Annotated in this window: 196 protein-coding genes, 3 pseudogenes and 3 riboswitches (1 of these 202 cut by a window edge); of the genes and pseudogenes, 138 read left to right on the forward strand and 61 right to left on the reverse strand. The window is 52.1% G+C overall.

From position 1 onward, the window contains the following. Positions 1 to 5 precede the first annotated feature (5 nt). From ACFQI7_RS19080 to ACFQI7_RS19115, 8 genes are all read left to right on the forward strand, one after another. Positions 6 to 86: an IS3 family transposase gene (locus tag ACFQI7_RS19080; protein WP_377517545.1), complete on the forward strand. Its 81-nt coding sequence runs from the start codon at positions 6 to 8 to the stop codon at positions 84 to 86. A gap of 158 nt (positions 87 to 244) precedes the next feature. After that, complete coding sequence (locus ACFQI7_RS19085; RefSeq protein WP_218101306.1) at positions 245 to 694, forward strand: DinB family protein; 450 nt, start codon at positions 245 to 247, stop codon at positions 692 to 694. Positions 695 to 902: 208 nt separating this feature from the next. Further along, a complete protein-coding gene (locus ACFQI7_RS19090) occupies positions 903 to 1,574 on the forward strand; it encodes an LbetaH domain-containing protein (RefSeq protein WP_218101307.1) in 672 nt (223 codons plus the stop codon). A gap of 161 nt (positions 1,575 to 1,735) precedes the next feature. Then, positions 1,736 to 2,443, forward strand: coding sequence for a DNA alkylation repair protein (locus ACFQI7_RS19095; protein ID WP_218101308.1), 708 nt, complete (start codon positions 1,736 to 1,738; stop codon positions 2,441 to 2,443). Between the two features lie 145 nt (positions 2,444 to 2,588). After that, entirely contained in the window at positions 2,589 to 3,140 is a 552-nt protein-coding gene (locus tag ACFQI7_RS19100) for a cyclase family protein (protein ID WP_218101309.1), read from the forward strand. A 172-nt stretch (positions 3,141 to 3,312) separates the two neighbouring features. After that, a complete protein-coding gene (locus tag ACFQI7_RS19105; protein WP_218101310.1) occupies positions 3,313 to 4,068 on the forward strand; it encodes a hypothetical protein in 756 nt (251 codons plus the stop codon). Further along, complete coding sequence (locus tag ACFQI7_RS19110) at positions 4,065 to 4,337, forward strand: hypothetical protein (protein WP_218101311.1); 273 nt, start codon at positions 4,065 to 4,067, stop codon at positions 4,335 to 4,337. Before ACFQI7_RS19105 ends, ACFQI7_RS19110 begins: the two co-directional genes overlap by 4 nt. A gap of 164 nt (positions 4,338 to 4,501) precedes the next feature. Continuing rightward, a complete protein-coding gene (locus ACFQI7_RS19115) occupies positions 4,502 to 5,398 on the forward strand; it encodes an RCC1 domain-containing protein (protein ID WP_218101427.1) in 897 nt (298 codons plus the stop codon). A 570-nt stretch (positions 5,399 to 5,968) separates the two neighbouring features. On the opposite strand, the gene ACFQI7_RS19120 is transcribed toward ACFQI7_RS19115, so the two are convergent. The 4 genes from ACFQI7_RS19120 to ACFQI7_RS19135 form a co-directional block, all read right to left on the reverse strand. Then, positions 5,969 to 7,525, reverse strand: coding sequence for an ABC-F family ATP-binding cassette domain-containing protein (locus ACFQI7_RS19120; protein ID WP_218101312.1), 1,557 nt, complete (start codon positions 7,523 to 7,525; stop codon positions 5,969 to 5,971). Positions 7,526 to 7,961: 436 nt separating this feature from the next. Next, positions 7,962 to 8,840, reverse strand: coding sequence for a haloalkane dehalogenase (locus ACFQI7_RS19125; RefSeq protein ID WP_218101313.1), 879 nt, complete (start codon positions 8,838 to 8,840; stop codon positions 7,962 to 7,964). A gap of 126 nt (positions 8,841 to 8,966) precedes the next feature. Further along, positions 8,967 to 9,554, reverse strand: a complete 588-nt coding sequence (locus tag ACFQI7_RS19130; protein ID WP_218101314.1) for a TetR/AcrR family transcriptional regulator — start codon at positions 9,552 to 9,554, stop codon at positions 8,967 to 8,969. A 787-nt stretch (positions 9,555 to 10,341) separates the two neighbouring features. Then, complete coding sequence (locus ACFQI7_RS19135) at positions 10,342 to 11,220, reverse strand: NmrA family NAD(P)-binding protein (protein ID WP_218101315.1); 879 nt, start codon at positions 11,218 to 11,220, stop codon at positions 10,342 to 10,344. 281 nt (positions 11,221 to 11,501) lie between these two features. On the opposite strand from ACFQI7_RS19135, the gene ACFQI7_RS19140 reads away from it, so the two are divergent. Next, complete coding sequence (locus tag ACFQI7_RS19140) at positions 11,502 to 12,113, forward strand: TetR/AcrR family transcriptional regulator (RefSeq protein WP_218101316.1); 612 nt, start codon at positions 11,502 to 11,504, stop codon at positions 12,111 to 12,113. A 278-nt stretch (positions 12,114 to 12,391) separates the two neighbouring features. After that, complete coding sequence (locus tag ACFQI7_RS19145; RefSeq protein WP_218101317.1) at positions 12,392 to 16,357, forward strand: OmpL47-type beta-barrel domain-containing protein; 3,966 nt, start codon at positions 12,392 to 12,394, stop codon at positions 16,355 to 16,357. 426 nt (positions 16,358 to 16,783) lie between these two features. Here ACFQI7_RS19145 and ACFQI7_RS19150 read toward each other — a convergent pair whose 3' ends face one another. Continuing rightward, positions 16,784 to 17,668 (reverse strand): AraC family transcriptional regulator, encoded by an 885-nt coding sequence (locus tag ACFQI7_RS19150; RefSeq protein ID WP_218101318.1) that lies wholly within the window; start codon positions 17,666 to 17,668, stop codon positions 16,784 to 16,786. A 122-nt stretch (positions 17,669 to 17,790) separates the two neighbouring features. On the opposite strand from ACFQI7_RS19150, the gene ACFQI7_RS19155 reads away from it, so the two are divergent. From ACFQI7_RS19155 to ACFQI7_RS19180, 6 genes are all read left to right on the forward strand, one after another. Further along, on the forward strand, positions 17,791 to 18,867 hold the full coding sequence (locus tag ACFQI7_RS19155; RefSeq protein WP_218101319.1) for a Gfo/Idh/MocA family protein: 1,077 nt from the start codon (positions 17,791 to 17,793) through the stop codon (positions 18,865 to 18,867). Between the two features lie 33 nt (positions 18,868 to 18,900). Further along, positions 18,901 to 19,737, forward strand: a complete 837-nt coding sequence (locus ACFQI7_RS19160; RefSeq protein ID WP_218101320.1) for a sugar phosphate isomerase/epimerase family protein — start codon at positions 18,901 to 18,903, stop codon at positions 19,735 to 19,737. A 257-nt stretch (positions 19,738 to 19,994) separates the two neighbouring features. Then, positions 19,995 to 20,945 carry an MTP-1 family protein gene (locus ACFQI7_RS19165; RefSeq protein ID WP_218101321.1) on the forward strand — a complete coding sequence of 317 codons (951 nt, stop codon included), beginning with the start codon at positions 19,995 to 19,997 and terminating at the stop codon, positions 20,943 to 20,945. 150 nt (positions 20,946 to 21,095) lie between these two features. Then, on the forward strand, positions 21,096 to 22,406 hold the full coding sequence (locus ACFQI7_RS19170; RefSeq protein ID WP_218101322.1) for an ABC transporter substrate-binding protein: 1,311 nt from the start codon (positions 21,096 to 21,098) through the stop codon (positions 22,404 to 22,406). A gap of 26 nt (positions 22,407 to 22,432) precedes the next feature. Beyond that, a complete protein-coding gene (locus tag ACFQI7_RS19175) occupies positions 22,433 to 22,606 on the forward strand; it encodes an SRPBCC family protein (RefSeq protein WP_218101323.1) in 174 nt (57 codons plus the stop codon). Positions 22,607 to 23,020: 414 nt separating this feature from the next. Further along, complete coding sequence (locus ACFQI7_RS19180) at positions 23,021 to 26,101, forward strand: glycoside hydrolase family protein (protein ID WP_218101324.1); 3,081 nt, start codon at positions 23,021 to 23,023, stop codon at positions 26,099 to 26,101. A 157-nt stretch (positions 26,102 to 26,258) separates the two neighbouring features. Here the strand turns inward: ACFQI7_RS19180 and ACFQI7_RS19185 are convergent, their stop codons facing one another. Beyond that, positions 26,259 to 27,143 (reverse strand): cupredoxin domain-containing protein, encoded by an 885-nt coding sequence (locus ACFQI7_RS19185; protein WP_218101325.1) that lies wholly within the window; start codon positions 27,141 to 27,143, stop codon positions 26,259 to 26,261. A 281-nt stretch (positions 27,144 to 27,424) separates the two neighbouring features. Here ACFQI7_RS19185 and ACFQI7_RS19190 point away from each other — a divergent pair, with 281 nt between their 5' ends. The 24 genes and pseudogenes from ACFQI7_RS19190 to ACFQI7_RS19305 all read left to right on the forward strand — a co-directional run bounded on the left by ACFQI7_RS19190 (position 27,425) and on the right by ACFQI7_RS19305 (position 50,762). After that, positions 27,425 to 28,870, forward strand: a complete 1,446-nt coding sequence (locus tag ACFQI7_RS19190; protein WP_218101326.1) for an MFS transporter — start codon at positions 27,425 to 27,427, stop codon at positions 28,868 to 28,870. A gap of 159 nt (positions 28,871 to 29,029) precedes the next feature. Beyond that, positions 29,030 to 29,362 (forward strand): metal-sensitive transcriptional regulator, encoded by a 333-nt coding sequence (locus ACFQI7_RS19195; protein WP_230415369.1) that lies wholly within the window; start codon positions 29,030 to 29,032, stop codon positions 29,360 to 29,362. 171 nt (positions 29,363 to 29,533) lie between these two features. Continuing rightward, positions 29,534 to 29,866, forward strand: coding sequence for a metal-sensitive transcriptional regulator (locus ACFQI7_RS19200; protein WP_230415354.1), 333 nt, complete (start codon positions 29,534 to 29,536; stop codon positions 29,864 to 29,866). After that, entirely contained in the window at positions 29,863 to 30,063 is a 201-nt protein-coding gene (copZ, locus tag ACFQI7_RS19205; RefSeq protein ID WP_218101329.1) for a copper chaperone CopZ, read from the forward strand. The genes ACFQI7_RS19200 and copZ overlap by 4 nt, the downstream gene beginning before the upstream one ends. A gap of 28 nt (positions 30,064 to 30,091) precedes the next feature. Then, a pseudogene (locus ACFQI7_RS19210) lies at positions 30,092 to 32,322 on the forward strand (heavy metal translocating P-type ATPase). A 37-nt stretch (positions 32,323 to 32,359) separates the two neighbouring features. Continuing rightward, positions 32,360 to 33,217, forward strand: coding sequence for a hypothetical protein (locus tag ACFQI7_RS19215; RefSeq protein ID WP_218101330.1), 858 nt, complete (start codon positions 32,360 to 32,362; stop codon positions 33,215 to 33,217). Between the two features lie 30 nt (positions 33,218 to 33,247). Beyond that, entirely contained in the window at positions 33,248 to 33,868 is a 621-nt protein-coding gene (locus ACFQI7_RS19220) for an NAD(P)/FAD-dependent oxidoreductase (RefSeq protein ID WP_218101331.1), read from the forward strand. A 28-nt stretch (positions 33,869 to 33,896) separates the two neighbouring features. Further along, positions 33,897 to 34,100 carry a heavy-metal-associated domain-containing protein gene (locus tag ACFQI7_RS19225; protein ID WP_218101332.1) on the forward strand — a complete coding sequence of 68 codons (204 nt, stop codon included), beginning with the start codon at positions 33,897 to 33,899 and terminating at the stop codon, positions 34,098 to 34,100. 34 nt (positions 34,101 to 34,134) lie between these two features. Then, a complete protein-coding gene (locus ACFQI7_RS19230; RefSeq protein ID WP_218101333.1) occupies positions 34,135 to 34,374 on the forward strand; it encodes a glutaredoxin family protein in 240 nt (79 codons plus the stop codon). Between the two features lie 93 nt (positions 34,375 to 34,467). Then, positions 34,468 to 35,328, forward strand: coding sequence for a class I SAM-dependent methyltransferase (locus ACFQI7_RS19235; protein WP_218101334.1), 861 nt, complete (start codon positions 34,468 to 34,470; stop codon positions 35,326 to 35,328). Positions 35,329 to 35,351: 23 nt separating this feature from the next. Next, positions 35,352 to 35,480 (forward strand): annotated as a pseudogene (locus tag ACFQI7_RS19240) (cell wall-binding repeat-containing protein); the annotation flags it as partial. Positions 35,481 to 36,005: 525 nt separating this feature from the next. After that, a complete protein-coding gene (locus ACFQI7_RS19245; RefSeq protein ID WP_230415360.1) occupies positions 36,006 to 38,306 on the forward strand; it encodes a PrsW family glutamic-type intramembrane protease in 2,301 nt (766 codons plus the stop codon). A gap of 1 nt (position 38,307) precedes the next feature. Continuing rightward, complete coding sequence (locus ACFQI7_RS19250) at positions 38,308 to 38,799, forward strand: hypothetical protein (protein WP_218101335.1); 492 nt, start codon at positions 38,308 to 38,310, stop codon at positions 38,797 to 38,799. A gap of 273 nt (positions 38,800 to 39,072) precedes the next feature. Continuing rightward, positions 39,073 to 39,558 (forward strand): signal peptidase II, encoded by a 486-nt coding sequence (gene lspA / locus ACFQI7_RS19255; protein ID WP_230415362.1) that lies wholly within the window; start codon positions 39,073 to 39,075, stop codon positions 39,556 to 39,558. Between the two features lie 354 nt (positions 39,559 to 39,912). After that, entirely contained in the window at positions 39,913 to 40,617 is a 705-nt protein-coding gene (locus tag ACFQI7_RS19260; RefSeq protein ID WP_218101336.1) for a FadR/GntR family transcriptional regulator, read from the forward strand. Positions 40,618 to 40,823: 206 nt separating this feature from the next. Beyond that, the gene (locus ACFQI7_RS19265) at positions 40,824 to 42,197 is read left to right on the forward strand and encodes an acyclic terpene utilization AtuA family protein (protein ID WP_218101337.1); all 1,374 of its coding nucleotides are present in this window, start codon (positions 40,824 to 40,826) and stop codon (positions 42,195 to 42,197) included. Continuing rightward, positions 42,194 to 42,505 (forward strand): DUF4387 domain-containing protein, encoded by a 312-nt coding sequence (locus ACFQI7_RS19270; RefSeq protein WP_218101338.1) that lies wholly within the window; start codon positions 42,194 to 42,196, stop codon positions 42,503 to 42,505. The genes ACFQI7_RS19265 and ACFQI7_RS19270 overlap by 4 nt, the downstream gene beginning before the upstream one ends. A 24-nt stretch (positions 42,506 to 42,529) precedes the next feature. Next, positions 42,530 to 43,432, forward strand: a complete 903-nt coding sequence (locus ACFQI7_RS19275) for an ABC transporter permease (RefSeq protein ID WP_218101339.1) — start codon at positions 42,530 to 42,532, stop codon at positions 43,430 to 43,432. Between the two features lie 15 nt (positions 43,433 to 43,447). Then, positions 43,448 to 44,332, forward strand: a complete 885-nt coding sequence (locus ACFQI7_RS19280) for a carbohydrate ABC transporter permease (protein ID WP_218101340.1) — start codon at positions 43,448 to 43,450, stop codon at positions 44,330 to 44,332. A 34-nt stretch (positions 44,333 to 44,366) separates the two neighbouring features. Further along, positions 44,367 to 45,824, forward strand: a complete 1,458-nt coding sequence (locus tag ACFQI7_RS19285) for an extracellular solute-binding protein (RefSeq protein ID WP_218101341.1) — start codon at positions 44,367 to 44,369, stop codon at positions 45,822 to 45,824. Positions 45,825 to 45,897: 73 nt separating this feature from the next. Further along, positions 45,898 to 47,058: an ADP-ribosylglycohydrolase family protein gene (locus tag ACFQI7_RS19290; protein WP_218101342.1), complete on the forward strand. Its 1,161-nt coding sequence runs from the start codon at positions 45,898 to 45,900 to the stop codon at positions 47,056 to 47,058. Between the two features lie 16 nt (positions 47,059 to 47,074). Beyond that, the gene (locus ACFQI7_RS19295) at positions 47,075 to 49,180 is read left to right on the forward strand and encodes an ADP-ribosylglycohydrolase family protein (RefSeq protein WP_218101343.1); all 2,106 of its coding nucleotides are present in this window, start codon (positions 47,075 to 47,077) and stop codon (positions 49,178 to 49,180) included. A 58-nt stretch (positions 49,181 to 49,238) separates the two neighbouring features. Then, positions 49,239 to 50,138, forward strand: a complete 900-nt coding sequence (gene rbsK / locus ACFQI7_RS19300; RefSeq protein WP_218101344.1) for a ribokinase — start codon at positions 49,239 to 49,241, stop codon at positions 50,136 to 50,138. A 234-nt stretch (positions 50,139 to 50,372) separates the two neighbouring features. Then, positions 50,373 to 50,762 (forward strand): SRPBCC family protein, encoded by a 390-nt coding sequence (locus tag ACFQI7_RS19305; RefSeq protein ID WP_218101345.1) that lies wholly within the window; start codon positions 50,373 to 50,375, stop codon positions 50,760 to 50,762. Between the two features lie 151 nt (positions 50,763 to 50,913). Here ACFQI7_RS19305 and ACFQI7_RS19310 read toward each other — a convergent pair whose 3' ends face one another. Further along, complete coding sequence (locus tag ACFQI7_RS19310) at positions 50,914 to 52,197, reverse strand: methyl-accepting chemotaxis protein (RefSeq protein ID WP_218101346.1); 1,284 nt, start codon at positions 52,195 to 52,197, stop codon at positions 50,914 to 50,916. Positions 52,198 to 52,367: 170 nt separating this feature from the next. Between ACFQI7_RS19310 and ACFQI7_RS19315 the strand changes: the two genes are divergently transcribed. Further along, positions 52,368 to 52,805: a universal stress protein gene (locus ACFQI7_RS19315; RefSeq protein ID WP_230415372.1), complete on the forward strand. Its 438-nt coding sequence runs from the start codon at positions 52,368 to 52,370 to the stop codon at positions 52,803 to 52,805. A gap of 166 nt (positions 52,806 to 52,971) precedes the next feature. On the opposite strand, the gene ACFQI7_RS19320 is transcribed toward ACFQI7_RS19315, so the two are convergent. The 3 genes from ACFQI7_RS19320 to ACFQI7_RS19330 all read right to left on the reverse strand — a co-directional run bounded on the left by ACFQI7_RS19320 (position 52,972) and on the right by ACFQI7_RS19330 (position 53,890). Then, positions 52,972 to 53,136: a DUF1328 domain-containing protein gene (locus ACFQI7_RS19320; RefSeq protein WP_218101348.1), complete on the reverse strand. Its 165-nt coding sequence runs from the start codon at positions 53,134 to 53,136 to the stop codon at positions 52,972 to 52,974. Between the two features lie 81 nt (positions 53,137 to 53,217). Next, entirely contained in the window at positions 53,218 to 53,619 is a 402-nt protein-coding gene (locus ACFQI7_RS19325) for a general stress protein (RefSeq protein ID WP_218101349.1), read from the reverse strand. Between the two features lie 112 nt (positions 53,620 to 53,731). Then, entirely contained in the window at positions 53,732 to 53,890 is a 159-nt protein-coding gene (locus ACFQI7_RS19330; protein ID WP_218101350.1) for a hypothetical protein, read from the reverse strand. Between the two features lie 201 nt (positions 53,891 to 54,091). Between ACFQI7_RS19330 and ACFQI7_RS19335 the strand changes: the two genes are divergently transcribed. The 3 genes from ACFQI7_RS19335 (at position 54,092) to ACFQI7_RS19345 (ending at position 55,997) form a co-directional block, all read left to right on the forward strand. Next, the gene (locus tag ACFQI7_RS19335; protein WP_218101351.1) at positions 54,092 to 55,045 is read left to right on the forward strand and encodes a magnesium transporter CorA family protein; all 954 of its coding nucleotides are present in this window, start codon (positions 54,092 to 54,094) and stop codon (positions 55,043 to 55,045) included. 108 nt (positions 55,046 to 55,153) lie between these two features. Next, positions 55,154 to 55,474, forward strand: a complete 321-nt coding sequence (locus ACFQI7_RS19340; protein WP_218101352.1) for a hypothetical protein — start codon at positions 55,154 to 55,156, stop codon at positions 55,472 to 55,474. A 166-nt stretch (positions 55,475 to 55,640) separates the two neighbouring features. Continuing rightward, a complete protein-coding gene (locus tag ACFQI7_RS19345; RefSeq protein ID WP_218101353.1) occupies positions 55,641 to 55,997 on the forward strand; it encodes a LapA family protein in 357 nt (118 codons plus the stop codon). Positions 55,998 to 56,166: 169 nt separating this feature from the next. Here the strand turns inward: ACFQI7_RS19345 and ACFQI7_RS19350 are convergent, their stop codons facing one another. Beyond that, on the reverse strand, positions 56,167 to 56,802 hold the full coding sequence (locus ACFQI7_RS19350) for a hypothetical protein (protein WP_218101354.1): 636 nt from the start codon (positions 56,800 to 56,802) through the stop codon (positions 56,167 to 56,169). 189 nt (positions 56,803 to 56,991) lie between these two features. Next, on the reverse strand, positions 56,992 to 57,276 hold the full coding sequence (locus ACFQI7_RS19355) for a hypothetical protein (RefSeq protein WP_218101355.1): 285 nt from the start codon (positions 57,274 to 57,276) through the stop codon (positions 56,992 to 56,994). Positions 57,277 to 57,551: 275 nt separating this feature from the next. Here ACFQI7_RS19355 and ACFQI7_RS19360 point away from each other — a divergent pair, with 275 nt between their 5' ends. Beyond that, positions 57,552 to 57,761, forward strand: coding sequence for an aspartyl-phosphate phosphatase Spo0E family protein (locus ACFQI7_RS19360; protein ID WP_218101356.1), 210 nt, complete (start codon positions 57,552 to 57,554; stop codon positions 57,759 to 57,761). 4 nt (positions 57,762 to 57,765) lie between these two features. Here ACFQI7_RS19360 and gcvPB read toward each other — a convergent pair whose 3' ends face one another. From gcvPB to gcvT, 3 genes are read right to left on the reverse strand one after another with little or no spacing between them, the layout of a single operon-like run. Beyond that, positions 57,766 to 59,223 (reverse strand): aminomethyl-transferring glycine dehydrogenase subunit GcvPB, encoded by a 1,458-nt coding sequence (gene gcvPB, locus ACFQI7_RS19365; RefSeq protein ID WP_218101357.1) that lies wholly within the window; start codon positions 59,221 to 59,223, stop codon positions 57,766 to 57,768. Beyond that, complete coding sequence (gene gcvPA / locus ACFQI7_RS19370) at positions 59,220 to 60,572, reverse strand: aminomethyl-transferring glycine dehydrogenase subunit GcvPA (protein WP_218101429.1); 1,353 nt, start codon at positions 60,570 to 60,572, stop codon at positions 59,220 to 59,222. The genes gcvPB and gcvPA overlap by 4 nt, the downstream gene beginning before the upstream one ends. 35 nt (positions 60,573 to 60,607) lie before the next feature. After that, a complete protein-coding gene (gene gcvT, locus ACFQI7_RS19375) occupies positions 60,608 to 61,708 on the reverse strand; it encodes a glycine cleavage system aminomethyltransferase GcvT (RefSeq protein ID WP_218101358.1) in 1,101 nt (366 codons plus the stop codon). 249 nt (positions 61,709 to 61,957) lie between these two features. Continuing rightward, positions 61,958 to 62,061: riboswitch (glycine riboswitch) on the reverse strand. A gap of 148 nt (positions 62,062 to 62,209) precedes the next feature. Beyond that, positions 62,210 to 62,331: riboswitch (glycine riboswitch) on the forward strand. 238 nt (positions 62,332 to 62,569) lie between these two features. On the opposite strand from gcvT, the gene gcvH reads away from it, so the two are divergent. The 9 genes from gcvH (at position 62,570) to ACFQI7_RS19420 (ending at position 71,389) form a co-directional block, all read left to right on the forward strand. Further along, positions 62,570 to 62,968: a glycine cleavage system protein GcvH gene (gene gcvH, locus ACFQI7_RS19380; protein ID WP_218101359.1), complete on the forward strand. Its 399-nt coding sequence runs from the start codon at positions 62,570 to 62,572 to the stop codon at positions 62,966 to 62,968. A 431-nt stretch (positions 62,969 to 63,399) separates the two neighbouring features. Further along, entirely contained in the window at positions 63,400 to 64,722 is a 1,323-nt protein-coding gene (locus ACFQI7_RS19385; protein ID WP_218101360.1) for an LLM class flavin-dependent oxidoreductase, read from the forward strand. Positions 64,723 to 64,763: 41 nt separating this feature from the next. Next, entirely contained in the window at positions 64,764 to 65,276 is a 513-nt protein-coding gene (locus tag ACFQI7_RS19390) for a GNAT family N-acetyltransferase (protein ID WP_218101361.1), read from the forward strand. Positions 65,277 to 65,308: 32 nt separating this feature from the next. After that, the gene (locus tag ACFQI7_RS19395; RefSeq protein ID WP_218101362.1) at positions 65,309 to 66,148 is read left to right on the forward strand and encodes an amino acid ABC transporter substrate-binding protein; all 840 of its coding nucleotides are present in this window, start codon (positions 65,309 to 65,311) and stop codon (positions 66,146 to 66,148) included. 24 nt (positions 66,149 to 66,172) lie between these two features. Further along, complete coding sequence (locus ACFQI7_RS19400) at positions 66,173 to 66,844, forward strand: amino acid ABC transporter permease (RefSeq protein ID WP_218101363.1); 672 nt, start codon at positions 66,173 to 66,175, stop codon at positions 66,842 to 66,844. Between the two features lie 12 nt (positions 66,845 to 66,856). Further along, positions 66,857 to 67,591, forward strand: a complete 735-nt coding sequence (locus ACFQI7_RS19405) for an amino acid ABC transporter ATP-binding protein (RefSeq protein WP_218101364.1) — start codon at positions 66,857 to 66,859, stop codon at positions 67,589 to 67,591. 30 nt (positions 67,592 to 67,621) lie between these two features. Beyond that, on the forward strand, positions 67,622 to 68,779 hold the full coding sequence (locus ACFQI7_RS19410; protein WP_218101365.1) for an amidohydrolase: 1,158 nt from the start codon (positions 67,622 to 67,624) through the stop codon (positions 68,777 to 68,779). Further along, the gene (locus tag ACFQI7_RS19415) at positions 68,776 to 70,134 is read left to right on the forward strand and encodes an MmgE/PrpD family protein (RefSeq protein ID WP_218101366.1); all 1,359 of its coding nucleotides are present in this window, start codon (positions 68,776 to 68,778) and stop codon (positions 70,132 to 70,134) included. The genes ACFQI7_RS19410 and ACFQI7_RS19415 overlap by 4 nt, the downstream gene beginning before the upstream one ends. A 511-nt stretch (positions 70,135 to 70,645) precedes the next feature. Continuing rightward, a complete protein-coding gene (locus tag ACFQI7_RS19420; protein ID WP_218101367.1) occupies positions 70,646 to 71,389 on the forward strand; it encodes a copper amine oxidase N-terminal domain-containing protein in 744 nt (247 codons plus the stop codon). Between the two features lie 219 nt (positions 71,390 to 71,608). Here the strand turns inward: ACFQI7_RS19420 and ACFQI7_RS19425 are convergent, their stop codons facing one another. Further along, positions 71,609 to 71,875, reverse strand: coding sequence for a hypothetical protein (locus ACFQI7_RS19425; RefSeq protein ID WP_218101368.1), 267 nt, complete (start codon positions 71,873 to 71,875; stop codon positions 71,609 to 71,611). A 778-nt stretch (positions 71,876 to 72,653) separates the two neighbouring features. Here ACFQI7_RS19425 and ACFQI7_RS19430 point away from each other — a divergent pair. Both ACFQI7_RS19430 and ACFQI7_RS19435 read left to right on the forward strand, forming a co-directional pair. Then, on the forward strand, positions 72,654 to 73,193 hold the full coding sequence (locus tag ACFQI7_RS19430) for a PilZ domain-containing protein (protein WP_218101369.1): 540 nt from the start codon (positions 72,654 to 72,656) through the stop codon (positions 73,191 to 73,193). Between the two features lie 221 nt (positions 73,194 to 73,414). Next, positions 73,415 to 74,797, forward strand: coding sequence for a DJ-1/PfpI family protein (locus tag ACFQI7_RS19435; protein WP_218101370.1), 1,383 nt, complete (start codon positions 73,415 to 73,417; stop codon positions 74,795 to 74,797). Between the two features lie 126 nt (positions 74,798 to 74,923). Here ACFQI7_RS19435 and ACFQI7_RS19440 read toward each other — a convergent pair whose 3' ends face one another. Next, the gene (locus ACFQI7_RS19440) at positions 74,924 to 76,324 is read right to left on the reverse strand and encodes an FAD-dependent oxidoreductase (protein ID WP_218101371.1); all 1,401 of its coding nucleotides are present in this window, start codon (positions 76,322 to 76,324) and stop codon (positions 74,924 to 74,926) included. Positions 76,325 to 76,507: 183 nt separating this feature from the next. Here ACFQI7_RS19440 and ACFQI7_RS19445 point away from each other — a divergent pair, with 183 nt between their 5' ends. From ACFQI7_RS19445 to ACFQI7_RS19455, 3 genes are all read left to right on the forward strand, one after another. Further along, positions 76,508 to 77,380 (forward strand): MMPL family transporter, encoded by an 873-nt coding sequence (locus ACFQI7_RS19445; RefSeq protein ID WP_218101372.1) that lies wholly within the window; start codon positions 76,508 to 76,510, stop codon positions 77,378 to 77,380. Positions 77,381 to 77,653: 273 nt separating this feature from the next. Beyond that, the gene (locus tag ACFQI7_RS19450; protein ID WP_218101373.1) at positions 77,654 to 78,973 is read left to right on the forward strand and encodes an ABC transporter substrate-binding protein; all 1,320 of its coding nucleotides are present in this window, start codon (positions 77,654 to 77,656) and stop codon (positions 78,971 to 78,973) included. Positions 78,974 to 79,252: 279 nt separating this feature from the next. Then, positions 79,253 to 80,551, forward strand: a complete 1,299-nt coding sequence (locus ACFQI7_RS19455; protein WP_218101374.1) for a serine hydrolase — start codon at positions 79,253 to 79,255, stop codon at positions 80,549 to 80,551. Positions 80,552 to 80,668: 117 nt separating this feature from the next. On the opposite strand, the gene ACFQI7_RS19460 is transcribed toward ACFQI7_RS19455, so the two are convergent. After that, on the reverse strand, positions 80,669 to 81,670 hold the full coding sequence (locus ACFQI7_RS19460) for a DUF3231 family protein (RefSeq protein WP_218101375.1): 1,002 nt from the start codon (positions 81,668 to 81,670) through the stop codon (positions 80,669 to 80,671). A gap of 357 nt (positions 81,671 to 82,027) precedes the next feature. Here ACFQI7_RS19460 and ACFQI7_RS19465 point away from each other — a divergent pair, with 357 nt between their 5' ends. The 4 genes from ACFQI7_RS19465 (at position 82,028) to ACFQI7_RS19480 (ending at position 87,500) form a co-directional block, all read left to right on the forward strand. Then, a complete protein-coding gene (locus ACFQI7_RS19465) occupies positions 82,028 to 82,513 on the forward strand; it encodes a C40 family peptidase (protein ID WP_218101376.1) in 486 nt (161 codons plus the stop codon). 372 nt (positions 82,514 to 82,885) lie between these two features. Further along, the gene (locus ACFQI7_RS19470) at positions 82,886 to 84,181 is read left to right on the forward strand and encodes an ABC transporter substrate-binding protein (protein WP_218101377.1); all 1,296 of its coding nucleotides are present in this window, start codon (positions 82,886 to 82,888) and stop codon (positions 84,179 to 84,181) included. A gap of 224 nt (positions 84,182 to 84,405) precedes the next feature. After that, the gene (locus ACFQI7_RS19475; protein WP_218101378.1) at positions 84,406 to 86,154 is read left to right on the forward strand and encodes a glycoside hydrolase family 35 protein; all 1,749 of its coding nucleotides are present in this window, start codon (positions 84,406 to 84,408) and stop codon (positions 86,152 to 86,154) included. Positions 86,155 to 86,246: 92 nt separating this feature from the next. Further along, positions 86,247 to 87,500 carry a Gfo/Idh/MocA family protein gene (locus ACFQI7_RS19480; RefSeq protein ID WP_218101379.1) on the forward strand — a complete coding sequence of 418 codons (1,254 nt, stop codon included), beginning with the start codon at positions 86,247 to 86,249 and terminating at the stop codon, positions 87,498 to 87,500. 157 nt (positions 87,501 to 87,657) lie between these two features. Here the strand turns inward: ACFQI7_RS19480 and murA are convergent, their stop codons facing one another. Continuing rightward, entirely contained in the window at positions 87,658 to 88,956 is a 1,299-nt protein-coding gene (murA, locus tag ACFQI7_RS19485) for a UDP-N-acetylglucosamine 1-carboxyvinyltransferase (RefSeq protein WP_218101380.1), read from the reverse strand. Further along, entirely contained in the window at positions 88,943 to 89,755 is an 813-nt protein-coding gene (locus ACFQI7_RS19490; protein ID WP_218101381.1) for a DeoR/GlpR family DNA-binding transcription regulator, read from the reverse strand. The genes murA and ACFQI7_RS19490 overlap by 14 nt, the downstream gene beginning before the upstream one ends. A gap of 277 nt (positions 89,756 to 90,032) precedes the next feature. On the opposite strand from ACFQI7_RS19490, the gene ACFQI7_RS19495 reads away from it, so the two are divergent. Further along, positions 90,033 to 90,893 (forward strand): alpha/beta hydrolase, encoded by an 861-nt coding sequence (locus ACFQI7_RS19495; protein WP_218101382.1) that lies wholly within the window; start codon positions 90,033 to 90,035, stop codon positions 90,891 to 90,893. Between the two features lie 72 nt (positions 90,894 to 90,965). Here the strand turns inward: ACFQI7_RS19495 and ACFQI7_RS19500 are convergent, their stop codons facing one another. Next, positions 90,966 to 91,862, reverse strand: coding sequence for a YitT family protein (locus ACFQI7_RS19500; protein WP_218101383.1), 897 nt, complete (start codon positions 91,860 to 91,862; stop codon positions 90,966 to 90,968). A gap of 53 nt (positions 91,863 to 91,915) precedes the next feature. Further along, a complete protein-coding gene (locus ACFQI7_RS19505) occupies positions 91,916 to 92,266 on the reverse strand; it encodes a hypothetical protein (protein WP_218101384.1) in 351 nt (116 codons plus the stop codon). A 181-nt stretch (positions 92,267 to 92,447) separates the two neighbouring features. Between ACFQI7_RS19505 and ACFQI7_RS19510 the strand changes: the two genes are divergently transcribed. Together ACFQI7_RS19510 and ACFQI7_RS19515 are read left to right on the forward strand one after the other, a co-directional pair. After that, the gene (locus ACFQI7_RS19510) at positions 92,448 to 93,701 is read left to right on the forward strand and encodes an alpha-L-fucosidase (RefSeq protein ID WP_218101385.1); all 1,254 of its coding nucleotides are present in this window, start codon (positions 92,448 to 92,450) and stop codon (positions 93,699 to 93,701) included. Between the two features lie 171 nt (positions 93,702 to 93,872). Continuing rightward, positions 93,873 to 99,917 carry a golvesin C-terminal-like domain-containing protein gene (locus tag ACFQI7_RS19515; protein WP_218101386.1) on the forward strand — a complete coding sequence of 2,015 codons (6,045 nt, stop codon included), beginning with the start codon at positions 93,873 to 93,875 and terminating at the stop codon, positions 99,915 to 99,917. A 235-nt stretch (positions 99,918 to 100,152) separates the two neighbouring features. Here the strand turns inward: ACFQI7_RS19515 and ACFQI7_RS19520 are convergent, their stop codons facing one another. Beyond that, on the reverse strand, positions 100,153 to 104,136 hold the full coding sequence (locus ACFQI7_RS19520; protein ID WP_218101387.1) for a discoidin domain-containing protein: 3,984 nt from the start codon (positions 104,134 to 104,136) through the stop codon (positions 100,153 to 100,155). A 512-nt stretch (positions 104,137 to 104,648) separates the two neighbouring features. Between ACFQI7_RS19520 and ACFQI7_RS19525 the strand changes: the two genes are divergently transcribed. From ACFQI7_RS19525 to ACFQI7_RS19535, 3 genes are read left to right on the forward strand one after another with little or no spacing between them, the layout of a single operon-like run. Further along, positions 104,649 to 105,989, forward strand: coding sequence for an ABC transporter substrate-binding protein (locus tag ACFQI7_RS19525; protein ID WP_218101388.1), 1,341 nt, complete (start codon positions 104,649 to 104,651; stop codon positions 105,987 to 105,989). Positions 105,990 to 106,033: 44 nt separating this feature from the next. Further along, on the forward strand, positions 106,034 to 107,305 hold the full coding sequence (locus tag ACFQI7_RS19530) for a sialidase family protein (RefSeq protein ID WP_218101389.1): 1,272 nt from the start codon (positions 106,034 to 106,036) through the stop codon (positions 107,303 to 107,305). Positions 107,306 to 107,338: 33 nt separating this feature from the next. Continuing rightward, the gene (locus ACFQI7_RS19535) at positions 107,339 to 109,438 is read left to right on the forward strand and encodes a glycosyl hydrolase family 28-related protein (RefSeq protein ID WP_218101390.1); all 2,100 of its coding nucleotides are present in this window, start codon (positions 107,339 to 107,341) and stop codon (positions 109,436 to 109,438) included. Positions 109,439 to 109,540: 102 nt separating this feature from the next. Here ACFQI7_RS19535 and ACFQI7_RS19540 read toward each other — a convergent pair whose 3' ends face one another. Then, complete coding sequence (locus ACFQI7_RS19540) at positions 109,541 to 110,803, reverse strand: ATP-binding protein (protein ID WP_218101391.1); 1,263 nt, start codon at positions 110,801 to 110,803, stop codon at positions 109,541 to 109,543. Positions 110,804 to 111,037: 234 nt separating this feature from the next. Between ACFQI7_RS19540 and ACFQI7_RS19545 the strand changes: the two genes are divergently transcribed. From ACFQI7_RS19545 to ACFQI7_RS19585, 9 genes and pseudogenes are all read left to right on the forward strand, one after another. Next, a complete protein-coding gene (locus ACFQI7_RS19545) occupies positions 111,038 to 111,814 on the forward strand; it encodes a M55 family metallopeptidase (protein WP_218101392.1) in 777 nt (258 codons plus the stop codon). Positions 111,815 to 111,915: 101 nt separating this feature from the next. Further along, positions 111,916 to 112,095, forward strand: coding sequence for a small acid-soluble spore protein H (locus ACFQI7_RS19550; protein ID WP_218101393.1), 180 nt, complete (start codon positions 111,916 to 111,918; stop codon positions 112,093 to 112,095). 166 nt (positions 112,096 to 112,261) lie between these two features. Beyond that, complete coding sequence (gene catA / locus ACFQI7_RS19555) at positions 112,262 to 112,912, forward strand: type A chloramphenicol O-acetyltransferase (RefSeq protein ID WP_218101394.1); 651 nt, start codon at positions 112,262 to 112,264, stop codon at positions 112,910 to 112,912. A gap of 406 nt (positions 112,913 to 113,318) precedes the next feature. After that, a complete protein-coding gene (locus tag ACFQI7_RS19560) occupies positions 113,319 to 114,323 on the forward strand; it encodes a LacI family DNA-binding transcriptional regulator (RefSeq protein WP_218101395.1) in 1,005 nt (334 codons plus the stop codon). 123 nt (positions 114,324 to 114,446) lie between these two features. Beyond that, positions 114,447 to 116,240: an L-fucose isomerase gene (locus ACFQI7_RS19565; protein WP_218101396.1), complete on the forward strand. Its 1,794-nt coding sequence runs from the start codon at positions 114,447 to 114,449 to the stop codon at positions 116,238 to 116,240. 17 nt (positions 116,241 to 116,257) lie between these two features. Continuing rightward, positions 116,258 to 117,925 carry a ribulokinase gene (locus tag ACFQI7_RS19570; RefSeq protein WP_218101397.1) on the forward strand — a complete coding sequence of 556 codons (1,668 nt, stop codon included), beginning with the start codon at positions 116,258 to 116,260 and terminating at the stop codon, positions 117,923 to 117,925. A 26-nt stretch (positions 117,926 to 117,951) separates the two neighbouring features. Beyond that, positions 117,952 to 118,089: pseudogene (locus tag ACFQI7_RS19575) on the forward strand (SDR family oxidoreductase); the annotation flags it as partial. A gap of 223 nt (positions 118,090 to 118,312) precedes the next feature. After that, positions 118,313 to 119,113, forward strand: coding sequence for an EamA family transporter (locus ACFQI7_RS19580; RefSeq protein ID WP_230415365.1), 801 nt, complete (start codon positions 118,313 to 118,315; stop codon positions 119,111 to 119,113). Positions 119,114 to 119,148: 35 nt separating this feature from the next. Then, complete coding sequence (locus tag ACFQI7_RS19585; protein WP_218101398.1) at positions 119,149 to 120,036, forward strand: alkaline phosphatase family protein; 888 nt, start codon at positions 119,149 to 119,151, stop codon at positions 120,034 to 120,036. A 4-nt stretch (positions 120,037 to 120,040) separates the two neighbouring features. On the opposite strand, the gene ACFQI7_RS19590 is transcribed toward ACFQI7_RS19585, so the two are convergent. Beyond that, the gene (locus ACFQI7_RS19590; RefSeq protein WP_218101399.1) at positions 120,041 to 120,826 is read right to left on the reverse strand and encodes a DeoR/GlpR family DNA-binding transcription regulator; all 786 of its coding nucleotides are present in this window, start codon (positions 120,824 to 120,826) and stop codon (positions 120,041 to 120,043) included. A 298-nt stretch (positions 120,827 to 121,124) separates the two neighbouring features. On the opposite strand from ACFQI7_RS19590, the gene ACFQI7_RS19595 reads away from it, so the two are divergent. Then, a complete protein-coding gene (locus ACFQI7_RS19595; protein ID WP_218101400.1) occupies positions 121,125 to 122,603 on the forward strand; it encodes a sulfatase family protein in 1,479 nt (492 codons plus the stop codon). Between the two features lie 28 nt (positions 122,604 to 122,631). Here ACFQI7_RS19595 and ACFQI7_RS19600 read toward each other — a convergent pair whose 3' ends face one another. Continuing rightward, positions 122,632 to 123,540 (reverse strand): AraC family transcriptional regulator, encoded by a 909-nt coding sequence (locus ACFQI7_RS19600; RefSeq protein WP_230415374.1) that lies wholly within the window; start codon positions 123,538 to 123,540, stop codon positions 122,632 to 122,634. A gap of 254 nt (positions 123,541 to 123,794) precedes the next feature. Here ACFQI7_RS19600 and ACFQI7_RS19605 point away from each other — a divergent pair, with 254 nt between their 5' ends. From ACFQI7_RS19605 to ACFQI7_RS19620, 4 genes are all read left to right on the forward strand, one after another. Then, on the forward strand, positions 123,795 to 125,048 hold the full coding sequence (locus ACFQI7_RS19605) for an effector binding domain-containing protein (protein ID WP_218101402.1): 1,254 nt from the start codon (positions 123,795 to 123,797) through the stop codon (positions 125,046 to 125,048). 125 nt (positions 125,049 to 125,173) lie between these two features. Further along, positions 125,174 to 125,944, forward strand: coding sequence for a Cof-type HAD-IIB family hydrolase (locus ACFQI7_RS19610; protein ID WP_218101403.1), 771 nt, complete (start codon positions 125,174 to 125,176; stop codon positions 125,942 to 125,944). 143 nt (positions 125,945 to 126,087) lie between these two features. Next, complete coding sequence (locus tag ACFQI7_RS19615; protein ID WP_218101404.1) at positions 126,088 to 127,863, forward strand: ABC transporter ATP-binding protein; 1,776 nt, start codon at positions 126,088 to 126,090, stop codon at positions 127,861 to 127,863. A 145-nt stretch (positions 127,864 to 128,008) separates the two neighbouring features. After that, on the forward strand, positions 128,009 to 128,692 hold the full coding sequence (locus ACFQI7_RS19620) for a zinc dependent phospholipase C family protein (protein WP_218101405.1): 684 nt from the start codon (positions 128,009 to 128,011) through the stop codon (positions 128,690 to 128,692). 200 nt (positions 128,693 to 128,892) lie between these two features. On the opposite strand, the gene ACFQI7_RS19625 is transcribed toward ACFQI7_RS19620, so the two are convergent. Both ACFQI7_RS19625 and ACFQI7_RS19630 read right to left on the reverse strand, forming a co-directional pair. After that, positions 128,893 to 129,057 (reverse strand): DUF3973 domain-containing protein, encoded by a 165-nt coding sequence (locus tag ACFQI7_RS19625; protein WP_377517549.1) that lies wholly within the window; start codon positions 129,055 to 129,057, stop codon positions 128,893 to 128,895. Between the two features lie 264 nt (positions 129,058 to 129,321). Then, positions 129,322 to 129,618, reverse strand: coding sequence for a hypothetical protein (locus ACFQI7_RS19630; RefSeq protein ID WP_218101407.1), 297 nt, complete (start codon positions 129,616 to 129,618; stop codon positions 129,322 to 129,324). A gap of 412 nt (positions 129,619 to 130,030) precedes the next feature. Here ACFQI7_RS19630 and ACFQI7_RS19635 point away from each other — a divergent pair, with 412 nt between their 5' ends. Together ACFQI7_RS19635 and ACFQI7_RS19640 are read left to right on the forward strand one after the other, a co-directional pair. Next, positions 130,031 to 130,777 (forward strand): class I SAM-dependent methyltransferase, encoded by a 747-nt coding sequence (locus ACFQI7_RS19635; protein WP_218101408.1) that lies wholly within the window; start codon positions 130,031 to 130,033, stop codon positions 130,775 to 130,777. A gap of 187 nt (positions 130,778 to 130,964) precedes the next feature. Continuing rightward, a complete protein-coding gene (locus tag ACFQI7_RS19640; RefSeq protein ID WP_329958266.1) occupies positions 130,965 to 131,468 on the forward strand; it encodes an NUDIX hydrolase in 504 nt (167 codons plus the stop codon). A gap of 62 nt (positions 131,469 to 131,530) precedes the next feature. On the opposite strand, the gene ACFQI7_RS19645 is transcribed toward ACFQI7_RS19640, so the two are convergent. Further along, the gene (locus tag ACFQI7_RS19645; RefSeq protein ID WP_218101409.1) at positions 131,531 to 134,797 is read right to left on the reverse strand and encodes an NHL repeat-containing protein; all 3,267 of its coding nucleotides are present in this window, start codon (positions 134,795 to 134,797) and stop codon (positions 131,531 to 131,533) included. A gap of 191 nt (positions 134,798 to 134,988) precedes the next feature. Here ACFQI7_RS19645 and ACFQI7_RS19650 point away from each other — a divergent pair, with 191 nt between their 5' ends. Beyond that, positions 134,989 to 136,374 (forward strand): extracellular solute-binding protein, encoded by a 1,386-nt coding sequence (locus ACFQI7_RS19650; protein ID WP_218101410.1) that lies wholly within the window; start codon positions 134,989 to 134,991, stop codon positions 136,372 to 136,374. Between the two features lie 106 nt (positions 136,375 to 136,480). Here ACFQI7_RS19650 and ACFQI7_RS19655 read toward each other — a convergent pair whose 3' ends face one another. After that, the gene (locus ACFQI7_RS19655) at positions 136,481 to 137,668 is read right to left on the reverse strand and encodes an acyltransferase (RefSeq protein ID WP_218101411.1); all 1,188 of its coding nucleotides are present in this window, start codon (positions 137,666 to 137,668) and stop codon (positions 136,481 to 136,483) included. A gap of 236 nt (positions 137,669 to 137,904) precedes the next feature. On the opposite strand from ACFQI7_RS19655, the gene ACFQI7_RS19660 reads away from it, so the two are divergent. From ACFQI7_RS19660 to ACFQI7_RS19670, 3 genes are all read left to right on the forward strand, one after another. Then, positions 137,905 to 139,647: an ABC transporter ATP-binding protein gene (locus tag ACFQI7_RS19660; protein ID WP_218101412.1), complete on the forward strand. Its 1,743-nt coding sequence runs from the start codon at positions 137,905 to 137,907 to the stop codon at positions 139,645 to 139,647. A gap of 34 nt (positions 139,648 to 139,681) precedes the next feature. Then, entirely contained in the window at positions 139,682 to 141,517 is a 1,836-nt protein-coding gene (locus ACFQI7_RS19665) for an ABC transporter ATP-binding protein (RefSeq protein ID WP_218101432.1), read from the forward strand. A 184-nt stretch (positions 141,518 to 141,701) separates the two neighbouring features. After that, positions 141,702 to 143,960, forward strand: a complete 2,259-nt coding sequence (locus ACFQI7_RS19670) for a helix-turn-helix domain-containing protein (RefSeq protein ID WP_218101413.1) — start codon at positions 141,702 to 141,704, stop codon at positions 143,958 to 143,960. Between the two features lie 19 nt (positions 143,961 to 143,979). Here the strand turns inward: ACFQI7_RS19670 and ACFQI7_RS19675 are convergent, their stop codons facing one another. The 13 genes from ACFQI7_RS19675 to urtA all read right to left on the reverse strand — a co-directional run bounded on the left by ACFQI7_RS19675 (position 143,980) and on the right by urtA (position 160,428). After that, positions 143,980 to 145,590: an extracellular solute-binding protein gene (locus tag ACFQI7_RS19675; RefSeq protein WP_218101414.1), complete on the reverse strand. Its 1,611-nt coding sequence runs from the start codon at positions 145,588 to 145,590 to the stop codon at positions 143,980 to 143,982. Positions 145,591 to 145,697: 107 nt separating this feature from the next. Beyond that, entirely contained in the window at positions 145,698 to 147,023 is a 1,326-nt protein-coding gene (locus ACFQI7_RS19680; protein ID WP_218101415.1) for an ABC transporter substrate-binding protein, read from the reverse strand. Positions 147,024 to 147,047: 24 nt separating this feature from the next. Next, the gene (locus ACFQI7_RS19685; protein WP_218101416.1) at positions 147,048 to 148,856 is read right to left on the reverse strand and encodes a right-handed parallel beta-helix repeat-containing protein; all 1,809 of its coding nucleotides are present in this window, start codon (positions 148,854 to 148,856) and stop codon (positions 147,048 to 147,050) included. A gap of 506 nt (positions 148,857 to 149,362) precedes the next feature. Continuing rightward, positions 149,363 to 151,345, reverse strand: coding sequence for a methyl-accepting chemotaxis protein (locus ACFQI7_RS19690; protein WP_218101417.1), 1,983 nt, complete (start codon positions 151,343 to 151,345; stop codon positions 149,363 to 149,365). A gap of 179 nt (positions 151,346 to 151,524) precedes the next feature. After that, positions 151,525 to 152,865, reverse strand: a complete 1,341-nt coding sequence (locus tag ACFQI7_RS19695) for an ABC transporter substrate-binding protein (protein ID WP_218101418.1) — start codon at positions 152,863 to 152,865, stop codon at positions 151,525 to 151,527. A gap of 203 nt (positions 152,866 to 153,068) precedes the next feature. After that, positions 153,069 to 153,692 (reverse strand): DUF2238 domain-containing protein, encoded by a 624-nt coding sequence (locus ACFQI7_RS19700; protein WP_218101419.1) that lies wholly within the window; start codon positions 153,690 to 153,692, stop codon positions 153,069 to 153,071. 183 nt (positions 153,693 to 153,875) lie between these two features. Then, the gene (gene gerQ / locus ACFQI7_RS19705; protein ID WP_218101420.1) at positions 153,876 to 154,310 is read right to left on the reverse strand and encodes a spore coat protein GerQ; all 435 of its coding nucleotides are present in this window, start codon (positions 154,308 to 154,310) and stop codon (positions 153,876 to 153,878) included. Positions 154,311 to 154,477: 167 nt separating this feature from the next. Then, complete coding sequence (locus ACFQI7_RS19710; RefSeq protein WP_218101421.1) at positions 154,478 to 155,311, reverse strand: aldo/keto reductase; 834 nt, start codon at positions 155,309 to 155,311, stop codon at positions 154,478 to 154,480. A 197-nt stretch (positions 155,312 to 155,508) separates the two neighbouring features. Further along, the gene (gene urtE / locus ACFQI7_RS19715) at positions 155,509 to 156,210 is read right to left on the reverse strand and encodes an urea ABC transporter ATP-binding subunit UrtE (protein ID WP_218101433.1); all 702 of its coding nucleotides are present in this window, start codon (positions 156,208 to 156,210) and stop codon (positions 155,509 to 155,511) included. Between the two features lie 10 nt (positions 156,211 to 156,220). Next, positions 156,221 to 157,009: an urea ABC transporter ATP-binding protein UrtD gene (gene urtD / locus ACFQI7_RS19720; RefSeq protein WP_218101422.1), complete on the reverse strand. Its 789-nt coding sequence runs from the start codon at positions 157,007 to 157,009 to the stop codon at positions 156,221 to 156,223. 5 nt (positions 157,010 to 157,014) lie between these two features. Beyond that, positions 157,015 to 158,145 (reverse strand): urea ABC transporter permease subunit UrtC, encoded by a 1,131-nt coding sequence (urtC, locus tag ACFQI7_RS19725; protein ID WP_218101423.1) that lies wholly within the window; start codon positions 158,143 to 158,145, stop codon positions 157,015 to 157,017. Between the two features lie 40 nt (positions 158,146 to 158,185). Continuing rightward, complete coding sequence (gene urtB / locus ACFQI7_RS19730; protein ID WP_218101424.1) at positions 158,186 to 159,091, reverse strand: urea ABC transporter permease subunit UrtB; 906 nt, start codon at positions 159,089 to 159,091, stop codon at positions 158,186 to 158,188. An 83-nt stretch (positions 159,092 to 159,174) separates the two neighbouring features. Continuing rightward, positions 159,175 to 160,428, reverse strand: coding sequence for an urea ABC transporter substrate-binding protein (urtA, locus tag ACFQI7_RS19735; protein WP_218101425.1), 1,254 nt, complete (start codon positions 160,426 to 160,428; stop codon positions 159,175 to 159,177). 316 nt (positions 160,429 to 160,744) lie between these two features. Between urtA and ACFQI7_RS19740 the strand changes: the two genes are divergently transcribed. From ACFQI7_RS19740 to ACFQI7_RS19780, 9 genes are all read left to right on the forward strand, one after another. After that, entirely contained in the window at positions 160,745 to 161,050 is a 306-nt protein-coding gene (locus ACFQI7_RS19740; protein WP_218103473.1) for an urease subunit gamma, read from the forward strand. A gap of 74 nt (positions 161,051 to 161,124) precedes the next feature. Next, positions 161,125 to 161,490, forward strand: coding sequence for an urease subunit beta (locus tag ACFQI7_RS19745; protein WP_218103474.1), 366 nt, complete (start codon positions 161,125 to 161,127; stop codon positions 161,488 to 161,490). Further along, positions 161,491 to 163,242: an urease subunit alpha gene (gene ureC, locus ACFQI7_RS19750; protein ID WP_218103475.1), complete on the forward strand. Its 1,752-nt coding sequence runs from the start codon at positions 161,491 to 161,493 to the stop codon at positions 163,240 to 163,242. A gap of 39 nt (positions 163,243 to 163,281) precedes the next feature. After that, positions 163,282 to 163,983 carry an urease accessory protein UreF gene (locus tag ACFQI7_RS19755; RefSeq protein ID WP_218103476.1) on the forward strand — a complete coding sequence of 234 codons (702 nt, stop codon included), beginning with the start codon at positions 163,282 to 163,284 and terminating at the stop codon, positions 163,981 to 163,983. 61 nt (positions 163,984 to 164,044) lie between these two features. Then, positions 164,045 to 164,707 (forward strand): urease accessory protein UreG, encoded by a 663-nt coding sequence (gene ureG, locus ACFQI7_RS19760; protein WP_218103477.1) that lies wholly within the window; start codon positions 164,045 to 164,047, stop codon positions 164,705 to 164,707. Next, positions 164,700 to 165,545 carry an urease accessory protein UreD gene (locus tag ACFQI7_RS19765; RefSeq protein WP_218103478.1) on the forward strand — a complete coding sequence of 282 codons (846 nt, stop codon included), beginning with the start codon at positions 164,700 to 164,702 and terminating at the stop codon, positions 165,543 to 165,545. The genes ureG and ACFQI7_RS19765 overlap by 8 nt, the downstream gene beginning before the upstream one ends. A 718-nt stretch (positions 165,546 to 166,263) precedes the next feature. Further along, the gene (gene cyoE / locus ACFQI7_RS19770; protein ID WP_218103479.1) at positions 166,264 to 167,193 is read left to right on the forward strand and encodes a heme o synthase; all 930 of its coding nucleotides are present in this window, start codon (positions 166,264 to 166,266) and stop codon (positions 167,191 to 167,193) included. Between the two features lie 127 nt (positions 167,194 to 167,320). Further along, positions 167,321 to 167,926, forward strand: coding sequence for an SCO family protein (locus ACFQI7_RS19775; RefSeq protein ID WP_218103480.1), 606 nt, complete (start codon positions 167,321 to 167,323; stop codon positions 167,924 to 167,926). Between the two features lie 29 nt (positions 167,927 to 167,955). Next, positions 167,956 to 168,882, forward strand: a complete 927-nt coding sequence (locus ACFQI7_RS19780; protein ID WP_218103481.1) for an AEC family transporter — start codon at positions 167,956 to 167,958, stop codon at positions 168,880 to 168,882. Between the two features lie 9 nt (positions 168,883 to 168,891). On the opposite strand, the gene ACFQI7_RS19785 is transcribed toward ACFQI7_RS19780, so the two are convergent. The 3 genes from ACFQI7_RS19785 to ACFQI7_RS19795 form a co-directional block, all read right to left on the reverse strand. Next, positions 168,892 to 169,251 carry a toprim domain-containing protein gene (locus ACFQI7_RS19785; RefSeq protein WP_218103482.1) on the reverse strand — a complete coding sequence of 120 codons (360 nt, stop codon included), beginning with the start codon at positions 169,249 to 169,251 and terminating at the stop codon, positions 168,892 to 168,894. Positions 169,252 to 169,496: 245 nt separating this feature from the next. Continuing rightward, positions 169,497 to 171,095, reverse strand: a complete 1,599-nt coding sequence (locus ACFQI7_RS19790) for an S-layer homology domain-containing protein (RefSeq protein ID WP_377517397.1) — start codon at positions 171,093 to 171,095, stop codon at positions 169,497 to 169,499. A 416-nt stretch (positions 171,096 to 171,511) separates the two neighbouring features. Next, positions 171,512 to 173,104 carry an MFS transporter gene (locus ACFQI7_RS19795; protein ID WP_329958247.1) on the reverse strand — a complete coding sequence of 531 codons (1,593 nt, stop codon included), beginning with the start codon at positions 173,102 to 173,104 and terminating at the stop codon, positions 171,512 to 171,514. On the opposite strand from ACFQI7_RS19795, the gene ACFQI7_RS19800 reads away from it, so the two are divergent. From ACFQI7_RS19800 to rbsK (ACFQI7_RS19870), 15 genes are all read left to right on the forward strand, one after another. After that, complete coding sequence (locus tag ACFQI7_RS19800) at positions 172,995 to 173,429, forward strand: hypothetical protein (RefSeq protein ID WP_230415164.1); 435 nt, start codon at positions 172,995 to 172,997, stop codon at positions 173,427 to 173,429. The genes ACFQI7_RS19795 and ACFQI7_RS19800 overlap by 110 nt on opposite strands. 68 nt (positions 173,430 to 173,497) lie before the next feature. Next, positions 173,498 to 174,661: a transglutaminase domain-containing protein gene (locus tag ACFQI7_RS19805; RefSeq protein WP_218100197.1), complete on the forward strand. Its 1,164-nt coding sequence runs from the start codon at positions 173,498 to 173,500 to the stop codon at positions 174,659 to 174,661. A 152-nt stretch (positions 174,662 to 174,813) separates the two neighbouring features. After that, positions 174,814 to 175,527: an HAD-IA family hydrolase gene (locus tag ACFQI7_RS19810; RefSeq protein ID WP_218100198.1), complete on the forward strand. Its 714-nt coding sequence runs from the start codon at positions 174,814 to 174,816 to the stop codon at positions 175,525 to 175,527. Between the two features lie 31 nt (positions 175,528 to 175,558). Next, complete coding sequence (locus ACFQI7_RS19815) at positions 175,559 to 177,616, forward strand: peptidoglycan D,D-transpeptidase FtsI family protein (protein WP_218100199.1); 2,058 nt, start codon at positions 175,559 to 175,561, stop codon at positions 177,614 to 177,616. Between the two features lie 201 nt (positions 177,617 to 177,817). Continuing rightward, entirely contained in the window at positions 177,818 to 178,774 is a 957-nt protein-coding gene (locus ACFQI7_RS19820; protein WP_377517401.1) for a metal ABC transporter solute-binding protein, Zn/Mn family, read from the forward strand. A 24-nt stretch (positions 178,775 to 178,798) separates the two neighbouring features. Further along, the gene (locus tag ACFQI7_RS19825; protein WP_218100403.1) at positions 178,799 to 179,569 is read left to right on the forward strand and encodes a metal ABC transporter ATP-binding protein; all 771 of its coding nucleotides are present in this window, start codon (positions 178,799 to 178,801) and stop codon (positions 179,567 to 179,569) included. A 6-nt stretch (positions 179,570 to 179,575) separates the two neighbouring features. Then, positions 179,576 to 180,538, forward strand: a complete 963-nt coding sequence (locus tag ACFQI7_RS19830; RefSeq protein ID WP_230415166.1) for a metal ABC transporter permease — start codon at positions 179,576 to 179,578, stop codon at positions 180,536 to 180,538. Further along, the gene (locus ACFQI7_RS19835) at positions 180,535 to 181,407 is read left to right on the forward strand and encodes a metal ABC transporter permease (RefSeq protein WP_218100201.1); all 873 of its coding nucleotides are present in this window, start codon (positions 180,535 to 180,537) and stop codon (positions 181,405 to 181,407) included. Before ACFQI7_RS19830 ends, ACFQI7_RS19835 begins: the two co-directional genes overlap by 4 nt. A gap of 436 nt (positions 181,408 to 181,843) precedes the next feature. Next, the gene (locus tag ACFQI7_RS19840; protein WP_218100202.1) at positions 181,844 to 183,568 is read left to right on the forward strand and encodes a sensor histidine kinase; all 1,725 of its coding nucleotides are present in this window, start codon (positions 181,844 to 181,846) and stop codon (positions 183,566 to 183,568) included. Further along, positions 183,565 to 185,181 (forward strand): response regulator transcription factor, encoded by a 1,617-nt coding sequence (locus tag ACFQI7_RS19845; protein ID WP_218100203.1) that lies wholly within the window; start codon positions 183,565 to 183,567, stop codon positions 185,179 to 185,181. The genes ACFQI7_RS19840 and ACFQI7_RS19845 overlap by 4 nt, the downstream gene beginning before the upstream one ends. A 125-nt stretch (positions 185,182 to 185,306) precedes the next feature. Beyond that, positions 185,307 to 186,203 carry a nucleoside hydrolase gene (locus tag ACFQI7_RS19850; RefSeq protein ID WP_218100204.1) on the forward strand — a complete coding sequence of 299 codons (897 nt, stop codon included), beginning with the start codon at positions 185,307 to 185,309 and terminating at the stop codon, positions 186,201 to 186,203. A 45-nt stretch (positions 186,204 to 186,248) separates the two neighbouring features. Continuing rightward, positions 186,249 to 187,577 carry an extracellular solute-binding protein gene (locus tag ACFQI7_RS19855; protein WP_218100205.1) on the forward strand — a complete coding sequence of 443 codons (1,329 nt, stop codon included), beginning with the start codon at positions 186,249 to 186,251 and terminating at the stop codon, positions 187,575 to 187,577. 83 nt (positions 187,578 to 187,660) lie between these two features. After that, positions 187,661 to 188,521, forward strand: coding sequence for a carbohydrate ABC transporter permease (locus ACFQI7_RS19860; protein WP_218100206.1), 861 nt, complete (start codon positions 187,661 to 187,663; stop codon positions 188,519 to 188,521). Between the two features lie 12 nt (positions 188,522 to 188,533). Then, positions 188,534 to 189,373, forward strand: coding sequence for a carbohydrate ABC transporter permease (locus ACFQI7_RS19865; protein ID WP_218100207.1), 840 nt, complete (start codon positions 188,534 to 188,536; stop codon positions 189,371 to 189,373). Between the two features lie 17 nt (positions 189,374 to 189,390). Then, positions 189,391 to 190,314, forward strand: coding sequence for a ribokinase (rbsK, locus tag ACFQI7_RS19870; protein ID WP_218100208.1), 924 nt, complete (start codon positions 189,391 to 189,393; stop codon positions 190,312 to 190,314). 293 nt (positions 190,315 to 190,607) lie between these two features. Here rbsK (ACFQI7_RS19870) and ACFQI7_RS19875 read toward each other — a convergent pair whose 3' ends face one another. The 5 genes from ACFQI7_RS19875 to ACFQI7_RS19895 form a co-directional block, all read right to left on the reverse strand. Continuing rightward, positions 190,608 to 191,786, reverse strand: a complete 1,179-nt coding sequence (locus ACFQI7_RS19875; protein WP_218100209.1) for a hypothetical protein — start codon at positions 191,784 to 191,786, stop codon at positions 190,608 to 190,610. Positions 191,787 to 192,075: 289 nt separating this feature from the next. After that, positions 192,076 to 192,771 carry a helix-turn-helix transcriptional regulator gene (locus tag ACFQI7_RS19880; protein ID WP_218100210.1) on the reverse strand — a complete coding sequence of 232 codons (696 nt, stop codon included), beginning with the start codon at positions 192,769 to 192,771 and terminating at the stop codon, positions 192,076 to 192,078. Between the two features lie 13 nt (positions 192,772 to 192,784). Then, complete coding sequence (locus ACFQI7_RS19885; protein WP_218100211.1) at positions 192,785 to 194,545, reverse strand: ABC transporter ATP-binding protein; 1,761 nt, start codon at positions 194,543 to 194,545, stop codon at positions 192,785 to 192,787. A gap of 114 nt (positions 194,546 to 194,659) precedes the next feature. After that, positions 194,660 to 196,402 (reverse strand): ABC transporter ATP-binding protein, encoded by a 1,743-nt coding sequence (locus ACFQI7_RS19890; RefSeq protein ID WP_230415169.1) that lies wholly within the window; start codon positions 196,400 to 196,402, stop codon positions 194,660 to 194,662. A gap of 355 nt (positions 196,403 to 196,757) precedes the next feature. Continuing rightward, on the reverse strand, positions 196,758 to 197,606 hold the full coding sequence (locus tag ACFQI7_RS19895; RefSeq protein ID WP_218100213.1) for a sugar phosphate isomerase/epimerase family protein: 849 nt from the start codon (positions 197,604 to 197,606) through the stop codon (positions 196,758 to 196,760). A gap of 370 nt (positions 197,607 to 197,976) precedes the next feature. Between ACFQI7_RS19895 and asnB the strand changes: the two genes are divergently transcribed. The 4 genes from asnB (at position 197,977) to ACFQI7_RS19915 (ending at position 203,090) form a co-directional block, all read left to right on the forward strand. Continuing rightward, on the forward strand, positions 197,977 to 199,854 hold the full coding sequence (gene asnB, locus ACFQI7_RS19900; protein WP_218100214.1) for an asparagine synthase (glutamine-hydrolyzing): 1,878 nt from the start codon (positions 197,977 to 197,979) through the stop codon (positions 199,852 to 199,854). Positions 199,855 to 200,070: 216 nt separating this feature from the next. Continuing rightward, positions 200,071 to 200,814 (forward strand): Cof-type HAD-IIB family hydrolase, encoded by a 744-nt coding sequence (locus tag ACFQI7_RS19905; RefSeq protein ID WP_218100215.1) that lies wholly within the window; start codon positions 200,071 to 200,073, stop codon positions 200,812 to 200,814. 21 nt (positions 200,815 to 200,835) lie between these two features. Continuing rightward, positions 200,836 to 201,324, forward strand: coding sequence for a DUF456 domain-containing protein (locus tag ACFQI7_RS19910; protein WP_218100216.1), 489 nt, complete (start codon positions 200,836 to 200,838; stop codon positions 201,322 to 201,324). A gap of 104 nt (positions 201,325 to 201,428) precedes the next feature. Beyond that, on the forward strand, positions 201,429 to 203,090 hold the full coding sequence (locus tag ACFQI7_RS19915; protein ID WP_218100217.1) for a putative polysaccharide biosynthesis protein: 1,662 nt from the start codon (positions 201,429 to 201,431) through the stop codon (positions 203,088 to 203,090). A 162-nt stretch (positions 203,091 to 203,252) separates the two neighbouring features. On the opposite strand, the gene ACFQI7_RS19920 is transcribed toward ACFQI7_RS19915, so the two are convergent. Continuing rightward, positions 203,253 to 204,575: a DUF2515 domain-containing protein gene (locus ACFQI7_RS19920; protein WP_230415172.1), complete on the reverse strand. Its 1,323-nt coding sequence runs from the start codon at positions 204,573 to 204,575 to the stop codon at positions 203,253 to 203,255. A gap of 150 nt (positions 204,576 to 204,725) precedes the next feature. On the opposite strand from ACFQI7_RS19920, the gene ACFQI7_RS19925 reads away from it, so the two are divergent. Then, positions 204,726 to 206,327 carry a copper amine oxidase N-terminal domain-containing protein gene (locus ACFQI7_RS19925; RefSeq protein ID WP_230415174.1) on the forward strand — a complete coding sequence of 534 codons (1,602 nt, stop codon included), beginning with the start codon at positions 204,726 to 204,728 and terminating at the stop codon, positions 206,325 to 206,327. Between the two features lie 111 nt (positions 206,328 to 206,438). On the opposite strand, the gene ACFQI7_RS19930 is transcribed toward ACFQI7_RS19925, so the two are convergent. Continuing rightward, entirely contained in the window at positions 206,439 to 206,657 is a 219-nt protein-coding gene (locus ACFQI7_RS19930; RefSeq protein WP_218100219.1) for a hypothetical protein, read from the reverse strand. Positions 206,658 to 206,665: 8 nt separating this feature from the next. Beyond that, positions 206,666 to 207,511, reverse strand: coding sequence for an SPFH domain-containing protein (locus tag ACFQI7_RS19935; RefSeq protein ID WP_218100406.1), 846 nt, complete (start codon positions 207,509 to 207,511; stop codon positions 206,666 to 206,668). 222 nt (positions 207,512 to 207,733) lie between these two features. On the opposite strand from ACFQI7_RS19935, the gene ACFQI7_RS19940 reads away from it, so the two are divergent. The 4 genes from ACFQI7_RS19940 to ACFQI7_RS19955 all read left to right on the forward strand — a co-directional run bounded on the left by ACFQI7_RS19940 (position 207,734) and on the right by ACFQI7_RS19955 (position 211,063). Further along, a complete protein-coding gene (locus tag ACFQI7_RS19940; RefSeq protein ID WP_218100220.1) occupies positions 207,734 to 208,078 on the forward strand; it encodes a thioredoxin family protein in 345 nt (114 codons plus the stop codon). Positions 208,079 to 208,302: 224 nt separating this feature from the next. Continuing rightward, positions 208,303 to 209,250, forward strand: coding sequence for a COX15/CtaA family protein (locus ACFQI7_RS19945; protein WP_218100221.1), 948 nt, complete (start codon positions 208,303 to 208,305; stop codon positions 209,248 to 209,250). A gap of 233 nt (positions 209,251 to 209,483) precedes the next feature. After that, positions 209,484 to 210,221, forward strand: coding sequence for a Cthe_2314 family HEPN domain-containing protein (locus ACFQI7_RS19950; RefSeq protein ID WP_218100222.1), 738 nt, complete (start codon positions 209,484 to 209,486; stop codon positions 210,219 to 210,221). 62 nt (positions 210,222 to 210,283) lie between these two features. Further along, a complete protein-coding gene (locus ACFQI7_RS19955; RefSeq protein WP_218100223.1) occupies positions 210,284 to 211,063 on the forward strand; it encodes an SDR family oxidoreductase in 780 nt (259 codons plus the stop codon). A gap of 103 nt (positions 211,064 to 211,166) precedes the next feature. Here ACFQI7_RS19955 and ACFQI7_RS19960 read toward each other — a convergent pair whose 3' ends face one another. Then, positions 211,167 to 211,415 (reverse strand): NifU family protein, encoded by a 249-nt coding sequence (locus tag ACFQI7_RS19960; RefSeq protein ID WP_218091713.1) that lies wholly within the window; start codon positions 211,413 to 211,415, stop codon positions 211,167 to 211,169. Between the two features lie 79 nt (positions 211,416 to 211,494). Here ACFQI7_RS19960 and ACFQI7_RS19965 point away from each other — a divergent pair, with 79 nt between their 5' ends. Beyond that, the gene (locus tag ACFQI7_RS19965; RefSeq protein WP_218100224.1) at positions 211,495 to 211,749 is read left to right on the forward strand and encodes a YuzB family protein; all 255 of its coding nucleotides are present in this window, start codon (positions 211,495 to 211,497) and stop codon (positions 211,747 to 211,749) included. 6 nt (positions 211,750 to 211,755) lie between these two features. On the opposite strand, the gene ACFQI7_RS19970 is transcribed toward ACFQI7_RS19965, so the two are convergent. Together ACFQI7_RS19970 and mqnE are read right to left on the reverse strand one after the other, a co-directional pair. Continuing rightward, entirely contained in the window at positions 211,756 to 212,820 is a 1,065-nt protein-coding gene (locus tag ACFQI7_RS19970; RefSeq protein WP_218100225.1) for an NAD(P)/FAD-dependent oxidoreductase, read from the reverse strand. 30 nt (positions 212,821 to 212,850) lie between these two features. Further along, the gene (gene mqnE / locus ACFQI7_RS19975; protein WP_218100226.1) at positions 212,851 to 213,954 is read right to left on the reverse strand and encodes an aminofutalosine synthase MqnE; all 1,104 of its coding nucleotides are present in this window, start codon (positions 213,952 to 213,954) and stop codon (positions 212,851 to 212,853) included. 413 nt (positions 213,955 to 214,367) lie between these two features. Between mqnE and ACFQI7_RS19980 the strand changes: the two genes are divergently transcribed. From ACFQI7_RS19980 to sda, 6 genes are all read left to right on the forward strand, one after another. Further along, positions 214,368 to 214,574: an aspartyl-phosphate phosphatase Spo0E family protein gene (locus tag ACFQI7_RS19980; RefSeq protein WP_218100227.1), complete on the forward strand. Its 207-nt coding sequence runs from the start codon at positions 214,368 to 214,370 to the stop codon at positions 214,572 to 214,574. Positions 214,575 to 214,655: 81 nt separating this feature from the next. Continuing rightward, positions 214,656 to 215,018, forward strand: coding sequence for a HesB/IscA family protein (locus ACFQI7_RS19985; protein WP_218100228.1), 363 nt, complete (start codon positions 214,656 to 214,658; stop codon positions 215,016 to 215,018). 153 nt (positions 215,019 to 215,171) lie between these two features. After that, positions 215,172 to 215,351: a hypothetical protein gene (locus ACFQI7_RS19990; protein ID WP_218100229.1), complete on the forward strand. Its 180-nt coding sequence runs from the start codon at positions 215,172 to 215,174 to the stop codon at positions 215,349 to 215,351. Between the two features lies 1 nt (position 215,352). Beyond that, complete coding sequence (locus tag ACFQI7_RS19995) at positions 215,353 to 215,718, forward strand: hypothetical protein (protein ID WP_218100230.1); 366 nt, start codon at positions 215,353 to 215,355, stop codon at positions 215,716 to 215,718. Positions 215,719 to 215,777: 59 nt separating this feature from the next. Beyond that, positions 215,778 to 216,095, forward strand: coding sequence for a hypothetical protein (locus ACFQI7_RS20000; protein ID WP_218100231.1), 318 nt, complete (start codon positions 215,778 to 215,780; stop codon positions 216,093 to 216,095). 250 nt (positions 216,096 to 216,345) lie between these two features. Further along, complete coding sequence (sda, locus tag ACFQI7_RS20005; protein WP_218100232.1) at positions 216,346 to 216,501, forward strand: sporulation histidine kinase inhibitor Sda; 156 nt, start codon at positions 216,346 to 216,348, stop codon at positions 216,499 to 216,501. 188 nt (positions 216,502 to 216,689) lie between these two features. On the opposite strand, the gene ACFQI7_RS20010 is transcribed toward sda, so the two are convergent. After that, on the reverse strand, positions 216,690 to 217,676 hold the full coding sequence (locus ACFQI7_RS20010; protein ID WP_218100233.1) for an NAD(P)/FAD-dependent oxidoreductase: 987 nt from the start codon (positions 217,674 to 217,676) through the stop codon (positions 216,690 to 216,692). A 419-nt stretch (positions 217,677 to 218,095) separates the two neighbouring features. On the opposite strand from ACFQI7_RS20010, the gene ACFQI7_RS20015 reads away from it, so the two are divergent. Both ACFQI7_RS20015 and ACFQI7_RS20020 read left to right on the forward strand, forming a co-directional pair. Beyond that, entirely contained in the window at positions 218,096 to 219,286 is a 1,191-nt protein-coding gene (locus ACFQI7_RS20015) for an NAD(P)/FAD-dependent oxidoreductase (RefSeq protein WP_218100234.1), read from the forward strand. Positions 219,287 to 219,288: 2 nt separating this feature from the next. Continuing rightward, a complete protein-coding gene (locus tag ACFQI7_RS20020; RefSeq protein ID WP_218100235.1) occupies positions 219,289 to 219,555 on the forward strand; it encodes a hypothetical protein in 267 nt (88 codons plus the stop codon). Between the two features lie 397 nt (positions 219,556 to 219,952). Here the strand turns inward: ACFQI7_RS20020 and hemQ are convergent, their stop codons facing one another. Further along, positions 219,953 to 220,699: a hydrogen peroxide-dependent heme synthase gene (hemQ, locus tag ACFQI7_RS20025; protein WP_218100236.1), complete on the reverse strand. Its 747-nt coding sequence runs from the start codon at positions 220,697 to 220,699 to the stop codon at positions 219,953 to 219,955. A 221-nt stretch (positions 220,700 to 220,920) separates the two neighbouring features. Between hemQ and ACFQI7_RS20030 the strand changes: the two genes are divergently transcribed. From ACFQI7_RS20030 to dnaI, 3 genes are all read left to right on the forward strand, one after another. After that, entirely contained in the window at positions 220,921 to 221,205 is a 285-nt protein-coding gene (locus ACFQI7_RS20030; protein ID WP_218100237.1) for a YuiB family protein, read from the forward strand. Positions 221,206 to 221,345: 140 nt separating this feature from the next. After that, positions 221,346 to 222,851: a replication initiation and membrane attachment family protein gene (locus tag ACFQI7_RS20035; RefSeq protein ID WP_218100238.1), complete on the forward strand. Its 1,506-nt coding sequence runs from the start codon at positions 221,346 to 221,348 to the stop codon at positions 222,849 to 222,851. 44 nt (positions 222,852 to 222,895) lie between these two features. Beyond that, the gene (gene dnaI / locus ACFQI7_RS20040; RefSeq protein WP_218100239.1) at positions 222,896 to 223,849 is read left to right on the forward strand and encodes a primosomal protein DnaI; all 954 of its coding nucleotides are present in this window, start codon (positions 222,896 to 222,898) and stop codon (positions 223,847 to 223,849) included. A 193-nt stretch (positions 223,850 to 224,042) separates the two neighbouring features. Here the strand turns inward: dnaI and ACFQI7_RS20045 are convergent, their stop codons facing one another. Further along, the gene (locus tag ACFQI7_RS20045; protein ID WP_218091730.1) at positions 224,043 to 224,189 is read right to left on the reverse strand and encodes a YqzM family protein; all 147 of its coding nucleotides are present in this window, start codon (positions 224,187 to 224,189) and stop codon (positions 224,043 to 224,045) included. A gap of 187 nt (positions 224,190 to 224,376) precedes the next feature. Here ACFQI7_RS20045 and trxA point away from each other — a divergent pair, with 187 nt between their 5' ends. Together trxA and uvrC are read left to right on the forward strand one after the other, a co-directional pair. After that, positions 224,377 to 224,694 (forward strand): thioredoxin, encoded by a 318-nt coding sequence (gene trxA / locus ACFQI7_RS20050; RefSeq protein WP_218100240.1) that lies wholly within the window; start codon positions 224,377 to 224,379, stop codon positions 224,692 to 224,694. A gap of 263 nt (positions 224,695 to 224,957) precedes the next feature. Then, a complete protein-coding gene (gene uvrC / locus ACFQI7_RS20055) occupies positions 224,958 to 227,102 on the forward strand; it encodes an excinuclease ABC subunit UvrC (RefSeq protein ID WP_218100241.1) in 2,145 nt (714 codons plus the stop codon). Positions 227,103 to 227,130: 28 nt separating this feature from the next. Here the strand turns inward: uvrC and ACFQI7_RS20060 are convergent, their stop codons facing one another. Further along, positions 227,131 to 228,753 carry a CPBP family intramembrane glutamic endopeptidase gene (locus ACFQI7_RS20060; protein WP_218100242.1) on the reverse strand — a complete coding sequence of 541 codons (1,623 nt, stop codon included), beginning with the start codon at positions 228,751 to 228,753 and terminating at the stop codon, positions 227,131 to 227,133. Between the two features lie 229 nt (positions 228,754 to 228,982). Continuing rightward, positions 228,983 to 229,126, forward strand: a riboswitch (cyclic di-AMP (ydaO/yuaA leader). Positions 229,127 to 229,232: 106 nt separating this feature from the next. Here ACFQI7_RS20060 and ACFQI7_RS20065 point away from each other — a divergent pair. Next, a complete protein-coding gene (locus ACFQI7_RS20065) occupies positions 229,233 to 230,585 on the forward strand; it encodes a TrkH family potassium uptake protein (RefSeq protein ID WP_218100243.1) in 1,353 nt (450 codons plus the stop codon). Positions 230,586 to 230,600: 15 nt separating this feature from the next. After that, on the forward strand, positions 230,601 to 230,686 hold the beginning of the coding sequence (locus ACFQI7_RS20070; RefSeq protein ID WP_218100244.1) for a potassium channel family protein. Its footprint extends 577 nt past the window's final position; only the first 86 of its 663 coding nucleotides appear in the window; the start codon lies at positions 230,601 to 230,603; the stop codon falls past the right edge of the window.

The raw sequence follows: 230,686 nt of genomic DNA on the forward strand, positions 1-230,686 counted from the left end.
CCTATATTTATTTTTACAATCATGAAAGATTACAAGCAAAATTAAACGGCCTCAGTCCGATGGAATTTCGAACCAAGGCCGCATAAGTTTTTTTATTTCTACTGTCTACTTGACGGGGTGCAGTTCATCGACCGGGCGGCCTCATTAATGTTAATGGGCAGAAGAATGGAAGAAGGGATAAAACGCTTTGTTATAGAAAAAGAACACAAGTAATTTTTTAATATTGGTAGAGTGGTGATTCGCATTGAAAACTATCCAAAAGATGTATGAGCATTTAAATTGGGCTAATCAACGTATTTTTGAAACACTGCAAAGTATTGAAGATGACAACCATGAGGTATGGCGTTTATTTTCCCATATCCTTAATGCTGAAAAAATATGGATAACTAGATTATGTGGAAGGGACAGTTCACAACTTCCCATATGGTCGGAGGCCGAGATAGAGATCTGTGCAGAACTTGTTAAACAAAATGAAGAGTGCTTCACAGCTTTTTTTACTAATTTAGCAAATACTGACCTAGATAAAATAATATCCTACACAAATAGTAAAGGAAGAGAGTTTAAGTATTCGGTATGGGATATTTTAACTCATGTAGCATTGCATGGTCAGTATCATCGAGGACAGATTAACTCACGACTTCGAGCAGTTGGTATTGAACCAGTTAATATTGACTTTATTACATTTGTGAGATAAATGTATTCGGGGTAGCCTTGTTCAACTATCGGATACGAGCGCAAAATAATACGTCATGACGAGGCTGCCGAAGGATTGATCGATCGGCGGCCTCGTCCCGGTAACGGGTATAAGTACGTAGTTATTTACACTTTTTTGTTGGTCGGTTTGCGTATTATGTAAGGAATAGCATTGAATTGTAAAAAAACGGGTGTAGAGAGTGATGTAGATGAAGAAATTACACTTTGAAAATTATTTAAATATTGAACATACACAAGCAAAGAATTTGTTTAATACTGCTTATCCCTGGGTGGTGATTCGCGATTTAAAGAACCGATTTCATGAAGTTGTACATGTCTTAGGGAGCGAATACAAAGAAATTGAAAAGGGAATATGGATCCATTTAACTGCGAAAGTCGATAAGACGGTAAATATCGTAGGACCTTGCATTGTTGGTGCAAACGCACATCTAAGACATTGTGCGTACATCAGGGAAAACGTGATTATTGGTAGTGATGTCATTGTGGGCAACTCGTCTGAATTGAAAAATGCAATTTTGTTTGATAAAGTACAAGCGCCGCACTTTAACTACGTTGGTGATTCCATCATGGGATACAAATCACATATTGGAGCAGGCTCTATACTTTCAAATATGAAGTCAAATAAAACGGAAGTGTCAATTAAATTATCCTCAGAAGAAACGATTACTACGGGGTTGAGGAAGTTCGGTGCGATTGTTGGTGATGAAGTTGAAATCGGATGCAATGCTGTGATAAACCCGGGCACTATTATAGGCAGGGGTTCGATGATATATCCTCTAAGTAACCCAAGAGGCGTTATTCCAGAAGGTGTAATTTATAAACAGGATGGTACAAAAGTGCCTATTCGTAAAGAAGATTGAACTAACGCGGAACGATAGCACAACAATAATAACGAAGAAGGAGCTTTTCAATTAATAGAAAAAATGAAACAACAGTTTGGGCAGTGGTACCCTTGAATGGAGTTAGGTATCATATGCTTAAGGAATTTCGGCAAACCTCCAAACGAAGGAAGTGTAAAACGATGAATTTAGAAATGGTTATGCAGGAACTTGAGGCTCTCGGTAAGGAACGACTCAAGAAAATGTACCTATCCAATGGCGCTCGGGAGCCGCTTTTTGGCGTGGCGACAGGGGAAATGAAGCCGATTTTCAAGAAGACCAAGCTCAATCAACCTTTGGCGGACCAGCTTTATGCCACGGGGAACTACGACGCAATGTATTTTGCCGGAATCATTGCTGAGCCGAACTCAATGACTGAGACGGATTATGACCGTTGGATGGATTCGGCATATTTTTATATGCTGTCCGATTTTGTAGTGGCGGTCACTTTGTCGGAAGCGGATATTGCGCAAGACGTTGCCGATAAGTGGATTGTAAGTGGCGAAGATTTGAGAATGTCAGCAGGCTGGAGTTGTTATTGCTGGCTGTTGGGTAGTCGTCCGGATAGCGAATTTTCGGAAAGCAAACTTACCAAGATGCTTGAACAAGTGGAAAATACGATTCACGATGCTCCCGAGCGAACGAAATATTCATTGAATAATTTCATATACACAGTGGCGACTTCCTATTTACCACTCCATGACAAGGCGATCGCAGCCGCGAAGGCAGTATGCCCGGTAGAAGTCAAAAGTGACAAGGGAAAAAGTAAGTTCCTAAACGCTGCCGATAATATTCAAAAGACTGTAGAGAGAGGGAAACTTGGCTTCAAACGCAAGCATGTAAGGTGTTGAACTTCTACTATTGTGCCTCAAGAAAACAGCCTGGACGGCTCTCTAATTACCATCGAAGAAGGGACAGCGTCAGTCACTTGATGACCACCGCTTAAATTCTTCAGCTATCATGAAAGAATGGGCTTGCAGGAAAGGAGGCGCCTGAGTGAGAGTGATCGATTTGTCTTTGCCAATTGCGGACGGCATGCCCGTTTATCCCGGCGATCCGGAGGTAAAAGTCAAGGTAGCGCACACATACGAGTGTCACACCTGGGAGCTGCGGCAGCTTTCGATGGGTAGCCATACCGGAACACACGTGGACGCGCCTTCACACATGCACCCCGGTGCCGCGACATTGGATGAGCTGCCATTGGAGCAATTTTTCGGAGCATCGCGCGTAGTACGGATCGAAGACCCGAATTGGCCGGAAGGCCGGGGTCTGTTTTTCGCCGAATCCGTCGGGCTAGAAAGCTTTGACCGACTCGCTGCGCTGCGGCCACGATTCGTCGGCGGCGAACTGTCAGAAGAACTGGAGCGGGCGTTGTTGGGTATCGGAATTGTGACGTATACGGGGCTGCAGGGTTTGGATCGTCTTCCCGGCGGAACCGACTTTATGTTTTACGGATTTCCTCTTCGCATCGTCTGTGGTGACGGGTCCCCGGTTCGGGCCGTTGCGGTGATGGAGGGTGAACCGGCCGGGCTTGGAATAAACGCATAAAATGTCCTAGCGGAGAACGATAGTGAGGAGCTGCCACAATGACAGCTCCTTCTTTAATGTTTCATTGAACGGGCAGTTATCCGCAATCAATAGAAAGGAAATAGACCAACGTTATTGAACATTATTTGAAACCAAAATTTAGATAATCTCTGAGAACCGGGGGCCGTTCAGGTTGACTAGATACTTTCTATTTCTTTTCAGTATTATTCTTCTTATAATGTCGGGCTGCAACGGCAATAGTACACCTTCCGAGCGATCCCCGACTACCAAAACAACTGCCGATTCAGAGGTACCACCTGTTATCAAAGGAGTGCCTTCATCCTCGACGCCCACCACTGCACAATCAACATCAAATGCGTCTGTTTCTTCAGCCAACCCCACCCTAACGAATCAGTCTGTTCCAAAAAAATCAGAATCCATCATTGGAGATATACTGAAAGATCAGTCGTTCCAAGTCAATTTCGAAAATTTTGGGGAGTCTGAGTTTATATCTACCGAAGAAAAAGTAAATGGTAAGAAACGGCCACATTTTTACTTTAAAAAAGGGGATTCGGTGACGGAGTTAAAGTATGAATATGAATCACCAGAGTCCTTATATTACGTCTCTGCTGTGTCGTTCTGGGATGTAAGTGGTGACGGAAAGAAGGACATTATCGTGATCGCCGACTATACAACAGGATTCGGCTATATGGGTGCAATCCCTGTTTCACAATTAATAATTTTCAAGCAGACAGAATCCGGGTTTATAGAGGATCACTCTATTGAAGACAGGGCACGATCCGGAGTTCCATACCGAATCCTTACGGTCCAAGATGTAATGATCGGCCTGAAAACTGATCTGAAGACAGCATACCTAACGCATGGCAACATTTGCATCTTGGAACTTATAAGTTGGATGGCTCTAGTGAGCTTAGCGGCTCTACGTTGACTATCAAAAAAGCTTCTGGTGATGGCCTCTTATTCAGTCTCGATGCTTTTTATGCAATGAATAAAGAAGCTTTGATGCAAGGGGGAGTCAATATCGGCACCATTGAGTCGGGAAAAGCTACTCCTTCATCTGAGGAAATGATTTTCAGGGATGGAAAGTATGAATTATCGTTCTACATGGTATCCAACACTGATCTTTATGTCCTAGACAATGGCGAGCCGTACTTCGGACATAACGTGTATGTAAATGGAACCTGCAGTCCCAAATGATTTCAACAAGTCCATACAGCCTTCGTCAAGTTACGCTAACCGGTAAATGATAGCTCAATACCTACGCCAAGTGGCCGCCGCGGACGATCGAGTGGCCTTTTCCCCGGTAACGGGCAGAATAGTGGAATATGTAATCAAAAATAGAAGGTGATAAACAAGTGAACATTGAAGGTGATGGGCTCGGACAGGCGGCGTTAAAGGTGAAACGGTGGCCTAAAGATACCATAGCGGCGGGTCGTCGTCATACCGTTGGTCTTACATCGGACGGAACGGTGACGGCTGTGGGTGATAATAAATATGGCCAATGTGATGTAAGCGGCTGGCGTGATATTGTGGCGGTTGCGGCTGGTAATGTTCATATGGCGACGAACACGGGTAATGCTCATACAATCAGTCTTACATCTGACGGAACGGTGGCGGCTGTGGGTTGGAATAAGCATGACCAATGCGATGTAAACGACTGGCGCGATATTGTAGCGGTAGCGGCGGGTTGGCGTCGTACCGTTGGGCTTAAATCGGACGGCACGGTGGTGGCTGTGGGTCGAAATAATGAAGGCCAATGCAATGTAAGCGGCTGGCGTGATATGGTGGCGGTAGCGGCGGGTGACTGGCATACCGTCGGGCTTAAATCGGACGGCACGGTGACGATTGTGGGTAATAATCGGTATGGCCAATGCAATGTAAGCGGCTGGCGCGACATAGTGGCGACAGCGGCGGGTTACCTTCATACCGTCGGCCTTAAATCGGGCGGCACGGTGGTGGCTGTGGGTCGAAATAATGAAGGCCAATGCAATGTAAGCGGCTGGCGCGGTATTGTGGCGATAGCAGCGGGTAGTAATCATACCATCGGCCTTAAATCGGACGGTACTGTGGTGGCTGCGGGTTGGAATGAGTATGGCCAATGCAATATAAGTGGCTGGCGTGATATGGTGGCGGTTGCGGCGGGTTGCGCTCATACCGTCGGTCTTAAATCGGACGGCACGGTGGTTGCTGTGGGTGATAATGAATATGGCCAATGCGATGTAAGCGGCTGGCGCGGCATCCAACTACCCGGCAATTAGTTTTCAATATTAAAAATACATATAATAATGAAAGCCATGCGCCGATGCGTCGGGGACACAGAATTAAAATGGTTATTTGAAGAATTATGATAGCATACCGTTTAAGCGACACCGTTGGGAATAGTATCATTTCGGGGACATTTGGAAAATGGAAGAGTCTTTTCCATTTCTACGACATCGATGGCAACCGTTTTAATGTGTCACATTACTAAAACAGGATAACAGGCTGCCGAAAAAAGGCAGCCTTTGTTCAACTAACGGAGAACGATAGCTCAATCATGATACGATGACGGCCGGCCTAAATGTTCGGCTGCCGCTGTTACGGGGCAGTTTAGGGCGGCGGCGCCTACTGAGCACCATTTTTCCACGCCATTTCCCGGAACGACCCGCGTCAAATCAACGATTCCAGTCTAATTCTTTATTTTCATCGAACACATACATTCTTTATTTTTCTGAACCGAAACAACCTGAGAGTCAAGGATTGAAAAATTGCAGCAAATTCTTAATGAAAAGGGAAAAAATGATTATAGTGCCGGCCATCACGCCGACACCCCACCTCGTTCCCATTTCCTAAAACACCTTCGTCGTCCACGATTCGCAATTCCACGTATCCGTCACGACGTCCCGGTAAAATTCCGGTTCGTGTGAGATCAGCAGAATGCTGCCCTTGTACGCCTTCAGCGCGCGCTTCAGCTCATCCTTCGCGTCCACGTCCAGGTGGTTCGTCGGCTCGTCGAGCACGAGCAGGTTCGTTTCGCGGTTGATCAGCTTGCACAGCCGCACCTTCGCCTTCTCGCCGCCGCTCAGCACCGCGACCTTGCTCTCAATGTGCTTCGTCGTCAGTCCGCATTTCGCGAGTGCCGCGCGCACTTCGAACTGAGTGAACGAAGGGAACTCCTCCCACACTTCCTCAATACACGTATTGTAGTTCGCTCCCTTCACTTCCTGCTCGAAATAGCCGATGTGCAAATATTCGCCGCGCTGGACCGAACCCGACAGCGCCGGGATCTCGCCGAGGATGCTGCGCAGCAGCGTCGTTTTCCCGATGCCGTTCGCGCCGACGAGCGCCAGCTTCTGCCCGCGCTCCATGCGCAGGTTGAGTGGCCGCGACAGCGGGCTGTCGTAACCGATCACGAGCTCTGAGGTTTCAAAAATCAGTTTGCCCGACGCCCGCGCTTCCTTGAAGTTGAACTGTGGCTTCGGCTTATCCTTCGCCAGCTCGATCACTTCCATCTTGTCGAGCTTCTTCTGACGCGACATCGCCATATTCCGCGTGGCCACACTCGCCTTATTGCGCGCCACGAAATCCTTCAGGTCGGCGATTTCCTGCTGCTGGCGCTTGTAGGCGGACTCCTGCTGCTGCTTTTTCATCTCATAGACCTGCTGGAAATGGTCGTAGTCGCCGACGTAGCGGGCCAGCTCCTGATTTTCCATGTGGTAGATGAGGTTGATGACGCTGTTCAGGAACGGAATATCGTGAGAGATCAGAATAAACGCATTTTCGTATTCCTGCAGGTAACGCTTCAGCCAGTCGATATGCTGCTCGTCGAGGTAGTTGGTCGGCTCGTCCAGCAGCAAAATGTCCGGCTTCTCGAGTAATAGCTTGGCCAACAGCACCTTCGTCCGCTGTCCGCCGCTCAGGTCGTTAACATCCTTATCCAGGCCTATGTCGGTCAAGCCTAAACCGCGTGCGGTTTCTTCGATTTTGGCGTCGATCATATAGAAATCCTGATTCGTCAGCGTATCCTGAATCGTGCCGACGTCCTCGAGCAGCTGCTCCAGCTCCTCAGGTGACACCTCGCCCATCTTGGCGTACATGTCGTTCATCTCCTGCTCCATATCGAACAGGTACTGAAACGCGCCCTTCAGCACGTCGCGGATCGTCATCCCCTTATTCAGCACGGCATGCTGATCAAGGTAGCCGACGCGCATCCGCTTGGACCATTCGATCTTGCCTTCATCCGGCTGCAGCTTGCCCGTAATAATATTCATGAAGGTGGACTTGCCTTCACCGTTCGCGCCGATCAGCCCGATATGCTCCCCCTTGAGCAGCCGAAAGGACACATCGTTAAAAATTGCCCGGTCCCCAAACCCGTGACTTAACCGTTCTACATTTAATATGCTCATCAATGACACCTTTTCTTCCTAGTCTATTTATCAGCTTCTATTATAAATGCGAACGGGGCCGGAACTCAATCCGCCGAAGCCTGCCAGACTTTGGATTTTTGCCGATACGTGTTATCCTTTTCATATATTCACTTATGGAAAAAGGCGACGTCAACCATGGCCAGACCAACGGTGTTTAACATTATCAGAGGGCGCGGCTTCCGCGCCCAATTTTATTTGCACATCGCGCAGGTCTGCCGGATAGTTCGAATTATAATCGAATTAGCCCCAGACCGCTCTTGTCAGATGGCAAAAACATATAGCCCATAATAAAACAGGGAGCAGACCACCGATAGCACCGTTCCCTGTTTTGATGGCAGTCAGCTAGAGCAATCGAATGTCATTAGAAGCAATCTGCCATTCCAATTTTAACCCATCCCTATAAGGTCCTTAACGACTATGTTAAATCCTTTAACCAGGCAGCAAGTGCCTTGCCAATTTCATGAGGCGAATCTTCCTGGGGATAATGAAGTCCACGTACGGTGATCTCCGTTTGTATTGGCCAGGTACGGCAGAACTCTACATGAGATGTCGGCATAGTGCCCGGATCACAGTTGATGAAGAGTTTCGGGACCGAGCTCTGTGCCAACCACTCCCCGTATGTGGTAACAATGTGCGTCACATCAGCCGGGTCTCCATCAAACGGAAGTTGTCGTGGCCAGGTTAACGTGGGACGGCGTCCTTCGCCAGGCAGCGAAAATGGCCGACGATACTCAGTTATCTCTTCCTCCGTCAACTTACGCAGAATACCGATTGGAAGGTTAGTCTCGATGAAAGAGTTGTGTTCTAACACCATTTGTTCACCTTCCTCGGATCGTAATGCCTGAAAAATTTTCCGTCCCCGTTCCGGAATCTCGCTCCAACTACGAGGTTTTATGATTCCCTCCATGTAGGTGATTCCTTTAACGGCCCCCGGATGGCGGTACGCCCAATCAAATCCAAGGGCCGACCCCCAATCGTGTACCACAAAAGTAACCCGCTTGCGAACATCAAGTTGATCCAAAAGGGCATCGAGATAGCGACGATTCTCTACAAAGGTGTAAGAGTCGGGGCCACTGTGAGGAATTTTCTCGGAATCACCCATACCTATGAGGTCAGGAGCAATGCAACGACCGAAATCTTGAGCATAAGGAAGAATTTTACGCCAGAGATAAGAGGAAGTAGGGTTGCCGTGTAGGAAGACAATCGGATCGCCACTTCCTTCGTCTACGTAGGCCATCTCTAAACCAAGCACTCGTTTGCGCTTTTTTTCGTAGGGAAAAGACGGTTTAACCATTCAGAATCTCACCTTTCATTTGATAGATTGTTATATGTAAATGCTCGCGTTAATGAAAGCAAGCACATACTTTCATTAATATTATAAGAAAAGCCCCCTTCGGAGCTGTTCTAGAAAAACCAATAACTAAGGGCTGAGTGCCTTAGTAAATATACTTACGCTTTCTTCAATAAATTCGTCCAGCGTACCTTCCGAAACCGCTTCTTTGGCATTTAATGTACTGATGAAAGCCCCGTAATTCATCCACATAAACGATAATGCTTGGATTTCAGGATTTGAGGACACCACTTTGCCTTCTGATGACATTGTAGTTAGATAATTCACGAGCAAACTTTTCAAGTGCTTCGGGTTGCGCGAAGCCTCTTGTAGAACAGAGTCAGGTAGAGTACTGCTCCCTTTAAGCGCAACTGAAATTAGTTTTCTGTTTCGGTTCATAATGTTATGATACGTTCGACTCACTGTGAGCAGATCCTCATGCAGATGTCCTTTGAGACCCTCGTTAAAAAGCCTAGTCATCTCATCGCCATAATGGAACCGGCTGAAGGCGGCCTCAAGCAGTTTTTCTTTCGTTCGAAAACGCCGAAATAAAGTGACTTCGTTCACACCGGCAGCTAACGCGATTTCTTTGGTCGTTGTGCCGTCGTATCCTTTTTCTGCCATGAGGTCGATAGTTGCAAGCAATATTTTTTCGCTAGTAGTTGGATTAGCAGTCATGAGCTTGCCCCTTAATGTAAGTACTTGCTTTCAATTTACTATAGATTACGTGTAATTAAATGTCAATACAGAGGAGTTTGACCGCTGTTGCCCAAAATTTCGGCTTGCCTCATTATCACGCTAAAGAAGTACGATAGTTCAATACCATAACGGCTGCCGCGGGGCAGCCGTCATTGCGCTATAGTGCAGATTAAAGCAAAGAGCGATCTAGTTTTCTTTTTTGTTATGCGATGTCATTCCGCAATGACCCTGTTTAATAAGTCGCGCAAATTGATTCAACATCCATTACAGAAAAAAAGGAATACGGCGGGACTTAAGATATGGTACCGCCGTCATAAGATATAGTAAACTGTTTTCTCCAAAAAATATAAAGGAGCACGATGATGATGGTCAATTGACCGGGAGAGGGAGAATATAAAAATACATAATGCTCGGATGATAGACAACCAGCAACTGAGAGACAAGGACTCTGGCGACCTTTATTAAGCAAACGGGATACGATAGTTCAACACTAATACGGCTGCCGCAGGGTAGACGTTATTTAATAAAAAAATTACACGGAATAATTATGAAAAGCAAAGGGAGAATAGTTCCATAATATATAAAGCTGGCCTCCTAGATATTTTGGGGGTCCGCTTTAATTTCTTTTATTTAACATTACAGACATCGTATAAAGAGCAGTGTTGCAAAGAAGAATGCGAGAGGTTCCAATCGGATCGTTGCATTCCCGTATCCGAAAAGCCGTTCCGCACCCATTGAGAACGAATGCCTGCTCCATCGGTGGCGCTTACGCTAGAACGGCTGGCTTGAGCACTTCTTCGCACCATTGGCGGAAGCTGGTGGGGGTGGTGGACTCGGGGGTACGCGGATCGACGTTGTAGATGCCCCGGTCGACCGCGGCCGCCATGTTGATCAGCCCCTGCGCCCATGCTTCGGTCATCCCATGCTGTATTAACGTAGCCTTGTAGACTTCGCCGGGGACCTGCTGGAAACGAATCGGCCTCTCGAGCACCTCGGACATGATCTGTGCCATGTCGTTGAAGGACAGGTCCTCGGGTCCACGTACCGGGATGCAGTCTTGTCCGCTCCAGGAGTGATTGAGCAGCAGATTGGCGGCGAGGGCGGCGATATCGTGGGTAGCACAGTGTGGAACCTTGCGATCCCCGGACATCGGATAGAAGAACATCCCCTGGCGTTTGATCGGTTCGACCTGCCAGAGCATATTCTCCATGAACCCCGGCATGCACAGCGAGCGGTAAAACACACCCGTGCTCTCGATAAGATCGTCCATGGCGAATATTGCTGAGATCTGTCCGGCGTTCTTGGCGAACCCGCGGCCCAGGCTCGAAACACCGATCACGCGCTTAACGCCCTGACTATTGATAGCTTCGCACACCGGCCGGACGAAGCCCAGAATGTGGCCCTGGATGCTCTTGGATTGGGGGTAAGGGGGGACTAGCCAAAACACGGAGTCAGCGCCTGCGAATGCCTTGGTGACGACATCGATATCGTCATGTGACCCCTTCACGACCTCAACGCGCTCGTGCACGCGAGGGGAAAGACGTGAGGGATCGCGCGCGATCACGCGGATTGCCTCTGCGCTATCAAGGACAAGGTCGAGGACCTGGCGGCCGATCTGGCCGGTGGGAGTGGTGATAACAATCATGAGAATCAATCATCCTTTCTTGTGGTTTGCCGGACTTAAATGACTGGTTCGAGAGACCGACACAGAAATAATACAGTGTTGTTTAAACATCAATTTCGTGTAAACTTATACTGTATTATGAATGATAAACAGTTTGAGCGATCCGAGCAATCAGCAGAGGGGCATGATCGTTGTATAGACAACATCAGCGCGTTTTTGTTGTCTTTGAGCCGCAAATCTCTCTTTGGTTCATGTTTGTTGCGGAATCCTGAATATTCCTAAGTTGAGGAGCGAGGTAGAGCATGCCGGTAAACCAAAACGATCCCCGTGTTAAACGCACGCGACAGTTATTGCTACAATCCTTTATGGAACTTCTCGAGCAAAAGAAAAATATTTACTCCATTTCCGTGCAAGACATTACCGATCGCGCGACGGTTAATCGAGCCACATTTTACGCACACTTCGAAGATAAATATGCTTTTCTTGAGTGTTGGATGAGGGGAAAATTCCAAAGGAAATTGGAATTGGAATTACCCAGCTCTTCAATATCGAATATGAGTAGCTTGCGAACCTTAATTCAAATCGTATTTGATTTTCTTGCCCGTACCAGACAATATATGATTCGGACTCCAGAGAACAGTCGGTATGAACCGTTGTTTGAAAGCGCAATTCATAAAGAACTTTATCAACTTTTGTTTACATGGTTGAGCGTAGAAGCGAGAACGCCTGTTTCAAAAAAAGTAGTGGAACCCACGGCCCTCGTCATAAGTTGGGGCATACTGGGGACAGCCATTCACTGGAGTCGAAACCCTCAAAATCGCTCGGCCGATGCGATGGTTCGAGAAGTGTTGGTGGTAGTGGCTGCGGGTTTGGCTCCCGTTTTGGAAGAGCCTCAGAAGGATATTCCATTGTAATGAACTTAAAGCGAAATTAATAAACCGGTTGAACTAAGGGGAGAACGATAGCTCAATCATGACATGATGGCAGCCGGCCAAATGTTCGGCTGCCGCCGTTGCGCTAACAGGAAGTTTAGTTCAACAACATCTAAAAATAAATAAAGAAATGTCCGATATCCTCACATTCACAGTACAAATGCTTATTCCTAGAGAAATCAGATGTCTCGTATAATGTAAGCGTTTCAACGATTTTCGTGCATGATTAAAATATTCTAAGTAAGGAAAGGGTGAAGGATATGCTAACTTTATCGCCGCTTCGTCGATTGGTGGCAAGCGTACTGGCCATTATTGTTATGTTTGGTGCGACTTTTCCACTTCGGATTGCGCCAGCGTTTGCGGAAGCGGCTCCACGGCTGGACAACTATTTCAAAGTCAGTTCAGGCAAGGATCAAGGCAAGAAAATGCCGCTTTACGACGCTACCATCGAGAAATACAACGGATACTACTATGTAGCCGGTACTGGGACAGCCGGGAATTTCTACAGGTCTCCGGATTTGATTCATTGGGAGGGGCCGATACGGTTTATTTCAACCGACCCGGCAACGCTTCCGCCGTACGCGCCAAACGATCCGACATTGGCGAGATATGGAGCATCGGACTTTTTCTACCACAACGGAGTCATGTTTTACGGCTTTAACAGTACGAATCTGCTGCACGGCAATCCTTCAACCATGTCCACCGCTGCGCCAATGTTTGAGCACAGCTTCTGGAATCAGCCATATGACAGCGGCATTGACCCTCAATTTTTTATTTCGGCCAATGGAGATTTGGTTTATCTTCGTAAGGTGAATCCCGACGAGAACGATCCGAATACCGGGATGCCTATGCGAGGACGCGCCGGTGCCTGGCTATGGAAAGTAAACTCTTTCTTCGATGAGCTTGGCAATCCCTCCAGGGGAAAGGCGAAGGAGATGATGTATTCACAGCCAGGTCATTGGGGCAACTTGAACCACCTTAATTTCGAAGGCCCTGAGCTTGCCTACCACAATGGGCAGTATTATATGCTTTACGCATCCAACCAAATGGATCCGAGGACAGGTCTGTACGAAACAGGCGTGGCCCAGGCTTCAACGTACGACGGCTTCGACAATAGCAAGAAATATCCGGGCAAACTGCTCGCACGCAACATTGAAAGCTTGTTGCTCAATTACAAGGTGATCCTGCCTACCTCAGAGCATGGTGCGCAGACTTACAAGTTCACGTATACGGACCCTGACCAAGGCTGGGAGAGTATAAGTTACCCGGCAACCGGATGGAACAGCGGGGATGGAGGATTTGGATGGCCTCAGTATATTGTGCCGCCTGCAAAGGTGCCAAGTATATACACGGTTTGGGGCTCGCCGACCAGTCCCGATACCTTATGGGCGCGACGTACGTTTACATTAAACGAGGTTCCCGGCAAAGCAGTGCTTCGGCATCGTCTGGAGGGATATGGCAGCATATACATTAATGGACAGGAGGTTGTCAAGCAGAATGGGGCGCAGCCAGCCTACAAAATGGTGGAGGTGCCGGCCGGATTGCTCAAGCCAGGACAAAATGTAATTGCGGCAAAAGTCAGCCATCAGGGCCCGGTTGAGCTCGACAACTACCATTTGGACTTCGGTTTATACGATACGAATGGCTTAGCCATAGAGCCCGATATTGTTGGGCCATCACAGCCTAATATTGTGAAAGGTCCCAATGGCTTCGAGACTTGGATCATGTACAAGGCTTTCTGGGACGGCGTGAATGGCCAAGGAAAAGACAGGGTTGAGTTTTGGGGAGATGAAATGGTCGTCGATGGGCCGTCTTCCGGGAAGTCGGAGGAAATGAAGTTCGATGCGTGGACACCTTCATTCCAGGACCGATTTGAAGCTTCGACGTCGAGTCTAGCGAACTATACTGTCCCTACGGAAGGTGTGAGCATGAAGGACGGCAGGCTGGCGATGGACGGGACGAACGGCCCCAAACAGCTGTTGTTAAGCGGTAAAGAGCTGGAAAACTATTTCATGGAGATCAATATTCGGTTCGATAGCGGTGAACGGGGTCAAGCCGGAGCGGTGGTATGGTACCGCGATGAGAATAACCAGGTGAAGCTGCTGATTGACCGCGAACAAAGAAAATACCGCATGGTATATAAGCTAAATGGACAAGAGTCGATTCAAGAGGCTGTATTGCCGTCTACCTTTCGGTTTCGGCATGAGGATCCCCGGGCGGCCGGATATGAGGAGCAGTATCACACCCTGATCGTGTATAAGAACGGTTCCAAGCTTTTCGCAGAGCTTGATCATTACAAGCTGAACAATGATCAGCCGGTACTTGAGCTGCCTTCAATTGCATCGCCAGGTCAGCTAGGCTATGCATGCGAAGGTGCTGCTTGCAGTATGGACAATGTTACAGTTACATCGGGATGGAACGAATACGGCACCTTATTCGAAGGCTGGTCCGATAAGTGGCAAAAAGATAAGAGAGGCCTTACCTCTCCGTCCATAGGGGAAGCAATAACGGTGAAAGGAGACCCCACCCGAGAACACGAATTTTCCGTAAACATCCATACGGGTTCGCTTCCTGACACCGGTAAAGCAGGCATTATACTTGCCTATGTCGATCCGCAAAATTATATGATGGCGTATACGAATTATGAGAACAAGCAATTCGAAATCGTTAAGGTGGAAAATGGAAAAAGGGAGTTGCTGCAGTCCGTCTCAACTTCCAGAGATACAATTTACGGTCATGTCAACCCCGAGCCTAATGGGCAGACCGAGTATATTTACCGATTGAGAGGACCTGCCGAAGTATCGCAGGCGAGGGTGCTTTGGACGTACGGCGAATTTAAGTACTTGAATAAATCATTTCTGCTGCCCAACCAGGCATCGCCAAACTTTGGCTTTGATCGATGGGACGCAGGTAAGCAGTCGTGGAACGCCATTCCCTTCCAGTACACTTTTAACGGTAGGGGCGTTTATCACGATGCAAGCTTCACGACAAGCGTAAAGACAGATCAACTCCGCATGCGGGTTCCTGCTCAGATCAATCGTCCATTTTCCTTCGCGATCCACGAGGACATTAGCTCTCAAAATTTTTACAAGACCGTTCGTAAGGATGGCCGAATCTATGTATGGATAAACCACAAACTGGTGTTCAACGTGGAGGATCCCTTCCTTCATGAAAAAGCCAAAACGGGACTTTATACCGATGGAGTCTCAGCCTCTTACAATGCTGTAACGGCCTTTGATATAAGCGACACCAGACCGCCGCATACAGAAGCTGAAGCAAACGGACAGAAAGGCGATAACGGATGGTACAACTCCGATGTCACTATAACGCTATCAAGCAGCGGGGTTGCTTCCGGGACGTCTGGCACGTACTACAGCCTGGATGGAGGAGCTTCATGGACTTTATATAGCCAGCCTATTGCTGTAACGACGGAGGGCGTAACTTCGTTTCACTACTATTCTGTCGATGAGCTCGGCAATCAAGAGCCGGTAAGGTCCATGAGCATTGCTATTGATAAAACAGCTCCAACCATTGCATCCATCCCTGATCGTCCGGCAAATAGTCGAGGGTGGTACAACGACTCCGTGACATTCCGATTCACTTGTGAAGATGCCATTTCCGGAATCGAGAAGTGTCCGGATCCTACCACGATTTCCGAAGAAGGAAACGGATTGTCCGTCACAGGGTCCGTATATGACTTAGTCGGGAATCAAGGCACAGTCGTTGTACCTTTCATCCGTATCGATAAGACTGTGCCACAAATTAACTACTCGGTTACGGGAGCCGTTTACGGCAAGTATTTAATCAACCAGCAAGTAAATGTGGTCTGTCAAGCGGTTGACAGCTTGTCCGGACTGGCGAGCTCGACTTGTCTTCCGGTTTCAGCCCCAGCCTATGAGCTTGGCTTGGGTGATCATACCTTTGCAGCGACGGCCGTTGACTTGGCGGGTAATGTCGGACAAGGACAAGTGACCATACGTATTGAGGCAGATTATGAGTCGCTGGGCGGCTTGACGGAAAAGCTGGTAACGGAGAGAGGCATCGCCAATTCTCTTCAAGTTAAGCTGAGAGCCGCACAGATGAGCCGGGAGAAAGAGAATAAACAAGCGGCAATTCATCAGCTTCAAGCTTATACCCATGGGGTTGAAGCGCAAACCGGCAAGTCGATCAGCGCTGCGGATGCCAAGCTGCTCATTGCATGCGCTAAAGAATTAATCTTGAAATAAGAGAACGCTTCTAGGTCTGATATGCTCCCCTTTAAGTAGACAGGTTCAATAATTAAACCGCTACTCGAAGGGGAGCTTTCTTTGTCTAAAAAAGTGGTAATCGCCCAAAGGCACAACATCAGCGTCAATACCTTAGTGAAATGGCGACACCGGTAAGAGGACTTATTTTTTTATGCTCCATAAAAGCACAAATATATTGTGTAACAATATATAAATACCGAGTGACCATAAGGGTTGTGAATATGTCCTAAATTTAAGAATTTTATATCATTAAACATTGTTTTTGTTGGAAGCCGGTCATTATATGACGGCATTCTCAAAATTGCATCCCAGGTCTCTCCCGCCGGACAATAGCGCGGCGCCTACCGGAAAGCCGGAATATGGGGTATATGCCTGCATGCGTGGTTCGCGAGCATACGGTATGATCTATAGCGCCGTTTCGTCCGCCTGCGTCTTCAACTTGCGGTATTCGGACGGTGATAAGCCCTTAATCCCTCGGAAAATCCGCGAGAACGTCTTATAGGATCCGTAGCCGACTTCCAGTGCGATTTCGGACACGCTCATCTCCGTCGAAACGAGCAGGCTGCACGCATGGCGGATGCGAAGATCCTGCAGGAAATGGACGTACGTTTGGCCGGTAGCTTGTTTGATCACTTCGCTGACCCGGGAGATGCTGAGCGAGAAGTGTTTGGCAATTCCGCCAAGTGTCAAGTCCTCCTGGTAGTTGCCGTTTATATAGTGGATGATCGGCCAGACGGCTCCTGCAGGCTGGCCTGACGCGGGCTCCTCGATCGGTGTTGTTTCATTCCGCCTCCGATAGCGGTCGAACCGGATGAGCAGCTCCTTCAGCTTAACCTGTAAGAAGCTGTTCCGCCACCGGTCGTTACCGGCGTATTCCTCCATCATTTCCTCCAGCAGCTTGTCCACCCGCGCTTTCTCCTCCCCTTCGAATTGAACGTAGGAAGGCAGCTGTTCGGTCCCGCTCACCATGCCGTTCATCAGCCCCTCTTGGTTCGGCTCCATGAGCAGTTCCATGCTGAACCGGCAATTGTACAGGATTAACTCCGATCCCGGATCGGTAAACAATTCATGAATTTGATACGGCAGCAAAAAAGAAAAAGTCCCCGGCTCCATCCGATGCTTTACCCCGTTGATCGTTTCCCAGCCGGTTCCGCTCTTGACATATGAAAATTCCAAGTAATCTTGCCGGTGGGAAGGGTAGCCTCTCTTCAGCCTATTGATTCCGAGCTCGAACCGGAACGGGCTGTCCATAGTAGAAAAGGTTTTCAAATATTTCGGGTATTGTGACATGATGACGGGTCCCTTCCGAAGAAATGGGATATTTATCGAAAAAAACGGAACGCTTTTTTCCTTCGTTTATTCTACCATAAATAGAGGAATAGAATGCTCATAACAGAGGAGGCCAAATGTTCATGGCAAACAATGAGAAAGTGAAAATCGGCATCATCGGCGCAGGCAATATCGGCGGCGTTCACATGAAGGAATTTTCCAAGCTGGCAGGCGATTGCGTCATCACTTCGGTTTACGACGCTTATGCACCTATGGCGGAGTCCCGCGCTAACGAGTTCGGCATCGCAACGGTGGCTAAATCCTTTGAAGAACTTATTAATAGCAAGGATGTAGATGCGGTAATTATCGGGGTGCCTAATCAATTCCATGCCCCGCTGGCTATTCAAGCGTTAAAAGCGAACAAGCATGTGCTGCTGGAGAAACCGATGGGGATCAGCGCGGATGCGGCAAGGGAAATCTATTCAGCCAGTCGAATATCCGATAAAGTGCTGATGGTGTCCCACCAAATGAGGTTTCAATCGGTAGCGCAGCAAATTAAAGATCAGGTTGTGGCCGGCGAGCTCGGACGCATCTATACGGCTAAGACCGGCTGGTTCCGCCGCAAGGGCATCCCGGGCTGGGGGACATGGTTTACGCGCATGGATCAGTCCGGCGGCGGTCCGCTTATCGATATCGGCGTTCATATGCTCGACCTTGCCTTGTATTTGATGGGCAATCCGAAGCCGGTGTCCGTCTACGGTGCCACTTACGCCGAGTTCGGCCCGCGGCGCAAAGGGATCGGCACGTGGGGAACGCCGAACTGGGATGGCATCTACGACGTAGAAGATTTGGCGACCGCGCTGATCAAGATGGAAGACGGCAGCACTTTGTCGCTCGAAGTAAGCTGGGCGGTACATATGGATACGGACAATACGCCGTTCATTCATCTGATGGGTACGGAAGGCGGCGCTGCATATAGAGGCAACAAAGGCAAGCTGCTGACCGAAAAATTTAATCGTCCAATCGAGACGGAGCTTAGCAAGCCTGAGAATGACGAAGGTGAGCGCGTACGCCTCAGCCGTCACTTCCTGCAGTGCGTCATAGAAGGCAAGCAGCCGATCAGCTCGGCGCTGACAGGTTTGACGAACAACCTCGTGCTCGATGCCATCTACGAATCTTCTAAGTCGGGCAACGAAGTCAAGTTGAACTGGAATCTGTAAATTCAAAACAATGGAAGAAAGAGGGAACGGAACATGCTGAGAGGATTAACGCGCGCCGGGATGGGCGATATCGGAAGCGATGAGCGGCTAATAGAGCTTGCCGGCAAATATGGCTTCCAGGCTGTGGATGTGGATGTCAGAGGTCTTGTCGAACGCAACTCCGTAGAGAAGGTGAAGGAGCTTCTGGAGCAGAACGGCCTCGTCATCGGCAATTTCGGCTTCGGCGTCGAGTGGAGAGCGTCGGAGGAGAGGTTCCAGGAAGGACTGAGCAAGCTGACTCAAGCCGCAGCCGCGGCTCAAGCAGTCGGTGCAAAGAACTGCTGCACCTACATTCTGCCTTCTACCGATCACAAGGCTGCACACTTCATGGCGCTCGCGACACGCCGCCTGCGTACGTGTGCGCAAATTTTGGACGCGTTCGGCCTGCGTCTCGGCCTGGAGTTCGTAGGCCCTCACCATTTGCGGACCAAATGGGCGAATCCGTTCATCTGGACGGTAGACGAGACGCTCGATTGGATCGATGCAATTGGCCAAAAGAACGTAGGGCTGCTGTACGATTCGTTCCACTGGTATACGAACGGCCTAACGGTTGCGGATATCGAGAAGCTGGATGTCAACCAGATCGTTCACGTGCATATTAACGACGCGCCGGATGTACCGGTGGAGGAAGCGCTCGATAGCGGCCGCGTCTATCCCGGCGAAGGCGTGATCGATTTGACCGGCTTCCTTCACGGTCTGCAGAACATCGGCTATAAAGGCGCCGTCTCCCAAGAAATTTTGTCGCAGAAGAAGCCGACGGACTCCCCGGAGGTTCTCGCACAGCGCTCCAAGGCTTGCTTCGACAAAGTGTTCGGCGCGGTTGGCCTGTAATCGCGGTTTGTGAGCGACTTAGAGTCGCCCGTGAGGCGAGAAGCACCGGTTTAAGCTCTACACCAAGGACGGCAAAACGGGCTTTAAGCCGATCAACGATCCTGATAACAATAACAAACCGGGATATAGGTCAGCACTGAGAAAAATGAGGAAAACCAGTCTGGATAAGATAGTTGCGGAATACCAGAAGCAATTTCAGGAATATCAGGCATCTCATAAATAAACGAGTCGAAAACAAAAGGAAGGTGTGGAGAAATTTGACCCTGCAGACGCAAAGAATTGAATTTGAAGCGACAAAAAAGATCTATGAGAGTGCGACCTTGGTGTTTCATGGCGTGGACGGTTTTGATGTCTACAATATTTCGATTCCGTTCATACGGGACGGGAAGCGCTATTTGTTCGGGCGGGTAGAACGTCGCGCGGAATGGGCCCGCTCTTGGGTCCGCCTGTTCGAGGAGACGGGACAGGATGAATGGACCGTGGTGGAAGATAGCATGATCTATACTCTGGAGGACCCTTACATCAGTGAGATCGGTGATGAGCTTGTAATGGGCGGGACTCATGTGCAATATCAGTGTGGAAGATACAGCACGTTTTTCGGCTATTTCTTCCGGGGCACCGATCTCCACAATTTGTACTACTTCACTACCGGACCTAACAAAATGAAGGATATTCGCCTTGTTCCGTTGTCGGATGGCAAGATCGGCGTATTCTCGCGTCCGCGCGGCGCAGAGACGAGAGGCAAATACGGGAGCGAATCAATGATCGGCTTCACGGTCGTTGACAGACTGGAAGAGTTGACTGCGGACGTCATCGAGAATGCACCGTACATTCACGGCATCTTCGGGGAAGGCGAATGGGGCGGCGTTAATCAGGCTTATCTGCTCGACAGCGGCAAAATCGGCATCATCGGCCACATTTGCTACCGGGATAAGGATGAGAACGGAGGGGAAGTGAAGGTGTACCTGAACATGGCCCTCGTCTTCGACCCAACCACCCGAGAGTCCTCGGACCTTCATTTGATCGGAAGTCGTCCCTGCTACCCGCCGGGACCTGCCAAGGCACCGCATTTGGTCGACTGCGTCTTTACTTCGGGCATTGTGATGCGTCCGGACGGCAAGGCCGATCTTTACAGCGGCATTGGCGATTGCCAGGCGGGACGTATTACGATCGACTATCCGTTCGAAGGACATGGGCGTATTGTCTAGAGGAGGAAGATGGGATGATTCGTTACGAATTTCCGCTGCACAACAGGCTTATCGAATGGACTGGCTTTGTTTCTAAGTGGACTGAATATTGTAACCGTTTGCAGAGGCATGGGCAACCTCGCTTCAACAATATGAATGGGGGGAAAAGACATGGGAATGAAACGAATGGCCGCACTTTCACTATTATTGTTTGCAACCGCTTGCAGTAATGATAAGGAAGGTAAAGCGGTTGGGGAGCAGCCAGCCGGTGAGAACAATGCTCCGCCGCAAGTTTCGACTGAACCCGTCACGATCAAGTTCGGCCTGAGCATGGGATGGCTCGGTCCGGGTGAGTTCCAGAAATACATTGAGGAACCCGTGAAAAAACGCTATCCCCACATCACGATTGAAGTCATTGATTTTACAAAACCAGAGAATGCATTTGATAAGCTGATCGCCGCCGGTAACGTCCCGGATCTGGTCATGACCGCTTCACCGATCATTTACCGGTTTGTGGGAACCGGAATGGAAGACAGTATCGAGCCGTTGATCAAAAAATTCAATTTCGATCTCTCCCGGTTGAACCCGATAGCTGTGGAATCGGTGAAATCATCAAGCCGGCAGGACCAGTTGATCGGCCTTCCCTGGACGATGCACTTTAGCGGTCTATATTACAACAAAGACATCTTCGATAAATTCGGCGTACCGTATCCGAAGGACGGCATGACTTGGGAGGACGCTAGAGAGCTCGCCAAAAAAGTGACGCGTAACGACGGTGGTGTGCAGTATCGAGGCCTGGAACCGGATAAATCCACTCGTGTAGCATCCGCGTTATCCTACAGCTTCGTCGATCCGGTAACGGAAAAAGCAACCGTAAACAATGATAACTGGAAAAAAATATTTGAGCTCTTGAAGAGCATCTACGATATTCCGGGAAACAACGTATACCGATTGGCCGGGGATGGCTATAACCAGTTTACCAAAGAACGGACGCTCGCCATGTTAGCCTCGGTTAATAATTTGCCGAATTTGAAGGAGGTTCCGGATCTGAATTGGGATTTGGCTCAGTACCCGTCGTTCCGTGAACGTCCTAACACGGGCATGCAGGTCGATGAGTGGATACTTCATATCACGGCGCAAAGTAAGTATAAAGATCAAGCGTTTCTAGTCATCTCCACGATTCTATCCGATGAGGTGCAAATGGAAGTAGCTCGGAATGCAAGGTTTCCAGTACTGAAGATAAATAACATCGAGCAAGAGTTCGGCAAAAATATGCCTCATTTGCAAGGTAAGCATTTAAAGCCCGCCTTTTTGAGTAATCCGGCCAAAGCGCTGCCGGTAAGTAAATATGACTCATTCGCGGAAGGTTATATGAGCGGCGCCATCGGCCCAGTGGTCAAAGGCGAGAAGGATATTAACACGGCGCTGCGTGAAGCTGAAGAACAGATTAACAAAAATATTGAAACGAACAAACAAAAATAACTCAGCAATGGTGGGGTCCGCGCGTCATGACGACGATTGTGGACAGTTTGGATGTGAGAAAGGGTGGAGTTTGGTGGTATGTCCAGCGCGATCCGGCCGGTAACGAGTATGCCCATAACGGACTTTTTCACGAAACGGCGCGCCGGAGCGGCTTGTCCATACGTACGAATTCGAAGGCGGCCCGTCTGTCGGGCTGGTAACAGTGACTTTTGAGGAACTGCCGGGAGGAAGCCAAATGCAGTTGCATAGCGATGGTCTAAAATTAACATTATTTAACCGCTCAATTCGGTCAACGTCATCTATGTGTCCTGGCCGGCACTGCACGACTTCTGGCAACTGGCCATTTGCCAGAATTTATCGATAATTATCCGCCATATCCGAATGGATCCATTGAAAAAATTCATGTGCACGCAGTATTAGACAGCATTCTGTATGCCGGCATACTTCACCGCCGAGCTTGTTCCGTTACCCGGGGCAGGCTCTTTGGCGCGAAATGTCTGTTATCCTCACATCGCAGGATCGAAACCATATGTCAGGCAATGAACTGTTTTTATTATAATACAATCGAGACATTATACGTGTATCGTTGCGTCTTTTTTTGAATGGGAGGCTATATGAAAAATAAGTACTTGATCGTACTCACCGCGGGAGCCGTACTGGCTGCAGGAGCGGTAATCGCCGGTCTGAACGGCGGCTTGCCCTGGCGAGCATCAAATCAGGAGGTGAAGGAAATCACTCCGGTAAACAATAAGGATAATGACGGGAACCTAGCGGCACAACCGGTTGATAAGAGGCTGCTCAATAATCTGTTCCGTATCTCGTCCGGGCCCGACCAAGGAAAGAAGGTTCCGCTGTACGACGGCACGATCGAAAAGTATAACGGCTATTATTATGCGGCCGGAACCGGTACCTCCGGTACGCTGTACCGGTCCAAGGATATGATTCATTGGGAAGGGCCGGTCCGGTTCATCTCGAACGACCCCGCTACGCTTCCGAAGTTTGCCGGCAAGGACGGTACCTTTACGGAGTACGGCGCATCAGACTTTTATTATCATAATGGCGTCATGTTCTATGGCTTTAACAGCAACAACCTGATTCACGGAAGACCGGACACGATGCATACGGATAAGCCTCAGTTTCAGCACAGCTTTACGGAGGAGCAGTTCGATACGGGGATCGACCTGCAGTTTATGGTCGCGCATAACGGAGACTTGCTTTATTTGCGAAAGGCAAATCCTGCAGAATCAAACCCGAATACGGGGGAGCCGTTAAGAGGGAAGGCCGGTGTCTGGCTATGGAAGGTGCAGTCCTTCTTCAATGAACGGGGGAACCCGGGTCGAAGTCTTGCGAAAGAGCTGCTTCATACACAGCCGGGACATTGGGGCAACATCAATTTCGTTAATTTCGAAGGACCGGAGATGTACTATCATAACGGTCAGTATTATTTGCTCTATGCGGCTAATCAGATGTTTCCGGAAACAGGATTATACGAAACCGGGGCCGCGCAGGCAACGAATTACGATGCTTTCACCAATGCGAGCAAATATCCGGGCAAGCTGCTCGCCCGAAATCTCGAACGGCTTCTGCTCCACTATAAAGTGCTTCTGCCGACCTCGGAGCATGGTTCGCAGACGTATACATACACCTATGATCAGCCCGCTGCCGGCTGGGAAGGTGCAGCGTTCGACGATTTCAGCTGGAAGAAAGGGGAAGGCGGCTTCGGCTGGCCGACGCATAACAGAGCCCGGATTCCAAGCATCTATAATGGCGGAGTGACGAGCGAAGCTCAAATGTGGGGAGCGCCGAAGGGACCTGCCCATATATGGACGCGCCGGACGTTCAAGGTGGACATTGTTCCGGAGAAGGCGGTCCTTCGTCACCGGCTGCAGGGTGAAGGGAAGATATATATTAACGGGAAGCTGGTAACGAGCGTGAAGGCTTCCAACCGAGCGTACCAATTCATCGAGATTCCTGCGGGACTGTTGAAGAAGGGCGATAATGTCATTGCCGCCGATGCGGTCAAGCTGGGAAGTAATCCGAATCATCTCGATTACGGAGTGTTCGATACGAACGGAATGCCGGTTGAGCCGGATATTGTCGGTCCTACCCAGCCTAATGTTATTAAGGGGCCGAACGGCTTTGAGACTTGGGCCGTTTACAAAGCGTTCTGGAACAGCGAGAACGGCCAGGGCAAGGACCGGTTGTTTTTCTGGGGAGACGAGATGGTGGCAGACGGCGTAACGTCCGGACAATCTCCGGGCATGCACTTCGATGCGTTCTTGCCGACCTTCGAGGACAGATACGACTCCACGGACAGCATGGGTCACTATGAGAATGTTCCGGAGGGCGTCTCCGTCAAGGACGGAGCTCTTCTGCTCGATGCCTCCGGACAACAGAAGCAGGTGCTGCTGAAGGGCTACACGGGTGCGAACTTCTTCTTGGAAACGAACATCCGGTTCGACGGTCAAGCCGCAGGCAAGCTTGGTCAGGCCGGCGTTACCGTATGGTATAAGGATGAAGCGAATGCCGTTCGGCTCCTTGTGGATCGCGACAAGAGGCAGCTGATTGTATCCGGTGTATTGGACGGGAAATCTGAAGTCAAGACGTTCGAGCTTCCGTACACGTTCAAGTTTCTTGAGGAGGACGTACGGGTATCGGGCTTCGGGGAGCAGTATCATACGTTGAAGGTGTATAAGAACGGCTCCCGATTGTTTGCCGAGCTTGATCACTACAAGCTCAATAACGACAGACCTGTTGTGGAGGACGAACGGCTGGCAGGTCCGGGCAAAATCGGCATGGCTGCATCCGGCTCCAAGGTCAGTATGGACAATACCGTACTTACAACCGGATGGAGCGAATACAAGTCATACGTGAACGGATGGGACGCTTCATGGTCGATAACCGGAGACGGACTAAAGTCGCCTGCTGGCGGGAAGGCGTTGACGGTCAAAGGAGACCGGGTAAGCGAGCATGAATTTTCCGTCAATGTAGACTCTGTCAAACTACCCAAGTCGGGAGAAGCGGGCATCGTCGTCGCTTATGTAGATGAGAGCAATTATGTCGTCGCATACACCGACTTTGCCGCCAAGCAGCACGTGCTGCGTCAAGTGAAGGACGGCAAAGAAACGGTGCTGGCCAAAGCGCCGACCACCCGGTATACGATCTACGGACATTCCAACTATGACGGACAGGTTCAGAAGGAGTATGTATACAATGTGCAAGGAGCCGCGCAAATTTCTCAAGCGAAGATTTTGTGGACCGCTGGAGAGTTCGACTACTTGAATACAACCTTCCAGCTGCCGGAATCTTCGTCTTCGTCCTTCGGCTTGGACAGCAGAGCGTCGGCGGAAGGGAAGTGGGAGGCTCTGCCCGTCGACTATCAAGCAAAAGGAAAAGGCGATTACAACATCGCGGATTTCAAATCGGCCGTTACTGCCGGCCAGCTGCGTCTGCGTGTACCGGCTGCGAACAACCGTCCGTTCTCCTTCGCGCTCCGCGAGGAAATTAGCTCCCAAAATTTTTACAGGACGGTTCGGCTGGACGGACGTCTTTTTGTCTGGGTCAACAATCGGCTCCTATTCAATATGGAGGACCCGTTCGCGAACAAGCCGGCTCAGGCCGGATTGTATACGAACAACTGCGAAGCGCTGTTCGATTCCATAACAGCCTTTGAGATCGGCGAGGCTGCCAAGTAACAGCGGAAGACAGCATCCGATGAAAATGGGGACGCATCTGAGACTAGTCGCTTGATGCTTTGGAAAGAACTGCATCCTTCGAAAAATTTTAACAAGCTACTAAAAACACCGACCATAGGGTCGGTGTTTTATTGCAGGCGGACATTTCGTCTCTTTACTACTTTGAGACCTGAATTGAAGCGGTCATTCCAGCGTGCTTATGCCCCGGCAATGTGCATATAACTTGGTAATAGCCAGGCTTATCAAAGCTAACAACTAGACTACTTTTTTTACCGGGTGCCGCATGAATGTGAATGTTGGTTCCGACGATTTCAAAGTCATGCTCTACTTGTCCTGCATTATCCAGAGTGATTTTAATTTTTTGATTTAGAACGATGTGTATGGAACCGGGATGAAATGAATATTCCATTGCCCGAACAAGAAGCTCTGTGTCAGCACTTAGGTTTGCCTCATTTGCGGAATTCTCATGATCATGACCCAAATGATTGTGGGATTGATCGGCTGAAAGTCGGCTGGATTCTTTAAAAGGGCCCATTTGTGTCGACCCAAGAACAAGACCAACCACTAAAAACATGGAAAGTGGCTTGGATAATAAAAATGTTCTTTGCCTTAAAAGATCCGGCTTGATTTCCGATTGCAGCATTACAAAGAGGAGAAAGATGATCCCGCTGAAGAGTACGGATACGACCTTGACCGTGACCAAAGTGTACGGAGATGGCATCATCACCGTGAGCATCGTTCCCATCATGCCGCCCATGATCCCGGATAATAATCCATCCAGTACAGCCATAAGACTGATAGGTCCCCCGATGAATGCCCCAACTACTCCACCAATCAGCATACTGATTACCGACGATTGGAAAAATTGCCCCGGGAGCCAAAGTGCAAGAATCGTTCCCATTGTTAAGCCTACAGCCATGCCCATTGTCATAGCCGCCATCATGCCAACCATACAAGTGAGTTGTTTTCGAAAGGCAAAGATAAACCCCGTAACCCAGAAAGTGAGAATGCCGAATAAACTACTTATCAGAATGGTATACATATACTATTCCCCCTAACCCTATATTTAATGGATATGGCCTGGCCAACATTTTTATGTCAGAGGGGGATAAAAAAGACCGGGAATTCTGAAAAAAATGACTAGGGATTTGTGGTTATATAAAAACAAAGTGTTGACAATAGGGTAGGGGGCTATACTATAATCAATAGCGAACTCCGGTAAATTGTGGATCCCAATAACCTCGTTTAGAGACGGCCGTCACGAACGTTATTATCGCATGATGGGGATCCATCGGAGGATTCTTATAAGCTGGAGGTTAAATCATGTCTACGCAATCACAGGCTTTATCACAAGCCGATCCAAAACGTTGGAAAGCGTTGGCGTTGCTATGCCTTGCAAATTTTATGGTGATTATGGATACCTCAATTATTGGGGTAGCATTGCCTGCCATCAAAGAAGCGCTCGGCTATACACAGGAAAGCTTGCAATGGGTATTTAACGCGTATGTCATTTTCTTTGGAGGTTTGCTGTTGCTCGGAGGCCGATTATCGGATCTCTTTGGCCAGCGTAACATCTTTATGTGGGGATTCACCATCTTGACTTTAGCTTCATTGCTTGCGGGTCTTGCTTGGAATGATGGGGCGCTTAATGTTGGCCGGGCAGTACAGGGGTTCGGTTCCGCTTTAATTGCTCCATCGGCTTTAACGATCGTCATGATGTTGTTTAGTGGTAATCCTAAGGAACTAGGCAAGGCCTTGGGTTTCTGGGGGGCTTCAGCAGCGGCTGGTGGATCTGCCGGAGTTTTTCTGGGAGGGGTCATTACCGAGTGGCTGAGCTGGAAATGGACTTTTCTAATTAATGTTCCAGTTGGTATTCTTGCTTTACTGTTAGCTCCGGTATTGTTGTCGAAAGGGATGCGCAGAAAAGGGAGCATTGACTTCGCGGGTGCCATCTTCGTAACAGCGGCTTTGGTATTGATTGTATACGGCATTGTAACTGCGGAACACAATGGATGGGGATCACCATCCACTTTATGGACGATTATTTTGGGAGCTGTTCTTTTCATTCTATTCCTCATTATTCAGGCAGTTAAAAAAGAACCGCTTGTACCGCTCCGAATATTTAGAGCACCGAACCTGGCTGCCGGAAATATCGCGCTCATTATGTTGTCCGGGGGATGGATACCGCTTTGGTATTTCCTTAATCTTTACATGCAGCAAGTCTTGAAGTTTTCCGCTTTCGCCGGCGGTGTTGCATTGCTTCCGATGACGATTCTCATAGCGATCTTCATGATGTTCATTACAGGTAAATTGATTGGAAGGTTCGGTATGAAGGCCAATTTGGTGATCGGTTTGATTGCTCTTGGGGTATCGATGCTACTATTCTCGGGAAATACGCCTGTAGACGGTACCTTTATCGCGAATGTGCTCCCGGCTTCGCTATTGGGTGCGCTAGGAATGTCACTGGCTTATATCCCGGCTACGATGGCAGCCATGTCAGGAGCTAAACCGGAAGAGGCAGGTCTGGCATCCGGGCTTGCCAATACGAGCTATCAGATCGGTTCGGCTATTAGTTTGGCTATTATGGTTGCACTCGCAGCGAGGGCGACAGCTTCCCAAACTGTGAATGATCCGTTAACAGCTCTCAATACTGGATTTCATCAAGCATTTTTCTGGTCCGGTATTGTCGCTTTTATAGGGGCGATTTTAGCGTTCTTATTTATCCGATCTCCTAGACCAGGGGATTCAAACAGTCCAACAGCTATGTAGTTTCGATAGGTCTCCGGCCAAACCACCTGCTTGGCTGGAGGCTTCTGTTATATATTAACGACCTGAATATCACACGCCAACCGAATCTCATTGTATAGGGGGTGGGAGTATAGTATAATAGCTTGTAAAGGAGGCGGCTATATGAGCTTGGAGAAAGAAATGCTGAATCAAGGTAGTGAGCATGATTCGAGTTGCTGCACGCCTGATGGTTCTGAACGCAAAAGCCATCATTCTGATAAAGTAAAAAGCAGCTTGACCAGCCGCTTGAATCGAATTGAAGGACAGATACGCGGTATTAAAGGGTTAATTGAAAAGGATACGTATTGTGATGATGTGCTGAACCAGATTGCATCGGTCCAATCCGCTTTGAATGGAGTCGGAAAACTGTTGCTGGAGCATCATCTTAAAAGTTGTGTTATCGAGCGGATCCAAGAAGGGGATACCGAGGTCTTGACGGAACTTATGACAACGATGAATAAATTGATAAAATAAGAAAAATCAGATGTTTAACGCCTCCGGCTTATAAATTCTGATTCTAAAAGATGTGGCAGCTGTGTGCTGCTTTTTCTTTATTCAAAAATATAGGGTGCAGGGGTATCGTAAAAATCGTTGACTAATTATAGGGTAGTGGGGTATACTACGAATGCAAGGAGATCGATGGAAATGAATGCTAAGGAATCGATGAAATCATTTCCTGACCATCAAGAAACACAACTTAATCCGAAAGTAAAACTCGCAATCCAGCTGAGATTAAATCGGATTGAGGGCCAGGTTCGCGGTGTACAGAGGCAAGTGGAACGAGATGAATTTTGCGATCAGATCTTAAACCAACTTGAAGCTATCCATTCCGCGCTAAATGCAGTAGGCATTTTGCTTCTGTCGAATCATTTGAAATCATACGCGACGAGATGTAGCTCAAGGAGTTATGAGTCCATTACACAGGAAATGCTAAAAACACTGAACATTTTGATTAAAAGAAGGGATGACGAAAAATGAAAAACATTACATTACAAGTTCAAGGTATGAGCTGCCAGCATTGCGTTAATTCCATTGAAGGGGCACTCAAAGAAATCAGAGCACAAGGCAAGGTCGATCTCAAGAACAATTCGGTGGATATATCGTATGACGAAAACCAAATTACAATAGAACGCATCAAAGAAACCATCGAAGAGCAAGGCTACGACGTTTTGTAATTTCATTGATAACAAGGAGTGAACGATTGTGGAAACAACCGCTACGCAGGAATCCAAGCAAACGACTTTGCAAATCACGGGTATGACTTGTGCAGCTTGCGCTAACCGTATTGAGAAGGGACTTAGCAAGATGCCCGGTGTTACAAACGCCTCTGTCAATTTTGCGATGGAAACGGCACGTGTCGAGTATTCTGCGGGTGAAGTCTCGATCGAGGATATGCAAAACAAAGTCAAGCAGCTTGGCTATAAAGCGATCACGAATCAGGAAAATGAAGACGCTGGACACCATCGCGAACATGAAGTTCGGCTTCAAAAACGGAAATTACTCATTTCGGCGATTCTTTCATTCCCACTTTTGTGGAGCATGGTAGCTCACTTTTCATTTACCTCATGGATCTACATGCCGGAAGTGCTTATGAATCCATGGTTCCAGCTTATCTTGGCCACTCCGGTACAATTTTATGTCGGAAGACAGTTTTATGTAGGTGCTTATAAGGCACTTCGCAATGGCAGTGCAAACATGGACGTTTTGGTCTCACTTGGCACCTCGGCCGCTTACTTCTACAGTTTATACCTAACGATCAATTGGGCCGTTCAGGGAGCTAGCGCCCATCATGGACCATCCTTGTACTATGAGACGAGTGCAATTCTGATCACGCTGGTCATTTTAGGAAAACTGTTTGAATCGCTCGCCAAAGGCCGCACATCGGAAGCGATCAAATCTTTGATGGGCCTGCAAGCGAAAACGGCTTTGGTTGTTCGTGACGGCCAGGAACTGACAATTCCATAGATGAAGTCATCGTAGGGGATATTGTACTGGTGCGTCCTGGAGATAAAGTGCCGGTGGATGGAGAAGTGCTCGAAGGCGTATCGTCAGTAGATGAATCGATGCTCACAGGCGAAAGTCTTCCTGTAGAGAAGAAAGCCGGCGACGCGGTCATCGGAGCCACGATCAACAAAAATGGTATGCTCCGGATAAAAGCAACGAAAGTCGGCAAGGAAACAGCACTTGCACAGATTATTAAAGTCGTGGAAGAAGCGCAGGGCTCCAAAGCACCGATTCAGCGGGTAGCTGACATCATCTCTGGCATATTTGTTCCTATTGTTGTTGGGATTGCGGTGGTAGCTTTCTTGGTATGGTACTTCTTTGTCACACCGGGTCAATTCGCCGAGGCTTTGGAAAAAGCGATTGCTATTCTCGTCATTGCTTGCCCTTGCGCACTCGGTTTGGCAACGCCGACCTCCATCATGGCAGGATCCGGACGCGCAGCAGAACTCGGTATTTTGTTCAAAGGCGGAGAGCATCTGGAGCAAACGCACAAGATTGACGCGATCATTCTGGATAAGACTGGCACCGTCACAAAGGGGAAACCGGAGCTGACAGATGTTTTAGCAGAAGAAAACGAAACGGAATTCCTTCGACTCGTCGGCGCGGCGGAGAAAAATTCGGAGCATCCGCTTGCGGAAGCGATCGTTGCGGGCATTCGGGAAAAAAATATCGAGCTGCCAGGTACGGAATCATTCGAGGCAATCCCGGGATTCGGAATCAAAGCGGTGGTGGAAGGCAAACAACTGCTTATCGGTACACGCCGACTGATGGAAAAGTACGAAATAGAAGCGAAGCATGCTTATGAATTGATGGCTCGGTTGGAAGAATCAGGAAAGACAGCTATGCTTGTTGCGATCAATAACCGATATGCCGGAATGGTCGCCGTGGCGGATACGATTAAGGAAACCTCGAAGGCTGCGGTCAGCCGGCTGAAAGAAATGGGAATTCAGGTCATTATGATTACAGGAGATAATGAACGGACAGCCAAGGCGATTGCGGCTCAAGTCGGCATCGACCATGTTCGCGCAGAAGTGCTTCCGGAAGGAAAAGCAGAAGAAGTGAAGAAGCTGCAAGCTCAAGGGAAAAAGGTGGCTATGGTTGGGGACGGTATCAATGATGCACCTGCATTGGCGACGGCAGACATTGGCATGGCTATCGGTACCGGCACAGATGTGGCCATGGAAGCAGCAGATGTAACTCTCATGCGCGGCGACCTGGCAAGCATCCCGGATGCGATTTATATGAGCCGCAAAACGATGAGCAACATCAAGCAAAACTTGTTCTGGGCTCTTGGGTATAACACCCTCGGTATACCGATTGCTGCAATTGGGTTGTTGGCACCATGGGTAGCAGGCGCGGCGATGGCATTAAGCTCTGTCTCCGTCGTTCTCAATGCACTTCGCCTGCAGCGTGTTAAAGTTCGCCACTAAAAAAACGTTAGAAATTTAGAATGGAGAGTTTACCCAAATGAACAACAAAATGATCCTGATTTCTAGTATTCTTGCCCTCAGTTTATTGTCCGCGTGCGGTAATGCAAATAAAAATGCGTCCGGCCATGAAGGCCATAATCAAGCAACTACCGGCGAGCAAGCCGGCAGTCACGGGGGTCACGCCAGTGATCAACAAATGCCCTCAGATAAGGTTAAAGCGACATTTGCCTTTGCTTCCGGAGGAGTGAAAGCAAACGAAAACAAAGAGCTGACCATACAAATTACAGATAAGGACGGTAAATCGGTTAATGACTTTCAGGTTAATCATGAAAAATTGCTGCATCTCATCGTCGTGAACCGTGATCTTTCATTCTTTAACCACATCCATCCCGACTACAAGGGAAACGGGAAGTTTACGATCAGTACTGCTTTTCCAACGGGCGGGGATTACAAATTGTTTGCGGATTTCATTCCAAAGGGCGGAACTAGCACAACGCTTAGCGAATGGGTAAAGGTGGAGGGCAAAGCCGGGGATCAAGCCGCTATTATTGCCGACTCCAAGCTTGTAAAAGATGTCGATGGCAAAGAAATTGAACTCGCTTTGAGCAGCACGAAATCATCTCAAGAAGTTACACTTACGTTTAATATTCTTGATGCGCAAACTAAGAAGGGGATTAACAACCTCGAACCGTATTTGGGAGCTGTCGGACATGTCGTGATTTTATCGGCCGATGCGGAGCAATACATTCATGTTCATCCGCTTGATGAAAAGGCCACCGGCCCGAAAGCTCAATTTGCTACCTCTTTTCCAAAGAGCGGTACTTATAAAATATGGGGGCAATTTCAACACCAAGGAAAAGTGATTACCGTGCCTTTTGTAGTCGATATTAAATGATTTGGTACATTCGAATAGGGGTGGATGGTCATGGGAGAAAAGATAAAGATCGCAATAAGCACGGCGATTCAAGCGGGGGGCAGCCTGTTCACACCGGAGCAGCTTGCAATAATCAGTAGGGTCGCAGGGGCGGATGCAAAAATTGAAATGACCACGTTCAAACAGCTCTATGTAGAAGTGCCGCTCGAACGGCGCGATACCATAAAGGAAAAACTTGAACGTTACGGCCTTGAAGTGTATCCAGCAGGGTTTGCGACCAAAAGCCTGATTGCCTGCAATTTCTGTAAAGGAGCCGAAGAGGCGGGTCTGGTAACGGCTCAAGTCCTAAATAAAGCTATAGCAGGCATTGAAACGCCCACGTCGCTTAAGATCGGCTATGCGGGTTGCGCATTAGGTACTAGCGAGCCGTTGCTTAAGGATATCGGCGTTGTGAAAATGCGTGATACATTTGACATCTACGTTGGCGGTGAACCGAAGGGTCTTAAAACTTCCTTTGCCAGACTACTCATATCGGGATTAACGGAAGACCGACTCGTTCCGGCCGTTACCGCCATTATCGATTACTATAAGGCACATGCGAAAGGCAAAGAAAAATTCAGTAAATTCGTGGATCGGGTTTCACTCGAACAGCTTCAGCACATTGCAGGTTAACAGATTTCTAATGAGAGGAGGTGAAACCATGCAAGAAGCAACCGTTAAAGTACAAGGCATGTCTTGCCGTTCTTGCGTTCGAACGATTGAAGGGGCTCTTGATTCGATCGGTGCTGAAGGCCGCGTTAACTTTGAGCAAGGCACGTTACACGTCCAGTATGACGAAGCGAAATTACAATTAGCCGACATAAAGAAAGTCATCCAAAACAAGGGATATGACGTTGTAGCATGAGAGCATTCGAAGGTGAGCAGGGAGTGACTCTGGAATGAGAGAACCCGTAAAAATTTATTCGATACCGACTTGCAGCGACTGCAATTATGCCAAACGCTACTTCAAAGAACACGAGATTCCCTATATAGATTATAACTGTGAAGAGAACGTTAAGTATGCAGAGGAAGTCTGGAACTTGACGGGAAAACAAGTTGTTCCGACGATTGTGATCGGAGAAAAGGTGTTTGTTGGTTTTGCGGAAAATCTAAATGAAATAAGTGAATTGTTAAAATAAACATAAACCCGGTCAAATGGCCGGGTTAATCTTTAATGTTTTTTGTTGGCTTTTTTGAGATGAGTGCAATTATATATTAGGGAGGATGCGTTCATGAAGTCCGATCACAAGGAAGACGCGCCAAAATCTTGGGAGACAGACGAGCAGGTATCTGCATGGAATCGTAGCAAAGCGGATAGGGATCGACTTCTAGGAACCGCAACGGACCTAATGCTGAGGAAGGCAGGGGTTCTTGAAGGTAGTCAGAGTCTGCTTCTGGATGTAGCGGCGGGAACCGGAGACCAAACATTTATGGCGGCGCGGATGATCGGTTCTGAGGGAAAGGTTGTGGCGACCGATATTTCGGGTGCGATGCTGCAAGTGCTTGCCGACATTGCTAAACAAGAAGGCTTGAGTAACATAGAGACGCATGTCATGGACGCCCAGCGTGTTGATTTGCCATCCGATACTTTTGATGCGGCGATTTCCCGCCATGGCCTGATGTTTGTTCCCGATCTTAAGCAAGCTTTAGACGGGATACGGCGCGTTCTTAAAACAGGTGGAAAGTTTGCGGCACTCGTGTGGTCGAGTCCAGAGAGGAACCCAACGTTATCTCTCCCAATCTCGATTATTGCTCGATATGCAGGCATCTCCCTTACAGAGGGTGGTAAAAACCCAGGCTTGTTCTCATTAGGTAATCCGGAAACGTTGGAACAAGCATTTATAGCGGCAGGCTTTCAAGACGTATCGGTTCAGGAAGTGCCCCACATTCATCGGTATGAATCAGTCATACAATTCATCCGGGGGGCCAGAGACGATGTATCTGCAGGGCCGCTCGGTGAAATGACTAAGAGCTTGAGTGAAGCTGATCGTAAACAGATGCACATCGATATCGTAGAGGCGCTGAGGATATTTGAAGGACCGCAAGGTTTCGAGGGGCCTTCCGAGTCACTTTTGGTTGTCGGAACAAAATAACATGCAGGCAGATGACGGAAGCGAAAATGGTTCGCATGGCCGGCAACGATCCGTATTCAAACGCGGTTGCTTTCGCGAAGTACAAAGATCCGGCAACCGATTTCGGATGGGGGATCACAACGCCGGGCCACAACTTTTCGTTCATCAATAAAAATTCTACAGCGAGATCGTATCGGCATTTGGAGGGGTTCATGGCGGTCATGGCGCCAGTTATACGAAGCCGGGAACGTCGCCAATCCGAATGAGGGAACAACCGCTGGCGGCCACACAAGTATGCCGGGTATGATGCATTGATCATGCAGCTGAGTACTATTAAGTTTTTATACACGGACCTTGCCCTTGAGACGCAGTTCTCAGGGGCTTATGTTTTAGTAGCCGTATTCTGCTGTTGAACGATCTTCCATTCGGATGTTATATCCCGGTTTTTTATCGACATAATTCATCAAGAATTGAGACCAACGCCTTTTGCCATATTTTATAAGAATTATTTATAATACTAGTATCTCGTTCATAAATAACAGGTCTGTTACATGTTTCTTATTGAGGTTTTATAAACTCCTGCTCCGATCGATCAATGACCTTGTTTTTCATGAATTCATTCATTTACTCATGGCTGGACCGTCGTCAAGGGAGACGTCCCGCTCGCACGAGGTGGGCTGTCAAAGGAGGCGACCGCAGTGATTACGATCTGGTCCATTCGAACCGGAATTCGGGATTTCATTGAGGCCATCTATCGAACTTGCCAAGCATGGATTAAGAAATATCCTTTTATTAAAACGGCGTATACGATTTTTTCCTGGTTATCGCTAACCGTGTTTGTGTTAAGCTTGTTTTTCGTTAAAGAATCGCGTACCATGGTGGTTCAATATTTATGGTCGTATTATGTGCTGCTGCAATTTTGGTTTCTGTGCCGAAGCAAAACGATGCCGTGGAAGCCGATCGTTCTGTTCGTTCTGGCAGGCGTTTTTCTTGTCGTACCGTTCACAACGCTTACGGTCAATACCCTCCATGCGCTTTTCGGCGGAAAAACTTCCGATACTTGGTCCATTGCCGTGATCACGCCGATTTTCGAAGAGCTGTGGAAACTCCTTCCGCTAGGCATATTTCTGTTGTTCTCGCGTCGAGCTTCCGCCTTGAGTTTAAGCGATTATACGCTCATCGGCGCGGCGACCGGCGTCGGTTTCCAACTGATGGAGGAGCTTTCCCGAAGGTGGCTAAGTTCCGGCATTCTTGCGACAAAGTTCGGCTACAGCTTTACGATGTTGGGCGGCGAAACGATCCATTGGGACTTTTTCTCGCTGTTTCCCGGACGGTTCGAAGAAAGTCTGTTTCCGACGCTAATGACCGTCGGTCATCCCGTACATACCGCTATGATCGCACTTGCGTGCGGAATGGCCTATCGGCTGCGGATAAGACTGACGAAATGGGTTTTTCTGTTCCCGGTAATCATCTTGCTATGGTCCATCCTGGATCACGCGGCTTATAACGGCCAACACAAGCTGCCGGGTTGGGTGTTCTGGCTACATGATCTAACCGGAAGCGGTTATAAAACTCAGCCGGTATTCTTGCTAATGCTCGCCGCATCGCTAATTGCCGATTACGCGTCGCTGAACAAAATACGAAACCGCCTTCCGTCGCTGCCGAACGAGCCGCTTCTTAATCCGTTTACCGAGCTGTGGAATATGATCCGCTCATTTTGTCTGGACCGGGAGAAATTCATGTATTGGCTCGGCTTTTACCGGGAACGCAGGGAACTCGGATTTCATTTGCTCTATGGGAACGAGGAAGCGGCCGACCGGCAGGAGCCTATCCAGGCTCGGGTAAAAGCCCTTTGCCAGACGTTGACCGGACTTGCGGTGATTCTGATTGTGGCTGGTCTGTTCGCAAGCTTCGGGGCTCATACGGGCGGAGGGTTAACGGCCTGTTACGCCTGCATGTTCGATTCGCTGCAAAATTGGTGGGATCGGCTGGAATGGTATGAACAGGGCGCGATCTTGCTCGGGGCCCTCGCCTTGTCACTGCTGTTCGTCGGATTCTGGCCGTCTTTAGGCATCGCGATGACAGGGGCGGGCATCGCCGGTGGCGGACATGAGATTGCCGGCTATATCCGCGATCCGAAGAAGCTGCTGACTCCCGAAAATATGCTTTCCGTGGCTGTAGGCATTATACTCAGCCGAATCCCATTCGGCAAAGCACTAAGCTGGGTGGGAAAGAAAGGACGCCGCTATGTGAGCAAGCTTCTGGATAAGCTCGGTTCCCGGAAGCCGGATATCGATATTCCGGATAAACCGAAACCTCCGAAGCATGACGGCAAAAGCCCGGGTGAGCATCCGGACGATCCTAAGAAGCCGGATGACGATACGCCGAAAAAGGACGATCCCAAGAAGCCGGATGACGATACGCCGAATAAGGACGATCCCCAAAGGTCGGATGACAATACGCCGAATAAGAATAATGCCGATGAGGGGGCGGGACAAGATGAGACCATTGGCAGCATGGTTAAGGATGGAAATAAAACGAAATATACCAATCCAGCTGGAAATGAACTTACATGGGTTGATCAACATCTGAAAAATATCAATAGAGATATTGACAATGCTTTAAATAGTTCGAATGTTGGTAAAGCAACCGAAGCTAAGGTTGCGGACTTTGTAAGAAAAGAAAGCGAAGTAAAAGGGTTTAGCCAAAAGGTTTTGAAGAATACCGGCGAAGCTGCCGGTGATTTAGACGTAGTTACAAAAGATGCGATTATTGAGGTCAAAGCATCAATTAAAGCGGTAAAAGAAGACCAATTTAATAAATTTACGGATCCAAATCATGATTTATTCTTTAATCCAGAGAATAAAAAGGTTATCTTGTATATTGATAAGCCTTTGAGTAATTTAAGGCCTGAACATCAAACCATGCTGGAAAACATAAAATCTAAAGGCGTAACGATCGTTAACTCGCTAGAGGATTTGAAGGGGGTTATAAAATAGGATGGGGACTTCTGCATTTATATTAATGAGCCAAATAAAATATACACCCGAACGTCTTTTAGCTGATTCTATCATTTCTGCTTTTCATGCGGATGTAATGCTGAACTTTCATAACAGTAAAAATTATGCCAGCAATGGACAATTTCTTTCTACGACGTTGAATATTAGTGATAAGAAAGTACGAGAAAATAATGAATCGTTTTTACTTTATGTAGATGGATTGGATAATCCGCATCTTGATTTTTTTTATTATCAGGACGTAGGTTTGGATCTCAATAATAAACTATATCAAGTCGGAACAATTGAAGACATTTACGGCGTTGAAGAGTTAGTATTTCGCTTTATATATCATTATCTCAAAGTTAATCCTGACGACTATTTTTGGGTTGCAGATTATGACTGGGTTTACCGTTGGGAAGACATGCAAAAATTAAAAACCCTACCTTATGACTCAGATTGGTGCTATAAAAATCCTAAATTAAGTTTTGGATAATCATTTAAGTAATTGATAAACTTTCAAAGGCTTATTCCAACTTGAAAGATGAGGAGGAGTGAGCCTTTTTCGCATGCCCGGAATCAAACGTGGAAGAAAACAAATGGTAAAGCAGGTACCGAAAGTAGAGGAAACGTTGGGCTTTGGTTGTCATTAAAAGCAGAGCGGTTGGGCCCGGAATAGGTACTGACACTGCTCGTGTGGTAAACTCAAAATAGATTCTCCAAAGCAGTATCATGCTCGTCAAAACGGCGGCGCCTTAAAAATGGATCAATGATGAAAGGTGGGGAAAATATCATTTTTTATATTACTGCCATTTTAGTTGTACTAGTTGATCAAATTTCAAAAATTTTAATCCGTATTTATGTGAACATCGATGATACCTTGTCAATATGGGGAATACAAATGACTCATATTGAAAATAGCGGAATGGCTGGGAGCTTATTTCAAGGATATGGACGACTTTTTGGAATCGTAGCCGTTTTGTTTGTGGCGGGTGTGATTTACTATCGTAAGATAGGCGCATTAAAGGGCAAAATGAACGAGATTAGCTTCGCTTTCTTAGTTGGAGGCGCTGCTGGGAATGGGATGGATCGCTTGTTGTTTGGGCAGGTTACGGATTTTTTAGTCTCGCGTTCTGGTAAAGGTGTGCTTAATATGGCGGATCATGCAATCGAGATTGGAGTTTTGCTGCTTGTAAGCAGCATTGTATTTCCGTTTTTGAAAAGCTTGATCTATAGACGGTGCTCTGTAGAATGACGAATGAATAACGCAATAAAAGCACGGCCGGCGACCGCGGTCGATCCGGCGTTGCCTCCCGTGCTCCTGATTGTCTCCGAAGGCGGACCGGCTTCCCGATCAGCGACTTCGGCGGCTGCCGACTCGGCAACTGCAGCTCAATTATGAATTTCCCCAGATTCGAACCCGTCGTTCACAATAGCATTGTTAATTGGTAAGCTCCCTCACTCCTTTCGTTGATCTCAATTCACTGTAAAACTTTAAACGGTTTCAAAATTTGCTTGACACATACACGAAATGTAATTAGTATGAAGGTGCGGGTAATTGGATCATCCAATTATGTTGCAAGTCATGATGACATGGAAGGTAATGACAATGACGATTAAGAAAATTAAATATCATCGGGTGTACGAGGATGTCATAGAGCAGATTGAGAACTTAATTCTCGAAGGCAATATGGCTCCGGGCGATGTGCTTCCTACCGAGAGGGAACTAGCCCAGGCGTTCGGGATCAGTCGCGGTACGCTGCGGGAAGCTTTCCGCATTTTGGAAAGGGAAGGTCTGATCGAAACGCGGCCCGGCGGTGGGCGTTACCTTAGCAAAAATCTTGGCAAAGCGGAAGATCAGAAGCGCATCATCGAAAATATCGAGAGGGCGACCATTATCGAGCTGTTGGAAGCCCGGGAAATTTTTGAAACCGGCATTGTGGAACTAGCCGCAACGCGGGCCACGGAGCAGGATATTGTTGAAATTGAAAACGCTCTCGAACGTTGGGGGATCATCGACAGTAACTCAGACGATCCTTCGAATCCCGACCAGGCGTTTCATCTCTCGATCGCGAAGGCTACGCATAATGTGGTGCTGGTGAATCTGATTGAACTGCATATGGATCTTTTGCAGAAAACAGCCACCAAAACCGTCGACATTCCCGGCCGGAAAGCGGAAGTATATAAAGAACACTTCCAAATCCTCCAGGCGATTAAAGAAAAGGACCCGCTGAAAGCGAAGGAAGCGCTACTGCACCATATCGGTCAAGTGAAACAAAATATTATGTTGAATAAAGTGGAATCAAACGGATGAGGCGCATCCTTTTGATCTTTTAATTGGATCATCCAATTATCCAAAATAATCCTTATCAACCGATATGATTTCCAGTTGCCGAAATTCATAAGCGAAAGCCATCTTCACGGAAATATCGGCATGCAAAGTAACGATCTGTTTGAGAACGGTTACAGCAGTAAATACATTATTTTATATGACGACGCTTGTACGGGTGGAGGGTGCATATGACAAAAGAACAATTCAAAATACTGGCCCCTTGCGGCATGCTCGGGTACGGTTTCCCCAAGGCGTCCTTCATGAATGGCATGGCCCATGAGCCGGATGCGATCGTAGTGGATGCCGGATCCACCGACGCAGGACCGCATAAATTGGGTGCAGGCACGGCGATTGTCAGCAGGCAAGCCTGCAAGAAGGATCTAGAGATCATCATCACGGAGGGGACAAAAGCGGGAATCCCGATCGTCATCGGGTCGGCCGGAGGAAGCGGCGCCGAGATTCACGTCGAATGGACCCGGTCGATCATTATGGAGATTTTGCAGGAGCATGGGATCCGCGGGATCAAGATCGCAACGATATGGGCGGATATCCCCCATGAGGTTGTGGAAGCGAAGCTGCAAGCAGGCGGGTGCGAGCCGCTGGGTCAGACGGTGGCGCCGCTGACGAAAGAACGGCTGGAAGCGACGAGCCGTATCGTCGCGCAGATGGGGCATGAGCCTATCATCGAGGCGCTTGCGGCGGATGCGGACATCATCATTTGCGGACGCGCTTACGATCCGTCGCCGTTCGCGGCGGTGGCCATGTATCACGGCTTCGATGCGGCGCTTGCGTACCATTTGGGCAAAATACTGGAATGCGCCGCATTGTCGGCGGAGCCGGGGACGACCAAAGACAGCATGCTCGGTACGCTCAAGCAAGATTCCTTTATCGTGCAGCCGCTTAGCGAGGCCCGCAAGTGCACGGCCGTATCCGTTGCCGCCCATACGTTTTACGAGAAGGATCACCCGTACATTTTGCATGGACCGGGGCTGATGCTTGATCTGGAACAGTGCGTCTTTACCGAGCTCGGAGACGGCAGCGTTGAAGTCAAAGGCAGCCGGATCGAAGAGACGCCGGTGTACAAAATTAAGCTGGAAGGCGCTATGAAGGTGGCCTACCGGACGTTCGTCGTCGCAGGCGTGCGCGACCCGCTGCTGATCGCCCGGATCGAAGAGGTGGAAGAGCTGGTGAAGCAGCAGGTAAAAGACTATTACAGCGAAATTGCACCGGAAGATTACCGCATTCATTTTATCAATTACGGATTGAACGGCGTATTAGGCGAGCTGGAGCCGCAGCGCACCGCCGGACACGAGCTCGGTATCGTATTCGAAGTCGTGGCGAAGACGCAGGAGCTGGCGAGTGCGATATGCAGCTCGGTTAGATCGACCTTCCTGCATTACGGCTATGAAGGACGCAAATCGACGGCGGGTAACCTGGCCTTCCCGTTTGCTCCGAGCGACGTGCCGTTCGGCGCCGTGTATGAATTTTCCGTCTACCATTTGATGGACGTCGCTGACGGCCTGGAGATGTTCCCTATCGAATACAGCGAGGTGCAGCCATGAAGCTATACGATGCGGCAGCCGTACTGCGAAGCAAGAACAGCGGGCCTTTTGAAATTACGGTAGACGTGCTGTTCGACGATCCGGACATTTATTACAAAGTCAAACAACGCGGTCTCATTAATAAAGAACTGGTATCCCGGCTATACAACATTGCGGAAGACCATATTACGCATATCGTATTCTTCGATCAGGCGCTCGGCTTCAAGATCACATTCTCCCGTAAAGTATCGTCCGGCACATTTCTTGATCGGGATGTTTACGGAGCCCAGCAGCATGCGCCGCTGATGGAGCTGGAATTGAACTTATGAACGAGGCATCAGGAGGTGAGCGCAATGAAAGCGAATTCGCTGATGAAGAAGGTTTGGTCCGATAAAGTTTTGTATCTCATGCTGCTGCCCTGCATCGTATATTTCGTCCTTTTCCATGTGTGGCCCATCATCGGCATGAAGCTGGCCTTTTACGACTACCGCATTCTGGGCGGCGACGAGTTCGTCGGACTCAAATATTTCAAGGAGCTTTTCAGCACTCCGGTCTTCTTCAACGTATTGCAAAACACGTTAATTATTAGCGCCATGAAAATGTTTCTTCTTTTTCCGATCCCGATTTTGTTCGCGTTGGTACTGAATGAATTCGCCAATGGGAAGTTCCGCAAAGCGGTGCAGGTCGTATCGTACTTACCGCATTTTCTGTCATGGGTCGTGATCGCGGGCATCTGGTTCGAGTTTTTGTCCCCTTCCACGGGTGCCGTTAATGAGTTCATCAAGGCGCTCGGACTGCCGGCCAAAGATTTTCTTACCGACAAAGACAGCATTCGTTGGGTGCTGCTGGCGAGCGAAGCTTGGCGCAGCATCGGCTGGGACTCGATTATTTTTCTTGCCGCGATTATGGGCGTCAGTCCCAGCCTGTATGAAGCCGCTTACGTCGACGGGGCGAGCCGGTGGCATATTGTGACCCGGATCGTTCTGCCGCATTTGTATGTGCCGATGGTGACGATCTTTATCCTGAACGTCGGCTTCATTATGAACGCCGGATTGGATCAGGTACTAAACTTTACGAACGATTCCGTCAACAGCCATATCGATATTATCGACACATACGTCTATCGGGTCGGTCTGATCAACGGGCAATATTCGTTTGCGACGGCGGCCAATTTGTTCAAAAGCTTGATCGGGGTCGTGCTTGTGCTGTCCACGCATTTTATCTCGAAGAAATTAACCTCTAAAGGGGCATGGTAAGGAGGTGGACGGTTCATGCTGGCTAGAAAGCTTACCGTTTCCAAAGCGTTCCTCGGACTGATTTTGACGGTGGTCACGCTTACGATGTTCGTCCCGATCGTCAACTTGTTCGCCAGAGCGCTGTCGCACCCGGCTAAGGTTCACTTGTTGCACGGATATGAAATTTGGCCGCGGGGATTCTCTTTCATTAATTTTCAAGTCGTCCTCAGCAATCCGATCGTTGGAAGGGCGCTGCTCAACTCTTTGTTCATCACGGTGGTCGGCACGTGCCTCAGCATCTTTTTTACAACGATCGCCGCGTATGTGCTAACGCGCAAAAATCTTACTTTCAAAACGCCGCTCATGATCTTCCTCATCATCATTATGATTTTCGAGCCGGGGATCGTACAGGAATATATGGTCATGAAAGACCTGCACTTGCTCGACAGCCTGTGGGCGATGGTGCTATATCGGATGATTAATGTGTATTACCTGATCATTATGATGCGGTTCCTGGAAGAAATTCCGGACTCCTTGATCGAGGCCGCCAAAATCGACGGGGCGGGGCACATTACCTTATTTATGCGAATCGTCATGCCGCTGGCGCGCATCCCGCTCTTAACCATCGGCATGTTCTACGCGATTGCAAAGTGGAACGAGTTTTTCAAATCGAGCATTTTCTTGTCGAGCCGTGAAAATACGGTGCTGCAGGTGCTCCTCAGACAGTTTGTCGTCGAACGGGACACGACAACCCTCGTCGGCGCAGCCGATCTGCTCAAAAACAACAACATTGCGCAGCTTGATTTCTCATCGTTGAAAGCGGCTACAATCGTCATTGCCATGGTTCCGATTCTAATGCTCTATCCGATCATCCTGAAGTATTACACCAAAGGGGTCATGGATGGCGGCGTCAAAGAATAATTTCAATTTCATTTGAAACTAGGAGGAAACAGAAATGAGAAAAATGTTTACGCTGATGGCAGCCGGCCTGATGCTGGCAACGACCGCTTGCAGCTCCGGCAATCCTAAGGCTCCGGCCGATTCGGCGCAAGGCGCGTCCGGTCAGCAGCCCGTTACGATTTCCATTGTCGACAAGGACTTGACCCCGGACGATAAATTGCTCAAAGGCATTGAAGAAGGCATGAAGGCCGAAGGCAAAAATGTGAAGCTGCAGCTCGTTCCGGTGCAGAGCGGCACCTATTCCGAGAAGCTGGGACTGCTGCTGCAAAGCGGCAACATCCCCGATCTGATCTACTTCCAGGGGGGAGATTACCAGTTCGCGGTAACGCAAAAAATTCTTGAAGATTTAACGCCGTATATCGAGAAATCGACGTATGTAAAGGCGTCCATGAACACATACAACAAAGAGAGAACGAAGAACTATCCGTATCTCGTCTGGCTGTCGCCGACCAGCAGCTCGGTGCCGGTTGTACGCCAGGACTGGCTGAACAAGACGGCTTCGGGCAAAGACTTGCTCGCAAATCCGACGATAGACAACTACTACAACTTCTTCAAGGAAGTGAAGGAGAAGAACGGCGCGAAGTTCGCATACACGACGGCCGGCACTTTGGATGAGCTCGATGCCACGTTCGGTCAAGCATTCGGATTAACGTCGACATGGATCAAAGGCGCGGACGGCAAATATGCATTCGGCAAAACAACGTCGTTCGAAAAAGAGAAATTGGAATTTTACGCAAAGCTCTATAAAGAAGGCTTGCTCGATCCGGAGTTTCTGACCAAGAAATGGGACACGAAGGAAAAAGCGTTCTACGACGGGCAAGCGGCGGTTATCGCCGGGACGCAGGGCAAAGTGATCGATATTTATAATACGAAAGCGACGTCCCAGAACGGTGCGAATGCGAAAATTACGCCGCTGCCGCCAGCCAAAGGCAAAGCGCAAGGCTATACGCCGGTCGATGTGAGCAAGGAAAGCCGCGGCTTCGCTATCGGCAAGACGTCTAAGAACAAAGATATGGCATTCGCCGTATTGGAGTTTTTGGCCAGCCCCAAAGGGCAAATGCTCGATAAGCTCGGTGTGGAAGGCGAGCAGTATCAGGTTGTGGACAACAAGATCAAATTTACGGCCAAATTCGCCGAATGGTATCCGCGCTTTGTCGAGTCGACCGTGAATTTCAAGCCTGACAAAGCGTTCGATCCGTCTACGCCTTACTTGTCCGAGCCGGCAACCAAATCGCTCGAAATGATGACATCCCTTTCCACCAAAGACAACAGCTTCATCATCCCTGCGGAGCTTGCGGCCAAGTGGGACGCCTGCAACGCGCTGTACAAAGAATTCGCCGCCAATGTCGTGACCGGCAAGAAGACGATCGCCGATTTCGATAAATTCGTGCAGGATTGGAACGCTGCCGGCGGCAAAGAAATTACGGAATACGCGAATAAAACGATCAAATAAATATACGGACATGACGGGGTGCAAGGCTGAATAACGGCTTTGCACTTCTGACTGGAAGGGAGAGAAGCATATCGTGATTTCATTTGCGGATCGGGTGAAGGGAGTCGTCTACGGTACGGCCTACGGCGATGCCATGGGGGCGGTTGTGGAGAAAATGACGCATGCCCAGATCGTGGAAAAGTATGGCCGGATCGAGACGACGCGGACGAAATGGTGGAAGGCCGATTGGCCGGAAACGACGCGGCTCGGCCGGATGAGAGGACAAGGCATCGTTACGGACGATACGCTGATGACACTCGCGCTCATGAACGTGTACTGCACCGAACGGCGGCATCTGGATGCGTACGATATGGCGAATGAATTTGTCAAAGAGATCGCGTTCCGTCCCCGGTACATTCCGGAATTCGGCAAAGAAGCGCTTATATTGGACCGGTTATTTTATCCGGAAAAACATATATTCACCCGTCACGTGCTGGCGAACTGCGAGCCGCGCGAGGGCGGCTACGGCAATATGGTCAACTGCGGAGCGGCGATGTATATCGCTCCCGTCGGCATCGTCAACGCCTGCAACCCGAAGGCCGCGTACGACGAAGCGATCTTGTTCGCATCCGGCCATCAGGTGAGCTACGGCCTGGAAGCGGCGGGCGTGCTGGCCTGCTGCGTGGCCAAAGCGTTCGAGCCGGGCGCCACCGTCCGGGATATCGTAGATACGGCTTTGCGCTACGCAAAGGATGGAACGGGACGGGCGATCGAGGACATCTGCGAGAAGGCATTGGAGCTGCGGTCCGAAAAGCAAGATCGGAGCCGGGTCGTCCAAGCTTTTCACGAAGTGATGGTCCGCTACTCGCCGATGGGCGACGATGTGAACCGCAGTATCAACAAGGTAGGCATTCCGTCGAACCATTACACGCCGAGCCGGTTGTTTTCGATCGAGGAGCTGCCGCTGGCGCTGGGCTACATCGTTCTGCACGACGGCGATATGCTAGAGGCGGTCAAAGACGGCGTCAGCTCGGGGCGCGACACGGACTCCATCGGCGTCATGATCGGCGCGATTCTGGGGGCGATGCAGGGCGTTGCCGCGATCCCGCCGGACGAAATCGCCGTCCTGGAGGAAGCGAACAAGCAGAACTTTGAAACCGAGTGCAGCCGGTTCATTGAAGCGGCCGCAGCCATTATTAAGGCGGATTTGGAATCCAATGAGCGCAGGGGGCAGCAGCTCCATTCAATACAGTAAAGGCGGTGGACCCATAGTGATCCCTTCAAATTATTTGGAAAAAGTGTACTCCGGCTATCTTGGCATGAATATCGGAATCCGGCTGGGCGCTCCGGTGGAGCCGACGATCTGGACTTACGAGCGAATCAAAAATACGTACGGCGAAATTAACGATTATGTGAAGGAATTTAAAAACTTCGCGGCTGACGACGATGCGAACGGCCCGTACTACTTCTTGCGCGCGCTGTACGACGATGCGGTCGACCGCGACATTACGCCGAACGATGTCGCCCGCGCCTGGCTGAACTATGCCCGTGAAGGCATCGGCATGTTCTGGTGGGGCGGCTATGGCGTGAGCACCGAGCATACGGCATATATTAATTTGAAGAACGGCATCCCGGCTCCGCAATCGGGTTCCATCGAACAAAACGGCCTCATTATCGCCGAGCAGATCGGCGGGCAAATTTTTATCGATACATGGGGGCTTGTGAATCCTGGCAATCCTAAGAAAGCCGCAGACTTCGGCGAAGCGGCGGCTCGAGTATCACACGACGGCGAAGGCGTGCTGGGAGCCCGATTCTTATGCGCGGCGATTGCCAAAGCGTTCGAAACCTCGAACATTCATGAAATCATTGAAGCGGGACTCGGTCAAATCCCGCAAGATTCGCTCTATGCGCAGGTAGCAAGAGCCGTTCTGGCCTTCCACACGCAGCATCCGGACGACTTCCGCGAGTGCCGCGATATGCTGGAGAGAGACTGGGGCTATGACAAATACAAAGGCGTCTGCCACATCATCCCGAATGCCGGCGTCTGCGTGCTCGCGATGATTTACGGTCAAGGCGACTTTAACCGGACCGTCGAGATCGCGACGATGTGCGGCTGGGATACGGACTGCAATGCCGGCAACGTCGGGACGGTGCTGGGCGTAGCCTGCGGCTTGGAAGGCATCGCCGGCAAGTACCGCAAGCCGATCAACGACTCTATCGTGATGTCGGGCATTTCCGGCTACCTCAATATCCTGGATATTCCTACGTATGCCAAGGAGCTCGCGATTCTGGGCTACCGTCTGGCGAAAGAGCCGTGCCCGCAGCAGCTTCTCGACAGCTTCAAGGAGGGCGAAATCTACTTCGACTTCGAGCTGCCGGGATCGACGCATAACATCCGCGTGTCCGATCCGTTCTTCTGCGAAGCCCGGCATTCCACGGAAAAAGCATCCCGGGGAACCGGCTCGCTGGAAGTCATCTTCGACCGCATGACCCGCGGAGAGAAATCCAAGGTGTTCTACAAGCCTTTCTATACGCGCGCCGACTTCAGCGACGAGCGGTATTCGCCGACGTTCGCCCCCCGTGTTTATTCCGGTCAAAAAGTATCGATGCATATATACCTCGACCAATGGGGCGGCAACGAAACGATGGGGATTGCGCCGTATGTTCGCTTGGCGAAGAGTAAAAAAGAACTCGTGCAAGGTTACGTCAAGCTAGTTGATCAGGAATGGATTCATGTCGAGTTCGACATTCCCGATTCGGAAGGCGAGCTGATCGACGAGGTCGGCATCGTGCTGGAAGCCTACTCGACCCGCAAGCCGAAGAGCCTCGGCCGCGTCTTCATCGATGAATTTCGCATTTACGGCAAATCCGCTTATTCGATCGACTTCGGCAAGCAATCGTCAGACTTCGGCTGCGTGACGCCATTCGCCCACAACCACGGTGCCTGGAGCCTGGTGGACGGGGCGATGTATCTGATGACCGCCGAGCCCAGCGAAGCGTATACGGGCAATTACTTCTCGCGGGATTATTCCGTGTCGGTGAAGATCAACCCGCAGATCGGCGATTCGCATCTGGTTGCCATTCGCGCGCAAGGAGCGATGAGAGGCTATCACGCAGGCTTGGACGGGAAGGGTCAGGTTGCGCTGTACATCAACGACTTCGGGTATAAGAAGCTCGCCGCCGCAAGCTATCCGTGGCAGTTGAATCAGGAGTACGATCTGACGTTGACCGCGCAAGGAAATTTGATTACGCTAAGCATTGACGGCCAGCAAGTACTGCAGCATTCGGACGATACATGGAGCTACGGAATGTATGGTGTAAGCACGCTTGGCGCGGCCAGAGCTTATTACAGCGATATAAGAGTAACGGAGATATAAACGGAAGAACGTTCCGCAGCACGGCGGCTCTGCAGTCTTCCGGGATCGGAGTGGACTTATGAACAAAATTATTGTGCTGGGCAGTGCCAACATGGATATGGTGATGCGGACGAGCCGCGTCCCGGAGATCGGCGAGACGATGAGGGGCGAAGGATTTTTCCTCTCGCCCGGCGGCAAAGGCGCCAACCAAGCGGTCGCTTGCGCCAAGATGGGCGCCGATACGTGGTTCATGGGCAAAGTCGGCGACGATATTTTCGGCGGGTCGCTGGCGGATGGCCTTGCGAGCTATGGCGTACGCACCGACTACATGGTGCGCGAGCCGAACGTGACGACGGGTGTCGCCGCGATCACCGTATGCAACGGAAACAACAGCATCATCCTCGATGGCGGTGCCAACAATCAGGTTACGCCGGAGTACATCCGCCGATATGAACGGGAGCTGCTTTCCGCTTCCGCCGTCATGCTGCAGTTGGAGATTCCGATGGAGACCGTATACGAGGCCGTGCGTATGCTGAAAGGCAAAGTGCCGATATTCCTGAACCCGGCTCCCGCCGTTCCGATCGATGATGAGATTTTGCGGGGAGTGGATTATTTCACGCCGAACGAAATCGAGTGCCGCATGTATACGAATATCGAGATCCGGAGCACCGAGGATGCGTTCCATGCTTTGCATATTTTACGCGGCAAAGGCATTCAATACCCGCTGATTACCCTCGGTGAGAAGGGAATCGCGTATTATAACGGGACGGAGAATGTGTATAAGGAAGCCCTCAAGGTTAAGGCTATCGATACGACCGCGGCGGGGGACACGTTCTCGGGTACGCTGGCCGCGATGATCGTCACGGGCAAAAGTATGGATGAAGCGGTGGATTTGGCGCAGCGCGCTTCCGCGATTGCCGTGACTCGCTTGGGAGCACAAGAGGCGATCCCCGGGATTGAAGAGATTGTAAAGCAGTGAGTCTAAGAGTGATCTACGTGTAATCCAATGAATAAAATACGACGATGACGCGCTTCAGGGATAAGCTCTTCCATGATAAGCGCGTTTTCTTTTTTGAGGAGTATAGGATACGGTAGACTTGAAAATTGCCATATACAAATGGGAAAATGAGTGTGGAGAATGGTATTGCTTCCACATAAAGTTAAAATGGAGTCATCATTGTTCCAACTATGGAGAACTTAAGGAGGATTGAACATGGATCATCCGCAAGTTAGTTCGATTGTAATCGATGGAAATATCGAAGCCGTGTGGGATGCGATTACGAGTGAGGACAAGCTTATTCATTGGTATGCGCCAGGGTCGCCTTGGGAAATTCCAAGTCTGGCTGCGGGGGAGAAGATGCTTTTTACTTTAATGCCCAATCAACATAACAACCTTGCAGAGAAGCTTCCAATGTTCTTGACGATCGAGAAGGTAATACCGAATCAGGAGTTCTCTTTTGTAGCGGATTCGCAACAAACCATCATAACCTTTATTTTGGAACAGGAGAGTGGAGGAACGCGAGTTGCATGCAATATGGGATTTCGTGAGTCGTTAGCGAATCTGAAGGCATTCATTGAGGGAAAAGAAATCCCTTACACCTAAGCACTCATAAGCTGCCCAACAAGAAAAAAACGATCAATGAGATTAAAAATAAAAATGGCTTGCGTCAAAAAAGGAGCGCCACTCCTGATGGGTTAATCAAGGGCCTGAACCCGATGCCATCACGAAGGGCGCTCGTATCATTTCGAAGGAATCATTTTACTTTAAAAAATTCAATTTGCTGCTTTAACTTTGCGGATTGTTCTCTCAAAAGCTCCGAAGAAGCGGCGATCTCCTCCATGACGGCCGTCTGTTCCTCGGTCGAAGCAAATACGCCTTTGGCTCCCGTATAGATTTGCGATGCGATGTCGGCCATTTTCCGAGCCTCATTCAAAGACGATTGCGCTTGTCCCGCTTGCGCCGAGACCATGGACGCGATGAGTTCGACGGTTTGGGCCACTTTGTCGGCCTCTCCAACGATCGTTTGCAGTGCCGAAGCCACGGCTTTGCCATGAGCCGATTCTTGGCGCGCGACTTCAAATTGCTCTGTAATTTGAACGACAGCGTTCCTTACTTCCGCCTGAATTTGCGCGATAAGCTGATTGATATCGTTCACCGCATGCGAGCTTTGCGCCGCGAGTTTTTTCACTTCATCGGCCACCACCGCAAAGCCCTTCCCGTGTTCGCCGGCTCGTGCCGCTTCAATGGAAGCATTCAAGGCAAGCAAATGGGTTTGATTCGATATTTCGCCGACCACGCTCGAAATCTCACCGATTTCTTTCGCATTGGTCTCCAAGCATTGAACGACGTCAATGGATTGTTGATTTAATGCCGCCAGCTTTTGCATGCCGTCGACCAAAGATTGGATGACCGTTTTGTTTTTTTCGATGGTGGTGACCATTTGCTTCGTCAAATGCCGGGCCGTATCGGATTTTTCATTAATGTCATCCGTCGCCCTAGTCATTTGCTCAACCGTAACGAACATCGCTTCCGACGACTTCGATTGTCGTTCCGCGCCGCGCGATATATCTTCGACCGTCGACGTAATCAACTCTACATGGGATGCCGCTTGCCCGATCGCCGTCCTTAGTTCATCCACATGACTGTGGGTCGTTTGATAATTGGTTGAAATGCCGTCGATCATTTCTCTTAAGTTGTCGATCATTCTTGCGAAGGAAAGACCAAGCGCCCTCAATTCATCGTCCGAACGGCTTGGAAGAAGCTGAACTTGCAAATTTCCTTCCGCAGCATGGTTCGCTGCGACGGTAAGCTGCAAAAGCGGTCGAATGAACCATCTTGCCGCAATCCATCCTAAAAATCCGGTCCAAAAAATGCCTAACAACAGGGTAATCCCTATAAAAAGCCACTCCGGGATATATTCCTTACATGCTTCCCGCAAAATGAAAATAAAAAAGGCGCTTGTCCCGTACGTTATCGTCGAAACGGCCGTGATCCCCAGTACCATTTTCTTCACAATGCTAAATTTCGCTTTTGTCATCGTTATGGACCCCATTCTTGTTCGAAACCTTTTTATACCATAAGATAACAGAGTTTAGGGGAGACGGGTGTGATTTTCGTCACAGTGGGTCGGTGCTGCCTCTATCAGACTGGTTCAATTTCATTATCTCGGGTTAATAGATTGTATTCCAGGAGAGGAAGGTGGATACGATGTTTTGCCGTAAAGTATTGTTGGCTTACGACGGAACGGATGGCGCGAATCTCGCATTGGAAAAGACGATCGAGCTTAGCAAGCTGAACGCGGAAATGCAGGTGCTCGTCCTGCATGTGAACCAGCCGGAGCCTGTAGCGGCCGGCGAAGCCTATATGATCCCTTCCGTAGATTTGCTGGCGGAGCTGGAAACGGAAGCCAAACGAACGTTGGAGCAGGCGGTGAGCCGGCTTGCCCCTTATGTGGTTTGCACGGGTGAAATCATAACGGACGGCAGTCCGGCCAGTGCGATTGTGAGCTGTGCCGAACACAATCAGTGCGATTTGATTATTATAGGCAATCGGGGATTAAGCGGCCTTCAGAAGTTTTTCCTAGGCAGCGTGAGCAAACAGGTCGTAAAAGAAGCGCCTGTCCCGGTGCTTGTCGTGAAACACTAGCCTTGCCTTGAATCCATGTCCGCGCCAGCGTTCCGGTGCGGGCATTTTGATTTTGTGACAATCTGCAAATCACGATTTGCGCTAATCCGATGTTTTTAAGCGGTCAATTCACATCAAAAGAAGCCGCGACCCAAACGGCAGGAATGGGCTGCGGCTTCTGTTACCGTTATGCTGAAGGTCTGCGACCGAGAAGCAGCGATATGACGAACAAGATCAGGAAAATGACGAACAGCACTTTAGCGATACCGGTCGCTGCTGAGGCGATCCCAAGAAATCCGAACAGTCCGGCGACGATCGCGATGATGAAAAACAAGATGGCCCAGCTTAACATACGCCTCACCTCCCAAGTGGAATATTGAGGTCATGTGTGATGCAGGAACGCGGTTTCCGTTTTCCGTACGGTGCCGGGTGATTACAACAAGCCCGATGGGTGATACGGGCGTACTCGTTCTTCGTGGTTACCCGGACTCATATGGAGGCGTCTCGCTTCATCGTACCATACCATGACGAGAATTTTGCCTTTGTCCAGCTCGCTTTCAAAGTAGTCGGCTTCGGATTCGGTCAAGCCGAGCGATTCCATTTTCGAGCGCAGCTTGTCCCCTTTGGAGCGGAAAAGATTGGCGAACGTGTTCGCGATTCCTTCCTCGTATAACCCTATCTTATTCGTATCCATTAAATCGGCCAGCCCGTCCGTCGTTTGATCATCATGGGCAAGTACATAGATTTCCTCAAGCGCAAAGCCTGCTCTCCGAAAAGCGCGAATTTCCTGAATGGCCTGTTCCTCCGTCGTTACGAGTCTCACTCTGTTGTTCACAGTAATCCCTCCTGGAATTCAGTATGACTTGCTTGGGTTGTCCAGTCGTTTGGACTGGCATGCCTTTCATTAACCGTCTGTCTCTTGGATGAAACAAGAGGTTCGCTTCGCGTCAAAATAACGGAAATACGTATCGCACGATGAAATATAGCAGTCCGAAGAAGATGATGATGTAAGCCGCGTATTTGATAAAAGTGGATGCTACAAGACCTTTGTCGTACTTTTGCTCGATGTTTTTTTGTTCGATGTCTACGCTTTTTACCGGTTTCATCGAAATCACTCCTTTATTGGAATTGTGGTCCGAGCGTGCCAAGTATTACCCGCATGAAATCCGGCTGAACCATACCGCATGATCGGATTCGGGATGTTTCGGCGCCTCCGAATAAGGGGAATCGTAATAAAAGCTAGTAAATAAACCGGTACGACGTCTTAGCAGGATCGAATAGAGCTATTAGCGGAAGGAGCATAGAGCATGACCATACGACAAACCGTAATGCCGGGAGGCTGGACTTGGCACCGATGGCATGATTTGAAGCCTATGGAGCGGGAAGAGCTGCGTATTGATCACCCTTATTTTGTCCGCAGCATGCATCAGGACCGGTTTCGGTCAGCCCAAATTCCGTGTATCCGTTCAAGGGAACGGGATGCCGGTGCGTTATACGGATCGCTGCCTTATTGCGATCTTCCGGGTGATTCGAAGGACGAGGATTCCTGGCTGTTTTTTTTCATGGATGAACGCAATTTGTTCACTTCTGACCTATGCTTTTCCCGGCTGGACGGCATAGAGGAGCATGAACTGATGAATTATTTGGAGCAATGCGACACGCCGGTGGAGGGAGGATTCGCCTTGCTTAGCAAACTGGCGCTCGTCTGCATGAACGGCTTGGACATTTTTGCCGAAAAGTTGATTCAGCTTGAGCGAAAGATGCGGGAGTCGAATAATTCGCGGCTTCTCGATACATTGATGCAGTGGCAATACGATCTGATCCATTGGCGGCGCCGGATTGTTCCTTTGGAGGAACTATTGATCGCTGCGAAGGAGGCATTTGCGCCCGAGCGGCTTGAGATTAATTCGTATTACCGCCTGACCGCGCTTCGGGTGGAGCGGCTTAAGCTCCGGCTGAAGCGATTCGATGAGGAGGTAGGGACGATGCTGGCCATGGATGAGAACATCGCCTCGTACCGCGGCAACGAAATCATGAAGACGCTGACCGTTTTTACCGTGGTGTGCACGCCCGCAACGGTGATCGCCGGCCTATGGGGCATGAATTTCGAGGCGATGCCGGGGCTCGGACGTCCTTGGGGTTATTCCGCTTTAATCTTGATCATATGCCTCCTGACGACAATTGTATATTTGTGGTTGAGGTGGAAAGGATGGACCGGCGACCTGATCCGCGGGAAGAAGAAGCGCTCGAATATCGTGTAAACGGGACAACTTTAACTTCATGGCGTACGATGTTTCACTTCCGCTTCGAGAGGGGTAATAAACATTATCAATCTACTAACTTACAAAAATAAAAAGGCGGTGTTTGCTATGACCATAGTACACAGTATACCTTGTGACGGAAGTGAGGTTTCGGTGCGCATAACACCGGACCGAACCTATCAAGTGAATATTCAAACCTTAGTGAACCCGCTCGGCACCGGCAAAGTATTGGAAACATTCTCAGAAGCGGAAGAAGCGGTGCAAGCCGCGGAGCTGTTTTGCGAGCTGCATAAGTCGGCCAAAGAGCTCGGCTATCATTTGGAGGAAGGCTTCTTCGTTAAGGCGGATCAGCCGAGCTACCATGTAGGCATGCTGCTTCGTAAAGGAACGAAGCCGGAGGAACTGGTTGTGATGATGGAAAAAGGCTAGCCGTTTCGGGTCACTCGCGAACATAGCAGGGTACCATGCGCCGCTTCGACGATGAACGCTCATACCAAATAAAAGCGGGGAATGGACCAAGGTTCATTCTCCGCTTTTGTGCTCAGCTTATGGCCCGCCTGGAATCTGCAAGGAAAAAGAGAAGGAGGGAATTTCAGTGAAAACGTTATGGTTATTTGTTTGTATGCTGCTGATCGCGATGGTCGCAGCCATGTTCGCTGCTGTAAACGTATTCCCTGTTCCGATCCACTTGGGCTTTTTCGATACGGAGATGCCGCTCATTGCGATCATACTCGGTTCTACGTTGCTCGGAGGGGTCATTGTCGGCTTGCTCGGGATTATGAAGCAGCAGAAGATGAAGAGGCAGATCAGGCAGTTGGAGAGACAACTGAACCAAATGAAAACGATGGTCGCCGAGCCGTTATGGTCCGCATCCGAAGCGGCACTGCACGAAGCCGCTGCATCCTCACAGGAAACGAAGGCGCCGGAACGTTTGGTGCACCACAAGCAGTAGACTGGGTGAGCAAAGGGGAGAGCTTCATTCGATGAAAGGGTCCGAAATGAAATATGACAAAGACTTAAGGCTCCGTCAAGCTGCGGTATCGCGGCTGATCGGAGCCTTAAGTAGCTTGTCCAGTATTCGGCCTGACTTAACGATGGTCTGAAAGTACGCTCTCTCATCGTCACTGCGTCGCGGTGTTGAAATAATGAATGGAGTTTACTTTATTGCTGCCCGCCGTCGTATAAATTTTCAGAGCTCTGGATCCATTCTTGTAAACAATCCCGTCTTCGCTTTCGAAGTAAGGCGTACCAAGCTTGGCCTGAAGCTCCGAAAGCTCGAGTGGAAGTGGCTCGCCGTCGATGTTTACCTCGTCCGAGGACTGGGGCAATTCAATATATTGAATAAAATCGCCTATGACGACGACCGTGCAATCTTTGAAGCGATACGTTTCAACAGAGGTTATCAGTTCATCTCTGGAAACCGATAACGGAGCGCCTTTCATTTCGAAAATGGTGCTGATATCGTCCGATAAGGATACGCCGTTGAGCGAGTTCAATGCAAAACGGGAAGGCGGCGAATCCGCTTTCATTTCGTCGCCGTCGGCGGTAACGGAAGTGTCGGTACCTGCGTAGGCTGCAAGCGCGGCTTGTCGGATCACATGAGCCGCTGTCGTCACCGCATCGGGCGGCAGTTCGTGCGGCGATCCGGAAGCGGTCTCCGCACTCCCGCTGCTCGCAATCGATGCATGGTACTCCATTCCGAGAACGGTCGATATAAGAAGACATCCTGTACATAACAACCATGCTGTCTTGTTCATTCGTCTCACCCCTGAACAATAAATTTTGGCTGCGTGTCTGCGAATTCTCCGGTCGATCATCCCACGAGCGTCATAGCCGTAAGCTTGAAAGCGCCACAGCTTTATTCTCTGCGGCGCCTCCCTTCTTCCTCGGTTTCTCTATGTAATCCGTTTTCTCTCCAAATCCCTTTTGGCTGGCGGCGATGCCGCTTAATTCACATAATAAGCGCCGAACGGCAAAGCGATATCTTTATTGATGACGACAAGACCTACGCCGTTAGGAATAAAGGCTACTTTCGATTCGCTAGTGACTAAATAAACGCCGGGGACGGTGACGCCGTTAATATCCGTCTGACCTACGGCGAGATTTGCCACGGGCGATGCCTCAGGAGCATCGGCTGAGCCAGTTACCGGCGCTGCGCCTACAGCGGTTGGAATCATCAAGGATAAGCCCATCAGTAGTGCAAACAATTTCGTTTTACCTGTTTTCATCATCAGACAACTCCTCCACATCGGTTTGTATGGTTTATCCGGCTTCCCAGATGGGGATATTTACCCACCCTGTTTTTGTTTGAAGCATCGCCGTAATAAAAAATATTTTGTCATGTTTCGTCGCATGTCGCTGCCGCTTGCGCTTGTTCCCGTTCATAGGCATGAAAATGGTTTCCGTTGGGGAGGCAATAAGAAAAAAAAATCGCGAGAAGTTACAATAAAGCGGTTTCGCGGATCATAATTTCGTGTAATTTTTTGTAAAAGGGAGTTGAAAAACGGTGAAGCGATCGATCGAGAGGAAATTGGAGCGTGCGCGGGAAGATTTAAACAAAATAGCCGAGGTGCGCGGAATGCAAGATCCGCTGGTGCTCCAAAAGTCGCAATCCCTGGATGAACTGGTTAACCGGTTTTTGCAGCTGCAGCATCAAAAAAACAAAAAAGCAACCCCTTCATCGTTTAGTCGGACGAAGGGATTGCCGTTTCCGTAAATCATTAATTGCAGGCGCAGTTCAGCACCGGCTTGCGGGCTGCCAGCGTTTCATCGAGACGGCGGACGACGGTATCGTACGGTGCGCCAAGCACCAGTTCCGGCGTCTCTTTCGCTTCCTGCGCAATCCGGATCATGGTGTCGATGAAAGCATCGAGCGTTTCTTTGCTTTCGGTTTCGGTCGGCTCGATCATGATGCATTCTTCCACGTTGAGCGGGAAGTAGATGGTCGGCGGATGGTAGCCGAAATCGAGCAGCCGTTTGGCGACGTCCAGCGTACGTACGCCGTATGGCTTCAAGCCGCGGCCGGACATGACGAATTCGTGCTTGCAGACGCCCGGATACGGAATTTCGAAGTGCGGCGCGAGCCGGTGCATCATGTAGTTGGCGTTGAGCACGGCGCACTCGGACACGCGGCGCAGACCTTCCGGCCCATAGGTGCGAATGTAGGCGTACGCGCGGACCAGGATGCCGAAGTTGCCGTAGTACGCTTTGACCCGGCCGATGGAATCGGCGCCCTCGGCATCGAAGAAGTACGAGCCGTCTTCGCGCCTCGCGACAACCGGTTTGGGCAGAAACGGGACGAGCCGCTGCTTCACGCCGACCGGTCCGGCCCCTGGACCGCCGCCGCCGTGCGGCGTGCTCATCGTTTTGTGCAAGTTCAAGTGCACGACGTCAAAGCCCATGTCGCCGGGACGGGTAATGCCCATGATTGCATTGGAATTGGCGCCGTCGTAGTACAGAAGTCCGCCGGCTTCATGCACGATGGCGGCGATCTCCACGATTTGTTCCTCGAACAGCCCGAGCGTACTCGGGTTGGTGAGCATCAGCGCGGCGGTATCCGGGCCGACCGCTTTGCGAAGCTGATCCAGATCGACGAGCCCCCGCTCGTTCGAAGGAATGGTGACGGTATCGAATCCGGCCGTTGTGGCGCTAGCCGGGTTGGTACCGTGCGACGAGTCCGGGACGATCACTTTCGTCCGCTGCTCTCCGCGGCTCTCATGATAAGCGCGGATCATCATCAGCCCGGTCCATTCGCCGTGCGCGCCGGCCGCCGGCTGAAGCGTCACCTGATCCATGCCGGTCAGCGCGGCCAAATCGTTCTGGAGCGTGTAGAGCAGCTCCAGCGCCCCCTGAATGCTATGCTCCGGCTGATACGGGTGAATTTTGGCGAAGCCGGCGAAACGGGCTACATCCTCATTGATTTTCGGATTGTATTTCATCGTGCAGGAACCGAGCGGATAAAAGCCGTTGTCCACGCCGAAATTGCGCCGGGACAGCTCGGTATAGTGGCGGATGACGTCCACTTCGTATACTTCGGGCAGCTCCGCAGGGTTGCTGCGCAGCATCGACGCCGGAATGTAGTCTTCCGGCGCGGCTTCAGGGACATCGCAAGCAGGCAGCGAATAAGCGACACGCCCAGGTTTGCTCATTTCAAAGATCAACGCTTTTTCCGGTTTCATACGAGTTCCCCCAATCGTTCTGCGAATGCATCGATTTCCGCTTTCGTCCGCTTTTCCGTGACGGCGACGAGCATATGTCCATGAAGCTCCGGATAAGCGGAGCCGAGGTCGTAACCGCCGATCATTCCGGCGTCCAGCAGCTTGTTGTTCAGTTCGGCGGCGGATGCGCCTTCCGGCAGCTTGAGGACGAATTCGTTGAAGAACGGCGCGCTGAACGGGAGCGCAAAGCCGGATTCGCGGGTTAGCCGCTGCGAGGCGTAATGCGCTTTTTGCAAGTTCAGATGGGCCGCTTCGCGGATGCCGGCTTTGCCCATCGTGGACAAATAGACCGACGCGCACAAGGCGAGCAGCGCTTGGTTGGAGCAAATGTTCGACGTCGCTTTCTCGCGGCGGATGTGCTGCTCCCTTGCCTGAAGCGTCAGCACGAAGCCGCGCTTACCGTCGCGGTCGACCGTTTGGCCGACGATTCGGCCCGGCATGCGCCGCATGAGCGGCTCGGCGACGGCGAAGAAGCCGCAGGTCGGTCCCCCGAGCGAAGCCGATATGCCGAGCGGCTGCGCGTCGCCGACCACGATGTCGGCACCGAGACGTCCCGGCGCTTCGAGCAGACCGAGCGAGATCGGGTTCGCGCTGACGACGAGCAGTCCTTTGCGCTCGTGGATGATCGGCTCGATCGCACCCACATCCTCGAGGCAGCCGAAAAAGTTCGGCGACTGGACGATGACGGCAGCGGTTTGGTCGCTCACGGCCGCTTTCAGCTGCTCGAGATCGGTCGTTCCGTTCGCATAGCCGATCTCCACGATTTCCACATTCAAGCCGCGCGCCGTCGTACGCAAAATTGCCCGCGCCTCGGGATGAACGGTACGGGAGACGACGATTTGCTTCCGCTTCGTCGCGCCGACCGCCAGGGCGCCCGCTTCGGCCAGTGCCGTAGCGCCGTCGTACATGCTTGCGTTGGCGACTGCCATCCCGGTCAATTCGCAAATATAGGATTGAAACTCGAATATCGCCTGCAGTTCGCCTTGGCTGATTTCCGGCTGGTACGGCGTATAAGCGGTGTAAAATTCGGAGCGGGAGACGATATGGTTAATAACGACCGGGACATGATGGTCGTAGATGCCGGCGCCGAGAAAGCTTGGATACCGTTCGCTATCGGCGTTGCGGCCCGCGAGGGATTTCATATGGTTCAGCAGCGCTAGTTCGTCCATGGCGGACGACATCGGCAGCGTGCCGCGGTAGCGGACGGATTCGGGAATGTCCCGGAACAGCTCTTCCATGGATTCGATGCCGACCGTCTTCATCATTTCGGCCTGGTCTTGCTCGGTCATCGGGATATATCGGTGCTTGATGCTCATGGCGATCACTCCTTTTTGAACTGGTGCGTTTATTTGCTGCGTTTGTAGAACGGCGCTTTGACGACTTCGGCTTTCAGCTGTTTGCCGCGGATTTCCACCCATACTTCGGTTCCCGGCTGCGCATAAGCGGCTTCGATCAAGGCCAGGCCGAGATTGCGCTTAAGCGACGGGGACTGAGTGCCCGTCGTGACTTCGCCGATCGTCCGGCCGTCCGCCAGGACGGGATAGTGGGAGCGGGGAATGCCGCGGTCGATCATTTCGATGCCGACAAGTTTGCGCGGCAAGCCTTGTTCCTGCTGCTTGAGCAATGCCTCGCGGCCGATAAACGCTTCTTTTCCCAGCTTGACGAACATGCCGAGCCCGGCTTCCAGCGGGGTAATCGAGCTCGACAACTCCTGTCCGTACAGCGGCAGCTTCGCCTCGAACCGCAGCGTATCGCGTGCGCCGAGCCCGGCCGGGATCAGTCTGAACGGCGCTCCGGCCTCCATCAGGCCGAGCCAGAGCGTTTGCGCGTCGGCTGCGGCGACGTAAAGCTCAAAGCCGTCCTCGCCGGTGTAGCCGGTTCGCGAGACGATGGCCGGCACGCCGCAGACGAGCACCTGCGGCAAGAAGTGAAACGGCGCCAAAGTATCGATGGCGGCATCCGTCGTCCGGGCGAGAATGTCGGCGGCGTTCGGACCTTGCAGCGCCAGCAGCGCCGTATCGTCGGAGACGTCCTGCAGCGTCACGCCGTCGATTCGATGCGATTGAAGCCAATCGAAATCTTTGGCAATGTTGGACGCGTTCACGACGAGCATATAGCGATCGGCGGCCAGCCGGTATACGAGCAGGTCGTCGACGACGCCCCCGTCCGGGTTGCACATGAGCGTATATTGCACCCGGCCGTCGGCGAGCCGCGAGACGTCGTTCGTCGTCATGTGCTGCAGGAACGCCTCGGCAGACGGTCCGCTTACTATAAATTCTCCCATGTGGGAGACGTCGAATAAACCGGCCTGCTTGCGGACGGCGTCATGCTCCTTTTGGATGCCGGTAAACTGCACCGGCAGCTCCCAGCCGCCGAAATCGATGCACCGGGCGCCCTCGTAACGGGAGTACAGCGGGAAAAGCGGCGTTCTTTTCAATGTGGTCATCTCATCCTCACCTCGATTATTGACATCGTTTGCGAAAACGTGAAAAAGGACAGGCAAATAAGGCCGTTCGCCAGCAGCGTCGCGCACTGCTTGCGTCTCCTTCATTTGCTCTGTCCTTTGTACCTGAGAGTTGCCTCGGCCTTGCGTCCGCTGCGCCTTCGCGAAAGCACCGAAGGCCGGACGTTAGTGAGTTTCCCCTTGGGTGACTTCCGGTATGCCGAAGCTGTCCGTCCATGCTCTCCAGAGGTGCGTCCGGTACAGGTCCTTTTGCCTGAGAGATTCACCGGTCAAGGCTTACTCCTTCGGCGTCACCGGAACGGGTACGTACCGGTAATCTCTCCCTTTACCATCATTCGCGTATTCGGTTTGATGCCTTTATTGTGCCTGAGCGGGAAAGCGGTGTCAACCAGAATTTGACCGCATCCAACTTTTATTGTTAACTATATTGACATGAAACTGGACGCTGCATTATGCTAATGGGTGAAAACGAATACAAGCGGATGAAGATGGTCGGGAGAGACTGCAGCGGAGACAGCGGCCGTGAGCAGCACCGAAGGAGCAAGTCGCAGGCCGTGCCGGCCTTTGGCGATTAATCTCTCAGGTAAACGTACCGCCGTTCGACGCAACTCTGGAGAGAGCGAACAGCCACCAAAGGGGTAACGGCAGCCGACAGGGCAGTCTGAAACTTTCAGGTACCGGGGACAGAGAATAAGGCATCGGCGCCTGTTCTCTGTCTTTTTTGAGTTTTCCTGCAGTTTCCGGCACATGATACAATTGTTGGCGGTGCGAGCGCGGCGAGCTATGACGTACGCCGAGTTACAGTGAATGAGCTACATATTTAAAGGAAAGGGTGTTTAGAGGATGAGCGAAGTCAAGACGGGTTTGAGATATACGGAGGAGCATGAATGGGCCGAGTCCGTGGGCAACAATATTGTGCGGATCGGCATTACCGATTTCGCGCAAAGCCAGCTTGGGGACATCGTTTTTGTGGAATTTCCGGAAGTCGGCGCAGCAGTGCAATCGGGACAGCCGATGGGGACGATTGAATCGGTCAAAACCGTATCCGATTTATTCAGCCCGGTGAACGGCACCGTTACGAAGGTAAACGATGCGCTGATCGATTCGCCGGAAGGGGTCAATGAGCAGCCTTACGGCGCGGGCTGGATGATCGAAGTGGAAGTCGATGGCGACGCAGCCGCCGCGCTGGAGCAGCTTTGGGACGATGAGCGGTACCGGGCCTACGTTGCCTCCAACGGTTAGAGCCGGGCTGCTAGGGCAGCGGGCTCAGCCGAAAGTCGTTGCCTGTCACCGGCGGAGAAGTAAATGTCCTCCGCCGGATGGGCGGCCCATGAGTGGTTGCGCTACCTTGGTTGAAAATGGCTATGGTACTTGGCGTTGGCCGGTGTAATGCGAATCAGCAATAACATGCGAGAACCTACCTTTTGATTAAGGGAGGTTCTTTTATTTTGATTTCTCTTTCCATATTTATCATTCCGTTCGGGCTTGAAGACGGGACGAGAGCGGGTATGCGCCCGAGGGAAATCGCCGGTCTTGACAAATGAGCGCTACCGTATATAGTATTATAGTATTAATTCATAGTATTTCTATAAGAATTATATGCTAAGATTTGGTTTAAGTTGAAAATATTGTGTTTTACATATTATTTGAAGATCTGCTAAGGGGTGTACATCATGAGCACAGAGAAAAAGCATTTGAAAATCGGCGTCTTTTTAGCGGGGACAGGTCACCACGTCGCTTCGTGGCGTCATCCGGACGCGCAGGCTGACGGAAGCATAAGTTTGGATTACTTCAAACGGCTCGCGCAAACGGCGGAGCGCGGCAAGCTGGATATGCTGTTCCTGGCCGACAGTTTATCGATCGGCCCGGACTCGCATCCGAACGTGCTAGCCCGCTTCGAACCGTTCACGCTGCTGGGCGCACTGTCGCAGGCTACGTCCAAAATCGGCCTCGCCGCGACCGCGTCCACAACGTACAGCGAGCCGTTCCATGTGGCGCGCCAGTTTGCTTCGCTTGACCATTTGAGCGGCGGACGGGCGGCTTGGAATATCGTGACGTCGTCGATCGAATCGACAGCGCTGAACTTCAGCGGCGAGCAGCACCTGGAGCACAGCCTCCGCTACCAGCGCGCCGAAGAGTTCGTCGAAATCGTGCGCGGCTTGTGGGATTCGTGGGAAGACGATGCGCTCATTCGCGATAAGGCCGCCGGCGCTTTTTTTGAGCCGGACAAGCTGCATGAGCTGAACCATAAAGGCGACTATTTCTCGGTCCGCGGGCCGCTCAACGTGCCGAGACCGCCTCAGGGCCATCCGGTGCTCATTCAAGCCGGTTCGTCCGATTCGGGGCAAAATTTGGCGGCGAGAACGGCGGACTTGATCTTTACGACGCAAAACCATTTGAAGGATGCGCAAGCGTTCTACCAAAACGTCAAGCAGAAAGCCGTTTCCTTCGGCCGCGCGCCGGGGGATGTCAGCATTATGCCGGGGATCGTGCCGTTCATCGGCGACACGGAGCAGGCGGCGCTGGCGAAGTTCAGAGAGCTGCAAGATTTGATCATTCCGTCGGTCGGGCTCAAAATATTGTCCAGCTACATGGGCGGGCTTGATTTGACGCAGTTCCCGCTGGACGGTCCTTTGCCGGATCTCGATATCGAGGTGAACGCGGTAAAAAGCCGGTTCCAGCTGATCAAAGATTTGGCCAAACGCGAAAACTTCACGATCCTCGAGCTGTCCCGGTATATTGCGGGTTCGCGGGGACATAACATTTTCGTCGGTACGGCGGAGCAACTGGCGGACCATTTCATTCGCTGGGTGGAAGAAGGCGCGTGCGACGGCTTCAACCTGATGCCGCCTTTACTGCCGGAAGGTCTCGATTTGTTCGTTGACCGGGTCGTGCCGATTTTGCAGGAGCGCGGCGTGTTCCGCAAGGAATACGAGGGGGATACGCTGAGGGATCATCTCGGACTGCAGCGTCCGGCAAGCCGCTACGCGAAATGACATTAACAACCGGGGACGACTTGGAATGGAGGCGTAGAAGCATGACTTATGACTACCGGCTGGCAACGCTGGACGATGCCGAAGCCGTACTGGATTTGTCTTTACGGGCGTACGAGCCGATTCGCAAGATGGGGATTCAATTTGCCGCGGCTACAGCGGATCTGGAGACCGTGCGCAAAAACATACACGATAACGCTTGTTACGTGATGGAACAGGACGGGCGCATGATCGCGACCGTGTCGATCCGGATGCCTTGGGGACCGCAGCCCGGCCCGCTCGGGGTCCCGCATATTTGGTGGTTCGCCGTAGATCCGACGATCGGGCAGAAAGGCATCGGTTCGGCGTTCCTCCAATGGATCGAAGACACGATCATCCGCGACACGCTCAAATCGCCGGCGGTTTCGCTCGGAACGGCCGACAAGCATCCTTGGCTGATCGGGATGTACGAGCGCAGAGGCTATGTGCGCGTAGGCGAGAAAGATTTGGGCAAAGGGCACATCACCGTATTTCTTCGCAAAACGCTGCAAAACGAATGGTATTCATCATCTAAATAAACCGACAAACACTTCATGAGGGGGCAACACCAATGAAAATTGCAAAAAAAGGGTTCCTATCGCTTACCATGACCGCCGTACTGCTTGTACTTTCCGCTTGCGGCAGCAATGCAGCCAATCCATCGAATCAAGCGAGTCCAGGCGCGGCAGCCGGTACGAAGGCTTCGGACAAAGTGCTGCGGATCGGCGCAACCGGACAAAGCTATCCTTTTGCGTATAAAGAAGCAGACAAGCTTCAAGGCTTCGACGTTGAGGTCGTCGAAACGATCGCGAGCAAGCTGGGCTACAAAGTCGAGTGGCAATTGTCCGAGTTCAGCGGCCTGATGGCACAGCTCGAAACGGGCAAGCTCGACACGGTGTCGAATCAGGTGGCGGTCACGGATGAGCGCAAGCAGAAGTTCGATTTTACGACGACGTATGCTTATGCAGGATCGCAAATCGTAGTGAAAAACGACAATAACGACATCAAATCCGTGAAAGACTTGAAAGGCAAAACGGTCGCCGGCGTACTCGGTTCGAACCATGTGAAAAACTTGGAAAAGCAAGATCCGAACAAAGAAATTAAAATCAAAACGTACGAAACGCAGGAAGGTACGTTGAACGACGTCGCGCTGGGCCGCATCGACGCTTACGTGAACAGCCGCAACGTGCTGCTGGCGCAAATCAAGCGCAACGGATTGCCGCTGAAGCTTGCGGGCGAGCCGTTCGTTTATGAGGAAGTCGGGTTCCCGTTCCAAAAGGACGAGAAGCACCAGAAGATCAAGGAAGAATTCAACAAGACGCTGGAGCAGCTTCGCCAGGACGGCACGCTGAAAAAGCTGTCCGAAAAATATTTCTCTGACGATATTACTGTGAAACTGCAAGCAAAATAACCGATTGGGCGGTGTTCGCAACCTATGAATTTCGAACTGGAAGCTATGCTGCAAACATTCCCCATTTTGATCAAATATATTCCGCTCACGCTCGGGATGGCGGTTGTCTCGATGATCATCGCGATCGTGATCGGGTTGCTCATCGCGCTGCTGACGAAAAACGAAATTCCGGTCGTGAAGCAGCTCGGACAGCTGTATTTGTCTTTTTTCCGCGGTACGCCGACGCTAGTGCAATTGTTCCTCATCTATTACGGCTTGCCGCAGCTGTTTCCGTCCTTTAGCGTGATCGATGCGATGACGGCTGCCATTATCGGATTGAGTTTGAAAAACTCTTCGTATTTGGCGGAAATATTCCGCGCCGCCCTCCATTCGGTGGACAAAGGTCAGATGGAAGGGGCGCTCTCGGTGGGAATGACGAGGGCGCAGGCGTACCTCCGCATCATCCTGCCGCAAGCGACGCGCAACGCGATTCCGGCGACGGGCAATACGTTCATCGCATTGATCAAAGAAACTTCGCTGGCGTTTACGCTGGGCGTAGCCGAATTGTTCGCACAAGGCAAAATGATCGCGGTGTCGTCGTTCCGGTTTTTCGAGACGTACCTCGCGATTGCGATTATATACTGGATGATGACACTCATTTACAGCTTGCTGCAAAGCCTGCTCGAGCGCAAATTAAGCAAGCCGTACCGCAGCTAGGAGGAGAGCCCGATGATCAAAGTAACGAATTTGCGCAAAAGGTTCAAGGACCTCGTTGTGCTGGACGGAATCGACCTGGAAGTGAACCGCGGGGAAGTCGTCGCCATCATCGGACCTTCCGGCTCCGGCAAATCGACGCTGCTGCGCTGCTTGAACTTGCTGGAACAGCCGGACGACGGCATCATTCAAATCGGCGATGCGACGCTGGATGCGAAGAAATACAGTCGCGGCGAAGTGTACAAGCTGCGAAAGCAGACGGCGATGGTGTTTCAAAACTACAATTTGTTCAAAAACAAAACGGTGCTGCAAAACATTATCGAATCGCTCATCGTTACGAAAAAGATGAAGCGTGACGAGGCGCGGAAAATCGGTCTGGCGCTGCTGGAACAGGTCGGACTGTCCGACAAGGCGGACAATTACCCGATTACGCTGTCGGGCGGTCAGCAGCAGCGCGTCGGCATTGCCCGCGCGCTTGCGGTAGACCCGCACGCGATTTTGTTCGACGAGCCGACGTCCGCGCTCGATCCCGAGCTTGTAGCCGAGGTGCTGCAGGTGATCAAGGCGATTGTTCAGCGGCAGACGACGAGTATCATCGTTACGCATGAGATGGCGTTCGCCCGTGAGGTGGCCGACAAGGTGATTTTTATGGCCGACGGAAACATCGTCGAGCAAGGCACGCCGGGGCAGTTGTTCGATCATCCGCAAAATCCGCGCACGAAAAAGTTTTTGCAGCAGGTTTCGCATTAACGGCGCAGCATAGGGAAGAGGTGAAATGTCATGACGGCAGTGAGCGAACAGGAGCGGCAGCTGTTCGACCGGATGGTTGCCATGCGCCGCGAATTGCATGAGCACCCCGAGCTGTCCATGGAGGAATACGAAACGACGGGGCGTATCCGCAAGTGGCTTGAGGAAGCGGGCGTTCCGCTCGTCGCGTTCCCGGGGCTGCAAGTCGGTGTCGTTGCCGAAATAACAGGCGGCTTGCCGGGGCCGACGATCGCGCTGCGCGCGGATATCGACGCCCTGCCGATTCAAGAGCAGACGGGCTTGCCGTTCGCTTCGAAAACGGATGGCAAAATGCACGCTTGCGGGCACGACTTTCATACCGCGTCGATGATCGGCGCAGCCATATTGTTGAATGAACGGAAGCAGGAGCTGCGCGGAACGGTACGGGTGCTGTTTCAACCTGGAGAAGAACTGGCCGTCGGGGCGCAGGCCGTAATCGAGGCCGGCGCTCTGGACGGCGTGTCGGCGATATTCGGCATGCACAACAAGCCGGATTTGCCGGTCGGCACGGTCGGCGTCCGGCCGGGCCCGCTGATGGCGAGCGTCGACAGATTCGAGATCGATGTGATCGGCGTCGGCGGACATGCCGGCGTTCCGAATAAAGCGGTCGACCCGATCGTTGCCGCCAGCCACATTGTGACCGGCCTGCAGTCGATTGTCAGCCGCAACGTAAGCTCCTTGCACAACGCGGTGATCAGCGTGTGCAGCATCCACGGCGGCAGCGCGTGGAACGTCATTCCCAACAAGGTGACGCTCGAAGGCACGGTGCGTACCTTTCAGACGGAGGCGCGCGAAGCAATTCCCAGCCTTATGAAACGCGTCGCGGAAGGAACGGCGGCGGCCTACGGCGCGGAAGTCGGGTTCCGCTGGTACCCTTATTTTCCGGCCGTCCATAACGACGACCGGTATACTGAGCTTGTCGGCACGGTCGCCAAGGAGCTCGGCTATAAGACGGTGCGGGCGGAGCAGACGCTCGGCGGCGAAGATTTTGCCGTCTACCAGATGCAAATTCCCGGATACTTCGTATGGATGGGGACGAGCGGCACGGAAGAATGGCATCATCCGGCTTTTACGCTCGATGAGCAGGCGCTGCTCGTAAGCGCCCGGTACTTTGCGCGTTTGGCGCAGGCGGCATTGGAGAGATGGACATGAGCGGATATCATCTGACGAGCGAATTGGCGCGGCTTGCGCTGTCGTCCAGGCCGGAGCTGCACGCGGAAGCCGAGCGTGCGGCCCGTTTCGGTTTGATCGATTATTTGGCTTCCGGCTTCTATGCCCGCGATGACGCCGGGGTCGCCAAACTGTGGCGCATCGTGGAGGCGGAGGGCGGCTCCGCCGATGTACCGGTGGTGGGGCAAGGCCGAAAGGCCAGCTTCCTGAAGGCGGCGCTGCTCAACGGATTTATCGGGCATGCGCTCGATTTCGACGACGTGCACTCCGACGTTCGCGGCCATCCGAGCACGGTTCTACTGCCTGCGCTGCTGTCGGCCGCGGCGTTGAACCGCCTGTCCGGGGAACGGTTTTTGGCCGCTTACGCCGTCGGTGTGGAGGTGATGGCCCGGCTTGGGCGCACGATCGGATCGGCGCATTATGAGAAAGGGTGGCACAACACGTACACCCTTGGCGTGATCGCCGCCGCCGTCGCTGTCGGATATTTGCTGGGGTTATCTCAGGAGCGGCTGGAGAAGGCAATCGGATTTGCCGCGACGCAGTCGAGCGGCATGCGCATCCAGTTCGGCACGGAAGCAAAGCCGCTCCATGCCGGACTCGCGGCGCAAGCCGCGCTGCTTTCCGTGAAGCTGGCCGAGGAAGACTTCGGCGGCACGCGGCAAGGACTGGACGGCGACATTGGTTTCTTCGGGCTGTACGGCGATTTGGCCGCTGCGGAAGAGCGGCTGCTGACCGACTGGGGCAGCGATTGGAGTATTGTACAGCCGGGGCTGTGGTTTAAAATATATCCGTTTTGTTCAGCGGCTCATCATGCGGCGGACGCGGCGCTGCGCTTGTATCAATCCGGGGCGTTCCGCACGGAAGAAGTGGACCGCGTCCACGTCATTTTCCCGCCGAAGGGCGATGCGGCACTGATCGAGAGAAATGCGGCAACGGGCGAGCAGGGCCGGTTCTCGGTGGAATACGTAGTCGCCTTGGCGTTATGCGGCTATCCACTCACGCTGGAGCATTTTACGAATCGACCGATTGAACCCGGTCTGCTGGAGTTCATGCCGAAGATCGAGCGGCGGTATGACGGTGCAATCGAACCCGCGGCGCATGCGGTGCCGAAGGGCCGGTTCACGATCGTCGAGGTCGTAACGAAGAACGGAGACACATACCGGGAGCGAATCGACTGCCCGCGGGGGGCGCCCGGCAATGCGCTTACGCTGGATGATCTCCAAGCGAAGCTTCTGGCCTCTGCCCGGAATGATCAAGCCCGGGTCGAGCGGTTGGTCGAGACGATCATGAACATGAAGACGGAAGACGACATGCAGTCGCTGTTGGCGTTGATCTAACGAAGCGAACGATGGACGTACATTTAATTCCAGGAAGACACCTTGCTTTGGCACCGACAGGTCAAAGGTAAGGTGTTTTTTTGTGCGGTTGGCGGGATCACTTTCCATGTGGTGCAACATGTTCATCCCTAAATCTAACTATTTTTAGTTCGTAGTACGAAAAATCAAATAATTTTTGCGCCTGATACTGACAAGCGTAAAGGGGGGACTCTTCAGTACAAGACTAATATTATCCTTAACCTTGCTAGCTTCACCGATCAGTTTCTGCCTTTTATTGAGTCTTGCTTCTTCTTCATCCGTTGATCCAAAACCATAGTTTTTCTTTTTCTCTTTATATTTTGCATTATTGTTGACACCTTTGATGTAGTCTAAATTAGAATTGAAACCTAAATCTTTTCTAACCTTTATTTCTTCATCATAATTGGTGTCTAGCTAATAATTTACTAAACTTGTAAAAACATGGAATTCCCCTTTTGAATGTAATATTGATGATCTGACCAGGAGGATTATAATGAAAAAAAAACTTGCTCTTAGCTTTTTATTTATGTTTTTGTTGAGTTTCTCTTTTATAATTTCGTATGCCGAAGACGGTCTTAAAGTCTCTTTATTCGATGGAGACATCTTCTTAAATGGCAACAAATTAAAATCGGATTCTGAATATAATACTTTGTTATACAATGGTCATATTTATGTTCCTCTTAGAAACTTAAGTGAGATTCTACAAGGAACTGTTTCTTATTATGAAAAAGATAATGTTGCAGATATCAATATACGTGGGGGCAAAAATAGCTATAAGTCGGAGATAAGTTCAGCTAAATCAGATGATTTCTTTAAACTTAGCATTCACTCAGAAAAAGAAGTGTATGGATACGGACAAGATATAAACATTTGGGGCATACTTGCTTATACCGGAAAGGAAGAAAAAACTATTGCTCATTCAGGTAGTGATCCTTTAATAATATATTCGCTGACTGATGAACTTGGCTACACATATGATCCGGGTAGGAATTTATCTTTGGCGAAGACTAATTATAAAGAGAATGATGTTTACTACTGCGAACTACCATGGATTAATATATTTGGATATAATTATTTCGAGCCAAATTCTAATAAAAACTCAGTATTGTCTTCGGAATCAAAAGCGCTTTTGAAGAGAGGGACGTATACCGTTACAGCTCAAATAAAGTATTCTGATCCAAAAGGTCTGAAGACAGAGTACAACTTAAAAACTAGCATAAAAATAAAAATCGAATAAAGGAGCAAAGTTTGTTATACCATCGAACATCTGTACAAAATTATTTTATTTTGTGCAGATGTATCATACATGACAAAAGCTGCCTGAAAGGCGGCCCTTGGTCAACTATTTGTATCAAATGTGGGTGTTTTGTTCAGATGTAAAGGGACCTAGATCTTTGGCGGGCACGAAAATCAAAAAGCGGCCACTTGGAAGTGACCGCTCTCTTCTTATCTCTTCTTAAACTTCAATTACCGGAGAGTTCATTCGACTGTAGAGCGTATCAATAGCGCTCTGGACGCGTTTTAAGTCGTCAGTGCCAATAGGATACGAAGGGCTGCGTCTTCCAGCGATTTCGCCGTTGTACACCATCTGAACCTTAACTACTTGGTGAGCTTTATCTCCCCAGATTTCTTCACCGATCGATACCTTGTATTCGGTGTTATCCGGATGAGGGGAACTTGCTGGTACCATAATGTAAGTTTTAGGGTAAAACGTCTTAGCCATTGAACAGACCTCCTTAATACCTTTAGTTATCTAAAGGTTCTTTTTGATACCTTTAGTTTATACTATCGTCATTCTGCCGTCAATACAAATGTTAATCTGAAAAAAGAGGCGCTCGCTTCCCCTCATATTTCCGGAAGATCGTGGACATATGTATCAAACAACTTCTTTTGTGAATATGTCTGTACCCCTTTTTTAGTGTCTTAAGTAGCTATTTCGAGAAAACCGTAGAAAAAAGAAGAATGGCTCCTTCGCAATCGATGCGAACAGAGCCCTTTTTTACTAATGTTCCGCGGAAGGAAAATCTCATCTGTCGGTAGAATTCAAGAAAATATGGGACTTGAAAAAAGTGATTACAGTGGTTTAAAGCCAATACAATTAATGTAGTTAAAGATTTGCAACCATTAAGCTATAGAAGGTCATCACATCGCAGGCGAAACGATCATCGCAGGAGCCTCACCGAGTGTTAAGACCAATTCCAAATCTAATTCGTCTTTTTCACAAAAATACCATGATCAATGATTTGTTTTGTTTCAGAAGTAACATCACTACTGTTAAAAACAGTGTCGCTTTTGCTAATCGATGGATTCCGGAATTGTGTTTTCTGTGTCCACAACATTTAACGGTCGAGCGATCTGCTGCGTTCGGCCTATTTCGTTTCGATGTGCAAGCGGCATCATAATTCCAAATGCCCATAATATATTGTAAGTAGAATGAACGAACGGTTTGGAACCGTCCTGTCCGATTGGCGTCTTTATTTTGGTAAAAGGGTGGGGGTGCGATGTTTCTGCTGGCCTTCAGTGCGCTGTTATGTTCTCTAGTCATCATCGTCATTATGCTGCTTTCCATCATCAGCTATAACAAAGAGATGAAGCTTCGAAACTCGCAAATCGAGAAGCTGGACGTGACGATCATGGATCTTAACCAGAAGCTCAAAGAAGCGAACAGCAGAAAATCATACCGCATCCCGATCCCGGTTACCGAAGGCGAATTCGAGTTTGTGGAAATAGGCAATGCGGTTCACGCGAATAAAGTAAAAAGAGCGGCCGCTAGCATTCGGGATATTAGCTTGACCGGGTTAAGGTTCAACTGTCATTACGACTTTTCAGTGCGCGAAAAAATCATCGTGAAAATGTATTTTGTGCTGCGCAACGAGCCGCTCGAACTGACCGGTAGAATCGTGCGCAAGGAAGAATATTTCGGCAAACCGTATTTGACGTATGGAATGGAGTTTTTGATCACGCGTACCTCCGAACAGGAATCGTTGTTCCGGCTGCTGCGGGATATTGAAGCGGAGCAAGCGAAGAAACTGCGAAACTAAGTTTTCGTAAATAGGCGATGAACAAAGGGCTGTCCTAAAGGCAGCCCTGTTATTTTGTCGAAAAATCTAATTTCTCGGCGCGGCTACATTTCTTGCGTGGGGAACGCATTTTTTTGCGCGATGGCATTTAATTTTTGCGGGGGTGAAAGCGGGAGTGTATTGTATGATATACATATACCGACCGGGGGTATCGTAACGATTGCGAATAAGGAGAGACAAATATGAAAAGATGGCTTTTGCGTTTTGTTGTTTATGCATGCTGTTTTGTCGTTGTGGTGGGAGGGGTCGCGGCCTATGGATTTATCGGTTCTCAGAATGCGTTCTGGAATTCGGATCGTGAGCAGGCCGTTCCTTCTCTGCAAAACGTAGGAAAACTGAATCATGATCCCGCTAAACCTACGGTTGCCGTTGTGCTAGGGAGTGAAAATACGGAAGGGCTGGATTTCACGATTCCATACCAGATGTTTTCTATGACCGGGGCTTTTAACGTATATGCCGTTGCAGCGGACAACGGGGTGAAGACGCTGACCGGCGGATTGGATGTGGTGCCGCACTATTCTTTTCAAGAGCTGGATGCATTGCTTGGTAAAAGCGCCGACATGATCGCGATTCCTTATATGACGGCGTATGATCCGAGCCGCAATGAACCCGTCCGGGAATGGATTTTGCAGCACAAGGACACGACGCTGTTAAGCATTTGCGCCGGGTCGGATATGCTCGCTTCTACCGGATTATTGAACGGGAAACTGTCGGCGACGCATTGGCAAACGATGGCGGTTCTTACGAAGAAATATCCTGAAGTGAAATGGCAAATCGACCGCCGTTATGTAACTAATGACGACAAAATCGTCTCGTCAGCCGGCATATCTTCAGGCATCGATGCCGTACTCTATGTCATTTCGCAAAAGCTTGGCGAACCGATGGCGGCCAAAGTGGCGAAAGAAATGAAGTATCCGACGTACCACTTCATGCAAAATCCGAAAGTGGAGCCGTTTTATCTCGATTATCGCTATGCAACCTATGTCCTGAACAATGCGTTTCAGTGGAACAAAACGAAGGCAGGCGTGCTGCTGTATGACGGTGTGGAGGAAATGGCGCTCGCTTCCGTATTCGATATTTATTACGATACCGGAACGACCACAGTCCAAGCGATATCGGGCTCGGATCGGCCTATTACGACGAAACACGGTCTGACCCTGCTCGCCAGACATACCTTGTCCGGTATGCCGACTGTGGATAAAATGATCGTTCCCGGCACGGAAGCGAGATCGCGGGCAGCAAGCGATATCAAAAGCTGGAACGACATGGGGAATAAGAAGGAGCTGCAATTCGTTCATGCCGACGCCCGGGATCGATTTTTGTTCGAAGTACAGCTGGAAGACTTGGCCGAGCAGGAAGATGTTTTAACGGCCAAGCATGCGCTGAAGCGACTGGAATATCGGGCCGAAGACATTCATCTTGCCGGCAAGCCGTTTCCTTTGGAAACGTACGTCAACCTGCTTCTTACCGTGATCGCATCCATGATGGCCGCATTCCTTATTGACAGACGGTTTATTAAGAGAAAGGGAAAGCATGTCAAGAACCAAGCCCCATCAGCCGCATAGAGCGATACGGTTGCTGCAAACGATACAATGTGAAATAACCCGGTTTCCGCGAGGAGCCGGGTTACTTCTATGTGTTCGCAATGTGGGAGCCGAGATGCTATTGTCTTAAATTTATAACAGGCGTCCTTATTGGGATACGACGCCGTCTTCCAACGAAAGGATAGCTCCATGTTGGCGCAGCTTTTGCCGAATCGTTTGAACGTCTACATTTTCCGGCGCAATATTTTGTTTGGCCGCTAAAGCCGCTCCGATTCCGACGCCCTCGCCAACAGCCATACAAGTCGGCATGACGCGCGAAGAACCGAATACGACAGGATCCACGCTGATGCAGCGTCCGCTCATCATAAGGCGCTTCACGTCTTTGGAAATCGTTGCTCCGTAGGTGATGCCGTAAGGACCTGCAAGCGAGCGGATAATCGTCCCGTCTCCCGAACCGCTATGAATGTCGATGATGTAAGATCCTAAAGCGATCGTGTCGTCAGGAATAATTCCGTTTACGGCAGCTTCCTCGCGAATCATTTGCTTGCCCAAAATGCGGCGCGTTTCGCGGATACCGAGGAACGGTGCGATCGAGGACAAATAAACGTTTTCAAAGCCCGGTATATATGTTTTCAGCATATTGATCAAGGGCAAAATTTGCAGGCTCGATTCGATTTCGCCGCGGCTCAGTTCTTCGATTTTGGTGCCATCGAAGTTCAGGATCCGAATGCAGTTCATTGCGATGTACCCTTCGCGAGGCAAATTGATATAAATGATCGTATCGCGCTCGATCGGGCACTTTCCTTCTTGTCTGAGCTTGGAAACGGTGTTTTTCAAGCCGACAAACACATGATTTTCGCTAGCTCGCAAAAATTCAGCCGTGTAACCGGGGCGAATTTTCATGGAAGACCCGTGCTTCAATTCTTCCGGATGTTCCTCCAGATAATCCATGAACTTCTCTACATCAAAGCCGCCGAGAGTAAACATAAGCGTAGGAGGTTGGGTTTCTCCGTTAGCGTATTGGCCTTTCTCAAATTCGGCTCCCGCCATGTATGCCACGTCGCCGTCGCCTGTCGCATCCACGAATACATCGGCAAAAATCTCGATTTCTTTTCCTTTGCCTTTCACGATAACGGATTTCAGTTCGCCGTTTTCAACCGTGGTTCCGATAATTTCGCAATGCAGCAGCGGACGAACCCCGTACTGCTTGATTTTTTCAAAGATAACGATTTTCATCAGGTTCGGGTCAATGTTTGTCGTCGAATTATGCAGCGGGCATTCTCTATGTCCGAAGGCGCCGCCCAATTCGATCAAACGATCGACGATCTCTTGAGGCAAACCTCTTGTTACCTGACGGCCTTGAGCATCCAAAAATGCGAGTAAAGGTAAACCTATCGTCATATTCCCGCCTAAAAAGCCTTGGCGATCAACTATAATTGTCTCCGCTCCTTCGCGTGCTGCAGCAATGGCTGCACCAACCCCGCCGGAACCGCCGCCGAGAACGAGAACTTGCGTTTTAATGACTTGTCTTTCTGCACGATTTTCCATACATTACCTTTTCCCTTCTGTTATCGTTGTATACGCCAAGGCAGAACTGCATATTGGACAAATAATAAGGATGTGCTCGCGAGAAGATTTTCTCAGCTCTATTTCATTTTACTAAAGGCGAGCGGAGCCTGAACATGCAGTATTATTTCATGCGGGATGTATTTTGTTTCATTTTTCGGCTGGATGGAGAGAAGGAGACGCGCTCCCGGCGGAACGGCGACCATCATCCTGCTGCTGCTGGGCTCGCCCATCGCCGGCTTGCAGTTCGGGCTTCCCGACCACCGGGTGCTGCCCGCACACGCGACGAGCCGCATGGTCGAGGATCAGAAGCTCGCCGGCTTCCCGGCCGAGGAGACCGATGCGATACAGGTCGTCGCGCCGACCGTTCAAAACCCGTCATCGGCGACGGGTGACATCACAGATTATGCGGCTAAGCTGTCGCGCATTCCGGGAATCGTGCAGGTCGATTCCTTTGCCGGCTCTTACGCCGAAGGAAGGCTCATCACGCCGCCGAACGGCACGTACGCCCGCTTCGCCGGAGCGGACGGAGGCACGTTTTTGACGGTGATTCCTTACGCCGCAAGCATCAATGCCGACGCTCCGAAACTGGTCGGTGAAGTAAGAGCAACCGATGCGCCTTTTGACGTCATGGTCGGCGGATCCCCCGCGGACTTGATCGATTTCCGCGAGGCGTTGCTTGGGAAGATTCCGGTTGATCTGGAGGAATCCGTCGCAAACGGCATCCAGAAGAGCGGCTTGCTTGTCACAACCGCTGCGGCTATTCTTGCGTTTACGTTCGCCGCCTACGCTGCGGGCGAAGTCGTCTTTCTCAAGATGCTCGGCGTCGGCATGACGCTGGCCGTACTGGTGGACGCGACCCTGATCCGCTCCGTACTTGTGCCTGCTTTGATGAAACTGGCCGGCCATGCCAATTGGTGGGCTCCGCCCGCGCTCCGCCCGCGCTCCGCCGCTTCCATGAGCGCTACGGCATTTCGGAGAGCGGACCGGCATCGCGAGCCGCCAGCCCGGACGGGGCAAGGCCGGAGGCCATCATGAATTAGGAGGGTGCGTTAGAAGAAGGGGATTATTGACCGGGCACCTTACTGTGTCGATCCGTATACTTGGCATTTAAAGGTAAAAAAGGCGTTGACGTGTGAATCATAATGTTATACAATAAAAACCAAGTAAACATATATGAATAGTCGTCCAGACCGCTGGAGACCTTTTGAACCTGTTACAGGTTTATTAGGCCTCTTTTTTTATTTCGCAAAAGAAATACGGCGAAAATGAGCATACCATTGCGCCGTCAATTAATGGGGGTTGTCCAACATGTACATGAACAAAAAAAGCTTGATCCTGTTTGCTCTTGCCAGCTTATCCTTATCCGGATGCGCGGCGGCAGGCGCGCATCTTTCCGCGTCCGAGCCGTCCGCTCGTGCCGAAACAGGCGGCGAACCGGTAACGCTTCAAGTATTTCAAGCAGGCGGAAGCATCTCCGATACGGAATTTAAGCAGTTGATCGCAGATCCCGTTCGGAAGAAGTATCCCCACATAACGCTGGAGCTGATTCGAGAGTCGGCGAACACGAAACGCGATCAATTGATTACGAGCGGATCGTTTCCGGACCTTATCTTCACTTCATCCATCTCCATGGGCGGATTTCTTGATCTGGAGCTGATGAAAGATTTGCAGGAACCCATCAAGAAATCAAACCTCGATCTGAACCGGTTCGAACCGCGGTCGATTAACGGGATCAAAGCTTACGGCAGCAGCGGACAAGTATACGCACTGCCGTTCTCGATCAATTTTGGCGCTTTATATTACAACAAGGATTTATTTGACCGCGTGGGGGAGCCTTATCCGCAGGACGGCATCACGTGGGAGGAAGCGCTCGACATCGGGAAAAAGCTCGCGGCGAAAGACAACACCATGAAAGCACTCGGCACTTCCGGAGTTACGAGAGATTATATCTCGCTGCTGCTCCCGGTTGTGGATGCGAAGACCGACAGGGCGGCCCTTGCCACGGATGACTGGAGATGGCTGCTGCAATTTCACGAGAGCTTAAGCAAAATTCCCGATAACCGTTCGGCTAAAGGCGGCCGCGACGGATTCGTCAAAGATAAAACGATGGCGATGTACACCTCCTACGGGGCGCGGATCGGAGAACTCGAAGAAATCGAGCAGAGCGGACAAGGGTTCAACTGGGATTTGACGACATTCCCCGTGCGTAAAGATGCCAGCGTGCAAGGAATGGAAACCGAGTCGCACGTCATGGCCGTCTCCGCCACAGCCAAACATCCGGACACGGCTTTCGAGGTGATCCGTTTCTTGACGACGAGCGACGAGGTGCAGATGCAGGTGGCTGGCATGGCCCGCATTTCGTCGCTGAAGGACGACAAATACAAGAAGGAATTTGGAGCGAATCTAAAGTCGCTCAACGGGAAAAACGTTCAGGCCATCTTTAAAAACAAGTACGGCACAGGGCCGCTGCCTACCAAATATGACGCAGTTGCGGAAAAAGCCGTTAGCGCGGCATCGCAAAAAGTGAATAAAGGCGAAGCGGACATCAACAGCGCCTTAAGAGCGGCGGAAGAAGCCGCCAATAAGGAAATCGACTCCTTAAAAGCCGGAGAGCAAGCACGCAAGTGAACCAACGGTAAATGAAATATCGCAAGCTGACGCCCCCTGCCTTCCCTATGAGCGGAATAGGAAAGCAGGGGTTATTGCTGTCTAGTCCGCGTCCAACATGTTCATTCGTCTTACCCGTTATCTAGCGGACAAATGCCAGGTGTTACGAATACCGATCGCTGTGGACCCGTTTGACAATGCGAATGAGCTACGATTCCAAACTTATAAATGGTAATATTGGAATTATCATGAATAAGAAAGGAGCATCCCTGTGAGTGATGCGATTTTGCCGGACGGAGGTTGTACGAGCTTCACAAAGAAAGCGATGGAAGAAGAACTCGACTCCTATATGAACGGGAAGGTTTCTTCAGCGGCGCCGTATTGGTGGCGAAGGACGGGGAGGTCGTTCTCAGCAAGGGCTACGGCATGGCGAATCTCGAGCATAGCGTGCCCAACACGCCGCACACCAAGTTCCGGTTGGCTTCCGTAACCAAACCGTTTACGGCGGCTGCTATCTTATGGCTTCAGCAGCGGCAGCGGCTCCATGTCGAGGACCTGGTAAGCAAATACGTGCCGACGCTTCCGAATGGAAACCGGATCACGGTTCACCATCTGCTGTCCCATACGTCGGGTCTCGATCATCCCCCCGGCATATCCGATACGAAGCGATGGCAAACCGAAGAACTGGTAAACGCTTTCGCGGACAAGCCAATGCTGTTTTCACCCGGCGAGCGGTTTCAATATCGGTCGTCGAACTACATCTTGCTGACCTACATTTTGGAAACGGTTGCCGGGCAAACGTACGATACGTTCCTTAAGGACAACCTATTTCGTCCGCTGGGCATGAACGATTCCGGCTTTGATGTGCAAAGCGGCATACTTCCCAACCGGGCTGCCGGATACCGGGCATTTGAGGACCGCTGGGTGAACGGAAGGCTTCAGGATATGTCGGTGCATTCGGGAGCGGCCGGACTGTATTCGACGACCGGCGATCTTTATCTTTGGGACCAGGCGCTATATTCGGATCAACTGCTCGATGCGCGCAGCCGGGAAGCGATGTTCACCGCCTATAAAGGAAACTACGGCTACGGGTGGTATATCGATGAGCTGTCGATGCGAAAGAACACCGTCCGACGCATGTATCATGGCGGACTGAATGACGGAGGCTTTTTCACACGCATAACCCGGTTTCCCGAAAGTCGCGTCTTGATCGTGCTGCTCTGCAATTTTTTGCTGTCTCCTCAAGAACGAATCAATCGCGATCTGGCTGCCGCTCTGTTCGGCGAGTCCTATGAACGGCCTGAGCCGTTTCCCCGATCGGCTGCCGCGGCATTACCCGCAACCAATCCGGAAGCATATGTCGGAACCTATGAAGCGTTCGTTCCATTCGTCATTAAGCAAGAACGTAGCCGGCTGTTTATTTCTATTTTCGGATTTAAGCTGGAACTGTTTCTTGTAACGACAACCGAGGATCGTGACGAATTCCGAAGCAAAGCGGCATATGTACGCGTCGTTTTTAAGCGCAATGCGGGAGGCAAAGTGACGGAAGCGTTGCTGAGCTGGCTTGGGGAGGAGGAGTCCGCGGCTTCTAAAAAATAATGGGCTCAAGCAGAATGAATCAGGGCGGCCGATCGTTGACGATTAGCGCAGTCGTCAAAAATGCGGCTCACCCCGTTCTCACTCGGCATCCGATTCGCCTCTCATCGGGAAGGCATCCTATACGTGCATTAATTGTCTTCTGTTCGGCGCTTGCGGCGGCTGTTCCAACCATCCGCGCTCGATCATGATGCTGACCCCGTCATCGCCGTAAGAAAGCACTTCGGTTAAATATTTTGAAAGCTGCGCGGACAAATCTCTTCTTGTAGAAACGGCGATGCTGTGCCCCAAGGTCGTAATTCCCGCGGAATACAAGGAATTGACCGTAAACATGATGAGCTTGTCGGAAAACGGGGACGTCGTGGACGTAGTGACTTCCATGGCGACCGGGACGGTGCCGAGCAATTCTTCATTTAACAGTAAGTTGTTGAACGTCTTGATTTGCTTTTCCGCCAATTGCTTGCCGTTCATAAGATGTTTTTTTATTTCTTCATCTTTCGTGACCTGAAGTAAACCTGTCAGGAGCAGTACACCGAAGTAGTTTCTTTCGATATTGAAGAAAATTTCCGTCAGCTCAATGGCGTTTAAAGGCCGCAGCTCCCCGAGCCAGCCGTTCAAGTAAGACTCCTTTTCTACGAACGTTACCGACTCCGGGTACGGGATTTTCGGAGGACGGTCATAAATGCCCTTTGACAGCATCAAGTTTACCGATTTTCGGTATAACTGTGCCGATTGATGAAGCGTTTGAGCGAAAAAGTCCATCACATCTTCACGTGCGATGTTGGAATACATGGTTCCATAGGAGATTAAGCCGATTCTGCTCATACCGTATACATAACTCAATGCATATAAGTCGGTATACAGCGGAGGCGCCGACAAATTCAAATCCTCATCCGAAAATGCTTTAGGTACAGGAAAGCTTTCTTGTTGAAACAGTTCCTTAATCGCTTTGATATGAGATTCGCCGATCGACAATGCTTCCTTCAAGATAGGCTTAATTTCAGCGTCTTGAACATGATGGGAAAAATGCTTCAAAAAACAAACAGAGGCACAATCGTTGATATAGGTTGCCCATAGAGCGGATATTTCCGTTGATGTCAAATTGATATTTTTCAATGCCATTCCTCCAAAAAATACGATTCCTTGATATGTTTTCCGAAAAAATTAGAAATATGCTGCACAAAACTTTGTATTTGCAAAAGTGATCCGCCATGAAAAACGGCTCCTTTCGAATGCGAAAGAAGCCGTTTTTTGCTGCTGCAGCCGTACTTTTGGTTATGAATGCGCTATTATACCAAACGGAAGAACAAGTTACAACAATAACTTAAACAGGAAATTCTAATCAAATTTTCATAATTCCAAAACAATGTTGAGAGGACTGGGAATACGGCCGTTTTGGTAATATAACCTATTTTTGAACGATGCTATAATGAGGACAAGCAAGGACAACAAGAATGAAACCTCAGGAGGTCCTAATTAATGTTAAAGCAAAAATTAGCGAAGCAAGCGGTCACGGTTAGTTTGAGTTTGTCTCTTCTGTTCACGGGGGTCATGGTCGTTCATCCCGGAGCAGCCGAAGCGAAAACGCAGGTGGAAAAAATTATTGATACCGGCGATGACTTTATGGGTGTTCGTTATAAGTTTGGAGCTCCGGCAGGATCGGACAAAGTATTTGATTGCTCCTCGTTTACGCAATATATTTTCAAAGAACACGGCGTTAAGCTTCCCCGCGAATCCAAAGATCAAGCCAAGAAGGGGAAACACGTTTCTCGCGGCGACCTGAAAAAAGGCGATCTCGTATTCTTCTCGACCCGCAAATCGGGTAAAGGCAAAATCGGACATGTAGGCGTTTACATTGGGAACGGCAAAATATTGCATACGTTCGGAAAACCGGGTGTAACGATTTCCAGCATTAAACACGGCTGGTGGGACGATCATTACGTTACGGCAAGACGCGTATTGTAATCCGGGCGCTAATACCAAACACCACAATTATCCATATAAGCGGTCAATTGCACTACATTTATCCATGAGAATATAGAAAAGATAGCGAAACGCGACAATGTATCGCTTGGAAACGATAGCGCTATCACTTCAGCTTTGAAGCCGGATTCGTCTATATTGATCTTATGATCGATAAGCGAATTTGGCTTTTTTCGTCTTGCCTTCCCGTTTCTTCCAATTATCTCCAAAGAACCGGCTCAACATATCGCATCTTTACATATTCTTTAATATATATACTACAATTCTCCATGTATTAATTGATTATTGCCATATATGATTAAGAGGACGAAGCATTAACCGCAAAAAAATTATAGCGAGGGGCAGAAAAGAAATATGAAAATGAACACGGGCTTGATTTCAATGGCGATCGTAGCTGTAAGCGTTTTATCAGCATGCGGCAATCAATCCGCACCCGGCGGCGCACAAGGCTTGCCAAACAGCGAAAAACCGCATGACCCAGTCGTTTTAAAGCTGTATCCGGGCCAAATGATCACGCCGGAAGATATGGCTATGATGATCAACGAGCCGCTTCAGAAGAAGTATCCTTATATTACCGTCGAAGTCATAGACCGAAGCAAAAACCCGTTGGACAATTATATTGCGATGGGCGAGCAGCTCGATTTGATCACTCAATGGAACGGCAGCTTGTCGCAAAATATGGACCTCGGTTTATTTGAAGAAATTACGCCGCTGGCGCAGAAGCAAGGCTTGGATATCGGGCGGTTTGACCCGCAAGCGATCGAGACCGTAAAAAATATTTCCAACGACGGAAAGTTGTACGGCTTGCCTTACAATGTTCAGTTCAATGCCTTGTATTACAACAAGGACATTTTCGATAAATTCGGGGTCGCGTACCCGAAAGACGGCATGACCTGGGAAGAAACGATCGAGCTGTCCAAGAAGCTGTCCCGCACCCAAGAAGGAACGGCGTTCCGCGGGCTCGATCCGGAAAACGTCGCAAGGATGAGCTTTCCGTTATCTTTGAACATCGTTGACTCTAAATCGAATAAAGCTTTGGTGAACAGCGACCCGTATAAGAAGCTGTTCGAAATGACGAACAGCGTGTACGCTGTGCCCGGAAATAAACCGGCCAAATGGAACTACAGCACTTACGATGCGTTTATGAAAGACCGGACGGTCGCCATGTTCGGCTCGGTCAATTTGTTCCCTTATCTTGCGCAGGTTCCCGATTTCACGAGCTGGGATTTGGCTCAATACCCGAGCTATAAAGAGAAGCCGAACGTTTACGGCATGTACGATCTGCATATTATGACCGTCAGCAAAACAAGCAAATATAAAGAGGAAGCGATGAAGGTGCTCGAAGTTCTGTTCTCGGACGACGTGCAAATGATCGCCACGAAAAAGACCGGACGGGTATCCGCTTTGAAAGATCCGAAGTTCCAGCAGGCTTACGGTTCGGACATGCCGCTGCTGAAAGGGAAAAACATCCAAAGCATCTTCAAGAGCAAGCCGGCGCCGGCGCCGCGTCTGTCGACCTATTACTCGAAGTCGAGCAGCATTATGACGACCAAATTCCAGGAATACGCCGATGGGAAAAAAGACGTCAATACCGCATTGAGGGAAGCTGAAGAAGAAATCAACAAGTACATTGACGGGCAAAAGAAGTAACCGGATAGCAGACGGATGTTCCGCTGCAAAACGGAAAGAGACAGGCGCATCATGCGCGAATCGTTATACGATCAACCGGATTTTCCTTAACCTAGGGAAATCCGGTTTTTTATTGCATTTGCCGCAAACGGTAGGCAGCTTGTCCATTTTGGGTATTGAGTCATTGCGGCAAATGACGCATGATGGAGATGTGGCATTCATCTCACTTCATTGGAGGTTATCGGATGAGCAGATTGGAAGTTGCGGAAGGTCAGTTTCGCATTGGCGGCAAGCCGCTCCGGTTGATGTCCGGGGCGATGCATTATTTCCGGATCGTGCCCGAGTATTGGCGCGACCGGCTGTTGAAGCTGAAAGCTTGCGGTTTTAATACGGTGGAGACATATGTCGCCTGGAATGTGCACGAGCCGGCGGAAGGACAGTTTCATTTCACAGGGATGGCCGATGTCGTCCGCTTCGTAGAAACGGCCGGCGAGCTCGGGCTGCATGTCATTGTCCGGCCAAGCCCGTATATTTGTGCGGAATGGGAATTCGGCGGACTGCCGGCGTGGCTGCTCGGCTACCCGGATATTCGGCTGCGCTGCATGGACCCGGTGTTTCTGGAGAAAGTGGACGCTTATTACGATGTGCTCATCCCGCTGCTGAAGCCGCTGCTCAGCACCAGCGGAGGCCCGATTATCGCTGTGCAGATTGAGAATGAGTACGGCAGCTATGGCAACGATCAAGCTTATCTCGACTATTTGCGCCGTGGACTGCTGGCACGCGGCGTCGATGTGCTAATGTTTACGTCGGACGGTCCGACAGATGCGATGCTGCAAGGGGGCACTTTGCCGGATGTGCTCGCAACGGTCAACTTCGGTTCCCATCCGCAGGAGGCGTTCGAGAAATTCCGCGAGTACCGCAAGACGGAACCGCTGGTGTGCATGGAGTTCTGGAACGGCTGGTTCGATCACTGGATGAAGCCGCATCACACGAGGCCCGCCGAAGAAGTGGCCGATGTGTTCGAACGTATGCTGAGCGCGGGAGCTTCCGTTAACTTCTATATGTTTCACGGCGGGACGAACTTCGGATTCTACAACGGCGCCAATTATGGAAGCGCATACGAACCGACCGTGACGAGCTACGATTACGATGCGCCGTTATCCGAATCCGGCGATGTCACGGACAAATTCGTCGCGATTCGCAAGGTGCTCCAGCAACATGGGGAAATCGGCGACGCCGTGCTGCCGGAACCGCTGCCGAAACGAAGTTACGGCACGGTTCGCCTGACGGAGCGGGCGGAGCTGTTCTCCAGCTTGGCTGAGCTGTCGTCGCCCGTCGAGCGCGTATGCCCCGAACCGATGGAAAAGCTCGGGCAAAGCTACGGCTTCATCGTATACTCGACGACGGTGTCCGGGCCGCGCCTGGGCGAATCGCTGCATTTGCAGGAAGTGCACGACCGCGCCGTTGTATTTCTTGACGGCGCTTACGCCGGAACGGTCGAGCGTTGGGATCCGAAGCCGCTGAAGCTGGATATTCCGGCGGAAGGAGTGCGGCTCGACATTGTCGTGGAAAATATGGGCCGCATTAATTACGGGCCGCGGCTCAAAGACTTTAAGGGCATTACTGAAGGCGTCCGGCTGAACAATCAGTTTTTGTTCCATTGGACGATTCACCCGCTGCCGCTGGATAAGCTGGACGGTCTAAGCTACCGCCTGTATGAGGCGGACCATGTTCCAGCGGGACCGGCTTTCTACAGAGGCTCGCTGGAAGTGGAACAACCGGCCGATACGTTCGTCCGGCTGACCGGCTGGACGAAAGGGGTCGTCTGGGTGAACGGCTTCAATCTCGGGCGGTATTGGGAGCGGGGACCGCAAAAGACACTGTACTTGCCGGCACCGCTGCTGCGCCGGGGGAGCAACGAGATCGTCGTGTTCGAGCTGCACGGCGCGGACAAGCCGGAGATTGCGCTGGAAGACCGGCCCGATCTCGGATAAATTGCAGTGGAGGACAAGGGATCATTCCGCAACCGGTTGAATATATTTTTTATGAGAACAACGCTTGAACGATGCGAAAGGAGAAATGTCCGTTGAAGCAGCTTACGGCAATTTTGATCGGGGCGGGAGCGAGAGGCAATGCGTATGCGCCCTATGCGCTTGATTATCCGCATGAATTGAACATCGTCGCCGTTGCGGAACCGAATCCGGAACGGCTCGCGAAATTCGCCGAACGGCACCATATTCCGGCGGAGCGGCAGTATACGTCATGGGAAACGCTTCTCCAAGAGCCGCAGATGGCTGACATTGCGATCGTTACTACGCAGGACCGCGTGCATTATGAGCCGACGCTTCAAGCGCTGCAGCGCAAGTACCACGTCCTGCTGGAAAAACCGATGTCCCCGGAGCCGCGGGAATGCATCGAGATGGAACGCGCCGCCAAGGAGAACGGGAGGCTGCTCACGATATGCCACGTGCTGCGGTATACGCCGTTCTGGTCCGCGATCAAGCGTTTGATCACGGAAGGGCGAATCGGGGAGATCGTCTCGATTCAGCTGAACGAAAACGTCGGCTATTGGCACATCGCGCACAGCTTCGTCCGCGGCAATTGGAACAACTCCGACACGTCGAGCCCGATGATTCTCGCCAAATCGTGCCACGATATGGACGTGTTGTCCTGGCTGATGGATCAGCCTTGCGTACGCGTCAGCTCCTTCGGTTCGCTGATGCATTTTCATTCCGGCAACGCGCCGGAAGGTTCGTCGGACCGCTGTCTGACCTGTGCGGTGGAATCATCGTGCCCGTACTCCGCGCCGCGTTTCTACCTGGGCGAAGGGAAACATTGGGCGCGGCATTTTACCGAGGAGCTCACGCGGGAAAATATCGTGAAAGGCTTGCAGGAAACGGATTACGGCCGGTGCGTCTACAAGAGCGACAACAACGTGGTCGACCATCAGGTGGTCAATATGGAATTTGCGAGCGGCGCTACGGCGATGTTCAGCATGTGCGGATTTACCCGGCATCAGGAACGGCGCATTCAAATCATGGGTACCCGGGGAGAAATTCGCGGCGAGGCAGGAGCCATAAGGCTGATGGATTTCCTGACGCATGAAAATATCGAGATCCAAATTCCCAAGCCGACTTCAGGCCATGGAGGCGGCGACAGCGGCATCGTCCGCAGCTTCCTGCGGGAAGTGCGAAACTACAACGGGGAGGAGAGTTTAACTTCCGCGAGTGCATCGGTACGCAGCCACCTGATGGCGTTTGCAGCCGAGCAATCCCGGTTGAACGAAGGCCGATCGATTGCATTGGACGACTACTACAGGAAGTTGGCTGCGGCAACCTAGGACGCTACAGATGAAGTGCGTTTGTATCAACCGAAGCACCGACCATGGGGCTTGCTCCAGAAGGGGAGTACCGATTGAGCCGGTGCCATATTTAGTGCAAGAAGCCTCCCAATCCACTTTAATCGTGGGGCGGGAGGCTTCTTTGGCAGCTTCTCATTTAATTGCTCTGCCTAAGGTCCGTATCGGAAGTTCCGAGATCATCGGAATCGTACAGGCTGACGCTCGCGCCAAGCGACCGGAACGATCCGACGACATCTTCATACCCCCGCTCAATATGCTGCACTCCGGCGATCGTCGTCGTCCCTTCCGCCCTGAGCCCGGCAAGAATCAGGCAAATGCCCGCCCTGATATCCGAGGCATGGACGAGCGCGCCGTACAGCGGGCCGCCTCCTTTGATGCTGGCAACGCCGGAGCGCACCTTGATATCCGCGCCCATCCGCATAAGCTGGTAGGCGTGATTGAATCGGGCCGGGAAAATGCGCTCGCCGATAATGCTTTTGCCTTGCGCTTGGGTCAGCAGCGCGGTTAAGGGCTGCTGCAAATCGGTGGCAAAACCCGGATACATCGCCGTTCTTACCCTTGTCGCACGCAGCAAACCGGTGGAATGCGCGGTGATGGAATGCTCGTTCGATTCCACGTGCATGCCGATCTCACGCAGCTTGGCGATACAGGAGGAGAGATGCTCGGGGATGACATCCTCGACGGTAACCGAGCCGCCGGCAACGCCCGCCGCCATCAGGAACGCGCCGGCAATCAGGCGATCCGGTATGACGGTATACGTGCAGCCGTGAAGTGCCGAGACGCCCTCGATGCGGATCGTGTCGGTGCCCGCACCGGCAATTTTTGCACCCATTTGATTTAATAGATTGGCTGTGTCCGTCACTTCGGGATCGCGCGCCGCGTTCAGCAATACCGTCGTTCCTTTCGCCCGGACCGCAGCCAGCATGACATTGATGGTCGCGCCGCTTGTGATCGTATCGAAATAGACGGTGGCGCCTTTCAACTCCGCCGCTTCCACCGTGTAATAACGATCGAAGAACGCAAACGTCGCACCCATCATCTGCAACGCTTTAATATGCTGGTCCATCGGCCGGTGGACGAAATCGTCTCCTCCCGGGTAACCGACGGATACTTTGCCGAATTTGGCCAGCAGGGAGCCGATGAAATAATAAGCGGTCCGGAACGAGGACGATTTTGCAGGCTCCAGCGCTGCGCCGTGAATCGATCTCGGATCGACATGAACCGCGCCTTCGGCATCGCGTTCGGTCTTCAGTCCGATTTCACGGCCGATCTCGTAAATGGTTCTTAAATCGGCAATATCCGGTATGCCGAGCAGCGTCACCGGCTCATCCGCCAAGCATGCCGCCGCAAGCAGCGCGAGCGAGCTGTTTTTGGAGCCCGGTATTTTCACGCTGCCGTAAAGGGGGGAGGATCGTTCCACCTTAATCGCTCTCATGGTTAGCTCCTTCGTTCGAATGTTCTTCATCCGCAAAAATCACTTTGACATTTCGGCTTTCGAATTCACGTATCGCTTTTTCCGGCGCTCCCTGATCGGTAATCATGAGCCCGATCTGGTGAAGCGGGATGGACGTCGCGAACATCTTCACGCCGATTTTCTCGTGCGGCGCAAGGCAAATGGTGCGCCGCGAAGCTTCGGCGACCGCGCGGGTAAAGGCCGCCCCTTCCGGCGTAGCCGTGCTGACGCCGCATACGGAAATCCCGCCGCCGGTAACAAAGCCGATATCGAAATTGAACCTCCCGATCATTTCAAAGGCGATCGTATCGATGAGGTTGTCGGAAGAAGGCCGGAGCTTGCCGCCGACGAGATAAGCTTCCACATGCGGCCGGTTTCGAATCGATTCGGCGATGGCGAGGGAGTTCGTAACGACCGTAAACGGGATATCGTCCGGGAGATATTTCAGCATCCCGTAATGAATTCCGGCACCGCCGATAAAGACGGTATCATTCTCTTGAATATAGGAAGCAGCCAATTTGGAAATGCCGTTTTGATGGGGAGCTCCGTTCCCGTACCTTGTCGACGGCGGCTGCGCCAGCTTGCGCACCTTGGGCAGCGGAGTCAAAGGAATCGCGCCTCCGTACGTTTTTTGCAGCAATCCCTGGTCCTCCATGATGGTCAGGTCCCGGCGAATGGAATCAATCGAAAGCTGAAACAGGGCAGCCAAATCTTTGGCGACGACCCTTCGGTCTTTGTCCAGCAGCTCCAAGATATGCTGCCGGCGTTCCTCAGCGAGCATAACAAACCTCCGCACTTGGAATAATCATCCGTAATCTGCTACTATCCTATTCCGTATTGTTCATGATTGTCAATGATTTTATTCCGATTGTTTCATGGTTTTTAATCTTTGACTCCATCAAGATCGGCAAAAGCAGATGTTTTTCGGCGCCGGAACGTTCATTCTTTGAATTGTTTTCGCCATTGTGCAGGAAAACTTCCTTCTAATAGTGAATGTATGTAATGGTTCCATATTTTGCGTGTGCGAAAAATGAAAAAAAGATCAAGGAGGATTTGCGTTGAGTACGGTACATACTGATGTCAAGTACGGAAAGCATGAACGAAACGTGCTGGACGTTTACTTGGCGGACTCCGCTTCCGGAGAAAAGACGCCGGCGGTCATATTTCTTCACGGCGGCGGCTATATGAACGGGGATAAGAGCGCTGTGCGGTCCAGAGAGCTTTTTTCGATATGTATGGAGGCGGGCATTACCGTCATCTCCGGCAATTACCGGTTCATTTCGAGCGATCCGTTCCCGGCTCCGATGCAGGACGGCACGAGAATCATTCAGTTCGTACGATACATGGCGGAAGAATGGAATATTGACCCTGATAAAATCGCGGTCTCCGGCTCTTCAGCAGGTGCGCACATCGTCTTGTGGAACGGGATGAAGGGCGATTTGTCCCATCCGGAATCCAATGATCCGATCGAACGCTGCTCTTCGGCCGTGTCCGCCATCATTACGTTCGACGGGCAAGTGACGAAGGATCAGCATTTTTATAAGGAGCATTATTTGGGGGACAAGCTGCAGCCGAACATATGCCTGTACTACGGCATCGATCACCCCGACCGGCTGGAGGATCCCGACATTCGCAAGCTGTCCTACGAAGCGTCCGCAATCAATTTTGTGACGCCGGAGGCGCCGCCGGTGTTTACTTGGTTTAACATCGACTTCGGTCCGGTGCCGATTCCGGAGGATACGCCGATCTCGCAAGTCATTCATCATCCGCTTCACGGCTACACGTTGAAAAAAGTGATGGACAGCTACGGCCGGCCGTGTTTGTTCCGCCACGCGGGAGATCCGCTCAAGGATGGCGAGCTGCTGCAGTTTTTGAACGATTCATTCCGTCAGCAGGTTGGCGAAAGCGGAGGCAAGTAACGCTCTGCACCAACAAGAAGCCCCTTTACAGCTGCTATAGCGGCTATAAAGGGGCTTGATGTATTCATACAGCTAGTGTATGTCTTTCTTCTTGAACCGTCCGCCTTTGACGTCATGGATATTGCCGATGGCCAGAAACGCTCTGGGATCCAGCTCATCCACGATCGACTTCAGCTTCGCTTCCTCCAGGCGCGTAATCACGCTGAAAATGACTTTTTTATTGTCCCCGGTAAAGGCGCCTTCCCCGTTCAAATACGTTACGCCGCGGCCTAGCCGGTACGTGATCGCATCGCCGATTTTCTCATGCTCGTCGCTAATAATCCATACCGATTTGGACTGGTCCAATCCTTCGATCGTAATATCGATCATTTTGAAAGCAATGTAGTAAGCGATCAATGAGTACATGGCATGGTCCCAGCCGAACACGAAACCGGCGCTGCTAAGAATGAAAAAGTTGAAAAACATGACGATTTCGCCGACGGAAAACGGCGTCTTCTTGCTGAATACGATAGCGACGATTTCCGTGCCGTCGAGCGAGCCGCCCGCGCGGATGACAAGACCTACGCCGATCCCGAGAATGATGCCGCCGAATACGGCCGCGAGCAGCGGATCGATCGTGAGGGGTGCCACCTTATGCATCAGCGATGTCCCGATCGACATAATGACGACGGAGAACAGCGTCGATATCGCGAACGTTTTCCCGATTTGCTTGTAGCCGATCAGCAAAAACGGCAAGTTCAGCACGATGAGAAAAACGCCGAGCGGAAGATGGAGTAGATGCGATAAAATAATGGATATCCCTGTTATTCCGCCGTCAATAATGCGGTTTGGTACAAGAAATATTTCCAGACCGATCGAAAATAGAACCGATCCGGCGAGCATGATGAATGCGCGTTGTAAAAATTTGCTCCGGGTCACCTTCTGGTGCTGAGCCAATTGTTCGTTTTGCAAAGTGGCGTTGCTATTCATGGAAGTCCCTCTTTTCCAACTCAATCTTGATTTGTGGTTTCTGGACATGCTTCCTAAGAAACCACGTAGACCGAGGTGAATTTAAGAGGAGCGAGCATTCGCCTTTTCAATATTTCGCGCGCCCTGGAATGCAAGAAAAATATAAAAACGACATATAACGAAAGATAATATTTTTTATTATCGTATTCGTGCTGCAAGAGCGAAGGCTTTTGGACGTATACCGAAACTTTGGCCGGTACGGGCTCCGCATGCATGAAAGCCGGGGTATCGGCGGCTTGACCTAGTACGCTTTCCTCGAACGGGAAATGCTGCGATATGGGGGGAGTGAGCGGGAACAGGAAGAAGATGATCGTGATCCATACGAGAACGACCCAATGACGACGATGACGTGAAGCGTTATGCAAAGAGGAACCCTCCATTCGCGTGAAACCAAATGAATGTTTGCATTGTAGCACTTCACGAATGTCCAGTCAAACCTTCTGTGGGCGATTGCCGGCAAAAAGCTTCAATTGGCAATAGAGTGATTTTATGAGAGGGAGCATGAGGGGAAATAGCGTATCATTTTAATGGAAAGAGGGGATTTGCATGGCCGCGTTTCAGACCATAAAACCGACCGCAAGGCAGCTTGCTTATCAATCGTGGGAGTTCGGACTGTTTTTGCATTTCGGGCTACGCACGTTTTATGAAGGGTACCGCGACTTCGATCCAAGGCCGATGTCGCCTGAGGCTTTCCATCCCGAGAAGCTCGACTGCGAGCAGTGGATCGGCGCGGCCAAAGCGGCGGGCATGCAGTATGCGGTGCTGACTGCAAAGCATCACGACGGGTTTTCCAACTGGCCGTCGGCTTATTCGGATTTTACCGTGGCGCAATCTCCATGGGAAGAAGGCAAAGGCGACGTTATCCGGGAATTCGTGGACGCTTGCCGGAAGTACGATGTGAAGCCTGGTCTCTACTATTCGCCGTATGACGGTTCGGCCGGCTTCTATAATCAGGATGCGCAAGCTTATGACGATTACTTCGTGAATCAAATTACAGAGCTTTTGACCGGATACGGGACCATCGACGTTCTCTGGTTCGACGGGTGCGGTTCGGAAGGCCATGAATACGATTGGAAGCGGATTATCGGCGAAATTCGCAGGCTGCAGTCCGAAATTCTCATATTCAACATGGGCGATCCGGATTTCCGCTGGGTCGGTAACGAAGACGGCATCGCGCCCGTACCTTGCTGGAACGTAACCGATGCGACCGAGATATCCATCCTGACCGACGAGCGGGAGAGGCTGGAAGGCGGGCTGTGGCTGCCGGCGGAATGCGATGTGCAGATGCGCGCTAACTGGTTTTACAGCGACAGCGACGAGCATACGGTGAAAAGCGTGGAGGAACTGATGGGCATCTACTACAGTTCGGTTGGCCGAGGAGCAAACTTGCTGCTGAATATCGGCCCGGACCGGGAAGGCGTTCTTCCGGAAAAGGATACGCAGCGGCTGCTCGAATTCGGGAATGAAATTCGCCGCCGCTTTGGCAAACCGTTTGCCGCACTCGATCCGAGCGAATCTGAAAACGGTAGGTGGACGTATACGACGGCGGAACCGCAGCTGCTGGACCATGTCGTCATTCAGGAGGATTTGACGAACGGCGAGTGCGTGCGCCGCTTCAAGCTCACCGTCATCACCGCCAAATCCCGCCGTCCGTTTACCGTTTATGAAGGTACGAACATAGGCCATAAGGCGATTGTACGTCTGCCCGCCATGAAAGTCCGCGGGGTCATGCTCGAGGTAACGGAGAGCGTCGGCGTCCCGGCGATCCGCAGTCTTTCGTTCCATTACGTTGGGCGTTAGTAATTAAAAGAGGAAAAGGAAGATATGCTTTTTCAAATTGAAGGCATGTCATCGAAAAATCGGTTCTTTTAGAATATAGCTATCCCCGGTGATAGCGCTTACTTTTGCGATTGCATCCGATGGGGAAATTTCGGATTCGTTCGAATCTACTACCGAAAGGATGTGTAACCGATGAATCGGAGCAAAAAGGCTGTTGCCGGGCTGTTAGTGTGGTGTCTGGTGCTGTATTTGCTCGCGCCGCTCGACTTTGAGCGCGCGGCGCATGCCGCAGGCGATGTGATCGTCATCGATAACGGCGACCCCGGGTATGCCGAGTTTAACGTGGCGCCTACCGGAAGCTGGGCCGTAAGCTCGCTGAACGGCGCATCGCCGAGCGGAGGGTCGCGGATTGCGACAGGGCAAGGAAACTATGCGACATGGACGCCGCAATTGACGGCGGGAAGCTACAGGGTGTTGGTGTATAAAATCGTGCGGCCCACGGCGTCGACCGGCGATCCGGCCGTGAAAATCGATGTCGTGCACAGCGGCACGACCGATACGCAAACCCATAATTACGCGCAAGGGACATCGGGCTGGATCGATTTGGGCGTATTCGCTTTTGCGGGCACGGGCGGGGAGTTTGTAAAAGCGACCCGGGTTACCGCTAACGGCAACGGCATCTACACGCATGCGGACGCCGTGAAGTTCGAGCGGATTGCCGTTAGCGCCAATGCGGATTTGGCGGAGCTGAGTCTAAATACAGGGCCGCTCACGCCTTCGTTCTCACCGACGGTGACGTCCTACACGTATACCGTATCGCAGGAGACGGCCTCGGTTCAGCTGACGGCCAGAGCGGCCGACGCCGCTGCGTCCGTGAAGGTGAACGGTACGGCGGCGGTTGGCGGGGTACCTGTAACCGTTCCCGTACAAGTCGGGCAAACGGCGATCGGCGTCACGGTGACGTCGTCGGACGGATCGGCGACGAGATCATACGCGATCAGCGTCACAAGGCCGGCTCCGGTATCCGGCAACGCGTCGCTGAGCGGGCTTGCCTTGAGCGCCGGGGAGCTGACGCCGACGTTTGCGCCGGATACGCTCGCTTACTCGGCTTCGGTGCCGCTGGAGAAAGACAGCGTGATCGTCACGCCGACCGCCGGCGATCCGGGCGCACACATTACCGTGAACGGCACGGCTGTAATGAGCGGCACCGATTCCGCGCCGTTACCGCTGCAGGTCGGCTACAATGCCGTGAACGTCAAGGTGACGGCGCAGGACGGCAGCACAAGCCGGGATTACGCCGTTACCGTTACTCGGCAAACGTACAATACGTATATCCTTGATCATGGGGACCCGGGCTATGCAGAGAGCGGCACATGGAGCTCTTCCACTACGGTCAAAGGCTACGCGAACAGCGCCAGCCGCTATACGACCGTTGTGAACTCATCGATTACATGGCGACCGAACGTAACGGCGGGCCAAGTAAAAGTTTCCTATTATAAAGTGAATTGGCCGGACAAAGCCGACCCGAGAGTAAAGGTCGACATCGTTCATAACGGAAAGACGGACACGGTGTACGTCGATTTGACTCCCGCAACCTCGGGCTGGGTCGAGCTTGGGGAGTACGACTTCGCCGGCGAAGGAAGCGAATACGTGAAGCTGACGCGCATCAGCGCAAGCGGCAGCGTGATTTATACGCGGGCGGACGCGGTCAAGTTCGAGGGGGCCGTCAGCCGCAAGCCGCAGACGGACGTTCCGCTTCGCAGCCGTACGCTTGACGGGCTCGCTTACGCGGAGAAAGCGACGCTGCAAAATGCCGACTACAAAGTCGTCTTTCACGAAGCGGCGTGGAATCAAGGCGGCACCGTCGTCCGCGACGTATACGTACGGACGGACAGCGGCTTGACGCTGCTCAACACGCCGCAGGAGCGGCTGCACGAGCAGTGGGTCGTATTGACGGGAACGGGCGGCTCCCGCAGCAATTATTACGAGACGATGACACCGGACTGGGTGACGTTTAACGAATTCTCGCAACTTGATGCGAATACCGTGCAGCTGCGGGATACGCGCAATCCGGACAAATACACGCTCAAGGTGACATGGAGCTTGGCCAAGGCAAAGCCTGAAGTGACCTACGAGTTGACGCCGGGGCGCGACGGCGATTATATCGTCGGGTACCAGTCGTTTACGTCGGAAGACGAATCGGCCGTTCAAGAGGTGCTGAGCGGCGCGCGCAACCACGCCAAAATGACCGGCAACGTCGAATCGACCGGGCTGTACGAGTTGACCTCGCCGATGGCGCTGGTGGAGAAGCCGATCGAAGGCGCTTCGTACACGTACGGCATCTATATACCGGCGGCGCAGCTTCCGCTCGAATTCGAGCCGGTCGGGGCGACGAATCAGCGGCTCGGCATGAGCCTCATCAACAACGAAGGCAAAGTACAGCCGATACTGTACGCGCCGCAGCTCGGCACCAAGTCGAAGCTGAAGGCCGGCATACCTTACTCGTTCACGCTCGGGCTGACGGCTTCCAAGACGTCGACCTATGAAGCTTACCGCACGCTGCTTCGTGACGAATACGGCTACACCGCTTACCGCCAAAACGTGCAGGGGCGATCGCTCACCGACGCGGTCTTCAACATGATCGATCTGCTCAAAATCGATCCGCCTGAAGACGACTCCGTGAGGTACGTACCGAACCTGAGCGGATGGTGGAGCCGTGCCAAAGGCTTTATCGACATCGAAAATAACAATTCGATCCGAACGACCGCCAGCTCGATTATGCTGGGCGCGTATTATTTGACGACGGACAGTGAATTGTATGACAAAAGAGCCCTGCCGATGCTGGAGCACGGCGTTTCCCGCAATGAGCGCGGATGGTCGCCTACGAAAGATCCGGTGTACGGCAACGAATCGTTATGGAAAATGAACGCGGTACCGTTCGACGTGACGACGATATCCACGTTTTACGACATGCTGCGCGGCCAAAACGGAGGGCTGTATAAGCTCGGCCAGCAAGAGTACACGTTCCGCGATCCGGATCAATATGCGCGCGGGCCGGTGATTCAGCCGCTCATGATGTACCGGATGACGGGGGAAACGCGTTATTTGGACGCGGCCAAGACGGCGGCGGACAGCTACATCGCCAAAGAGATCGATACGCCGTATTCCGGTTCCTTCAATATGAACAGCTTTTTTTACCAATACGGCAAGCTTTGGATGGAAATTTTGGAGCTGTACGAGGAAACGAAAGAACCGAAATATTTGAACGCGGCCTACAAGGAAGCGAAGCGCTATGCGACGATTTTCGTGACAAGGCCTGTTCCCGGAGGCACAGTGTCCGTACCGCAGCCGAATCCGTTCCGGTACAACCTTGCGAACAATTGGGATGCGGAGTCGAAGCTGCAGTACGAGCGGACGAAGCTGCCGGAGGAGCTGGAGGGCGGACGGACAGCGCAGAGCTGGGTCGTATCGCCGACGGGGCTGACGTTCGAAGCGGGGCAGACGTCGTCTGCGTACCGGATGAACGCCCAGGAAGCGCCTTTCCTGATGCGGCTGTCGGCTTACACCGGCGACAAGCTGCTCGGCGATATCGCCCATAACGCGGTGATCGGCCGGTTCACGAACTACCCGGGCTATTATTACCGGGGCTTCAGCACGACGATTATGGAGCCGGACTTCCCGCTGCGCGGACCGACGGAAGCGAGCTCGATTTACTATCATCACGCCCCCGGGCAGCTCGGCCAGGCGATGGACTATTTGATCACGGAGCAGATGACCCGCTCCGGCTTCAACATCGATTTTCCGTCGGTATTCGAAACGGATTTCTTGTGGTTCAAATATCACGTATACGGCAGCAAGCCGGGTACATTTTACGGAAACGACAACGTCTGGTTGTGGATGCCCAAAGGCGTCATGACGACGGACAACAGCCAGATCAACTGGGTGACCGCGGAAAGCGGCAATAAGTTTTACATCAGTCTGACGAACGAATCGCAGCAAAGCGAGAACGTGACGCTCAGCCTGAACGCCGGCCTCATCGGACTGGATCCGGCAAGGACGTATCCGGTGACGATCATCAAGGACAGCGGCCAACCGGAGACGACGACGATGACGGGAGGGCATATCGCCACGACCGTATCGGCACGCGGCATTACGGCTATTATCGTGGACGGCGTCAACATCAGTGTCCCGCTTCACCAGGTGTCCGTTCAGGAGGATACATCGGACGCCGGCTATTTCTTCGATACGTACAGTGCGGTGGGAGCCGTCAAAGGGATGCTGATCGTGAAGCCGGATCAAAGCTCGTATAACGCTTACGTGCAGGCTAGCACCATCGATCCGTCGACGCTCCACTATTCGACGGACGGCGGAGCAACGTATACGGCCGTTCCGGATGCAATCTATCCGATGGAATGGTCGATCCGCGTGCCGGATACGAGCAAGACCTTTACGTATTACGTCGAGGTTAACGGGAAGCAGACGAATAAGCGGACGCTTTACTTGCCGGGCCGGGTCGGGCAAGTGCCGCAGCAGCCTCCGGTCCAGAACGTCCCGGTCTCGATTATCATCGATAACCAGGACGCGGAAGTAACCGGCGCATGGGCGAAGAACACGACCGGTGACGATTACTACTTTGACAATTACGCCGAGGCGAAGACAGCCGGGGGAGCCGGCAACCGCATCGTGTGGAGACCTGCCGTTCCGGAGAACGGAACGTACCAAGTGTATTACAAGCTGCCGAAAGGCCAGACCTCGTGGTCTTCCGCCGCCCAATATACAGTTCATTACGCCGGCGGCGAGCAAACGTACCCGGTGGATCAACGATCGTCGGGCGGCGAGTGGACGCTGCTCGGAACGCATCCGTTCCAGGCCGGAACGGGAGGCAACGTCGAATTGACTGCGGCCGCCGCAGGCCAGCTCGTCGCCGCCGACGCGGTCATGCTGGTGAATACGAACGTCGTGCCCCAGTGGGATCACGCTCTGATCGCTTCCAACGAGCCGGTGCTGGAGCGGAATATGAGCGCGCAGCTAACGGTAACGGGCTACTATAACACAGGGGTTCGAGGGGACATAAGCGGTACGGAAATCCGTTATTACAGCAACCGTCCGGACCTCGTAGCGATTGACGGTACCGGCAAAATTACGCTTCATACGTACGAGCCGGGGACGAACGAAATCGAGGTTTGGGCCGAGGCGGTCGTGGGCGGCGTAACGTTGACCACGCCGAGGCGCACGATCGAGGTGAAGGAGTTTGTGCAGACGCTCGACTTTATGAGCCCGGGCTATAGCGAAACGGGCGTTTGGAAGCAGAGCAGTCTGTCCGGCTTTTTCAAGCACGGCTCGCGGTACAGCGAAGAACAAGGAGCGGCCGCGACCTGGACGCCGGTACTCCATCCGGGACATTATCAAGTATCCGTCTACCGCATCGTGCGGGCGAGTGGTCCCGACCCGAACGTGCAGCTGGAAATTCGCCATAACGGCGTCACGGACGTGACCTATCGGGACTGGAGCCAAGGCGTGACCGGATGGGTGCCGCTTGGCGTGTTCGAATTCAGCGGCGACGGCACCGAGTACGTACGGCTGACGCGGGTCACCGAAACGACGGACGGCGTGATCTATACCCAGGCGGATGCCGTGAGGTTCGAAGGCTATTCGCAGTCGGCTGTGAATTCGGTTACGTTAAGCGGACCGCCCGAATTGCAGGCCGGCGGCCCGGCCGAGACGGTTCGCGTCGAAGCGGCTTATACCGACGGACGTACGGCCGACATTACGGGAACGGCGACCCTCAGCAGCAGCTCGCCGGAAGTCGCATCGATTACGGCGGCGGGACACATCACGCCTCTTTCCGCCGGATCGACGATGTTGAAGGCGGCCTACGGCGGCAAGGAATCATCGTATTCCTTGTCAGTCCTTCCGGCGCCGCCAGCCGAACCTGCGCTCTTGTCGCTCGAGCTTGTGGTGCCGAAGCGGATGAATACGCGCGCCGTCACCCGCGAGGTTCTCGTCATCGCGCGTTATGCCGACGGCACCTCGGGCGGAGTGACCGCACACTCCGCGCTCGCCAGCAGCAACCCGGCCGTCGCGTCCGTATCGCCCGGCGGCGAACTGCGCGCGGAAGCTCGGGGGACGGCGCGGATCAGCGCTTCGTTCGGCGGGAAGACGGCCGAGCAAGTGCTGACCGTCGTCGGGCCTCCGGAGGAGGAGGGCGTTCCCGGCAAGGAAAAGCCGAAGCCATAGCAGGGCGGACGGAGCATAACGGTTTTCCGGCGCAAAGATCTGCATGAAAAAAAACGGAGCTTCTGCAATGCTGCAGTCGCTCCGTTTTTTTTCATTGCGCATTATACACCTGTTTGAAGTCCTTAAGACAATCTGACACGGCTCTGATGAGGTCTCATGAAGCAACGTCCCGGCCGGAAATCCGATGCGCTTCCGGCAGATGCCTGCCGCCTAGGCAGAAAAGATGCTTACGAATTTACGGCTGCCCGGAAAGCCGGTTCGCGTCCCGGAGCAGGACGTCGGCCGCCTGCTCGGCAATATGCTTCCCGCGTTGCGCCTCTACTTCGCCAGCGAAGCTGTTCCATTGGCCGTTCTCCAGCTTCTTCTGCAAGCTGACCGAAATGCCTCCGTTATCAATCCAGCCATTTGCCGTGAACCGGGCGACCAGCTCCTGCAGTGAAACGCGACTCGTTTCGACCGTAAACGGAACAGCAACGCTCCGGGTATTGCCCGCCAAATCCGCAGCCGATACGTTCAGCGTATGCGGGCCCAGCGGCAAAGTATAAAGCGGGATGAGCGCTCCCGGCTGAACGGGTTTGCCGTCCAGCGTAACGACCGTTTTACCGGCGTCCGGTCCGGATACGGTATCCTCGATAGTGAGCTGGATGGTCAAATCCTTGGAGTCGGCGTAGCTTCCGTTTTCCACGGGTTGCGCAGACCTGATGACGGGCCCGGTCGCGTCGCGCCGGATGTCGATGGTCTGTTCCTCCTCCGCGTTACCTTCCGCATCTTGAGAGTAATAATGGAAAGTGAATGACCCATCCCGGGTGATGGCGACAGGGCCGGTATACGGGATCCAGCCGCTGCCCGGATCATACGTAGACTGAGTAACGGATGGAGCCGCATAGGTCGCATCCGTAACCGTCAGCTTGTAATAGGTCGAAGCGGTTACGGTGGAATTGTCGGAAGCTTGAAGCTTCACGGTTACCGTGTCCGTATACCAGCCGTTCCGCTGCGTCCCTTCCAAGGTCGCTGTCGTTACCGGCGGCACGACATCTTTCACCTTGCTGAAATCGATCCGGAAGGTCGGCACATTTTCGAACGTCCGCTTCGGTCTAAGCAGCTCCGACGTTTTACCGTCCTTGATCGATAACGTATGATCCGACGCCATCACGATATAGGTCAGCCCTCCGCGCCGTTCCACGCGGTCGATCTGGAACATTTCACTCATCCCTTGCTGCTCTTTGATCCCGGACGGGTACGTGCCGTTGCTGTTAGGAACGACCTTGTACATGCCGAAATTCAGCGACATCCATTTTCCTTTCAATGCATCTCCTTCGGGGAGCGGCGCCGGCGTGATCAACGCGTCGACGTCTGCTCCTTCCGCTTTGCGCACGGCGCCTGTAATGGTTCCGCTGTAGGCTGGAGTCTCCATCGACAGCGTGTCGCCACCATAGCGGAAGCTGCTTCCCGCAATCAGATACGGCGTCGAAGCGCCGCCGCTTCGCTTAGATGCGATGCCGATGCGGCCATTCAGCGCGTAGCCGTCCCCAGCGGTGGCAAACGGCCGATCCGCCGCCGTGCTTCCGGTAATACCGACTGCGTTCAAATTGACGAGAACGACATCTTCCCGCCCGTCCTTAAATTTGACGGAAAGTGCCAAATGCTCCGGATTGTTCTCCTGCAGCGGAAGCTTCTCTATGCTTGCGATAGCCGATTCGTCGTTCAGCGGCTCAATGACGCTGACGAACAAGCTGTCCAGCTTGGCGGCAGGAACGTTCGGAACAGCAGAGCCGTTGTAAATTTCAAATTCAAAGATAGTCGGCGTGTTCGAGGCCTCAGCCATGAGCAATCGGACATATCTTGCCGTGAAGGTTCCATCTAACTCAACGTTCGTCACCGTATTGGTCGTCCCGGACGATTTGGTGCCGGTCTTGGCATCGTTCCACGATACTCCATCGTTGGAATACTGAATTTTATAGCCGGTGATCCTGCTTTGATACTCGCGGATCGTCACCTTGTTAAAGGCTTGAGGCTGCCCCAAATCCACCGTAAGCCATTGGTTGCCGGAGGTGCCGCTTGCGGCGCTCCAACGCGTTCCTTCGTCGCCGTCGACCGCTTTGTCCGCTGAATAACTGGCACTCCATGTACTGCTAGCCGTCACCGTCTTGCCTTGCGCAAGATTGGAGCTGCTGTTACTTTGCTCCTCTGCGCCTCTTTTGACGATTAACGAAGGGCGCCAATATTCGTAAATATTGTCGGAAGTCGCGGATGTGCGCGTGGAATAAGGACTTTTGCCAAGGTACACCTGGTTCGTGCCGTCATCGACCATCAAAATGCGCGTTCCGAGCGCGCCGCCATTCGCATCGCGGTAGGTGACGTCCCAGTTGCCCGGAGATTTGGCCGTGCTCACCTCGCGAAACATCCCGTACCAGTTGCGGTTATCCGATTCTTTGACCGGATCGGTCCACGTCACGTTATCCGGAAGAAGCGGGTAGGGCTTTTCAATTTTTTGCAGCGGAAATCCGGCTTGAGCCGTTTCATCGAACTGCGTAGAGCCGTGTAAAAAGTATTCATGCGTGCTGCCGCCCGTCACTTTGAACAAATCGATCAAGTAAGGATGTGCGGGATCGATCGTATTGAGGATGTTCATGCGCTGGTACCGGTCTACTTTTCCCGGATACGGCAACTTGCTGTATACTTCGGAGGCCTCAATGCCGTTCAACCCGGGTTCGTACAAAGAAACAATCCCTTGAGTGAATAAGTGGCCTGTGTTGCCTGCGCCTTGGTCGTTGCCGCGGAATTGATTGGCGCCGTCTACGACGACCGTGTTGTCGGCAAGCGTGCTTCTCGTAAAGTTGCGGGCCGCATTCCGCGAATAGCGGATGCCTCCCAGCAGCTCCTTCCCGAAGCCGAACAACGCGGTTGACAAGACGTTCGGATGGACGTGATTCGCTTTGTCGTTAAAATGAAGGTTGAGCTGGGTTTGCTGTTCGCCCGCGCCGTCTCCGAGCATGATGTGGCCGTAGGCCGGCAATATTTGTGAATGGGTTTCCGTTCTTTTGGAGGCTCCGCCTTTCGTCGTATCGTCGAACGGCGGCAAATCGCCGTCCGGGAACGCCATCGTTTTTTGCGCTTCCTTCGCTTTGGCAAGGAAGGCGAGGTGCGATTTGATTTTTTGTTCCAGCCCTCTAAGGAAATCGGTATCCGCTTGGTAAACTTGGAAGTAGTAGTTTACTTGAACGGCGATGCCGTAGTTCGTGTTCGCGTAGCCGCTGTGATAGGAGAACGATTCCGGAAACATGCCGTCCCGCTTGAAATTGTCGCCTACCGTAATGTCCAAGTATTGATCCAGCCACTCCATATATTCCGGTTTTTTGGTCAACACGGCCACCTTCGCGATCGCATCCACCGCGCCGGAAAGATTCGTAACCGTATGAACCTTCATGGACTGGTAGTTAATGAGCCACTCGGTAATATTCAGGAACAGGTCGTTCTGAATATGCTCCCTGACGTTATACCCCTTTTCCTGCGAGAGTTGGATGAGAGCCTGGCTGTTGTAAATCCGGTCGAAAGCATAAATTTCGCCGGAATGCATCTCATGGGCGACGCCGTTATGATCGCTTACTCGCTGAATGTCGGTGTTGTAATAGTCGGCAATGTTGTCGGCGCTAATCAAGGTTGCATTATTTTTGCCCGTCATGAAAAAATCAGGTACCGCCGTCGCCCAGGCGTCGAGAGCCATCGCCACGCGGCGCGCGTATTTTTCGTCGCCGGTCACCAAGTAAGCGGTTGCAATAACGGGGAGATTGCGCATCATGAAGTTTGTTTTTTCGTAGTCGATTCTTGTCTGCACGTACCACTGTTTCCCGCCGTATTCGATATAGGCTACATCAACGGTTTTTCCGCTCATGACCTTAATTTGCTTGTATTTGTAAGGGTATTCGTCGCTTGGCAGCACGAGCCCCTTCTGCGTCATGATGTGATCGGGGTCGGCCGGATTCCACACCCAGCTGTCGTTATCGCTGCCGTCCGGGGCGCTGAACCCATCGGTTCGCGGCGACTGCTTTGGCACAAGACCGAGCCATTGTGCTTCCGAGTAAGTTGCAAGGAGCACATCCGCCTTGGCGACGGCCGTTTGTTTCTCCGACTCGCTCGGCGGGAAATAGGGGCGTTCTATCGCGGCGGGGGAAACCGGCGGTTCCTCTCCCGCTGCCGATACGGACGACGCAGGAATCAAACCGGGTCCCCCTGCATGGAACAATAATTGTAGTAATAAAGCCGCTGCCGTCACTTGGGACCATAACTTTCGATGGTTTCGCATGGGATTGTCACTCCTTTTGAAATGGGTTATTGGAATGTTGGAGACCCTTCGCTCCCGCATTCCCGTTCCTGCCTCCAAGAATCACCCCTTTCAAGAAATTCGATGAGTCGGAAATAATTTCATGCAGAACGTATCGTACCATTGCATAACGCGGATCAACATGTTCGTGCTTAACTTTTATTAAAAGAAAATTAACTTGTTCGAAGCGAAATCGGCCATGTCTTTATAAAAAAACGTTGAAATAATGAGGAGTGGGCTTTAAAATTAAAATATACAAGAACAAAGTTCTTTATTTCAGAACATCACTTTATGAATATACAAGAACTTTGTTCTGTAATTAAGAACAAACGGAAGGGGCGATGTAACCGGGATTCGAATCATTTATGGGCAACGGCATTAACATACATACACAAGGGGAGGGTATATCCATGGTTGTTGCGTTCACGGGTTACAAGAAAGCTGCAATGCTTGCGTCTCTTACCGTTCTGATTGGCGCATCCGCAGGATGCTCCGGAGGGAGCGGGACGAATGGGCCGGCGAATCCGGGGAGCAGTGCCAAGGAGGCTGCGCCGCCGTCGAATGAACCGGTGGAAATTACGATCCGTACCGGTACGGCGGACGAAGAGTTCAACCGTACCGTCAGGGAGCCTTTAAAAAAGAAATTTCCGAACGTGACCATAACCAAAGTCGGCTATGATCAAAAACTTCAGGAATTGATCGCCGCAAATAAACTTCCGGACATGATGCAACAGGCTTATACGAACATGGACGAGATTATCGACATCGATTACGCGATGAATCTGGATGAGATGGTCAAAAAATACAATGTCGATTTGAACCGGTTCAATCCGGATATTGTGAAGGTCATTCGGTCCGCTTCCGTCGGCAAAAACGAGCTGCTGCTCTATCCGTTTCTCGTACAGCCTTTCGTACTGCACTATAATAAAGGGATTTTCGATAAATTCGGAGTGGAATATCCGAAGGCGGGCAACACGTGGGACGATTTGATCGAGCTGTCCAAAAAGCTGTCCCGATCGCAGGACGGTGTCAATTACCGCGGACTGGATGCCGGCCTCAGCGTCAACCGGATGCAACTGCAGCTTTCCCTGCCTTACGTCGACGCCAAAACAGGCAAGTCGCTCGTCGGGTCCCACCCGGGCTGGACGAGATTTTTCCAGACGTACCAGGCCGTCTACAGCGTACCGGGCAACTTCCCCGAAGGCGCAAAATACGGCGACGGCAGCAAGGCGTTTCTGGAAACGAAAAATCTGGCCATGTACCCTCACATCGTTTTCCTGATGAACGCCCCGTATGAGAAGGCGGCAAAAGAGGGACTGAGCATGGGGATTACGACTTACCCGTCCTTCAAAGATAAACCGGGGGTCGGCAGCGGACTGTTCGGGGGCGGCTGGGCGATCTCGAAGCAGACGAAGCATAAGGATTTGGCGTTCCAGATGGCGATGCACTTGGCTTCGGATGAGGTACAGACGGAGCTGGCCAAAATCGGCGTCGTCACCCCGCTGAAAAATCCGGAAGTGCAAAAGAAGCTGTACGAAGGATATGAGTTTGCCAAGGGTATGGATTTGAGCGTCATCTTCAAAACGACCGTCGCTCCGCCGTACGAAAAAACGAAGTATGACGGCAAAGCGCAGCCAATCGTAAATTCGAGCGTGCAAAACGTGTTCAAGAGCGGAGCCGATATCAATACGATCATGCGCGAGATCGATGAGAAGATCAACAAAATGGTGGAAGAAGAAAAGAAAAAATAGCTACGCAGCTCGTGCAAACAGCTGCGCACGGAGGGTTGTAAATCATGATCGATCAGCTGCAGCCGGGTGCGGTAAGGCCGCTCGCCGATGACTATGTAACGGTGTATGAGTCCCCGGATCCGGCCGGTGTGTACTGCTATTCTCCCGCGATCATCGTGCTGCCCGGAGGACGGATTGTCGCTACCATCGATTTGGGCGGCAAGGGCATCGTGAACTTGGACGGACCGAAGGGATCGAGAAACGGATACATCGTACAAGGGAAAGTATTTGTATCCGATGACGGCGGGAGCTCGTGGCGTCATACGGCGGATTTCCCATTCCTGCATGCACGGCCTTTCCTCGCAGGCGGCGCCCTGTACGTGCTGGGACACTGCGTTAACATTATGATCATGCGCTCCGACGACGGAGGAGAGACCTGGTCGGAGCCCGTATTGCTGACGGAGGAAGGCGATTGGCATCAAGCCCCCTGCAACGTGCACTATACAGAAGAAAACGTTTATTTGGTTATGGAAAATATCGTCCCCAACGATTTGGCCATTTGGCCGGTAAGCTGCATGGAACCGGTGCTGATGCGCGCACGGCTGGACGCCGATCTTATGAAAGCGGAAAGCTGGACCTACGCATCCAAACTATCCGCACGGGATGCCTTTCCTTCCGAAGCGCTCGATTATTTCGGAGTGCCGTTCTTTACGGAAACGCCTCACCATCGGGCAGGCCAAGTGAACTGCGCGCCGATCGGCTGGCTCGAGACAAATGTCGTACAGTTCACCGATCCGAATCACTATTGGCATGATCCGGAAGGGAAAACGTTCTACTTGTGGGCAAGAGCGCATACCGGGGGCACCGGTTACGCGGCGATCGCCAAAGTGGTCGAGAACCCCGACGGTACGATGACCACGATGCTGGCAACGGCGCCTTCGGGCAAAAGGGCCGTGTTCGTGCCGTGCCCCGGCGGCCAAATGAAGTTTCATATTCTCTATGATGAGCCGTCGAAGCTGTACTGGCTGCTCAGCTCCCAATCGACCGACAGCATGACGCGTAAGGAGAAACTGCCTCCCGACCGGTTCGACCTGCCGAATAATGAGCGGCACCGGCTGCAGCTTCATTATTCGCGCAATTGCATCGATTGGTGCTTTGCCGGCATCGTATCGATCGGAGCTACAGCACGTGAGTCCCGGCATTATGCGAGCATGGCCATCGATGGCGACGATCTGTACGTCCTGAGCCGTTCTGGCGATCACCGCGCGCGGGACGCGCATAACGGCAATTTGATTACGTTTCATAAAATCCGCAATTTTCGTTCTTTACTTTACTAAATGATTTGAGGGAAGCAGAAAGGGGCGGTCCGCTTGTCCGATCCGTTGAACGAACAGAAATCTCATAACGATCACGACGCACCGCGTTCCACCATCAGCAGAAGAAAACTGATCGCCTCGCTCGGAACGGCAGGGGTAGCGGCGGTTGCCGGCGCATGGCTCCATGGCAGTGCGATGTATGGTGCCGCTTCCGAGGGGCCGGCCTCCGTGACAAAAGACGTCTACGGACCGGATAAACCGAAGGTGCGCGAACTCCTTGCAGCCAATGTTGTGGTTTCGGTTACGATTACCGAGCTGAGAAGGATGGAGCAACCCGATCCCGGTACGGTCTATTATGTGACGGATGAGAGACGGGAAGGGCACTTTATTTACGACGATGCCGACACAACATCCGCCGATAACGACGGGACCATCATTGCCGCCACGTTAGGCGCACGATTCAAGCGTTTGTATGACGGAGGCTTGAACGTCAAATGGTTCGGCGCCGCCGGCAATGGTGCCGCCGACGATACGCAGCCTGTTCGGGCGGCACTCTCCGCAGCGAAAGGACGAGAGCTGTACTTCCCTGCGGGTGTTTACCATTTGACTGACACGATCACAATCCCGAGAAATACATTCGTTCGAGGAGCAGGGAGTTCCTCATGGTTTACGTTCGGCCAGCGAAGGACCGAGGTGACGGAGAGCATTCTGGACATGGAAAGCGGCACCGTGCTGAAGTTCGCCGGCAACGGATCGAGCCGCTTCTCTAGCAATCGTGCCGATTTTCAGTCGTTTACATGCGCGGTGAAGCTGGAAGCGGACGGAGACGGCATCCAACTGTCGGATTTGAAGGTGCTGTCTCACTTTCGGATTAGGGATGAAGCGGGCTGGATCACGACTCCGGAAACGGACCAGCATGCCCTGTTCGATGTGGGACTGTGGGTCGACAACGCCGATCACGTGAAGCTAAGCCGCATATCCGTCGTCGGCTATTGGCAAAAGGCCGGCCTGCTCGTCGATGCTTCCGGACGGTTATCTTCATCCTCGGAATATGGCGCGGTCGAATATATAACAATTAAGGACTGCGTCTTTCAAGGGAAAATCGGCATGGCGCTGCTCGGCGGAGACGAAGGCGCTCCGCCGGACGGCACCGGTTTCACACCGCCGACCGGCAAGGACGATCTGTCCGAAGGCCAGTTCGGCTTATCCCATGCGTTCGTGTCCGACAGCTTCCTCTCCGGAACGGATCATCATTCGAACGGCTTCGTAAACGGCTGGCAGCAGCATCTGGCGCCGGACAGCACGCCGCTTAAAATCGACGGCTTTATCGGCAGCGGCGTGCCCTACCGGATCAATCACCCGCGCTTTGTCAACTGCTCTTTCCAGACGCGGGAGAGCGCTTCGATCATGCTGGACCGGGTCGTCCGTCCGACGTTCGTCAACTGCCGGGCCGAGAGCGGTCCTGTACGGGCAACCCGGCATACGGTAATGCCCCGGCTCGTGAACTGCGAGTTTCCGTACAACCGAACGAATGCGGCGTACCAGGAAATCGAGCACTGTCCGGGAGCGGTCATTACGCCGCCCTTCCGCAGGCTCGGACAAATTCATCTGCAGGAGTACGCTTTTCAAATCGAGCTGCGCAACAACAACGGCGTGATCGAGCATCGTGTGTCCAAGGCGTTCGGTATCCAGAGCGGCGGAAGGTCGCACGATGCGGAGGCGTTGTTCCGTTTCGCCATCGAGGGCGCGGGATGGAATTACCGCAATTGGACGGCGACGCCGATGCCCGGCGGTACGGAAAGCGATAATTATGCGGCGGGCTTATTTATCGGCGACAAGTCGTCTTCGATTAAAACCAATTTGTTTCTAAGCGCAGCCGTGGACAATAGTCCGGACTATCAGGAAGCGGAGGTTGTCGTCGTGGACTTCAGGGCGTCCGATGGGCAGCTGTGGGCAAAGCCTGCCGTTTATACCGCGCAAAAGGTTCCGTATCGGTTCGACAACTACTCCACGACGCTCAAGATCGAGCTGAGAAACGGATCGGGCTTGGCAACGGGACTGGCCGACAGCTTGCCGAGCGAAAGCAACGGCGCGGCCAGCCTGATCCTCAGGGTAAAAGGAAAATTTTACGAGCAGGCGTATGGCCTGGTTTAATCGTTTGAATGCAGAAGAAGCTTGAAGGACTCGACAAGAGCCTTTCAAGCTTCTTTAATGGAACGAATCGTTAAGCTGATAAAGCGATAAAGCGGCAGTCCGTCAGGAGCCTTTTTTTCCTTCCGGAAAGCTGATTTCAAATACGGTTCCTGTTCCAACCTGACTTTTAATATCGATTTTGCCGTCCATTTTTTTAATGATATTAATTGACACCATCGTCCCAAGCCCGGTTCCTTTGTCCTTTGTCGAAAAGTAAGGGCTGCCGAGCCGGTTCAATTGTTCGGGAGTCATTCCGACCCCGTTATCGCTTATGTGCAAGACGATGGTTTGACCCCGCTTTTGCAAGTCGATCGTGAGCAGGCCGTCGCTCGACATCGCTTCAATCGCATTTTTGCCGATATTAATGAGCGCCTGGCGCAGCTTATGCTTGTCGCCGACCATGTAAAGCGCCTCTTCTGTCGTCCTTGCTTCGACCTTGACGTTATTATAGTTGGCGTATGTCAACAAAATATTGGCTAAATAGTCGACTTCCTGATTCATGTCGATCGTTTCGATTGCTTCCGCTTCCGTTTTGGCCAGCGAAAGATAGTCGGTAATAATATGCTGCGCCCGGTCCAGCTCCTCGAGGCATATTTTTTCGTAGTAGCTTTTTCGTTCTGCCGATGCGCCGCTAGTTCCGAGCAGCTGAATAAAGCCCCGGACTGTCGTCAGCGGGTTTCGGATTTCGTGTGCGACGGATGCGGCCATTTCGCTTACCAGCTTCAGCTTCTCGCTGCGAATCATCTCCTCCTGCATTCGAAAGTAGTTTTGCAAAAATTCGACCAAATAAATATACATGCCGATAATCAAGCTTTGCAGCAAATATGTACTTAGGACGACAAGCGGATTGCCGGTTAACCGTTGCGTTTCGTTCAGCAGTAATAAATAGATCGAGAAAGTGAAAAATTTAACGAGTGCACTGACGAGAATGGCGCATATGATTTTTTTCGTAAGCGACAGTCTGGCATACATGCGAAACAAAAAGACGAATAAAAGGAACGTCGGCAACATCGATATAACATGGTAGAGGCCATTCACGTTGCCCATGAGGAGACGGTATAAAATCAAGGCCAAATAGAGCACAACGGATACTTGCGGCCCTCCGTACAAGGAACCCACGGTTAGCGGGATGGCACGGAAATCGTGAGATAATCCGTTGATGGACACGGCAAATGACATCGTAACCATGATGGAAAGCGAGAACAAAACGCACAATATGACGCGATAATACTTACTGTATTGGAACCTGTATATATACGGAAACACAACTAACGGTGAAAAAATAATAAAGATGTTGAGCAAATAATCCTTAAGTATGCTAATCATGGCCTCACCTTGGTCTTATTCAATATGCAAGCATGGTTGGCAGAATCGAGTAAAAAGGCCTGTTTCACAAACGCAGGAATCTTATCAACATAATTCGACGGGATGCGCTGTTTCCCTTCCGCGAGAATGGGCTTTTTTTATTATGGCTAGAGGGGAAAAAATTCGTGATATAATCGGGTTACCATCATGAGGTTTTCCGAATGCGCCGAATTCTTTATCAAGGGGTGAGGGAAGTTGAAATTTTTCATACTAACCGATCTGGAAGGCCCGGCGGGCGTGGACCGCTTCTCCCAGACACGCACGACCAGTCTGGAAGACAAAGCGGAGGCCATGATGCAGTTGGCCAAAGAAGTGAATGCATGCATGGAAGGCATTCGCTCGGTCGATGCCGCCGCCGAAATCGTCGTCTGGGACGGTCACGGCTCGGGCGGTCTGCGCGAGGAAGACTTGCAGGCGTGTACATATCTTCCGCCAAGAACGAAGGCCGCTTTTGAACTGGAAGGCTTTGACGCCTTATTGTTCGTCGGGCAGCATGCCATGGCGGGAACGGTTTTTGCCCCGCTGTGTCATACGTATAATTCGCGAAGCGTGAATTATTACAAGCTGAACGGCTGCTTCATCGGGGAATTCGGAGCTAGAGCGCTCTCCGCCGGTTATCAGGGCGTGCCGACGATCTTTTTGTCCGGGGACGACAAGGCGGCGGCGGAAGCGAGAATGTTCGTCCCGGAGATCGAAACCGTCGCGACGAAGCTCGGGACCGGACTTGAATCGGCCGTTCACTTGGATAAAGAGGAAGCGTGCCGAAGAATTCGCGAAGGTGCGGCTGCAGCAGTGAGGCGTCGCAATGAAATTCCGCCGTTCATCGGCTTGAAACCGCCGTTCGTCTTTGAAGCCGGGTATTATAACGAGATCGATCAGAGCGCCTGGTCCGGGCGCGCCGGAGAGATCACCTTCCCGGATACCCGCACGGTCCGCATCGTGACCGATCGGCTGCAGGATTTGCCTATATAGCTCGACGGCCGATATGCCGGAAATGGTGCAAGTCCTTATGAATAAGCTTGCGAGACATCGTTCATATTAAAACCATCACTTCGAAAGTGGAGGTTATTTCCATGAACAAGCAGCGTGCAGCCGAGATCGCCGTCTCGCCGGTCATGGCGAATGTTACGTTAGACGGCATTCCGGTCTATATTCAGCATGTCGACGAAACGAGCGAGACAGCCCGCGTGTACCCTTTAGACGAGCCGCAAAACGAACAAGACGTTCCTTTGAGCAGCTTGACCGAGCATTAGAAGATGAACGAACTAGCCGGAGGATTCCTTCGGCTTTTTGTTTGATGGAAGTTGTCGATTGTGGTATCATGCTGGGGATAATGGAATGGGATGATGAGGGTATGGTTAAATCAGTGGATCAAGCCTCCTAAAGCGATACAAAGCGATCATTTTAGGAGGGTAAACAATGAAATTTCATCCGATTGACGTAAACAGCTGGGGCAGAAAGCCCTACTTCGAGCATTACTTAAACAATGTGAGATGCACTTACAGCATGACGGCAAACGTTGACATCACGCTGCTGCTGGCCGTGCTTAAGAATAAGGGCGTAAAACTGTATCCGGCCATGATCCACATGATCACAACCGTAGTGAATCGGCACCGCGAGTTTCGCACTTGTTTTAACGCTGAGGGGAGATTAGGTTATTGGGACAACATGTCCCCGTCGTTTACCATTTTCCATGACGAAAATAAAACCTTTTCGACCGTCTGGACTCCTTTCTGCGATGAATTCGATGCGTTCTACACTCGGTATATTGCGGATTTGGAGATGTACGGAAACGTCATGCAGTTTGCTGCGAAAACGAACGAACCGCCAAACAGCTTTCCGATTTCCTGTATTCCTTGGGTCAGCTTTACAGGTTTTAATCTGAACGTGTACGCCGAAGGAACGTATCTGCTGCCGATCTTTACGATAGGCAAATACGTGAAGCAGGATAATCAAATACAGCTGCCTTTATCGGTACAGCTTCACCATGCCGTGTGCGACGGTTATCATGCCGGGGTTATGTTTCAAGAGCTGCAGCAGCGCGCGGATCAGTGCGAGGAATGGCTGTAGCGCTGTAAGAAGGCTTTAGGCGCATAATCGACACAGCCGATCGTGCCAAAATATAGCTATATCAATACTAGGGGCCAGTCCATTTAGCGGGACTGGTTTTTGTTCAATTATAAGAAATTATAAATTGTCAGACCGAGGAAAGTGCTTCGGAATTTTATAACAAATCACTTGACGAAAAAGGTTACCGCTAGTCCAATTCAAAACCACGATTTTAACAGCGGTTGAATCCCATACCCATCCCTCCCACGCGCAAACGATGGAGAACTGTCTGGGCAGGAGGGCGGGGGTATCGGCAGCAAGAAGAGGCATAGCTCCGCGCCGTTCCGGTTCAAGTCTGTTGACAGACGGATTGCCTGCAATGTATGGTAGGGGATAGGAAAACGATTACATATATAGGTGGCCTTTCATGAAAGCGAATATTAAACAAGTAGCCTTCGAGGCGGGCGTTTCGACGGCCACGGTCTCGCGGGTGCTAAGCGGTACCGGCTATGTCAGCGACGAAGTCAAAGCAAAAGTGCAGGAGGCGGTAGCGAAGCTGAACTACCGGCCCAATGCGGTAGCCCGAAGCTTGAAGCAGGATAAAACGCATTCGCTCGGACTTATCGTGCCGGACATTTCCAATCCTTTCTTCATGTCCATCGCCAGGGGAATCGAGGATACGGTTCGCGAGGAAGGTTATCAGCTGCTGTTCTGCAGTTCGGATGAGCAGCCCGAGAAGGAACGCGAGCTGCTCATGCTGCTGAACGAGAAGCGGGCCGATGCCATACTGATCGCCACCTCCGGGGGCAACGAGGAGACGATTGCCCGCATTGCCGCTTCCGGCGTATCCGTTCTGCTGCTCGATCGCGAAGCCGGGGGCGGAGCGGCGGCGGACCTGGACCTGATCGCGGAAGACAATAGGCACGGTGCCTATTTGTTAACCCGCAAGCTGCTGAGCAAGGGGCATACGCGGATCGGCGTCATTAACGGCAACTTGAATGTCAGCACCGGCCGGGACAGATACGAAGGATATTTAACCGCGCTTGGCGAAGCCGGTTTTACGGCGGAACCGGCATACATGGTGAACGGTCAATTCACGCTGCAGGGCGGGGTGGAGGCGGCCGGTTATTTTCTCGGATTGACAACGCGTCCGACCGCGGTCGTTTCCTTCAACAACCAAATGACCTTCGGACTGCTGCTTGAGCTTCATCGGAGAGGACTGCGCCTGCCGTCGGACATCATGGTCGCTTCATACGGCGAGGTGGAGGCGGCGATGCTGCTGAAAGAGCCCGAGCTGCATTACATTAAGCAGATGCCTTACGAAATGGGCGTGCGTGCCGGGGAAATATTGCTTGAACGGCTGCGGCATACAGGGCAAGAGATCGGGCCGTCGCAAAAAATAATGTTCACGCCCGAGCTGAATACGATCTGACGAAGACGCTTTCGAGGCACTGGGGAAACAATGGAAAAAAGTGTTGTCAGTGGAAACGTTTTATGTTACGGTATGTGTAAACGATTACGTAAACGATTACACATGACGAGGAGACGATCCAATATGACGACGGTTCAAGGTGTTAACCGATTGCAAGGGAGCTTGCCGAAAATCGGCATTCGCCCCATTATCGACGGCCGCCGAGGCGGCATACGCGAGTCTCTGGAAGATGTTACAATGGAGATGGCCCGAGCCGTTGCAAGGCTGATCAGTGAGAAGCTGCGCCATTCGAACGGCTTGCCGGTCGAGTGCGTGATCGCCGATACTTGTATCGGCGGCGCAGCCGAGGCCGCGCAAACCGCGGAGAAATTCGCAAGAAGCGGCGTAGGCGTCAGCCTCTCGGTCACGCCGTCGTGGTGTTACCCGACGGAAACGATCGATACCGATCCTCATATGCCTAAGGCGATCTGGGGCTTTAACGGCACGGAACGTCCCGGTGCCGTCTACCTTGCCGCCGCGCTGTCGGCCCATAACCAGAAAGGATTGCCGGCCTTCAGCATCTACGGCCGGGACGTGCAGGATATGGGGGATACGACGATTCCCGAGGACGTGCAGGCGAAGCTGCTGCAATTCGTCAAAGCCGGCCTTGCCGTAGCGACGATGCGCGGTAAGTCGTACTTATCGATGGGCAACGTATCGATGGGGATTGCCGGCTGCATTGCCGACGAATCGTTCTTCCAGCGGTATCTCGGCATGCGCAACGAGTACGTCGATATGTCGGAATTCGTCCGCCGCATGGAGCTGGGCATTTACGATAAGGAAGAGTACGAGCGCGCGCTTGCTTGGGCGAAGGAGCATTGCAAGGAAGGCGCCGACGTCAACCCGCCTCATCTGCAAAGAACGCGGGAGCAGAAGGACGGCGATTGGGAAACGGTTGTCAAAATGGCGCTGATCGCGCGCGACCTCATGATCGGCAATCCGAAGCTGAACGATATCGGATATGGGGAAGAAGCGCTCGGTCACAATGCGATTGCCGCGGGCTTCCAAGGCCAGCGGGCGTGGACGGATTTTTTCCCGAACGGCGACTTCATGGAAGCGATCCTTACAAGCTCCTACGACTGGAACGGCATTCGCGAGCCTTTCGTGCTCTCTACGGAAAACGACACGTTGAACGCCGTGACGATGCTGATGGGCCATCTGCTGACCGATGCGGCGCAAATTTTTGCCGATGTGCGCACGTTCTGGAGCCCGGATGCGGTCAAGCGGGTGACCGGCTACACGCTGGAAGGACGCGCGGCGCAAGGCGTTATCCACCTGATCAACTCCGGGCCGGCCGCCCTCGACGGGACGGGGCGGCAGACGGTGGACGGCGAACCTGCCATGAAGCCGTTCTGGGACATTACCGGGGAGGAAGTAAAGAAAAGCCTGGAAGCCACGCAGTGGTGCCCGGCGGTCGACTTTTTCCGGGGCGGGGGCTTTTCCACCGACTTTACGACGCGCGGCGGCATGCCGGTTACAATGGCCCGCATCAATGTGATCCAAGGGCTCGGGCCGGTGCTGCAGCTGGCGGAAGGGTACACCGTCGAGCTGCCCGATGACGTGCACGACAAGCTGGACCAGCGCAGCAATCCGACCTGGCCGACGACCTGGTTCGTCCCGAACCTTACGGGAACCGGGGCATTCAAGGATGTATATTCGGTGATGAATAACTGGGGATCGAACCATAGCGCCGTCAGCTACGGGCATATCGGGGCGGACCTGATCACCTTGGCGTCCATGCTGCGCATACCGGTATGCATGCATAACGTCACCGAGGACCGGCTGTTCCGACCGAGCGCCTGGGCGGCTTTCGGAGTATCGGACCCGACCGGGGCGGACTTCAGAGCTTGCGCGAATTTTGGACCTTTGTATAAATAGAAAGGATGTATTTCAGTATGGGTTCTACGAAGTATGCGATCGGCATCGATTACGGAACGGAGTCCGGAAGGGCGCTGCTCGCCGATATATCGACCGGGGAAGAAATTGCGGTTCATGTGACGCCTTATGCGCATGGGGTCATGACCGAAAAGCTGCCTTTATCGGAAAAGCGGCTGGAGCATGAATGGGCGCTGCAGCATCCGCAGGATTATCTGGACGTGCTGTACCGCTCCGTTCCCGAAGTAATCCGCCAATCGGGCGTAAATCCGGACGATGTGGTCGGCATCGGCGTCGATTTCACATCCTGCACGATCCTGCCGGTCGATGCGCAAGGTACGCCGCTGTGCTTTGATCCGGCGTTGGCGGGCGACCCGCACAGCTGGGTGAAGTTGTGGAAGCATCATGCCGCCCAGGAAGAGGCGGATGCAATCAATGAACACGCGTCACGTTCCGATCAGCGGTTTCTCGCCCGCTATGGCGGCAAAATCTCCTCCGAATGGATGCTGCCGAAGCTGTGGCAGGTGCTGCGCGAAGCGCCGGACATCTATGCACGGGCGGACCGCTTCATGGAAGCAGCCGATTGGGTGCCGTTCACGATGACCGGCGAATTCGTGCGCAGCAGCTGTGCGGCAGGGTACAAAGCGTTGTGGCACAAAGAGGACGGCTATCCGGCCGGTTCGTTCTTCGCTGAGCTGGACCCGGCTCTGGGCGATGTGTTCGAGACGAAGCTTCGCGGATCGATCGTACCGCTCGGCACGAAAGTAGGCAGGCTCACAGCGGAAATGGCAGAACGCATGGGACTTCGGCCGGGCATCGCGGTGGCGGTCGGCATCGTGGATGCCCATGCGGGCGTGCCGGGGTGCGGCGTCGTAACCCCGGGCAGGTTAGTCATGGCGATGGGCACGTCCACCTGCCATCTGCTGCTCAGCGACGAAGAGCTGCACGTCGAAGGCATTAGCGGCGTCGTGGCGGACGGCATCGTCCCGGGTTTCTTCGGCTATGAAGCGGGCCAGCCCGCCGTCGGCGATATTTTCGCCTGGTACGTGGACAAAGCGGTCCCGGCCTATGTGCGGGAGGAAGCGTCGGCGGAAGGCATCAGCGTGCACGAGTGGCTGGAACGCCGCGCAGCGGCTTATAAGCCGGGCGAGAACGGGCTGCTTGCGCTCGACTGGTGGAACGGCAACCGTTCCGTTCTCGACGATTCCGACTTGAGCGGACTCATCGTAGGGCTTACGCTGCAGACGAAGCCGGAGGAGATATACCGCGCCTTGATCGAAGCGACCGCCTTCGGCACGCGCCGCATTATCGACGCCTTTCAGGACGGTGGAATTCAAGTCGCAGAGCTCGTTGCCTGCGGCGGGCTTCCTCAGCGCAACCGGATGCTGATGCAGATCTACGCGGACGTCACGGGCCGCGAAATTCACATTGCCGCTTCGTCGCAAACGCCGGCGCTGGGCTCCGCGATCTACGGCGCGGTGGCGGCCGGATCGGCCGAAGGCGGATACGATTCCGTTCCCGAGGCGGCCTCGCATATGGCGCGGCTCAAGGAAGAAACGTATAAGCCGATTCCGGCCCATGCGGCGGTGTACGACCGGTTGTATGCAGAGTATCGCAAGCTTCACGATTATTTCGGCCGGGGCGGCAATGATGTGATGCGAGCATTGCGCGAATTGAAACACAAATAATCGGCGTGCCGGAAAGCGGGAACAGATGGATGCAGCTTACGCCGATGGGCCGTCCGGGGGTTCCGGAAGAACGGGGCGGGATTGCCGTTTACTTGGCTTCCGAAGCTTCATCGTACGTAACAGGCAGTGTGTTCACCGTCGATGGCGGGTACACGATTTGGTAGTTGTACCGGAACGTAAATGTTAATAAAGAAGTGCAGATTCCCGGTTCGGTAGCGAGCCGGGAATTATTTATTTGTTCGTGTAGTTTTTGGTTGTTTTTCATTGACTTTATTTGTCTTTGGCGAGTATGATGAAGGGGAATAAGGAACCGGCTGGAGGGATGCTGTCATTGCAATTGCATTGATTCTTGTTTTATGTTCAGGGTTGGCGCATGCGATCTGGAATTTGTTCACCAAAACAAGTAAAAACAAAATCGTATTTCTGTGGTCGATTCATATTGCGTCATTCGTGCTGCTGCTTCCGTATTTCGTTATCGAGGTCGCTCGAGCTTCCATTCCGCTTCAGGGGTACTTGTTCATCCTGCTGTCGATGGCGTTTCAAATGGGGTATTTTTTGCTGCTCCCTTATGTTTACAGCCATGGCGAGATGTCGCAAGTATACCCGATTATGCGCGGCACCGGCGCATTGCTCGTCCCGCTCTTCAGCGTATGGGTGTACGACGAATCGATGTCCGCGGCCGGTTGGGTCGGCGTATGCTGCATTGTAGCCGGCATGTTCGCCCTTGGCGGGTTTATCAAGAAGGATCGCTGGACGGCTGCGGCTTGGCGGGCAATCACGCCCGCGCTGCTCGTCGGACTGTGCATTACCGGATATGTCATGACCGATAAAATGGTGCTGCACTATATGTCGCCCTTATCTTTAATCGAGGTCAGCAACATCGCCTATGCGATTGTGCTTACGCCGGCGGTCCTCCGTTCGGGCAACCAGCTTAAAGAAGAATGGCAGGCGAACGCCCGCACCATCATGCTCGGCACGATATTCTCGCCGGGCTCGTATTTGCTGTTCCTGTTCGCCGTCAAGTTAGCGCCGTTGTCGCATTTAGCTCCGATTCGCGAAATCGGCACCGTGTTCGGCGCGATGCTCGGCGTGTTGTTGCTGAAGGAAGCGGGCGGAGTGAGGCGGATCCTGTTGTCTGCGGTCATTACAATGGGCGTGATCATGATCGGTTTTTGGGGCAATCCGTAACATAACGATGAAGAAGCAAAGAGGAGAATGCTGGAATGGAAAAGAGTCGCATTGCACGCGTCATCATCTTCGGCTGGGACGGGGCGGGAAATTTCGTAACGGCCGCCGAAACGCCTCATTTGGACAACTTGATTCGGCAGGGGACGTTTGCCTTTGACGCCCTGACCGTGTCGCCGACAATCAGCGCCCAGTGCTGGGGTGCACTCATGCACGGAGTAACGCCGGATAAACATGGCCTAACGAATGAAATCGTCGGCAGACAGACGTATCCCGACGACTCGCCGTATCCTTCGATCTTCCGGGCGGCCAGAGAGGCCGATCCCGATGCGAAGCTGGCCTCGTTCTGCTCGTGGAACCCGATTAATCACGGGATCATCGAATCGTCGATCGGCGTACATAAAGCGACGGTGGAGTTGGCTGACGAAGATGCAAGCCTACCGAACGCCCCCGAGCATAAAGTTCAAAGGGCATCGGCGATCGATCGCCGGCTTGCTATGGACGCCGCTTCGTACATCCGTGCCAATTCCGACGTGAAGCTGCTGTACATCGATTTCGATTTGCCGGATGCGGCCGGGCATCAGTTCGGGTACAATACGCCAGAACAGCTCCAGGCGATCGGGGAGACGGATGGGCATACGGGGATCGTGCTGCGTGCTATAGAGGAAGCCGGCATTCTCGAAGACAGCCTGATCATTGTCGTATCCGATCATGGCGGAGGCGGGGAGCGCTCCCATCAACACGGCAGCGATCATCCGCTGGACAAAACGATTTTCTGGGGATGCGTCGGTCCGGGAATCGCACCGGGCGCTGCGCTGGAACAAAGCATGACGATAACGGATACGGCCGCCGTCGTCGCTCACGCGCTCGGTTTTGCCGCACCCGCTTCATGGGAAGCGAAGCTTCCGCAGCGTTTGTTCACTTGATCATTTATTTCCCGGCGATATGCCAACGAACATGATGGCGCTTCAAGGCGGATCCCCACTCCGCCGGAGGCGCCTGGTTGCTTACGATATGCGCAATGTTGCTCAAGTCGCTAATTTTGTACGGATAACGGAGATCCAGCTTCGAAGCGTCGGCAACAACGACGGTGGTGTCCGCATGCGCCATCGCCTTGCGGGAGATGGACGCCTTGCCGCCATCCAGGGACGTGATTCCGGATTCCGCCTGAAGGCCGTCAACGGAGATGATCGCTTTATCGACATAATATCGCCCGAGCCACTCTTCCGTCATCGAACCGGTGCTGCGGGCGTGTCTTGCTTCCAACTCGCCTCCAAGGAAGATGACGCGTCCCTCGAACCGGCCCTGATTGATTCTCTCCATCAGCAGAGAAGCGGCGGGAAACGAGTGGGTCAGTATCGTCAGGTCACGCTGCTGCAAATAAGGGATCATGCAAAGCGGCGTCGTTCCCTCATCTAGAAACAACAGCTCGCCGTCTTGAACTAACCCGGCCGCATACCGGCCGATGCTGTCCTTCTCGTCGCGATGCAGCGCCATCCGTTCCAGATGAGGCGGTTCATCGCGGTTTTCTTGGGGCTTCACGGCACCGCCGTATACTTTTCTAAGCTGTCCTTCGCTTTCCAGCTCGTCCAAATATCTTCGCACCGATTCTTTGGATACGTCTAACCGTGCCACCAAATCGGATGTCGTCACTTTTCCTTCCAATTCCAGAAGCTCGAGAATGATACGTTTGCGGTCTTCGCTGGCGAGAGACATGCCGAAGGCTTCCTCCTTCTCATTTACGCTTGTATTAAGAACTTTAACGTAAATGCCGCCGCATCTCAAGCAGGAGCGGAAAAGGTACCCTATTGCCTAACAACAAGCCCGAATTCGTGCACGCTGCGTGCAGCCGAGGGCTTTTTTCGCTGCGGCAAGAATGCTTCTATATCCGTCTGCGATGAATCGTAAGATATGTCAAAAACTTCGAAACGAAGGCCATAGGATGCGGCGCATTCTCATGATAAGATGCAGTTAACAGGAAGAAGATCATCGAAGGGAAGGGTGATAACGGGCAATGAACCAAACGAAGGCGGACCTGAAATCTCGTCCCAATATTATTTATATTTTGGCGGATGACATGGGGTACGGCGACGTATCGTGTTTCAACGCGCAGTCCCGGATCCGTACGCCTCACCTGGACAAGATGGCGGAAAGGGGCATGATGTGTACGGATGCTCATTCCAGCTCCGCCGTATGCACGCCGTCCCGTTACAGCATACTTACCGGGCGTTACAATTGGCGCTCTTCGCTCAAAAAAGGCGTATTCAACGGGTATTCCCGGCCTCTGATCGAGCAAGGGAGAATGACGGTCGCCTCGCTGCTGAAAGATGCCGGCTACCGTACGGCTTGTATCGGCAAGTGGCATCTCGGCCTAGATTGGCATTCAAACGAAGGGGCAGCGGGCGATGTGGACTATACGCAGCCGATCAAGAACGGCCCGACGGCTACCGGTTTCGACTATTTCTACGGCATCAGCGCTTCGCTGGATATGCCGCCTTATGTCTATATCGAAAATGAACGCGTTACCGCGCCGCCGGACCGGATCACACGGGGCGACGACGAGATGGCATGGTGGCGCGAAGGTCCGACGGGAGCGGATTTCCGCCATGAGGAAGTGCTCCCCCGCTGTACGAGGAAGGTGCTGGAGACGATCGAAGCAGCCGGCGATTCGCCGTTTTTTATTTATTATCCGCTGCCGGCGCCGCATACCCCGATCTTGCCGAGCGCCGAATTTGAAGGCAAATCCGGAACGAACCGTTATGGTGATTTTGTATTGATGTGCGACGATGTGGTGGGACAAATTATCGGCAAATTGGAGCAATGCGGTCGCAGCGATCAGACGATCGTCATATTTACAAGCGACAACGGCTGTTCTCCGAAAGCGAATTTTCCGGAATTGGCCGAGATCGGACATCATCCGAGCTATCATTTCCGCGGGCACAAAGCGGATATTTACGAAGGCGGGCATCGCGTGCCGCTGCTCATTCAATGGCCGGAACGGATCAAGGCCGGCTCGGTATCGCACGAGGCGGTATGCTTGTCCGATTTGATGGCGACGGTGGCCGAGCTTCTCGGGCGGCGTTTGCCGGAGGACGCGGGGGAGGACAGCGTCAGCAGCTTGCCGGTTTGGCTGGGACATCCATTATCCGGCCCGCTAAGGGAAGCTGTCGTGCATCATTCCATTAACGGGTCGTTCTCGATACGGAAAGGGAGATGGAAGCTGGAGCTGTGTCCCGGTTCGGGAGGCTGGAGCGATCCGAGGCCGGGGCAGGAGCCGGAAGGTGCACCGCCGATTCAGCTCTACGATCTGGAAAGCGACATCGGAGAAAGAAGCAATATGCAGGAAAGCTGCCCTGAAGTGGTGGAGGAGCTGCTTGCGCTGCTGATCGCCTATGTCCGTAACGGACGCAGTACGCCGGGAGAAAGACAAACCAACGCGGGCGGTACCGAATGGGAGCAGGGGCTGGAATGGATGCGGCATATCAACGGGTAAAGGAACGGTATGAAGTTAAGCATTGCTTTTACTTCGGAATCGAACGGGAAGCGTGGCGGTAGCGAAACGGACTGATGCCTTCCGCTTTACGAAACGCCCGGCTTAGCTGGCTTTGTTCCGAATATCCGGTCTTTTCCGCGATCTCTTTAATCGTATAAGAAGAATTCATCAGCAGTTCTTTGGCGCGCTGAATTCGCGATTTTTGAACGTATTCGATGGGAGAGAGGCCAAGCGATTTATAGAACAAATGGCTGAAATGACTTTGGCTTACATGGACGTGTTTTGCAAGCTCCTCCAAACGGATCGGCTGGCCGAGACGCTGCTGTATATAGTCGCATGCTTTCACTATACGGGGGTCGAATAGAAGCGGTTCGTCGGGCAAATACGGCCGCATGAGCAATAGAAAATGGTGAAGCCATTGAAACAGCTCGGCATGCAATCCGAAATATTGCACTGATATGTCGGTGTGGCTGATCACGGCGCGCTCCGGCATGGCGTTTTGCTGAGGCGAGGCGGCTCTTGCGGCGACAAGCTCGCCCAACTGTTCGAAGACGGTCACGGATCGTTTCCAGATCGAAATCAACGACGGTAGCGATGGTGACGAAAGATGGCTCGATATTACAGGGAGCTCGTACAAATGAACCAAATCCAAACCGCCGATTTTCAGGTCCGCGCACAAAGATAAATAGTGAATGTCCTTCGCGTCATCTCTTGGATGTAAGCCGAAGGTCACATTAGGGGGAAATATAACCAGGTCTCCCTTTTCGGCGCGGAAAGGTTTTCCGTCGAGGTGTACCGTCAACGTACCGTCCAAAACAATCCAAAATAACGTATACGGAATGTTCATGCGTTCAAAGGAATATGACGGGGGCTTGATCATTTCACGAATCCAGCGAACTTTCGGGCGCAAGTAATCGGCGTAAAACGATTCGTTCATCGTGTACAAATGACGGGCCCCCTAATCGCAGCAACTGTTCTATTCCATTATATCACAAGGAAATAGAAGCAAATGAAGACTAGAAACAAATGAAGACTAGAAACATTGAGGGCTGGCTGCAACATAGGGCATAGGCAGATCCGAGTAGCGCTCAAAAAAAAAAATGGGAAAAGAAGGATTTTCCGGATAACATACGAATATATATTCGTATATTTATTTTTCTAGGAAATAAAAGGAAAACGAGGTGCGTCCAAATGATTATGGATACAAAAGTGGTGTGGAAGGATCGCTTTCAAGTCGTTGGCATGAAAATTCGTTATCAGCCGTCAGAGACGAAACCTTCCGAGAATGAGATTACGCGGTTATGGCAGCGCTTCAATCCGCGATGCCGTGAAATTACGGGCAGAACGGGAGGGATGTACGGGCTTATGGTCATGCCGCCTGACATGAAGCCGGGCGATCCGTTCGATTATTTGGCCGGCTGCGGCGTCTCCGAGACCGGTAGCGTTCCGGAAGGAATGGTGGCTGAATCGTATCCCGGAGGCCTATACTGCGTCGTCACCCGTAAAGGGCCGATCGATGAGCTGCATCAGGCTTTTCATTATTTTTGGGAGAAGTGGCTTCCGGAGTCGGAATACGATCGTGCTGCCGGCGCCGAGTTTGAATATTACGACGAGCGGTATCGCGGCAACGCAAACGTCGAATCCGTGATGGAACTGTGGTTCCCGATTCGAAGCAAGCGGCCCGCACCGATCGAGAACCGGGTGGCGAGCGTCTTCGTGCACGTAACCGATCTGCGCAGATCTGCCGAATGGTACAGCCGCCTGCTCGGCCTGCCGCTCATGGAGAACCGGCTGAACGGAGGGCCGGTCTATTGGTTCGATTTGCCGGGTACGGGATTGATTCTCGATTCGAACGTCAATAATCGGAAGGACCCGAATTGGAGGGAGGAAATGAAGCCGCGCTTCATGTTCCCGGCGAGCGATATTGACGAGGCTTATGCTTATTTGAGCGAAAAGGCGGAAGTGTTCCACGAGCCGGAGCGGCACAGGGACATGGCGTATTTCACGTTCCGCGATCCCGAAGGGAACGCGCTGATGGCGTGCTGGAACGGCAAGCCCGGCGAAGAGCCGAAGCTTCCGGCGACGGAAAGCCCGGTACTTGCGCGTATTAAGGGCGTGTTCGTCGATGTGAAGGAGATGAAGGCGACGGCCGCTTGGTACGCGGATTTGCTCGCGCTGCCTTTCAACGAGTCCGCGTCGGGCGGAGCCATTTATCCAATTGCGGTTACCCGAAGTGCCGGTTTGATGCTCGATCATAACCGGCATCGGCACAACGATTCGTTCAGCATTCCGTTCATGTTCGATTGTCGCAATATCGATGAGGCATATGCTTTCGTGAAGACGAGCGGAATCGAAGTATTCGGCTCCATCGAACGGTACGGACAGATTGCGTTTTTTACCGTGAAAGATCCGGATGACAACCTGGTCATGATCTGTGAAGGGTAGCAGGCTCACCGACCGATAATGCCTTCATGGAGGTCCGTGAAGATTGCGCTAATGGATGCCGCCAGGTGCCACAAACCCGCCGTCCTCTGTTATAATGAGTGCAGAACATATAATGGGGTGTGGACATGATCAAACTGGCGGCATTCGACGTAGACGGCACGCTGCGTGAACGGGATTATTTGCCCGATTCCACGCGTGCGGCTTTACAATTACTGAAAGAGAACGGCGTTGCGCTCGCTCTGTGTACGGGACGAAGCGAATTCGAGGTCGTATCGCTGCGCGAGGAGCTGGGGATCGATTGGGCGATCACGTGCAACGGCAGCCATATCGGCTTCCGGGGGAAGACGGTGTTCGGCAATGCGTTCCCGGCGCAAACCGTACGCCGCTGGCTGCAGGAGGCGGAGCGGTTCGGGCACGGATTGATTCTGTACGGTTCCGAGCTCATGTATACGAATCAGCGGGAGAACCCGTATTTTGTACAAGCTCAGCAGGAAATCGGCTTCATGGAGCCGGTGTTGATTCAGTCGATTGATGAAGTGCCGGATATTTATCAGGCGATCGTGTTTTGCAGCGAGCAGGAGGAAGCGGCATATACGGGCGGCGAGCACAACCGGTATTATTTGCACCGCTGGCGGCCATGGGCAATCGACATCAACCCCGGCGGCATGAACAAAGCGGTGGGATTGCAGCAGCTGCTTGACCATTTGGGCATTTCCTCCGAAGAGGTGGCCGCTTTCGGCGATGGGCTGAACGATTACGAGATGATCGAATCGGTCGGCTACGGCATCGCAATGGGCAACGCTGGCGAGGAACTGAAGGAGAAGGCGCGCTTTGTCACGAAGCCGATGAAGGAAGACGGCATTGCCTACGCGGTCAATGAATGGATTGTGAAATAAAGCCTCATACACTCGATTACCCGAAGGCTGCCATACGGCGGCCTTTGTTTGTGGGTATTACAATATCATGCATTTGTTCCTTTATTGGACATTTGGGCTTTGGTATCATTATGAATAGTTTAGGAAAGAAGGGGAGAGCGCGGTTGAGCGGACAAAATAAGACGGTGCTTGGGTTATTGAAAGACCCTGTATTTTTATATTTTTTGCGGACGGTTCGTCCATATAAGTGGATGTACATCGGGGCCATTGTGACGCAGATCGCAATGACGGTCGTTTCGCTGCTGTTTGCCGAAGCGGGCAGACGGTTGTTCGATCTGGCACCGAGCGTGCCCGGCGATGTGCTGACGCTTATTTTGCTGGCGTTCACCGGACTTACGGTCGCCAATCTATTGCTGCGGTTTTGGAACGAATGGGTGCGTTCGCTGCTGAACGAGTCGGTCGTGTACGAGATGCGGCGCAACATCCTGAATCATTTGCAGCGGCTGCCGCTCGGCTTTCACGAGAACACGCACAGCTCCAATTCGGTCAATATCATGAACAATGAACTGGAGATCGTCAAGCAGTTTCTCGTCTCCGATATTCAAAAGCTGATCGCTCTGCCGATATCGTTCGTTATCGTCGGTGTTTATCTGTTGACCGTGCATCCGCTGCTTGGGATGATCGCGCTTGCGATCGGCCCGCTGCAGCTGCTCAGCAGCCTTGTGCTGCGAAGCAAGTTTATGGAAGCGGTTAAATTGCAAAATGAAGTGACGCGCAACGTATTTTTTCAGATCGGAGAAACGCTGCAGGGCATTCGTGAGGTGAAGGCGAACCAATTGGAGCAGCAGGTTGATGAACGGATGCGGGCGATTCAGAAGCAGGGCGTCGCCTATAACGTTTTGCTGACGAAGGTCCGATCGATCCGCAGCATCTGCAAGGATATTCCGGGGCAGGCCGGCTATGTGATCGGACTTGGGATCGGCGCCGTCATGATGGCAACGGGTCACATCGGGGCCGGCGGCCTCGTCGCCTTCATCACGCTGCTCGATAAGGTGGCGGAGCCTTTTACGACGGTCGTTGAGGTCATCAATAATTTACAGCGTTTTCTATCCGGCGCGCATAGGCTGCATGAAGTGATGGGCGCTTCGGAGGAGCCGATGGATGCGGGGCTGGCCTTAACCGGGAAATCGCCCGAAATTACGTTCCGCAACGTACATTTTTCGTACCGGAATGACGTCTCTGCGCTCAAAGATATAAGCTTTACCGTGCCTCCGGGCGCATCGGTCGCCTTGGTAGGGCCGAGCGGAGCGGGAAAGAGCACGCTCGTCAAGCTGCTGTACCGGTTTTACGAGCCGGATCGGGGTACGATTGAAATGAACGGGATTCCGCTGCAGCAGTATGCGCTTCAAAGCTTGCGCGGGAGCATGGCGCTCGTGTCGCAGGACATTTATTTGTTCGATTCCTCTGTAGCGGACAATATTGCGTTGAACGGACAGGAGAATGTATCCCCCGAGCAATTGGAACGCGCCGCCTCGCTGGCGCAGGCATATGATTTTATCCGGGAGCTGCCGGACGGGTTCGATACGTATGTCGGCGAACGCGGGGTGAAGCTGTCGCACGGGCAAAAGCAGCGCATCTCGATCGCCAGAGCGATACTGCGCGGTGCGCCAATCCTGATTTTGGATGAACCGACATCGGCGCTGGACGTCGAGACGGAGGCATCGTTTCAACGGGACTTGGGCGAATGGGCGGTGGATTGCACGAAAATCATTATTGCCCACCGCTTATCTACGATCCGCGAAGCCGATCTGGTCATATTCATTGACGGCGGGCAGATCGTCGAGATGGGGCCGCCGGAAGAGCTGCTTGCCGTAGACGGACGATTCCGCAGCTATTGGGAAAAGCAGGGCATGATCCGGTTTGCCAAAGCGGTAGGGTAATCGAACCCGGTATCGGAGGAGGCGGATTCCACATGGTTTCCGGCAGGCTGTATGCCGATTAGTCGGTTATCATCGAACTATCAGTACTTATTCATTGCGCCCGTTGGTAAATTGAGGAAGAATGATTCGTATGGAGGTGTTGCGAATGCCGTTGCCTATGGTTCATTTGAGTGTCGCGGTGGAATATTTCGAATACGGGGACGTCCCACCCGCTTTCCTGCTCGGCAGTATTGCTCCGGATGCGATTCATATGCGGAAGGGTACGAACAGAGAAGATAAGAGGCGGACGCACCTGAACGTGGAAAACGAGCCGGACTTGCAGGCGTACATGCGCAACAAGTATGAGCATTACATATCGCAAAGTCCGGACGAACCATGGAAATGGTTTGTAAAAGGATATTTTGCCCACTTGCTGACGGATTACTTCTGGCTGCTTGATGTGTACTCGGTATTTAAAGCGAGGACGGGGCTTGACGGGCTGACGAAAGACGAGGCGAGGAAAGCGTATTACCGGGATACGGATCAGATCGATTTTACGTATTACCGGACGAAGCCCTGGGTTTCTGAAGTGTGGAGCGGATTGATCGGCGCCCGTTCGTTTGACGTCGAACCGCTGCTTACGGCAGAGGAGATTCATTACTGGCGGTTTCGTACCGTTCACTGGTTCGATTTGTTAGGGGAGGAGCCGGGGACCGAGCCGCGCTATATTACGCAACCGATGGTCGACGCTTTTATTCCCGCTGCAAGCCGTCGGATTCGGGGGATGTTTACGGCGTGGGACCGGGAGGTGGCGGAGACGCGCGCAGCGGGAGGCGGTACGTCGCGGTAACCCTCAGTTGCAACGGCGGAACTGCGCTTCAGCTGCTGACGCAAACCGTTAAAGTGCCGTCCCATACAGAAGGCCGACACCTGAACAAGCAGGAGCAGCATGCGAACAACCCGTCATCCTTAGCGACGACGGGTTTTTAATATGTTTTCAGCACCGTAACGAGAGAAAGCAGGACGAGCAGAGCGAATATGCTCCTGGTGCTATAGCTTTTTCATCGGGGTCATTTGAGTGAGCCGGTCGCTGTATTGGCATATCCCAACATTGTATACGGAATCGTTTGAGAAACGGAAGCCCGAAGTGAAGATGACTTCATTTTTCAGGTTCGTTGGCTTATGCACTTTTTCGCAACAGAGGCAGTAATACATCAATCGATCACGTCCATTCGACAAAAAATGCGGTCAATTTACATTATATGATAAACCATGTGAATATGGCGTAAAGAAATGAATATCGCCCATCAATATTCGACACTAATCGACTATGATTCGGCGGAAACAAAATAAAGTTGGTTACGGTATGCCCGCAAATCCGGTCATGGAATGAACGTGATCCGTAGAAGGCATGAAAATACGGCAAAACACAGTGCCTTTTTGAGGCGATCCTGCATTTTGCCGCATGATGAGTGTATGTTAAGCCGTTTGCAAAATTTTCGCTTGCAGATTCGCCCGGATGAGTCGGATTCGCTGCTTTACATAGAAATCATAAGCTGCGCCTTTCAGGTGAGCGAGAGGGACTTGCTGATCCGTATGATTATCAATAATCGTAACCGAACCGCTATCGTTGAATTTGAACGTAAGATCAGCCCACGATTGCCCTGCGGCATCAAGAATTTTATCAATCCGAACGTCCGGCATTGCTTCACTGCCTGTATGCATTACATTCTTATAATAATCACGCTCAATAAATCTAACGTTTGTCACCTTCATCGTCTACACCCCTCTCAATAATTACGAACACCCGTTCTATAATTCTATTATAGCAAACATTTGTTCGTAGTCAATAGGAACGAGTGAGACAACGTAAATCTTGATTGCTGTGTGTTCGAGACTTATAATTGGAATATATTTCAAGATGGGGTGAAGCGGATGACCATCCGTATCGTTCGAGGTATTTAGTTTTCGGGCTGGAAAAAACGCGTACCAGCCATCAAGGGGGATCTATACCCTTTTGATCAAATAAAAAACTAAACTTTGAACGGTGTCGGCTTGTCATCACTTGTGTAAGCCAGAGGACGCCAGCAGTTGTCTGAATAATTCGGCTGATGATTATAATCGGCTGCGTATTCAGCGATTCTATAATCCGTTGGCTTTTATTATCTCATTGCGAGGATGGGGAAAAATGAACGAACTAGAGTATAAGCATTTTTACGATCGCGTTGGTAAAATAAACGGCTGGGACTTTAGTAAAGTGAATTGTATATCCGAGGGCGTAAAATGGAATTTATACGCTGAAGTTATGCAGAGCTGCAAGAAGTCGGATCTATTGCTGGATATCGGTACGGGTGGCGCGGAAGCCTTGCTGTCCATTGCCGAGGCAGCGTTATTGCTAGTAGGAATTGACAATTCGGCTGGGATGCTAGAAGCCGCAAATGCTAACGTGGCCTCCTCCAAGAAATCAAATGTGCGTATATTGCAAATGGATGCCGACAACCTGTATTTTCCCAGTAACTTTTTTAACGTGGTCTCTTGCCGTCACTCGCCTTTTTGTGCAAAAGAGACAGCTAGAGTGTTAGTCAAGGACGGGATCTTCTTAACGCAGCAAGTAAGTGAAAATGATAAGCTCAATCTTACAACAGCTTTCGGAAGAAAACGGGAAGTCGTGGAAGACGGGGCGCTGAAAAATAAATATATTGCTGAATTAAATGAAGCAGGATTTAGCGATATACGGTCTTTTGATTATGATGCAGCGGAATATTACAAATCTTACGAAGACTTGATATTCCTGTTGAAGCACGCACCGATCGTTCCGAACTTTGGTAAAGCGGAGAATGACTTTGCCATGCTGGAAAAATTTATTGAACAGCATCAAACGAGTAAAGGGATAGTGACCAATTCCAAACATTTTATGATAACGGCAAGAAAATAATGTGCAAGAGCAGGATTTTATATGCTAACGTGCGCGATGGCTAAATAAATTTCATAGGAAGGCTACCGGCAGCGATGACCGGTGGCCTTTTCGTTAAGGACACCTGCATGCAGGAAAAATAGCGTATATCAAGAATTTTTAAATAACATAGTTATTTTTTACCATTTTAAGACGGGAGTGAGTGCAGTTGTTTTATGTCAATGCCCGCGCCATCGTAGAACGAGAACATGATGGAAAAACGGAAATTATCATCCAGACGCGCAACAAGCCGAACGAACCGAAGCAGTTGGAACTGCCAGGAGGCCGAGTGGAGAAGTTCGAGTCGTTGACCGAGGCGCTGCGCCGCGAAGTGAAGGAAGAAACCGGCCTCAACGTCACCTGGATTGAAGGAGAGGATACCCGTATCGATACGGCCGGGATCCATCCGAATATGGTTGTCGAATGTGTTCGGCCATTTACCGCATACCAGACAATTAAAGGCGGAATCGATTCGATCGGATACTACTTTGTTTGCAGGGCGGAAGGCGAATTGCTCGATGAGGGAGACCTTACGCAAAACCCCCGATGGATCACCGTGGACGAATTGGCCGAACGGATACAGAACGATCCGCTGCAGTTTATTAACATCGACTGCGCTGCCATCATGTTCTATTTAAAACACCGCATCAAATGGCAGGGGTATCCGTCATAGTGCGAGGAGAAAATGCGGCATAAAAAAGGACTCGGAGTTCGCCTCCGAGTCCCGATACAAAACTACAGCCTTTCCGCAAATTGGGTTAAGAGGTTAGGATTGCGGATGTTGCCTGTCCGTCCGAGCGCTTCCACTTGCTGAATATAAGCGTGAATGGAGGCTTGCTTCACCATTTCTTTGCCTTCCAGCCCGGCTTTCTCCGCATTCCTCAGATGCGCTTGAAGGGCAGTGGCATGCCCTTGTGAACCTGGCCCCGCGTCTAAGAGACGCTCGCTTAACCGAATCAAGCTGTCGTACGTGACATTAATCTCATAGGAAATCGCCACTTCTTCCACGTTACCCGCTGCGTCTTCCGCCCGAACATTCAACGTATGCGGCCCGTCACCGATGGTGTACGCATCCGCGTTCACTAAAGCGGAGCTGCATGAAGAGTAGACTACGCCCGATACACTATCGGCTGCGGTACAACCGACGGTTACGTGTTGATCGATCGTATACGCTCCGGCGCCGGTCACCGTAATTGTCGGCTTCGTACGATCCAGCCGAACGGTCAGCTCCTTCTCCGGTTCTTGATTCCCGCTCCGATCGATCGCGGCGTATCGAACGACGGTAACGCCATCCCGGTTAACTTGAACGGAAGCCCGATCGCCGTTTACTTTAACGGGTTCCGTTTGCATGGCTCCTTCCAAACGATAAGTCATTTCCTTGACCGCGTCATCGTCGGCGGAAGAGAGAATAATATCTACATTTTGATTAAACCAACCCGTAGCGTTGGGATTCGAACCGTATACCGCGGTTGTAACGGGAGGGTTCATGTCCGTCGCCGATCCGGGAGGGGTATATTTCCACAAATCGGAGCTGTTGTCCGAGAAGTAAAAATTACCGTAAGCATCGCGGTTCAAGTAGTTTCCGTAGCTTCCGTTCAGCAGCACGAACTCGCTTGTTTCCGGTTTTATCATGAAAAACTGACCGCGGGACGTGCCGTACATATTGCCGTCGTCACCGGGGTGCAAAAACGCGTAAGTCCATGTGGTGCCGTCTGCCTTATAACGGCGCAGTTTGGCCGCCTTGTATACGAACTGCCGGGAAGAGGGATCGAATTTGAATATCGTGTCCTCCGCCACGCCCCAAATCAATCCGTCCGGTCCGACGGACAGCCCGGTAATGCCCTTTCGCCCGGTGACCGGTATCGTTTCGAATACTTTCGTTTTCGTCACGGGATCGAATATGAACAATTTGGCATTTGTTTCCGTCGGACCGCCGGTACCAAGACCGCCGTACACCGTCGTGCCTGCATAGATCAGGCCGTCCTTGTAAATTAAGGAGACGATGCTTTGGTTCGGTATGATATTGCGGAAGACGTCAAGCTGTCCCGTCGCAAAATCATACATCGCGAGTGCGCCTTGCAGCGAGGTCGAATTGGGAACGGTGCCGACGAATAATTGATCCCTGTCCTCCGCATACGCCATCGCAAACGGACGATCCTGGCTGTGCGCCCGCAAATCGAATAGCTGCCGCGGGTTACTGCCGGAGAAGGGGAGCTTCGGGTCATATTCCAAAATTCGGGCTCCGGCATAAGCGCCAAGCAGCATCTTGCCGTTCCGTATCGCCGAAGACTCGATTTGCCCCAGCGAATTGGTATCGGAAACGGCTCCGTTCACGGGGTCGTACGAGGTGAAACCGGACATATAACCGGCGACGTACATTTTTTTATCCGGACCGGTGTGAATGCTTTGAATCAGAATCGGGGCTCCGCTGTAAATGGCGGGTACTACCGATGTACGGTCCGTGGAAAGGTTATAATACAGCATTTTCCCGTACTGTCCCATACCGACGAACGTCAAGCCCGGCCACTCTGCGCTGTTCAGATCGACAAATTGGCCGTCCTGGAAGTTAACGCCTGATTTGATTTGTTTCAAAAGCGTGGTGGAACGGGTTGCGGAATCGTAAGCGTACAGATGTCCGCTGTTGGCAAACAAGACCCGTCCGGGCTGACCGGGAATGGAAGCGACTTGACCGGAATGTATATCCATTCCGTTCGGATCGTAATAATCGATCGTATCGTCAGGACGCAGCACCAGCAGATCGCCATTTGAAAATTTCACGAACAGCCGGTCTTCGGCGAAACCCATACTATACGGCCATGCGTAGGTGTCTCCGCCTCCGGGAATCCGTGATCCGAGCAGTTCCTTCCGCGTTCCGTCCGGATTGATTTTGAAGATGCGGCTCTTGGACCCGCCGACGCCGGCATACAGAACGTCCCTCTGAGCGTCATAGGCCAGAGATCGGACATAATTTTGCTCCGGATCGAGGACGCCAAGGTCGCGTATTTCTCCGATGGCCGGGTCGAATTCGAAAAGCTTCCCTCCCGGATATGTACCTGCGAACATTTTTCCGCCGGGGCCTGCTACCAATGAGAAGACGTGGGTTTCACTGCCGAACCGACCCAGATGCTCGAAGCTCCGGACACCCGGTGTATAGCGGTACAACCCGCCGTCATAGTGCGAGCCGATGTAAACGCGTCCGTCCGTAGCCACTTTGACTCCCCAGGCCGCTTCCACACCCGGCATTGGAAAACTACGAAGCACGTCCCGAGTCAATGCGTCTATCACGAAGAATGATGTCGGAACTTCAGCCCGTCCCTTGAAGACGGTGTATACAACTGCCTTGCCGTCCTCCACCCCGACTGCGGCATCTTCATTAATCATGCCGTTCACGATGCCGCCGATCCGCTCGAAGGTTCCGATTTTGTTTTCCTCGACTCGCACCGCATCTGCATAACCGCGGGTTACTCCCGCAGCCGAGGAATAAAGCAAGACCGTGGCTGACACCGCGTCAGCCGGGACGACGGAGGATGTGGCATTTTTTACCCACTGGCCGCTCGTAGGCGTTACCCAGTTCGCGGATTCGCCGATTTTGGCACCCGCCGCGTTAAAAAAGCGGAAATAAATCGCCATGCTTCCGCTTTCAACTTTCATCATGGCGGAAGCGGAATAACCGGTTCCAGGTACAACCGTAAAGGGGGTCGTTTCCAGCCCGAGCGCCTTGGCCGAATTCCGATCGTCTAGCAGCAGGCTTTGGTTGCCTTCGTACTTCTCGGCTGACGTAACCTGGTAGAAGACATTGCTTTCCCCCTTGCCGAATACCTGATTCCATCCGGGGATGTCGGTTCCGGTTACCGGTTCTTCAAATCCTGCGTTCTGAACAACAACCGGCGGGGCACTTGCGGATTCCGCAGCGAATCCGGCGGAGGGCAGAAGCGACAAACATAAACAGGAAGCAGCGGCAGCGGTCGTCAATCGTCGAAAAAGAGGATTAATACAGATCATCTCCCATTTCACTGATTTACATCTGACTCACTAAAAATTGTACGTAGGAAAGGAGTTGTCTGTCAATCCGCTTGGCAATTATAGACAGGAAATCGAAATGAAGCTTGCTTCACGCCGAACGCTTCAGTATGCTTGAAACCATGAAAGGTTTTCACAGGTTTCTCAAAATCGTACACAGGTAAGGTGTTCACATGTCGGAGCAACAAGGCCGTAAAACGTTCCGTCTGCGGCTCGAGCAGATGATCAGTGTCCTGCGTGGTGAAATATTGACCGGAAAACGGCTGCCCGGCCAGTTTCTGCCGTCCGAACGAGAGCTAGTGCGGCAATTTCAATTAAGCAACAAGCTGATTCGAGCCGGCCTGGAGCAGCTGGTGTCCGAGGGACTGATCGTCAAAATTCCGCGGGTTGGAAATAAGATTGCAGATACAATCGAAGCAAGCACCGTCGCCATAAGGTTTGGCTACCACTCCTCTTTGGAACGGGAAGCGGCAATCGATTTTTTGTTGACGGAATTTCACAACGCGCATCCAACGATCCGCGTACAGCCGATTCCGATCCCTTTTCAGAACTATTACGAAACGGTTAAGGAATACATGGAAGCCGGTATGCTGGATATTGTCACGATGAATTATAACAACTTTGACGATTTCCGTACGAACCGGAGTCTGGAGCTTCTGAAGGATTTCGATACGGATCCCGGAGTTTACGAGATGCTTTCTCGCGCTTTCACCGATGAGGATCGATTGCTAGTGAGACCGTTTCTGTTTTCTCCTTTAATTCTTTGCTATAACCGGGACCATTTGCGGGAAAAAGGACTTCCCGAACATTTTAACCCGGGAAGCTGGGATGAGCTTCTGCGACAGGCCTCCCGACTAACGGTGGAAAATAAAAGATTCGGTTTTTACTTTTTCCTGCTTTCCAAAAACAGATGGCCCGTATTTTTTATCCAAAATGGAGCGAAGCTTAGGGATGGAAGGGAAGAGGCGGCGGAAGCTGTAAAGCGGATGATTGAGGCGATCTCGCTATGCCGAGATATCATTTACGCCTCCGATACGTTCCCTACGTTTCTGTCGGGCAGCGATGCGGAAGCGGAAGAATTGTTCCTGCAGGGAAAGGTGTCCGTGATCATGACTTCTTATTTCGCGTTAAACGCTCTGCGGGATTCCGGGATCCCGTTTGACATCGCGCCGTTACCCGGAATCAAAAACAAGCATACGATCCTGATGACGATTGGGTTGGCAGTGAATAAGAAGTCAAAAGTGATCGTGGCTGCCGAAACTTTAGCGAATTTCTTCACTTCCGAGCGAGCCCAAACGATCATCCGCCAAAAGACGTTAAGCATCCCTGCTTTACGTAAAGCGGCGCAATGGAGCGGTGAAGAAGCTGTCTATCATCCGCCGAATTACCCTGTTTTTCAGGAGCTGCTTCCAGGCTGCCGGCTCTTTACGGATTTGAACATGACTTCGGAGGAGCTGGATTCGATATTGAAGGAAGCTCGGATGCATTGGTCACGGCTGCAAACCATCGAATCGTTACGCGAGCGAATACTGGAAATTGTTTATTCCAGAAATCAGTAGTATGAAAAAAAACGGCTTATCGAATACGGCGAATATGTCACCGTTTTTCGATAAGCCGACTGCGGTAAAGAGAGTGTTGTATCGTTGTTGTTTTTAACGCCGGCGTTCAGCCATTCATGCTTTGCGATGCGTCGGATGCGGCGGGAACGCGTTTCTTCCTTGTGCCACCGCTGCCGGTCACGGCTTTGCCGAACGGCAGCTTTGACAAGAGGAAGGAGGCCAGCACCGATACGGAGGCGCATAGCGCGAACGCTAGCGCGGTGCGGATCGTGACGTTAACCCCCGGCAAAACCAGACCGGCGGCCAAGGTTGCGAACGTAAGCGCAAGAGCGTGCGCCAGATATGCGCCGTACGAGTATTGTCCGACGGCCGTCAGAAGCCGGCGCGCGTATGAGCGGCTCTCCGATTCCGCCATACGCATGCTAGAGCGATACAGCACAAGAACGGACAAGATCAGGAAGACGGCCATGACCGGGCGAAGAAGCGACAGGTCGTCGTAATGGATCGCAAATTTCGGCGATGTTTCGAAGCTTGCGACACAGCGGTATCCCAAATAGGCGGACATCGCGTAAAACGCAATGTGTAGGGCCAGGTCGTACCGTTTAAGCCATTCCCGCCAGTAGGGCACCGTTAAACCTGCGACGGCGCCCAATACAAAATAGAAGAAAAAGAATAGGGCGTTCCGGTCTTCGTATTCGGTAAACATCGGCGTAACGATCGGAATGTGCAATTGCTCTGCCGCCACATAAATCGGTCCGACCAGCTTCATCAAATAAATATATACCACGGCAGCCGCAAGCAGAGAGATACCGGTACGTTTCGGCGTGCAGATCGACTGCTTCAGCCAGCCGATGGCGGCACGATACAGCGGAAACAACAAGTAAAATTGCAGGATCATGACGATATACCAAAGATGGTAAGACGCTTTGCCGGTAAGGAACATCCGCAGCATGTCGATGACAGCAGCCAGTCCGCCGTTCTTCTGAACGACTAACGGCAAACCGTAGACGACACTCCATAGCAAATACGGTACGACGATATCGTAGAACCGTTTCTTTAGAAAGCCGGCGTAGGAAAACGGCCCGTCATAGTTGTAGAACAATACGAGCCCGGTAATGAAAATGAACAGGGGCACGGCAAATTTGGAGGCGATCAGCATAATGACAAGCGACACGCCGTCAGCCAGCTCCGTTTCGGGCAAATAGGCGTAATGGGCAATGGAGTGCTGCAGCACGACAGCCAAAAAAGCGAAGGCGCGCAAATATTCAATTTCTTCAATTCTACTTTTTCGCATTCGTATCGGTTCCTTATATCCGCTGTTATTTGGAAAAATAATAGGCAATGTATCCATTGTAGTGCAATGGTTCAATATTTCAATACTTTGGAACAAATTGGGCTACCGGCAGGCTCGGGGCAAGCGGACAAAAATATTTTTAGAAAAGGCAAATAACAGGGTGACAATCGCGCGAGTTAGGTGTATTTTATTTTATATAGGTTTCCTACATTTCTCAAACGCGGAGGAATCGCTGCATGCCTTTTCTGAAAAAGTATGTTCCGAAATATTGGAAGATGTTTTGCTTGGCCGTGTTGTGCCTGACGTTTGAAGCGCTTTGCGATCTCGCCATGCCGACGATTTTGTCCAAAATCATCGATATAGGGGTTGCGCACAACCGGATGGATTACGTGCTGCAGATGGGAGGCTTGATGCTGATCATTACAGCGTTCGGTGCCGTCGCGGCCTCGGGGCGCAACATTTTGGCCAGCCACGTATCGCAAAAGTTCGGCGCGGAATTACGGTCCGACATGTTCCGCAAAATTCAATCGCTATCGTTTGACAACATCGACCGGTTCGAAAGAGCCTCGCTCGTTACCCGTCTGACGAACGATGTGACGCAGGTACAAAACTTCATGAACGGACTGATGCGCATTTTCGTGAAAGCGCCGCTCATTTGCATCGGCTCGCTCATTATGGCGACGCGGCTGAATTCCCAGCTTGCAGCTGTGCTGGCCGTCGTTGTCCCGATCGTCGCTATCCTGATCGCGCTGAACATGAAGATCGGGTTCCCGCTCTTTATTAAGGTGCAGAAGGCGCTTGATCAGGTGAACAGCCTGACCAGAGAGTATTTGTCCGGGGTGCGGGTTGTGAAAGCGTTTAACCGCTTCGATTATGAAGTCGACAAGTTCGATCAGGCGAATCAGGAGTATCGGGCGCGTTCGGTCCGGGCGATGAGGCGCATGTCGATTTTCAATCCGGCTATTATGCTAACGGTGAACTTCGGGATCATTTCGGTTCTTTGGCTGGGCGGCGTTCGCGTGGACGGGGGACAAATGCAGGTCGGTACGATTATCGCTTTTATTAACTACATGACGCAAATTTTGTTCTCGTTGATGATGATTTCGAACGTGTTCAATATGTTCGTGCGCGCCAAAGCTTCGGCCGGACGGATTGATGAAGTGTTTGCCCAGGAAAATACAATGAAATGGAACGCGGATGCGCAGACGAATCCGAAGATGAAAGGGCGCGTCGATTTTGAGAATGTTTATTTTACGTATGAGGGCACGTCCGGCGACCCTGTGCTGAAAAACATTACGTTCAGCTGCAGCCCCGGCGAGACCGTCGGCATTATCGGTTCGACCGGCTCCGGCAAAAGCAGCCTCGTCGGGCTCATTCCCCGCTTCTACGATACGCTGGCCGGAACGGTGAAGGTGAACGGAGTGGATGTCAAAGAGATCGACCCGCAGCAGCTGCGGGAGAAGATCGCGCTTGTGCCGCAGCAGACGGTGCTGTTCACAGGCTCCGTGCTCGATAATATCAAGATTGGCAAGGAAGACGCGACGATGGCGGAAATCGAGCAGGCGGCCAAGATGGCCGAGGCGCATGATTTCGTTAGTTCGTTCAATGACGGCTACGAGACGATTCTCGGACAAGGCGGGGTCAACTTCTCCGGCGGGCAGAAGCAGCGCGTATCGATTGCCAGAGCGCTCGTCCGCGAACCGGAAATTTTGATTCTCGACGATTGCACAAGCGCGGTGGACGTAGCGACCGAGTCAAGAATCAAGGAGGCGCTGAAGACGTACGCCGCTGACTTGACCTGTCTTATTATCGCCCAGCGCATTACGTCCGTCATGGATGCGGATAAAATCGTCGTTCTCGATAATGGGGAAATCGTAGGCATCGGGAAGCACGAGACGCTGATGCGAACGTGCCGCGTCTATCAGGAAATATGCCAATCGCAAGTAGGAAAGGAGATGCAGTCGGATGTCTCAGCCTAACGAACCGGCAAGACCGAGTCAAACTCCGCAGGATATGCCCCCCATGATGGGCGGTCCGGGACGGCCGATGGGGGGATTCGGCGGCGGCCGCGGCAGACCTGTCGTGAAGCCGAAAAATTTCCGCGGCACCTTGAAAAGACTGTGGCGTTACCTCGGCAAAGAAAAGAAGCTGCTCTCCTTTATCTTTCTGCTTATTGTGATCGATTCGGCGATTACGCTGGCCGGGCCATATTGGATCGGGGTTTCCGTCGATTCGATGACCGCATCAGGCGGGCGGGTCGATTTTCATCTGCTCCAGATCGCCATCATTGCGCTAACGACGGCCTATGTGTCGGACGCCTTTCTGACGTTTTTGCAGGGATGGCTGATGGCGGGAATGTCGCAGCGCATCGTGATGAATCTTCGCAGCGCCTTGTTTGAAAAGCTGCAAAAGCTGCCGTTATCGTTTTTCGATACGCGCCGGCACGGAGAAGTGATGAGCCGGCTGACTAACGATATCGACAACGTGAGCAATACGATCTCGCAATCGACCGCGCAGCTGATGACCGGCTCCATTGCGATCATCGGCTCGCTGACGATGATGATTGTGCTGAGTCCGCTGCTTACGCTCGCCAGCTTGATTACCGTTCCGCTCGTGATGCTGCTGGCTCGTACGATTACGAAGCGAACGAGCCTCTTGTTCCGGGAGCAGCAGGCGCAGCTCGGCAAGCTGAACGGCCACGCCGAGGAAACGATAACCGGACTGCTTGTCGTCAAAGCGTTCAATCATGAGAAGAAGGCGATTGAGGAGTTCGAGGACGTCAATACGAAGCTGTACGAAGTTGGGCTCAAGGCACAAATTTTCTCCGGCTTCCTCATGCCGATCATGGGCGTCATCAACAATATCGGCTTCGCCGCCGTGGCGATCGTAGGCGGCATTCTGGCGGTACAAGGGGACATTACCGTCGGCGTCATCGCCAGCTTCCTGAGCTACTCGAGACAATTCGTCCGGCCGCTGAACGAAATGGCCAACATTTATAACATTATGCAATCGGGCGTCGCAGGCGCGGAGCGGGTATTTGAAGTGATGGATGAGAAGGAAGAGGACAAGGACGCTCCGGGTGCCGTCGTTCTGGAAAATCCGCGAGGGCATGTCGTGTTCGAGAACGTCTCGTTCGGATACTTGCCGGATGTGCCGATTTTGAAAAATGTTAGCTTCGAATCGACGGAAGGAAGCAGTACGGCGCTGGTCGGACCGACCGGCGCGGGGAAGACGACGATCGTCAATTTGCTGACGCGGTTTTACGATGTGACCGGGGGCCGCATCTTGATCGACGGCAAAGACATCAAAGAATACACAAGGGACAGCTTGCGGCGGACGTTCGGAATCGTGCTGCAGGATACGTATTTGTTCTCCGGCACGATCAAAGAGAACATCAAATACGGTCGTTCCGATGCCACCGACCGTGAGGTAGTGGCCGCGGCGAAAATGGCTAACGCGGACGTTTTTATTCGGCGTCTCCCGAACGGGTACGATACGATGCTGACGGAGAACGGCGGCAACCTTAGCCAAGGCCAACGGCAGCTTCTGGCGATCGCGCGGGTCATATTGGCCGAACCGTCCATCCTCATTCTCGACGAGGCGACAAGCAGCATCGACACCCGTACCGAGCTGCATATTCAGGATGCGCTGCTGCAGGTCATGAAGGGCCGGACGACGTTCATCATTGCACACCGGCTCAATACGATCCGCGATGCGGATTCGATCATGGTCATCGACCGCGGCGAAATTGAAGAGCGGGGCAGCCACGATCAACTGATTAACGAGAAGGGTGCCTACAACCGGATGTTTACGAATCAGTTCAAAAATATCCAGGCTGCGGCGGAATAAAATGAGCGATGGGGCTTAGACAGGAGCCGCGTGATGCGGCCCTGCTAAGCCTTTTTTGCGTCCGCTCAGGCGCGAATCGCAACGAAAGACAACTATTTACAAAATCGTAAGTTTCCGATTGTTTATTCATGGAGTACAATGGGGGACAGAAGCGCTTGATACAGGCAAAAGGGGTCCATTGTAAATGCTGAAGCTGCCAATCAATACGAATTCGTTATTTTTTAAAAGCATCGTCAGCTTTTTAACGATTATTTTGCTGCTCGCCTCTTTTAATTTTTTGTCGTTTACGTTTTTCAAAACGAACATCCAGCAGGAAATTATCCGCAACAACCGGCTGACGCTCAAAAACACGGCAGACCGGTACGAGAAGCATTTGGCGATTATTCGCAGCATGCTGTTCAAGCTGTACCAGAACGAAGATGTTGTCGCCTTCGGCAGACAGCTTGCCGAAGGCGATCCGGCGCAAGTCAATTTTTTGAAGCCGGCCGATATGATCAAGAGTATTCGCAGCGAAGTGAACAATCCGTTCCTATATCTTGATAACGTTATCATTTTATACCGTTCGGCTTCGTTTACGGTGGACAAGAACGGCACGGGGGACGCTTCCCGGTTGTTTTCGCGGTTTTATGTAAGCGAGCCGTATTCGGCCCAATATTGGCAGAAGCAATTCGAATCGCCGAATACGACCGCGCTTCATCCGGGCGCTTCGTTCTCGATCGTTTCCTCCGATCAGCAGAGCCGCGAGCTCATTCCGATGACGGTCAAGCTGCCTTCCTACAACCATATGATAATCGGGATGCTGGATGCGGAGCGTCTGTTCGAATCGTTTCACGGCGCGGACAATCCGCAGCTGCTCATTCTTCATGACAACGGAAGCACAATCTTCAATTCCTCGGACAGGGACACCGCCGAAACATTGCCGCTCATGGAAGGAAACGATTTTATCGTCAGCGATAACCGTTATTATTTTTACCACCGCAGCGATGAAACGAATTTGACTTATGTGACCGTCGTTCCTTATTCCGCCATTGCCGCGCAAATTCAAAGGCTGGAATGGACGCTGTTCTTCCTGTTTGTTGTATCCGTCCTTATTGCCGGGGCCGCATCCGTTATATTCAGCCGCAAGCTGAATCACCCCGTCATGCAAATTATCGCCTCGCTTCGGCGCCGCAGCCCGGAGGTCGTTCGCAGCAGCATACACGAATTTGCGCTGATCGGCGATATTTCGCGCGAGCTTATCCGCGAGCGCAATGAATTCCACAGCGATTTGCAAAGCAACCAGTCGCTGCTCACCGATTATAATTACATAAACCGGCTGAAAATGATCAAGTCCGGTTCCGCCGATTGGAAAGATACGATGGTCCATAACCGGCCGTTCCGGATCGTGCTGTTCCAGCTCTATTTCCGCAGCGCCGCCCCGCTGGCTGCGCAAATGAAACCGGACCGGCTGACGTATGCGGTGCGGGAATGCATCGATCTTGTCTTATCCGGGACGCTAGACAAGCCGCGTACGCTCCAGATGGAGAGCAACCAGCTGCTGTCCGTCTTGTTCGGAGAGCAATCTCAAGATCAACTGGAACAAACGCTGTCGCGATTGAAAACGATTTTTGACCAGGACAAGGCGTATTATTTGGTCTCGGCGGCGGTCGGTTCGTTATACCCGATCGGCTCCGATTTCAACCGCGCTTATATCGAAGTGTTGGAACGAGCGAAACAGGCCAAGCTGCTGGACGAGACACAACTGATTTGGGACGACGCCCCTGCTGCGAGCCATTTCGTATTTACGGCCGAACAGGAGCAAGAGCTGTACGTGAACATGCAGGAAGGAAACGGCTCAACGTGCGAGCAGTCCGTTGGAAGAATGCTGGATAACATGTTTCGAAAGGAAGCGTCCCGCTTGCAGTTCCGCGCCTTCGCGCAAAACGTATCCGTCAAAATGCTGAAAATCGCCGAGCGGGCCAAAGTAGAGCCGAAGCAGTGGGGGATGTTGAACGATATGCTGGATGAACTGGAGGAATGCTGTACGCTTGAGGAGTACAAACGGTACTTCGAGCGGTTTCTGTCTAGCGCGGCTCAATCGATCAAAGCGAAACGGGACGAAAAAGACCCCGTCGTCGATTTTTTCGCCGTTTTTTTGGAGGAGCATTACTCCGAGGACTTGTCGCTGGATGCTGTGGCCGACCGGATGAATATGTCCAGCAGCTACTTATCGGTTTATATAAAAGAAAAGACAGGAACGAATTTCAGCGATCATCTGAACAACGTGCGCATTCGTAAAGCGAAGGAACTGCTGCTTCAATCCGACCGCAGCGTTCAAGAAATCGGCGAGCGGATCGGTTATCGCAACGTGACCTCGTTTATCCGGATGTTTAAAAAAATAACCGGGCTGACGCCCGGCGACTACCGCAAGCGGGGAGCGCTTGAAGCAAGGGGAGAAGGCTAGCCCGGCCGCTTCCGGCGCCTCATTCGCTTTGCTTGCTCTTCAAGTAAGCTCCATAAGCTTGCTCGTACATGCTCATGTATTTGTCGAGACCGATCATCCGCATATTGCCGACATACTTGTCCCAGTCCGCGAAAGGTACTTCGCCGGTGACGAATTTGGCCTGCATTTGGCTGGCGTAGGAGGCGATTTCGGTGCCCAGGCTCCCCGGAGAATACGGAAAAGGGGGCCATATTTCTTTAACCGCATAAGGCTTTACTTTTCTGGCCGCTTCGATCGACGCGGGGTAGCTCTCCGATCCTTGGAACAATGGCAGACGGACAACCCCTGGGTAGCTGCCTCCTAGCCAAGTCACGTATGGAGTCAGCGCCTGCTCGATCGTAAGCCCGTTTTTATGGTTGCGTATGCGTTCCGTATACTGCAGCGTCCCATCGGCCGCTTCCTCGTAGCTTACGCCTTTCACGCCCATGAAAAACAGCTTGCTGCCTTCCTCGCTGAAAAAGTAATCGATCCAGCGCAGCGTCGCTTCCGGATATTTATTTTTGTTTGTGATCGCAAAGGCGCCTATATGGACGAGCGGCGCTTTGACATGCGAGTAGAGCCGGTCGCCGTGCGGGCCTTGAAGGGCGGGCGCGCCGATGTACCCGGTCTGCTTCATTTGCGTGTATGGGCTTGGCGTTACCATCGAGCCGTACACGTTTTGCGCGCCTTTGACGTAAAATTCACTGCTGCCGATCGTGAAGATGTCTTTCTCTATCAGCCCTTCGGCGTACAGCTTATGTACATATTCCAGCACTTCTTTATATTTCGCATCGACTGGAATGAAACGCAGCTGTCCGGTTGATTCATCCACATCGACGAGAGGATGGGCGAGTCCGCGGTTACCGAGCCCCCACGCGCCTTTCAGCTGGTGAATGAACATGCTGATGCCGAGGCTCCCGAAAGGAATTTCATCGGCGATGCCGTTGCCGTTCGGGTCGCGTTCCTTGACGGCTTTCATGTAGGCGTACAGCTCGTCGGTCGTTTGCGGCTCGGGCAAACGGAGCGCCTCAAGCCATGTTCCGTTAAGCCACAGCGGTGTTCCGATCAGCATCGACAAAAATTCCGGGTCATAAAAGGAAGGGATCGAATAAATGCCGCCGTCGGGCATCGTCAGCGACTGGCGCAATTCCGGATACCGCTCCAGCAGCTTTTGGAAGTTCGGCGCATATCGCGGAATCCAATCGTTCAACCGGAGAAAGACGCCTTCTTTTCCGTATTTCATCAGTTCGGCGGCGGTTAGGCGGGCGGCATAGAAGCCGTCCGGGTAGCTGCCGGTCGCCAGCGCCAATTTGCGTTCTTCTCCCATGCTCTCGAAAGGGACGAGCCGGAAATGGACTTTCATGTTTGTCATTTCGGCGTAATGCTTCCATAGTAAAATCTCATCCCAATTGGAGCCGCTCGTTGCGGATTTGCCGGTTAGAAACGTAAGTTCTACCGGCTTGTTCAAGATCGGCAGCCCTTCGGAAAGCAGAAGCGGGGGATCCTCCGGCCGAGCTGCCGAATGCTTCGATTGTTGATTGTAGTACAAGGCAAGTGTGCTGCCGACGATCAGTGCCGCCGCCGCCGACAGCAGCCATTTGTAACCCTTCATTCCGGAGCCCCCGCTTCGCTATCATCGATCTCTTTTGAAAATCCTTCTACTTATTATATCAACCGCCCACAGACGATGGAATAGGTGCTGGTGCGGCCGATAAGCGATTAATTCGGCTTATTCTCGCGAATGAATTTGTCCATTAACTCGTCATAGCTGCGCAGCGCGGTGTTGACGTCCACTTTGTTTTTCACCACCTGCGTCATGACCTTCGTAATTTCGTTAAATGCCTTGTTGGCAAACAGGGTGGAAGGGAACGGCTTGGCCGGAGCGGTTTTGAAAATGGCCGAAACGTTTTTCCCTTTCAATATATCCATGTTTTTGCCGAATTCCGTCTGGTATTTCTTATCGCCGAGCACGGACACGCGGCCGTTGCGGGCCATATCCAGCTGCACTTCGTCGGAGACGATCGTATTTACGACTTTGAACGCCGCATCCTTGTTCTTGCTCGTCTTCGGCACGATCATGACGTGCAGATCGATCTGGGTTCCGATGCCCGGCTTTTCCGGCCAAACGGGATAAGAGGCGATGTCCCAGTTAGAGAATTGATCTTTCACCTCGGCAAGGTTCGGCAGCCAGTTCAGGCCGGCAAGCATCGCGAGCTTCCGGTCCTTGACGAAGGCGTTGACGCCGGAGCTGAACGTTTGAATGGTCGAGTTGCCCGGTATTTCATATATATCGCGAACCATTTCCACCGTCTTTTTCCATTGATCGGTATTGCCTAGCGATTTGAAGCTTTTCGGATCGACAAGCGGCAGCTCCTGCTGGGAACCGGCACGGTAGACGGAATCCGGCTCGAACCCGCGGTATTGGGTGCCGCTATCCAGTCTTGTGAGCTTTTTGGCCAGTTCGGTCGTCTCCTGCCATGTCATCCCGTCTTTCGGATAAGCGACGCCGAAGCGGTCGAAAATGTCTTTGTTATAGTACAGCGCGTTGAAATGCATCGTATACGGAATGCCCATCAAAAAACTGTTTTCGCTCGTAATTTTGACGGCGTCCAGCGCAGTCGGATTGAATTTGTTCAAATCCATTTTATTGCTTTTAATCCACGGATCCAGATCCTGATCGATGCCCAGCCTTTTCAAATCCGGAAGCAGCAGGGACGTATGGAAAATAATATCCGGAAGCTCGTTAATGGCCAGCAAATTTTCGAAAGAATTGTTTTTATCGTCCAGTACGATGCGTTTGATTGTTATGTTAGGATGTTTTTTCTTTACCGGTTCCACGATGTACCGCTGAATTTCGTCCTCGGTCAAATAGCCGACGGCACGGATGCCGATCGATACGGTGGCTGGCGCGCTGTCTTTGTCGTCTTTTACCGTTTTCGGATCATTGGCGGAGCCGCCGGTTGCGCCGCTGCCGCTGGAACCGCAGCCTGACAGCAGCGTCATGGTTATTACACCCGATAGTAACGCTATCATTGATTTTCTCATTGATCTTGAAGCCCCCATTTAACGTTATATTTTTGTGGTGATGATTTGCCCTGTTTCGTCGACGGTCAGTTGGTAGCTGGACCCTCCTGCACTGTACAGCAGCAGCCGGTCGCTTGATGTCGCCGATGCGTTCAAGTAAGCGCCGGACACGCCTTCCAGGATGTTTTGAGACGTGTCGATGTGCTCGCTGCTGGCGGAAATTTGCAGGCCGTACCGGTTTTGCTTGCCGGCTGCCGCTTTCCGCACTGTGTTGCTGTGAATGGAGCCGCGGCTGTTTCGGGTGCTGACGATAATGCCGTCATACCGGTTGTGCTCGCTCTGGCTGGCGGAGTCGATGATGTTGCGATGAACGGAGAACCCGGTCGTCTCGCTGACCAGAATGCCGTAAAACCCGCTATTCCGTACAACGTTGCTATCGATGGTGACGCCCGTACACTTGGACGACTCGATGCCGTTGACGACAATGCTCTCCAACCGGTTGCCCGATACTTGGGAATCTGACGTATTCTCCAGATGAACGCCGCGCCTTGCGCTGTACACGATATTTCGTTCGATGACGGCCGATCGGCACCACGACGCCGTGATGGCATGCTTTTCCGTACCGGTCTCGTATACGATGTTGCCGGTAATGTACAAATCGGCGACCGGTGCCGCTTTGTCCCCATAGCTGCCGATGCCGCCATAGACGGACGCTCCGGTGATGACGTTATCGACGATGCGAATCCCTTTTCCCGCTTGTGGGGTGGTACGCTGATTGCCGTCCTTATCTTTCGTCGATTCACTATTCGGTGACGGGGTGCTGACCAGAACGCCGCCGCCGCATTGGAGCATCGTATTGCCTTCCACCAGGCAATCGTTCCATTTGAACAAGCGAATCGCCCAATACGTCAAATTTTCGAACGTATTGCCTAGAATCTTGATGTTGCTCGACCATACGTCATGGATTGCTCCATGCGTGCCGACGCCGCAAGCCCAGGCGGTCGTTCCCGCTGTACCGCTTGCGCCGAAATAGCAGTCGCGAACCGTAATGTTGCGGCACGGCGTACCGTCATATTTGCCGAATCCGGCAAAGCTGAGCTTCGTCGGGACGTCGATCTGGATCGCTTCGGAAAAAAATCGGGAGCCGTCGTCCGCATTTTTATAACCGAGGAAGCGGCAATGTTCCACCGAAACGTCGCGGCTTGCATTAATTTCGATCGCATGCGCCCATACGACGTCCTTAATGGTCAAATCGCGAATCGCGATGTTGGCCGCATGGCCGAAGTTGAAGCCTACGTAAGCGTCGGGATACTGGATGATGTTGCCGTCCCAGATCCCTCCTTCGATCGTAATGTTGCCGTGTCCGCCGTATGCGTCGTAAGCGGCTCCGGACGCTCCGTTCAGCAGGAAGCTGTCGTTGTGGCAGCGCAGCATCACCGCGTCATGGTGTAGCATCAACTTCGTATTGCGGTAAATTCGCAGCATTTTCGTCAGCCTATACACCCCTTTCGGTACGTAGACGGCCGGGCTCGCACCCGTTAGCGCTTGATCGAGCACATCCTGAAATGCTTTGGTGTCGTCCGCGGCGCCATCGCCTTTTGCTCCGTAATCCTTTACGCTGAGCCAATCCAGATGTGCGGAATGCTTTGGCTTCTTGTCGTGGTCGTATACCGAATCGGTAACGGTACCGCCGTCGGCGTATGAAGCCTTTCCGTTGAGCAGCGCATGCGCGGCTAAGGTAATCCCGGCCGCGCCTAATGCCATGATCACGCCTCTGCGGCTAATCGCCGGTTCTTTGCGGTCCGGCGTCTGGTTCGCCGCTTGCGGCGTTTCGGGTTCGTCGATATGGCTCATGCCTGTTCCCCCTTTGTTTTCGAAGCTTTCCGGTTCATCGTAACCGGCTCTTTGTACGAAAGATATGCACATGTTTCGTGATTTCGTGCAGTTGTCTAGCGGATCGTAACGAAAGACAATTTTCAAATAAGATGACAACCGTCAAAAATGGATCACGCGGATGAATAATTGGGGGAGAACCGGGTATCATAAGAGCGACGGTGAAAAGAGAGGTGTGGTTCCGTTGGGCTTTCTAACGATCAATACCGAGGATACTGTTATTGAATCCAATGAGAAGCGAGGGGTTGTGCCCAAGAGACGTTAATGTAGTTTAACTGCATTGGTCAAAAAGGTACCCGAGATTCGACTGGTTCAAAAGCTGTTACCAACATTCAATTCACCGTTAAAAGAACTCCGCAAGGGGTTCTTTTTCTCTGTAGTGGAACGGTACGATTAAAATAATAAAACTCGCCCGCTCCGGAAAGGAGGGACGAGTTTTGCTGCAAGTTATACCGATACGTATTTGCCTACACTTTGAATCGTTCGACAGCCTTCTGCAGCTGCTCGGCCAAAACGGTCAACGACTCGGCCGTCGATGTAATTTCCTCCATGGATGCCAGTTGTTCCTGGGATGAGGAGAGTACATTTTGCGTGTATTGCACGGAACTTTTTGAAGAGACGGCCATTTCTTCAACTGCAGCAGCGACTTCTTCCGAGCTGGCGGACATTTGCTCCGCAACGGCGGAGATATCATGAATTTGGTGCACAATATGTTTCGTTGAGCTTTGAATTTGGACAAAAGCGGCTCTCGCTTTCTCCGTAATATGAATTCCTTTGTCGACTTCGGCGTTCACGCGATGGTTCATGACATCGGCGATGCTTTCGATCATATGCAGCATTTGCGAAATAACGCCGTGAATATGATCGGCCGTTGTCTTGGACTGCTCGGCCAGCTTGCGAATTTCTCCGGCTACGACCGCGAAGCCTCTGCCGTTCTCACCGGCGCGCGCCGCTTCGATCGCCGCATTGAGCGACAGCAAATTGGTTTGCCCTGCAATTTCGGCAATCGCGGTATTCATGTCCCGGATCTGCGTCGAGAGCTCGGAGAGTTTCCGAATCATTTCGGAAGATTCGCTGACGGACCCGAGAATTTCCTCCATTTGCCGAGTGACCTGTTCAACCGTGCTGTTCCCGTTCTCTACCTCCGCTTCCGTTTGCATCGCGGATTGGACAATCGTTCCGGCGGATTCGGCGATCCGCCCGACCCCTACAGCCATCTCTTCCATCGCTCTTGCCGTTTCGCCGGTCGTTTGCGACTGCATTTCCTCGGCTGCGGCGACATGCTGTATCGACTGGGTTACATGCCCAACGGTCTGCGTTGTTTGTTCTGTAACGGCTTTCATTTCCTGAGAGGAAGCGGCCAACTGCAGCGACGTATCGTTTATTTCTCGTACAAGCGAATGGAGGGAGTCGGCCATCGCGTTAAAATCGTTCGCTAATCCGCCGAATTCATCATTCCGGAGGATGTTGACCCGACAGGTAAGATCGCCGGATTGAATGCTGCCGGTTCCTACCCTCAGGGCATTGAGCGGAACAATGATCGCGCGCATAATGAGGTAGATCAGAATGCCGGCGACAATCAAAGCGGCGATGATGACGATTACGGTCTGGTACAGAATAGGCTTGGCCGCATCCGAGTATTCGTCCATCTCGATCGTCCCGGCGATTTTCCAGCCCGTAATCTCATTTGTGACGAAATGCGCTTCTTTTTCTACGCCTTCTTTTACATAGTTTACGATGCCGCTGCTGTTTTGCTGCATAGCGTCAACTTGACTGCCTGAAGCCTGTTCCCCCGGCTTGACTGTAGGATGGGACAAATACTTGCTTCCTTGATCCAGAACGTAGACGTATCCTTTATCCCCGATTTTCACTTGCTGCAGTACGCTGCTTAGCTTCGCCAAATCGAGGTTTAACCCGATGACGCCTTTGCCGTCGGGAAAAGTCTTGGAAATCGTGACCACCATATTTTTTGTGGTGGCGGAAATGTAGGGTGCGGATAGAACGACTTTGCCCGGATTTTTTAACGTTTCGATGTACCAGTCTCTTTTGCGCGGATCGTAATCCTGCGCGCCGGGGTCGGGCGCTTTCATCCAGGCTCCGTTCTCGTTGCCTAACGTTACTAGCTCCAATTCGCTATGCTTGCTCATGAACAGATCGATCAATTTTCGGATCGCCGGGTCGTTTCGTTCTACACCCGAGGCGGACAATTGATCTGCCAGGAAATCCGCTTCGCTCATCACGGGGCGGATGTATTGTCCGATGATTTCGCTTGCCAAATCGACCGTCTCTTGGGTAGAGGAGGACATATGGCTGCTTAGTTCTTTTTGTGAACTATGATAGGAGAAGATGCCTGTGGAAAGGGCGGGAATCAGAAGTACGGCCAAAAATGTTGCGATCAGTCTCGTTTTTACTGAGCCTGGGTTCAATTTCTTAAGTAAATATAGCTTCAAGTAAGCCCCACTCCTCTTATGTCGTATCATTTGAGTTTATACTTTAATTTTCGACAATAAACGACAAGAAAGAAATAGTTCAAAATACCCAAAAAAAGTTAAATATTATTGATAATTAGTTCTGTTGACGCAAAAAAACCGCCGATTTTTTCATATCTCGGCGGTTTTGTTCGATCTCATTACTGGGCTTTTTTGGCCTCCACTTGCTTGGCCATAGCCTCCTCGGCTTCGCGAAGAGCGGTGTTTATGTCCACATTGTTGATGATGATTTTGTTCATGGTCGTTTCAACGATTTTCTTTAACTCATTCAAGTTGGCGCCGACAAGACCTTGCGCCCGGGCAGGCGGAACCGCAGCGGGCTTCATCTTCGTAAGCGCACCGATATTTTTTCCTTTCAGGGCCGGCAGCTCCGAGCCGACAATTTTGTCAAGATCTTTAATGGTCCGCACGGAAGGCATGTTCGCTTTCGTCTTCGCTTCCTCGATCTGCATTTCATCGGAAAGGAGGAACTCGATAATTTTGAAGGAAATATCCTGGTTTTTATTCGTTTTCGTAATATACCAGTAGCCGCTGGAGCCGACGATCATGCCTGTCGTATTCGGCGCTTCCTTGAAGGTGGGCATCGTCACCATATCCCAATTCATTTCCGCCGGGAACCCGGCATAGCGTCCGAATTGGTTCGCGTTCAGCGCGACTTTTTGCGATTTCTCGAACGCTTCGGCCTCGGAAGTTTGCGACGTTCCGTCCGCTCGTTTGTTGTTTTGAATTTGGTAAAAGCGGGAGAAGTTATTGAAGAGAACCTTCCACTTTTCAGGATCGTACATTTTGTCCGCTTTCGGATCAAGGTAAGGAACGGACAGCTGATTATCCCTCAGCAGCGCGCCATAGAACGAACCGAAGCCGCGGTACACGTCCCCGCCGTCGACGCGGGTCATTTGTTTGGCAAGCTCATACGTTTGATCCCAAGTCATTCCGTCTTTTGGATAAGGCACGCCGAACTTGTCAAAAATCGACTTGTTGTAGAACATGACCTGCATACCGCCGTAAGGCATAGGGAGACCGATTATGTTGCCTTCAGGGTTCGTAGTCTTGATCGCGTCGATGAGAATGGGCTCAAAGCGGTTTAAATCGTAGTTATGTTTTTTGATCAACGGAGCCATATCCGCGTGCAGATTGAGATTGATCAGGTAATTGTCGATGTCCGAAATAATGCCGAATACGATATCGGGATATATGCCGGCCGTGACCAATTCGGGAATGGTCGTGCCTTGGCTGCGCGCGATAAAATTAAGCGTGACGTTCGGGAATTTGGCCTTGATTTTGTCACCGTAGCTTTTGTTGAAATCTTCGACGCTCATGCCGAGTCCGGAGGCTACGGTCAACGTAACCGGCGAAGTGAGATCCATCTTGACGGATTCAGTTGTTCCGGAAACGCTTCCATTTCCGGCCTTGCTGCATGCGGTCAGCATAGTTACGGCCAATGCGGCTGTGAGAAGACCTTTTCCTGTTTTCAATATCAATGGTACTACCCCCTATATCTATTTATGACATTAACATTTATTATAAAAAGAGGGCGACGCAAGCGCGATATCGAATCCTAACGTCTTTTTGATCGTTATTCACATCGTTTTAGCAAAAACGGCCGGGGGCCCCGGATGAGCTTCACCCGGTGCGGTCGGCATTGTTCTTGAAGTCATGTCCGCGAGCCCGGCAAACGGTCCGCTCACGCTTTTTTTTGGCGTTTATGTAGGAAGGCAAGGAACCCCATGGCTATGATCGCTCCCGCGAAGCCCATGACCATATCTTTTTCCGAATCGAACATGTCCCCCTGCAGCCCGATATACTGCGCGCCGAACGATCCGGCGAGTATGGCCACAATGGCTTCAATGATCTCAAAGATGGCGCTGAACGTTAAAATGACGGCAGCGGAAATAATATACGTCCACTTGCCGCGAATTCCTGCAATGCGGATCATCGCTTCCCGAAGCGGATAAGCGAGAAGAAGTCCGAATGCGAAGTGCACGACCCGATCAAAGTAGCTGCGCTTCGTATGTATAGCGGATTTCAGCCACATGTCGACGGGAGTGTTTTGATATGTAAAATGGGCGGCGTACGTATGGAGGCATAAAAAAATGAACAGCAAAACGTACGAAAGGTTGGATAACTGGAATTTGCGGTAAGTCCAGCCAAGAAAGGCGATCGTCGCTATCGGAATCAAGTTTTCCATCAGCCATTGCCCGCGGTTCGTCGGGTGAAACGCCAAGGCGATCCAGTAGACGGCATATGCCGCGATCAGAAATTGAAGCAAGTAGTTCCGGGAAAAAGCTGTCGTTGTATAGGTATACATGATTCATCCGTCCTGTTGACGATATTGGAAATGTAACCGTAGTATGACCGAATTGGTAAAAGTCATGCAGTGCGCAGGAAAATTAAAAAAGTCCGGGAACCTTTTCGATGATCAGGCTCCCGGACTTCATTTGTTGTACAATCAGAGGCTGGTTCTAATGGGCTTCAACATCGAAATCGATGATTAACGGCCCGAAGGAGAGCCGTACGGATATGTGTATTGAAGCGGCTCGTCAAACGTGATGTAATCCAGATTTACCATCAGGAGCAAATACCGCATGCCGGTCTGAGGGTCGCTAATAATAATATGGTCACGGCCGGCGGCTTCCAGTCTGCCCTTGAACACTTTCGCATTCCATTCCGAGTTGTTTTCGAATGTCATGTAAATGGTTGCGATTTTGCCCAGATTGAGGCGCAGTATGTTCTCGATGAAAGATTGCTCCAGCGGCAGCTGTCCCGGCATGCTCGGCGCAGTTGGCGTCGGCACGGGATATCCTTGCGGCGAAATCGTCGATCCGCTTGGAATCATCGGCGGAAACTGGCCTTGGCCTACCGGCTGTACGCCTGTCGTGGGGTAACCGCCGTAGGGACTCATCCCCGGTTTGTTCGGATTATACATGGTTTAAAATCCTCCTCCAAAAAAATAACTTGCAGCTTTCGCCGCTCAGTAGGCTTTAGCACACAATTTATACTATGGCATAGGCGGATGTTTGGTGACGGATCTTTTGCGAAAAAAAAGAACGGCAGCTGCGCAGCTGCCGTTGAGTCTTGCTTGTTCATATTCAATTAGAAATTGAAATTGTCAGGGTCCGCTCCGAATCGTTTATTCTGGTTCATTCCGTCGACGAGCGCCATGTCATCTGCACTTAACGCAAAATCGAAAATCTTCGCATTATCGATAATTCGCTGCTCGTTAACCGATTTCGGGATGGTGACGACGCCATGCTGCAGGTCCCAGCGCAATATAATTTGCGCCGGCGTTTTTCCGTATTTGGCGGCGAGCTTCGCAAGCGTCGGGTGATCCAGATTGCCTTGCATAAGCGGGCTCCACGCTTCCATCTGGATGCTTTGCTGCTTGCAGAAGCTTCGAAGCTCGGCTTGATTCAGCAGCGGGTGAAATTCCACCTGGTTGACGGCCGGAACGACGCCGCTGTCCTCGATGATGTCTTTCAGGTGATGAACTTGGAAGTTGCTCACGCCGATTGCCCGGACATGGCCGTCCTTGTACAGCTTTCCGAGCGCCTTCCACGTTTCTTTATATTTGCCTTTCACAGGCCAATGCACGAGGTACAAGTCGATCACGTCGAGACCGAGTTTGCGGCGGCTTTCGTCGAAAGCGCGCAGCGTCTGATCGTAACCTTGATCCGCGTTCCATACTTTGGTTGTAATAAACAGTTGATCGCGGGAGACGCCGCATTCCCGGATCGCCTGCCCGACGCCGGCTTCATTGCCGTATACGGCAGCCGTATCGATGGAGCGGTAGCCGGCTTTTACGGCATATTTTACTGCATTGATAACTTCGTCGCCTTCCTGGGTTTTCCAGACGCCGAGGCCGAGCCAAGGCATGCGGACCCCGTTGTTTAACGTTGTCGTGTCGTTCATTTGCGAAATGGTGGACATGCAGTAATTCCTCCTCTTGATTATGTATTGTCGGTGTGGATTCAACGGCTGACAACTCTATGATAAACTTTGTTTTCCCATGAAAGCAAATCGGGCGAATGGAGCGGTCAAATAAAAACATCGTCGTTCCGATGGGATATGCGCACCCGCACTTTCGGAATAACGATGTTTTTGTTTCGGCCAGCCGCGCCGCTTTTTCATACCGCCAAATGCTTGCGAACCTGATCCTCGCTCAGCGTGGCGGGGCTGCCTTCGGCGACGATCGTGCCCTTATCAAGCACATAGTAGTAGTCGGCGATACTGGTCGCGAACGTCAGGCTTTGCTCGACGAGCAGCACCGACATCGACTGGTTCGCTTTGATCGATTCGATAACGCGTTCGATTTCCATCACAATGGACGGCTGAATGCCTTCCATCGGCTCATCGAGCAGCAGCAGCTTCGGTTCCGCCACAAGCGCGCGGGCGATGGCGAGCTGCTGCTGTTGGCCGCCGCTGAGGTCTCCGCCTTTGCGCTTCAGCATTTGCCCCAGCACAGGGAACTTCTCGTAGATGGAGTTCGGGATACCCGCTTTGCGTAAGCTGCCGCCCGCTGCCTCCAGCCCGATTTGCAAATTTTCCTCCACGGTCAGTTGGGAGAAAATGTCGCGTCCTTGCGGCACGTAACCGATGCCGGCCTTGGCATGACGGTACGGAGGCGCGTCGGTCAGCTCGTGCTCTCCGTATCGAACGGTGCCGTTCTTCGGTTTGATCAGGCCCATAATCGTTTTCATCAGCGTCGTCTTGCCGACGCCGTTGCGGCCCATCAGGCAAACGACTTGACCTGGCTTTATTTTCATCGTAATCTCGCGGAGCACCAAGCTTTCCCCGTAGCCGGACGCGAGTTTTTCGATCGTTAACATGTTTCCCGCATTAGTCATGCCGTTCACCTCTTCTTCCCAAATACACTTCCGCTACTTTTTCGTCGTTTTGAATATCCTGCATCGTTCCTTCACGGAGAACCGAGCCTTCGTGCATGACAGTGACCGTTCTGGCGAACTTGCGGACGAAATCCATGTCGTGCTCGACGACGACGACGGTTTGCCGGTCGCAGATCGCGTGCAGCAGCTCGCCGGTTTTTTCCGTTTCGCTGTCGGTCATGCCGGCCGCCGGCTCGTCGAGCAGCAGCAGCTCCGGCTCTTGAATGAGCAGCATTCCGATTTCGAGCCACTGCTTTTCTCCGTGCGATAAGCCGCCGGCTTTCTCTTTCGCTTTGTCCGTCAGGCCGATCAAATCCAAATGGTGGCGGATGCGTTCCCGCTGTTCCGGCTTTGTGGCGGCAACGAGCGTGCTGAGCAGACCGCGCTTCTGACGCATGGACAGCAGCAGGTTTTCCTGTACCGTCAGCGTCGTAAAAATCGAAGGGGCCTGAAATTTGCGGCCGATGCCGAGCTGGGAGAGCTGATGCTCCTGGTTCCGCGAAATATCGTAATTTTTGAACAGCACCCGGCCTTTGGACGGTTTGACCTTGCCGCAAAGCACATCAAGCAGCGTCGTTTTTCCGGCGCCGTTCGGTCCGATGAGAAAACGGAGCTCCCCGGGCGTAAGCTGAAAATTGAGCCCGCGAATCGCTTTGAATCCGTCAAAATCAACCTCCAGCTGTTCGACGTGGAGAAGGGGGGCGGATGGATCTTCCCGAAGCGAAGCATTCATAGCATTCATCGCGACTAGCCTCCTTGTTGTGTTTTTTCAAGCTCGGCAAATCCGAGCGGCGGCGCCGAGGAAGGTTTTAATGCGGCGGGAGCAGCGTCCGCGCTCTTTCGTTCCCCTTTGCCGGCGGCCCAATCTTTTAACGTGCCGATAAAGCCTTTGGGCAGGAACAGCGTGACGACGATGAACATCGCGCCCATCAATATCGGCCACCATTCGGGGTACGCTTCGCTGAACATCGTCTTGGCCGAGTTCGTCAGGACCGCCCCGATCAACGCGCCGATAATCGTGCCCCGACCGCCGATGGCGACCCACAGCACCATCTCGATCGACGGGACGATGCCCATCTGGGCGGGGGAGATAATGCCCTCCTGCAGGACGAACAAAATGCCGGCCAGTCCGGCAAGCGCTGCGGACACGCAGTAGATGAATACTTTGTAAGCAACCGGATTGTAGCCGATGAATCGGACCCGGTTTTCCGCGTCGCGGATCGCAACAAGGATTTTACCGAGACGGCTGGAGGCGAGCCACAAGCAGAGCAGCAGCACGAGGCCGACGACAACGACGGTAATGTAGTACAAGATGAGCTTGGTCGACGGTTCTCCCAGTTTGAGGCCAAGGAACGTATCGAAATTGGTGAGTCCGTTCGTCCCGCCGGTGTAGCCTTGCTGCCCGACGAATAAAGTGACGGTAATGATGACGAGCGCCTGCGATAAAATGGAGAAAAACGTACCGCGGATCCGGTTGCGGAATGTCAGATAGCCTAGCACAAAAGCGGCGGCTACCGGCACGAGCAGGGCGAGCAGCATCGCCGTGCCTGCCGACTGGAACGGCAGCCAGAACGACGGCAGCTTCTCCACGCCGCTCCATGACATAAAGTCGGGAAGCTGTCCGTTCGAGGCCACGAGCTTCAAATGCATCGCCATGCAGTAGGCGCCGAGTCCGAAGTAAACGCCGTGTCCCAGACTCAGAATGCCGGTGTAGCCCCAGATGAGATCGAGACCCATGGCGAGAATGGCGTACGCGAGAAATTTGCCGAGCAGCGACAACCGGAACTCGGATAAAAACGCCGGCGCTAGCAGCATCAGAACGAAGAGCAGTACGCTAAGCGCGATTTTCACTTTGGTATTGCTAAGCAGAGTGGTCATGGCAAAAACCCCTTTCATTAACGGTCACCGCGCAGTGCGTTTAATCAAGCGCCCGCGATTTCATGGTGACAAGGCCGGACGGCTTCCATTGTAGGAAGGCGATGATGAGCGTAAACACGATCACTTTGCCGAGCGTGGCGCTGGTCGTATACTCGAAGGCCGTGTTCAGCACGCCGATGCCGAGCGCGCCGGCCACTGTACCGATGAGCTTGCCGATTCCGCCGAGCACAACAACCATGAACGCATCGACAATGTAGTAGGTGCCGATCGTCGGTCCGATCGGGCCGACCAGCGTCAACGCACAGCCTGCGATACCGGCCATGCCGGAGCCGAAAGCGAACGCCTGCGCATCGACGCGCCGGGTAGAGATGCCGAGGCACGAGGCCATGTTGCGGTTTTGCATGACGGCCTGCATGTTGCGCCCGCCCCGCGTATGGTACAAATACCAGTAAATGATCGACAAGCAAACGATAACTAGCGCGATGATGAACAGCCGCTTGTACGGCAGCGTCAAATCGCCGCCGATCGTAATCGCGCCTTCCAGCCAAGAGGGGGCTGTCACGGCGACGTTCGGCGCGCCGAAGATCGAGCGGGCGAGCTGCTGCAGCACGAGGCTGACGCCCCAGGTGGCAAGCAGGCTGTCGAGCGGCCGTCCGTACAAGAAGCGGATCAGCAACGCCTCGAGCAGCCAGCCCATGACGAACGCGACGGCGAAGGCGACAAGCAGCGCGACCGGGAAGTAAAAGCCGAAGCTTGAGGCGGGCAGCATCTTCTGGAACAGTTGCTGAATCGTATAAGCCATATAGGCGCCGATCATAATGAATTCGCCGTGGGCCATGTTGATGACGTTCATCAGCCCGAAGGTGATGGCCAGCCCGAGCGCGATGAGCAGCAGAATGGAACTGAGCGACACGCCGTTAAACAATTGAAGCAAGATCAGGCTCATAACGGTAGTACCTCCTCATCTGTCGGAAAACAGAGGGACTGCCTTGAGGCAGTCCCCGTTTCACCGGTTCTCTCTCTTTAAGACTACTTTGTTACCGCAGCGCCCCACGGATACGTTTTGAGGTACGGATCCGGTTTCACCGGCTGGCCGGAGTTCCACACTTCTTTAATCATGCCGTCGGACTGAATTTGGCCGATCCGTACGGTCTTATAGATGTGCTGGTTGTCGCCGTCGACTTTGACTTTGCCTTCCGGAGCGTTCCATTCAATGCCCTTCGCCGCCGCTTTCACTTTCTCGACTTCAAAGGAGCCGGCTTTCTTAACTGCTTCCGCCCACAGATAGACACCGGTGTAAGCCGCTTCGATCGGATCGTCCGTCACGCGGTCTTTGCCGTACTTCGCTTTGTAGGCTTCCACGAATTTTTTGTTTTCCGGCGTATCGGTCGTTTGGTAGTAGTTCCAAGCCGTATAGTGGCCTTCCAGGATGGAAGCGCCGATGCCGCGAATTTCTTCTTCGGCGATGCTGACGGATAAGGTGGTCAAGTCTTTGGAACCGATGCCCGCATCTTTCAGTTGTTTGAAGAAGGCTACATTACTGTCTCCGTTCAATGTATTGAAGACGACGTCCGGTTTTTCTTTTTTGATTTTGCTGATGATCGTGTTGTAATCGGTATGTCCGAGCGGCGTATATTCTTCGGCGATCAGCGTGCCGCCCTCCGCTTTCAGCTGCTCTTTAATGATTTTGTTGGCCGTTCTCGGGAACACGTAATCGGAGCCGAGCAGGAAAAACTTTTTCCCTTTATTTTGCAGGAGCCACGATACGGCCGGGACGATTTGCTGATTCGTGGTTGCGCCGGTGTAAAAGATGTTCGGCGATGATTCCAAGCCTTCATATTGGACAGGATAGAAGAAAAGGCCTTTGTTTTGTTCCACTACCGGAAGCACCGCTTTGCGGCTGGCGGAAGTCCATCCGCCGAAGATGACGACCGCTTTGTCTTTTTGCAGCAGTTTTTTTGTTTTTTCCGCAAAAGTAGGCCAGTCGGATGCGCCGTCTTCGACAATCGGCTTCAGTTGTTTGCCCAGAACGCCGCCGGCTTTGTTGATCTCATCGATCGCCATCATCTCCGCATCCTTAACGGATACTTCGCTGATGGACATTGTGCCGGTCAAGGAGTGAACGATCCCGATGGGAACCGTGTTGTCTCCGGCAGGTGCTTCCGTTTTGGTGTCGGTGCCGGTTGCGGCTGGCTTCGCTGTGCCGGAGCATCCGGCCAGGAAGGCGGACAGCGTCAGTGAGACGGCCATCAGGGCGGTAAGCCTTTTTCTTTTGAATAACATGTTTGATCCACTCCCCTAATTTTTTCGGTCAATCACTTCAGTGTGTCAGTATGGCTTACATGCCATATCTTATTCAAATGTGATTTACATGTCAATATACATTACATAAATTTATTTCTAAAAAAATTTTACGCATTGAATTATGCCGTTTATTTCGTGATTTTGGAATATATATTGAAAATACGCCCTCAATCTTGACGATATGGTGTTTTAATGTGATTTTAAATAACATTAATGGATTTACAGAAGAGCAAAACGCGAATATAATAAAGTTATTGGCACTGCAATATTCGTGTTTCGTTTAGGAGGATCTAACATGAACCTGACAGATAGGGAGAAGGAGAAGCTGCTTATTACGGTGGCAGCCGATTTGGCCAGGCGCAGGCTTGCTCGCGGGGTGAAGCTTAATTATCCCGAGAGCGTTGCGCTCATTACTTCGGAGATTATGGAAGGCGCGCGGGACGGGGTGACGGTGGCGCAGCTGATGGAGCTCGGGACGACAGTGCTGCGCGCGGAGCAGGTGATGCCCGGGGTGCCTGACATGATCCATGAAGTGCAAGTAGAGGCTACGTTTCCGGACGGCACAAAGCTGGTCACAGTGCATCAGCCGATTCGACGATAAGAAGAAGTGTACAGCCGGATATCGGGTTAAGAAAAAGCTGCAGCTGAAATCAAGCTTTAGAGGAGGAGTAACCCATGAAGCCGGGGGAATATCGCGTTCGGGAAGGAATCGTGGAGCTGAACGCCGGAAAAGCAAAAGTGGCGCTTGTTGTTATTAATATGGGAGACCGGCCCGTGCAGGTCGGCTCGCATTATCATTTTTTCGAAGTGAATCGGGCGTTGAAGTTTGACCGCGCATCGGCGTTCGGCATGCGTCTGGATATACCGGCCGGAACGGCCGTCCGTTTTGAACCGGGCGAAGAGAAGCCGGTCACGCTGACGGAGCTTGGGGGCGACCGATTGAGTTACGGCCTGAACGGGCTGTCGAAGGGAGAGGCGCGCCGCGGCGTGCTGCCGGAACCGGTTCGCGCCCGATGGAATGAATGGGAGGAGGGCGTTTAGATGGCACAGATGGACCGCAAATCGTATGCGCTCATGTTCGGTCCGACCGTTGGAGACGCCGTCCGCTTGGCGGACACCGACTTATGGGCGGAAGTCGAGCGCGATTATACCCGCTACGGGGACGAATGCAAATTCGGCGGCGGTAAAGTGATCCGCGACGGGATGGGGCAGTCCAGCCGGCATACGCGGGATCAAGGCGTGCTCGATACGCTGATTACCAATGCGCTGATCATTGACTATTCGGGCATTGTGAAGGCGGATATCGGGATCAAGGACGGCTTGATCGTCGGCATCGGCAAAGCCGGCAATCCGGACATTATGGACGGCGTCGATCTGCAGATGATCGTCGGGGCATCTACGGAAGTGATTGCGGGCGAAGGCAAAATCGTTACGGCCGGCGGCATCGACACGCATATCCATTATATATGCCCGCAGCAGATTGAAACGGCGCTCGCCTCCGGCGTGACGACGATGATCGGCGGTGGCACGGGACCCGCGGCGGGTACGAGCGCCACGACATGCACGCCCGGTGCATGGCATATGCACCGGATGCTGGAGGCGGCGGAGGCGTTCCCGATGAACCTCGGGTTCACCGGCAAAGGCAACGCCGCTTTTCCGGAACCGCTCGCCGAGCAGGTCGAAGCCGGCGCGATCGGGCTGAAGCTGCACGAAGACTGGGGCACGACGCCGGCCGCGATTGATGCTTGTCTCGCCGTAGCCGACCGGTACGACGTGCAGGTGGCCATTCATACGGACACGCTCAACGAGTCCGGCTTTGTCGAAGACACGATCCGCGCCATCGGCGGGCGCACGATCCACACGTACCATACGGAAGGCGCAGGGGGAGGGCATGCGCCGGATATTATCCGGATCGCTTCCGAGCTGAATGTGCTGCCTTCCTCTACGAACCCGACCCGCCCGTATACGATTAATACGGTCGAGGAGCATCTCGATATGTTAATGGTATGTCACCATCTCGACAGCCGCATCCCGGAGGATGTCGCCTTCGCCGATTCGCGGATTCGCCCGGAAACGATTGCGGCGGAAGATATTTTGCATGATCTCGGCGTATTCAGCATGATCAGCTCCGACTCCCAGGCGATGGGACGCGTCGGTGAGGTGATCATCCGCACATGGCAGACTGCGGATAAGATGAAGAAACAGCGCGGCCTGCTGCATGAACCGGGCGCTGCTGCTGTTGAAGCCGATTCCGGCGATGACAGCGAAAGCAGGAACGATAACTTCCGCATTAAGCGGTATATCGCCAAATATACGATCAATCCTGCCATCACGCACGGCATCTCGCATCTCGTCGGCTCGGTAGAGGTAGGCAAGCTTGCCGACCTCGTCGTCTGGAGCCCTGCCTTCTTCGGCGTCAAGCCCGACATGGTGGTCAAAGGCGGCATCATCGCCTTCGCGCAAATGGGCGATCCGAATGCTTCGATTCCGACGCCTCAGCCGGTATTCGGGCGTCCGATGTTCGGCGCGTTCGGCCGGGCGCTGGACCATTGCATCACGTTCGTCTCGCAAGCGGCCTATGATGCCGGCGTACACCGCGAGCTCGGGCTGCAGAAGCGCATCGAGACGGTCAAAAACTGCCGCTCCGTTACGAAAAAACATATGATCCATAACGGGGAAACGCCGAAAATCGAAGTGAATCCGGAAACGTACGAGGTGAAGGTGGATGGCGAAGCCGTCACATGCGAGCCGGTCAGCGTCCTGCCGATGGCGCAGCGGTACTTTCTCTTTTAATCGTACATGAATAATAGGCAAGGAGGCGGCCACCGGAGCATGCACAACGATACATCCTTTTCTTGGCTTGCCTATACGCAATTGCTCGATTCCGCATTGCCGATCGGCGGGTTCTCGCATTCGTTCGGTTTGGAAACGATGGTACAGAGCGGCCGGATCGAGCGTGCGGAGCAACTGAAGCATTATATAGAAGCGATGCTGTTTCACAGCTGGGGGCCGGTTGACGCTTTGGCTGTCAAAGCCGTCTATCGGTTGGCTCCTGATAAGCGCTATGCCGAGCTTTGGCGCATCGACCGCGAACAGCATGTACAGCGGGTCGCGGCGGAAACCCGCGACGGTGTCGCCAAGATGGGCCGGCGGCTGTACCAGCTTACGCGGGCAATGTACCCGAACCTGGAGTGGGAACCGCTGACAGGAGCGCTGCAGTCGAAGGAGTGCATCGGTACGCATCCGCTCATTCACGGTTGGGTCAGCCATGAGCTGCAAGCGCCGCTTGCGGTCGCGGTGGAAGGGTATTTGTACACTTGCACGATGACGTGCATCAACAGCGGGCTGCGCCTCATGTCGCTCGGCCAAACGGACGGACAGCGGCTGCTTGCCTCGCTGCTGCCTTCCATTGCGGAAGCAGCGCAGCAGACCGAATCGCTGGATCCGCTCGCGGATGGCTACGGGAGCGTCCCGTACGCGGAGATCGCGATGATGCGGCACGAAGGGCTGTATTCCCGGTTGTTTATGTCCTGAATGATTTATTTCGCTTCATTAATATATGTACTCATCTATAATTTGAAGGAGGCTGACGCGTATGTGTCAAGGAGGAGCGCATCATCATCATGAATGGGAAAAACCGGATTACGTCCATTTGGGACGTCCGATGCGAATCGGAATCGGAGGCCCGGTCGGCTCGGGCAAAACGGCACTAGTCGAAAGGCTTGCGCGCAAATTAACCGACAAATATAGTATTGCCGTCATCACCAACGATATTTATACGAAGGAAGATGCGAACATTTTGATCCGTTCCGAGGCGCTGCCTGCGGAGCGCATCATCGGCGTAGAAACCGGCGGCTGCCCGCATACGGCGATCCGCGAAGACGCCTCCATGAACTTTGAAGCGGTAGAGGAGCTGGAGCAGCGCTTTGCCGATCTCGATATCATCTTCATCGAGAGCGGCGGCGATAATTTGGCCGCGGCATTCAGCCCTGAGCTGGTGGATCGCTTCATCTATATTATCGACGTGGCGCAAGGGGAGAAAATTCCGCGCAAAGGCGGCCCGGGCATTATGCGCTCCGACATGCTGATCATTAACAAAATCGACCTCGCCCCACACGTGGGCGCCAGCCTGAAAGTCATGGAGGAAGACACGATCCGGATGCGCGGCGACAAGCCGTTCGTGTTCTCGAACTTGTTCGGCGGCCAGGGGCTGGACGATATCGTTCATTGGGTGGAACACGAGTACAGCCATGCCTGAGGTGACAGGGGCGATCAATGCTGAATTTTCCTCAAGCGGAGGAGAAACGCAGCTGCTGCGCCACCAGCAATCGTACCCGCTCAAAATCGCCAAAACGTTCCGGTTTGAAGGCCGACAGCTAGGTGTTTATGTCATGGATGCGTCCCCCGGCATGATGGCGGGGGACCTCTATGAGCAGCAATGGCGCTTCGGAAAGGGGACGGACGTATTTATTACGAATCAATCGTATACAAAGGTGCATCCGGCCCGAAAAAGCGATAATGACCCGGCAACCCCGACCCGGCAGCGGCAAACGCTGCATCTTGCTTCCGGCGCCTATGTCGAATATATGCCTGAGCCGCTGATGCTCTACAATCAGGCATATTTCCTTAGCGAGACGGACATTCGGATGGAACGCGATTCGACGCTGATTTTTAGCGAGATCGTGTGCCCGGGGCGAACGCATCGGGGGGAGCAGTTCCAATACGAGCTTTACCGGTCGCGCCTGTCCGTGTGGTATGACGACGAATTGATTTTTACGGCAAAGCAGCTGACAGAGCCAGGCAAGCACGCTCCGCTTGGAGCAGGACGTTGGGATGGTTACACGCATCTGGGTTCTTTGTATATGTTTTCAACCGTTGCCGACGCCGCCCTTGTCGAGAAGCTGCGCGACAAACTGGAGCGGAAATTCCCGCCGGGCGGCAGCTTGTATTTCGGCATCAGCCTTACGTACAAGTACGGACTCGCCGTCTCGGTGCTAGGCCGCCGCGTATACGAGATCGCCGATTTGCTGGAAACCGCTTGGGGTATCATCCGATCCGCGTCCTTTCAAAAGCCGCCGCTTTCCGTACCGAAGTAGCGGCGCAGCCGCTTTGGTTCTGCCAAGAGGTATCGAGTTTTGCCCGAGTCCAGGTAGGAAGCACAGGCTGTCAGAGTTACTCATTTCTACTTGCGAGATATGGTTGGAGAGAAACGTATTCCTTCTATAATATATAGTACCGGTTCGAAGATTCAGCCATAAAATCGAACACTCGATGGAATAGAGAAGGAGGAATGGTGGGAAATATCTCAAATCAGTGAATGTGCAAGGTTTGAAAAAAGCAGCAAATGAATCGAAACATGGTCAGAAAAAAATAGCGGAGAGCGCTCGGAATTGAGACAGCTGAGGAGAGTTTTTAAAACGTAGAAGATAACTCGAAGTCAGCCCATAAGGGAATGGGTATGGGGTGGAAAAGCGGCAGCGTCCGCCTTTAAAATCGCATGGATACCGCTAAGTATATTCCAATCATGCGATTTTAACAGCGGTTGGAACCCCATACCCATCCCCCAGCGCTCAAAGCAGCAGTCAGCGCCAGTAGTTTACCGTTCGGTCAAAGCCGAACGTTTTTTCATTTTCATTTTTTTTGCATTTCTCATTTTCAATTTGTCACAACTTCGAACGCACATATCGACAATATTTTGAACACCGGGATGTGTTTGTTGTCAAATGATCGGCAGGTTGCTATTATAAAGGGGATGTATAAGCTATACTGATTAATGGCTACGGAACGGATCCTTCACATAAGGGGGTTGTAACATTGAAAGAACAAGCAAGTTTGGAGCTTGGAGTCGAGGCGGTGGCTGCTGCGGATGAAACGACGCAGAACTTGCCGGTGAGCTGGAGAGATTTTGTCCAACTGGCAAAGCCCGGTATTTTGTTCTCCAATTCGATCACGGCGTTCGGCGGTTTCTGGGTAGCGTCCAAGTGGAATATCGACTGGTTGTTGATGATATATGCACTTCTCGGTACAGCGCTTGTGATGGCATCGGGCTGCGTATTGAACAATTATTTGGACCGCGACATGGATACGAAGATGGCCCGTACGCAGAAGAGGGCGCTCGCCGTAGGGAAGATTGCACCGCAAACGGTGCTGCTGTACGGGATTATACTTGGAATTATCGGACTCGCAGTGCTTTGGTTCGGCACAAACCCGTTATCCGCACTTTTAGGGCTGATCGGATTGTTCCTTTACGTCTGGGTGTATACCGCTTGGTTTAAGCGCACCTCGGTTTGGAGCACGTTTGTCGGCAGCTTTTCCGGAGCGGTGCCGCCGGTCATTGGCTACTGTGCCGTTGTTCCGGAGATCGACGCGGGCGCGCTGATCTTGTTCGGGATTATGTTTCTTTGGCAGCCGCCGCACTTCTGGGCGCTTGGCATCCGGCGTATGGAAGAATACCGCGCAGCCGGCTTCCCGCTGCTTCCCGTCGTTCGGGGCACGTATGTAACGAAGCTGAGCATGGTCCGCTACATTGTGCTGCTTGTTCCCGTATCGCTGCTGCTGTATGTATTTGGTTACGTCGGTGAGATTTATCTCGCTGCCGCTGCAGTTATGGGGCTGTACTGGGCATTCCTCAGCATTAAAGGTTTCAAGGCGGAGGATGAGGTGCAGTGGTCGAAGAAGATGTTTATTTTCTCCATTAACTATTTGACTTTGCTCTTCATTATTATGGTTGTGAACACCGTGTAACACGGCGCGTTGATCCAGTCAAAGAATAATCCCACGGCGTCCCGTACGCCTGGGATTTATTTTTTGCAGGCGGGTCGCTGGGTTACGCATATGATTGTTTAATTGCGAGAACGAAAGGGTGGCGGGGATGCAAAAAAATGGCTTTAAAATCATTGTCATGGTACTGCTTGTCGGGTTAATCGGAACGTTTGGTTACATGTTAATGAAAGGACCGGATCAAAAAATCGGTGTGCTGCAAAAGGCACCGGATTTCAAGCTGGAAAACCTGGATGGGAAGCAAGTATCGCTCGGCGACACGGCGGGGAAAGCCAAACTGATTTATTTTTTCTATTCCACCTGTCCCGATGTATGCCAGCCAACGACCTTTACGTTGTCGAAAATCCAAGACAAGCTGGTCGAGAAGGGCGTATTTGGAACGAAAACGGCTCTAATGTCCATAACGTTCGATCCGACGAAAGATACGACCACGCAGCTGAAAGAGTTTTCGCAGCGCTTCCACGCCGATTATAAAGGATGGTACTTCCTGCGGGGAGAAGAGGCGTCGGTCATTGATCTGGCTAAAAAATTCGGCGTGCTTGTTGTAAAAGACCCGAAAACCGAAACGTATACCCACAGCAACTTGTTCCTGTTGGTTGACGGGAAAGGCGATTTGCGGACATATTACAGCGGAAACGACGAAGATCTCGATGTGGATAAAGTCGTCGCCGATCTGGTCAAGATCAGCAAAGAATAATCGTACCGATCGGGGGCTTTGTTGCAAGGATGGGGTACTTTACGCATATTTTGCTCAGCAACGTAATACCGCTAACGATTATGATCGCAATTGGCGTTGTTTTGTACAGAGCCTTTAAACTGGATATTAAAACGTTATCCAAGCTGAACTTTTATTTGTTCTCGCCTTCGGTCGTCTTCAAGATGCTGTACGAGTCGACGCTTTCGCTTAGCGTATTGGGGCAAACGCTGCTCTTTTTCTTTATTTTTTTCGCCGCGATGTACATATTGGTGGAGATTGTCATCCGCATTCGCGGCTATAAAGGCGGCATGGTGCCGGCCGTGCGGAACAGCGTTATTTTTTATAACAGCGCCAATTACGCCATTCCGCTCAACCAGCTTGTATTTGTGGGCGACGCTTTCACGATGTCGATACAAATTATTATTATGATGATGCAAAGCCTGCTGCCGAACACGTACGGGATTTATTCCGTCAACGCGCAAAAAAAAGGCGATATCCGCAAAACAATGCGGACGATTATGACGCTGCCGGTCATCTATATTATCCCGATCGCGTTTCTGATGAACGGGCTGCATGTTCCGATTCCTGCGCCGATCTATACACCGATCAATTATGTATCGAACGCTTTTATCGCGACCGCTCTGCTGACTTTAGGCGTACAATTGGGAAGTATGAAGTGGAAATTCCAGTTATCCGATGTTATTTTGTCCAACGTGCTGCGATTGCTGGTGGGACCGGCCGTCGGTTTCGGCGTCGTTCTACTGCTCGGCATCGACGGCGTAATGGCCCAGGCGCTTGTGCTGTCCTGTGCCGTACCGACTTCGCTCAGCAGCGTGCTCATCGCCGTGGAGTATGATAATGAGCCGGAATTTTCATCGCAAGCCGTGTTTTCCTCCACGATCTTTAGCATCTTCACTGTGACGCTAGTCATTTATTTGTTGAAATTCATAGGCTGAGCCATTACGCTAAAATTTTTCGATGGTCGGGTGCACCGGAGGGTAAACGATAAATTCCTCCAACCCGGCCTTTTCCAGTTGCTGAATCAAGTACTCGTCCGGCGTTCCTTCCACTCCTGCATAGCCGCGGCGCGTATAAATTTGCTCGGCATCGGGGAATGTGTCCCGCAAGATGCCGCGTATTTTTTTGCCGGATGAATCGTTGTCTGTAAAAAGAAATACCTCGCGCGTACCGATCTTTTTTTTCAAACTCTCAAGCCTCTCGGTATTCAAGGAACCGAAGGTGCAGTAAATCACGATTTCATCCGTGAGCAGGCGGCGAAGCCTGCTTTTGTCGTTTTTTCCTTCTACGATGATGGCGATTGACATTGCAATCCTCCGTTTCAACGAGTATGGACGATCTTTTTGTAGTATATCCCCTTTTGTTGTCCCATCCAATACTTTTATGTTTGTATTTCCCAGGAAATGTCGAAATTAATGTATGTTTTACGTTGTGAAACGAATAAGAAACCGTTCTTCCGCGCTTGTTCAAATTCCGTGTTAGGAGAAGGTACATAAAAAACGGCCCGGCAATATGCCGGACCGTTTCTAAAAGGAGAGTGGTCGTAATGCTCTTAGTTGATGAAGTTGGCGGTTGTCAGCAGACGCTTCAGCATCGTTGCGGATTGCGCGCGAGTCGCCGTACTGCGAGCGCCAAGCGTATCGTCCGTCATGCCGTCGACAATGCCTGCTTTAATGGCTGTTGCGACTTCTTCTTTCGCCCAGACGATGCTGTTCGAATCTTTGAATTTCGCAAGCAGTTGAGCTTGTTCTTCCGACGTTACAGCCGGTTTCGCACCCGCATAATTCAGGGCGCGTACGACCATGGCTGCAAGTTCTTCACGGTTGATCGTAGCGTTCGGCTTGAACGTACCATCCTCATAGCCGTCAATCAGCTTAGCGTTAGCCGCTGCGCCTACAACGCTTGCATACCATTGATCGGAAGCGACATCTTTGAATTGTGCGTATGTTGCATTGGATACGTTAGTGTTCAAGCCGAGCGAACGTACGACCAGTGCAGCGAATTCCGCACGTGTAATGTTGCGCTCAGGTTCAAACGTAGTGTCCGTCACGCCATCTACAACCAGTTTGTTTGCGAGCAGCGTGATGTAGTTTTGAGCCCAGTGACCTTTAATGTCGCCGAACGTTTTGCTTGTTTCGATGACAGCGTAGATGCTGCTGCCGTTGCGCTTGATAACCGCTTCTTTATCGGAGAACAGCGCCGGAACAAAGCTTAATTTTTTCGTCGTCGGATCAAACAGAACGGCTGTCGCTTGACCCGGATTTACAGCCTTCGACATCGGAAGCACTCGACTGATGTAATTGCTGCCAAAGTCGACTGCGACTTTATTGTCTTCTTTGCCAAGGCCTGTAATACTGAAGTCTACGATCGTGCTGGCAACCGTGCCGCCTACTGCGCTAGCAGCGGCGTTCACTGCAGCGGCCGTCGCATCATCCGCTTTGCTGATGGATGCTTTGATGATCAGCTCATCAACGGTTACGTTCAGCTTGGCTGCCAGATCGTCCAGCTTCAATACGTTCAACGGAAGGTTATACGTACCGTTGTTATTCACGATCTTCAGCATTTTCTTCGGATTCGTGACAAAGTTTACGAGCGCTTTGGCCGGAATCAGAACAAAATCGCCGTTTAGCGTCAAGGTTACGGTGTCGTACTTCTCCAGAGAGTCTTTCAGCCGGTCGGCGTTAACGGTACCGTCAGCGTATACGACGATGCTCTCGGAACCAGTGGCAATACCACCGCCACCGCCACCACCGCCGCCGCCGCCGCCGGTTGAAGGCGAGGTAGTCCGGTATACAGCTTTATATACCGAATCGGAGATGCTCTCTCCGTAGACGGACGTACCTACAGGGCCGTACAAATTAATGTAATCATAAGTGCCTAGCCCGGACGTGGAAAACTTATAGTTGTAAACCCCGTCGTACACGCTGTAGGTTACATCAGTTACTTTGAGCTGGGTGCCGCTTGGGCTGTACAAATAAACTTGCGAATTGACGCTATAAACGTCGGAATAGACCGTACCGGTTACCGTGCCGTTCTCGTACTTCACATCCTTGAACCCGGATGCGGCGAAAGCGAGTACCGGAAGCAGGATCGAGATGATAAACATCACCACGGTCACTTGCGCTGTCTTTTTAAAAACAGCTGGCTTCATGCAGGATTCACTCCTATCTCTTTGGACAAATAATTTCGAATTGCGATTTACAGGCTCCCTCGACAAATGCATTTCACCTCCTTCTATCGACGTTCCATATAGATTGTTCGAAGCGGACAAGTAGTTTCTGTCCATGTTGGTAAAAATTACTAAACAATCTCGTTAGACATTATATGACCAACCCGGGACTGTCCGCTGCCAAACATCTCGACAGAGTGAAACGCGGATAGTTTTATAAAGGTTGCGGTCATTTTTATTTTTTGTACTAAAGTACTAAGAACATCATACCCGAGAACTACGATTGTTTTTGAAATTGGGTCAAAAGAAAGCCCCGACCGCAATGCGGAAGGGGCGGACAATGGACTCGGTGCAATCCCAAAAATTTACGAGATTTGTCGATTTTTATAGATCCGGCGTTAAGCGCGGGCTGTTCGGCTGATACGATTAATAGGGAGCAGGCAAAGCGAGAGCATCAAGAATACAAAAGCGATAAAATAAGGCGACGTATGCGTGCGCACTTGTCCGGCAACAATGGGGCCTATAAAGGCGCCGATGGAGTAGGAAATAGACAAAACCGAGAAGACGCGCCCGTATTTGTTCGAGCTGGTCACGCTGGCGAGGAACGAAGCAATCGCCGGGAAAATAACCCCCTTAGCCATGCCGATCAAGAAAAGCGACGCGGAGATCGGGAGCGGCCAGTGCACCGACATGCCGAAAAAGACGAGCGCAAGCGCCAAACTGCCGAATGACGTTCGCAAAATCGGCGATACGCGGCTGAGGAACAACATGCTTAGCGTTACGAGCGATCCGAGACTGATAAGCGAGAAAAAAACGCCGGATGTGACAATGGAGCCGTGTGTTTCTTTCATTAACGGTAGTTCGAAAAACAAAATGCCTTGCGAACACGAAATACCGAGCGGAACGGCGTAAAAAAGCCATGGAATCCGGTTTGATTTTTCGTTGTGCTCAAGGCCGCCGTCCGGCAGAGCCGCAACCGTGCCGTGGGGAGGAAACAACTCCGCAGCCGTCTGCTTGTACTGCTGCTCGTTAACGCCGAACCAGGCGAAGATTCCGGTAATGATAAGGATCCATCCCAGAAAAGTAAAGGATGCGGCAAAACCGAACTGCGCAACCAAAAAAGCGCCGGCGGCAGGACTAAGCACGGAAGCGATCGTATGCACCATTCCGTTGCCGGCCATCAGCTTGCCTTGCTGAACATGATCTTTGGCGATCTTTGCAAGCAGCGTAAGGCAGGCAGGCGATAAAAACGCGAGCACGAATCCGCTGATCGAACGGATGATAAGCAGGTCCCACGGATCGGTGACGCGGGATTGAATTAGAAGGACGATTCCTGCTACAATCAGGCTGAATACAATAAAAGCTTTGCTGCCGTATTTATCGACGCCGTAGCCTGCAATCAAATTGCCGGGCAAATGGGTAATCGAGTACACGCCCAAAATGAGCCCGATGAAGGACGGCGCCGCCCCCAGGGATATCGCAAATGGAGAAAGAATCGGATACTGCGCATGCAGGTCGAAAAAGGCTACGAACATAAACAGATACAGCCATACTGCGGTTTTCACCCAAATCACCTCACACATAATTGATGGTTGTCCGTTGCCTATCTTTACTACGTTTACGCCAGTGGGGGGACGAATAGTACAAGTTTTTTGAAGGGGGAGCCAATGGATACGCTTGTGACGGCGGTCCTGATCGTCATCGCACTCATCGCGCTGCTTCGTTTGAGGCGGACATTCCGCAGGTCGTCGCAGCAGGACCGGGGTGATGAAATTCAGCGGAAGCTGGCGGAATTGCGGAAAAAAAGAGATGAAGATTAGAAGGAAAATATTGTATGATGAATAACGAATAAGAAAGATGTTTATTAAGGGAGAGATAGCGTTGGATTTTCTCACAGCCTTTTTGGCGGAGCGTTGGTACATTATTTTAGCTGCGCTCATTGTTTTATTTTTGGTTGTCAAAATCGTGAAGACGGTGATCAAGTGGGTCATCGTGCTTGCGATCGTGGCCGGGCTGTTTTTCTACGGCGCGAGCTACAAGGATCAACTGCTTGAGCTCGGCACGACGGTAGGTGCAAAGGTGGCGGCGGAAGCGAAGACGCAGGCGATGAATGCGATCAGCGCCGAAGTTAAGGAAGCGAAATATACGCAAAATGCCGACGGCTCGTTTACGATAACGACCAAGAGCGTAAAGGTCGACGGAAAACCGGGCGCCGGGGAAGTTCAGGTGACGTTCATGAATCAGACGTTCAACGTGAAGGTAGACGAGATGGTAAAGACGTTCATAGAACAGGCGAAGAAAAACGCGGGATTGTAAGAGAGAGACATCAACGTAAAGATGGATTCGTTGTATCAAGGTGTACCGTATAGAGGAGGGGGGAGCCGATGAACGTCTGGCAGCAACTGCAGTTGCAGCTGCAGCAGTTGAATTGGATTACGGTTATGATCAGCGTTGTCGTAATTGCATCGATTGTTCAAGGGCTGGTCCGCGGCGCATCCTCCTCCGCGAAACGATTGCTGCTGATGGTAATCGAGGGAGCCGTAACGCTGCTGAGCCTTTTTCTTGCTTGGGAGTTAAGTAACTGGCTGTCGCCGAAGCTGCAGGCCTTTCTGACGGGGCTCGGCATCGTCATTCCATCGGAGGAGCTTGGTTTCTGGAGACAATTATACTATACCTTGCTGACGGCGATTCGCGATTTTTCGCTGCTGCGCTTCAGCATATTGTTCGTGCTGGGTTACGGCCTGATCAAGCAAGTCGTCTACCGGATCGTCGATCCGCTGGTCGATCGTTGGGAGGCGGGGCGAGACGACCAGCTGAAGCCGGGTAAAGGAACGCCGTCTTTGGTCAGCAGTTTGATCGGCGGCGTGCTCGGCGCTGTGACCGGCTTTGGCCGGGGCATGGTCATGATCGCCGTGTTGTTTGTCGTCACGACGCTGTTTCCGCAAACGCCGGCAGCAAACTATATCCAGGCCTCCTCGCTTTATCAAAAAGGAGCCAAGGAAGTGATCGAGCCGGCCGCAGGCGAGTTCATCGCAAACCGATTGCCGGTGTTTACCCGGGCGGTGGAGCAGGAATTCGCCAACATTTTGCAGCGGAAATACGAAGTGCTTGACGCCAAAATACCGCCGGATATCGCGCTGGCGGCGAAGGAAGTAACGGCGGACGGCAAGACGGACGAAGAGAAGGCGAAGCTGCTGTACCGGTGGGTTGGTACGCGCGTCAAATACGATTGGAACAAGGTCAAGCTGTATGAAGAGCAGCGTATCTGGAAAGAGCAAACGCCGGAAGAGACGTTCAACACGAAGAAGGGCGTATGCATTGACTTTTCCAGGCTATATGCGGTCATGGCAAGATCGACCGGTTTAGACGTCAAGGTAGTAACGGGACTCGGGTATGACGGCCGGGGAGGGTACGGCCCGCATGCCTGGAACGAAGTGTATTTGTCGGAGAAAGAACAGTGGGTGCCGCTGGATTCCACTTGGGTGGCGAGCGGGGGCAACTGGTTCAATCCTCCGAACTTTCAAGAGACGCACATAAAAGAAACGTAAACCGAAGCAATGATTGCTATTCTTTATAGTCGCAAGCCGGAAGGGTCGAAAGGATGACAGCTCCGGCTTTTCTTTTGCACATGAGGAAGTTATGGTAAACTAAAAGTTATGAGCAAGGCCGATATTTCGGCCCGATACGAGGTGAAACATCGATGGTCAAGACACTCAGAGAATATAAAGCGATCTTTTTTGATGTAGGCGATACATTAATTACAATACCTGCCGCGCGCGTCATTATGCAGCAATATTTGGCAAGCCGGGCTATGCACCGGGGAGAGGAACAGATCGGTGAACTTTTTACCGAAGCGTTCCGTCTATTTTATTACGGCAAGCAGCTTGACCCGTTCGAGGTATGCACGCCCGAATCCGATAGAGCATTCTGGGTCAAATTGTATCACTATATTCTTCAGAAATTGGGAGTCGACGAAGAACAGTGGACGGAAGAGCAAGTGCACGAATGCTGCCACGAGTTGTACCATTTGTTTACCGCACCTGAGCAGTATGCGCTGTTTGAAGATGTGAAGGAATGCATCGAGCGTTTAAGCAGACAGGGATACAGGCTTGGCATTATTTCCAATTTCGCTCCAACGCTTTCATCGATTTTGGACCATAAAGGCATTTTGCATTATTTCGATCCTGTCATCGTATCGACCGAAGTCGGGCTGGAGAAGCCGGATCCGGCCATTTTCAGCCTGGCGCTAGAGCGCTCGGGACTGGAAGCGAAGGACGTGCTGTATGTCGGTGATCACGACCGCAACGACATTTGGGCGCCGGCACAAGTCGGCATCGATGCCGTCAAAATCAAAAGATATGATTATCATACCGGGGAGGGCATTCATTCCCTGCGCGAATTGTTCGCAATGTAATTCCAAAGCGTAGTAAAGGAGTCGCAGTCTCGTGAAGAAGCCGATAGTCATGGACGACCCGCAGAAGCAAGAGCATAATAAGCGCCGGCAGTTTACGTTTCGAATCAACCTGTTCTTTTTCTTTACGTTTTTTCTGTTTTCCGTTCTTATAGTGAGGCTGGCGATGCTTCAGTTCGTGGAAGGCCACGAGATGAAGGCGGAGAAAGCTGCCCGAAATAAAGCGGATACGCCGATTCCTCCGATCCGCGGCAATATATACGACCGGGGAGGAGCTCCGATTGCCTACACGACCTCGACGCAGTCGCTTTATTTTCGGATCGAGCAGGAGCAGCCTAAGGAGGAAGTCATTACGCTTGCCAACAAGCTGGCTAAGATTTTCGCAGATTACGGCGAACCTACACCAAAGCCGCTCACGGCCGCCGATATTATTAAGGCAATGGACGTCGGCTATGATCTGGAGCAAAACAAAACGACGGCCCCAAGCTATTTTGCCGTGCCGCGGCGTCTTAAATCCGGTTTGTCCGAGAAAGAGATGGCGTATATTTACGAGCACCGCGATGAGCTGAAATGGCTGGAGATCACGGAAGAAAGCATCCGTACCTACGATACGGATACTACGCCGGCCGTGCAGCTTATCGGCTATATGCGTCCGTTCTCGGCGGCAAGGGAGCCGAAGTACGGCTTGCCTTTCTACAAGGACAAGAAATCGGAAGGATATTTGGACACCGAGGACGTCGGCTATGACGGCATCGAGTTAATGTACCAGGAGGAGCTGCGCGGCAAGAACGGATATAAGACATATCCGGTGAACGCTTCGCAAAAAATTATCGGCAAAGTCGAAATTACGAAGCCGATCAAGGGCAACAATTTGTTTTTGACGATCAACAAAAACGTGCAGCTTACTACCGAGCAGGCGATCATCGATCATCTCAAATGGCTCAAGGGGCCCGAGGCGCGCAACAACCCGTATGCGAACAAAGGGAGAAACGCGGTGGCCGGCTACGCCGTGGCGATGGAAGTGGACACGGGGAAAGTGGTCGCGATGGCCAGCATGCCGGATTACGATCCGACCGTCTGGTTCGGCGGCATCCCGCAGGCGGAGTACGAGCGAATCAAACCGTTTATTAATAACGGGACGATCACGACCGCATATCCGGATTATCCGGACGCCGAACTTGCGAAACATCCGACCTCGATCGTTTATATGGGATCGGTCGTAAAGCCGCTGTCCGTGCTGATCGGCTTAAACGAAGGGTTGTTCACGACCGCGACGAAATATAATGATACCGGCGTGTTTTACTATGGAAAAGACAACAACGCCAGACTTTCGAATTCCGATAGCGCCGCGTGGGGAAACATTAACGCGACGGAGGCGATTCGCCGTTCTTCCAATACGTTCATGTCAGCGATGATCGGCAATGCGCTGTATATGCGCAACGGCAATAAAGCAGTCGATCTTTGGGAGACGTATCTCGGCAAATTCGGCTTAGGCGTATCGACCGGAAGCGGGCTTCCGAGAGAGTACGCGGGACTTAGCGAGTTCAAGACGAATACGAAAGAAACCCCACAGTCCCGGATGGTGTTCGCCTCGTGGGGACAAAATGAAAAATACACGACTTTGCAGCTCGCGCAGTATGTAACGACGCTGGCGACGCGCGGCAAACGGCTGAAGCCGCAGTTTGTGGACAAGATTGAAACGTATGAAGGCGAATTGGTGAAGAAATTCGACGACGCGGAAGTGCTCGACGAGACGACGTTTCCGAAGCCGTATTGGGATGCGGTCATTACCGGCATGAAGCAGGTCGGCATTCAAGGCTTCGACGGATTCCCGTACGAAATCGCCAGAAAGACGGGAACGTCCACGCAGCGCGTCGGCGGCGGCAAGGAAGTCGATAATGCGGTATTCATTGCGTTTGCTCCGGCGGATAAACCGAAGCTGGCGGTAGCGGTCGTCGTGCCGGAAGGCGGGTTCGGTTCCTGGGGCGCAGCGCCGATCGCGCGCAAAATTTTCGATGCATATGATCAATTTGTCGGACTGGACGGCGTTCCGAAAGGGAATCCGACGGGGACTGATTCGAAAAAACCGTAAACGGCAGTGCAAAGAAATCTCCTGATATAAAGGGGATCTCTTTTTTTTATAAAATAAATGTTGCACAAAGGAAACATATTTGTATATAATTAAAATATAGTCAGGAAGTAAACAAATGTTGTCTTGGCTAAAAAAGAAGGTATAAGACAACATTCGAAGTTATATAGATGGATCATATGATAAGAAAGGTTTGGGGTGTAAATGATGCTGAAGAACAAATCGGTACCGTCCTCGTTCAAACGATTGATAATGACACTTCTATTTTTGACGCTGGCGGTCGTGTCGGCGGCTTGCGGCAATTCGCAAGAAGCCGGGGCGGACGGCAAAGTGAAAGTAACGGCCACCATCGGCATGATCAGCGATATTGTCGCACAGGTTGGCGGAGAACATGTGCAAGTGACCGGATTGATGAAATCCGGCGTCGACCCGCACTTATACAAAGCATCGCAAGGCGATGTGAAGAAGCTGGAGCATGCGGACATTATTTTCTATAACGGATTGCATCTCGAAGGCAAGATGGTGGATATGTTCGAGAAGATGAGCAAGACGAAGCCGACCGTGGCAGTGTCTAGAAACATTCCGGAATCGAAACTGCGCGGCTGGGACGGCGGCGAAGCCTCCCATGATCCTCATATATGGTTTGATGTGAAGCATTGGATCAGCGCGACCGAAGTGGTGCGGGAGGAGCTTAGCAAGCTGGATGCGGCGCATGCGGAAGACTACAAGAACAACGCTGCCGGTTATACGAAGCAGCTTGAGGAGTTGGACCGGTACGCAAGGGAGCAAATTGCTTCGATCCCGGAAAACCAACGCGTGCTCGTCACCGCGCATGATGCGTTCGGCTATTTCGGAGATGCGTACGGCATTAAAGTGATGGGGCTGCAGGGCATCAGCACCGCATCGGAGTACGGCTCCAAAGACGTGAGCGACCTGAGAGATTTCCTCGTGCAAAATAAAATCAAAGCGGTGTTCGTGGAATCGAGCGTGCCGAAGAAATCGATCGAGGCCGTCATTCAAGGCGCGAAGAAGCAAGGTCACACGATATCAATCGGCGGCGAGTTATACTCCGACGCGATGGGCAAAGAAGGGACGCCGGAAGGAACGTACATCGGCATGGTGCGGCATAACGTGGATACGATTGTGAAGGCATTGAAATAAACGAAGCGGGGAGTGATACCTATGATGGAGATGCAAAGTAAATCGCCGTTGTCCGTGCGCGGCATGACGGTTGCTTATCAAAAAAAGCCTGTGCTAACCGACATTACGTTCGATATTCCGGAAGGGAAGCTGGTCGGCATTGTCGGACCGAACGGCGCAGGCAAATCTACGCTGATCAAAGCGGCTCTCGGGTTAATCCCCCGTGTCAGCGGAGAAGTATCGATCTACGGGCGCCCTTACCGCGAGCAGCGGAAGCTGATCGGCTATGTGCCGCAGCGGGAATCGGTCGATTGGGATTTCCCGACGAGCGCGCTGGACGTGGTAATGATGGGGCGGTACGGCCATCTCGGATGGTTCAAACGCCCGGGCGCGGCGGAACGGAAGCTGGCAATGGATTGCCTAGGTAAAGTAGGCATGGCCGATTTCGCCGACCGGCAAATCAGCCAGCTTTCGGGCGGACAGCAGCAGCGTATATTTCTAGCAAGGGCGCTCGCCCAGGATGCGCGGCTGTATTTTATGGATGAACCTTTCGTAGGCGTTGACGCGGCGACGGAGAAAGCGATCATTACGCTGCTGGGTGAATTGAAGAACCAGGGGAAAACGGTACTTGTCGTCCATCATGACCTATCTACGGTGAAAGAATATTTCGACTGGGTTATGCTGCTCAACGTACAGTTGATGGGGATCGGACCGACGGATCAAGTGTTTACGAAGGAACAACTGCAAACGACGTACGGCGGAAGGTTAACGCTATTAAACAGGGACGATGATGCGATCATCGTCGGTTCGAGGTGATCGGTTATGTTTAGCGCATTCATGGATTTATTCCTCGATCCGAACACGCAATGGATTTTGCTTGGCAGTGTGCTGCTCGGATTGAGCAGCGGCGTGCTTGGAAGCTTCGCCTATTTGCGGAAGCAGAGCCTGATGGGCGATGCGCTCGCGCATGCAGCTTTGCCGGGCGTATGCATCGCGTTTATGCTGACCGGCTCCAAGTCGATCTTCTTCTTTCTGATCGGTGCCGTTATCGCCGGGCTCGCGGCCACATTCGGCATCGGCTATGTTACCCGCAATACGCGAATCAAGCAGGATACGGCGCTCGGCATTGTGCTATCGGTCTTTTTCGGGCTCGGCATCGTGCTGCTGACGCAAATTCAGCACAGCGGCAGCGGCAATCAGAGCGGGCTTGACAAGTTCTTATTCGGCCAGGCGGCATCCATGGTGCTGTCGGACGTCATCACGATGGCCGTGGTCGCTTTGCTGCTCGTAGCGGTATGCGCACTGCTGTTCAAAGAATTCAAGCTGCTCAGCTTTGACGCCGGTTTTGCCAAGGGACTCGGCTATCCCGTTGCTTTTCTCGACCAATTCATGATGTTCCTGATCGTCGTGGCCGTTGTCGTCGGCATCCAGGCGGTCGGCGTCGTGCTAATGTCGGCGCTGCTCATTACACCTGCGGTATCCGCGCGCTACTGGACGGAGCGGCTCGGCGTTATGGTCGCGCTGTCGGGCGTTTTCGGCGCCGTCAGCGGGCTGATCGGCACGATGATCAGCACGACTGCGAACAACTTGCCGACGGGGCCGTTCAGCGTGCTCGCCGCGACGCTGTTGTTCGTCGTTTCCGTGCTGTTCGCGCCGAAGCGCGGACTGCTGCCGAAGCTGCTCCAGCGTCTGGCCGTGAAGCGCGAAGTGCTTGCGGAGCTGCAGGATCGGCCGCGCATCGCGGTACACGCGCAACCGATACAGAAAAAGGAGGGGCAGGCATGAACGACTTTTGGATTTTGCTCACGGCGGCGCTCGTCGCCTGCTCCTGCAGCTTGCTCGGCTGCTTCCTGGTGCTGCGGCGCATGGCGATGATCGGCGACGCGATCAGCCACTCCGTGCTGCCGGGCATCGTGATCGCCTTCCTGCTCAGCGGCTCGCGCGATTCGTTGTTCATGATGCTGGGCGCATCGGTGATCGGGCTGATCACCGTGTTTCTAATCCAGATGTTTCACCAGAGCGGCGTACAGTCCGACGCGGCGATCGGCGTGGTGTTTACGGCTTTGTTCTCCATCGGCGTCGTACTCGTCAGCATTTATACGCGGCAGGTGGACCTTGATTTGGATTGCGTATTGTACGGTGAAATCATTCATGTCCCGTGGGATACGATCACATTCGCAGGTATGGACATCGGACCGAAGGCGGTATGGGCGCTCGGCCTCGTGCTGCTGCTTAGCGGCACCGTCATTGCTTTGTTTTATAAGCAGTTTAAAATTTGCGCCTTTGACCCGGCCATGGCGGCGGCCGTCGGCATACCGGTGGCGTTGTTCCACTACGTGCTCATGGGACTCGTCTCCGTGACCACCGTCGCTTCGTTCGAAAGCGTCGGCGCGATTCTCGTCGTCGGTATGCTCGTCGTACCTGCGGCTACCGCATATTTGCTGACGGAAAAACTGAGCCGCATGATCGCGTACAGCATGATCATCGGTTTGTTGAGCTCGACGGGAGGGTATTACTTGTCGGTGGTGCTTGACGCATCGATTGCCGGATGCATGATAACGGTGGCCGGCGTCCTGTTCATCGTAGCGTTGCTGCTTTCTCCTTCGCACGGCGTCGTATGGCGCAAAATGAGACAAAAGCAGGCGGCGCTGTAAACGAAACCTTAACGAAACTAATGCTTTACTGCATGAAATAAGCGTTAGACCGAAGATGACCGTCGATATGGCGGTCATTTTTTTTGGAATAGTAAGAAAATATAAATGTTCAGACCGAGGAAGGCAGCTTCAGACAACGGTTTTTCCAACTTGTAGAGAGAGGGAATGCGGGAAAACGACACCCGAAGACCGAGCAGCCGGATTATAGAAATAAGCAGAAGGTAGGTCAAAGAGGAAATGGGCATGGGTGGAATAACGTAGCGGCTGGAATCCCATAACCATTCCTCCCTTGCGCAAACGTATGGATAAGCATGGTCAGAGTCATAATGGCTAAAATTGCAATAATAAGAGCATCCAAGTTCCGCGGCGCACTAACGAATCCTTCGCTTCCTGCTTTTCTGGTACAATGAGGTGCGAAAGCAAAGGGAGGGTCATCATGAAATTCAAAAATACGATTTTTTCGAAAATGAACGCCGTTATTTTCTTTTTTCTAATTTCGATCCTGCTGTTATACGGCATATCGCATCAAGTCAGCGTGCGCGTGGTGGAATCGCTTCTGCAAAAGGAAACCGGCAATCAGCTGGACTTTGTCCGCAAGCAGCTCGATTCCATGGCATTGAGCCTGGCGATGAACGCCGTCACTTTGACGCGCGATCCGACCGTGCTTGGAATCGAACGCACGTCGCTGATCGGTGGGGAACGGGCGCTCAGCCAAATCGAAACGAGCGTGCAGGAGAAACTGACTTTGCAAAGCTCCGCAAGCAGCTGGTACAACGATATTACGCTCTATTTTCCGTCCGTGAAAAAAACGATGACCACCGCCTATCGATCGGCGCCCGCCTATGACGAGAAGCAGCTGGAACAGCAGGTAAGGCGCAACAGTTGGACGTATCGGCCGGACTTGTCTTCCTTCGTCTACTATGCAGGAGGTCCGATCAACGAATCGGGAAAAATCGAAGACAGCAACGTCATCGTGGAATTAGCGTTTTACGAGCAAAACATTACGTCTTTACTCGATCAACTGAAAACGGGCGGTAAAGGCGACCCGTTCATGGTGAGCAAGCAGCGGCATATCGCTTTCAACCGGACGTCCGATAAGGAACATACCCGCGCGGTGTCGGAAGCGCTGTTCCTTGAGCCGGAGCAGGATCACGGGAGCTTTACGAAGGACATTGGCGGTCAAACGTATCTGGTCAATTATGTGTATTCGCAGCCGCTCGGATATTATTTGGTCGATTACACGCAAATGCAGCAAATTTTGATGCCGATTACAACGATCCGCAACTGGTTTTACGGCTGCATCGCCTTGCTGCTGGCGGTCGGCCTCGTCTCTTCCTTTCTTCTGTACAAGAACGTCCAAGTTCCGCTGCAGGCGCTGATCGGCGTGTTGAAACGATTTCAGAACGGCGATTTCAGCGTCCGGCTGAACCAATACTTTCGCAACGAGTTTGACACCGTCGTCGTCCGATTCAATGATATGGCCGGGCAAATTCAATATTTGATCGAGAACGTGCTTGAGGAGAGGAACCGTTCCCGGCTGGCTACCTTAAAGCAACTGCAAGCGCAGATCAATCCGCATTTTTTGTACAACTGCTTAAGCTTTGTCATCAGCTCGGCCAATCTCGGACGCAACGACTCGGTCATCGCGATGGCGTATAACCTGAGCGATTATTACCGCTATATTACAAGGCTGGACGACGCGGGCACGCGATTGAAAGACGAGATGAATCTCGTCAAAAACTACTTGGAAATCCATTTGCTCCGATTGCAAAGGATTCGATACGAAATCGACATCCCGGAAGACATGCTGGAGATTCGGCTGCCGAAACTGCTCATCCAGCCGATCGTCGAAAACGCCATCGTGCACGGCTTGGAACCGAAGCCGGGAGGGGGCGCGATCGTGATCAGCGGGAGAAAAAGCGGCGAACGGGTGCAGATTACGGTGGAAGACAGCGGCATCGGCATGTCCGAGGAACGGCTGGAGCAACTAAAGGAGCAGCTTCGCCGCCCGATGGATGAATCGACTGGGACCGGCTTATGGAACGTGCACCAGCGATTGAAATACGGGTTCGGCGAAACGGCGGGATTGTCGCTGGAGCGGTCGGGCGCGTTAGGGGGACTCAAAGTAACGATGCACTGGAGAGGAGAGCTGCGCCAATGATTCAACTGCTGCTGGTAGACGATGAACCGGTCATACTGGAAGATTTGGCTCAATTTTTTCATCAGATTCCCGAGGTCGAGCATTTATATACGGCCGTTTCGGGACAGGAGGCGATGGAGCTGCTGAATCGGCATCCGATCGATATCGTCGTGACGGACATCCGAATGCCGGGAATGTCGGGGATCGAGCTGTGCGAGTACGTAGACCAGTCGGGAACGGGCACGCTGTGCATTTTGTTGTCCGGTTACGCGGAGTTCGAATATGCGCAGCAAGCGTTAAAAACAAAGGCGGCCGCTTATTTGCTGAAGCCCGTAAAAAAGGATGAGCTGCTGCTTACGGTGCGGCAGGCGGCCGATGCGCTGCAGCAGAAGCGGGAGGCGGAGGTGGCGGGCAGGAAGGCGCAGCAGACGCTCCGTACGCATCTGCTGCAACTGCAGGCTGCGCTGCTGCGCGACCTGCTGAGTGGAAGAACAGCTTCGGCGCCTCAGCTCGTCGAAGAAATGGGCAAGCTGGATATCCCCTTCGTCATCGGACAGCCGGCGGTGGTCATCATGCTCCGAATCGAAAACCGCTTTTTGGAATATGATGAGCGCAGCATTTCCTTGTTCGAGTTCGCTATCGTCAATATCGCGGAAGAACTGATCGGGGAGCAATTCCACCTGTGGGCGTGCAAGGACGACAATCAATATTTAACGCTGCTCGCTCAGCCGCGGCAAGAGACGGAGGAGGAGAACTATGCAAGGAAGCTGCTTGATCACAAAATCCGCGAGCTGCAGAGCAGCGTGACGCAATATTTGCAGGGCCATATTTCGGCCGCAATGAGCGATTTCGAGTCTTTTCCCGAGTCGATGTCCAAGCAGTATCTCAAATTGCTTGCTCTACTCCGAAAATTGCCCGGAAGCGAACAAAGTTACTTGCTCCGGTTATGGGATCAGCCGCCGGCGACGCCTCTGCGGTCGCTTCAGCGTCTGTACGAGCCTCCTACCGTGCTGCAGCTGATGGAAGCCGGTAGATGGAGCGATGCGGAGGCGAGGCTCGGATCGATGATGGACGAATTGGCCGTCAGCGGAATGGATACCGCTGAAAACATGTCGGAGCTGTTTTACTATTTGTCCAATGCTTTTACTTACATGGTGCATGCAAGCGGGCTGCAGCTGGCAGATGTGCTCGAAGATCAGTACGGACGGTCGGTCAATGCAACCACGTTCCGTTCCGTCAGACAGCTGCACGAATGGGCGATCGACCTGCTGCAAAAGATTAGGGAGCGAACACGGGATGGAGAACGTGAGCATCACGGCGCCTTCGTCAAGCAGATTCACCAATACATCGAGCAGCATTTGTCCGAGGATGTGACGCTGCAGGCGATCAGCGAGCATGTGAGGCTCCACCCAACATACATATCGGCGATGTACAAACAGGAAACCGGCGAAAATTTAAGCGAGTACATTTACCGCTTTCGCATGGACAAGGCGGCTTATTTGCTGCGGAACACGAATGCGAAAATTTATGAAATCGCCGCCCAGATCGGGTATCAGTACACTCCTTATTTCACGAAGCTGTTCAAAAGCTATTACGGCGCATCCCCGCAAGAATATCGCAAAGCCTCTGTCTGAAACATAGAAAAGCTTTAAATTGTCATCTATTTTCTTAAAATATCATCCGTAGGACGCCTCCCGATTCCCTTTTATAATTACAAGTGTGAGAGTGAAAAGACATTTTTACACTGGGGGGCGTCTTCATGAGTCGCATGATATTGGATACGGATATTGGAACGGATTCGGACGATGCCGTCGCGCTTGCGCTGGCGATGAGGTCTCCGGAAATAACCGTCGAAGGCGTGACAACGGTTTACGGCAACGTGATCGTTCGATCGAAAATCGCGCAAAAAATTATGGCGCTGTGCAGCGCCGGCGAAGCGCCGGTCTATGCCGGCATCGTAAAGCCGCTTTTGCATAACCGTGATGTATTTTGGGCGGGCATCGAGGGCGAAGGGCTCGATATCGCGGATGACCGTGAGGAAGGAACGAAGCATGCGGTCGATTATATCATCGAAACGATTATGGGCAATCCGGGTGAAATTACGCTTGTGACCATCGGCCCGCTCACCAATATCGCGGCGGCGATCATTCGTGAACCGCGCATTGTTAAAGCCGTGAAGGAAATCGTCATGATGGGCGGCGTTACGCGTCTGGGAAGCACCGGGGTCGAGCTGCCGGCCATAGAGCATAACGTAAAATGCGATCCGGAAGCGGCTTCGCTTGTGTTTTCCAGCGGAGCGAAAATATTGATGGTCGGACTGGACGTGACAAGACAAGTATCGATTACGCGGGCCGATAAAGACGAGCTGGCAGCCTCGGGTACTCCGCTGGCGCAGACGCTTACTGCGCAAATTACTGGGTATATGGATTACCGCCAAAGAGATTTTACTTTTATGCATGACCCATTGGCCGTCGCGCTGCTCATTAACCGCAAGCTCGTCAAGACGAGACAGATGGACATCCGCGTCGACTACGACCATCGCCATCCGACCGGAATGACCGTCGGGGAGCTGAACGAGAACGGCAACGTCGAAGTTTGCCTGGAGGTCGACCGCGAATCCTTCCTGCGTTTGCTGCAGCAAAGAGTATTCAGCTAAGCCGATCTCATTTATACGAACCAACTTAGAGGGGGATTGCTTACGATGAACATGATGAAGACAGGCCTCATCGGATCGCTTGTTCTTGCGCTTGCCGCAGGCTGCTCGAATGCTGCCAAGCCGGAAGCCTCGTCCGACAAACAAGCGCAATCGGGCGGCGTAACGGAAATCTCGTATTTGGCCAACTCGATCTGGGAGAAGCCGATCAAGAAAGTCATCGATGAATTCGAAAAAGAAAATCCGAACATTAAAGTCAACTTGCAGCTCAGCCCGACGACAAAGCTGACGGAAACGATCGAAATCAAGCTGGCTTCGAAGGCGCAAGACCTGGACGTCGTATCGGTCGATGTACCGCTCACTATGGGATATTCGCTCAAAGGCTACCTGGAACCGCTCGATAACCTGCTCGGCGCCGACGCCAAGCAGAAGTGGGTAGCTTCCGCCGTGGATGCCGGATCGTATAACGGACAGCTGATGTCCGCGCCCATGAATACGTCCAGCGTCGTGCTGTTCTACAACAAAGACTTGCTTCAACAGGCGGGCGTACCTTTCCCTTCCGAGCAGATCAAAGACCGGATGACGTGGGAATCGCTGGTGGAGACGGCTAAAAAGCTGTCCAAAGATACGAACGGCGACAACCAGAACGATGTATTCGGCTTCAGCTTCGACCAGGTAGGCAAAGCTTATCAGCTGCTCGCGCTCGGTCAAAGCAAAAAAGCCCAGGCGCTCAGCGACAACGGGCTTACCGCCAAAGGATTTACGAACTCGCCGGAGATGGTCAGCGCATTCCAGTTTTACTCCGATATGTTCAACAAATATAAGATCAGTCCGAAAATCAAGCGCGAGGAAGCGCTGGATTACTTCATCTCCGGCAAAGTAGGAATGTTCCTTGCTTCCACGCAAAACTTGCCGAGAATCAAAGATGCGAAAATGAATTTCGGCATCGCCCCGCATCCGTATTTTGAAGGAGGTAAAGTGGCGACGCCGACAGGAAGCTGGCACGTCGGGATCTCCAAATATTCCACGAAAAAAGAAGCGGCCGCCAAGTTCGTCAAATATTTGACGCTGGGTAAAGGTTCGCAAATTTGGTTCGAGGAGAACGGCGCGCTGCCGGCTACGCTGGAACTGCTGGATCACATCGATAAAGATGCCAAGTACAACGAATTTCCGAACACGATCATGAAGCTGGCTGCCGGCGAAGCAAGGCAAACGGCGGCGCTTCGACCGAAAACGCCAGGCTATCTGGAATGGGAAAACAACGTAAACAAAGCATTTGAAGATATAAAGAATGGCACAGACCCGAAAAAGGCGCTGGACGACGCGGCCACGCTGATTGACAGCCAGCTCAGAAAATATCAATCCGTCGTGAAGTAACGTTTGGGGGAGGGAGCGATCCCTTCCCTTCTTCATTCTTAACTAAAAATCTACTAAGCTAAAAGACTGAGGGTGAGAAACGGATGAAAGTGGAAAAGCTCACGCCGTACCTGTTTTTGTTTCCCGCCATGCTGGGCCTTCTCATATTCAAGCTGTACCCGGTGTTGAACGGCTTGCAGCTTAGCCTTTACGGACCGGAGTTTTTAAATGCGGGGAAGGCGTTCGTCGGCCTGCAAAACTATGTTTCTCTATTTACCGATCCCGTATTCTGGAGCTCGCTCAAAATAACGCTGCTGTTCAACGTGTTTATTAATCCGATTCAGGTTGCACTCGCATTCGGGCTTGCGCTTCTGCTCAACGGCAAGTTAAAGCGTATCAGCTGGTTCAGAGGCATTCACTTTGTGCCTGTGGCCGTATCTATTCCGACAGCGTGTATTTTATGGAACATAATGCTAAGCCCGGAGCAGGGCGTAGTCAACTCGGTTCTCGTAGGTCTCGGCCTGGAGCCGCAGCCGTTTTTGTCCAGCAGCAGCCAGGCACTGGCTTCTATCATCGGCATCGCCAGCTGGAAAGGCGTCGGCTATTGGGCGATCTTTCTGCTGGCCGGTTTGCAGGAAGTTCCGGCATCACTGTACGAGGCATCCGCTATGGATGGCGCTTCCCGCTGGGAGCAGTTCAAGCAGGTGACATTTCCGATGATGAGCCGTTCGCTGACGTTTGTCGCCGTTTCGGTTACCGTTTCCAATTTCCTGCTGTTCTCGCCGATGTACATTATGACGCACGGCGGGCCGGAGCACAGCACCAACGTGCTGATGCTGGAAAGTTATAACAGCGCATTTATGTATTCGGATATGGGCAGATCGTCGGCGATCGTCATTGTGCTGTTGTTGATCACACTAAGCGTCGTAGCGATGCAGTTTAAATTTTTCAAGGCCAAACATTAGGAGGTGGGCTTCATGCAAAAAAGAAAAGGCTCCGTCCCGCTGCAGTATGCGATTCATATCATTCTTGCACTGATTGTGCTGCTTCCGCTCGCTTTTGCCCTTGTCTCCTCTTTGCGGCCTTTGGATGAAATTTTCCGTTATATGTCGCCCGTTTCGTGGAGGACGTTTATTCCCACCCATATTACGTTTGACGCCTATGTTTCCTTATTCACGGAAAGAGGCTTCGGGAGAATCTTTTTCAATACGTTCTACGTGTCTGCGGTTAATGTAGTGGTCGGCTTGATTGTAGCGTCGATGGCTGCTTTCGGTTTTGTCTATTTTTCATTCCGCGGCCAATCGTTTTTGTTTTTGCTTGTGCTGCTGACGTTTATGATTCCATTCGAGGTCATCGCGATTCCGCTGTACAGCTTGGTCGATAAGCTGGGCTGGATCGATACGTATTCCGGCATTATTATTCCCGGCATCGCAAACGGCTTGGTCATCTTTTTGTACCGTCAGTTTTTCCTCGACTTGCCCAAGGCGCTCATCGAGTCAGCGCGGATCGACGGCGCTTCTTGGTTCAAAATTTACGCGGGGATCATTATGCCGCTATGCAAGCCGGTAACGGTTAGCGCCGGACTGCTCATTTTCATCCATCAATGGGAATCGTTCATGTGGCCGCTGATTGCGACCCGGTCGAAAGATTATAAAGTGATTCAAGTCGCGCTGAGCGACTTCGTCACCGAGTTCGCCACCTATTGGAATGAGATGTTCGCAGGAGCCGTCATCGCGGTTATCATTCCGGTCATTGTGCTGCTGCCGCTTCAGCGTTATTTTGTCAACGGCATTGCCAATACCGGCTCGAAAGAATAAGACGGGAGGTGCCGTGGATGGGAAACATCATTACAGTCGGAAGCATGAATATGGATTTCGTATATTACGTGCGCAGCCACCCGCTGCCGGGCGAGACGGTGCACAGCGTTAGAACGGAGACGAAATCAGGAGGGAAAGGCGCTAATCAGGCGGTTGCCGCCAAGCTTTCCGGAGCCAACGTGACGATGGTCGGGGCACTCGGGAAAGACCCGTATAGCGAAGACGTGCTGGCCGGTTTGCGGGGATACGGTGTCGATACAAGCTCTATTGTGCTCAAAAAGGGAACCATCGGTACGGCGTTTATTACGGTAGACGAGTCGGGGCAGAACAGCATCGTACTAAATGGAGGGGCTAACGCACTTTTGACCGTGCAAGACTTGGAGTGTCTGCCGTCGCTGTTCGAACCGTCATCCGTCGTGCTGCTGCAGAACGAAATCCCTTGGGATTGCACGCAATATGTGATCGAAACCGCCTACCGCCGCGGAGTTTCCGTATGTTTAAACCCCGCTCCTGCTTTAACGATACCGCCGCACCTGCTCCCTCTTATCGACATTATGGTGCTAAACGAAACGGAAGCCGCATGGGTGACGGGCGTAAAGGTGGAGCACGATGAATCCGCCGTACGGCAAGCGGCAAGCTCGCTCATCCGCTCCGGAGTGAAGGAAGTCATATTGACGCTTGGCGCCAAAGGATCGTTTTACATGAATGAGCGTGAAGAGGTCATCCATACGCCCGCTTTTAAGGTAAACGTCGAGGATACCACCGCTGCGGGTGATACATTTATCGGCTCGTTTCTTGCCGCAAGACAGAAGGGGCTGCGGACGGAGTCGTGCTTGCGGTGGGCAAGCGCGGCGTCGGCCATCGCCGTATCTCGGGCCGGAGCGCAGAGCTCCATCCCGGATGCGGAGGAAGTGGCGGCATTTTTAAAAAGCAATGCGTAGCGGGCTTGACTAGAGCGTAGGAGTATCCGGAAAATTTTGTTATTTTTAGAAACAATAAGCGCTTACCGTATCAAATACGGGCTGATTTTGCTGCTATTAAAGAAAAATCTGACCGACTGTATGCTTTGGTAACTGGAAGTCATCACAAATCTACAAAAATAGGAGGCCGTATAAGCGGCCTCTTGCGTATTGAATCGCAGCTGTAAAAAATCGCTAATTCTGCTGTTCAGGGGAGCCGTGCAAAGTCAGCCTGATTTAAAGAATGAGCAGTTACCCGTTGTGCTCGGGGAAATCTACAGAAGCGCCGCCGCCTTCGCCAACAACGCCGATCCGCTTTCCTCCGCCTTCATGGCACGACGGATATAAGGGGCGGCGTATCCGGCCATTTCCCTTGTCCAGCTTCTTTGTGCGCCGAAGGGCAGCAGTGCGGCGGATGCCTCCAATTGTTCGGCTACTTCGCGGTATACGCCCCACGCATCGCGGAGAACGACACCGGCTTCGCCGTCGATCCTCGCTGCGGCTTCGGACAAAAATTGTTCACCCATCCGGCGGCATTCCGCCCAGCATTGTCCGCTGTAGGCGAGGGCAAATGCGTTGGGCTGTTCGCTTTCCAACGCGCGAATCCATTGCTCATATGCGGGGATTCCCGCCGTATACGGATCGCTTACCCATTTGCGAGGCGCTTTTGCGAACTGCAGTGCAAATTCCAGCGCTTCGCGCACGGTGGTGCGATCATCCGATTGGCGGCACGGCTCGACCCAATACATTTCCAATAAACCGATATGGACGGTTCCCGGCTTCGTCCACGGAGTGAATCCGTTGCCGCGCAGCAGCACGGAGTGGCCTTCGGTCGAGAGCACTTCGCGGATACCGCCGTTATGGATGATCCGAACGTTTCCGGCCAAAGCCATGCCTCGCGGTGCAATGATTCGATTGATGGCATCGATGAGTTCAGGGTAATGGTCAAGCTTGACATACGTCTTGTCGCCTAGCGGCTCCAGCAGTATCTGCATGTACTCTGGAATATCAAACAAATTGCTATCGGAGTCGTCCGGGCTTGGCTCCGTTCCGATTCCGCGAAACCAGTAGCCGTTTTCGTCATAGCCGTTTACAACGTAATACTCGGGAATGCCGAGATTATACCCGTAACAGGGGAATCCGCGGTCGATGGCGAGCCGGGTGTTCTCCCAAGCCATGATTTGCTTTTGTGCAAAGTCGGGGTCTGTTTTAAACCCGTACACCCCTTGGATCATCAGGCCAAGATTATGGCATAAATTCATCATGGGCCCGCCCTGCCATGGGCCGTTTGCCCCGAAGCCTTCCGGATCCATATGAAGGACGAACGCGGCGCCGGTTCCCCCGAACAGCCATGCATCCGTGATATCCGATCCGAGCGCCTCCGCGCAGCTTTTGAGCGCTCCGAGCTGCGAATTCCAAAACGGGCGCCAATGCAAGTTGTCGATCTTCTTCAAGCCTCACAACTCCCTCGATAAAATAGATGGTTCAGACTTTGTCTGACTCCATTCCATCATAACCGGGGGACCCGGACGTATAATGTCATGCTCAAGCTGATGGCGCAATTTATTTTCCAGCAGAGATAAAAAACGGTTGCGAAGCCAGCCAGGCGAGCGAACGGAGCAGCCGGTCACGCAAGTAAACAATGCTGCAAGAAGCCTGTCGGGATCGTAATAAGCGATGCGAAATAAATGCGGAGCGACGCGTTCGGCGCGAAAAGGCAGAGTCCGCGCGTACGACTCCGCATCAAAGTGTACATAAGCAAAAATCCGGCTCGGATAAAAGCTCTGGGACGATGCTCGCATCTTTCAAAAGCGGCGCCAGGTCGAACGGGACTTCTGTCCGTTCCGCCTTTTGCAGGCGGCTTACCGCGAAAAAGCGGATTCGTCCTTCCGGTTCGCAGTATCCGACGACGTAGTTGTCGAGCTGATGCGCGTACACATGATAAGGCGACAACCGAATCGTTTGTAATACGCCGTCGTCCGCAGACACAACGGTTACGTCTACCTTCGTAAAGGAGCGAATGGCGCAGGAAAGCGTATCGAACATCGCCAGCTCGCCCGGGTCGGCAGGAAATAAAGGCAAGACCAGCTCAGCTGCGGGATCGTTCGACTGATCGATAAGCCGCCGGAACAACCGCGCCAAATGCCTGGCATGATCCGACTCCAGCCTGGCATAGCGGTCGGCTAAGTACGATAAGCTTTGGCGCTGTTCTTCCGTAATGACCACATGCCCGTGTACATAAGACGATTCGGTGTAGAAATAACCTCGCTTCAAGCGGCAGTATTCGAGCGGAGCGCCCATCGAATCGCGCAAATATTCGATATCGCGGGCCGCTTGCCGCAGCGAGATGGAGAATCGTTCCGCAAGCATACGGCAGTTCGGGTAACGCCGCTCCCGAATTTGCGCGTCCATCCATGCGAGGCGGTGTGCGTTGCTCACCGAAACCACATCCTTATCCGCTTGATATGACCGGCGATGCCTGTTCTCCTTTTTGCAGCTGATACATTTTATAGTATCTGCCCTCTAGCGCCATAAGCTCGTCGTGGTTTCCCCGCTCGACGATTTCTCCCCGGTGCAGCACCAGAATTTGATCGGCTTCGCGAATTGTGGACAACCTGTGTGCGATCACCAAAGTAGTCCGGCCCTCACTAACGACTTTGAGCGCTTGCTGAATCAACCCTTCGGTCTCGCTGTCAATGCTGGCCGTCGCTTCGTCTAGAATGAGAATGGAAGGATCGAAAGCGAGCGCTCGCGCAAACGAAATGAGCTGCTTCTGGCCTGCGGACAACGTGCTTCCCCGCTCCACAACCGGTTCGTCATAACCGTTTGGCAGCTGTTCGACGAACGATGCCGCACCCACGTCTTTCAAGGCACTTTTGACACGGTCCAGCGAGATGTTTTCGTTGTACAAGCTCACATTGAATTTAATATCGCCGGCAAACAGGAACGGGTCCTGCAAAACAATGCCCATATGTTTGCGCAGCTCCTGCTTGGAGAAGGAGGCGATGTTGCGTCCATCAATGGTGATGTTCCCATCATTCGGTTCATAGAAGCCGAGCAGCAGATTCATGATCGAGCTTTTGCCCGATCCGGTGTGCCCGACGAGCGCGACCGTTTCCCCTTTGCCGGCTTCAAACGAAATGTTCTTCAGCACCGGCTCTCCCGCTTTATAGCCGAAGGTGACGTTGTCGAACTTGACGGCACCCTCCGGGCGGCGGACTTGATCGGTTTTCTCGACCTCCGTTCCGTCCATATCGAGAATCGCAAACACTTTCTCTGCGGACACGAACGCTCGCTGCGCATTCGTCAGTTGGTCGAAGATCCCGATAATCGGCTGGAAAATGCGGCCCAAATAATCGATAAAAGCGTAGAACACCCCAAACGAAATCACCGTTTGCAGTGATTCCCGGCCGAAGTACCAGACGACCATTGCGGTCACTAAGCTGCCGATCGTGCCTACGATGTTGCGGGAGGATAGGGAAAACACCTTGAACTGTTTGAGCTGATTGGCGTAACGGTCCTGGTTCAGCGTCTCGAATTCGTCCAGCGTCACCTTTTCCCGGCGGAACGCTTGAATGATCTGCATAACGACGATCGATTCGTTGATCATCGCGTTCATATCGCTAAGCCGCGCGCGCATAATGCTGATGAATACCTTGGAATATTTCAGATGGATGATCATAATGATCGCGAATAAAGGGGGCAGCAGCAGACAGAACAGCGCGAGCCGTACGTCCAATATAAGTAGGGCGGTAAAAATACCGGTCAATTGTACCAGGCTCACGACGAATGTTGCCATAAAGCTCATGAACAAGTCGCGGACCGCTTCCGTGTCGTTAGCGATTCTCGAGACGACCTGCCCGATGGGCGTGTTGTCAAAATAGCGCAGGGAGATGCGCTGAATGTGGCGCATCAAATCCATGCGCATGTTTTTAATAATTTGCAATGCTGTCGATTGCAGAATGTACGCTTGAACGAAGTTGCCTATGCTGGCGGTTAACAACAGCCCCATATACAAGGCGAGCAGCCCGAGCACTGGGAGCAGTTCGCGGGTGCCTGCGGACAAATGTTTGTCGATAATCGTTTTCGTTATATAAGGGCCGGCAAGCTCGGCCCCAACCGCACAGCAGAGGATGAGCAGCGCGCCGATGATTCTGAATTTATAAACTAAAGCGTAAGCGAACAATCTTCTCGCCGTGGATTGCTGCGGCATTCGGGTCGGCCTCCTTCACGTAAAATGTAGCGGTGCTGTCCCAAATGATCGGCATGATCGATTGGGGTACTACGCGCGCGGATTTCGGGAACGCATTGGGGTTTATGTGCCATTTCATTCCTCCAGGCTGGCCTGCATCTGTTGGCGGTCCCACTGTTCCTTATACCAGCCGCCATACAGCATCAAATCTTCGTGCGTGCCTTCCTCGACAATCCGTCCGTCGTCCAGCACCACGATCCAATTCGCATGGCTTACTGCCGACAGGCGGTGCGTCGTGATCAGGGTTGTCTTGCCTGCGCGTTCCTGGCGAATATGCTGAAGAATGCGGCTCTCCGTCCGCGCATCGACCGCCGACAGCGCATCGTCGAGCAGCAATATTTCCGAATCGATCAGCAGCGCCCGCGCGATCGCAAGTCGCTGCTTTTGTCCGCCGGACAGCATGACGCCGTTCTCGCCGACAATCGTCTCCAAGCCTTCTGGCATTTGCTCGATATCCTGGGTGAAAGAGGCCATCTCGACGGCTCGGGCGATCTCTTCCGGTTTCGCATCCGGCTTGCCGAGCGCGATATTGTCGCGAATCGATTTGGACAGCAGCAGATGTTCCTGCGGCACATAAGCGATCCAGCGCTTTACTTGGTCGATCGCGATTTGTTCTACGGGAATGCCGGAGAACAGCAGCTTCTCCGGATCGACCGGATATTGACGCAGCAGCTGCTTCAAGAGCGTGCTTTTTCCGCTTCCGGTTTTGCCGACGATGCCAAAAGTTTGGCCGCGCTCCAAGACAAAAGAGATTTGTTCGAGACTCGGACGGCTCGAAGTCGGATACGTAAACGACAACCGTTTCATCTCGATGCTTGTCGGCACGCTGACGGCAACGGGCGCTTCCGCATCCTGGACGTCGGCTTGCTGCGTGAGCGCGGTTTCCAGCCGGTCGGCCGAAGCGCTTCCGCGCTGCAGCACATTGATAAACTCACCGAATGAAATCATCGGCCAGATCAGCATGCCCAAATAGATGTTGAACGAGATCAACTGCCCGAGCGTAATTTGATCGTCAAACACAAGGTAGGAGCCGTAGCCGATTCCGATCGAGTAGCTCACCCCGACAATAAGCGAAATGAGCGGCTGAAACAGAGCGTTCATGATTGCTACGCGCTTGTTCTTATTCATCACGTCGGTCGTTACTTTATCGAAGGCGGTCAAGTCGTGATATTCCTGCACATAGGAGCGAATAACGCGAATGCCGGAAATTGACTCCAGTGCGTGATCGTTCATTTTGCCAAAGGAAGCTTGCGCTTCGAGAAATCGAGCCCTTACTTTTTTGCCCAGCTTGCTGATAACCAAAACGAGAAAGGGCAGCGGGATAAGCGCCGCAAGCATTAATTTAAAGCTGATAAAAGAAATCATCGTTACGATGACGACGGACGCCCCGACAAGCGTATTGACCAGCGTCATAACGCCATAGCCGGACGTTTGTCCGATGGCGAGAATATCGTTGGTCGCCAGCGCCATCAGTTGACCCGTACTGTTTCGCTGGAAAAAAGCCGGAGTCATTTTCGTCAAATGCGCGAGCAGTCGCCCGCGGAGCAGCTTCTCAATGAGCGCCGAATTCCCGAACAACGTCGTAATCCAGACGTACACCATCACATATAAGAGCAAGGACAGGCTGACGAGAAGCAATACGGTTTGGCTTAAGCCGGTCGAGGTCAACGTTCCTTTCCGCATCAAATCGATCGTATTTCCGATCATTTTGGGCGGTATCGTCGTAAGCAAGCTAACGCAAGCCATGAGGCTGATCGCCAGCAAATAGCTGCCCCATCTTCTTTTAAAAAACCATTGCAGCCGGACTACAAAAGACAAATTTCCCACCTCTTTCCAAAATGGCGATAACATATTGATTTTACAGGTTCTTTCCCCTCAAGTCTATGTAAAAACCGGTTATATGCAAACGATCCGGTTGTTGAACCTTCGTTCAATAGAATCGCCGTCCCTGAAATGAAAGGATGTTTTCAATAGGGAAAACGGTTTTTCCCGTGCAAAAGCGGCCGAAACGAAAAAAAAGACTCCAATCTGGAGTCTTATTTCAATATTCTCGATCCACTGGGTGCCAGCCTTTTTGCATAAGCGGTTGTGGCAGTCCGGGTGGAACTAGATGATAGTCGGAACTTGTGAGTGCGACGGATTACGCCGACTACGTACATGCTTGCTAAGGTTTTTATTCCAGTCCAGCCGACGCAAATACGTTCGAGAACGCGCGCTGCGATTTGGCAAACAGCTCTTCGGTCGGGGCGGTCGGCGGCTGCGGTGTCAATATTTCCTGTGATACAACACCCGTATAACCAATGGCATGAAGTCCCCTGAGGAACGAAGCCAAATCGATTGCGCCTTCTCCCGGATACAGGCGGTCATTATCCAATACTTGGGCGACCGGTACATTCGGGGCATCGTTAATATGCGCATGAACGATTTGATCCGCGCTCAGCTTCAATATATCTTCGTATGTCGATTCGCTTGTATGCCAATGGTAGGCGTCGAAGAGCAGTCCGACGTTGCTTTTGTCGATGGCGTCGATCCAGTCGAGCGTACTGCCGATATCCCATATAAAAGGGTTCGCCCAGCGGGTTCGCAAATGGTGCGGTCCGACGAATTCCAATCCGAAACGGATCCCGTAAGCTCCGAGAATTTCGGCACAGGTTCGCAGGCGTCTGGTGGCAATGGCCATGAAATGTGCGGCATTATAGTCGGTCGAAGGCAGCACATACGTACAGCAGCGGGTCACGCCAAGCTGTGCGGCGATTTGGGCGTCCTTGGCCAGACGCGGGATGCCTTCGAGAAACTTCTCCTCGCTCTGCCGCCATTCCACCGGCAAGCCGATCGAACCGATTTGCACGTTTGTTTCTTGAAGGACGTTTTTTACGCCGTCCAAGCCGGCGGCCGCAATCCAGTCTTCCAGTTCCTTGCCCCCGGCGTCAATCGCTCCAAAGCCGAAGCGCGAAGCGAGCGTCGCGAATCGTTCCACCGATCCGACTTGACCCAGTCCTGCTCTCGTTAACCCTTTTATCACGGAATCATGCTCCTTTCCTCATCGCCAATATGGTCACGCTGACCACATCATATCCAATGGGGTAGGGGCTGTCTACTCAAAAATAGCGACAAAAGCGTAAGCCGATTTGTATGAACTCCCAAAATGTCCGGAAAATGGTGTGAGCCTTTCGAGATACCAGTCTATTTCCGCAATTCGGGACGAATATGGTATACTGTTATATCGGACTATTATAGTTGATTGACAACTGCCATCGACAATCACCCGTTGACAGTTGCAATATGGATTGACAACTGCCATCGACAATCACCGTTGTCAGTTGCAATATGGATTGACAACTGCCATCGACAATCACCCGATGACAGTTGCAATATAGGAGGAGTTACTTGCTATGTGCGGGATCACCGGCGTCATGTATTTTGAGGATAGAGAGCCTTCCCCGTCATTGCTGAAGAGCATGACCGATTGTATCGTACACCGGGGTCCGGATGATTTTGGATTTTGGAGCGACAACCGCATCGGTCTCGGATTTCGCCGGTTGTCCATCATCGACTTGAAGGAAGGCCATCAGCCGCTTGCGAACGAGGATGAAACGGTATGGATCGCGTTCAACGGCGAAATTTATAACTATAAATATTTGCGCAATACGCTGCAATCCAAGGGACATCAGTTCAAAACCCACTCCGATACGGAAGTGATCGTTCATTTGTATGAGGAGTACGGGGAAGACTGCGTGAAGCAGCTGCGCGGCATGTTCGGATTCGTCATCTGGGACCGCCGGCAAAAGAAGCTGTTCGGTGCGCGGGACCATTTTGGCATCAAGCCTTTCTACTATTATAAGGACGGAAAAAGATTTCTGTTCGGCTCCGAGTTGAAAAGCATTTTGGCGGCCGGCGGCATGGAACGGACGATTCATACGGAAAGCTTGCTGAATTACTTAACGTTTCAATATGTGCCGGAGCCGGACACGATGTTTCGCGGAATACATAAACTGCCGCCGGGGCATACGGTCTCTTTGAGCTATGACGGGGAAATGACGATCCGGCAGTATTGGGATCCGATGCTTGCGCCGGAGGAGCAATCGTTTGATTCGTGCGTGGAGCAAATTCGCGAGACGCTCAAAGACTCCGTTGTCCACCACATGCAAAGCGATGTGGAGCGGGGCTGCTTCTTGTCCAGCGGCATCGATTCGACGGCGATTGCGGCTCACATGCGGTCCATCGAGCCGATCCGCACGTTCTCCGTCGGCTTCGAAGGAGCCAACAACGAGACGGTCATCGCCAGGCAAACCGCGTCAGCGCTCGATACGGAGCACTATGATAAAATCATAACGCAAAGCGATTATTTCGCCACGCTGCCGAAAGCGGTATGGCATCAGGACGAGCCGGTGGCCGATCCGTCGGCGATTGCGCTGTACCATGTCGCACAGCTGGCAAGAGAGCATGTCACGGTCGTGCTTTCGGGCGAGGGAGCGGACGAGCTGTTCGGCGGCTACCGGATTTACTGCGAACCGGGCTCGCTTGCGCCGGTAGAGCGTCTGCCGCTTGCCGTAAAGCGGATGCTTCGCGCGCTTGCGCGCCTGCTGCCGGAAGGCACGTACGGCCGCAATTATATTCTGCGCGGCACGACGCCGCTGGAGGAGCGCTTCCTCGGCAACGCCAAAATTTTCAGCGAGGACATGAAGGCGGAAATTGTGCGGGTGGACAGGGAGATGCTGCGCAGCTACAAAAACCCGGTGCAGGTAGCCAAAGCGTTTTACGATAAGAGCAAACACCTTGATCCGGTATCCCGCATGCAGTATATCGATATGAATTTATGGATGCCGGGCGACATTTTGATGAAGGCCGATAAAATGACGATGGCCCACTCGCTCGAGCTGCGCGTACCGTTCCTTGATGTGGAATTGTACGAGGTGACGCGGCGCATACCGGCCAAATACCGGATCGCGGAAGGTACGACCAAATATGTGTTCCGTAAAGCGATGGAAGGCATTATCCCCGATTTTATTCTCAACCGGCCGAAGCTGGGGTTTCCGGTGCCGATGCGCGAATGGATGAAGGGACCTCAGGGCAAAGCGATTCTGGAGCAGATCGAAGCGAGCGGCATTGAGGACTATATTCGGATGGACACCGTACGCAAAATGATGAACGGCCATCAGAACGGGCAAGGCGACTATGCCCGCCGCATTTGGACGCTTTATATGTTTGCGCTGTGGCATCAAACGTATATGGAAGAGGTGCCGTCTCCGTCGTTGGCGCACGCGCATTAATGTAGAATATATTAGTAACGGAGCCTTAAAACGGCGCATGGTATGTCGGTTAAGGGTGCGTCGGCACCGTGCGTTCTCGGACGATACGGTTCGAACGCGTACGTTGCAGCGAAGAAACAGGCGTATGAGCCTCAAACGGCATGACGCCGCACATGCGTCTTCGAACGAGCGTGCAGAGAGTACGATAACGGTACAAATAAGAAAGCGGGGAATACGATGGGCAACTACAAGCTGATTGCACTGGATTTGGACGGAACGCTGCTTACGGAGGAGAAGACGATTTCAGAGGAAAACCGCGCAGCTCTGCTTGAAGCGCAGGATGCCGGCATATCCGTCATTTTCTCAACCGGGCGAGGAGTGCAAAATGTACAGCAATATATCGAGGAGCTGCAGTTGACTTCTCCCATCGTCACGGTCAACGGAGGCGAGGTATGGAAACAGCCGGGCGAGCTGCACGTGCGGCATACGCTGGATGCGGCACTAGTCCGCCGCATGCATACGTTGGCCAAGCAGTACGATACCTGGTTCTGGGGGTACAGTGTGAACGAGCTGTACAATAAGGAACGCTGGTTGCCGGACGAAGAGACGGATGCAAGGCAGTGGTTAAAATTCGGGTACTACACGGAGAATGCGGAGAGCCTTGGGGCGATTCGCGAGGAACTGAATTCATGGGGGCTGCTTGAGCTGACGAATTCGCATCCGTGCAATATCGAGGTGAATCCGAGAGGAGTCACGAAAGCGAGCGGCGTTCGCGCAGTATGCACGATGCTCGGCATCGAGATGTCACAGGTCGTCGCCATGGGGGACAGCCTGAATGACGAATCGATGATTCGGGAAGCCGGACTCGGCATCGCGATGGGCAATGCGCAGGAAGCGGTGAAACGTTTCGCGGATACGGTCACATTGACTAATGAAGAACATGGAGTAGCACACGCCATCCGCAAATATGCGCTCGTCTGATCAAATGAGGAGTGTGGATATATGCTAATCACCACGGCCTGGATCATTATCGTTTTATTATTCGCTGTCGGTATGGCCGGAGCGGTCTATCCGGTACTGCCGGGGGCGCTTGCAATTTATGCCGCTTATTTCGTCTACGGGTGGATGATCGGCTTTGAGTCGTTCGGCTTTTGGTTTTGGCTTATACAAACAACGATTGTCGTCGTACTGATGATTGCGGACTATGCGGTGAGCGCGTTGGGCGTGAAAAAGTTCGGCGGCACCCGCGCCTCGGTCATCGGCAGCACGATCGGATTGCTGATCGGGCCGTTCGTGATCCCCGTCGCCGGATTGATTGCCGGTCCTTTTCTAGGTGCCGTAGCGGGGGAATTGATCGCAGGAATGGATATGCGACAGGCGCTGCGTGCGGGCGTCGGCGCGTTGGTCGGCTTTTTTTCCGGTTTCGTCGTCAAGTTTGCGCTGCAGCTGCTCATGATTATCCTGTTTATTATTTGGGTCGTGAAATATTAGTTGGATGTAATATACACGTGAAAAAATTGCCTCGTAACGGTTGGCACAAACGCTTTATTGCCGCCATCTAGGCCGTCAGGTTGACCAGGAAGAAGGTAACGCAATTGTCCAAGGATTCGTTAGTCAAAGGAACGCTGATCCTCACCTTGGCTGCGCTCGTAGCCAGGGCGCTTGGCGTGGTGCAGCGCATTCCGCTTGTATATCTGCTTGGCGATATCGGCATGGCCGCTTACGGCATCGCCTTTAACTTATATTCCGTGCTGCTCGTCGTCGCCACGGCAGGCATCCCGAGCGCGCTCAGCAAAATGATCTCCGAGCGCACCACGCTCGGCCGGCATGCCGAGGCCGACCGCATATACAAAGCGGCGCTGCTGTTCGCGGCGGTGGCGGGCGTCGTGATGACGCTGCTGCTCTACATCGGTGCGCCTTACTTCGCCGAGAGCATCATCAACCCGCAGGCGGCGCTGCCGATTCGCGCCATCGCCCCGGCGCTGCTCTTGTTCCCGCTGATCGCCATCATGCGGGGCTACTTCCAAGGCCGCCGCATGATGATGCCTAACGGCGTCTCGCAAATCATCGAGCAAATTTTTCGCGTCGCCACTTCGGTGGCGCTCGCTTATTTGCTGCTCAGCCACAGCATTGAATACGCCGTCGCCGGCGCTTCGTTCGGCGGCGTGATCGGCAGCATCGCGGCAGCGGCCGTCATGCTCTATTACGCGATGCGGCTGAGGAGCAGCGACCGGCGCGAGCTCGAGGCTCAGCCGCAGCCGGAAGCGGGTACCACGGCGGTGCAGCCATTCCGCTCCATCTACGCACAGCTGTTCAAGCTATCCGTCCCAATTGTCATCTTTTCTATGACGGTGACGCTGATTTATACGATCGACTCCTCGATCGTAACGCTGCTGCTGAAAGACGACATGGGCGAGGAGCCGTCGCGCGAAATTCTCGGGATCCTGACCGGCCGGGCGCAATCGCTTGCCGGGATCCCGATCATTCTCGCGGTTGCGCTCAGCCAGTCGATCGTGCCGATCATTTCGTCGGCCTATTCGCAAAAAGACATGCAGCAAGTATCCGGCCAAACCGGAAAAGTGCTGCAGTTGTCCATTTTGTCGGGCTTGCCGATGGTATTGATCATTTGCCTCGCGGCGCGTCCGATCAACGGGTTTATTTTCGGTAACCCGAGCGAGTCGCAGATTGCCGCCGACTATGCGGCGCCGGTCATTATTGCGCTTACCGCGAGCGCCATATTCCAGATCGTCATGCAAACGTCCGGCGCCGTACTGATGGGGATGGGGCGGATGAAGCCGCTTGTGCTTGGCGTTGTGATCGGCATTGTTGTGAAACTCGCCGCCAGCTTCATGCTTGCCCCGTACTTCGGCATCTATGGTATTATCGCGGCGACCGCGCTCTGCTTCATCGTGATGACGGCGATCAATTTGCTGGTGCTGCGCAGCGAAGTGCGATTCCGGGTGCTTGGCGGCCGCCGTTGGATTTCTTTGGCAGCATCGACGGTCATCATCTGTGCGGTCGGCATCGGGCTGGATGCCTTTTGCCGTGCCTACATCCAGCCTTTCGGCAGCGTACGTTGGGACGATATGGTGCAGTCGATTCTGCTCTGCGCAGTTATCGGCGCAGCTTACCCAATCATGCTGTTCCTGACGCGCGTCATGACGCTGAACGATTTGCAGCATTTGCCGGGTCCGCTGCGCAAGCTGGCGAAGCCGATTCTCGCAAAGCTGGGCCGCAAACAGCGACAAACGCCGTAACAGGCTATGTGAAGCAGGGGTACATAGTTTGCCTGCTAGAGTGAGTTGCGAAGTAACTGAACAGGTATAGATTTAGGCGGAACAGCCCCGAACACCAGGAGGACGATTGCGTTCGATCTCCGGCACGTTCGGGGCTTCTTTGTCGTCGCTTCGCTTTAACCTTCAAACCAGCAAGTCTCCCGCCAGCACCGCCATTTCAATTTTCTTCAGCCCAAAACAAAACTCGCCCGTCATATCGAACGAAAAGGGGGCGCGGATGTCCGTGAAATAATCCAGCGCCTTCGCGCTTTCGTACCAATCGCCAGGCTCGGCGGGCGCGACGCTGCGGTCTTTCCAGCTGTCGGCGAGTTGCGGGCTGTACAGCTGCGCTGCGCCGGGGCGAAGTTTGCAGCCGTCGAGCCGCTCTTGCAATTGTCCGCGTGAAACAGGCGGCTGCTTCCGCACTGCGGCGAACAGGTGCGGCCAATAGTCGGCACGCGATCCGCTGTGCCGCCTGCTGTCCGCGAACCGAAGCGATCCCTCGGATACGGCGGGGATGCCGAAAAGGATCGCGTACAGCTTTTTGCCGGCCTCGATTCGTTCCTGCAGCGAGCTGAAATTTTCCAGAATCAGTCCGGCCAGATGAGTCTGCTCGCCGTCCGCATAAGGAAATACGACCTGATTCAGCTGCAGAAGGGACTGCGTTTGAAAAAACAACGTATCGAGCACCTTGTGACGGTAATCGGGATGCCGGACGACGCGCGATTCGATAAAGTGCTGCTCATTCACAATGAGGCCGATCGTGAGCATGGCCGAATCGCGCCGCTCCCAGAAGCCGTCCCATACCGGCCGCATGAACCGGGAAACGTCAAGCTGCGGAAGCAGGTGGAAGAGGGGGGTGCGAGCTTTAAGGCTGGCGCTGTAGAGCAGCAGCTGCGGATAGGCGTCCCGGAAGATGAGCGCATTGGATCGCTCCAGAAAGAGGAATACTTGCTCGCGCTGCTCCTCATTTAGTAGAAAGGGCAGCAGCTCGCCCTGCAAATCGGTCATGAACCAGCCGCCGTTGCGCGATACCATATGCGCGAGCAGCGCCCAATGCAGCTCCGGGTGCTTCCGGTACATCTCCCAATACGCCGCCGTGCGGGTGACGTTGTTGCGATTATGCCGGTCGCGCTCCTTGCGGATCGTTTCGAGCAGCACAAGCTCGGCACCGCTCGGATTCCCACCAAACCCTCCCGCGAAACCGGCCACGGCGTCGCTCCATGTCCCGCTCCCGGACAGATCTTTCCAACCTGCGAGCTGATCCAATCGCTGCAGCCGCTTGGCGAGCATCGCCTTTGCCTCGCCCTGCAGACGGATGGGATGGGCGGGCTCCAGCAGCTTTTTTTCCAAAAGGGCGGTTTGCGCCTTCGCTTTCATCCAATGAACAGCTTCAAGCGGCAGATCCGCCAGCTTGTGGAGCAGGTCGATGCCGTTCCAACGGTTTTTCTGCGGGTTGCGATGCAATGACGCCCCCTCCATTAACAAAAAGGATTTTACTGAAACGTGTCGAATTAGTATATGACAGGTATTTCGGCCAATTGCTAGAAGTTCCTGATATCTGTGTACGGTGCATTACCGCGTTGTACATAATTTTTTCGGTTGGAGGGTGTTCATTTGTTTAAACAGAAAAGACGTACTATGTTGCTCAGCTCTTTGCTCGTGTTGGTGCTGCTTGTGCTGGCAGGCTGCCAGCCGGTCGGCGGCCTGGACGTGAATAAAGTGCTGACGAACAGCTTTTCCGTGAAATCGGCGGAGAGCAACCAGACCATAACGCTGGAACTGACGCCGGACAATACCGGGTTGTCGCCGCAAGCGCAAAAAATGTTCGATTTGTTCGGTAAGATGAAACTGACGGTGACCGATGCGAAGACGGAAGACCGGTTCCATGCATCGATGAAGGGCACGCTGGAGTACGCCAAAGGGCAAATTCCATTCCAGCTAGCGATGGACGATCAGCAACTTACTTTGCAGATCGAAGGAGCGAAGAAACCGCTTGTCCTTCGCACCGGAGCCGCTGCGCTCGGTTCTGCGGAAATGCCGTCGCCGCTCTCCAAGGCACTGCAGGAAGAGATAGACAAACTGAGCAAAAGAATGGTCGAATCCGCACCTTCCCTTGCGTCGTTCGTGACGCGGAGCTTCCCGAATCCGAATGCGATTTCGGTAGAGAACGTATCGGAGAAGATCCACGGGGAGTCTGTAAACTTGCAGAAGCTGCATGCCGAAGTGCGCGGCAGCGAGCTGATCGATTTGGTCAAAGGATTTTTGACCAACGTGCTGGCCGATGAAAAAGGTTTGAAAGAGTTTATCGGCGGGCTGTACGATGTGTATTCGCCGTTCCTGCTGGCGATGGCAAAAGAAGCCGGTGAGCTTGAGAACGACCCGATGACGGACATGATCATGCCTTACCTGCAAAACAAAACATTGGCCGTAGAATTTGTATTTACATTTTTGAAAACGCAGCTGGAGCAAGCGCTTAGCAAGTATGACGCAAGCGTTGCCGCTTATTTCGCCACTGAAGAGGGCGCCGCTACCAAAGCATGGCTGGGCGGACAATATGTGAAAGTGGACCTGTATGTCGATCGCGACGGCATGACCCGCAAATCGGTAACCGAGCTGATGATCACTGCGCCTGAAGGTAAAGCGGACGGGCTCAAGAGCGTGAAAGTCACTTCATCTGCGGAAATGTGGAACATCAACAAGCCGGTAAAAGCGGACAAAGTTGACACTTCGGCAGGCGTCATCGAGCTGAACGGCACGACCGGACGGATTACGCCTAGCAAGATCGTCGCTTCGCTCGAACCGAATTCCCAATTGTACAAGCTGCTGAAAAACGATCTTCAAATTACGAAAAAAGAAATTACGATGCTGATGAACGACAACGGCAACGATTACGGTTTCTTCGGCACGAAGCCTTACAATGACAACGGAACCGTTATGGTGCCGGTACGCTTTGTCGTTGAACGCCTGGACGCCGACGTTGAATGGGATGCTGCTACCAATCTGGTCAAAGTGACAGATCCGCTTAAGGGCACCGTCATTACGCTTACGATCGGCAGCACCACGGCGACCGTGAACGGAACGCCGCAAACGCTGGAGAAAGCGGCCGTTCTTGTAGACGGGACGACCTATATTCCGGTACGGTTCGTAACGGAAAACATGGGCGCAGAAGTCAAATGGAACCAGGAGACGCAGACGGTTAGCATTACCAGAGATTAGTATGCGCTGAAATATAAGCAATCATTAGAAAATACAGCATCTAGTACAAAACAAAAAGCCTTCCTTTTGACTCCGCCTGGAACAAAAGGAAGGCTTTTTCTATTTTGCTGCTCATTCGTCGGAAGTCCGCGTCTCGCGGTTTTCCGGATCGGAGCTGGAGGAAGCGGCGGGGGCGCGCCCGGAAGATAGTCTGCCCGCCCGAGCGGCAGCGTCGCGCAGCAAATATTCGATATGGCTGTTGACGCTGCGAAATTCATCGGTCGCCCATCGTTCGAGCGCTTCGTACAGCTTCGGATCGAGCCGCAGCGGGAAATTTTTTTTCGCCGCCATGACGCCGCTTAATACAGACTTCCCGTATTAATGACCGGATTGGCGGAACGGTCGGATACGATGGCGACAAGGAGATTGTTGATCATGGCAGCTTTGCGTTCCTCGTCCAGCTCAATGACCCCTTCGCGCTGCAATTGGGCGATGGCGAGCTGTACCATGCCGACGGCGCCTTCCACAATTTTGCCGCGCGCAGCAATAATGGCTGCGGCTTGTTGGCGCTGCAGCATGGCGCTGGCAATTTCGGTGGAGTAGGCGAGGTGCGTCAGCCGGGCTTCGAGCACTTCCACGCCCGCGACGGACAAGCGGTCCTGAAGCTCGCGGCTTAGCTCGAAAGCGACTTCGTCGGAATTGCCGCGCAGCGAATAGCCTGCTTCGTCAAAAGAATCGTAAGGGTATTTATTGGCCACGTGGCGCAGGGCAGTCTCGCTTTGAATTTCGACGAATTGCTCATAGTTGTCAACGTCGAAAGAAGCTTTGGCCGAATCGACGACGCGGAAGACGACGACAGCGGCAATTTCGATCGGGTTGCCTTCAATATCATTGACTTTCAGCTTGGTGCTGTTGAAGTTGCGTACGCGCATAGACAGCTTCTTGCGGAGAGAAAATGGAACCGTGAGCCATAAGCCGCTCTCGCGGATCGTTCCGGCATAGCTTCCGAAGAAGGTAACGACTTGCGCTTGATTCGGCTGCACGACAGTGACGGAGGAAATGAATAAAGATGCGATGATCAGCAGCGCCACTCCTGGAATCGGGGCCGAGCCGGGGAGCAGCAGGATGAAACCGAGAACGTAAAGGGCAGCGATAAGCAATACACCCAAGTATCCGTTAACTTTCCATGCATTTCTTTCTTTCATCATGAACCAGCTCCTTTAGTATGAGATCGATTGAATATCTTTTCGATATAATTATGATATGACTTTTTCAAAATAATGTAAACTGTAATAAATGCCCATTTGCATCGTTGATCTGATACATCGCGAACTCCACGCTGCCGCTTATTGACAGAAAGGGAGCGCAGTGCTATAAGTTGGATAAGTCGCAAACCTTATACAAATCGAGAAGGACGGTGCTTTTCCATGGAGAAAGTGACTACGGAAGAACGTTTCCGCGAAATCGTCGGCGGCTCGAAGCCGACCGTTGCCGTATTTAAAACAACCTGGTGCAAAGACTGCCATTTTATCGAGCCGTTCATGCCGCAGATCGAGGAGGCTTACCAAGATCGCCTCCAGTTCATTCATATCGACCGGGATGACATGCCGGACTTGTGCTCCGAACTGAATATTCTGGGCATTCCGAGCTTTATCGTTTTCCGCGAAGGGCAGGAGCTGATCCGCTTTGTCAGCAAGCTGCGCAAAACCCGCGATGAAATCGAAGAATTTCTGAACCGCGCCGTCGAAGTGGCAAACGCCTTGAGCAAATAATAGGAAGAGATCCAATCCGTCGCTGCTGATTGCAACGAAAATGAATCGCGTATAATAAGGAAATTCCCCTGTCCGACACAATTTCGGCAGGGTTTTTGTTCTTTCATGGCTTTGTAACATTTCCGCATGGATTTGCCTGACGTTAATCGTTATAATGTTACTAAAGTGATCGGCCTTGTCTTACTTTGTCGATCAAATGCACACAAAGCGGGTGACTACGCTTCATGACAATGCATCGTTGGCTCAAACGTTTCTCCTTTGCCAGCATGATCGGGATGTTTCTCATATTGCTGATGGGCGCTCTTGTGACCAAGACCGAATCCGGCGCCGGTTGCGGCGACGATTGGCCTCTTTGCAACGGTAAATTCATTCCGGCCTATACGATAGAATCGATGATCGAATACAGCCACCGTTTCGTGGTGGGGATCGTCAGTTTAATCTTGCTTGCGACGATGATTCTTGTGTTTATGTACAGCAAGCGCAAAGACGCCAGGTGGTATATTAGCGGCGCGATGTTCTTTACGATGCTTCAGGCCGTTCTCGGCGCGCTTGCGGTCATTATGCCGCAGTCGTCGCTCGTAATGGCTCTGCATTTCGGATTCTCATTGCTGTCGTTTGCCTTTACGCTGCTGCTCGCTCTCGTATTTACGCGATTCGGAGAATCGATGCAGCGAAGCAACGGAACCACATTGACCAAAGGGGTCCGTGTGGCAATATGGAGCGTTCTGGTATACTGTTACGTCGTCGTATATTTGGGCGCTTTCGTGCGTCACACGGAATCGCTCGGCGGGTGTATCGGCTGGCCGCTTTGCAACGGTCAAGTAATTCCCGAACTTACCGGAGCGACGGCGATCGTATTCGTTCACCGGGTCGCGGCCGCTATTCTCGGAATTACGGTTCTTCTGCTCTTCCTGGTTATTCGGACGCAGGCTCGTTCGGACAGCAGTCTTTATCAGGCGACGCGGTTGTCTTTGATCTTTGTCGTCCTGCAAATCTTGAGCGGCGGCTTTGTAACATTGGCCATCGGTTACGATGTGTACCTGCTGGCAAGCTTGCTTCACACCTTGATTGTTTCATGTCTGTTCGCCATGCTGTGTTACTTATCGATCACGTCCCTGCAATCGGCGGAGCGATCCAATGTTCAGGCTTACGCGGCTCCAAGGCTGCCGTAAGCCTTTTTTATTTTGAAGGGAGCACCATTATTCGCCGCATCTGTGCTGTCCGGAAGGGCTGTTCGATGACGGAAACCGGGTGCGACGGCGGGCACAAGCCTTAATGTTTGTACGACATGCGCTGCGGATAAGCTGCGGATAATACGCCCCTTTCGAGGGGCTTTGTTTGTTATAAAAAACCGGAATCGGTTATACTTAACCATACAATAACCGACGATCGGGGAGGACTGTTTATGTTAAGAGCTCTTTTCGGCGATCAGCCGAGGCGGGCTTCCGGCCCGCTGCAGGACGCGTTCCATGCGATCAACAAATATATGAACAGTTTATCTTTGATCCCATCGGACAAACAGACGCCGTGTGAGCGGCGTTTCATTATTTTGAGCCAAAGTCTCATTCGGGCAATCGATGAAATGGAGCAAAGCCAATATGCCGCCGTACGCTTCGGACAAAAAGTAAAGAAGCGCTACGTCGACCAGATGTCGCAAGAGGAAAAGGACGATTACCATCGCCATCTTTATTTTTACAGGAACGCCTTAATTCGACTATTCGCTATATTGGACAAGCTGGGGTATTTTATGAACGAGCGGTTAGCGCTGCAAACGGAGCGGATCAAGTCCCGCTTCTCCTATTTCACCGTGCTGCGGAAAATGCACGAGCACCGGCTTTACACCGATCTTGAGCAGCAATTATTCGAGCAGAAAATGAAGTATAAAGATGCGGTCGCCCGTCTGCGAAACGAACGCAATATGGAGATTCATACGATCAATGCGGATTTGCTCGACGACCTGATGAAGGCAGCGGAGGCGAAGTACGGGGAGCGGGTGAGGATAGAAACGGACAGTATCGGCAGTCATCTTGACGATTTAGAGCAAGGCTGCGAGATGACGCTGCGGGCAGTCACCATCGTATTCCGCTACCTGATGAAGAACCCTGCCGCGGCCGGCGCTAAACCGCCACATCGGCAAAGTTGAATCCGTCTGACGCTTGCACTATACTTTGAAGTATAGTCAGGGAGAGAACCGGGAGGAAGCAGATGGAGCAACGACGTAAGGTGGCGCTTATTACCGGAAGCGCTAAGGGGCTAGGCAAAATGACCGCCATCCGGCTGGCGGAGCAAGGCTGCGACATTGTCATTAATTACGTCCATAGTGAGCGGGAAGCCGGCGAGTTATGTGAGCGCATTCAGCAGCTAGGCGTGCAGTGTATCGCCGTTCAAGGCGACGCGGCCAGTTACGACGATATGAAGCGGCTTGTCGAAGTAGCGGTTCAGTCGTTCGGGACGATCGACATTCTAATTAATAACGCCGGACCATTCGTTCGGGAACGCCGGCTTTTCAGCGAGTACCGTCCGGATGAAATTCAGTATCTTATGCAGGGCAACTTGGTAGGCGTCATGTATTTGGATCAATTGGTCATTCCTTTTATGCGAAAGAGCGCATGGGGAAGAATTATTCATTTTGGCTTCGGGCACGCGGCCGAATCTCGCGGATGGCCGCATCGCGCCGTCTACGCCGCAGCCAAGGTCGGGCTTGTTTCCTTCACCAAAACGCTCGCCGTCGAAGAAGCGGCGAACGGCATCACCGTCAACATGATTTGCCCCGGAGATATTAAAGGCGCCAATAAGGAGAAAACGATCGTGGAGGCCGAGCATCTCACCGATGATGAGTCGCCGCGCGGCCGTCCGGGCACCGGAGAGGACATTGCAAGGGTCATCGCCTTCTTATGCGAAGAGCGGTCCGATTTCATCACCGGCAATATAATGGACGTCTCCGGCGGTCTCGATCCGATCCGTGCCATTATCGGAAACAAATAAGCGTAGTGTATGACAATTGTGCGACCACGGTTCGAATTCAATGATAAAAAAGCCCCGTACCTTCGCAAACATTGCAGAAGGGTACAGGGCTTTTTTCACCGTATTAAAATACTTGCATAACTTCTTGAACGCCTTCCACTTCTTCCAACAGGGCGCGCTCGATGCCGGCTTTGAGCGTAATGGTCGAGCTTGGGCAGCTGCCGCATGCACCCATCAATTTCAGCTTCACGATGCCGTCCTCGACGTCCACGAGTTCCACGTCTCCGCCATCGCGCTGCAGGAATGGGCGCAACTTATCTAAAACTTCAAGCACCTCATCATACATCGTGCTTTGCTGTGTGTTCTCACTCATTTGCATCATCTCCCTTCTATAACTTATTATATTACAATACAATTAAAAATAAAATGGTTTGCAAGGTGGCATGCGAGCGATGAGACCGATTATCGAATTTTGTACGAACAATATGCATCACGGAACGGAACAATTGTTCAAAAAGCTCGAGCAGAATCCGGATTACGACGTGATCGAATACGGCTGTCTGGGCAATTGTGGCGAGTGCTTCATTTTGCCGTACGCGCTTGTGAACGGGGAGATCGTAGCCGCGCCTACCGTGGAAGAGCTGGAGGGCGCGATCGACCGGAAAATAAAAGAGATCGAAGCGATGCTCGACCTCCTTGGAGATTAGTCGTTCTTATCCGAGATGCTTTTTCGACATCCAAAGTACGCCGCTTTTCAGTGCGCGCGGCACCATGCCGAGCATGACGGTGCGTTTGCCCATCATACCGAAGCCGCATTTTTTACCGAGTGATCCAAGAACTCCCTTCAGCTTGATTTTGCCAAGCCGGGGAGTTTCGTTTTTCCAGACAGCCTGCAGCACTTCCGCTACTTGCTTGCCTTGGGCTTCAGCCGCTTGTCCGCTCGGGGAGAAGGGGAGCGCCGCACAATCGCCGACCACATATATATTCGTGTAATCCGGAAGCTGATGGTATTCGTTAATTACCAGCCGCCCTTGATTGTCTTTGGGCAGATTCAGATTTTGGACGATCGGGCTTGGCTGAATGCCTGCGGTCCAAACGGTCGTGTTCGTTTCAATCAGCTCCTGCCCGTTGTGAAGCACGCCTTGCTCGAGGCGGCAGAGCGATATATGCGAGCGCAGCTCGATATCATGCTCCAGCATCCATTCACGGACGAATCGCTGCAGCTTCTCCGGGAATGGAGACAGCACGCTGGCTCCCCGGTCCAGGATGCGGATATTGAGATCCGTACGGCTTTCCCGAAGCTCCGCCGCTACCTCAACGCCGCTAAGTCCGCCCCCGACAATCGTCACCTGCCCGTAAGGCATAATGTCGTTGACGACCTGATACGTTTTTCGCGTAGACGACAGCGTCTGAATGCTGTGGGAAAATTGCTGCGCTCCCTCGATGCCGTGATATTTGTCCACGCAGCCTAGAGCGATGACGAGCCAATCGTATGCAAGCGGATCGTCGTTCTCGAACATAATCAGTTTCCGTTCGGGATCGACGGTTGTTACTTCGCCGTATTTCAGGATGAGCCGGGGATCGACGGGAAATTGCACGCGAATGTCAAGATCCGATACCGTTCCTGCGGCTAGCGCGTAATATTCCGTTTTCAGACCTTGATAAGGCATCCTGTCGATTAGAATCATCACGGTGTCCGAAGGCAGCTCGCCGTCCAGCAGTTCTTTAGCAACCGTGAGGCCGCCATACCCTCCGCCCAAAATTACAAGTTTCTTCATCACAAGGCAAACCCTTTCTATGCTGCGGAATTAATAAACCTTGATTTCGTTGTAAAAGGTATCGCGCTCCACCGGAATCCGGCCTGCGCCTTTGATTAGCCATACCAGTTCGTCCCGGGTCATGCCTTCCGGCGATTGCGCACCCGCGGCGTGGCTGATCCGTTCCTTAATAATCGTACCGTGCGCATCGGATGCGCCGAATGTAAGCGCCATTTGGGTAAGCTGTACGCCCAGATTGATAAAGTAAGCTTTCACATGCTGAATGTTGTCGAGCATGAGGCGGCTGATAGCAATCGTCTTTAAGTTATCATAGGCCGATACGCGCCGTTTGATTCCGGCGTCTACGCTTGACGGCTGCAATGAATTCGGGATGAATACCATAAACCCGCCTGTTTCGTCCTGCAATTCGCGCAATTGGATCATGTGCTGGATCCGTTCTTCCAGCGTTTCGATCGCACCGAACAGCATGGTCGCATGCGTCTTCATGCCGAGTTGGTGCGCCGTGCGGTGCACGTCAAGCCATTGTTCCGTCGACGCTTTGTCTTTCAGTCGCATTTTTTTGCGGTAGCGGTCGGACAAGATTTCCGCTCCGCCTCCAGGCAGCGTGCTCAGTCCCGCATCCATCAGCGTCTGCAGAACCTCTCTATAGCTTAACCCGCTAAGTCTGGAAAAAAACTCAATCTCCGCCGCAGTGTGCGCTTTGATCGTGACGTTCGGGTAGCGTTCTTTCAAGCTGCGAATGTTATCGACATAATATTGGAAAGGCACGTTTGCGTTATGACCTTGGGAAATATGAAACTCGCGCAGGTCGGCATGGTAGTGCTGGTCGATATATTCGAACATTTCCTCGGGCGTTAGCGTATAGGCGCCTTCCTCGCCTTCATCGCGGCGGAAATGACAGAAGGCACAGTGCTCCTCGCACACGTTGGTGAAATAAAGGCTCATGTTGTCGACAAAAAAAACTTTTTTGCCGTTTTTACGCAGATTGACCTTGTTCGCCAGTTGGCCGACGGTGAGCAAATCATCCGATTCATATAAAAACACGCCATCCTCAAGAGTCAACCGTTCGCCATGTTCCACTTTTTCCGCGATTTCGGCCATACGAAGTTCCGATGGATTCGTTGCGATACTCATAAAGCCACCTCCATAAACGATTATTGCGCCCTTGAGTATGGCAGGGACGCATATACAGTAATACTTTCGAAACATAATAATGATAGAGTGTAAACCGCCTAGCCCAGCTAGCCCAGCAGCAACTATGCAGCTCGACCGCCTTCTTCGGTGTATGCAGCATGCTTTGAAGCTGTGAAAGCTTGCACAAGCGTATGTCCGAAAACACAACACACCCTATTATAAACCTCATATCAAGAGGGGGCAATACATCGCGCAACAAAAGCGTTTTCAACTCGGGAAAAAGAAGTTGATACAACATGATGTATAAAAATATTGCAGATTCCGGCTGAATTTTGCTGAATTCCTATTTCTTTTGTCAGTACAATCTAGTATAATTTTACATTGAATCTTCGTTAACAGGCGGTGCAAAGTTCTTGGGTTCGGTATCCTCCGATTCGCACTCTGTCATTTCAGGCGAAATTGAAAGAGTCCGCGAACAAATGGTAAGACTCGGTGATCAATTCGGATTGATGCATCCTGAAGTACAGCGGTGCAGCCAGCATCTGGACGTCCTGTTGCTGCGTTTTTATGAGATTAAACAGCGCGTAAAAGAGGCGGCTACTCTTGAGGAGCGGCGTTAGAAGGAGTATACTTAAAGACAGAAGCTTTTGTCTTAAGCTGTGCTTCTTTTTTTTATATTCAACTATAGGGAGGTCCTACACATGATTTCGATCAGCGAATCGGCTAGCGATAAAATCAAAGAAATGCTCGCGGCAGAACAAATGCCGAACTTGTTTCTGCGGATCGGCGTGAAATCCGGCGGCTGCAGCGGATATTCTTATGGAATGGGCTTTGACGATAACGAGACGCAAGATGATAAATCGTTTGAAATTCATGGGCTGAAAGTGGTTGTGGACAACGACAGCTCGAAATATTTGTACGGCGTCGAGATCGACTACACCGATTCCGGCATGGGCGGCGGCTTCACCATTCACAATCCTAACGCCGTAGCTACTTGCGGGTGCGGCTCCAGCTTCCGTACGAAAGAAGAAGACGCGGCGCAAGCTCAGCCTTGCGAGGATTAAGCGTATAAATGAAGTAAAGACTCTAGATTGAATGTAGGGTTCAGAATAACGACCTCCTGGCGGAAGTTCCGCTCGGGAGGTTTTTGTTTTGGCTATGTAACTTTATAAGCCTCCGCTGCGTCTATTTTTGTAAAATCATGAAGGATGATCCCGATGAAAATATACAGCATATGCATCGTGCTCATCGTTTGCGTCGCTACTTCAAGCGGCTGCAGCGGCAGCGCCCCTGAGAAGCTAGCTGAACGGCCCGATCGGGCGCTGCTCCCGCAGACAAATACGGAAACGAAAGGAACGCCCCTTCGTCCCATCGACTACTCGGGAGCAGCAGATTAACTTGATCGCCGCGAAATCGAAAGAAGCGGGTCTTGCAAAAGTGTATATCCCGAAGAAGACAGCCGTAGAAGATAACCCTCTATTGGATATGAAAGTGCTAAGCAACAGAGCTCTGGAGCTGCAATATAAATATATGACGGTGATCCAAAGCGTCAAGACGTTCGAGGAAGTGAAGGAAGCGACCGTGAAAAAGGTTGAGTTGGCAGGCGGCATCCATGGGGAATGGATAGGTGACAAAGCCGGCTTGCCGAAAAATCGACTGTTTCGATTTCAAATCGACTCATGCTATATCGTGCTGGAGGATATGAGGAATTTGCCGGAGAGGGAAGTGCAGGCGATAGCCGAATCATTTGCTCTATTGAGGTAAGGGGGCGCGATAAGGTTGGCGCAGGAGAAAGACGATCATGTCTAGCGGGGGGAGAAAGGATGATCTTTTTGCGCAGATTTACATTTTGGTTCGCAGCGGCAAGTCTGTGCATATGTCTGAACAAATATGGGGGAAATGACGACAGCAACATCCTTTTGGTCGGCTTGAACCCTGTCTTGAATGCCATTGCTTATACCGAACCGATGCGGCACTGGATTTTCGATTATGGAAATGTGCCGCACCCGGAGAACAGTGCAAGCATCGGGGTTCGCTTCCCTGCGTATATGCTTCATTTGATGTCTTTCGTGCTGATCGGAGCGATCATTGATTTACTCATCCTCAAGCTGCGGACGAAACGGGTGAGCAGCAGCAGTTAAGCCGAAAAAAAATGCTTTTCAATTCATGATCGATTTCCATATTTTGATTACTCTTTTTTATCAAATTTTGCATGTGAATGACTGTGTATAACTTTGTCCACATAACCCACCGCATAAACATCCATAATTCTACAGTTATCAACAAACTGCTAACAGGTTATACACATTGTTTTGTGGATAACGGAACGCTTGTTCTATTCATGACGCCATGTTAATATAATTTTAAATTACAGGACAAGGTGGTCCCTGAATGAAATTTATAAGTAATGAAATGTTAGTGGATTCTTATCTCAAAGCCGTCAGCTTGAAATTGGAGCAGGATTTTGTCGAATTATTGCTGGAAGAAATCAGACGCCGGCAAATCAACTTGGATTATTACAAAAATGGCGGAGCCCAGGTCAGCTGACCGGGCCTTTTTTTTGTTCCGGCATCATGTGGATAAAAAGAAACCAGGCATTCAACCATCCACAATCGCTGCAACGTTTGCGGTTATGCCGCCAAGTTGTCAACAGTGGAAAGAGAAATGCCCGGATGAAATGCCGATTTATTCAGAAAATTTGCGGAATTATGCACATCTTGTGCATATGTGCCCGGTTACAGCTTCATGTTGCTGCTATGTCCTGGGGATAGCTTAGCCGTAGGATCAATGTATACCTTCGCGTTGTTGATAGCCGTAGGCGCTTCGCCGAAGCCGACTGCGATCAGTTTGAGCTTGCCCGGATAAGTCGTAATGTCGCCGGCTGCGAAAATCCCCGCTACATTCGTTTCCATACGGGAGTCGACGATCAGCGAACCGTTGTCGATTTCCAGACCCCATTCGGCGATCGGACCGAGCGAGGAAACGAAACCGAAATTAACGATGACGGCATCGACGTCGATCACTGCTTCTTCTCCGCTTTTGCAGTCCTTCAGCGTCGCTTTTTCAATGAAAGATTCCCCGTGCAAAGCCGTAATTTCCTTCGGCGTCAATACTTCTACCTTGGAGTTCATCAAGTTTTCTACGCTGTGCTCATGAGCGCGGAACTTGTCGCGGCGATGAATCAGAGTTACTTTCTCCGCGATCGGCTCCAGCATTAATGCCCAGTCAACCGCAGAGTCGCCGCCGCCGCTGATCAATACTTTTTGCCCTTTGAAAATCTGCAGATCGCTTACGAAGTAATGCAAATTTTTCTTCTCATATTTAGCCGCTTCCGGAAGCTCCAGCTTCCGCGGCTCGAAGGCGCCGACCCCGCCCGTAATGATGACCGCTTTGGACAGGTGAGTTCCTTTATCCGTCGTCACCTGGAATAGCCGTTCGTCTTTCTTTTCCACTTTCAATACTTTTTCTTCCAAGCGAATGTCGATCGGAAAATGTTTCATCTGCTGATCCAGATTGTTGACGAGCTCTTGCGCCGTTACTTTTGGAAAGCCGGCTACGTCATAAATATACTTTTCCGGGTACAGGGCTGCGAGTTGTCCGCCGAGCTGCGGCATGCTCTCGATTAGTTTGACCGACGCCTGGCGCATCCCGCCGTAAAACGCGGCGAACATTCCCGCAGGACCGCCGCCGACGATAATAATATCAACCATTTCCATACTCATGTAAGTAAAGGACACCTCCGTGACTTGTTTATCCACTATATTATAATCGTACCGACTGTTTATGAAAATAAAAATTACATTTTCATGCGAGCAATTTAATTGATGATGCCGATAAAGTTTTTGTATGAGAAGAGCCAGGTAAACGCGTTGTCAAGCAAGTCTCGCTGCGCTGCAAATTTTTCCTTCCATTAATGCAAAATAACGCTTGCCTTTTAAGGCGTATCATTATATCATTCTTTTAAATTGGATAAAACTGTGTCGATAATGAAACACGTTTGGCATTGAATGTGCTTATATTAGTATTAGCCAGAGAGAAAATGAAGGATTCAAACGATTCTTGGCAAAGTTTGTGTATTTTTTCACATACTGCTGTTTGAGTCCATGGGATAAATAATTTACGGGATGGAAGGGATACAACCATGAGTCGAATTCCAAGAATCGTCATTTTGGGAGCAGGGTATGGAGGCATTGTCACGGCTCTCCGTCTGCAAAAACAGCTGAATTACAATGAAGCGGATGTAACGCTGGTCAACAAGCATGACTACCATTACATTACGACTCATCTTCACATGCCCGCGGCCGGAACGGATAAACCGGACAATGCGCGTGTGAACATCACGAAGCTGATTGACGAATTTAAGATTGACTTCGTTAAATCTACTGCCGTTCAAATTCGTACGGAGGATAAGAAAATCGTGCTGGAAGAAGGGACGCTCTCTTACGATTACCTGGTCGTAGGACTTGGCGGAGAGCCCGAAACGTTCGGCATTCCGGGGCTCAAGGAATACGCGCTGAATATTCGCTCCATCAACAGCGTACGCTATATTCGCGAACATATCGAGTACCAGTTTGCGAAGTATAAGCGAGAGCCTTCCTGTACGGATCTTCTGACTTTCATTGTCGGCGGAGCCGGGTTTACCGGAATTGAGTTCGTCGGCGAGCTGGCGGACCGGATCCCGGAGCTGTGCAAAGAGTTCGACGTCGATCCTTCCCTCGTAAAAATATATAATATTGAAGCCGCTCCGACCGCATTGCCGGGCTTTGATCCGGAATTGGTCGAGTACGCGATGAACGTGCTTAAAAATAAAGGCGTCACATTTAAAATTGCAACGGCGATCAAAGAATGTACACCGGAAGGCGTTGTACTGGCTACGGGTGAGGAAATCAAATCTGCTACAGTCATCTGGACCGGCGGTATACGCGGAAACCATATGCTGGAGGAAGCGGGCTTTGAAACGATGCGCGGACGAATCAAGGTGGACGACTATCTCCGTGCACCGGGTCACGACAACATTTACGTACTTGGCGACTGTTCCATCGTCATGAGTCCGGAAGGCCGTCCGTATCCGCCAACCGCGCAAATTTCGATGCAGCAAGCGGAAGTGTGCTCACATAACCTCGTATCCCAGATTCGCGGTTCCGAACTGAAGAAATTCGAGTTTAAACCGAAAGGAACGGTGGCTTCCCTAGGACGCGGCGAAGCGATCGGTATCGTCGGCTCCCGAAAGATCAAGGGCGGCGTCGCCTCGGTGATGAAAAAAATTATCGATCTTCGCTATCTCTACATTATCGGCGGAATTCCGCTTGTGCTGAAGAAAGGCCGATTCTAACGATGAGACATTGCAGCGTTCAAGTCCGCGGACTGTTGACCAGAGAAGAGCTCGACCGTTACAACGCGCTTATGGACGTCGGGCATTATCTGGAAACGCAGAACCGATACGACCTAGTGTATACTGTGCAAAAAGAAATCGACACGTTGATTTTACCCGCCATCGAGCGTCTGAAAGAAAAGTCTCGTCAGCGCGACCGGGACACCGAGTTGTATTTGCGGCAAAAAGAAGCCGGGTTTTCGGACATGGACGATGAAGACGAAGATTAAATCATCGGGAATAAGGGCGTATGGCAGAGGCTGTTACTTTGCTGTACGTCTTTTTTTTCGTATTGGTGACGGAGGCGTTCAAGCGAATTGCGAACAAATAAAAAGGCTGTGCGCGGAATCGTTACTTGCCGATTGTGAAGCGAACGATGCCGCAGCCCCAAGCGATAAGAAACAAAGATAGATAAATGCCGATGCAGAGAAAATCCCAGAACCAATAACCGGTAGTAAGCATACAAACCGTCTCCTTGATTGAAGTAATCGAAGTAATGGCATTTATTTGTAATATTTATATTACTATAGCGGAAAATACGAATCAACCGCATCCATCGCGCGAATAAAAAAAGGATAAAACGGCGCATGGTGTGCTGACCGCTTTATCCTTTTTAAATGTACATTTTTACAGACGAAGCATCGCTTCCATCTTTTGTTTATCGAGCAGGTTACCTACATAGAAGTCGCCGAAGTCACCGAAACGGGCGCTCGTTTCATCGAAACGCATTTCATGAACGATCTTCTTGAATTGAAGCGCATCTTCCGCGAACAGCGTAACGCCCCATTCCCAGTCGTCCAGACCGATGGACCCGGTGATGATCTGCTTGATCTTGCCGGCATAATTGCGGCCGATCATCCCGTGGCTGCGCATGAAGTTGCGGCGCTCTTCCACGGAGAGCATATACCAGTTATCATTGCCTTCACGACGCTTGTTCATCGGATAGAAGCACAGATGTCTCGCTTTCGGCAAAGCCGGCTTGAGACGCGCGACAATCTCGGGGTCTTCCATCGGATCTACGCCCGGTTTCGCCATATAACCGCCGAGCTCGACGATGGACACGTAGGAATACGTTGGCACCGTTACTTGGGCGAAGAGCGACTTGTTGAACTCGGTTTCGAGCTCATTCAGCTCTTCCAACGTTTCGCGCAGGTGCATGAACACGAAGTCGGCTTTTTGTCCGACGATCGAATAGAACGCCGTGCTGCCTTGCTTTTGGTCTTCGGTTTGTTGGTACTTGCCCAGCAAGGAGTACAGCTCGTCCTCCGCTCGGTTTCGTTCCTGAGCCGTCAAGCTTTTCCAAATATTCCAATCGATTGCGCGGAAATCATGCAGGCAATACCAGCCTTCCAATGTATGTACAGCTTCACTCATGGCATTCCATCTCCTTTTATTACGCTTTGCGGAAGTTTTCTTCATTGTAGCGAAATCGGGTGCAAAGGGCAAATGATAGAGTCCGATTATAGAAGAAACTTGCGCCTTAACGCATCATTCCGTTCAATAACCGTTCACTTTACCAAAGGCTCGATTTTATTATAATATAGATAAGATAAAGCTTTTGCACGTTCGTCTACTTTTGAAAGGAGCGGTTCGTTTTGCTGCAGTTGATTATCGTTACCGTGCTGTTGTTCGTGCTGTTTTTCGGGCTCGGTTTTATTTTGAACATGCTGATGAAAACAACCTGGTTTCCCATATACGGTTATATTGCCTTGGTGATCGGCCTTGTCATTTATTGGGGTTGGGGGACAGGGTCTCTCGCCTCCAACTTGGCTGAGTATTCGGTCTTTGATTACGTGCCCGCCGTGGGCGGACTGATCGGAGCAATCTTAAGCGGATCGACGATCCGTTCGCTTCGCCAAAAAGGCTTCAGGATGTTTTAACTAAACGCTGCAAGTCGAGGGCTCAGCCGAATTCGGCCGGGCCTGTTATTTATTTTACAGCAAGCTTTTTCTTCTCCCGCCCTATCGATTAATGTGGTAAAATGGAGAAACACTCGAATCACGGATGGAGTTTTGCACGAATGCGGATTACGAATATGCTCCACTTTTCCGAATATCACCGCTTTTATGTCGGACGGGATTTTGCGCTTAGTACGATGGACTACAAAATGCTCAGCAGCGTGTACCAGCCAATGATCGGCGCGTATGCAATCGGGATATACCATACGCTGTTTCAACAGCTTCCGGCGGACAAGGTCGGATTCTCCGCCGTCGAGCAGCAGCGCAAGCTGTTCTTGGCGCTCGAGCTCGAATCCGGAGAGCGCGGACGGAAGCTGTTCATCGAGCAGACGTCGCGGCTGGAAGCGGTCGGTTTGCTAAAGACGATGCGCCGGTTTGCCGAAGCGTCGGAAGATTACGTATACGAATATACGCTGTTTGCACCGCTGATGCCTGTTGAATTTTTCAAAAACCAGCACCTGACGCTACTGCTGCGGGATAAGGTCGGTAAGTATGCCGTCTTCGCGCTTCGCGACGAGCTGGTGCAGAACCCGGCGGAAGAGCTGAAGGACGCGAATTCCGAAAATTTGTCGGTGCCGTTCTACGAGCTGTTCCGGCTCAACACGCAGGTGATCGATTATGAATTGGAACGGGCGTTTTTTGAATCGGCCGTTACGAAGCCTGAGGGGGAATCGAAACCGGACGTGACGAATAAGGGTTTTCAGTATGCCGACATCATTATGCATTTCCCGAGAGAGTCGCTGAACCGCGAATATGTCGAACGGTTGAAATACGAATCGGAGCAGCTGGCGACGATCAATTTTGTGGCCAAAAAATACAATTTATATCTTACCGACGTTTGCCGGCTACTTGACGAGGATGGCGTATTCAACGAAGAGGGTAGAATCGTGCTGGAATTGCTGCAGCATAAGGCGAACCAGGTATTCCGTCAGGACAAAAAACGCACCGACGATCGCACCCGGCTGTTGGCCAAGCTTGCCGAGCAGGGCGTCGTGAGCGACGAATCCGCTTCGTCCGCCTTGAAGGATAAGGTTGTCGAGATGGAGTTTTACCTCGAGGTGCCGGATTTGTTCCAAGGAGAATGCAATCAGCACCAATACAACTACATTTTGCGGAATGAGCCGTATACGTATTTGCTGGAAAAAATTTTTTCCAAAGGCTCGGTTCCCGACGGTTTGCTGGATACGCTGGCGAAGGTCGATTTGAATTACGGCTTGAAGGAAGAAGTCATTAATGTCCTGATTCATTTTATTTATACGAACAAACGGTCATGGTCCAAAACGTCGATCGAATTCAGCGTGACGGATATGCTCGGCAAGCAAGTCAGTTCGTTCGAGCAGGCCGTCACGTATATTCGCGAGCAGATGATGTACCAGGAAAAGAAATCTTCCCGCGGCACGCAGCAGAGCGCGGCGGGTTACGGCAAGGCGGGGAGCCGCGGAGGCGTGCGCGGGCGGCAGAAGCCCGTGATCCCGATCGTGCAGGATGCGCCGTCCGCAAGGCAGCGAACGGCGGCGGAACGGGAAGCACTGCGGAAAAAAGCACAGCAGCTCGACGGCAAAATATAGCGGCACGGACCGTCTGCACATCATGAGCTAAGGGAGGTTCGGTTATGGAATCGTTAGGAGCGCTGCTGCGCGGCGGAATGCAAGGACGGAAGCTGCTGAAGCAGGCCGAGGATAAACTGCACGAGGTCGCTTCCAATCCGTTGATTGCAAAGCTCCGCGCAAAGCACCCGGAGCTTGACAACGAGACGATGAAACTGAATTTGAACAAACTGCATCAGTACGTGACGGAGTTCAATAACTGCACCCACTGCCCCGGACTCGACCGCTGCCCGAACGATTTGGAAGGTCATTATACGCTTCTTTCGGTTGAGCCGGGGGAAGACCGGACCCGGGTGTTCGACCAGAAGGTCGCGTGCAAAAAGTATTTGGCCAAAGCGACGCAGGATGCGGTGCGCAGCCGGATTCGCAGCTTCTACGTCGACGAGCGGGCGCTTTCGCAAGGGTATTCGTCCCTTGAAATATTGGACAAGGACCCGGAACGGGAGGAAGCGGTCGGGCAAGTGATCGATTACATTTTCAAAATGCGGGAAGACGGCCTGCAGAAGAACGGACTTTATTTGGCAGGCCAATTCGGAACCGGCAAAACGTTCTTGATGTGCTACATGCTGTACGAGCTTGCGAAGGACGGATACACCGGGGCGATCGTGTACATGCCCGATTTTGTCGAAGATTTGAAATCGATGTTCGACGAGCCGCTGAAGCTGAAGGAAACGATCGATGTGCTGAAAGAGACGGATCTTCTCGTATTCGACGATATCGGAGCTGAGAATTTGAGCCCGTGGCTGCGCGATCATGTGATGGGGGCGATCCTCAACTACCGGATGAACCGGAAGCCGACGTTTTTTACTTCCAACCATGATCTTGACGCGCTGGAGAAGCATTTCAGCTTTACGAGCAAGGACGGAGACGAGGATTACAAAGGACGGCGCATCATGGACCGGATCCGGCCTTTTGTCGAGACGGTGTCGGTGAACGGTCATAATAAGCGGGGACGATAGACGTTGTGGTTGCATGCGGATACGATAGGTAGAACCGTCGACGGACATGGCACCGGACGGTTCTTTTATTTATGAGCGAGTGCCGGCGCACGATTTTTCGGATGCGTCATTGTGTATCGGCCATTTCGTTGAGCGACAACGTAAAAAAAGCCTTACCCGCATCATCGGCGGATAAGGCTCTTCTTGTTTCTCATCATCTCATTGCAATCGTAATGATCGTGGCCACGATGGCGATCACGAACAAAACTGCAAAAAAGACGCCAAAGCCCATTGCAACGTCCATTAAGTCGTCGCGTTGTTCCTCATATACGTGAAGCTCCGGATGTTTGGAATCGGTCATCGGAATCGTTCCTCCTTAATGCGTGCCAGTTCATCTTATTATGATTAGTATACCCAACTTCCCGAACAATTGTAAAGGACGGGAAAAGTGACAATTGTGCAAACTTTGGCGCGGTTGAAAAAGGACCTCATTGTGGTATACTTTACATGTTGACTCTTATTATTCGTCAAAAAAGGAGATATGAATCATGGCTATCGTAAACGTAACTGACCAATCCTTCACGAATGAAGTGGAAGGCTCCGGTACGGTTCTTGTAGATTTCTGGGCACCTTGGTGCGGTCCTTGCAAAATGATCGCTCCGGTGCTGGAAGAGCTTGATAAAGAAGTAGGCGACAATTTGAAAATCGCGAAAGTGAACGTGGACGACAATCCGGAGTCCGCTTCCCGTTTCGGCGTAATGAGCATTCCGACGCTGATCGTGTTCAAAGACGGCCAGCCGGTGGACAAAGTGGTGGGCTTCCAGTCCAAAGACGCGCTCAAAAACGTAATCGGCCGCCATCAGTAATGTGGCGTGGCAACTGCCAACGTTACGTTGCAACGGTTGCAAAATGTTGACAACCGGCAATGCTAATCGTACATTGCAAGAGTTGCAAATTTGTTGACAACCGGCAACGTCGTTCCTTCGTTGCAACGGTTGCAAATTTGTTTGACAACCGGCAACATTGTTCCTCCGTTGCAACGGCTGCAAATGGCAGATGAGAAAAAGCTCTTTTTCTGGTATTCTGGAAAAAGAGCTTTTTTGTCGCGGAAGGGGAGGGGAGAAGCCGCATGTCTATTTTCGAAGGGGATAACGAACGGAAGAAACGGCTGGAAGCGATCAAGACGAAGCTGTCGCTTGTGCCGGAGCAGCCCGGCTGCTATTTGATGAAAAACCGCGAGGGAACCATCATTTATGTCGGTAAAGCCAAAGTGCTGCGCAACCGGCTCCGGTCTTATTTTACCGGAAGCCATACGGCCAAGACGCAGCATCTCGTTAGCGAGATCGTCGACTTTGAATATATCGTTACAGCCAGCAACGTCGAGGCGCTTATTTTGGAATGCAATTTGATCAAAAAGCATCATCCGCGCTATAACGTGCTGCTGAAAGACGACAAGTCGTTCCCGTACATTAAAATTACGAATGAAACGCACCCCCGGTTGGAAGTGACCCGCAGGGTGTTTAAAGATAAGGCGAAATATTTCGGTCCTTACCCGAACGCTTTCGCCGCGCAGCAAACGAAGAAGCTGCTCGACCGGCTGTACCCGCTCCGAAAATGCAAGACGCTGCCGGACCGCGTATGCTTGTACTATCATTTGGGCCAATGCGTCGCTCCTTGCGAGTATGAAGTGGAGCGGGAGACGTACGATAAAATGGTGCAGGAGATCAGCCGGTTTCTGAACGGCGGACACGATGAGATCAAGCAGGACCTGACGCGTAAAATGCAAGAGGCCGCGGAAGAACTGAACTTCGAGCGCGCCAAAGAGTTCCGCGATCAGATTGTCCATATCGACGCCGTGATGGAGAAGCAAAAAATCAATACGTCGGACATCGTCGATCGCGACGTTTTCGGCTTTGCCGTGGAAAAAGGGTGGATGTGCGTGCAAATATTGTACATGCGCCAAGGCAAGCTGATCGAACGCAAAGCAACGATGTTCCCGTATTACGGCGAGGCGTACGAAGATTTCCTGACGTTCGTCACGCAATATTATAGCGATAACCCGGCACTGCCGAAAGAAATCTTCATGCCTGCGGGCGAACAGGACACGGCTGCGACCACTGCTGATTTCACGGGAGATCAAGCGAGCGGCTTGGGGGAGATCGCGGCGGGTGAGGGCAAGGTAGAACGCATGGATGCGGCGGATGATGGACGCAAGGCAGGCAGCGGGACGGATATTGCCGCGGAGCAGAACACGGTGAGCGATACGTTGGAAATGCAAGCGGACATTTTGTCGGAAGCGGTAGCAGAAGACGATGCCGGCAAGCCGTCCGAGGCGAAAGCGGATGTCAAAGAAGCGCTAGAGAGCTGGCTGAAGGTGAAAGTGCATTTCCCGCGACGAGGTTTGAAAAAAAATATGGTAGGGATGGCCTGCGACAATGCGCGGGTGGCGTTGGAGGAGAAATTCCGCCTCATTGAGCGGGATGAGGAACGGACGATCAACGCCGTAGAAAACTTGGGCGAATGGCTCGGGATCGGCACCGTTCATCGGATCGAGGCGTTCGATAACTCCAACATTCAAGGCTCGTCCCCGGTCTCGGCCATGGTCGTATTTACGGACGGCAAGCCGGACCGGAAGGAATACCGCAAATACAAGATTCGTACCGTAAAAGGGCCGGACGACTATGAGACGATGCGCGAGGTTGTACGCCGAAGGTACGAGCGCGTCTTGAAGGAAGGGCTGCCGATGCCCGATCTTGTCGTCATCGACGGAGGCCGGGGACAAATTTCCGCAGCGGTCGACGTGCTGGAGAACGAGCTTGGCCTGTATATTCCCGTTTGCGGCTTGGTGAAAGACGCGAAGCATAAGACGGCGCAGCTGATGATCGGAGATCCGGCGGAAGTCGTGCCGATTCGGCGGGACAGCCAGGAATTTTATTTGCTGCAGCGCATTCAGGAAGAGGTTCACCGCTTCGCCATCACGTTTCATCGGGAGACGCGCGGCAAATCAATGACAATTTCCTTGCTCGATTCCATTCCGGGCATCGGAGAGAAACGCCGCAAGGCGCTGCTTAAGCATTTCGGCTCGCTGAAAAAAATAAAAGAGGCTGCAGTCGAAGACTTTAAGCCTCTTGGCATCGGAGAAAAGCTGGCTTCGCAAATATTGCAGGCTTTAACGTCTCCGAATCCGGATCAGCCGGAAGGTGCAGCGGATCAAACGGAAAACGATACGGTTTCGGACGGAGAAGCCGTGGAAACGTTAGAGGCAGACGTGTAATACGTCTGCCTTTTTGTCGTGCATTTGGTTACCGCGGCACCGGCCGGTAACGGCCGCCTGAATAAGTGCGGTGCAGCCAAGATAGCAGCCAGCCGATGAGCGCCGGAACGGCCAAGTAAACTATGCCGGTCAGCACCTGCAGCGGCTCGCCCATGTACATGAGCGACAGCCCCATCAAAATGCTGTCCATGGCGGCATGGGCGAAAATAACGGTGAGGAAGCCGTAGCGGAGGAAAGCCCATCCGAATATTAAGCCGATCACGGTTACTTCCACGAGCCGGGTATATACCGGATATATCGGATATTGCGTATGACTTGCGGCCCAGATGACGCTCGGCAGCAGTACCGCCAGAAACCGGTTGCGTGTCAGTTTCAGGAACAGCGCGATGCCGAACAGCCTGTAAACCGCTTCTTCCGAGATCGCCGCGGCCCACGCCATCAGCGGGAATAAGGCGGGATATACCATGTTGTACACGGAATCGGCCGGGTCGCTGACAGCCCATACATCGAATGCTTCCCCGGCGGTAAAAAGCATCACCTGCTGCAATCCGAGCAGAAATAAACAAAGCATATAGCCGCGAATCATGGCCGTTCGCACATGATCTCCGAATATTTGATCCTTCCATACGGGCCATGCGCTCCATCCATGGTCCAGCCACATATGCCGGCCCGCGGAAAGCGTGAAATACGTCGATAACCCCATCAAGAACACGAATATGTTGACAAACCACAAGTAGAATATGGCGCCCGCTTCCGTCGGTCCGCTGCCGTGGGTTGTCCGGAATGCAGGCATCATGTTGAAATTGTTGACGATGTACACGGCGAGAAAGAGAAGAGTTAATATAAGGCCTTTGGAAAATCCGATTTCTTTGCGGTAGCGAATGACGATCCAAATCGCCACTATCGTCATCATGAGCGATACGAGCATGCTGATGCGGGTCATGAGCGCAGACTTGTCGTCTTGGGCATTTTTCCATTCGCCGTACGAGCCGGGAATCGAAAAGGCGGGACGAAATGCTGTCGTCTGGCCGCTTTCGACCTTCATCACGAGTGCCAGCTTTGCATCCCCGATGGATTCCGATTTGCTCTTGAACATAAATGAACCGTTAGCGGAACTGTCTTGTTCCACCACAAAAGCCGCCGGGTTATAGCCCATCTCGGCTATCGTTTGTTCCAGCAGCTTGGTCAAGTTCGTCTCGGACGGGCTCACGCTGTTGGTTTTCGCCGCCGCGGGCTTGTTCCGCTCAAAGCCGATCACGGCTAGCGTGTTGTAGTTTACCGCAATAAAATAGTTCATGCCGGACGCGCGATCGTTAATTTCGACTTCATAGTAGTCGAGCGGGAAGCGTTTGCCGTATTTTTTTAAGTAATCGTCGTACAAATGCTCTTTCTGCAAATAACCGCTCCGCGTCGTGTACGATTGATACAGCGTGCTTGTCTCGACGTCGCTCGAAAGCCGGAACCGGCTTTCCGCAAACTTCAATGCGGCGTCGGCTGCCTGCTGCTTCGTCACGGACGGCTTGTCAATGTTATTCTCGTCGAGCCGGTCGGCGCCCTCCATGAAAGGGGATATGAATATAACGCCCAAGTACATGATCAAACCGAGGACAGCGAGCAGCAGCAGCGAGGGTTCGGACCGTTTTCTCTGCATGGGGGGCTCCTTCTCCATTTTTATTGAATTATTTCATTATATTCATTAAACGTAGCATACATGCGCCGCGGAATTCCAATGAATTCGCGAGTGTGACGAGGATAATCGAAGCAAAGCGAAGCGCCGTATCTAATGGAGCGCTTACATTTCGTTAATATTCCTTTAATCCTGTACATTTCACTCATTTACGACTTTGTACTTCTCGCTAAACACGATTATAATTCATATCAATTGAATAAAGCCGAATTTCTTAACGAAAACGGGGGAACCATGAGTTTAGGGGTGAATTCAGCGAAGCCGCTTCAGGCCGCTGATAGGGTGACTGTACATCCGAATCCGTCAGCTAACCTCGTAGGCTTACGTTGCAATTGGCGAGGTGTGCACGCCGATGCCGTTGCAACTTTTACAGGAACCTGAAAAGACGACATTGGGTTTCCAGTGTCTTTTTTATTGCCCGAAAATCAGAGTCGAGGTGCAACATGAACGCTCCGGCAAAAAAATTTGAGCTGACGCCCCCGCAAATCCTAGTCATCGGTTTTGCGGCGATCATCCTGACGGGGGCGGTGCTGCTGTCGCTCCCCATCGCATCGGCAAGCGGAACGCCGCTGCGTTTTCTGGATGCGCTCTTCACGGCGACGTCGGCGACTTGTGTGACCGGTCTGGTGGTTGTGGATACAGGAACGTTTTTCTCCAAGTTCGGGCAGGTCGTCATTATTTTATTGATCCAAGTAGGCGGTCTTGGATTCATGACCATGTCGACGCTGTTCGCTTTCATGCTGAAGAAACGAATTTCGCTCAAGGAACGGCTCATCTTGCAGGAAGCGATGAACCAGGGAAGCATGGAAGGCATCGTCCGGTTAATCCGGAAAGTCATCCGCTATTCATTGACCATTGAATTTATCGCCGCCGTCGTCTTCTCGATTCGATGGTCGATCGATCTTGGTCCCGCCAAGGGTATCTACTTCGGCATATTTCACGCCATTTCTTTTTTCAACAACGCCGGGTTTGACTTATTCGGCTCTGTTACCGGCCCTTTCAGCAGCCTGACGTATTACGCCGATGATTTTATCGTTAACTTCGTAGCGATGGCATTGATCGTGTTGGGCGGCATCGGTTTTGTCGTCATCTCGGATTTGCTGGAGTTCAAGCGGAACAAACGGCTTTCGCTCCATTCCAAAGTTGTGCTGAGCGCAACGGGCATTTTGATTCTCGTCGGGGCTATAGTCATCTTCGTCTTTGAATTTTCCAACACGAAGACGGTCGGCTCGCTCAACTGGTACGGAAAGCTGCTCGCATCGTTTACGCAATCGGTTTCTCCGCGTACGGCGGGGGTCAACACGGTTGACCTCGCCAGCTTGCGGCAGGCGACGCAGTTCTTCATCATTATCCTGATGTTCATCGGCGCTTCGCCGGGTTCTACCGGGGGCGGAATCAAGACAACGACCTTCTCGGTGCTGATCGGCGCGATGATCGCGATGATCCGCGGCAAGGAAGACATCGTATTTTTCCATTATCGCTTTGGCAAAGACCGCATCTTGAAGGCGATTACGCTTACGATGATCGCGCTGTTCCTCGTCATTACGGTAACGATGCTGTTGTCGACGACGGAGGATCATTCGTTTCTGGTCATCTTGTTTGAGGTCACTTCCGCTTTCGGCACCGTCGGTTTGTCGCTCGGGCTGACGCCGGACTTAAGCGATTTCGGCAGAGTATTGATTGCCCTAACGATGTTTGCCGGTCGTCTTGGTCCGCTGACGCTTGCTTATGCGCTCGGTCCGAAGGTGGAGAAAGAATTATACAGGTATCCCGAAGGAAAAATTACGATTGGATAGGGGAAAAGAGAAATTATGAAACGTGGTCAGTACGCGGTCATCGGATTAGGAAGATTCGGCTCGAGTTTGGCGAAGGAGCTCGTCGATCTGGGGTATGAGGT

It is taken from the genome of Paenibacillus allorhizosphaerae, from assembly GCF_042659105.1.
GTDB classification, from domain to species: Bacteria; Bacillota; Bacilli; order Paenibacillales; family NBRC-103111; genus Paenibacillus_G; species Paenibacillus_G allorhizosphaerae.

Excerpts from the sequence above, each read along its gene's own strand:
- ACFQI7_RS19395 (WP_218101362.1), top strand. The coding sequence starts at position 65,309 with ATGAAAATTGCAAAAAAAGGGTTCCTATCGCTTACCATGACCGCCGTA.
- ACFQI7_RS19945 (WP_218100221.1), top strand. The coding sequence starts at position 208,303 with ATGACAATGCATCGTTGGCTCAAACGTTTCTCCTTTGCCAGCATGATC.
- uvrC (WP_218100241.1), top strand. The coding sequence starts at position 224,958 with ATGTCTATTTTCGAAGGGGATAACGAACGGAAGAAACGGCTGGAAGCG.
- ACFQI7_RS19310 (WP_218101346.1), bottom strand. The coding sequence starts at position 52,197 with ATGACAAAAGCGAAATTTAGCATTGTGAAGAAAATGGTACTGGGGATC.
- ACFQI7_RS19460 (WP_218101375.1), bottom strand. The coding sequence starts at position 81,670 with ATGGCATTGAAAAATATCAATTTGACATCAACGGAAATATCCGCTCTA.
- ACFQI7_RS19145 (WP_218101317.1), top strand. The coding sequence starts at position 12,392 with ATGCTAACTTTATCGCCGCTTCGTCGATTGGTGGCAAGCGTACTGGCC.
- ACFQI7_RS19635 (WP_218101408.1), top strand. The coding sequence starts at position 130,031 with ATGAACGAACTAGAGTATAAGCATTTTTACGATCGCGTTGGTAAAATA.
- ACFQI7_RS19670 (WP_218101413.1), top strand. The coding sequence starts at position 141,702 with ATGCTGAAGCTGCCAATCAATACGAATTCGTTATTTTTTAAAAGCATC.
- ACFQI7_RS19430 (WP_218101369.1), top strand. The coding sequence starts at position 72,654 with ATGTTTCTGCTGGCCTTCAGTGCGCTGTTATGTTCTCTAGTCATCATC.
- ACFQI7_RS19540 (WP_218101391.1), bottom strand. The coding sequence starts at position 110,803 with ATGATTAGCATACTTAAGGATTATTTGCTCAACATCTTTATTATTTTT.
- ACFQI7_RS19905 (WP_218100215.1), top strand. The coding sequence starts at position 200,071 with ATGGGCAACTACAAGCTGATTGCACTGGATTTGGACGGAACGCTGCTT.
- copZ (WP_218101329.1), top strand. The coding sequence starts at position 29,863 with ATGAAAAACATTACATTACAAGTTCAAGGTATGAGCTGCCAGCATTGC.
- gerQ (WP_218101420.1), bottom strand. The coding sequence starts at position 154,310 with ATGTATAATCCGAACAAACCGGGGATGAGTCCCTACGGCGGTTACCCC.
- ACFQI7_RS19330 (WP_218101350.1), bottom strand. The coding sequence starts at position 53,890 with ATGAAACCGGTAAAAAGCGTAGACATCGAACAAAAAAACATCGAGCAA.
- ACFQI7_RS19320 (WP_218101348.1), bottom strand. The coding sequence starts at position 53,136 with ATGTTAAGCTGGGCCATCTTGTTTTTCATCATCGCGATCGTCGCCGGA.
- ACFQI7_RS19820 (WP_377517401.1), top strand. The coding sequence starts at position 177,818 with ATGATGCTGAAGAACAAATCGGTACCGTCCTCGTTCAAACGATTGATA.
- ACFQI7_RS19195 (WP_230415369.1), top strand. The coding sequence starts at position 29,030 with ATGCTGAATCAAGGTAGTGAGCATGATTCGAGTTGCTGCACGCCTGAT.
- ACFQI7_RS19385 (WP_218101360.1), top strand. The coding sequence starts at position 63,400 with ATGAGCACAGAGAAAAAGCATTTGAAAATCGGCGTCTTTTTAGCGGGG.
- urtC (WP_218101423.1), bottom strand. The coding sequence starts at position 158,145 with ATGACCACTCTGCTTAGCAATACCAAAGTGAAAATCGCGCTTAGCGTA.
- sda (WP_218100232.1), top strand. The coding sequence starts at position 216,346 with ATGAAATTTATAAGTAATGAAATGTTAGTGGATTCTTATCTCAAAGCC.
- catA (WP_218101394.1), top strand. The coding sequence starts at position 112,262 with ATGAAATTTCATCCGATTGACGTAAACAGCTGGGGCAGAAAGCCCTAC.
- ACFQI7_RS19135 (WP_218101315.1), bottom strand. The coding sequence starts at position 11,220 with ATGATTGTTATCACCACTCCCACCGGCCAGATCGGCCGCCAGGTCCTC.
- ACFQI7_RS19675 (WP_218101414.1), bottom strand. The coding sequence starts at position 145,590 with ATGAAGGGTTACAAATGGCTGCTGTCGGCGGCGGCGGCACTGATCGTC.
- ACFQI7_RS19955 (WP_218100223.1), top strand. The coding sequence starts at position 210,284 with ATGGAGCAACGACGTAAGGTGGCGCTTATTACCGGAAGCGCTAAGGGG.
- ACFQI7_RS19415 (WP_218101366.1), top strand. The coding sequence starts at position 68,776 with ATGAGCGGATATCATCTGACGAGCGAATTGGCGCGGCTTGCGCTGTCG.
- rbsK (WP_218101344.1), top strand. The coding sequence starts at position 49,239 with ATGAACAAAATTATTGTGCTGGGCAGTGCCAACATGGATATGGTGATG.
- ACFQI7_RS19225 (WP_218101332.1), top strand. The coding sequence starts at position 33,897 with ATGCAAGAAGCAACCGTTAAAGTACAAGGCATGTCTTGCCGTTCTTGC.
- ACFQI7_RS19795 (WP_329958247.1), bottom strand. The coding sequence starts at position 173,104 with ATGACCCACTTGATCACCGTCTTCACGATTTTGACAACCAAAAATAAA.
- ACFQI7_RS19170 (WP_218101322.1), top strand. The coding sequence starts at position 21,096 with ATGGGAATGAAACGAATGGCCGCACTTTCACTATTATTGTTTGCAACC.
- ACFQI7_RS19985 (WP_218100228.1), top strand. The coding sequence starts at position 214,656 with ATGATTTCGATCAGCGAATCGGCTAGCGATAAAATCAAAGAAATGCTC.
- ACFQI7_RS19275 (WP_218101339.1), top strand. The coding sequence starts at position 42,530 with ATGAAAGCGAATTCGCTGATGAAGAAGGTTTGGTCCGATAAAGTTTTG.
- ACFQI7_RS19970 (WP_218100225.1), bottom strand. The coding sequence starts at position 212,820 with ATGAAGAAACTTGTAATTTTGGGCGGAGGGTATGGCGGCCTCACGGTT.
- gcvH (WP_218101359.1), top strand. The coding sequence starts at position 62,570 with ATGAGCGAAGTCAAGACGGGTTTGAGATATACGGAGGAGCATGAATGG.
- ACFQI7_RS19390 (WP_218101361.1), top strand. The coding sequence starts at position 64,764 with ATGACTTATGACTACCGGCTGGCAACGCTGGACGATGCCGAAGCCGTA.
- ACFQI7_RS19765 (WP_218103478.1), top strand. The coding sequence starts at position 164,700 with ATGCCTGAGGTGACAGGGGCGATCAATGCTGAATTTTCCTCAAGCGGA.
- gcvPB (WP_218101357.1), bottom strand. The coding sequence starts at position 59,223 with ATGAAACCGGAAAAAGCGTTGATCTTTGAAATGAGCAAACCTGGGCGT.
- ACFQI7_RS19825 (WP_218100403.1), top strand. The coding sequence starts at position 178,799 with ATGGAGATGCAAAGTAAATCGCCGTTGTCCGTGCGCGGCATGACGGTT.
- ACFQI7_RS19775 (WP_218103480.1), top strand. The coding sequence starts at position 167,321 with ATGCAAAAAAATGGCTTTAAAATCATTGTCATGGTACTGCTTGTCGGG.
- ACFQI7_RS19525 (WP_218101388.1), top strand. The coding sequence starts at position 104,649 with ATGGTTGTTGCGTTCACGGGTTACAAGAAAGCTGCAATGCTTGCGTCT.
- ACFQI7_RS19220 (WP_218101331.1), top strand. The coding sequence starts at position 33,248 with ATGGGAGAAAAGATAAAGATCGCAATAAGCACGGCGATTCAAGCGGGG.
- ACFQI7_RS19260 (WP_218101336.1), top strand. The coding sequence starts at position 39,913 with ATGACGATTAAGAAAATTAAATATCATCGGGTGTACGAGGATGTCATA.
- ACFQI7_RS19620 (WP_218101405.1), top strand. The coding sequence starts at position 128,009 with ATGCCGTTGCCTATGGTTCATTTGAGTGTCGCGGTGGAATATTTCGAA.
- ACFQI7_RS19490 (WP_218101381.1), bottom strand. The coding sequence starts at position 89,755 with ATGCTCGCTGAGGAACGCCGGCAGCATATCTTGGAGCTGCTGGACAAA.
- ACFQI7_RS19200 (WP_230415354.1), top strand. The coding sequence starts at position 29,534 with ATGAATGCTAAGGAATCGATGAAATCATTTCCTGACCATCAAGAAACA.
- ACFQI7_RS19660 (WP_218101412.1), top strand. The coding sequence starts at position 137,905 with ATGCCTTTTCTGAAAAAGTATGTTCCGAAATATTGGAAGATGTTTTGC.
- ACFQI7_RS19445 (WP_218101372.1), top strand. The coding sequence starts at position 76,508 with ATGGAGAGAAGGAGACGCGCTCCCGGCGGAACGGCGACCATCATCCTG.
- ACFQI7_RS19150 (WP_218101318.1), bottom strand. The coding sequence starts at position 17,668 with ATGTCACAATACCCGAAATATTTGAAAACCTTTTCTACTATGGACAGC.
- trxA (WP_218100240.1), top strand. The coding sequence starts at position 224,377 with ATGGCTATCGTAAACGTAACTGACCAATCCTTCACGAATGAAGTGGAA.
- ACFQI7_RS20010 (WP_218100233.1), bottom strand. The coding sequence starts at position 217,676 with ATGAGTATGGAAATGGTTGATATTATTATCGTCGGCGGCGGTCCTGCG.
- ACFQI7_RS19420 (WP_218101367.1), top strand. The coding sequence starts at position 70,646 with ATGAAAAAAAAACTTGCTCTTAGCTTTTTATTTATGTTTTTGTTGAGT.
- ACFQI7_RS19860 (WP_218100206.1), top strand. The coding sequence starts at position 187,661 with ATGAAAGTGGAAAAGCTCACGCCGTACCTGTTTTTGTTTCCCGCCATG.
- ACFQI7_RS19350 (WP_218101354.1), bottom strand. The coding sequence starts at position 56,802 with ATGAACAAGACAGCATGGTTGTTATGTACAGGATGTCTTCTTATATCG.
- ACFQI7_RS19790 (WP_377517397.1), bottom strand. The coding sequence starts at position 171,095 with ATGAAGCCAGCTGTTTTTAAAAAGACAGCGCAAGTGACCGTGGTGATG.
- ACFQI7_RS19265 (WP_218101337.1), top strand. The coding sequence starts at position 40,824 with ATGACAAAAGAACAATTCAAAATACTGGCCCCTTGCGGCATGCTCGGG.
- ACFQI7_RS19270 (WP_218101338.1), top strand. The coding sequence starts at position 42,194 with ATGAAGCTATACGATGCGGCAGCCGTACTGCGAAGCAAGAACAGCGGG.
- ACFQI7_RS19630 (WP_218101407.1), bottom strand. The coding sequence starts at position 129,618 with ATGAAGGTGACAAACGTTAGATTTATTGAGCGTGATTATTATAAGAAT.
- urtD (WP_218101422.1), bottom strand. The coding sequence starts at position 157,009 with ATGAATGCTATGAATGCTTCGCTTCGGGAAGATCCATCCGCCCCCCTT.
- ACFQI7_RS19090 (WP_218101307.1), top strand. The coding sequence starts at position 903 with ATGAAGAAATTACACTTTGAAAATTATTTAAATATTGAACATACACAA.
- ureG (WP_218103477.1), top strand. The coding sequence starts at position 164,045 with ATGTGTCAAGGAGGAGCGCATCATCATCATGAATGGGAAAAACCGGAT.
- ACFQI7_RS19840 (WP_218100202.1), top strand. The coding sequence starts at position 181,844 with ATGAAATTCAAAAATACGATTTTTTCGAAAATGAACGCCGTTATTTTC.
- ACFQI7_RS19590 (WP_218101399.1), bottom strand. The coding sequence starts at position 120,826 with ATGTCTCTCGCCAGCGAAGACCGCAAACGTATCATTCTCGAGCTTCTG.
- ACFQI7_RS19930 (WP_218100219.1), bottom strand. The coding sequence starts at position 206,657 with ATGGCGGCGAAAAAAAATTTCCCGCTGCGGCTCGATCCGAAGCTGTAC.
- ACFQI7_RS19645 (WP_218101409.1), bottom strand. The coding sequence starts at position 134,797 with ATGATCTGTATTAATCCTCTTTTTCGACGATTGACGACCGCTGCCGCT.
- ACFQI7_RS19215 (WP_218101330.1), top strand. The coding sequence starts at position 32,360 with ATGAACAACAAAATGATCCTGATTTCTAGTATTCTTGCCCTCAGTTTA.
- ACFQI7_RS19550 (WP_218101393.1), top strand. The coding sequence starts at position 111,916 with ATGAACAAGCAGCGTGCAGCCGAGATCGCCGTCTCGCCGGTCATGGCG.
- ACFQI7_RS20060 (WP_218100242.1), bottom strand. The coding sequence starts at position 228,753 with ATGCAGAGAAAACGGTCCGAACCCTCGCTGCTGCTGCTCGCTGTCCTC.
- ACFQI7_RS19965 (WP_218100224.1), top strand. The coding sequence starts at position 211,495 with ATGAGACCGATTATCGAATTTTGTACGAACAATATGCATCACGGAACG.
- ACFQI7_RS19130 (WP_218101314.1), bottom strand. The coding sequence starts at position 9,554 with ATGACTGCTAATCCAACTACTAGCGAAAAAATATTGCTTGCAACTATC.
- ACFQI7_RS19285 (WP_218101341.1), top strand. The coding sequence starts at position 44,367 with ATGAGAAAAATGTTTACGCTGATGGCAGCCGGCCTGATGCTGGCAACG.
- ACFQI7_RS19960 (WP_218091713.1), bottom strand. The coding sequence starts at position 211,415 with ATGAGTGAGAACACACAGCAAAGCACGATGTATGATGAGGTGCTTGAA.
- ACFQI7_RS19910 (WP_218100216.1), top strand. The coding sequence starts at position 200,836 with ATGCTAATCACCACGGCCTGGATCATTATCGTTTTATTATTCGCTGTC.
- ACFQI7_RS19700 (WP_218101419.1), bottom strand. The coding sequence starts at position 153,692 with ATGTATACCTATACAACGACAGCTTTTTCCCGGAACTACTTGCTTCAA.
- ACFQI7_RS19435 (WP_218101370.1), top strand. The coding sequence starts at position 73,415 with ATGAAAAGATGGCTTTTGCGTTTTGTTGTTTATGCATGCTGTTTTGTC.
- asnB (WP_218100214.1), top strand. The coding sequence starts at position 197,977 with ATGTGCGGGATCACCGGCGTCATGTATTTTGAGGATAGAGAGCCTTCC.
- ACFQI7_RS19405 (WP_218101364.1), top strand. The coding sequence starts at position 66,857 with ATGATCAAAGTAACGAATTTGCGCAAAAGGTTCAAGGACCTCGTTGTG.
- ACFQI7_RS19095 (WP_218101308.1), top strand. The coding sequence starts at position 1,736 with ATGAATTTAGAAATGGTTATGCAGGAACTTGAGGCTCTCGGTAAGGAA.
- ACFQI7_RS19440 (WP_218101371.1), bottom strand. The coding sequence starts at position 76,324 with ATGGAAAATCGTGCAGAAAGACAAGTCATTAAAACGCAAGTTCTCGTT.
- ACFQI7_RS19465 (WP_218101376.1), top strand. The coding sequence starts at position 82,028 with ATGTTAAAGCAAAAATTAGCGAAGCAAGCGGTCACGGTTAGTTTGAGT.
- ACFQI7_RS19450 (WP_218101373.1), top strand. The coding sequence starts at position 77,654 with ATGTACATGAACAAAAAAAGCTTGATCCTGTTTGCTCTTGCCAGCTTA.
- ACFQI7_RS19235 (WP_218101334.1), top strand. The coding sequence starts at position 34,468 with ATGAAGTCCGATCACAAGGAAGACGCGCCAAAATCTTGGGAGACAGAC.
- ureC (WP_218103475.1), top strand. The coding sequence starts at position 161,491 with ATGGCACAGATGGACCGCAAATCGTATGCGCTCATGTTCGGTCCGACC.
- ACFQI7_RS19125 (WP_218101313.1), bottom strand. The coding sequence starts at position 8,840 with ATGGTTAAACCGTCTTTTCCCTACGAAAAAAAGCGCAAACGAGTGCTT.
- ACFQI7_RS19585 (WP_218101398.1), top strand. The coding sequence starts at position 119,149 with ATGGAAAAGAGTCGCATTGCACGCGTCATCATCTTCGGCTGGGACGGG.
- ACFQI7_RS19745 (WP_218103474.1), top strand. The coding sequence starts at position 161,125 with ATGAAGCCGGGGGAATATCGCGTTCGGGAAGGAATCGTGGAGCTGAAC.
- urtB (WP_218101424.1), bottom strand. The coding sequence starts at position 159,091 with ATGAGCCTGATCTTGCTTCAATTGTTTAACGGCGTGTCGCTCAGTTCC.
- ACFQI7_RS19740 (WP_218103473.1), top strand. The coding sequence starts at position 160,745 with ATGAACCTGACAGATAGGGAGAAGGAGAAGCTGCTTATTACGGTGGCA.
- ACFQI7_RS19865 (WP_218100207.1), top strand. The coding sequence starts at position 188,534 with ATGCAAAAAAGAAAAGGCTCCGTCCCGCTGCAGTATGCGATTCATATC.
- murA (WP_218101380.1), bottom strand. The coding sequence starts at position 88,956 with ATGAGAGCGATTAAGGTGGAACGATCCTCCCCCCTTTACGGCAGCGTG.
- ACFQI7_RS19835 (WP_218100201.1), top strand. The coding sequence starts at position 180,535 with ATGAACGACTTTTGGATTTTGCTCACGGCGGCGCTCGTCGCCTGCTCC.
- ACFQI7_RS20065 (WP_218100243.1), top strand. The coding sequence starts at position 229,233 with ATGAACGCTCCGGCAAAAAAATTTGAGCTGACGCCCCCGCAAATCCTA.
- ACFQI7_RS19470 (WP_218101377.1), top strand. The coding sequence starts at position 82,886 with ATGAAAATGAACACGGGCTTGATTTCAATGGCGATCGTAGCTGTAAGC.
- ACFQI7_RS19500 (WP_218101383.1), bottom strand. The coding sequence starts at position 91,862 with ATGAATAGCAACGCCACTTTGCAAAACGAACAATTGGCTCAGCACCAG.
- gcvT (WP_218101358.1), bottom strand. The coding sequence starts at position 61,708 with ATGACCACATTGAAAAGAACGCCGCTTTTCCCGCTGTACTCCCGTTAC.
- ACFQI7_RS19515 (WP_218101386.1), top strand. The coding sequence starts at position 93,873 with ATGAATCGGAGCAAAAAGGCTGTTGCCGGGCTGTTAGTGTGGTGTCTG.
- ACFQI7_RS19315 (WP_230415372.1), top strand. The coding sequence starts at position 52,368 with ATGTTTTGCCGTAAAGTATTGTTGGCTTACGACGGAACGGATGGCGCG.
- ACFQI7_RS19805 (WP_218100197.1), top strand. The coding sequence starts at position 173,498 with ATGAACGTCTGGCAGCAACTGCAGTTGCAGCTGCAGCAGTTGAATTGG.
- ACFQI7_RS19685 (WP_218101416.1), bottom strand. The coding sequence starts at position 148,856 with ATGAGCCATATCGACGAACCCGAAACGCCGCAAGCGGCGAACCAGACG.
- ACFQI7_RS19605 (WP_218101402.1), top strand. The coding sequence starts at position 123,795 with ATGATTATGGATACAAAAGTGGTGTGGAAGGATCGCTTTCAAGTCGTT.
- ACFQI7_RS19335 (WP_218101351.1), top strand. The coding sequence starts at position 54,092 with ATGACCATACGACAAACCGTAATGCCGGGAGGCTGGACTTGGCACCGA.
- ACFQI7_RS19755 (WP_218103476.1), top strand. The coding sequence starts at position 163,282 with ATGCACAACGATACATCCTTTTCTTGGCTTGCCTATACGCAATTGCTC.
- ACFQI7_RS19175 (WP_218101323.1), top strand. The coding sequence starts at position 22,433 with ATGACGACGATTGTGGACAGTTTGGATGTGAGAAAGGGTGGAGTTTGG.
- ACFQI7_RS19510 (WP_218101385.1), top strand. The coding sequence starts at position 92,448 with ATGGCCGCGTTTCAGACCATAAAACCGACCGCAAGGCAGCTTGCTTAT.
- ACFQI7_RS19560 (WP_218101395.1), top strand. The coding sequence starts at position 113,319 with ATGAAAGCGAATATTAAACAAGTAGCCTTCGAGGCGGGCGTTTCGACG.
- ACFQI7_RS19785 (WP_218103482.1), bottom strand. The coding sequence starts at position 169,251 with ATGTCAATCGCCATCATCGTAGAAGGAAAAAACGACAAAAGCAGGCTT.
- ACFQI7_RS19680 (WP_218101415.1), bottom strand. The coding sequence starts at position 147,023 with ATGAGAAAATCAATGATAGCGTTACTATCGGGTGTAATAACCATGACG.
- rbsK (WP_218100208.1), top strand. The coding sequence starts at position 189,391 with ATGGGAAACATCATTACAGTCGGAAGCATGAATATGGATTTCGTATAT.
- ACFQI7_RS20015 (WP_218100234.1), top strand. The coding sequence starts at position 218,096 with ATGAGTCGAATTCCAAGAATCGTCATTTTGGGAGCAGGGTATGGAGGC.
- ACFQI7_RS19850 (WP_218100204.1), top strand. The coding sequence starts at position 185,307 with ATGAGTCGCATGATATTGGATACGGATATTGGAACGGATTCGGACGAT.
- ACFQI7_RS19155 (WP_218101319.1), top strand. The coding sequence starts at position 17,791 with ATGGCAAACAATGAGAAAGTGAAAATCGGCATCATCGGCGCAGGCAAT.
- ACFQI7_RS19475 (WP_218101378.1), top strand. The coding sequence starts at position 84,406 with ATGAGCAGATTGGAAGTTGCGGAAGGTCAGTTTCGCATTGGCGGCAAG.
- ACFQI7_RS19340 (WP_218101352.1), top strand. The coding sequence starts at position 55,154 with ATGACCATAGTACACAGTATACCTTGTGACGGAAGTGAGGTTTCGGTG.
- ACFQI7_RS19410 (WP_218101365.1), top strand. The coding sequence starts at position 67,622 with ATGACGGCAGTGAGCGAACAGGAGCGGCAGCTGTTCGACCGGATGGTT.
- ACFQI7_RS19845 (WP_218100203.1), top strand. The coding sequence starts at position 183,565 with ATGATTCAACTGCTGCTGGTAGACGATGAACCGGTCATACTGGAAGAT.
- ACFQI7_RS19425 (WP_218101368.1), bottom strand. The coding sequence starts at position 71,875 with ATGGCTAAGACGTTTTACCCTAAAACTTACATTATGGTACCAGCAAGT.
- ACFQI7_RS19810 (WP_218100198.1), top strand. The coding sequence starts at position 174,814 with ATGGTCAAGACACTCAGAGAATATAAAGCGATCTTTTTTGATGTAGGC.
- ACFQI7_RS19780 (WP_218103481.1), top strand. The coding sequence starts at position 167,956 with ATGGGGTACTTTACGCATATTTTGCTCAGCAACGTAATACCGCTAACG.
- ACFQI7_RS19885 (WP_218100211.1), bottom strand. The coding sequence starts at position 194,545 with ATGCCGCAGCAATCCACGGCGAGAAGATTGTTCGCTTACGCTTTAGTT.
- ACFQI7_RS19570 (WP_218101397.1), top strand. The coding sequence starts at position 116,258 with ATGGGTTCTACGAAGTATGCGATCGGCATCGATTACGGAACGGAGTCC.
- ACFQI7_RS19650 (WP_218101410.1), top strand. The coding sequence starts at position 134,989 with ATGTCGGAGCAACAAGGCCGTAAAACGTTCCGTCTGCGGCTCGAGCAG.
- ACFQI7_RS19530 (WP_218101389.1), top strand. The coding sequence starts at position 106,034 with ATGATCGATCAGCTGCAGCCGGGTGCGGTAAGGCCGCTCGCCGATGAC.
- ACFQI7_RS19935 (WP_218100406.1), bottom strand. The coding sequence starts at position 207,511 with ATGAAAGAAAGAAATGCATGGAAAGTTAACGGATACTTGGGTGTATTG.
- urtA (WP_218101425.1), bottom strand. The coding sequence starts at position 160,428 with ATGTTATTCAAAAGAAAAAGGCTTACCGCCCTGATGGCCGTCTCACTG.
- ACFQI7_RS19140 (WP_218101316.1), top strand. The coding sequence starts at position 11,502 with ATGCCGGTAAACCAAAACGATCCCCGTGTTAAACGCACGCGACAGTTA.
- ACFQI7_RS20045 (WP_218091730.1), bottom strand. The coding sequence starts at position 224,189 with ATGACCGATTCCAAACATCCGGAGCTTCACGTATATGAGGAACAACGC.
- ACFQI7_RS19180 (WP_218101324.1), top strand. The coding sequence starts at position 23,021 with ATGAAAAATAAGTACTTGATCGTACTCACCGCGGGAGCCGTACTGGCT.
- ACFQI7_RS19280 (WP_218101340.1), top strand. The coding sequence starts at position 43,448 with ATGCTGGCTAGAAAGCTTACCGTTTCCAAAGCGTTCCTCGGACTGATT.
- mqnE (WP_218100226.1), bottom strand. The coding sequence starts at position 213,954 with ATGAGTATCGCAACGAATCCATCGGAACTTCGTATGGCCGAAATCGCG.
- hemQ (WP_218100236.1), bottom strand. The coding sequence starts at position 220,699 with ATGAGTGAAGCTGTACATACATTGGAAGGCTGGTATTGCCTGCATGAT.
- ACFQI7_RS19185 (WP_218101325.1), bottom strand. The coding sequence starts at position 27,143 with ATGTATACCATTCTGATAAGTAGTTTATTCGGCATTCTCACTTTCTGG.
- ACFQI7_RS19950 (WP_218100222.1), top strand. The coding sequence starts at position 209,484 with ATGTTAAGAGCTCTTTTCGGCGATCAGCCGAGGCGGGCTTCCGGCCCG.
- ACFQI7_RS19400 (WP_218101363.1), top strand. The coding sequence starts at position 66,173 with ATGAATTTCGAACTGGAAGCTATGCTGCAAACATTCCCCATTTTGATC.
- ACFQI7_RS19830 (WP_230415166.1), top strand. The coding sequence starts at position 179,576 with ATGTTTAGCGCATTCATGGATTTATTCCTCGATCCGAACACGCAATGG.
- ACFQI7_RS19355 (WP_218101355.1), bottom strand. The coding sequence starts at position 57,276 with ATGATGAAAACAGGTAAAACGAAATTGTTTGCACTACTGATGGGCTTA.
- ACFQI7_RS19160 (WP_218101320.1), top strand. The coding sequence starts at position 18,901 with ATGCTGAGAGGATTAACGCGCGCCGGGATGGGCGATATCGGAAGCGAT.
- ACFQI7_RS19565 (WP_218101396.1), top strand. The coding sequence starts at position 114,447 with ATGACGACGGTTCAAGGTGTTAACCGATTGCAAGGGAGCTTGCCGAAA.
- ACFQI7_RS19610 (WP_218101403.1), top strand. The coding sequence starts at position 125,174 with ATGATCAAACTGGCGGCATTCGACGTAGACGGCACGCTGCGTGAACGG.
- ACFQI7_RS20000 (WP_218100231.1), top strand. The coding sequence starts at position 215,778 with ATGATCTTTTTGCGCAGATTTACATTTTGGTTCGCAGCGGCAAGTCTG.
- ACFQI7_RS20035 (WP_218100238.1), top strand. The coding sequence starts at position 221,346 with ATGCGGATTACGAATATGCTCCACTTTTCCGAATATCACCGCTTTTAT.
- ACFQI7_RS19600 (WP_230415374.1), bottom strand. The coding sequence starts at position 123,540 with ATGAACGAATCGTTTTACGCCGATTACTTGCGCCCGAAAGTTCGCTGG.
- ACFQI7_RS19990 (WP_218100229.1), top strand. The coding sequence starts at position 215,172 with ATGAAAATATACAGCATATGCATCGTGCTCATCGTTTGCGTCGCTACT.
- lspA (WP_230415362.1), top strand. The coding sequence starts at position 39,073 with ATGATGAAAGGTGGGGAAAATATCATTTTTTATATTACTGCCATTTTA.
- ACFQI7_RS19625 (WP_377517549.1), bottom strand. The coding sequence starts at position 129,057 with ATGTATTACTGCCTCTGTTGCGAAAAAGTGCATAAGCCAACGAACCTG.
- ACFQI7_RS19250 (WP_218101335.1), top strand. The coding sequence starts at position 38,308 with ATGGGGACTTCTGCATTTATATTAATGAGCCAAATAAAATATACACCC.
- ACFQI7_RS19230 (WP_218101333.1), top strand. The coding sequence starts at position 34,135 with ATGAGAGAACCCGTAAAAATTTATTCGATACCGACTTGCAGCGACTGC.
- ACFQI7_RS19940 (WP_218100220.1), top strand. The coding sequence starts at position 207,734 with ATGGAGAAAGTGACTACGGAAGAACGTTTCCGCGAAATCGTCGGCGGC.
- ACFQI7_RS20020 (WP_218100235.1), top strand. The coding sequence starts at position 219,289 with ATGAGACATTGCAGCGTTCAAGTCCGCGGACTGTTGACCAGAGAAGAG.
- ACFQI7_RS19120 (WP_218101312.1), bottom strand. The coding sequence starts at position 7,525 with ATGAGCATATTAAATGTAGAACGGTTAAGTCACGGGTTTGGGGACCGG.
- ACFQI7_RS19190 (WP_218101326.1), top strand. The coding sequence starts at position 27,425 with ATGTCTACGCAATCACAGGCTTTATCACAAGCCGATCCAAAACGTTGG.
- ACFQI7_RS19655 (WP_218101411.1), bottom strand. The coding sequence starts at position 137,668 with ATGCGAAAAAGTAGAATTGAAGAAATTGAATATTTGCGCGCCTTCGCT.
- ACFQI7_RS19665 (WP_218101432.1), top strand. The coding sequence starts at position 139,682 with ATGCCCCCCATGATGGGCGGTCCGGGACGGCCGATGGGGGGATTCGGC.
- dnaI (WP_218100239.1), top strand. The coding sequence starts at position 222,896 with ATGGAATCGTTAGGAGCGCTGCTGCGCGGCGGAATGCAAGGACGGAAG.
- ACFQI7_RS19710 (WP_218101421.1), bottom strand. The coding sequence starts at position 155,311 with ATGTCCACCATTTCGCAAATGAACGACACGACAACGTTAAACAACGGG.
- ACFQI7_RS19595 (WP_218101400.1), top strand. The coding sequence starts at position 121,125 with ATGAACCAAACGAAGGCGGACCTGAAATCTCGTCCCAATATTATTTAT.
- ACFQI7_RS19305 (WP_218101345.1), top strand. The coding sequence starts at position 50,373 with ATGGATCATCCGCAAGTTAGTTCGATTGTAATCGATGGAAATATCGAA.
- ACFQI7_RS19855 (WP_218100205.1), top strand. The coding sequence starts at position 186,249 with ATGAACATGATGAAGACAGGCCTCATCGGATCGCTTGTTCTTGCGCTT.
- urtE (WP_218101433.1), bottom strand. The coding sequence starts at position 156,210 with ATGTTAACGATCGAAAAACTCGCGTCCGGCTACGGGGAAAGCTTGGTG.